192 protein-coding genes, 3 pseudogenes and 1 riboswitch are annotated in these 208,718 nt (G+C 60.5%); of the genes and pseudogenes, 89 read left to right on the plus strand and 106 right to left on the minus strand.

Going from position 1 to position 208,718, the window contains the following annotated elements:
* Nucleotides 1-86 precede the first annotated feature (86 nt).
* Entirely contained in the window at nt 87-1,187 is a 1,101-nt protein-coding gene (gene gbcB / locus JFT63_RS12865; protein WP_057006609.1) for a glycine-betaine demethylase subunit GbcB, read from the minus strand.
* 282 nt (nt 1,188-1,469) lie between these two features.
* Here gbcB and gbcA point away from each other — a divergent pair, with 282 nt between their 5' ends.
* The gene (gene gbcA, locus JFT63_RS12870; RefSeq protein ID WP_198844105.1) at nt 1,470-2,765 is read left to right on the plus strand and encodes a glycine-betaine demethylase subunit GbcA; all 1,296 of its coding nucleotides are present in this window, start codon (nt 1,470-1,472) and stop codon (nt 2,763-2,765) included.
* A gap of 780 nt (nt 2,766-3,545) precedes the next feature.
* Here gbcA and etfB read toward each other — a convergent pair.
* The 6 genes from etfB to JFT63_RS12900 form a co-directional block, all read right to left on the minus strand.
* Nucleotides 3,546-4,316, minus strand: a complete 771-nt coding sequence (etfB, locus tag JFT63_RS12875) for an electron transfer flavoprotein subunit beta (protein ID WP_057702200.1) — start codon at nt 4,314-4,316, stop codon at nt 3,546-3,548.
* Nucleotides 4,317-4,326: 10 nt separating this feature from the next.
* Entirely contained in the window at nt 4,327-5,547 is a 1,221-nt protein-coding gene (etfA, locus tag JFT63_RS12880) for an electron transfer flavoprotein subunit alpha (RefSeq protein ID WP_198844106.1), read from the minus strand.
* Nucleotides 5,547-7,487: a dimethylglycine demethylation protein DgcB gene (gene dgcB / locus JFT63_RS12885; protein WP_198708786.1), complete on the minus strand. Its 1,941-nt coding sequence runs from the start codon at nt 7,485-7,487 to the stop codon at nt 5,547-5,549. The genes etfA and dgcB overlap by 1 nt, the downstream gene beginning before the upstream one ends.
* A gap of 174 nt (nt 7,488-7,661) precedes the next feature.
* On the minus strand, nt 7,662-9,722 hold the full coding sequence (gene dgcA, locus JFT63_RS12890; protein WP_057702197.1) for a dimethylglycine demethylation protein DgcA: 2,061 nt from the start codon (nt 9,720-9,722) through the stop codon (nt 7,662-7,664).
* Nucleotides 9,723-9,737: 15 nt separating this feature from the next.
* On the minus strand, nt 9,738-10,268 hold the full coding sequence (locus JFT63_RS12895) for a DUF5943 domain-containing protein (protein WP_005792152.1): 531 nt from the start codon (nt 10,266-10,268) through the stop codon (nt 9,738-9,740).
* Nucleotides 10,269-10,320: 52 nt separating this feature from the next.
* On the minus strand, nt 10,321-11,298 hold the full coding sequence (locus JFT63_RS12900; protein ID WP_005792153.1) for a dipeptidase: 978 nt from the start codon (nt 11,296-11,298) through the stop codon (nt 10,321-10,323).
* Between the two features lie 218 nt (nt 11,299-11,516).
* On the opposite strand from JFT63_RS12900, the gene JFT63_RS12905 reads away from it, so the two are divergent.
* A complete protein-coding gene (locus tag JFT63_RS12905; RefSeq protein WP_014720247.1) occupies nt 11,517-11,918 on the plus strand; it encodes a lysozyme inhibitor LprI family protein in 402 nt (133 codons plus the stop codon).
* A 40-nt stretch (nt 11,919-11,958) separates the two neighbouring features.
* The gene (locus JFT63_RS12910) at nt 11,959-12,375 is read left to right on the plus strand and encodes a DUF3010 family protein (RefSeq protein WP_186560300.1); all 417 of its coding nucleotides are present in this window, start codon (nt 11,959-11,961) and stop codon (nt 12,373-12,375) included.
* Nucleotides 12,376-12,382: 7 nt separating this feature from the next.
* Here the strand turns inward: JFT63_RS12910 and JFT63_RS12915 are convergent, their stop codons facing one another.
* The 3 genes and pseudogenes from JFT63_RS12915 to JFT63_RS12925 form a co-directional block, all read right to left on the minus strand.
* Complete coding sequence (locus JFT63_RS12915; RefSeq protein WP_057702195.1) at nt 12,383-12,811, minus strand: hypothetical protein; 429 nt, start codon at nt 12,809-12,811, stop codon at nt 12,383-12,385.
* Between the two features lie 178 nt (nt 12,812-12,989).
* Nucleotides 12,990-13,199: pseudogene (locus tag JFT63_RS12920) on the minus strand (hypothetical protein); the annotation flags it as partial.
* Between the two features lie 116 nt (nt 13,200-13,315).
* Entirely contained in the window at nt 13,316-14,260 is a 945-nt protein-coding gene (locus JFT63_RS12925; protein WP_198844107.1) for a GlxA family transcriptional regulator, read from the minus strand.
* A gap of 193 nt (nt 14,261-14,453) precedes the next feature.
* On the opposite strand from JFT63_RS12925, the gene JFT63_RS12930 reads away from it, so the two are divergent.
* From JFT63_RS12930 to JFT63_RS12950, 5 genes are all read left to right on the plus strand, one after another.
* Nucleotides 14,454-15,398: a choline ABC transporter substrate-binding protein gene (locus JFT63_RS12930; protein WP_186560296.1), complete on the plus strand. Its 945-nt coding sequence runs from the start codon at nt 14,454-14,456 to the stop codon at nt 15,396-15,398.
* A 73-nt stretch (nt 15,399-15,471) separates the two neighbouring features.
* Nucleotides 15,472-16,359, plus strand: coding sequence for a 3-keto-5-aminohexanoate cleavage protein (locus JFT63_RS12935; protein ID WP_186560295.1), 888 nt, complete (start codon nt 15,472-15,474; stop codon nt 16,357-16,359).
* A 143-nt stretch (nt 16,360-16,502) separates the two neighbouring features.
* Entirely contained in the window at nt 16,503-17,468 is a 966-nt protein-coding gene (locus tag JFT63_RS12940; protein ID WP_057702191.1) for an L-carnitine dehydrogenase, read from the plus strand.
* 101 nt (nt 17,469-17,569) lie between these two features.
* Nucleotides 17,570-18,061 (plus strand): thioesterase family protein, encoded by a 492-nt coding sequence (locus tag JFT63_RS12945; RefSeq protein WP_198844108.1) that lies wholly within the window; start codon nt 17,570-17,572, stop codon nt 18,059-18,061.
* A gap of 225 nt (nt 18,062-18,286) precedes the next feature.
* A complete protein-coding gene (locus JFT63_RS12950; protein ID WP_198844109.1) occupies nt 18,287-18,550 on the plus strand; it encodes a hypothetical protein in 264 nt (87 codons plus the stop codon).
* 88 nt (nt 18,551-18,638) lie between these two features.
* Here the strand turns inward: JFT63_RS12950 and JFT63_RS12955 are convergent, their stop codons facing one another.
* Nucleotides 18,639-19,742: a GlxA family transcriptional regulator gene (locus JFT63_RS12955; RefSeq protein ID WP_005792167.1), complete on the minus strand. Its 1,104-nt coding sequence runs from the start codon at nt 19,740-19,742 to the stop codon at nt 18,639-18,641.
* Nucleotides 19,743-20,241: 499 nt separating this feature from the next.
* A complete protein-coding gene (locus JFT63_RS12960; protein WP_198844110.1) occupies nt 20,242-21,618 on the minus strand; it encodes an L-serine ammonia-lyase in 1,377 nt (458 codons plus the stop codon).
* A 416-nt stretch (nt 21,619-22,034) separates the two neighbouring features.
* Between JFT63_RS12960 and JFT63_RS12965 the strand changes: the two genes are divergently transcribed.
* The 3 genes from JFT63_RS12965 (at nt 22,035) to choV (ending at nt 25,072) form a co-directional block, all read left to right on the plus strand.
* Nucleotides 22,035-22,982, plus strand: a complete 948-nt coding sequence (locus JFT63_RS12965; RefSeq protein WP_057702188.1) for a choline ABC transporter substrate-binding protein — start codon at nt 22,035-22,037, stop codon at nt 22,980-22,982.
* A 69-nt stretch (nt 22,983-23,051) separates the two neighbouring features.
* Nucleotides 23,052-23,897, plus strand: a complete 846-nt coding sequence (choW, locus tag JFT63_RS12970; RefSeq protein ID WP_003194913.1) for a choline ABC transporter permease subunit — start codon at nt 23,052-23,054, stop codon at nt 23,895-23,897.
* Nucleotides 23,894-25,072, plus strand: a complete 1,179-nt coding sequence (gene choV / locus JFT63_RS12975; RefSeq protein ID WP_057702187.1) for a choline ABC transporter ATP-binding protein — start codon at nt 23,894-23,896, stop codon at nt 25,070-25,072. Before choW ends, choV begins: the two co-directional genes overlap by 4 nt.
* 167 nt (nt 25,073-25,239) lie before the next feature.
* On the opposite strand, the gene JFT63_RS12980 is transcribed toward choV, so the two are convergent.
* Nucleotides 25,240-27,174 (minus strand): BCCT family transporter, encoded by a 1,935-nt coding sequence (locus JFT63_RS12980; protein ID WP_244885950.1) that lies wholly within the window; start codon nt 27,172-27,174, stop codon nt 25,240-25,242.
* Between the two features lie 390 nt (nt 27,175-27,564).
* Here JFT63_RS12980 and betI point away from each other — a divergent pair, with 390 nt between their 5' ends.
* From betI to yccS, 10 genes are all read left to right on the plus strand, one after another.
* Nucleotides 27,565-28,158 carry a transcriptional regulator BetI gene (gene betI, locus JFT63_RS12985; RefSeq protein ID WP_057702185.1) on the plus strand — a complete coding sequence of 198 codons (594 nt, stop codon included), beginning with the start codon at nt 27,565-27,567 and terminating at the stop codon, nt 28,156-28,158.
* Between the two features lie 110 nt (nt 28,159-28,268).
* Nucleotides 28,269-29,741: a betaine-aldehyde dehydrogenase gene (betB, locus tag JFT63_RS12990; protein ID WP_057702184.1), complete on the plus strand. Its 1,473-nt coding sequence runs from the start codon at nt 28,269-28,271 to the stop codon at nt 29,739-29,741.
* A 156-nt stretch (nt 29,742-29,897) separates the two neighbouring features.
* Entirely contained in the window at nt 29,898-31,601 is a 1,704-nt protein-coding gene (gene betA / locus JFT63_RS12995; RefSeq protein WP_186560291.1) for a choline dehydrogenase, read from the plus strand.
* A 206-nt stretch (nt 31,602-31,807) separates the two neighbouring features.
* Nucleotides 31,808-33,250 (plus strand): TldD/PmbA family protein, encoded by a 1,443-nt coding sequence (locus JFT63_RS13000; protein WP_057702182.1) that lies wholly within the window; start codon nt 31,808-31,810, stop codon nt 33,248-33,250.
* Nucleotides 33,250-34,566 carry a TldD/PmbA family protein gene (locus JFT63_RS13005; protein ID WP_198844111.1) on the plus strand — a complete coding sequence of 439 codons (1,317 nt, stop codon included), beginning with the start codon at nt 33,250-33,252 and terminating at the stop codon, nt 34,564-34,566. Before JFT63_RS13000 ends, JFT63_RS13005 begins: the two co-directional genes overlap by 1 nt.
* A gap of 72 nt (nt 34,567-34,638) precedes the next feature.
* Nucleotides 34,639-35,529, plus strand: a complete 891-nt coding sequence (locus tag JFT63_RS13010) for an alpha/beta fold hydrolase (RefSeq protein ID WP_186560286.1) — start codon at nt 34,639-34,641, stop codon at nt 35,527-35,529.
* Nucleotides 35,530-35,564: 35 nt separating this feature from the next.
* The gene (gene mdtD, locus JFT63_RS13015; RefSeq protein WP_057702179.1) at nt 35,565-36,992 is read left to right on the plus strand and encodes a multidrug transporter subunit MdtD; all 1,428 of its coding nucleotides are present in this window, start codon (nt 35,565-35,567) and stop codon (nt 36,990-36,992) included.
* A gap of 131 nt (nt 36,993-37,123) precedes the next feature.
* A complete protein-coding gene (gene dbpA / locus JFT63_RS13020) occupies nt 37,124-38,461 on the plus strand; it encodes an ATP-dependent RNA helicase DbpA (RefSeq protein WP_232626477.1) in 1,338 nt (445 codons plus the stop codon).
* Nucleotides 38,462-38,622: 161 nt separating this feature from the next.
* Nucleotides 38,623-39,801, plus strand: a complete 1,179-nt coding sequence (locus JFT63_RS13025) for an NAD(P)/FAD-dependent oxidoreductase (protein WP_198844112.1) — start codon at nt 38,623-38,625, stop codon at nt 39,799-39,801.
* A gap of 138 nt (nt 39,802-39,939) precedes the next feature.
* Nucleotides 39,940-42,123, plus strand: coding sequence for a YccS family putative transporter (yccS, locus tag JFT63_RS13030; protein ID WP_057702177.1), 2,184 nt, complete (start codon nt 39,940-39,942; stop codon nt 42,121-42,123).
* A 109-nt stretch (nt 42,124-42,232) separates the two neighbouring features.
* On the opposite strand, the gene JFT63_RS13035 is transcribed toward yccS, so the two are convergent.
* A complete protein-coding gene (locus JFT63_RS13035) occupies nt 42,233-42,970 on the minus strand; it encodes a substrate-binding periplasmic protein (RefSeq protein WP_186560282.1) in 738 nt (245 codons plus the stop codon).
* A gap of 197 nt (nt 42,971-43,167) precedes the next feature.
* Here JFT63_RS13035 and JFT63_RS13040 point away from each other — a divergent pair, with 197 nt between their 5' ends.
* A complete protein-coding gene (locus tag JFT63_RS13040; protein ID WP_198844113.1) occupies nt 43,168-43,620 on the plus strand; it encodes a GNAT family N-acetyltransferase in 453 nt (150 codons plus the stop codon).
* A gap of 100 nt (nt 43,621-43,720) precedes the next feature.
* On the opposite strand, the gene JFT63_RS13045 is transcribed toward JFT63_RS13040, so the two are convergent.
* Genes JFT63_RS13045 through JFT63_RS13055 form a run of 3 tightly spaced genes read right to left on the minus strand, consistent with a single transcriptional unit; the run spans nt 43,721 to nt 46,683 of the window.
* The gene (locus JFT63_RS13045; protein WP_186560278.1) at nt 43,721-44,017 is read right to left on the minus strand and encodes a winged helix-turn-helix domain-containing protein; all 297 of its coding nucleotides are present in this window, start codon (nt 44,015-44,017) and stop codon (nt 43,721-43,723) included.
* Between the two features lie 17 nt (nt 44,018-44,034).
* Entirely contained in the window at nt 44,035-44,535 is a 501-nt protein-coding gene (locus tag JFT63_RS13050; protein ID WP_032879017.1) for a M48 metallopeptidase family protein, read from the minus strand.
* Nucleotides 44,536-44,577: 42 nt separating this feature from the next.
* On the minus strand, nt 44,578-46,683 hold the full coding sequence (locus tag JFT63_RS13055; RefSeq protein WP_198844114.1) for a putative bifunctional diguanylate cyclase/phosphodiesterase: 2,106 nt from the start codon (nt 46,681-46,683) through the stop codon (nt 44,578-44,580).
* Between the two features lie 311 nt (nt 46,684-46,994).
* On the opposite strand from JFT63_RS13055, the gene JFT63_RS13060 reads away from it, so the two are divergent.
* The 3 genes from JFT63_RS13060 to JFT63_RS13070 all read left to right on the plus strand — a co-directional run bounded on the left by JFT63_RS13060 (nt 46,995) and on the right by JFT63_RS13070 (nt 48,994).
* Nucleotides 46,995-47,660: a polysaccharide lyase family 7 protein gene (locus JFT63_RS13060; RefSeq protein WP_057702172.1), complete on the plus strand. Its 666-nt coding sequence runs from the start codon at nt 46,995-46,997 to the stop codon at nt 47,658-47,660.
* A gap of 383 nt (nt 47,661-48,043) precedes the next feature.
* A complete protein-coding gene (locus JFT63_RS13065) occupies nt 48,044-48,337 on the plus strand; it encodes a hypothetical protein (RefSeq protein ID WP_057702171.1) in 294 nt (97 codons plus the stop codon).
* 345 nt (nt 48,338-48,682) lie between these two features.
* Nucleotides 48,683-48,994: a hypothetical protein gene (locus tag JFT63_RS13070; RefSeq protein WP_057702170.1), complete on the plus strand. Its 312-nt coding sequence runs from the start codon at nt 48,683-48,685 to the stop codon at nt 48,992-48,994.
* Nucleotides 48,995-49,149: 155 nt separating this feature from the next.
* Here JFT63_RS13070 and fba read toward each other — a convergent pair whose 3' ends face one another.
* The 6 genes from fba to tkt form a co-directional block, all read right to left on the minus strand.
* Nucleotides 49,150-50,214 carry a class II fructose-bisphosphate aldolase gene (gene fba, locus JFT63_RS13075; protein ID WP_003177554.1) on the minus strand — a complete coding sequence of 355 codons (1,065 nt, stop codon included), beginning with the start codon at nt 50,212-50,214 and terminating at the stop codon, nt 49,150-49,152.
* Nucleotides 50,215-50,489: 275 nt separating this feature from the next.
* Entirely contained in the window at nt 50,490-50,822 is a 333-nt protein-coding gene (locus JFT63_RS13080) for an MliC family protein (protein ID WP_057702169.1), read from the minus strand.
* Nucleotides 50,823-50,882: 60 nt separating this feature from the next.
* Nucleotides 50,883-51,110: a hypothetical protein gene (locus tag JFT63_RS13085; protein ID WP_198844115.1), complete on the minus strand. Its 228-nt coding sequence runs from the start codon at nt 51,108-51,110 to the stop codon at nt 50,883-50,885.
* Nucleotides 51,111-51,141: 31 nt separating this feature from the next.
* Nucleotides 51,142-52,305, minus strand: coding sequence for a phosphoglycerate kinase (locus tag JFT63_RS13090; protein WP_057702167.1), 1,164 nt, complete (start codon nt 52,303-52,305; stop codon nt 51,142-51,144).
* A gap of 17 nt (nt 52,306-52,322) precedes the next feature.
* Complete coding sequence (gene epd / locus JFT63_RS13095; protein WP_057702166.1) at nt 52,323-53,378, minus strand: erythrose-4-phosphate dehydrogenase; 1,056 nt, start codon at nt 53,376-53,378, stop codon at nt 52,323-52,325.
* Between the two features lie 138 nt (nt 53,379-53,516).
* Nucleotides 53,517-55,514, minus strand: a complete 1,998-nt coding sequence (tkt, locus tag JFT63_RS13100; RefSeq protein WP_057702165.1) for a transketolase — start codon at nt 55,512-55,514, stop codon at nt 53,517-53,519.
* A gap of 260 nt (nt 55,515-55,774) precedes the next feature.
* Here tkt and JFT63_RS13105 point away from each other — a divergent pair, with 260 nt between their 5' ends.
* The 4 genes from JFT63_RS13105 (at nt 55,775) to JFT63_RS13120 (ending at nt 60,193) form a co-directional block, all read left to right on the plus strand.
* Nucleotides 55,775-56,770 (plus strand): ArsR/SmtB family transcription factor, encoded by a 996-nt coding sequence (locus JFT63_RS13105; RefSeq protein WP_186560269.1) that lies wholly within the window; start codon nt 55,775-55,777, stop codon nt 56,768-56,770.
* Between the two features lie 19 nt (nt 56,771-56,789).
* Nucleotides 56,790-57,980 carry a methionine adenosyltransferase gene (metK, locus tag JFT63_RS13110; RefSeq protein ID WP_198844116.1) on the plus strand — a complete coding sequence of 397 codons (1,191 nt, stop codon included), beginning with the start codon at nt 56,790-56,792 and terminating at the stop codon, nt 57,978-57,980.
* 110 nt (nt 57,981-58,090) lie between these two features.
* Nucleotides 58,091-59,755 carry an NAD-dependent DNA ligase LigB gene (gene ligB / locus JFT63_RS13115; protein WP_198844117.1) on the plus strand — a complete coding sequence of 555 codons (1,665 nt, stop codon included), beginning with the start codon at nt 58,091-58,093 and terminating at the stop codon, nt 59,753-59,755.
* 42 nt (nt 59,756-59,797) lie between these two features.
* Nucleotides 59,798-60,193 carry a DUF1090 domain-containing protein gene (locus JFT63_RS13120; RefSeq protein WP_198844118.1) on the plus strand — a complete coding sequence of 132 codons (396 nt, stop codon included), beginning with the start codon at nt 59,798-59,800 and terminating at the stop codon, nt 60,191-60,193.
* 6 nt (nt 60,194-60,199) lie between these two features.
* Here the strand turns inward: JFT63_RS13120 and JFT63_RS13125 are convergent, their stop codons facing one another.
* The gene (locus tag JFT63_RS13125; protein WP_057702160.1) at nt 60,200-60,649 is read right to left on the minus strand and encodes a c-type cytochrome; all 450 of its coding nucleotides are present in this window, start codon (nt 60,647-60,649) and stop codon (nt 60,200-60,202) included.
* A 128-nt stretch (nt 60,650-60,777) separates the two neighbouring features.
* Between JFT63_RS13125 and mltA the strand changes: the two genes are divergently transcribed.
* Nucleotides 60,778-61,971 carry a murein transglycosylase A gene (gene mltA / locus JFT63_RS13130; protein WP_198844119.1) on the plus strand — a complete coding sequence of 398 codons (1,194 nt, stop codon included), beginning with the start codon at nt 60,778-60,780 and terminating at the stop codon, nt 61,969-61,971.
* A 162-nt stretch (nt 61,972-62,133) separates the two neighbouring features.
* Here mltA and JFT63_RS13135 read toward each other — a convergent pair whose 3' ends face one another.
* Complete coding sequence (locus JFT63_RS13135; RefSeq protein ID WP_198706642.1) at nt 62,134-62,520, minus strand: MAPEG family protein; 387 nt, start codon at nt 62,518-62,520, stop codon at nt 62,134-62,136.
* A gap of 31 nt (nt 62,521-62,551) precedes the next feature.
* Nucleotides 62,552-63,385, minus strand: coding sequence for an EamA family transporter (locus tag JFT63_RS13140; protein ID WP_198706643.1), 834 nt, complete (start codon nt 63,383-63,385; stop codon nt 62,552-62,554).
* A gap of 101 nt (nt 63,386-63,486) precedes the next feature.
* Between JFT63_RS13140 and JFT63_RS13145 the strand changes: the two genes are divergently transcribed.
* The gene (locus JFT63_RS13145) at nt 63,487-64,746 is read left to right on the plus strand and encodes a cation:proton antiporter (protein WP_057702156.1); all 1,260 of its coding nucleotides are present in this window, start codon (nt 63,487-63,489) and stop codon (nt 64,744-64,746) included.
* Here JFT63_RS13145 and JFT63_RS13150 read toward each other — a convergent pair.
* The 3 genes from JFT63_RS13150 to JFT63_RS13160 form a co-directional block, all read right to left on the minus strand.
* Nucleotides 64,740-65,627 carry a formate/nitrite transporter family protein gene (locus tag JFT63_RS13150; RefSeq protein WP_057702155.1) on the minus strand — a complete coding sequence of 296 codons (888 nt, stop codon included), beginning with the start codon at nt 65,625-65,627 and terminating at the stop codon, nt 64,740-64,742. The two genes, JFT63_RS13145 and JFT63_RS13150, sit on opposite strands and share 7 nt — an antisense overlap.
* 71 nt (nt 65,628-65,698) lie before the next feature.
* A complete protein-coding gene (locus JFT63_RS13155) occupies nt 65,699-67,618 on the minus strand; it encodes a patatin-like phospholipase family protein (protein WP_198844120.1) in 1,920 nt (639 codons plus the stop codon).
* Nucleotides 67,619-67,718: 100 nt separating this feature from the next.
* Nucleotides 67,719-68,123: an acyl-CoA thioesterase gene (locus JFT63_RS13160; protein ID WP_057702153.1), complete on the minus strand. Its 405-nt coding sequence runs from the start codon at nt 68,121-68,123 to the stop codon at nt 67,719-67,721.
* 199 nt (nt 68,124-68,322) lie between these two features.
* Nucleotides 68,323-68,429: riboswitch (S-adenosyl-L-homocysteine riboswitch) on the plus strand.
* A 21-nt stretch (nt 68,430-68,450) separates the two neighbouring features.
* Between JFT63_RS13160 and ahcY the strand changes: the two genes are divergently transcribed.
* The 5 genes from ahcY to JFT63_RS13185 all read left to right on the plus strand — a co-directional run bounded on the left by ahcY (nt 68,451) and on the right by JFT63_RS13185 (nt 75,019).
* Entirely contained in the window at nt 68,451-69,860 is a 1,410-nt protein-coding gene (ahcY, locus tag JFT63_RS13165; RefSeq protein WP_198844121.1) for an adenosylhomocysteinase, read from the plus strand.
* Nucleotides 69,861-70,037: 177 nt separating this feature from the next.
* Nucleotides 70,038-70,883: a methylenetetrahydrofolate reductase [NAD(P)H] gene (gene metF / locus JFT63_RS13170; RefSeq protein ID WP_057702299.1), complete on the plus strand. Its 846-nt coding sequence runs from the start codon at nt 70,038-70,040 to the stop codon at nt 70,881-70,883.
* 80 nt (nt 70,884-70,963) lie between these two features.
* Complete coding sequence (locus JFT63_RS13175; protein WP_198844122.1) at nt 70,964-72,046, plus strand: hypothetical protein; 1,083 nt, start codon at nt 70,964-70,966, stop codon at nt 72,044-72,046.
* 63 nt (nt 72,047-72,109) lie between these two features.
* A complete protein-coding gene (locus JFT63_RS13180; RefSeq protein WP_198844123.1) occupies nt 72,110-72,913 on the plus strand; it encodes a substrate-binding periplasmic protein in 804 nt (267 codons plus the stop codon).
* Between the two features lie 222 nt (nt 72,914-73,135).
* Nucleotides 73,136-75,019 carry a DEAD/DEAH box helicase gene (locus JFT63_RS13185; protein WP_198844124.1) on the plus strand — a complete coding sequence of 628 codons (1,884 nt, stop codon included), beginning with the start codon at nt 73,136-73,138 and terminating at the stop codon, nt 75,017-75,019.
* A gap of 163 nt (nt 75,020-75,182) precedes the next feature.
* On the opposite strand, the gene JFT63_RS13190 is transcribed toward JFT63_RS13185, so the two are convergent.
* Nucleotides 75,183-75,782 (minus strand): YceI family protein, encoded by a 600-nt coding sequence (locus JFT63_RS13190; RefSeq protein WP_014720298.1) that lies wholly within the window; start codon nt 75,780-75,782, stop codon nt 75,183-75,185.
* 32 nt (nt 75,783-75,814) lie between these two features.
* The gene (locus JFT63_RS13195) at nt 75,815-76,366 is read right to left on the minus strand and encodes a cytochrome b (protein WP_056782984.1); all 552 of its coding nucleotides are present in this window, start codon (nt 76,364-76,366) and stop codon (nt 75,815-75,817) included.
* 272 nt (nt 76,367-76,638) lie between these two features.
* On the opposite strand from JFT63_RS13195, the gene JFT63_RS13200 reads away from it, so the two are divergent.
* Nucleotides 76,639-78,045 carry an adenosylmethionine--8-amino-7-oxononanoate transaminase gene (locus tag JFT63_RS13200; RefSeq protein ID WP_057702148.1) on the plus strand — a complete coding sequence of 469 codons (1,407 nt, stop codon included), beginning with the start codon at nt 76,639-76,641 and terminating at the stop codon, nt 78,043-78,045.
* 134 nt (nt 78,046-78,179) lie between these two features.
* Nucleotides 78,180-78,899 (plus strand): 16S rRNA (uracil(1498)-N(3))-methyltransferase, encoded by a 720-nt coding sequence (locus tag JFT63_RS13205; RefSeq protein ID WP_198844125.1) that lies wholly within the window; start codon nt 78,180-78,182, stop codon nt 78,897-78,899.
* Nucleotides 78,900-79,542: 643 nt separating this feature from the next.
* Here JFT63_RS13205 and JFT63_RS13210 read toward each other — a convergent pair.
* From JFT63_RS13210 to JFT63_RS13225, 4 genes are all read right to left on the minus strand, one after another.
* Nucleotides 79,543-80,445, minus strand: coding sequence for a transporter substrate-binding domain-containing protein (locus JFT63_RS13210; RefSeq protein ID WP_057702146.1), 903 nt, complete (start codon nt 80,443-80,445; stop codon nt 79,543-79,545).
* Between the two features lie 25 nt (nt 80,446-80,470).
* Nucleotides 80,471-80,821: a RidA family protein gene (locus JFT63_RS13215; RefSeq protein ID WP_057702145.1), complete on the minus strand. Its 351-nt coding sequence runs from the start codon at nt 80,819-80,821 to the stop codon at nt 80,471-80,473.
* A gap of 10 nt (nt 80,822-80,831) precedes the next feature.
* A complete protein-coding gene (locus tag JFT63_RS13220) occupies nt 80,832-82,073 on the minus strand; it encodes a D-amino acid dehydrogenase (RefSeq protein WP_198844126.1) in 1,242 nt (413 codons plus the stop codon).
* Nucleotides 82,074-82,193: 120 nt separating this feature from the next.
* Complete coding sequence (locus JFT63_RS13225) at nt 82,194-83,435, minus strand: D-amino acid dehydrogenase (RefSeq protein ID WP_198706652.1); 1,242 nt, start codon at nt 83,433-83,435, stop codon at nt 82,194-82,196.
* A 104-nt stretch (nt 83,436-83,539) separates the two neighbouring features.
* On the opposite strand from JFT63_RS13225, the gene JFT63_RS13230 reads away from it, so the two are divergent.
* A complete protein-coding gene (locus JFT63_RS13230; protein ID WP_198706653.1) occupies nt 83,540-84,463 on the plus strand; it encodes a LysR family transcriptional regulator in 924 nt (307 codons plus the stop codon).
* Here the strand turns inward: JFT63_RS13230 and trhA are convergent.
* Nucleotides 84,444-85,061 carry a PAQR family membrane homeostasis protein TrhA gene (trhA, locus tag JFT63_RS13235; protein WP_020301905.1) on the minus strand — a complete coding sequence of 206 codons (618 nt, stop codon included), beginning with the start codon at nt 85,059-85,061 and terminating at the stop codon, nt 84,444-84,446. The genes JFT63_RS13230 and trhA overlap by 20 nt on opposite strands.
* Before the next feature lie 144 nt (nt 85,062-85,205).
* Between trhA and JFT63_RS13240 the strand changes: the two genes are divergently transcribed.
* Entirely contained in the window at nt 85,206-86,120 is a 915-nt protein-coding gene (locus JFT63_RS13240) for a LysR family transcriptional regulator (RefSeq protein ID WP_198844127.1), read from the plus strand.
* Nucleotides 86,121-86,231: 111 nt separating this feature from the next.
* On the opposite strand, the gene madM is transcribed toward JFT63_RS13240, so the two are convergent.
* The 10 genes from madM to JFT63_RS13290 all read right to left on the minus strand — a co-directional run bounded on the left by madM (nt 86,232) and on the right by JFT63_RS13290 (nt 93,859).
* Nucleotides 86,232-86,996: a malonate transporter subunit MadM gene (gene madM / locus JFT63_RS13245; RefSeq protein WP_057702298.1), complete on the minus strand. Its 765-nt coding sequence runs from the start codon at nt 86,994-86,996 to the stop codon at nt 86,232-86,234.
* Nucleotides 86,997-87,001: 5 nt separating this feature from the next.
* Nucleotides 87,002-87,394 carry a malonate transporter subunit MadL gene (gene madL, locus JFT63_RS13250; RefSeq protein ID WP_057976496.1) on the minus strand — a complete coding sequence of 131 codons (393 nt, stop codon included), beginning with the start codon at nt 87,392-87,394 and terminating at the stop codon, nt 87,002-87,004.
* Nucleotides 87,395-87,461: 67 nt separating this feature from the next.
* On the minus strand, nt 87,462-88,361 hold the full coding sequence (gene mdcH, locus JFT63_RS13255; protein WP_186563342.1) for a malonate decarboxylase subunit epsilon: 900 nt from the start codon (nt 88,359-88,361) through the stop codon (nt 87,462-87,464).
* The gene (locus JFT63_RS13260; RefSeq protein ID WP_198844128.1) at nt 88,358-88,954 is read right to left on the minus strand and encodes a malonate decarboxylase holo-ACP synthase; all 597 of its coding nucleotides are present in this window, start codon (nt 88,952-88,954) and stop codon (nt 88,358-88,360) included. The genes mdcH and JFT63_RS13260 overlap by 4 nt, the downstream gene beginning before the upstream one ends.
* Complete coding sequence (gene mdcE / locus JFT63_RS13265; RefSeq protein WP_198844129.1) at nt 88,948-89,718, minus strand: biotin-independent malonate decarboxylase subunit gamma; 771 nt, start codon at nt 89,716-89,718, stop codon at nt 88,948-88,950. Before mdcE ends, JFT63_RS13260 begins: the two co-directional genes overlap by 7 nt.
* Nucleotides 89,715-90,557, minus strand: coding sequence for a biotin-independent malonate decarboxylase subunit beta (locus tag JFT63_RS13270; protein WP_198844130.1), 843 nt, complete (start codon nt 90,555-90,557; stop codon nt 89,715-89,717). Before JFT63_RS13270 ends, mdcE begins: the two co-directional genes overlap by 4 nt.
* On the minus strand, nt 90,550-90,849 hold the full coding sequence (locus JFT63_RS13275; RefSeq protein WP_057014150.1) for a malonate decarboxylase subunit delta: 300 nt from the start codon (nt 90,847-90,849) through the stop codon (nt 90,550-90,552). Before JFT63_RS13275 ends, JFT63_RS13270 begins: the two co-directional genes overlap by 8 nt.
* Complete coding sequence (locus JFT63_RS13280) at nt 90,849-91,682, minus strand: triphosphoribosyl-dephospho-CoA synthase (RefSeq protein WP_198844131.1); 834 nt, start codon at nt 91,680-91,682, stop codon at nt 90,849-90,851. The genes JFT63_RS13275 and JFT63_RS13280 overlap by 1 nt, the downstream gene beginning before the upstream one ends.
* A complete protein-coding gene (mdcA, locus tag JFT63_RS13285; protein ID WP_186563352.1) occupies nt 91,683-93,353 on the minus strand; it encodes a malonate decarboxylase subunit alpha in 1,671 nt (556 codons plus the stop codon).
* Between the two features lie 266 nt (nt 93,354-93,619).
* Nucleotides 93,620-93,859, minus strand: a complete 240-nt coding sequence (locus JFT63_RS13290) for a DUF6124 family protein (protein WP_057702132.1) — start codon at nt 93,857-93,859, stop codon at nt 93,620-93,622.
* Between the two features lie 510 nt (nt 93,860-94,369).
* Here JFT63_RS13290 and JFT63_RS13295 point away from each other — a divergent pair.
* Nucleotides 94,370-94,648: a type II toxin-antitoxin system RelE/ParE family toxin gene (locus tag JFT63_RS13295; protein ID WP_043046259.1), complete on the plus strand. Its 279-nt coding sequence runs from the start codon at nt 94,370-94,372 to the stop codon at nt 94,646-94,648.
* Between the two features lie 14 nt (nt 94,649-94,662).
* Nucleotides 94,663-94,950 (plus strand): HigA family addiction module antitoxin, encoded by a 288-nt coding sequence (locus JFT63_RS13300; protein WP_080888978.1) that lies wholly within the window; start codon nt 94,663-94,665, stop codon nt 94,948-94,950.
* Nucleotides 94,951-95,085: 135 nt separating this feature from the next.
* Here the strand turns inward: JFT63_RS13300 and JFT63_RS13305 are convergent, their stop codons facing one another.
* From JFT63_RS13305 to pilG, 6 genes are all read right to left on the minus strand, one after another.
* A complete protein-coding gene (locus JFT63_RS13305; RefSeq protein WP_005792246.1) occupies nt 95,086-95,541 on the minus strand; it encodes a chemotaxis protein CheW in 456 nt (151 codons plus the stop codon).
* Complete coding sequence (locus JFT63_RS13310; protein ID WP_198844132.1) at nt 95,534-101,353, minus strand: Hpt domain-containing protein; 5,820 nt, start codon at nt 101,351-101,353, stop codon at nt 95,534-95,536. The genes JFT63_RS13305 and JFT63_RS13310 overlap by 8 nt, the downstream gene beginning before the upstream one ends.
* A 175-nt stretch (nt 101,354-101,528) precedes the next feature.
* Nucleotides 101,529-103,580, minus strand: a complete 2,052-nt coding sequence (locus JFT63_RS13315; protein WP_057702129.1) for a methyl-accepting chemotaxis protein — start codon at nt 103,578-103,580, stop codon at nt 101,529-101,531.
* Nucleotides 103,577-104,101, minus strand: a complete 525-nt coding sequence (locus tag JFT63_RS13320) for a chemotaxis protein CheW (protein ID WP_032878938.1) — start codon at nt 104,099-104,101, stop codon at nt 103,577-103,579. The genes JFT63_RS13315 and JFT63_RS13320 overlap by 4 nt, the downstream gene beginning before the upstream one ends.
* A 12-nt stretch (nt 104,102-104,113) precedes the next feature.
* Nucleotides 104,114-104,479, minus strand: a complete 366-nt coding sequence (pilH, locus tag JFT63_RS13325) for a twitching motility response regulator PilH (RefSeq protein ID WP_003234583.1) — start codon at nt 104,477-104,479, stop codon at nt 104,114-104,116.
* A gap of 46 nt (nt 104,480-104,525) precedes the next feature.
* On the minus strand, nt 104,526-104,933 hold the full coding sequence (gene pilG / locus JFT63_RS13330) for a twitching motility response regulator PilG (protein ID WP_057702127.1): 408 nt from the start codon (nt 104,931-104,933) through the stop codon (nt 104,526-104,528).
* A 239-nt stretch (nt 104,934-105,172) separates the two neighbouring features.
* Between pilG and gshB the strand changes: the two genes are divergently transcribed.
* The 7 genes from gshB (at nt 105,173) to JFT63_RS13365 (ending at nt 111,203) form a co-directional block, all read left to right on the plus strand.
* Entirely contained in the window at nt 105,173-106,126 is a 954-nt protein-coding gene (gene gshB / locus JFT63_RS13335; protein ID WP_005792255.1) for a glutathione synthase, read from the plus strand.
* A 77-nt stretch (nt 106,127-106,203) separates the two neighbouring features.
* On the plus strand, nt 106,204-107,109 hold the full coding sequence (locus tag JFT63_RS13340) for an energy transducer TonB (protein ID WP_057702126.1): 906 nt from the start codon (nt 106,204-106,206) through the stop codon (nt 107,107-107,109).
* Nucleotides 107,110-107,260: 151 nt separating this feature from the next.
* A complete protein-coding gene (locus JFT63_RS13345) occupies nt 107,261-107,830 on the plus strand; it encodes a YqgE/AlgH family protein (RefSeq protein ID WP_057702125.1) in 570 nt (189 codons plus the stop codon).
* Nucleotides 107,830-108,267, plus strand: a complete 438-nt coding sequence (gene ruvX, locus JFT63_RS13350) for a Holliday junction resolvase RuvX (protein ID WP_005792259.1) — start codon at nt 107,830-107,832, stop codon at nt 108,265-108,267. The genes JFT63_RS13345 and ruvX overlap by 1 nt, the downstream gene beginning before the upstream one ends.
* 132 nt (nt 108,268-108,399) lie before the next feature.
* A complete protein-coding gene (gene pyrR, locus JFT63_RS13355; protein ID WP_057702124.1) occupies nt 108,400-108,906 on the plus strand; it encodes a bifunctional pyr operon transcriptional regulator/uracil phosphoribosyltransferase PyrR in 507 nt (168 codons plus the stop codon).
* 24 nt (nt 108,907-108,930) lie between these two features.
* Nucleotides 108,931-109,935, plus strand: a complete 1,005-nt coding sequence (locus JFT63_RS13360; protein ID WP_057702123.1) for an aspartate carbamoyltransferase catalytic subunit — start codon at nt 108,931-108,933, stop codon at nt 109,933-109,935.
* A complete protein-coding gene (locus JFT63_RS13365) occupies nt 109,932-111,203 on the plus strand; it encodes a dihydroorotase (protein WP_198844133.1) in 1,272 nt (423 codons plus the stop codon). Before JFT63_RS13360 ends, JFT63_RS13365 begins: the two co-directional genes overlap by 4 nt.
* A 119-nt stretch (nt 111,204-111,322) precedes the next feature.
* On the opposite strand, the gene JFT63_RS13370 is transcribed toward JFT63_RS13365, so the two are convergent.
* Entirely contained in the window at nt 111,323-111,751 is a 429-nt protein-coding gene (locus JFT63_RS13370; RefSeq protein WP_057702121.1) for an NINE protein, read from the minus strand.
* Between the two features lie 249 nt (nt 111,752-112,000).
* On the opposite strand from JFT63_RS13370, the gene JFT63_RS13375 reads away from it, so the two are divergent.
* On the plus strand, nt 112,001-112,639 hold the full coding sequence (locus JFT63_RS13375; RefSeq protein ID WP_057702120.1) for a C40 family peptidase: 639 nt from the start codon (nt 112,001-112,003) through the stop codon (nt 112,637-112,639).
* A gap of 148 nt (nt 112,640-112,787) precedes the next feature.
* On the opposite strand, the gene JFT63_RS13380 is transcribed toward JFT63_RS13375, so the two are convergent.
* A complete protein-coding gene (locus JFT63_RS13380; RefSeq protein WP_198844134.1) occupies nt 112,788-113,822 on the minus strand; it encodes a type IV pilus twitching motility protein PilT in 1,035 nt (344 codons plus the stop codon).
* A gap of 57 nt (nt 113,823-113,879) precedes the next feature.
* Here JFT63_RS13380 and JFT63_RS13385 point away from each other — a divergent pair, with 57 nt between their 5' ends.
* From JFT63_RS13385 to JFT63_RS13425, 9 genes are all read left to right on the plus strand, one after another.
* Complete coding sequence (locus JFT63_RS13385; protein WP_186561572.1) at nt 113,880-114,566, plus strand: YggS family pyridoxal phosphate-dependent enzyme; 687 nt, start codon at nt 113,880-113,882, stop codon at nt 114,564-114,566.
* Between the two features lie 33 nt (nt 114,567-114,599).
* Nucleotides 114,600-115,418 (plus strand): pyrroline-5-carboxylate reductase, encoded by an 819-nt coding sequence (gene proC / locus JFT63_RS13390; RefSeq protein WP_057702117.1) that lies wholly within the window; start codon nt 114,600-114,602, stop codon nt 115,416-115,418.
* Nucleotides 115,419-115,443: 25 nt separating this feature from the next.
* Entirely contained in the window at nt 115,444-116,031 is a 588-nt protein-coding gene (locus JFT63_RS13395) for a YggT family protein (protein WP_003195087.1), read from the plus strand.
* A 221-nt stretch (nt 116,032-116,252) separates the two neighbouring features.
* Nucleotides 116,253-117,404, plus strand: a complete 1,152-nt coding sequence (metX, locus tag JFT63_RS13400) for a homoserine O-succinyltransferase MetX (RefSeq protein WP_057702115.1) — start codon at nt 116,253-116,255, stop codon at nt 117,402-117,404.
* The gene (metW, locus tag JFT63_RS13405) at nt 117,401-118,021 is read left to right on the plus strand and encodes a methionine biosynthesis protein MetW (protein ID WP_005792273.1); all 621 of its coding nucleotides are present in this window, start codon (nt 117,401-117,403) and stop codon (nt 118,019-118,021) included. The genes metX and metW overlap by 4 nt, the downstream gene beginning before the upstream one ends.
* Nucleotides 118,022-118,042: 21 nt before the next feature.
* The gene (locus JFT63_RS13410; RefSeq protein ID WP_005792275.1) at nt 118,043-118,477 is read left to right on the plus strand and encodes a DUF4426 domain-containing protein; all 435 of its coding nucleotides are present in this window, start codon (nt 118,043-118,045) and stop codon (nt 118,475-118,477) included.
* On the plus strand, nt 118,474-119,070 hold the full coding sequence (gene rdgB / locus JFT63_RS13415; RefSeq protein ID WP_005792276.1) for an RdgB/HAM1 family non-canonical purine NTP pyrophosphatase: 597 nt from the start codon (nt 118,474-118,476) through the stop codon (nt 119,068-119,070). The genes JFT63_RS13410 and rdgB overlap by 4 nt, the downstream gene beginning before the upstream one ends.
* Nucleotides 119,067-120,269, plus strand: a complete 1,203-nt coding sequence (hemW, locus tag JFT63_RS13420) for a radical SAM family heme chaperone HemW (RefSeq protein ID WP_057702114.1) — start codon at nt 119,067-119,069, stop codon at nt 120,267-120,269. The genes rdgB and hemW overlap by 4 nt, the downstream gene beginning before the upstream one ends.
* A 19-nt stretch (nt 120,270-120,288) precedes the next feature.
* A complete protein-coding gene (locus JFT63_RS13425) occupies nt 120,289-120,612 on the plus strand; it encodes a DUF3392 domain-containing protein (protein ID WP_005792278.1) in 324 nt (107 codons plus the stop codon).
* Nucleotides 120,613-120,750: 138 nt separating this feature from the next.
* Here the strand turns inward: JFT63_RS13425 and trmB are convergent, their stop codons facing one another.
* The 4 genes from trmB to JFT63_RS13445 all read right to left on the minus strand — a co-directional run bounded on the left by trmB (nt 120,751) and on the right by JFT63_RS13445 (nt 122,989).
* Complete coding sequence (gene trmB, locus JFT63_RS13430; RefSeq protein ID WP_186561578.1) at nt 120,751-121,476, minus strand: tRNA (guanosine(46)-N7)-methyltransferase TrmB; 726 nt, start codon at nt 121,474-121,476, stop codon at nt 120,751-120,753.
* Between the two features lie 9 nt (nt 121,477-121,485).
* Nucleotides 121,486-122,280 (minus strand): thiazole synthase, encoded by a 795-nt coding sequence (locus JFT63_RS13435; protein ID WP_198844135.1) that lies wholly within the window; start codon nt 122,278-122,280, stop codon nt 121,486-121,488.
* A gap of 54 nt (nt 122,281-122,334) precedes the next feature.
* The gene (gene thiS / locus JFT63_RS13440; RefSeq protein WP_032878918.1) at nt 122,335-122,535 is read right to left on the minus strand and encodes a sulfur carrier protein ThiS; all 201 of its coding nucleotides are present in this window, start codon (nt 122,533-122,535) and stop codon (nt 122,335-122,337) included.
* Between the two features lie 79 nt (nt 122,536-122,614).
* On the minus strand, nt 122,615-122,989 hold the full coding sequence (locus JFT63_RS13445; RefSeq protein ID WP_057702111.1) for a DUF423 domain-containing protein: 375 nt from the start codon (nt 122,987-122,989) through the stop codon (nt 122,615-122,617).
* 74 nt (nt 122,990-123,063) lie between these two features.
* On the opposite strand from JFT63_RS13445, the gene mtgA reads away from it, so the two are divergent.
* Nucleotides 123,064-123,786 (plus strand): monofunctional biosynthetic peptidoglycan transglycosylase, encoded by a 723-nt coding sequence (gene mtgA / locus JFT63_RS13450; RefSeq protein ID WP_198844136.1) that lies wholly within the window; start codon nt 123,064-123,066, stop codon nt 123,784-123,786.
* Nucleotides 123,787-123,974: 188 nt separating this feature from the next.
* Here the strand turns inward: mtgA and rpoH are convergent, their stop codons facing one another.
* The 4 genes from rpoH to ftsY form a co-directional block, all read right to left on the minus strand.
* Nucleotides 123,975-124,829 (minus strand): RNA polymerase sigma factor RpoH, encoded by an 855-nt coding sequence (rpoH, locus tag JFT63_RS13455; RefSeq protein ID WP_003176698.1) that lies wholly within the window; start codon nt 124,827-124,829, stop codon nt 123,975-123,977.
* 130 nt (nt 124,830-124,959) lie between these two features.
* Nucleotides 124,960-125,982 carry a permease-like cell division protein FtsX gene (gene ftsX, locus JFT63_RS13460; protein WP_057702109.1) on the minus strand — a complete coding sequence of 341 codons (1,023 nt, stop codon included), beginning with the start codon at nt 125,980-125,982 and terminating at the stop codon, nt 124,960-124,962.
* Nucleotides 125,979-126,650 (minus strand): cell division ATP-binding protein FtsE, encoded by a 672-nt coding sequence (gene ftsE, locus JFT63_RS13465; protein ID WP_003213784.1) that lies wholly within the window; start codon nt 126,648-126,650, stop codon nt 125,979-125,981. The genes ftsX and ftsE overlap by 4 nt, the downstream gene beginning before the upstream one ends.
* The gene (gene ftsY / locus JFT63_RS13470) at nt 126,647-128,065 is read right to left on the minus strand and encodes a signal recognition particle-docking protein FtsY (protein WP_186561584.1); all 1,419 of its coding nucleotides are present in this window, start codon (nt 128,063-128,065) and stop codon (nt 126,647-126,649) included. Before ftsY ends, ftsE begins: the two co-directional genes overlap by 4 nt.
* Nucleotides 128,066-128,297: 232 nt before the next feature.
* Here ftsY and JFT63_RS13475 point away from each other — a divergent pair, with 232 nt between their 5' ends.
* The 4 genes from JFT63_RS13475 (at nt 128,298) to JFT63_RS13490 (ending at nt 132,846) form a co-directional block, all read left to right on the plus strand.
* On the plus strand, nt 128,298-129,653 hold the full coding sequence (locus tag JFT63_RS13475; RefSeq protein ID WP_198844137.1) for a M16 family metallopeptidase: 1,356 nt from the start codon (nt 128,298-128,300) through the stop codon (nt 129,651-129,653).
* Nucleotides 129,646-131,130: a M16 family metallopeptidase gene (locus JFT63_RS13480; protein WP_198844138.1), complete on the plus strand. Its 1,485-nt coding sequence runs from the start codon at nt 129,646-129,648 to the stop codon at nt 131,128-131,130. Before JFT63_RS13475 ends, JFT63_RS13480 begins: the two co-directional genes overlap by 8 nt.
* Entirely contained in the window at nt 131,130-131,735 is a 606-nt protein-coding gene (gene rsmD, locus JFT63_RS13485) for a 16S rRNA (guanine(966)-N(2))-methyltransferase RsmD (protein WP_057702105.1), read from the plus strand. Before JFT63_RS13480 ends, rsmD begins: the two co-directional genes overlap by 1 nt.
* 112 nt (nt 131,736-131,847) lie before the next feature.
* Nucleotides 131,848-132,846, plus strand: a complete 999-nt coding sequence (locus tag JFT63_RS13490; RefSeq protein ID WP_198706605.1) for a hydrolase — start codon at nt 131,848-131,850, stop codon at nt 132,844-132,846.
* 116 nt (nt 132,847-132,962) lie between these two features.
* Here JFT63_RS13490 and JFT63_RS13495 read toward each other — a convergent pair whose 3' ends face one another.
* Both JFT63_RS13495 and JFT63_RS13500 read right to left on the minus strand, forming a co-directional pair.
* The gene (locus JFT63_RS13495; RefSeq protein ID WP_198844139.1) at nt 132,963-133,817 is read right to left on the minus strand and encodes a sulfurtransferase; all 855 of its coding nucleotides are present in this window, start codon (nt 133,815-133,817) and stop codon (nt 132,963-132,965) included.
* A 33-nt stretch (nt 133,818-133,850) separates the two neighbouring features.
* Nucleotides 133,851-134,522 carry a TetR/AcrR family transcriptional regulator gene (locus tag JFT63_RS13500; RefSeq protein ID WP_005792294.1) on the minus strand — a complete coding sequence of 224 codons (672 nt, stop codon included), beginning with the start codon at nt 134,520-134,522 and terminating at the stop codon, nt 133,851-133,853.
* A 146-nt stretch (nt 134,523-134,668) separates the two neighbouring features.
* On the opposite strand from JFT63_RS13500, the gene JFT63_RS13505 reads away from it, so the two are divergent.
* The 5 genes from JFT63_RS13505 to JFT63_RS13525 all read left to right on the plus strand — a co-directional run bounded on the left by JFT63_RS13505 (nt 134,669) and on the right by JFT63_RS13525 (nt 139,300).
* Nucleotides 134,669-136,096: a coniferyl aldehyde dehydrogenase gene (locus JFT63_RS13505; protein ID WP_198844140.1), complete on the plus strand. Its 1,428-nt coding sequence runs from the start codon at nt 134,669-134,671 to the stop codon at nt 136,094-136,096.
* A gap of 29 nt (nt 136,097-136,125) precedes the next feature.
* Complete coding sequence (locus JFT63_RS13510) at nt 136,126-136,671, plus strand: twin-arginine translocation pathway signal protein (protein WP_186561594.1); 546 nt, start codon at nt 136,126-136,128, stop codon at nt 136,669-136,671.
* 36 nt (nt 136,672-136,707) lie between these two features.
* On the plus strand, nt 136,708-138,303 hold the full coding sequence (locus tag JFT63_RS13515) for a GMC family oxidoreductase (RefSeq protein ID WP_198844141.1): 1,596 nt from the start codon (nt 136,708-136,710) through the stop codon (nt 138,301-138,303).
* A gap of 103 nt (nt 138,304-138,406) precedes the next feature.
* Nucleotides 138,407-138,886, plus strand: coding sequence for a pantetheine-phosphate adenylyltransferase (gene coaD / locus JFT63_RS13520; protein WP_003195136.1), 480 nt, complete (start codon nt 138,407-138,409; stop codon nt 138,884-138,886).
* A gap of 162 nt (nt 138,887-139,048) precedes the next feature.
* On the plus strand, nt 139,049-139,300 hold the full coding sequence (locus JFT63_RS13525) for a YfhL family 4Fe-4S dicluster ferredoxin (RefSeq protein WP_003195146.1): 252 nt from the start codon (nt 139,049-139,051) through the stop codon (nt 139,298-139,300).
* A 123-nt stretch (nt 139,301-139,423) separates the two neighbouring features.
* Here JFT63_RS13525 and mutM read toward each other — a convergent pair whose 3' ends face one another.
* Together mutM and JFT63_RS13535 are read right to left on the minus strand one after the other, a co-directional pair.
* The gene (mutM, locus tag JFT63_RS13530) at nt 139,424-140,236 is read right to left on the minus strand and encodes a bifunctional DNA-formamidopyrimidine glycosylase/DNA-(apurinic or apyrimidinic site) lyase (protein ID WP_057702099.1); all 813 of its coding nucleotides are present in this window, start codon (nt 140,234-140,236) and stop codon (nt 139,424-139,426) included.
* A gap of 21 nt (nt 140,237-140,257) precedes the next feature.
* Nucleotides 140,258-141,070 carry an HDOD domain-containing protein gene (locus JFT63_RS13535; RefSeq protein WP_186561648.1) on the minus strand — a complete coding sequence of 271 codons (813 nt, stop codon included), beginning with the start codon at nt 141,068-141,070 and terminating at the stop codon, nt 140,258-140,260.
* A gap of 277 nt (nt 141,071-141,347) precedes the next feature.
* Here JFT63_RS13535 and JFT63_RS13540 point away from each other — a divergent pair, with 277 nt between their 5' ends.
* The 5 genes from JFT63_RS13540 to ilvD all read left to right on the plus strand — a co-directional run bounded on the left by JFT63_RS13540 (nt 141,348) and on the right by ilvD (nt 148,261).
* Nucleotides 141,348-142,544, plus strand: a complete 1,197-nt coding sequence (locus JFT63_RS13540) for a class I SAM-dependent rRNA methyltransferase (protein WP_003195152.1) — start codon at nt 141,348-141,350, stop codon at nt 142,542-142,544.
* 398 nt (nt 142,545-142,942) lie between these two features.
* Nucleotides 142,943-144,019, plus strand: coding sequence for a SagB family peptide dehydrogenase (locus JFT63_RS13545; RefSeq protein ID WP_198844142.1), 1,077 nt, complete (start codon nt 142,943-142,945; stop codon nt 144,017-144,019).
* A 5-nt stretch (nt 144,020-144,024) separates the two neighbouring features.
* Complete coding sequence (locus JFT63_RS13550; RefSeq protein ID WP_198844165.1) at nt 144,025-144,990, plus strand: diiron oxygenase; 966 nt, start codon at nt 144,025-144,027, stop codon at nt 144,988-144,990.
* Complete coding sequence (locus tag JFT63_RS13555) at nt 144,983-146,191, plus strand: MFS transporter (protein ID WP_198844143.1); 1,209 nt, start codon at nt 144,983-144,985, stop codon at nt 146,189-146,191. The genes JFT63_RS13550 and JFT63_RS13555 overlap by 8 nt, the downstream gene beginning before the upstream one ends.
* Nucleotides 146,192-146,419: 228 nt before the next feature.
* Nucleotides 146,420-148,261, plus strand: a complete 1,842-nt coding sequence (gene ilvD, locus JFT63_RS13560; protein WP_003195159.1) for a dihydroxy-acid dehydratase — start codon at nt 146,420-146,422, stop codon at nt 148,259-148,261.
* Between the two features lie 205 nt (nt 148,262-148,466).
* On the opposite strand, the gene JFT63_RS13565 is transcribed toward ilvD, so the two are convergent.
* The 4 genes from JFT63_RS13565 to JFT63_RS13580 form a co-directional block, all read right to left on the minus strand.
* Nucleotides 148,467-150,908, minus strand: coding sequence for a TonB-dependent siderophore receptor (locus tag JFT63_RS13565; protein ID WP_198706611.1), 2,442 nt, complete (start codon nt 150,906-150,908; stop codon nt 148,467-148,469).
* 130 nt (nt 150,909-151,038) lie between these two features.
* Nucleotides 151,039-151,986, minus strand: coding sequence for a FecR family protein (locus JFT63_RS13570; RefSeq protein ID WP_057702094.1), 948 nt, complete (start codon nt 151,984-151,986; stop codon nt 151,039-151,041).
* Complete coding sequence (locus tag JFT63_RS13575) at nt 151,983-152,516, minus strand: RNA polymerase sigma factor (protein WP_198844144.1); 534 nt, start codon at nt 152,514-152,516, stop codon at nt 151,983-151,985. Before JFT63_RS13575 ends, JFT63_RS13570 begins: the two co-directional genes overlap by 4 nt.
* A gap of 214 nt (nt 152,517-152,730) precedes the next feature.
* Complete coding sequence (locus JFT63_RS13580; protein ID WP_198844145.1) at nt 152,731-153,792, minus strand: haloacid dehalogenase-like hydrolase; 1,062 nt, start codon at nt 153,790-153,792, stop codon at nt 152,731-152,733.
* A gap of 242 nt (nt 153,793-154,034) precedes the next feature.
* Between JFT63_RS13580 and JFT63_RS13585 the strand changes: the two genes are divergently transcribed.
* On the plus strand, nt 154,035-155,426 hold the full coding sequence (locus JFT63_RS13585; RefSeq protein ID WP_198844146.1) for an L-cystine transporter: 1,392 nt from the start codon (nt 154,035-154,037) through the stop codon (nt 155,424-155,426).
* A 12-nt stretch (nt 155,427-155,438) separates the two neighbouring features.
* On the opposite strand, the pseudogene JFT63_RS30090 reads toward JFT63_RS13585, so the two are convergent.
* Nucleotides 155,439-155,525 (minus strand): annotated as a pseudogene (locus JFT63_RS30090) (outer membrane lipoprotein carrier protein LolA); the annotation flags it as partial.
* Nucleotides 155,526-155,538: 13 nt separating this feature from the next.
* Entirely contained in the window at nt 155,539-156,051 is a 513-nt protein-coding gene (locus JFT63_RS13590; protein WP_198844147.1) for a dihydrofolate reductase, read from the minus strand.
* A gap of 69 nt (nt 156,052-156,120) precedes the next feature.
* On the opposite strand from JFT63_RS13590, the gene JFT63_RS13595 reads away from it, so the two are divergent.
* Together JFT63_RS13595 and JFT63_RS13600 are read left to right on the plus strand one after the other, a co-directional pair.
* Nucleotides 156,121-157,500, plus strand: a complete 1,380-nt coding sequence (locus JFT63_RS13595) for a DUF2868 domain-containing protein (protein WP_198844148.1) — start codon at nt 156,121-156,123, stop codon at nt 157,498-157,500.
* A complete protein-coding gene (locus JFT63_RS13600) occupies nt 157,493-158,860 on the plus strand; it encodes a DUF3482 domain-containing protein (protein ID WP_057702089.1) in 1,368 nt (455 codons plus the stop codon). Before JFT63_RS13595 ends, JFT63_RS13600 begins: the two co-directional genes overlap by 8 nt.
* A 27-nt stretch (nt 158,861-158,887) precedes the next feature.
* Here JFT63_RS13600 and JFT63_RS13605 read toward each other — a convergent pair whose 3' ends face one another.
* The 6 genes from JFT63_RS13605 to JFT63_RS13630 all read right to left on the minus strand — a co-directional run bounded on the left by JFT63_RS13605 (nt 158,888) and on the right by JFT63_RS13630 (nt 167,380).
* On the minus strand, nt 158,888-160,024 hold the full coding sequence (locus JFT63_RS13605) for a TIGR03364 family FAD-dependent oxidoreductase (RefSeq protein ID WP_198844149.1): 1,137 nt from the start codon (nt 160,022-160,024) through the stop codon (nt 158,888-158,890).
* Nucleotides 160,025-160,151: 127 nt separating this feature from the next.
* Nucleotides 160,152-161,174: a putative 2-aminoethylphosphonate ABC transporter substrate-binding protein gene (locus tag JFT63_RS13610; RefSeq protein WP_198844150.1), complete on the minus strand. Its 1,023-nt coding sequence runs from the start codon at nt 161,172-161,174 to the stop codon at nt 160,152-160,154.
* A gap of 21 nt (nt 161,175-161,195) precedes the next feature.
* A complete protein-coding gene (locus JFT63_RS13615) occupies nt 161,196-162,908 on the minus strand; it encodes a putative 2-aminoethylphosphonate ABC transporter permease subunit (protein WP_198844151.1) in 1,713 nt (570 codons plus the stop codon).
* A gap of 1 nt (nt 162,909) precedes the next feature.
* The gene (locus tag JFT63_RS13620; RefSeq protein WP_198844152.1) at nt 162,910-163,974 is read right to left on the minus strand and encodes a putative 2-aminoethylphosphonate ABC transporter ATP-binding protein; all 1,065 of its coding nucleotides are present in this window, start codon (nt 163,972-163,974) and stop codon (nt 162,910-162,912) included.
* Between the two features lie 237 nt (nt 163,975-164,211).
* Nucleotides 164,212-165,075: a LysR family transcriptional regulator gene (locus tag JFT63_RS13625; protein ID WP_186561621.1), complete on the minus strand. Its 864-nt coding sequence runs from the start codon at nt 165,073-165,075 to the stop codon at nt 164,212-164,214.
* A 16-nt stretch (nt 165,076-165,091) separates the two neighbouring features.
* A complete protein-coding gene (locus JFT63_RS13630; protein WP_198844153.1) occupies nt 165,092-167,380 on the minus strand; it encodes a heavy metal translocating P-type ATPase in 2,289 nt (762 codons plus the stop codon).
* An 85-nt stretch (nt 167,381-167,465) separates the two neighbouring features.
* Here JFT63_RS13630 and cadR point away from each other — a divergent pair, with 85 nt between their 5' ends.
* Nucleotides 167,466-167,906 carry a Cd(II)/Pb(II)-responsive transcriptional regulator gene (cadR, locus tag JFT63_RS13635; RefSeq protein WP_020301838.1) on the plus strand — a complete coding sequence of 147 codons (441 nt, stop codon included), beginning with the start codon at nt 167,466-167,468 and terminating at the stop codon, nt 167,904-167,906.
* Between the two features lie 132 nt (nt 167,907-168,038).
* Here cadR and JFT63_RS13640 read toward each other — a convergent pair whose 3' ends face one another.
* Together JFT63_RS13640 and lgt are read right to left on the minus strand one after the other, a co-directional pair.
* Nucleotides 168,039-168,872, minus strand: a complete 834-nt coding sequence (locus JFT63_RS13640; protein ID WP_005792328.1) for a thymidylate synthase — start codon at nt 168,870-168,872, stop codon at nt 168,039-168,041.
* 51 nt (nt 168,873-168,923) lie between these two features.
* On the minus strand, nt 168,924-169,736 hold the full coding sequence (gene lgt, locus JFT63_RS13645) for a prolipoprotein diacylglyceryl transferase (RefSeq protein ID WP_003195189.1): 813 nt from the start codon (nt 169,734-169,736) through the stop codon (nt 168,924-168,926).
* A gap of 216 nt (nt 169,737-169,952) precedes the next feature.
* On the opposite strand from lgt, the gene JFT63_RS13650 reads away from it, so the two are divergent.
* Entirely contained in the window at nt 169,953-170,699 is a 747-nt protein-coding gene (locus JFT63_RS13650) for an NRDE family protein (protein ID WP_198844154.1), read from the plus strand.
* 98 nt (nt 170,700-170,797) lie between these two features.
* Here JFT63_RS13650 and ptsP read toward each other — a convergent pair whose 3' ends face one another.
* Both ptsP and JFT63_RS13660 read right to left on the minus strand, forming a co-directional pair.
* Nucleotides 170,798-173,077, minus strand: a complete 2,280-nt coding sequence (gene ptsP, locus JFT63_RS13655; RefSeq protein WP_057702081.1) for a phosphoenolpyruvate--protein phosphotransferase — start codon at nt 173,075-173,077, stop codon at nt 170,798-170,800.
* 22 nt (nt 173,078-173,099) lie between these two features.
* Nucleotides 173,100-173,579 carry an RNA pyrophosphohydrolase gene (locus JFT63_RS13660; RefSeq protein ID WP_003176750.1) on the minus strand — a complete coding sequence of 160 codons (480 nt, stop codon included), beginning with the start codon at nt 173,577-173,579 and terminating at the stop codon, nt 173,100-173,102.
* A gap of 143 nt (nt 173,580-173,722) precedes the next feature.
* Here JFT63_RS13660 and JFT63_RS13665 point away from each other — a divergent pair, with 143 nt between their 5' ends.
* Nucleotides 173,723-174,379 (plus strand): HAD family hydrolase, encoded by a 657-nt coding sequence (locus JFT63_RS13665; protein ID WP_057702080.1) that lies wholly within the window; start codon nt 173,723-173,725, stop codon nt 174,377-174,379.
* Nucleotides 174,380-174,469: 90 nt separating this feature from the next.
* Here the strand turns inward: JFT63_RS13665 and JFT63_RS13670 are convergent, their stop codons facing one another.
* A complete protein-coding gene (locus tag JFT63_RS13670) occupies nt 174,470-174,883 on the minus strand; it encodes a DUF2269 family protein (RefSeq protein ID WP_005792333.1) in 414 nt (137 codons plus the stop codon).
* 40 nt (nt 174,884-174,923) lie between these two features.
* Nucleotides 174,924-176,438 (minus strand): threonine ammonia-lyase, biosynthetic, encoded by a 1,515-nt coding sequence (ilvA, locus tag JFT63_RS13675; protein ID WP_057702079.1) that lies wholly within the window; start codon nt 176,436-176,438, stop codon nt 174,924-174,926.
* Nucleotides 176,439-176,576: 138 nt separating this feature from the next.
* Between ilvA and rpiA the strand changes: the two genes are divergently transcribed.
* Nucleotides 176,577-177,248: a ribose-5-phosphate isomerase RpiA gene (rpiA, locus tag JFT63_RS13680; protein WP_032878877.1), complete on the plus strand. Its 672-nt coding sequence runs from the start codon at nt 176,577-176,579 to the stop codon at nt 177,246-177,248.
* A 61-nt stretch (nt 177,249-177,309) separates the two neighbouring features.
* Here the strand turns inward: rpiA and JFT63_RS13685 are convergent, their stop codons facing one another.
* The 4 genes from JFT63_RS13685 to JFT63_RS13700 form a co-directional block, all read right to left on the minus strand.
* Nucleotides 177,310-178,218 carry an SdiA-regulated domain-containing protein gene (locus tag JFT63_RS13685; RefSeq protein ID WP_057702078.1) on the minus strand — a complete coding sequence of 303 codons (909 nt, stop codon included), beginning with the start codon at nt 178,216-178,218 and terminating at the stop codon, nt 177,310-177,312.
* Nucleotides 178,219-178,340: 122 nt separating this feature from the next.
* Nucleotides 178,341-179,264, minus strand: a complete 924-nt coding sequence (locus JFT63_RS13690; protein WP_186561629.1) for an SdiA-regulated domain-containing protein — start codon at nt 179,262-179,264, stop codon at nt 178,341-178,343.
* Between the two features lie 246 nt (nt 179,265-179,510).
* Complete coding sequence (locus JFT63_RS13695; RefSeq protein WP_057702076.1) at nt 179,511-180,176, minus strand: fumarylacetoacetate hydrolase family protein; 666 nt, start codon at nt 180,174-180,176, stop codon at nt 179,511-179,513.
* Nucleotides 180,177-180,198: 22 nt separating this feature from the next.
* The gene (locus JFT63_RS13700) at nt 180,199-181,593 is read right to left on the minus strand and encodes an FAD-binding oxidoreductase (RefSeq protein WP_198844155.1); all 1,395 of its coding nucleotides are present in this window, start codon (nt 181,591-181,593) and stop codon (nt 180,199-180,201) included.
* 205 nt (nt 181,594-181,798) lie between these two features.
* On the opposite strand from JFT63_RS13700, the gene serA reads away from it, so the two are divergent.
* The gene (gene serA, locus JFT63_RS13705; RefSeq protein ID WP_005792342.1) at nt 181,799-183,028 is read left to right on the plus strand and encodes a phosphoglycerate dehydrogenase; all 1,230 of its coding nucleotides are present in this window, start codon (nt 181,799-181,801) and stop codon (nt 183,026-183,028) included.
* A gap of 134 nt (nt 183,029-183,162) precedes the next feature.
* Here serA and JFT63_RS13710 read toward each other — a convergent pair whose 3' ends face one another.
* Nucleotides 183,163-183,603, minus strand: a complete 441-nt coding sequence (locus tag JFT63_RS13710; protein WP_005792343.1) for a DUF4399 domain-containing protein — start codon at nt 183,601-183,603, stop codon at nt 183,163-183,165.
* A 134-nt stretch (nt 183,604-183,737) separates the two neighbouring features.
* Between JFT63_RS13710 and JFT63_RS13715 the strand changes: the two genes are divergently transcribed.
* Nucleotides 183,738-184,232 (plus strand): transporter substrate-binding domain-containing protein, encoded by a 495-nt coding sequence (locus JFT63_RS13715; protein ID WP_032878868.1) that lies wholly within the window; start codon nt 183,738-183,740, stop codon nt 184,230-184,232.
* A gap of 55 nt (nt 184,233-184,287) precedes the next feature.
* Here JFT63_RS13715 and JFT63_RS13720 read toward each other — a convergent pair whose 3' ends face one another.
* Nucleotides 184,288-184,920, minus strand: coding sequence for a 2OG-Fe(II) oxygenase (locus JFT63_RS13720; RefSeq protein WP_005792345.1), 633 nt, complete (start codon nt 184,918-184,920; stop codon nt 184,288-184,290).
* Nucleotides 184,921-185,052: 132 nt separating this feature from the next.
* Here JFT63_RS13720 and JFT63_RS13725 point away from each other — a divergent pair, with 132 nt between their 5' ends.
* On the plus strand, nt 185,053-185,805 hold the full coding sequence (locus tag JFT63_RS13725) for a DUF2059 domain-containing protein (RefSeq protein WP_057702072.1): 753 nt from the start codon (nt 185,053-185,055) through the stop codon (nt 185,803-185,805).
* Nucleotides 185,806-185,848: 43 nt separating this feature from the next.
* On the opposite strand, the gene JFT63_RS13730 is transcribed toward JFT63_RS13725, so the two are convergent.
* Nucleotides 185,849-186,790, minus strand: coding sequence for an alpha/beta hydrolase (locus tag JFT63_RS13730; RefSeq protein WP_198844166.1), 942 nt, complete (start codon nt 186,788-186,790; stop codon nt 185,849-185,851).
* A 99-nt stretch (nt 186,791-186,889) separates the two neighbouring features.
* Between JFT63_RS13730 and JFT63_RS13735 the strand changes: the two genes are divergently transcribed.
* Nucleotides 186,890-187,465: a DUF6436 domain-containing protein gene (locus JFT63_RS13735; protein WP_198844156.1), complete on the plus strand. Its 576-nt coding sequence runs from the start codon at nt 186,890-186,892 to the stop codon at nt 187,463-187,465.
* A 25-nt stretch (nt 187,466-187,490) separates the two neighbouring features.
* A complete protein-coding gene (locus JFT63_RS13740; RefSeq protein WP_198844157.1) occupies nt 187,491-189,845 on the plus strand; it encodes a penicillin acylase family protein in 2,355 nt (784 codons plus the stop codon).
* A 10-nt stretch (nt 189,846-189,855) separates the two neighbouring features.
* Here JFT63_RS13740 and JFT63_RS13745 read toward each other — a convergent pair whose 3' ends face one another.
* On the minus strand, nt 189,856-190,821 hold the full coding sequence (locus JFT63_RS13745; RefSeq protein ID WP_198844158.1) for a GlxA family transcriptional regulator: 966 nt from the start codon (nt 190,819-190,821) through the stop codon (nt 189,856-189,858).
* Nucleotides 190,822-191,068: 247 nt separating this feature from the next.
* Here JFT63_RS13745 and JFT63_RS13750 point away from each other — a divergent pair, with 247 nt between their 5' ends.
* The gene (locus JFT63_RS13750) at nt 191,069-191,710 is read left to right on the plus strand and encodes an HD domain-containing protein (protein WP_198844159.1); all 642 of its coding nucleotides are present in this window, start codon (nt 191,069-191,071) and stop codon (nt 191,708-191,710) included.
* 138 nt (nt 191,711-191,848) lie between these two features.
* Here the strand turns inward: JFT63_RS13750 and JFT63_RS13755 are convergent, their stop codons facing one another.
* The 7 genes from JFT63_RS13755 to JFT63_RS13785 all read right to left on the minus strand — a co-directional run bounded on the left by JFT63_RS13755 (nt 191,849) and on the right by JFT63_RS13785 (nt 200,184).
* Nucleotides 191,849-192,733: an ABC transporter permease subunit gene (locus tag JFT63_RS13755; protein ID WP_003195236.1), complete on the minus strand. Its 885-nt coding sequence runs from the start codon at nt 192,731-192,733 to the stop codon at nt 191,849-191,851.
* Nucleotides 192,730-193,650, minus strand: a complete 921-nt coding sequence (locus JFT63_RS13760; protein ID WP_189663724.1) for an ABC transporter permease subunit — start codon at nt 193,648-193,650, stop codon at nt 192,730-192,732. Before JFT63_RS13760 ends, JFT63_RS13755 begins: the two co-directional genes overlap by 4 nt.
* Entirely contained in the window at nt 193,647-194,789 is a 1,143-nt protein-coding gene (locus JFT63_RS13765) for an ABC transporter ATP-binding protein (protein WP_003195240.1), read from the minus strand. The genes JFT63_RS13760 and JFT63_RS13765 overlap by 4 nt, the downstream gene beginning before the upstream one ends.
* 64 nt (nt 194,790-194,853) lie before the next feature.
* A complete protein-coding gene (locus JFT63_RS13770) occupies nt 194,854-195,948 on the minus strand; it encodes a polyamine ABC transporter substrate-binding protein (RefSeq protein WP_057702067.1) in 1,095 nt (364 codons plus the stop codon).
* A 210-nt stretch (nt 195,949-196,158) separates the two neighbouring features.
* Nucleotides 196,159-197,253 carry a polyamine ABC transporter substrate-binding protein gene (locus tag JFT63_RS13775; RefSeq protein WP_186561656.1) on the minus strand — a complete coding sequence of 365 codons (1,095 nt, stop codon included), beginning with the start codon at nt 197,251-197,253 and terminating at the stop codon, nt 196,159-196,161.
* A gap of 149 nt (nt 197,254-197,402) precedes the next feature.
* On the minus strand, nt 197,403-198,767 hold the full coding sequence (locus JFT63_RS13780; protein ID WP_057702066.1) for an aspartate aminotransferase family protein: 1,365 nt from the start codon (nt 198,765-198,767) through the stop codon (nt 197,403-197,405).
* Nucleotides 198,768-198,825: 58 nt separating this feature from the next.
* Complete coding sequence (locus tag JFT63_RS13785; RefSeq protein ID WP_003195249.1) at nt 198,826-200,184, minus strand: glutamine synthetase family protein; 1,359 nt, start codon at nt 200,182-200,184, stop codon at nt 198,826-198,828.
* A gap of 597 nt (nt 200,185-200,781) precedes the next feature.
* Here JFT63_RS13785 and JFT63_RS13790 point away from each other — a divergent pair.
* Nucleotides 200,782-202,158: a glutamine synthetase family protein gene (locus JFT63_RS13790; protein ID WP_003213894.1), complete on the plus strand. Its 1,377-nt coding sequence runs from the start codon at nt 200,782-200,784 to the stop codon at nt 202,156-202,158.
* A 222-nt stretch (nt 202,159-202,380) separates the two neighbouring features.
* Nucleotides 202,381-203,010, plus strand: coding sequence for a TetR/AcrR family transcriptional regulator (locus JFT63_RS13795; RefSeq protein ID WP_198844160.1), 630 nt, complete (start codon nt 202,381-202,383; stop codon nt 203,008-203,010).
* A 616-nt stretch (nt 203,011-203,626) separates the two neighbouring features.
* Here the strand turns inward: JFT63_RS13795 and JFT63_RS13800 are convergent.
* From JFT63_RS13800 to JFT63_RS13830, 7 genes and pseudogenes are all read right to left on the minus strand, one after another.
* On the minus strand, nt 203,627-203,842 hold the full coding sequence (locus JFT63_RS13800; RefSeq protein WP_003176783.1) for a TOBE domain-containing protein: 216 nt from the start codon (nt 203,840-203,842) through the stop codon (nt 203,627-203,629).
* 19 nt (nt 203,843-203,861) lie between these two features.
* A complete protein-coding gene (gene ssuB / locus JFT63_RS13805; RefSeq protein WP_198844161.1) occupies nt 203,862-204,668 on the minus strand; it encodes an aliphatic sulfonates ABC transporter ATP-binding protein in 807 nt (268 codons plus the stop codon).
* Nucleotides 204,665-205,450 (minus strand): aliphatic sulfonate ABC transporter permease SsuC, encoded by a 786-nt coding sequence (ssuC, locus tag JFT63_RS13810; protein WP_057702063.1) that lies wholly within the window; start codon nt 205,448-205,450, stop codon nt 204,665-204,667. The genes ssuB and ssuC overlap by 4 nt, the downstream gene beginning before the upstream one ends.
* Before the next feature lie 9 nt (nt 205,451-205,459).
* Nucleotides 205,460-206,608 carry an FMNH2-dependent alkanesulfonate monooxygenase gene (gene ssuD / locus JFT63_RS13815; protein WP_198844162.1) on the minus strand — a complete coding sequence of 383 codons (1,149 nt, stop codon included), beginning with the start codon at nt 206,606-206,608 and terminating at the stop codon, nt 205,460-205,462.
* A gap of 25 nt (nt 206,609-206,633) precedes the next feature.
* Nucleotides 206,634-207,602 (minus strand): sulfonate ABC transporter substrate-binding protein, encoded by a 969-nt coding sequence (locus JFT63_RS13820; protein WP_198844163.1) that lies wholly within the window; start codon nt 207,600-207,602, stop codon nt 206,634-206,636.
* A 96-nt stretch (nt 207,603-207,698) separates the two neighbouring features.
* Nucleotides 207,699-208,292, minus strand: a complete 594-nt coding sequence (gene ssuE / locus JFT63_RS13825) for an NADPH-dependent FMN reductase (RefSeq protein WP_057702060.1) — start codon at nt 208,290-208,292, stop codon at nt 207,699-207,701.
* A gap of 317 nt (nt 208,293-208,609) precedes the next feature.
* Nucleotides 208,610-208,718: pseudogene (locus tag JFT63_RS13830) on the minus strand (peroxidase); the annotation flags it as partial.

Below are 208,718 nucleotides of genomic sequence, written 5' to 3' on the forward strand. Positions count from 1 at the left end.
CCTTAAAGTCCGCGCCGAGGGCTCATGACCCTCGACGCGCAGCCGACTGGCATTCCCACGCCCCCCGCGTGGGAATGCTCAGGGTGTTAGAACTCGATACGCACATCGCCCTTCGGCACGCTGCAGCACGACAGGATGTAGCCTTCGGCTTCATCTTCCTCGGTGATCCCGCCGTTGTGCTCCATCTCTACCTCGCCGCCCAGCTTCATCACCTTGCACGTCCCGCAGATCCCCATACCGCAGGCTTTGGGAATCAACAGGCCAAGCTTGGCAGCCGCTGCGTGAACGGTTTCGCCTGGCGCCACCCGAATGCTTTTGCCCGACGCAATGAACTCCACCTGATGCAGATCCGCCAGGTCGACTTCCGGCGCATCCGCCGCTTGCTCGGCCTGCTCCACGGCATCGGCGCGCGCTTCCGGCGGTGTGGCCCCAAAGGACTCTTCGTGATAGCGCGCCATATCGAAACCAGCGGCTTCCAGCAGGCGCTTGACTGCGCTCATGTAAGGCGTGGGGCCGCAACAGAACACCTCGCGCTCCAGGAAGTCCGGCACCATCAGTTCCAGCATCTTGTGATTCAGGTAACCGCGGTAACCGGCCCAGGGCTCACCCAGGCCATGCTTTTCGCAAATCAGGTGCAGGCTGAAGTTGTCGATCCGCGACGCCATGTGTTCCAGCTCGCGGTGATAGATGATGTCTTTGGGCGAACGTGCGCTGTGCACGAACGTCATGTCGACATTGGCGTTGGTGTCGTAAAACCAGCGGGCCATGGACATCACCGGGGTGATGCCCACCCCACCGCTCAGGTACAGCACTTTCGGGCTGGGGAAGTCGATCGCGTTGAACAGCCCGACCGGCCCGTGCACCGCCAGCTCCTGGCCTTCATGCAGGGTGTCATGCAGCCAGTTGGACACACGCCCGCCCGGCACGCGCTTGATGGTGACCGAGAAGCTGTAAGGCACCGACGGTGAACTGGAGATCGTGTAGGAGCGCATGATCGGCTGGCCTTCGATTTCCAGCTCCAGAGTGACGAATTGCCCCGGTTTGAAAAAGAACAGGATCGGCTGGTCCGCCATAAAGCAGAAGGTGCGCACGTCCCAGGTTTCCTGGATGACTTTGACGCAACGGACGATGTGCCGACCATTGGCCCAGGTCTGGGTGGTTACCGGATTCAGGAAATTATTGGACATGTTGTTCTCCACCGCCGACGTCGGCCTTATGGTGGCGATTCTGCGTAACGCGAGAACCGCCCATTTACCTATCTGCGACATTCACATACTTACGGCGACCAGCCCCCAAAGACAGGGGCTTGCGCGTCGGGATCAGATTGGGCCATGTCGCCCATGGATAAGGTCCGACGTGACGCCGGGCCCACACTCGCTCCCAACAAAGACGCGTTCTTTACGCCTTGCACAGCACCAACCGTAGCCACTATTCGCCGGCCACACAGAATGGCCATGAGGACACACACGATGGACGTCACCGCAACCTTAAGCTTGGGCGATCCGCTGGAACCCGCACGCAAGGCCACCGCGCAAATGCTGCACGAGCGCGAGCGCACCTTTTCGCTGCCACAGCCGTTCTACTCTGATGAGCGGTTGTTTGATATCGACATGCAGGAGATCTTCCAGAAAGAGTGGTTGATCGCCGGCATGACCTGCGAAATCCCCACCAAGGGCAACTACCTGACCCTGCAAGTGGGCAAGAACCCCATCATCGTCATCCGTGGCGCCGACGGCGTAGTGCATGCATTCCACAACGTGTGCCGCCACCGTGGTTCGCGCTTGTGCACCAGTGACAAGGGCAAGGTCGCCAAGCTGGTTTGCCACTACCACCAGTGGACCTATGAGCTGGACGGCCGCCTGCTGTTCGCCGGCACCGAGATGGGTGCCGACTTCGACATGAAGCAGTACGGCTTGAAACCGGTGAATATGAAGACCGCCGGCGGTTACATTTTCATCAGCCTGGCCGAAAACCCGCCGGCCATCGATGACTTCCTGTCGACGCTCAGCCATTACATGGAACCCTACGACATGGAAAACACCAAGGTGGCGATCCAGACCACCTTGTTCGAAAAAGCCAACTGGAAGCTGGTGCTGGAAAACAACCGCGAGTGCTACCACTGCAACGCGTCGCACCCGGAACTGCTCAAAACCCTGCTGGAGTGGGACGACGTCACCGACCCGCGTGCCGACCAGGCGTTCAAGGACCATGTAGCCGCCTCCGCCGCCGCCTGGGATGCCGAAAAAATCCCTTACGCCCACGCCAGCTTCGGCCTGCGCAACCGTATTGTGCGTATGCCGCTGCTCAAGGGCACCGTGTCGATGACCCTGGATGGCAAACAAGGCTGCGCCAAACTCATGGGCCGCATCAAGAACCCGGATCTGGGCTCGATGCGCATTCTGCACCTGCCTCATTCGTGGAACCACTGCATGGGCGATCACATCATCGTGTTCACCGTGTGGCCGATCAGCGCCCAGGAAACTATGGTCACCACCAAGTGGATCGTGCACAAGGATGCCGTGGAAGGCGTGGACTACGACGTGGAGCGGATGCGCCAGGTGTGGGATGCCACCAACGACCAGGATCGCCGCCTGGCCGAGGAGAACCAACGCGGCATCAACTCCACCGCCTACCAGCCGGGCCCGTACTCCAAGACCTATGAGTTTGGCGTGGTGAACTTTGTGGATTGGTACAGCGAGCGCATGTTGAACAACCTGGGGGCCGCTCCGGCGCCGTACCTCAAAGGTGTGGCCGCGCACGAGTAACTGACACCCCATGGATCAAACTGTAGGAGCGAGCTTGCTCGCGAAAAACTCACAGGCAACGCGTTTATTCAGGAAGCACGCGTTATCGTTGACGTTTTTCGCGAGCAAGCTCGCTCCTACACATGAAGCGGTCGCTGCTTACTATTTGATCAGTTCTCGCGCAGACCTCTAGCGCCGTGCCCTCCAGCCTTTGCCCAACAACTTATCCACAAAGCCACCCACAGCAATTGTGGGCAAGTCGGCGTGCGGCTTAAATTAAATCAAGAAAATCCGTGACTTATTTGTAAGCGGGGCATTCGTCATCGCATGATCATTTATTGATCAATCTCTTGAAAGCCATGATTTATATGGCCTACAGCACTGAGCGAACACCTTATCCACAGATACACCAACAGACTTTGGGGGCAACTTTAACCAGCCTGTGGAAAAGCACGTAAAAGCTAAATAAATCAGGCTTTCGAAGGTTTCAGTGCAGAGGAAAGCCGAAATTGATCAAATTTCGATCAAGCTCCTGAAAGCCTTTATTTACAAGGCTCATAGAAGATAGCGAACATCTTATCCACAGATGCGCCAACAGACTTTGGGGGCAACTCAGCACTGCCTACCGGAAAAACCGCTGGAAAAACCGCAGGTTAGGCTGGCTATTTTTCGTACAGAGGGCCGTGAGGCTTGATATACAGGGGGTGTGGACAACCGCGAACAGGTTATCCACAGGCGCATCAACAGCGATTGTGGGTAAACCGCAGGACTGCTGTGGGAGCAAGTGCCTCCCACAGTGAATCAGCGTACGACACCCTCTTCAATCAGCAGCTTGAGAATCGCCTCTGCGCCCGCCTCCGGGCTGACGCCCTTGAGCACTTGCCCGCCGCCGCCGCTAGCCTTGGCCGTTGCAGCCTTCATTCGGTCGGCGCCGCTCTTGGCCTTGATCACCTTGAGGCGTTTTGGACGCGGCTTGGCCGGTTGCAGCAGTGCGCCTGTGAATAACTCATCCTGTTCAATCTCGACCTCATGGGCCGCCAGCTCACCCCGTTGCGCCGGGCCGTAGGCGCTCTGGCGTGGTTTGGGCGCGGCGTTATCCACAGTGGCAAGAAACGGCAGGCGCACCTTCAAGCGCCGCCGCTGGCCGCGAGGCAACGCCTGCAGCACCAGGGCTACGCCGGCGTCGATGGACTCCACCTGCGCCAGCCCCACAATCAGCGGCCAGCCCAGTTGTTCGGCCAACAGGAACGGCAGCATCCCCGAGCCTTCGCCGGTTTCTGCCTGGCTTCCGGTCAGTACTACTTGGGCGCCCGCGTCGCGCAGATACTCGCTGAGCACCGGCAACGCATCGGCGCCAGCCGGCTGTTCGAGTACCTGCAGTTGTGGCAGGCCCATGCCCAGGTAGCTGCGCAAGGTCGGCTCGTTGATATCGCCCGCGTGCAGCACCTGCAACTTATCCCCAGCCAGTTGGAGCCCCAGCTCGACAGCACGGGCGTCTTGCTCGGCACGACGCGGACGCCCGGAAGTAGGATGGGCGCCGATGGATACCAGGCTGATTACATTGGTTGTCATGGTCATGTCCCTAAGCTGCATCGCGCTTGGTGCCGTTGCGGTAGGTGTGCACCGCATCGATCAAGGCTTGCAGAATCGCGGCGCTTTCGCCGATCACCGACAGGTCGGCACGCTTGATCATGTCGCAGGTCGGGTCGAGGTTGATCGCCACCACCTTGTCGCAGGCCCCGATGCCTTGCAGGTGCTGGATCGCCCCGGAAATACCCACGGCTACGTAAACCCTTGCCGTGACCCAGGTGCCACTGGCACCGACCTGGCGATCACGCGCCATGAAACCATCGTCCACCGCTACCCTCGACGCGCCTTCGGTGGCGCCCAGGGCTGCGGCGGTCTGGTGGAACAGCGCCCAGTCCTTGACGCCGTTGCCGCCGGAGAAAATGAATTCCGCTTCGGCCATGGGAATTGCCGCCGGGTCCACCGCCACCGCACCAAGGTCCTCGATACGCGGCAAACTGCGCGCCAGGCTTATGGATAACTCCACGGGCAACACTTCATGACGGGTCTCGCTGACCGGCTCGGCGCATTCAACGGCCGCCAGGATCAGGCGTGGCAGCGGCCGAGCCAAGTCTTGCTGGCCCGCCCCCGCACGCCCGATACACTCATCGCCCTTGATTTGCCAAACGCGCGTCGCCGGGCGTTCCTTGAGGCTGGCGGCAAAGCGCCGGCCCAATTCGCCGCCACCGCTGCGACTGTCCGGCAATAGCCAGTGGCGTGGATTGAACTGGTTATCCACAGCGCGCAGGCCCTGCACGCGTTGCTCCGGTGAATAACCGTCGAACGCCTGGCCGTCCAGCACCAGCAGACGGTCGACACCGGCCGTGGCAAAGGCGTTTTCCTTGTGCTCACCAAACACCACGGCCAGCACCGCGCCGTCGCTGCCGGCCAGTTGCCTGGCCAGGCCGAGCAGGTCTCGGTCGTGGCTGCTCAAGCGGCCACCGACCATGTCCGGCACCACACTGATGTAGAACGCCGGCATTGGTACCTGATGCAGCGGCAACTGCACGTCCACCGCCGCCGTGCGCTTGGCCGCACCGCCCTGCTGGGCGCCGCTGCGGTCGATACGCTTGATGCCGTTGGGGCCGATAAAACCGACACCGTGCACGTTTTTACGAATGATACCGTTGGGCCCCATCCAGCTGTGCTGCACTGGCTGCATGGCCGCGTGCAAGGGGTGAAGACGGTTACGGGCGATCCATTCGGCCCGAGGGTCGCGGCGAATAATGTCGCTCATCAATGCACCTCCGCGGGTTCACGTTTTGGCACTTTTGCCGGCGTGGGGTCTTCAAGCAAAGCGTCGGCCACAAGCTCGGCAATATCCTTGATCAAGGGCCGCGGCTCGACCACACCTTCAAGCATCGCCGTGCATTGCGGGCAGCCCACGGCCACCAGTTCGGCACCGGTTTCACGGATGTCTTCCATGCGCATGTCGGGGATACGTTGCTTGCCGGGAATGTCAGTGATCGGCGCACCGCCGCCACCGCCGCAGCAGCGCGAACGGAAGCCCGAACGCTGCATTTCCTTGACCTCGATACCCAACGCCCGCAGCACTTGGCGCGGTGCCTCGTATTCGCCGTTGTAGCGGCCCAGGTAACACGGGTCGTGGTAGGTCACGCTGCTGCCTTTGTGCTGGCCCAGGTTCAGCGCGCCCTCGCCGATCAGCTCGGCCATGAAGGTACTGTGGTGCTGCACCCGGTAGTTGCCGTTGAAGGCACCGTACTCGTTCTTCAGCACATGAAAGCTGTGCGGGTCGCAGGTGACGATGCGCTTGAAGCTGTATTTGCCCAGGGTCTGGATATTGCGCGCGGCCAACAGCTGGAAGGTCGCCTCGTCACCCAGACGTCGCGCGACGTCACCGCTGTCGCGCTCTTCCAGGCCGAGTACGGCAAAGTCCACTCCGGCCGCCTTGAGCACTTTGACGAACGCGCGCAGGGTGCGTTGGTTGCGCATGTCGAAAGCGCCGTCGCCGACCCAGAACAGCACATCGGCGCTGCCCTTGTCGCTAAGCAACGGCAGATTCAGGTCCGCCGCCCAGTTGAGGCGACCGCCAGGGGCGAACCCGCCGGGGTTGTCGGTGGCAATCAGGTTTTCCAGGACTTCGGCGCCCTTGTTCGGCGTGGCGCCTTTTTCCAGGGTGAGATGGCGGCGCATGTCGACGATAGCGTCCACGTGCTCGATCATCATCGGGCACTCTTCCACGCAGGCGCGGCAGGTGGTGCACGACCACAGGGTTTCTGCGTCCACCAGGCCGTTGACGATCGGCTGGTGCGGGTTACCGCCGTGCTCGCCAACAGGCTTGCCTGGGTACGGGCTGCCGGCGAACTTGGCATCAGTGCCGCCGGCCAGGCCGACCACCATGTCCTGGATGAGTTTTTTCGGGTTCAGCGGCTGGCCGGCAGCGAATGCCGGGCACGCTGCTTCGCACTTGCCGCATTGCACGCAGGCGTCGAAGCCGAGCAGTTGGTTCCAGGTGAAATCCTTGGGTTTTTCCACGCCAAGCGGCGCGGATTTATCGCTCAGGTCCAGCGGTTTCAGGCCGGTGGAACGGCCGCCGCCGAAGCGCTCGGCACGGCGGTGCCAGGCCAGGTGCAGGGCACCTGCGAACGCGTGCTTCATCGGCCCGCCCCAGGTCATGCCGAAGAACATTTCGGACACGCCCCACAGCACACCCACGCTCAGCAGCGCAGCCAGCAGCCAGCCGCCAAAGTCAGCGGGCAAAATCCCGGCCACCGGCAAGGTCACCAGGAAAAAGCTCACCGAGAACGCCATCAGGCTTTTCGGCAGACGCATCCATGGGCCCTTGGACAGGCGCGCAGGCGGGTTGCGGCGGCGCAGGTACATAAAAATTGCACCCACAAACATCAACACCGAAGCCAGCAGCAAGGCATAGCCAAGGATGCGATTCTGCAGGCCGAAACCGTGCACCAGTATCGCCAGCAGCGCCGACAGCACAAAGCCCAGCGCCGTGGCCACGTGGGTATTGGCGATGTATTTATCGCGGGCGACCACGTGGTGCAAATCGACCATGTAGCGCTTGGGCATGGCCAACAGGCCGCCCAGCAGATCGACTTTGGATGCACGCCCACGGCGCCACATGTTTGCCCGGCGCAAAGCGCCGAGCACGGCGAGCCCCAAAGCGGCAAACAAGAGAATAGGCAGCAAGGTGTTCAACATGATGAAGCTCCCACAGACCACACAGGTCTTGCATGGGGGCCGGATCAATATGGGAGCTGGCTTGCCTGCGATGGCATCGACTCGGTCTCACTCAAGACCGAGTCGCCTGCATCGCGGGCAAGCCCGGCTCCCACACTGGTCAGCTCCCACCTTCAGACCGGGTCCACTTTCGGCTTAGAAATCCTTGCACAAGCGCAGGGCGTCGTAGATTGCGGCGTGGGTGTTGCGCTGGGCCACACAGTCACCAATGCGGAACAGCAAGTACCCGTCACCCGCTTCGCTCAGGCATGGCTGCGGCTTGATCGCAAACAGCGCTTCAACGTCGATCTGGCCCTTGTTGCGTGAGCCTTCCTTGAGCCCGTAGTAAAGGGCTTCGTCCGGGCGCACGCCGTTCTCCACCACCACCTGGTCGACCACCCGTTCTTCTTTGGCGCCGGTGTATTCGTTCTCCAGTACCGCCACCAGCTTGTCGCCCTCGCGATAGACCTTTTCCAGCATCATGTCGCCGGTCATGATCACTTCCTTGGGGTACATGCTGCGGTAGTACGTGGGGAACGACGTACCGCCAATCGCCACACCGGGCTTGATGTCGTCGGTGACGATTTCCACCTGGCAGCCTTTGTCGGCCAGGAAGTCCGCCACCGACATACCGGTGAACTCGCAAATGGTGTCGTACACCAGTACGTTCTTGCCCGGCGCGACTTTGCCGTCGAGCACATCCCAACTGCTCACCACCAAACCTTCGGCGGCGCCCCAGTGTTCGTTCTGTTCGATAAACGGATGCCCGCCCACCGCCAGCACCACCACGTCCGGACGCAGGTCGAGGATGGTCTCGGCATCCGCCGCCACGCCCAGGCGCAGGTCGACTTTCAAGCGCGCCAGCTCCAACTGGTACCAACGGGTGATACCGGCGATCTGGTCGCGTTGCGGCGCTTTCGAAGCCGTGGTGATCTGCCCGCCGATAAACTCTTTTTTCTCCAACAGGGTCACGTCATGGCCGCGCTCGGCGGCGACACGTGCAGCCTCCATACCGGCGGGGCCTGCGCCCACCACGACCACTTTGCGCTTGGCCCCGGTGGTCTTCTCGATAATGTGCGGCACGCCCATGTATTCACGGGAGGTCGCGGCGTTCTGGATGCACAGCACGTCCAGGCCCTGGTACTGGCGGTCGATGCAGTAGTTGGCGCCCACGCACTGCTTGATCTGGTCGATCTGACCCATCTTGATCTTGGCGATCAGGTGCGGGTCGGCGATGTGCGCACGGGTCATGCCGACCATGTCCACATAGCCGCCTTCGAGGATGCGCGTGGCCTGGTTCGGGTCCTTGATGTTCTGCGCGTGCAGCACAGGGACCTTGACCACTTCCTTGATCCCGGCCGCCAAATGCAGAAACGGCTCCGGTGGATAACTCATGTTCGGGATCACGTTGGCCAGGGTGTTGTGCGTGTCGCACCCCGATCCCACCACGCCGATGAAATCGAGCATACCGGTGTCGTCGTAATACTTGGCGATCTGCTTCATGTCCTCGTGGGACAAGCCGTCCGGGTGGAACTCGTCGCCGCACAGGCGCATGCCCACACAGAAGTCATCGCCCACTTCGGCACGCACGGCCTTGAGCACTTCCAGGCCGAACTTCATGCGGCCTTCAAAGCTGCCGCCCCATTCGTCGGTACGCTTGTTGACCCGCGGGCTCCAGAACTGGTCGATCATGTGCTGGTGCACGGCAGACAGCTCTACCCCGTCCAGGCCACCGGCCTTGGCACGGCGCGCCGCCTGGGCATAGTTGCCAATCACACGCCAGATTTCTTCCGGCTCGATGGTCTTGCAGGTGGCGCGGTGCACCGGCTCACGCACGCCGGACGGCGACATCAGGGTCGGCCAGTTGAAACCATCCCAACGCGAGCGACGGCCCATGTGGGTAATCTGGATCATGATCTTGGCACCATGCTTGTGCATGGCGTCGGCCAGGTTCTGAAAGTGCGGGATGATGCGATCGGTGGACAGGTTCACCGAACTCCACCATTCCTGGGGGCTGTCGATAGCCACCACTGAGGAGCCGCCGCAGATCGCCAGGCCGATACCGCCCTTGGCTTTCTCTTCGTAATACTTCACATAGCGGTCGGTGGTCATGCCGCCGTCGGTGGCATACACCTCGGCGTGGGCAGTACTGAGCACGCGGTTGCGGATGGTCAGTTTGCCGATCTGGATCGGCGCAAACATTGCTTCGAAAGCCATGGCACGGTCCTCGGCTTACAACGGTTTGACGGTGAACAGGCCGTCGTCATGGCCCTCTTCGGAGCCTCCGTAGACTTGTTCGGCGACAGTGCGGATCTTGCTGCCACGGGCCTCAAGAATCTGGTCCATGGCACCGGCAAACCAGCCGGTGAACATGTAGTCGACCTTGCGCCCGACCTTGCCGTACACGTAGACGAACGCCGAGTGCTCAAGCTTGACGCTGGCGGTGCCTTTATCCAGGTCGATGTCCTGGATCTTGAACAGGCCCCAGCCACGTTGCGACAGGCGCTTCATGTAGTGCTCGAACACCGCGACGCCTTCAAGGCCATGGCATTCGGCTTCTTTTTCACACCAGTGCCAGGCGGATTTGTAGCCGGCCTTGTAGAGGATCTCGGCGTAGGCATCAGCGCCCAGTACTTCTTCGATACCCATGTGGTTGTTGACGAAGAAGTGGCGCGGCACGTACAGCATGGGCAGGGCGTCGGAGGTCCAGACACCGGTTTCGCTGTCGACTTCGATTGGCAATTGCGGGGCGATCTTGGCCATGGAAACTTAACTCCAGAAAAATTCGTGGTGGTGTTGCCGATAGGTGTCTGGCTTATTCGCCCCAGACGTCCTTCAAGACGTTGACCCAGTTCTCGCCCATGATCTTGCGTACCACGCGCTCGGGGTGGCCACGCTTGAGCAGGGTTTCGGTGAGGTTGGGAAACTCGCCCACGGTGCGGATGCCCAGCGGGTTGATGATCTTGCCGAAGCTGGTCAGGCGGCGGGCGTAGCCCTTGTCATGGGTGAGCATTTCGAAGAAATCCTGGCCATGCCCCTGGGTGAAGTCGGTGCCGATGCCGATGGCGTCTTCGCCGACGATATTCATGGTGTATTCGATGGCTTCGGCGTAGTCGTCGATGGTCGAATCAATGCCCTTGGCCAGGAACGGCGCGAACATGGTCACGCCGACAAAACCGCCATGGTCGGCGATGAACTTCAGCTCTTCATCGGACTTGTTGCGCGGGTGCTCTTTAAGCCCGGATGGCAGGCAGTGGGAATAGCACACCGGCTTTTTCGATTCGAGGATGACCTCTTCGCTGGTCTTGGAGCCGACGTGGGACAGGTCGCACATGATGCCGACACGGTTCATCTCGGCGACGATTTCGCGCCCGAAACCCGACAACCCGCCGTCGCGCTCATAGCAGCCGGTGCCCACCAGGTTCTGGGTGTTGTAGCACATCTGCACCACACCGACGCCGAGCTGCTTGAAGATCTCGACATAGCCAAGCTGGTCCTCAAACGCATGGGCGTTCTGGAAGCCGAAGATGATGCCGGTCTTGCCCTGCTCCTTGGCGCGGCGGATGTCAGCGGTGGTTTTCACCGGGATCACCAGGTCGCTGTTCTCACGGATCAGGGTCTGGCTGGCAACGATGTTATTGATCGTGGCCTGGAAGCCTTCCCACACCGACACTGTGCAGTTGGCGGCGGTGAGGCCGCCTTTGCGCATGTCTTCGAACAGGTCGCGGTTCCACTTGGCAATAATCAGACCGTCGATAACGATGCTGTCGGCGTGCAACTCGGCTGGGCTCATCAGGCGTCCCCTTATTGGCGATTCATGCGCCGAATCGTCTGCCGGCGCTTTGGGGCCAGCATATGCCCAGGGACAACCCGAGCCGGGTGCAAAAACGACAGGGGAATTGCCGAAAGCGTCAATCCACGACAAAGGCTATACAGACATGCCTGACGGGTGGCTGTTCTTTGTCTTACGCTTGAGCCAGAATTGCGCATCACGTGAAATGAGACGGCGCAATGAAATCGATTTTCCTGGCTTTGGCACTCATCGCAACCACCGCCCACGCGGCCGAAGACACCGACAGCACGCCGTGCGACGGCATCGAAAACGACCAGCAAACCCTGGAATGCGCCACCTACAACAAGACCACCGCCGAGCAATTGCTCAAGGATAACTATCAGGGGTTGCTGGAGCGCATGGGTTCGACCTACGGCAGCGACAAGACCAAACTGGCGGACATTACCGCCCGTCTGAAGGATGCGCAGCAAAAGTGGGAAAAACTACGCGACGCCGATTGTGCAGTGGACACCTTCCCGGCAGTGACCGGCACCAAGGCCTATGCGATTGCGCACAACGACTGCCTGGCGCGGATGAGTGATGAGCGGTCGGAGTTTTTGGAGTCGATTGGGCAGGAATAAGCGACAATCGCGCCACCTTCTCTTTTGATCAAGGCTACTCATGACCATCTGCGGCATCGAAATCAAAGGCAGCGAAGCCATCATCGCCCTCGCCTCCCTACAAAACCAGACGCTGACCCACGTCGCCCTGGCCACCAAGAAAATCGCCCTTGAAGACGACGATGATGCAGCCAACGTCAAAGCCTTCGCGGCCAAGGTGAAGGCTTTTGTTCAGGACAACGCCATCGAGCGCATTGCGATCAAGAAGCGCAGCAAGAAAGGCGAGTTCGCCGGTGGCCCGACGACGTTCAAGATTGAAGGGGTGTTGCAGTTGCTGGACGGGGTTGAAGTGACACTGTTATCGCCGCAGACCATCAATGCGCAAAACAAGAAGCACAGCTTTGATCTGCCGACGACGTTAAACAAGTATCAGCATGAAGCTTATAAAACAGCCTGCTCAACCCTGATGAAAAAGTAACTACCCATCAACTTTTGACGCAGTGTTCCATGCCGTGACCACCGCCCTCGTATTCAGGGGCGTAGTAGTACTTAACGAAAGACACTTTGCCCTCCGGGGTTGACGTCATTTGTGCGACCCCCACGCCGAAGTCTTTCAAGACAGGGTCGGTGTGAGCAAAATAAACGCCCAGCGCGTCCGAAGTCCCGGCGGCCATTCCGTCATAACGGGACTTGTCTTCCAGGGTCAAGGTGAAGGTGTAGGCGGCGTACTTGCCAGTACTTTGCTTGGCGTCGAGCGCCATATCAACAACACCCTTATAGCTGCCTATATGTTTATCCTGGCCGGTACATTCATAGCGCCCGCTGTAGTCGGTTCCAGTGAACGGTGCAGGCGCCTGGACTGCCCACACCGGGGTGGTCGCGAACGCGATGACAGTAACTAGTTTTCTAAGCATGCCAACCTCTTCTTATGGTTAAGTAGTGACTTCCTGGCCTGCGTGCTTCACTTCAAAAGCATTTGATCAAGAGCCACTTCCAAGACCCATAGGACGTTAGCAGTCCTTTGCTATAAGTCTCCGTTAGCGATGAAAAAGAGAAACTTCCTACACCTTCCATGATCCCCTATAAACCGGTTTTTTCGGCGGCGTTATGCAATAGTTCCAACGCTTGCGCAAGAGTCGCGCCCACTGGTAATTGCGGCTTGGTGAAATCCCAGGACAATGTACGCAGGAAGCTCAGCTTTTCAATCCCGATGTTCTTGGCCAGTTTGCGAATGCCCTTTTCAAAAGGCACCAATGCACCGGCAATGGCATTGGCATTGGCATTGGCTATCAGCTCGGCGGGGCGGGGCGGGGCGGGACGACGGAACACAAAACCGCTGTGCGCGAACATGGTTTTATACTCAATTATTGAACGAACTATAAATTATAGTTCCCAGCATAATTGACTCTAATTACCCGTCAAACCACCTCCCGCCGGCGATCCTCCCGCGGGCATTTGGCAAACCTTGCGCGATAGCTCCTGGTGAAATACGACGGTGACTCAAACCCGCACGCAATACTCACTTCCAGCACGCTCATATCGCTTTGGCGCAATAGTTTGCGGGCTTTTTCCAGGCGCAGGCCGAGGTAGAAGTTGCTTGGCGTGTCGTTCAGGTGCAGGCGAAACAACCGCTCCAGTTGACGCCGTGTGACCTTGATCGCGTCGGCCAGGGCCAGGGTGCTCAGGGGCGGTTCGGTGTGCTGCTCCATTTCGCCAATTACGTACACCAGTTTTTTGTTGTTGATGCCGTAGCGCGTGGCGATTTGCATGCGCTGGTGGTCTTTGCGTGGGCGGATGCGGCCAAGCACAAATTGCTCCGACACCTGGATCGCCAGTTCCGAGCCGTGGGCCTGGGCGATCAGATCGAGCATCAGGTCGATGGACGCGGTGCCGCCGGCGCAGGTGATGCGGCGGCGGTCGATTTCGAACAGTTCCTGAGTCACGCTCAACTGCGGATAGGCTTCCTTGAAAGCGTCGATGGCTTCCCAATGCAGGGTCAGGCGATGGCCGTCAAGCAGGCCCGCTTCGGCCAGCACACAGGCGCCGGTGTCGATGGCGCCAAGGGTCACCCCATCGTGATCGAGGCGCCGCAGCCAATGCTCCAAAGCGGGTGTGGCGAACTGCAAAGGTTCGAAACCAGCCACCACTAATAAGGTGGCGCCTTTTTTCAGCGGCTCCAGCGCGGCGTCGGCGTTGACCGACATACCGTTGCTCGCCAGCACCGCGCCGCCGTCGGCGCTCAATACATGCCAGCGGTACAACTCGCCACGAAAGCGGTTGGCGACCCGCAGCGGCTCAAGCGCCGAGATGAAACCGATGGCCGAAAAACCCGGCATCAGCAAGAAGTAAAAATCCTGGGACATGATGGCGCTCTCGTGGGACGGGCAGCGTGGCACTGTGATACTCCCGTTCAGTCGAGGATTCAAGGGCACAGGTCGCTGCAGTGCAAGAGGCGGTCGCCGCCGTGCGTTTTGTGGCTCGCCAAGCTGCGTAACGTGACGTCACGGTGCACAAAGACACCGGCCCCCACAATAACGACCTGCCGAGGGACCCACCATGAACCGACTGATCCGCCGTTGCGTACTCGCACTCAGCGCCAGCGCCGTTTTGAGCACTAACGCCATGGCAGCGGATGCCGCTTCATGTCAGAACGTGCGCATGGGCGTGGTCAACTGGACCGACGTGATCGCCACCAGCGCCATGACCCAAGTGCTGCTCGACGGCCTCGGCTACAAGACCAAACAAACCAGCGCCTCCCAGCAAATCATCTTTGCCGGGATCCGCGACCAGCGTCTGGATCTGTTCCTGGGCTACTGGAACCCGCTGATGACCCAGACCATCACGCCGTTTGTCGAGGCCGGGCAGGTCAAGGTCCTGGATAAACCCAGCCTGGAAGACGCCCGCGCCACCCTGGCGGTGCCAACCTACCTGGCGGACAAGGGCCTGAAAACCTTCGCTGACATCGCCAGGTTCGAAAAAGAACTGGGCGGCAAGATCTACGGCATCGAGCCAGGCTCGGGCGCCAACACCCAGATCAAGGCGATGATCGCCAAGAACCAGTTCGGCCTGGGCAAGTTCCAGCTGGTGGAGTCCAGCGAAGCCGGGATGTTGGCCGCCGTGGACCGCGCCGTGCGCCGCAAGGAAGCCGTGGTGTTCTTCGGTTGGGCGCCGCACCCGATGAACGTGAATGTAGCGATGACCTATCTCACCGGCAGCGAAGACGCCCTGGGCCCGAACGAAGGCCGGGCCAGCGTGTGGACGGTGACTTCGCCCACCTACGCCGAACAGTGCCCCAACGTGCACAAGTTGCTGACCAACCTGACGTTCACCGCTGCCGACGAGAGCCGCATGATGCAGCCGCTGCTCGATCACAAGGACGCCCTGGAGTCCGCCAGGCAGTGGCTCAAGGATCACCCGCAAGACCAGCAGCGCTGGCTGGATGGCGTGACCACCTTCGATGGCAAACCCGCGGCCGCCAACCTGAAACTCACCAGCAAATAACCTTCTTTGAATCACCGTTTCGCGGCCACATGCGACCGCGAACGGCACTATCACGCCTGTAAGGAACCGCCTCATGAACCACGACGTCATCATCACCTGCGCACTCACCGGTGCTGGCGACACGACCGCCAGAAGCCCACACGTACCGGTCACGCCCAAACAGATTGCCGCCGCCGCAGTAGAAGCCGCCAAGGCCGGCGCCACTGTGGTGCACTGCCATGTGCGCGACCCGCACACCGGCAAGTTCAGCCGCGACGTGGCCCTGTACCGTGAGGTGATGGAGCGCATTCGTGAGGCCGACATCGACATCATCGTCAACCTCACCGCCGGCATGGGCGGCGACTTGGAGATCGGCGGCGGCGAGAACCCGATGGACTTCGGCCCCAACACCGACCTGGTCGGCCCCCTGACCCGCCTGGCCCATGTTGAAGAACTGCTGCCGGAAATCTGCACCCTGGACTGCGGCACGCTGAACTTCGGCGATGGCGACACCATTTACGTGTCCACCCCGGCGCAACTGCGGGCCGGTGCCAAACGCATCCAGGAACTGGGCGTAAAGGCCGAGCTGGAAATCTTCGACACCGGCCACCTGTGGTTCGCCAAGCAGATGATCAAGGAAGGGCTGCTCGATAACCCGCTGTTCCAACTGTGCCTGGGCATTCCCTGGGGCGCGCCGGCTGATACCACCACCATGAAAGCCATGGTCGACAACCTGCCCGCCGACGCGGTGTGGGCCGGCTTCGGGATTGGGCGCATGCAAATGCCGATGGCCGCGCAAGCGGTGCTGCTGGGCGGCAATGTACGGGTGGGCCTGGAAGACAACCTGTGGCTGGACAAAGGCGTACTCGCCACCAACGGCCAGTTGGTGGAACGCGCCAGTGAAATCCTCAGCCGGCTGGGTGCGCGGGTCATGACCCCGGCCGAGGGGCGAATCAAGATGGGCCTGGCCAAACGCGGCTAGTGCAAACACAACCCAACCCTGTGGGAGCTGGGCTTGCCCGCGATAAGGCCAGTACATTCGCCACATCTTTGTAGCCTGGAATGCAGCCATCGCGGGCAAGCCCGGCTCCCACAAAGGATCACCGAACACTTTAGGAATATGCCATGCGATTTATCACCGAAATCAAAACTTTCGCAGCCCTGGGCAGCGGTGTTATTGGCAGCGGCTGGGTATCCCGCGCCCTCGCCCACGGCCTGGATGTGGTCGCCTGGGACCCCGCGCCCGGCGCCGAAACGGCCTTGCGCAAACGTGTCGCCAATGCCTGGGGCGCCCTTGAACAACAAGGCCTGGCGCCCGGTGCATCCCAGGATCGCCTGCGCTTTGTCGGCACCATCGAGGAATGCGTGAAGGACGCCGATTTCATCCAGGAAAGCGCTCCGGAACGCCTGGAGCTCAAGCTGCAATTGCATAGCCAGATCAGCACGGCGGCCAAGCCGAATGCGTTGATCGGTTCGAGCACGTCCGGGCTGTTGCCGAGCGAGTTCTATGAAGGTTCGACCCACCCGGAACGCTGCGTGGTCGGCCACCCGTTCAACCCGGTTTACCTGTTGCCCCTGGTGGAGGTAGTGGGCGGCAAGCGCACTGCGCCCGAAGCGATCCAGGCTGCAATCAAGGTGTATGAATCCCTCGGTATGCGCCCGCTGCATGTGCGCAAGGAAGTGCCTGGCTTTATTGCCGACCGCCTGCTCGAAGCGTTGTGGCGCGAGGCGCTGCACCTGGTCAATGACGGCGTGGCGACCACCGGTGAAATCGATGACGCCATTCGGTTTGGGGCGGGTTTGCGCTGGTCGTTCATGGGCACCTTCCTCACCTACACCCTGGCAGGCGGTGATGCCGGTATGCGGCACTTCATGGCGCAATTCGGCCCGGCGTTGCAGTTGCCATGGACCTACCTGCCAGCACCGGAACTGACCGACAAGCTGATTGACGACGTTGTCGATGGCACTAGCGATCAGTTGGGCCAACACAGCATTTCGGCGCTGGAGCGCTATCGTGATGATTGCCTGCTGGCGGTGCTGGAAGCCGTAAAAACAACCAAGGCCAAGCACGGCATGAGCTTCGCCGAATAACCCTGTGGGAGCTGGCTTGCCTGCGATGGCGGTGTTGGCCTCACCATTGCTATCGCAGGCCGGCCAGCACATTTGACCGCACACTGAATTGGATTCATGCCATGCCCGCACTGACTACCCACACCACGAAAATCCTGCCCGATTGGGTCGACTACAATGGCCATCTGCGTGACGCGTTCTACTTGCTGATATTCAGCTACGCCACCGACGCGCTGATGGACACCCTGGGTCTGGACAGCGACAACCGTGAAGCCAGCGGCCATTCGCTGTTCACCCTGGAGCTGCACCTGAACTACCTGCACGAAGTGAAACTGGGCGCCGAGGTTGAAGTGCGCACCCAACTGATCGCCCATGACGCCAAGCGCCTGCACCTTTATCACAGCCTGCACCGGCTGGGAGACGACAAGGAACTGGCCGGCAATGAACAGATGCTGTTGCACGTCGACCTGGCCGGGCCGCAGGCCACGCCGTTCACCGAGGCCACGCTGCAACGGCTTGCCGCGATCAGCGCTGCCCAGGCCGAGCTGCCAAGGCCTGCCCTGCTTGGCCGTGTCATCGGTTTACCGGCAAAAAAAGCCCCGAGCCAGCCGTGACTGGATCGGGGCAGAGGGGCCTTGTGTGAGCTGTGCATCTGGAGGGTGACCAAACCGTCAAGCTGCGTGCCTGGGTTCAGTGTGCCTATTAACGGTATTGCCAAGTGACCCGAAAACGACCTGTTCATAGCCATCCAAGCCATCGCTCGATTCTGCTCTTGCCCACCCAGCGGGGGCCTACCAGAATCCAGGTCAATCCCTGTTCCCTACACCAGGATAAACGTCATGATGCACGCGGATTTGATTGATCAGGATGACCTGCTGAGCCAGCTGCGCTCGCTGGGATTTGAAGTGGCCAGCGGCGCCAGCGCCGAGCAGGCGTGTGAATGTGCGGTGCGCGGTTTGAGCGAAGCGCGGGCCAAGGCGCTCAAGGGAATGGTGGAGCAAATGTACACCGGCAAGGCGACCATTTTGCCCGCGGTGCGCCAGGCGATCGACAAGCAGTTGTTGCCGGCGCTGATGCAATTCAAACAGAACTCCGGCGCCTGAAAATACCGCTATCGCAGGCAAGCCAGCTCCCACAGGAGAACGCATTCCAAGGTGGGAGCTGGCTTGCCTGCGATGCAGACGACTCGGTTTAGAGCCTTACACTGGCAAACGTCGACTCGTTCCTGGCCTGGCTCAACGCCGACATCGGCCCCGACAACGGTGACAACACCAACGCCTGCGGAATCGGCATCATCGCCACTTGCTGGGTGGTGTTGGAGCCGACACGTTCATCCCGTGGCGGAATGCCGAAATATTCGCGGTAGCACTTGGAGAAGTGCGGCGTAGACACGAACCCGCACACCGACGCCACTTCGATGATCGACATCGGCGTTTGCTTGAGCAACTGCCGCGCACGAATCAGGCGCAGCTTGAGGTAATAGCGCGACGGCGAGCAGTGCAGGTATTTCTGGAACAGCCGCTCCAGCTGGCGGCGCGACACAGCGACATATACCGCCAGTTCATCCAGGTCGATGGGCTCTTCGAGGTTGGCTTCCATCAGCGCGACGATTTCCTGCAGCTTCGGCTGGTTGGTGCCGAGCATGTGCTTGAGCGGCACGCGCTGGTGATCCTGTTCGTTGCGGATGCGCTCGTAGACGAACATCTCGGAGATGGCCGCCGACAATTCACGGCCGTGGTCGCGGCTGATCAAGTGCAGCATCATGTCCAGCGGCGCGGTGCCGCCGGAGCTGGTGAAGCGGTTGCGGTCGAGGGTGAACAGACGCGTGCTCATCGCAACGCGCGGGAAGGCTTCCTGCATCGACGCCAGGCATTCCCAATGCACGCTGCAATCAAAACCGTCGAGCAGACCCGCGCAAGCCAGGGCCCAACTGCCGGTACACACGGCACCCAGGCGACGGGATTGGCGCGCCTGGCTTTGCAGCCACGACACATGCTCACGGGTGACAGTGCGCTGGATACCGACGCCGCCGCAGACGATGACCGTGTCCAGCGCTGGCGCTTTATGCATGGAGGCGTCGGGAGTGATTTGCAGGCCGTCACTGGCCCATACCTGGTTGCCGTCGACGCTCAGGGTTGTCCAGCGGTACAGCTCGCGGCCGGACAGCTGGTTGGCCATGCGCAGCGGTTCCACGGCCGATGCCAGTGAAATCAGCGTGAAATTGTCCAGCAGCAAAAAGCCGATGGATTGAGGCGCACGGTTCTGGGGTTGGGCCCCGGAGTTGAACGACGTCATCGCGGTATCTCCTCACACAAAGCGGGTGATGGCCTCAGGCGAGGCTCTTGTTATTGCGCTCATCCCCTGCGAGGGGAGAGAGGCTTTGAATTGACAGAGCAAATGCCATGCCGAAAATTGAATGGCTATTCAATAACTCCTGAAAACGACCTGTTGATGCGTCTATATAAGCCCGCGCGTGGAGTGCGGGATATGACGTACGAAGGGGGCTGTTCAAGCGGTGTGAGCAAATCGGTAGCACTTGTGGGAAGGCGCTTTGCGGGCGTAGGACATGTCTGTCACCCAAAGCACAATGGACGGGTGACGAGGGGGAAATCGTTTGGTAGCTACTTATCTGTTTGCGACGCGCTAAAAGGTGGCGTTTTTTTGACCTGGTGTTCACTTTATGAGCAATTGTGTCTGCAGTATGGCTATCGGGGGCAAGCCCCCTCCCACATTTTGAAGGTGTTCACAAATACAGTGTGGAAGGGGGCTTGCCCCCGATGCAGGCGACTGGGTCTCAGCACTCGACCGCACTCACCGCCAATCCACCCCGCGACGTTTCCTTGTACTTGTCATGCATGTCCGCGCCGGTGTCGCGCATGGTGCGGATCACCCGGTCCAGGGAGATAAAGTGCTGGCCGTCGCCACGCAGGGCCATTTGCGCCGCGTTGATGGCCTTCACCGCCGCAATCGCATTGCGCTCGATGCACGGCACCTGCACCAGGCCGCCGACCGGGTCGCAGGTCAGGCCGAGGTTGTGTTCCAGGCCAATTTCGGCGGCGTTGCACACTTGCTCCGGCGTAGCTCCGAGAATTTCCGCCAACCCGGCGGCGGCCATGGCGCAGGCCGACCCCACTTCACCCTGGCAACCGACTTCGGCGCCGGAAATCGAGGCGTTTTTCTTGCACAGAATGCCCACCGCCGCCGCGCCGAGCATATAGTCGACCACGTTGGCTTCGGTGACCTCCTCACTGAACTTCATGAAGTAGTGCAGCACCGCAGGGATAATCCCCGCCGCGCCATTGGTCGGCGCCGTCACCATGCGCCCACCGGCGGCGTTTTCTTCGTTGACCGCCAGAGCGAACAGGTTGACCCATTCCATGGCACTCAGGGTCGAGCCGATCACATTGGGTTTGCCCAACTCTTGCAAACTGCGATGCAACTTGGCGGCGCGACGACGAACGTTGAGGCCGCCGGGCAGGATGCCTTCGTGCTTGAGGCCCTGCTCCACGCAATCTTGCATGGCGCGCCAGAGTTTCATCAGGCCGCTGCGGATTTCTTCTTCGCTGCGCCAGGTTTTTTCATTCGCCAGCATCAGTTCGGCAACGCGCAGGTTGTGGGTCTTGCACAGCTGCAACAGCTCCACCGCGCTGGAAAAATCGTAAGGCAATTCGGTACGTTCCATATCGGCCACACCGCTTTGGGCCTGGGCTTCATCCACCACAAAGCCGCCGCCGACCGAATAGTAGGTATCGCGATGCAGTTCGCCGTCATCGCCCCATACCACCAGGGTCATGGCATTGGGGTGGAACGGCAGGTTCTCATCGAGCAGGCGCATGTCGCGCGCCCACACAAAGGGCACCGGCAAGCGGCTGTCGAGCAACAGGGTGTCGGTTTCACGCAAGGTCTGGATGCGTATGCCGATTTGCGAGGGGTCGATTGCGTCCGGCCATTCGCCCATCAGGCCCATGATGGTTGCCGTATCACTGCCATGGCCGATGCCGGTGGCTGACAACGAGCCGTACAGCTGCACTTCGACACGCCGAACCTGCTCCAACAGTTCACGCTCACGCAACGCCTGCACAAACAACGCCGCGGCGCGCATGGGGCCCACGGTGTGAGAACTCGAAGGCCCGATGCCGATCTTGAACAGGTCGAAAACGCTGATAGCCATTGCGGTAGAACTCCTCGATAAGCACGGCCAGGCTTGAACGAGGTGCTACGCTCAGATCGCCCAGATGGCGGCATCATCAAGCTTTTGTTGCTCGCCACGGCGTCTCACACCGACGCATCCATGCTCACCAGCGTCGCTCGCGTGCGAACGCCTGTTTTGGCCGTTTTTTGCGGTGCAGAAGGGTAAAAACAGCAGTTTTACCTTGGGAAAAACCTGTAAGCGACGTCATCGGTACTGGATGCGACCCTCCCTGTACTGGATACGACGCCCCCTGTAGGCGTCAGATTTTCACTGGTACATGATCAGTCTCGACTCGTTTGCAAGGCACCGCGCCAGAGCTGTTCTCGCACGCTCCAACCGCAACACTTATAAAGCGCGGCGAATGCCGCCAGAAGAAGACACAGGAGTCTACCCCGATGAAAGGTTCACCCTCGTTGTTGTTGGCCGCCATGCTGAGTCTGCCCGTCATGGCAAACGCCGCAGAACCGGAACAGTGCAAGACCGTCAACTTCTCCGATGTCGGCTGGACCGACATCACCGTCACCACCGCGACCACCAGCGAAATTCTCAAGGGCCTGGGCTACAAGCCGCGCACCACGATGATTTCGGTACCTGTGACTTACAAGTCCCTGGCCGATGGCAAGAACATGGACATTTTCCTCGGCAACTGGATGCCGACCATGGAAAACGACATCAAGCAGTACCGTGATGCCGGCACCGTGGAAACCGTGCGCGCCAACCTGGAGAACGCCAAGTACACCCTGGCAGTCCCACAGGCGCTGTACGACAAGGGCCTGAAAGACTTCGCCGACATCGCCAAATTCAAGGATGAACTGGGCGGCAAGATCTACGGCATCGAGCCGGGCAACGACGGCAACCGCACCATCCAGACCCTGATCGACAAAGACGCCTTCGGCCTCAAGACGGCCGGATTCAAGGTGGTCGAGTCCAGCGAAGCCGGGATGCTCTCCCAGGTTGAACGCGCCTCCAAGCGCAACCAGGCGATCGTGTTCCTCGGCTGGGAACCGCACCCGATGAACACCCGCTTCAAGATGAAGTACCTGACCGGCGGCGACGATTCGTTCGGCCCCAACTACGGCCAGGCCACCATCTACACCAACACCCGCAAGGGCTACACCCAGGAATGCAGCAACGTCGGCCAGTTGCTGAAAAATCTGGTGTTCACGCTGGACATGGAAAGCACCCTGATGGGTAACGTCCTGGACGACAAAATGAAGGCCGACGCCGCCGCCAAGGCCTGGCTGCAGAAGAACCCGCAAGTGCTCGACACCTGGCTCGCCGGTGTCACCACCGTCGATGGCAAACCAGGGCTCGATGCCGTTAAAGCTTACCTCGCCAAATAGCACCCGCTGACCCCGGGCCGGTGCGCTGGCCCGGGATGTTTTCCCCTTCGCATGTGGACATTCACTACCATGCTGACTGAACAGAAAATCCCTCTAGGCCAGTACATCGCTGCCTTCGTCGACTGGTTGACCCAACACGGTGCCAACTACTTCGACGCAATCGCATCGACACTGGAAACGATGATCCACGGCGTGACGTTTGCGCTGACCTGGTTCAATCCGCTGGCATTGATCGGTCTGATTGCGCTGCTGGCTCACTTTATTCAACGTAAATGGGGCCTGACGGTATTTGTCATTGCCTCCTTCCTGCTGATCCTGAACCTGGGGTACTGGCAGGAAACCATGGAAACCCTCGCGCAGGTGCTGTTCGCCACCCTGGTCTGCGTGGTCATCGGTGTGCCGCTGGGCATTGTTGCCGCGCACAAACCGATGTTCTACACCATGATGCGGCCGGTACTCGATCTGATGCAGACCGTGCCGACCTTCGTCTACCTCATCCCTACCCTGACCCTCTTCGGGCTGGGTGTGGTGCCTGGGTTGATTTCCACGGTGGTGTTCGCGATTGCCGCGCCGATCCGTCTGACCTACCTGGGTATCCGCGATGTGCCGCAAGAGCTGATGGACGCCGGCAAGGCCTTTGGCTGCTCGCGTCGCCAGTTGCTCTCACGCATTGAACTGCCCCACGCCATGCCGAGCATTGCCGCCGGCATTACCCAATGCATCATGCTGTCGTTGTCGATGGTGGTGATCGCCGCCCTGGTGGGTGCCGACGGCCTCGGCAAACCTGTGGTCAACGCACTCAACACTGCCGATATTGCCCTGGGCTTTGAAGCGGGCCTGGCGATCGTCTTGCTGGCCATCATGCTCGACCGTATCTGCAAACAACCCGACGCTAAAGTAGGGGGTGATGCATGAGCATTATCCGATTCGACAATGTCGACGTGATCTTTTCCAAAGACCCACGCGAAGCGCTCAAGCTGCTGGATCAGGGCATGAGCCGTAACGAAATTCTGAAGAAGACCGGGCAGATTGTCGGCGTTGAAAAGGCCAGCCTGGATATCGAGAAAGGCGAGATCTGTGTGCTGATGGGCCTTTCCGGCTCCGGCAAGTCCAGCTTGCTGCGCTGCATCAACGGCCTCAATACCGTCAGCCGTGGCCAACTGTTTGTGGAGCATGAAGGTCGCCAGATCGACATCGCCTCCTGCACCCCCGCCGAGCTGAAAATGATGCGCACCAAACGCATCGCCATGGTGTTTCAGAAGTTCGCCCTGATGCCTTGGCTGACGGTGCGCGAGAACATCAGCTTCGGTCTGGAAATGCAGGGCCGTCCGGAGAAGGAACGGCGCACGCTGGTGGACGAAAAGCTTGAACTGGTGGGCCTGACCCAATGGCGCAACAAGAAGCCCGACGAGCTGTCCGGCGGTATGCAGCAACGCGTCGGCCTGGCCCGCGCCCTGGCGATGGACGCCGATATCCTGCTGATGGACGAACCCTTCTCGGCCCTCGACCCACTGATTCGCCAAGGCTTGCAGGATGAACTGCTGGAGCTGCAACGCAAGTTGAGCAAGACCATCGTGTTCGTCAGCCACGACCTGGATGAAGCGCTGAAACTGGGCAGCCGTATCGCGATCATGAAAGACGGCAAGATCATCCAGTACAGCGTGCCGGAAGAGATCGTACTGAACCCGGCGGACGACTATGTGCGCACCTTCGTCGCGCATACCAACCCGCTGAACGTGCTGTGCGGACGCAGCCTGATGCGCACGCTGGACAACTGCAAGCGCGTGAACGGTTCGGTGTGTCTTGATCCGGGTGGCGACTCATGGCTGGACCTGGCCGAAGGCAACACCATCCAGGGTGCGCGCCAGAATGGCGTGGCGATGAACCTGCAGAATTGGGCACCGGGGCAAGCCGTGGAAGGTTTGGGCCGGGTGCCGACGCTGGTGGACTCCAACATCGGTATGCGCGATGCGTTGCAGATTCGCTACCAGACAGGCAATAAGCTGGTGTTGCACGACAACAACAAGGTGGTGGGGATCCTGGGGGACAGTGAGCTCTACCATGCCCTGCTGGGCAAGAACCTGGGTTAAGGCAACCCTGCAAAACCTACTGAAAAACTGGGTCAGTGTGGGAGCTGACTTGCCTGCGATAGCTATGTTGGATTCACCCTTGCTATCGCAGGCAAGCCAGCTCCCACATTCGACCGCATTCAATGCTTGCAACAGCGGCGCCAGTGAAGGCGCCGCCAGCTCAACTATCAGCTATAGACCCGGCCAAGGAGCTGCCGATGGCTTTCAAACTGATCGAGCACATCCCGGGTGATCTGTTCCTGGGTGAAGCCCATCAGGTCATACTCCTGAGGCCCATTGTGCAGGTACACCTCGGCACGGTAATAGCGGGTGCGCTCTTCTTCAGGCAAGTCAGCCGGTGCCGACGAGTAAGCATCCAGGCTCACCTCATAGACAAACGGGTTGCCCTCTTCCATCTCGATACGCACACCAATGCAGCGCTTGGATTTGCCCAGCAGCGTCTGCACTTGCAGCCCTTGCTCACGCAGCGCAACCGCAGCTTCTTCCAGCGCCGGCGTTACGTGCTTGTCCATAAAGCGTTGCACGGTGGCCTGGCTCGGTTGCAGGTCCAGCGCCGTCAAGCGCTCGCTGAACCCACGACGCCCGCGTTCAGCCAGTTGCGCCTGCTCTTGTTCGATGGCCACATCCTGGCGCATGGCCTTGTGCAAACCGAACATAAAGAAAATCAGCACCACCGAGAACGGCAGCCCTGCCAGCACCACCATGGTTTGCATGGCTTCGAAGTTGCCGGCGAACAGCAGGCCTATGGTCACCAGGGTGATCACCGCCGACCAGAAGATCCGCAACCAGTGCGGCGCATCTTCGTCCACGTTGCCGCCCTTGCAGGACAGGTTGGCCATCATCACCGCGCCGGAATCCGCCGGAGTCAGGAACAGCACAAAGCCCACGAAGATCGACACGCCGATGACGATTTTCGACGCCGGGTAATGCTCAAGCAGCTGGTAGATGGCCATGGACGGTTGCTCCAGCGCCGTCTTGCCCAACTCCACCGCCCCGTGGTTCAACACCAGGTCCAGGGCCGAGTTACCGAAGATCGACAGCCATGCCAGGGTAAAGCCCAGCGGGATCAGCAACACGCCTGCCACCAGTTCACGCACGGTACGGCCACGGGAAATACGCGCGATGAACATGCCCACAAATGGCGCCCAGGAAATCCACCAGGCCCAGTAGAACAGGGTCCACAGGCCCATCCAGCGTTCGGTCTTGTCGGCGTCGCCTTCGTACACATACAGGTCGAAGGTTTTCAGAATGATCCCGTTGAGGTAATCGCCGGTGTTCTGCACCAGGCCGTTGAGCAGGTGCAGGGTCGGGCCGAACAGCAGCACAAAGATCAGCAAGCCGCTGAACAACACGATGTTGAGGTTGGACAAGCGGCGAATGCCGTTCTCCACACCCGACACGGCGGCGATGGTCGCCACGGTGCTCATCACGATGATCACGATCAGCAGGTTGGTGTTGCTGTGTTCCATGCCGAACAGGTTTTCCAGCCCCGACGACACCTGCATCGAGCCAATCCCCAGGTTGGTCACCAGCCCCAGCAAGGTGACGAACATGCCGAAACCGTCTACCGCATGGCCTGCGGCGCCTTTGACCCAACGTTCGCCGACCAGCGGGTACAGCGCCGAGCGCAAGGCCAGCGGCTGGTTATGGCGGTACGCGAAGTACGCCACGGCCAAACCGACCAGCGCATAGATCGCCCAGCCGTGCAGACCCCAGTGCAGGAAGGTCAGTTGCAGCGCCTGGCGTGCCGCACCATTGCTGGCGGCGGCGCCTTCGGGCGGGTTGAAGTAGTGGTCCAACGGCTCGGACGCACCGAAATACAACAGCGAAATGCCGATGCCCGACGAGAACAACATGCCCGCCCAGGCGCCGTAACTGAAGTCTGGGGTGTCGTCTTTACTACCCAGTTTCAATTTGCCGTAGGACGAAAACGCCAGGCCGACCACAAACACCAGGTAGGCGGCGATGACCACCATGTAGTACCAGCCGAAGCTTTTGGACAGCCACGCCTGGGCTACGCCGAGCAGGCGCCCGGCCTCCTGCGGGGCGATGATCAGAATGGCGGTCAACAACAGAATCAGCGCGGTAGAGGTGTAGAACACCCAACCGTTGACCCGGACCTTTTCCGGCGGGGTCTTTATAAGAGAGGCAGAACTCATGGCGCAGATGCTCCAGGCAGTGCGAGAGAGAAACACAAGGCAACGGTTATCCCGGGACATCGATTTTTCGGCAGTCGACGGACGGGTGTTATAAAGACACCCCGAAAATTCTTGAGCCCGCCGAAGCGGTGATCAGGCTCTGAAGTGGCCTGTTTCAAGGGTTTTTGCAGGTGTCAGAGGTTGCAGCTCGCAGGTAGGAAATATCTGTAGGCAGCGACCATTTGTCGCAGATCTTATTCTTTGTTGATTGAACGTTCAATCAAAACAAAATAGACTGGCCCTCAAGCCGACGGACGTGGATCGCCCATCGGCAGGCCTAAGGAGAGGTGCTACATGCCCAAGGTCGGTATGCAACCCATACGCCGCCAGCAGTTGATCGAAGCCACCTTGACGGCCATCGATCAGGTCGGAATGGGAGATGCCAGCATTGCGCTGATTGCGCGGCTGGCCGGCGTCTCGAACGGCATCATCAGTCACTACTTTCAGGACAAGAACGGCCTGATCGCAGCGACCATGCGCTACCTGATGAATGCCTTGATCGAGAACGTCCAGGAACGCAGGCGTGCCTTGAAGGATGACAGCCCACGGGCGCACCTTCAGGTGATCATCGAAGGCAACTTCGACGCCAGCCAGGTCAATGGCCCGGCAATGAAAACCTGGCTGGCCTTCTGGGCCACCAGCATGCATCACCCGTCATTGCACAGGTTGCAGCGGATCAACGATCACCGCCTGTATTCCAACCTGTGTTGCCAGTTCCGCCGTGCGATGCCGTTACCCGAGGCTCGCAGCGCAGCCCGCGGCCTGGCGGCTTTAATCGACGGTTTGTGGTTGCGCGGCGCCCTGTCGGGAGATGCTTTCGACACGGAGCAGGCGCAACGGATCGCTTACGACTACATGGATTTCCAATTGGCCAGGCAGGTGAGTTAGAGCCCTTATAAATGCTCAACCCCTGAACGTCCGCCGCTCAGTGTTGCCACAACTCCATGGCCCACTATTCGGCGGGTAACGCCAACCACTTATGCACTTGCGAGGACTTTATGGCCCGTTTCGACCTGCAAAAACTCTACATTGACGGCGGCTACAGCGACGCTGGCAGCGATGCCACCTTCGAAGCCATCAACCCGGCTAACGGTGAAGTTCTCGCCCAAGTGCAACGCGCCACGAAAGAAGACGTTGAGCGTGCCGTGGTCAGCGCTGAAAAAGGCCAGAAAATCTGGGCCGCCATGACCGCCATGGAGCGTTCGCGCATCCTGCGTCGTGCCGTGGACATCCTGCGCGAGCGCAACGATGAACTGGCCGCCCTGGAAACCCTGGACACCGGTAAAGCCTTCTCCGAAACCAAATACGTCGACATCGTCACCGGCGCCGACGTGCTGGAATACTACGCAGGCCTGGTGCCCGCCATCGAAGGCGAGCAGATCCCGCTGCGCGACACTTCCTTCGTCTACACCCGCCGCGAGCCGCTGGGCGTAGTCGCCGGTATCGGCGCGTGGAACTACCCGATCCAGATCGCCCTGTGGAAATCCGCACCGGCCCTGGCCGCCGGCAACGCGATGATCTTCAAGCCAAGCGAAGTCACCTCGCTGACCACCCTGAAACTGGCCGAGATCTACACCGAAGCCGGTGTTCCGGCTGGTGTGTTCAACGTACTGACCGGCAGCGGCCGTGAAGTCGGCACCTGGCTGACCGAGCACCCGCGCATCGAGAAAGTTTCCTTCACCGGCGGCACCGACACCGGCAAGAAAGTCATGGCCAGCGCGTCGAGCTCCTCGCTCAAGGACGTGACCATGGAGCTGGGCGGCAAGTCCCCGCTGATCATTTTCGACGACGCCGACCTCGACCGCGCCGCCGACACCGCGATGATGGCCAACTTCTACAGCTCCGGCCAGGTCTGCACCAACGGCACCCGCGTGTTCGTGCCCAAGCACCTGCAAGCCGCGTTCGAAGCCAAGATCGTTGAGCGTGTTGCCCGCATCCGCATCGGCAACCCAGAAGACGAAAACACCAACTTCGGCCCGCTGGTCAGCTTCGCCCACATGGAAAGCGTGCTGGGCTACATCGCCAAAGGTAAAGAACAAGGCGCCCGCCTGTTGTGCGGCGGCGATCGCCTGACTGACGGCGACTTCGCCAAAGGCGCGTTCGTGGCCCCGACCGTGTTCACCGACTGCACCGATGACATGGTGATCGTGCGTGAAGAAATCTTCGGCCCGGTGATGAGCATCCTCACCTACGAAACCGAAGAAGAAGTGATCCGCCGCGCCAACGACACCGACTTCGGCCTAGCCGCTGGCCTGGTCACCAAGGACCTGAACCGCGCCCACCGCGTGATTCACCAATTGGAAGCCGGTATTTGCTGGATCAACGCCTGGGGCGAGTCCGACGCGAAGATGCCGGTTGGCGGCTACAAGCAGTCGGGCGTGGGCCGTGAGAACGGGATCAGCTCGCTGAACAACTTCACCCGCATTAAATCGGTACAGGTTGAGTTGGGCGATTACGCCTCGGTGTTCTAACACCTGCGAGTCTTGTATTGCCCGTGAGGCCATCGCGGGCAAGCCCGGCTCCCATATTTGCTCTGTGTGAACCCGATCAAATGTGGGAGCTGGCTTGCCTGCGATCGAGTGCGAAGCACTCGCCAGACCTGACCAAACTTCAAAGAGGGTACATTCATGTCCCAAGAATACGATTACATCATTGTGGGTGCCGGCTCTGCCGGTAACACCCTGGCGACCCGTCTGACCGAAGACGAAGGCGTCACCGTTTTGCTGCTGGAAGCCGGTGGCCCGGACTACCGCCTCGACTTCCGCACCCAGATGCCAGCCGCCCTGGCTTTTCCGCTGCAAGGCCGCCGCTACAACTGGGCCTACGAAACCGATCCAGAGCCACACATGGACGGCCGCCGGATGGAATGCGGTCGCGGCAAGGGCCTGGGTGGTTCTTCCCTGATCAACGGCATGTGCTACATCCGCGGCAACGCCATGGACTACGACAACTGGTCGAAGCTGCCGGGCCTGGAAGACTGGACCTACCTGGACTGCCTGCCGTATTTCCGCAAGGCCGAAACCCGTGACATCGGCCCCAACGATTGGCACGGTGGCGACGGCCCGGTCAGCGTGACCACGCCGAAAGCGGGCAACAACCCGTTGTTCCACGCCATGGTTGAAGCCGGCGTACAAGCCGGTTACCCGCGTACCGAAGACTTGAACGGCTACCAGCAGGAAGGCTTCGGCCCGATGGACCGTACCGTTACGCCGAACGGCCGTCGCGCCAGCACCGCACGCGGCTACCTGGACACGGCTAAAAAGCGCTCGACTCTGACCATCGTCACCCATGCCCTCACCGACAAAGTCTTGTTCGAAGGCAAGCGTGCGGTCGGCGTGCGTTACCTGATTGGTGCCGCCGAAGAGCGCGTTGAAGCCCGTGCGCGTAAAGAAGTGTTGGTGTGCAGCGGCGCAATCGCTTCGCCGCAATTGCTGCAACGCTCCGGCGTCGGCCCGGCCAAACTGCTGGAAAGCCTCGACATCCCCGTGGTCCACGACCTGCCGGGCGTGGGTGAAAACCTGCAGGACCACCTTGAGCTGTACCTGCAATACGCGTGCACCCAGCCCGTGTCGCTCTACCCTTCGCTGCTCTGGTACAACCAGCCGGCGATTGGTGCCGAATGGCTGTTCAACGGCACCGGCATCGGCGCCAGCAACCAGTTCGAAGCGGGCGGGTTTATCCGTACCCGTGAAGAATTCGAGTGGCCGAACATCCAGTACCACTTCCTGCCGGTCGCCATTAACTACAACGGCAGCAACGGCGTGAAAGAGCACGGTTTCCAGGCGCACATGGGCTCCATGCGCTCGCCGAGCCGCGGCCGTGTGCAATTGAAGTCGAAGAACCCACGGGACTACCCGAGCATCCTCTTCAACTACATGGCCACCGAACAGGACTGGCAGGAATTTCGCGATGGCATCCGCCTGACTCGCGAAATCATGCAGCAGCCGGCACTGGATCAATACCGTGGCCGCGAAATCAGCCCGGGCATTGAAGTGCAAACCGATGAACAGTTGGACAAGTTCATCCGCGAGCACGCCGAGACCGCGTTCCACCCGTCGTGCTCGTGCAAGATGGGCACCGACGAGATGGCCGTAGTCGACGGCGAAGGCCGCGTGCATGGTATGCAGGGCTTGCGTGTAGTGGATGCGTCGATCATGCCGATCATCACCACCGGTAACCTGAACGCACCAACGATCATGATCGCCGAGAAAATCGCCGACAAAATCCGTGGCCGCAAGCCATTGCCGCGCAGCACTGCCGACTACTACGTCGCAGGCGATGCGCCGGTGCGTGGCAAGCCGATGCGTGAAGTGGGGCCTACTGCGCAGTAACTGATACACCGCGGCGCCTGATATCGCAGGCAAGCCAGCTCCCACATTTGACTGTGTTCACAAATCAAAATGTGGGAGCTGGCTTGCCCGCGATGAGGCCCGACCCGACACCGCAAGCCCCCCGCCTACACTTTCCTTGATCAGCTCCCCGCCCCGGCCTACTCTGTTGGCCTGCCGCGCGCCGAGCCGCCCACAAGGAAGGCCCCATGTTCGAACACCATGCCACCCTCAAACAGCACTTCAGTGCCCTGCGCACCCGTGCCGAATTCTTCTCGCTGCGCTACGTGCGCGAATCCGGCCAGTACCTGTCGGTACGCAAGAACATCGCCGAGCCGCCCCACCTGAGCCACGACGAAGGCGCCATGCTTACCGTGCGTCTCAATGGCGTGGAAGCCTATGCCGCAACCAACGACATTTCCCTTGCCGGCCTGCAAGCTGCCCTTGAGCGCGCCGAACAGCAAGCCCGACTGATCCAACACCACGCTTTGCTGGATTTGCTCCAACAGCCAGTTTCCAGCGACGTCGCCGACTACCTGTCCCCGGACTTCGACCAGCCCTTCCCCTCTCTGAGCGACTGCTACCAATTGCTCGGCGATGAATCTGGCGCCGTGCCCAAAGATGAGCGCCTGGTGACCTGGGAAGTCAGCCTTGGCACCACGCGGGTTGAGCAGATCTACCTCAACAGCGCCGGTGCGCAATTGCGCCAGGCCCAGCGTTTCGTCTTCCCGGGCCTGAGCGTGACCGCCTTCGATGGCAACGACAGCCAGACCCGCACCCTGGGCGGTACCAACTTCGGCCAGCAAGGCAGTGCCGGCGTGATCCAGCGCTTTGGCCTGGTGGGCGCCGCCAGCAAAGTGGCCGACGAAGCCCTGCAATTGCTGCTCGCGCCGAATACGCCTCATGGCCAACGTGACCTGCTGCTGATGCCCGACCAGATGATCCTGCAGATCCACGAGTCGATCGGCCACCCGCTGGAACTGGACCGCATCCTCGGTGATGAGCGCAACTACGCAGGCACAAGCTTTGTGAAAGCCAGCGATTTCGGCCACCTGCAATACGGCTCACCGCTGCTCAACGTGACCTTCGACCCCGACATTCCCGAGCAGTTGGCCAGCTACGGCCATGACGATGACGGCACTCCCGCCAGCAAGCAGTTCCTGATCCGCGACGGCCTGCTGCTCAAGCCGCTGGGCGGTGCGTTGTCGCAATTTCGCGCCAACCTGCCAGGCGTCGCCAACAGCCGCGCCTGCGGCTGGAACCGCCCGCCCATTGATCGCATGGCCAATCTGAACATCGAGCCTGGCGATAAAAGCATGGCGCAACTGGTGGGTGGTATTGAAAACGGCATCCTGATGTCGACCAATCGTTCGTGGTCCATTGATGATGCGCGCAACAAGTTCCAGTTCGGTTGCGAGTGGGGCCAACTGATTGAAAACGGCGAACTCAAGGGCGTGGTGAAGAACCCCAACTATCGGGCAATTTCCGCGCAGTTCTGGCGCAACCTCAGCGCGGTCGGCGATGCGAGCACCTTCAAGGTGTTGGGCACGCCTAACTGCGGCAAGGGCGAGCCCAACCAGGTGATCCGCGTCGGCCATGCGTCGCCGGCCTGTGTATTCAGTAACATTGACGTCTTTGGGGGCGATGCCTGATGAACCACTTCAAGGCACTGGTAGGTTGGCTCAAGCAAGCCGTCACCGACAAGGAGCAGTTCCACCTCGGTTACGCGGATGAATCGTCCGAGTTCGTACGTTTCAACCACGCACAGGTGCGCCAGGCCGGCCAGGTGCAACAGGCCAGCCTTAACCTCAAGCTGATCAACGATGGCCGCCATGCCGACCTGGGCATCACCCTGTCCGGCGAGGCGCAACTGGATCGCCAGCGGCTGGCCGATGCCCTGCAACAGCTGCGTGAAACCTTGCCGCTGCTGCCACGTGATCCGTACCTGCTGCTGAACCACAACGCCTGGCAAAGCAACAATGAACAGCAACGGCCACTGCCGGAGCTGGCCCAGGTGCTGGAAGACATCAGCCAGGCTGCCGAAGGCGTGGACCTGGTCGGCTTCTACGCCGCCGGCCCCATCAGCCGTGGTTTCGCCAGTTCCTCGGGCGCGTTCGGCTGGCATTGCGCCAACAGCTTCAACTTCGATTTCAGTCTGTTCCACGCCAACGGCGAAGCGGTCAAGGCCAGCTACGCCGGGCACACCTGGGACAGCGCCGAGTTCGCCACACGCTTTCAACAGGCCCGCGAGCAACTGGCGTTTCTGGGGCGGCCACTGCATCCGCTGGCGCCCGGCCAATACCGTGCCTACCTTGCACCGGCAGCGCTGGAAGAGATCGTCAGCATCATTACCTGGGGTGGTTTTTCGGCCCAGGCCATCGCCAGCAAAGGCAGTTCGTTGCAGCGCCTGTATGCCGGTGAACAATCACTGAGCCCGCTGGTGACAATCAATGAACAGATCAGCGGCTCCCTGAGCCAGGGGTTTTCCACCGAAGGCTACCCGCGCGGGGATGTGACCCTGATCCAGGCAGGCAAGGCCGACGGCCAGTTGATCAACTCTCGCAGCGCCGCCGAATACGGTTTGAGCACCAACGGCGCCAGCAGCGATGAGTCGCCCAGCGCCTTGCAGATGGCGGCAGGCAGCCTGGCCCAGGCTGATATCCTTAAACAGTTGGGCACGGGGCTGTATATCAGCAACCTCTGGTACCTGAACTACTCCGACCTGCCGGCAGCGCGCCTGACCGGCATGACGCGCTTTGCCACGTTCTGGGTGGAAAACGGTGAAATCAAGGCGCCAGTCAGCACCATGCGCTTTGACGACAGCGTTTATCAGTTACTCGGTTCGCAACTTGAGGCACTGACCGCTGATCGTGAATTGCTGCTGTCGCCCAGCACCTACAGCCAGCGCAATACCGCCTCCAATCTGTTGCCGGGAGCCTTGATCAAGCGCTTGACCCTGACCTTATAAACCTAGCCACCCACTCACGTGCCTGCGCGTGACGCATGACCTTGCCTGGAACGGGCAAGCTGGAGTCTTGAGATGAACCATGGAAGTTTTGTCATAGAGAAGCTGTACAAACACTACAACGTCCACGTAGAGCAACTGGGTAACCACCCGCACAGAAAAACCGTACTGATGGTCAACGGCGCGCTGTCCACCACGCGCTCCTTTGCCCGCACCAGCAAATGCCTGGCCGAGCATTTCAATGTGTTGCTGTTCGACTTGCCGTTCTCCGGCTACTCGCGTGAGCACAACACCGACCTCGACCTGGTCACCAAGGACGACGAGGTGCAAATCCTGCGTGCCCTGGTGGATCGCTTTGAGGTCAACCATCTGGTCTCGGCCTCCTGGGGCGGCATCTCCACGCTGCTGACCCTGGCGCACAACCCGCCCTCCATCGAAAGCTCGGTGGTGATGGCCCTGGCGCCCAACCTCAACCAGGCCATGCTCGACTACGTGGAGCGCGTGCGCGTGTTGATCGAGGCCGATGACAAATCCGCGGTCGGCCACCTGCTCAACGAGACGGTCGGCAAATACCTGTCGCCGCGCCTCAAGCGCAACAATCATCGGCACCTGTCGACCATGGCCACTACCGAGTACCGTCAGGCGCGTTTTCATATCCACCAGGTGCTGGCCTTGGGTGATGGCAACTACTTGCCGGCGCTGCGGCAGATCGAGACGCCGGTGCACTTTCTCAACGGTACGCTGGACGAATACACCCCAGCCGCCGACGCCCAGTTGTTCAAACAGTATGTAGGCCGCAGCAGCTTTGCCGTGGCCGAACATACCGGCCACCTGCTGGACCTGGAGTCTCGGGAGGCGGCGTTGGCGGTTCACCGTGCGCTGTTGGATTTCCTGGTCGGAGAGCACGCATCGCTGTCGGACTTAGACGAACCGCCAGTGGGAAAAGAAGCGTTGGATGGCGCATAATCGCCGACACTTAGCCTGCTAATAAAAGGGTTTCCATGCCGAATCGTGCCCCTCTCGATGCCAAGACCGCCCGCTGGCTACCCTGGGTGGTCGCCATTGCCTTCTTCATGCAATCGCTGGATGGGACGATCCTCAACACGGCACTGCCGGCCATGGCCCGAGACCTGGCGGAGAACCCTTTGCGCATGCAGGGGGTGGTGATCGCCTACATGCTCACTGTCGCTCTGCTGATCCCTGCGTCGGGGTGGATCGCGGACCGCTTTGGCACCAAGAAAATTTTCTTTGGCGCGATCATGCTGTTCAGCCTCGGCTCGCTGCTGTGCGCGTTATCCAGCAGCCTGACCATGCTGGTGGGCGCACGGGTGATCCAGGGCTTGGGCGGTGCGCTGATGCTGCCGGTCGGGCGGCTGGTGGTGCTGCGCGCTTACCCGCGTTCCGAGCTCGTACGCATCATGGGCTTTATCACCATTCCCGGCCTGCTCGGCCCCTTGCTTGGCCCGACCATGGGCGGCTGGATGGTGCAATACCTGACCTGGCACTGGATCTTCCTGATCAACCTGCCAGTGGGCATGATCGGCTGCTACGCGGTATGGAAATTCATCCCCGACCTGCGCGGCAGTGAGCGCACGCGCTTCGACGGCCTGGGCTTTCTGCTGTTCGGCGCGGCGATGGTGCTGATCACCATCGCGATGGAAGGCCTGGGCGAACTGCACCTGCCGCATCTGCGCGTGATATTGCTGCTGTTCGGCGGGTTCGCCTGCCTGGCGGCGTACTGGCTGCGCGCCGGGCATATTGATAACCCGTTGTTCTCGCCGGTGCTGTTCAAGACCCGCACCTTTGCCGTCGGCATCCTGGGCAACCTGTTTGCACGGCTGGGCAGCGGCGCACTGCCCTTCCTGGTGCCGCTGCTGTTGCAAGTGGCGCTGGGCTATTCGCCGTCGGAAGCCGGGATGAGCATGTTGCCGCTGGCGGCGGCGGCGATGTTCGCCAAGTCCATCGCGCGCCCTCTTATCGAGCGCCTTGGCTACCGCATCGTGCTGACCGGCAATACCCTGGCCCTGGGCATCATGCTGGCGAGCATGGGCCTGGTCAGCGAGCACACGCCGTACCCGCTGTTGCTGGCCATGCTGGCGGTACTGGGCGCGATCAACTCGCTGCAATTCACGGCGATGAACACCGTAACCCTGATTGACCTCGACGACGCCCAGGCCAGCAGCGGCAACAGTTTGCTGTCGGTGGTGGCGCAGCTGTCCCTGAGCCTCGGCGTGGCCTGTGCCGGCGCGTTGCTCGGCGGGTTTACTGCCGAGGCCGGCAATGACGGTGTGGACAGCGTGCTCGGCGCGTTCCAGTTGACCTTCCTCACCGTGGGCATCATGGCGATGCTGGCGGCGGCGATCTTCCTGCAACTGTCGCCAAAAGACGGCAAACGCGTGGTCAGCCGCGAGCACGATATCGAACACTGACGGGCGGCTCGTCGAGAACTTGCGGGGAAAATCCCACGAGACTGGTACACTGCGCGACATTTTGTTTTTGCAGAGCCAGTCCCGTGACTACCATCGCCACCGCTTTTAATACTTTGCCCCTGTCCGCCGCCATGCTGGCTAACCTCGACTCACTGGGTTACGTCGAGATGACGCAGATCCAGGCGCAAAGCTTGCCGGTGATCCTCAAGGGGCTGGACCTGATTGCCCAGGCCAAGACCGGCAGCGGCAAGACCGCCGCCTTCGGCATCGGCCTGTTGAACCCGATCAACCCGCGCTACTTCGGTTGCCAGGCGTTGGTGATGTGCCCGACCCGTGAGCTGGCCGACCAGGTTGCCAAGGAAATCCGCCGCCTGGCCCGTGCCGAAGACAACATCAAGGTATTGACCCTGTGCGGCGGTGTGTCCCTCGGCCCACAGATCGCCTCCCTGGAGCACGGCGCCCACGTTATCGTCGGCACTCCGGGCCGCATCCAGCAGCACCTGCGCAAGGGCTCGCTGGTACTGGATGGCTTGAACACCCTGATCCTCGACGAAGCCGACCGTATGCTCGACATGGGCTTCTACGACGCCATCGAAGACATCATCAGCAAGACCCCACCGCGTCGCCAGACCCTGCTGTTTTCGGCCACTTACCCGGTGAGCATCAAGCAGCTGGCGTCCAAGTTCATGCGTGCGCCGCAGCAAGTGAAAGCCGAGGCGTTCCACTCCGACGACCAGATCGAACAGCGTTTCTACGAGATCTCGCCAGAAGAGCGCATGGACGCCGTGACCAAGGTGCTGGCGCACTTCCGCCCGGCCTCCTGCGTGGCGTTCTGCTTCACCAAGCAGCAAGTGCAGGAAACCGTCGACCATCTGACGGCCAAGGGCATTTCCGCCGTCGGCCTGCATGGCGACCTGGAACAGCGCGACCGTGACCAGGTGCTGGCAATGTTCGCCAACCGCAGCACCTCGGTGCTGGTGGCTACCGACGTGGCCGCCCGTGGCCTGGATATCGACTCGCTGGACATGGTGATCAACGTCGAACTGGCCCGCGACTCGGAAATCCACATTCACCGCGTGGGCCGTACCGGTCGTGCCGGTGAGACCGGCATCGCCATCAGCCTGGTAGCGCCGTCCGAAGCGCACCGCGCCCAGGCCATCGAGCAACTGCAGAAGTCGCCGCTGAACTGGGACCAACTGGACAACCTCAAGCCGCAAAGCGGTGGCCCGCTGCTGCCGCAGATGAGCACCCTGTGCATCGCCGCCGGGCGCAAAGACAAAGTCCGCCCGGGCGACATTCTGGGTGCACTGACCGGCGACGCCGGCATTCCGGGCGCCCAGGTCGGCAAGATCGCTATCTTTGATTTCCAGGCCTTCGTGGCCGTGGAACGCGGCATCGCCAAGCAAGCGTTGCAGCGTTTGAATGACGGCAAGATTAAAGGCCGCTCGTTGCGCGTGCGGATCCTGTAAATATCGCCCACACCAATGGAGATTCAATGTGGGAGGGGGCTTGCTCCCGATAGCAGTGGACCAGTCAACTTATCAGGTGACTGATACACCGCCATCGGGGGCAAGCCCCCTCCCACAGTTTTGATTGCATTTCAGATGAATATTTTTATGAGGACATTGCTTTGCGCTCGACCGAAGTTGTGATCATTGGCGCCGGCGCCGCAGGCTTGATGTGCGCCCTGACCGCCGCCGGGCGTGGGCGCAAGGTGATGCTGATCGACCACGCCAACAAGGCCGGCAAGAAGATCCTGATGTCCGGTGGTGGCCGCTGCAACTTCACTAATATGTACACCGAGCCTGCCAACTTCCTCTCGCACAACGCGCACTTCTGCAAGTCGGCCCTGGCGCGCTACACCCAGTGGGATTTCATCGCGCTGGTGGCCAAGCACGGCGTGCCCTACCACGAGAAGAAACTCGGCCAGCTGTTCTGCGATAACAAGTCCAGCGACATCCTCGGCCTGTTGCTCGATGAGTGCATCCAGACGGGCGTGAGCCTGCACCTGGACACCTCCATCGAGTCAATCGCCAGGCTTGAAAGCGGCTATCAACTGCAAACCACCCTGGGTGAACTGCGCTGTGAATCCCTGGTAATTGCCACTGGCGGCCTGTCGATCCCGACCCTGGGCGCCACCGGCTTCGGTTACCAGGTGGCCAGGCAATTCGGTCATGAACTGCTGCCAACCCGCGCCGGACTGGTGCCGTTCACCATCACCGACCAGCTCAAGGAACTGTGCGGCGAGTTATCCGGAACCTCGGTGGATTGCCTGGTGAGCTGCAACGGCCAGAGCTTTCGCGAGAACATCCTGTTTACCCATCGCGGCCTGAGCGGGCCGGCGATTTTGCAGATCTCGTCCTACTGGGAATCCGGCGACACGGTGGAAATCAATCTGTTGCCCGACCATGACGCCCATGACTGGCTGCAACAGCAACAGGCCGAGCACCCCAACAGCGAGTTGAAAACCCTGCTGGGTGAGATTTTCACCAAGAAGATGGCCAACCTGCTGGCCCAGAGCTGGTTCGAATCCAAGCCGATGAAGCAGTACACCCATGCTGAAATTGCCGATATCGCGCAAAAACTCGGCAGCTGGCAATTGGTGCCGGCAGGCACCGAGGGCTATCGCACTGCCGAGGTGACATTGGGCGGGGTGGATACGCGGGAGGTGTCGTCCAAGACCATGGAATCGCTGAAAAGCCCCGGCCTGTACTTTATCGGCGAAGTGCTGGATGTGACCGGCCACCTGGGCGGGTTCAATTTCCAGTGGGCGTGGGCTTCGGGCTACGCGGCCGCGCAATACGCCTGACTTTGGCCTTGAAATGCAATCCCCACAATGGTTTTGCAGTGTTACTGAAAATTTTGCTGTCCGATGTGATCGCTACGCTTGCCGTGGCGTCCTTGATAGCTCAATTTAGCGACAACGTCCCGGAAGACTCCAGACTTCATGTCATCGACCTCGTTCAAGCAGTCCATGCGGCGCCTGTGGGCGCTGGATAAATTCAGCTACAGCGTACGGGTGTTTATCGCCCTCACCGGCAGCATGGCGCTGTGCTGGTACCAGGATGAAATGACGCTGCTGATCCCGCTGTTCCTGGGGATTATCGCCAGCGCGCTGGCCGAGACCGATGACAGTTGGCAAGGCCGCCTCAACGCCCTGGCAGTGACGCTGGTGTGTTTCAGCATCGCCGCGCTGTCGGTGGAATTGCTGTTCCCCTACCCCTGGGTCTTCGCCATCGCCCTGGCCCTGGCCAGTTTTTCCCTGACCATGCTTGGTGCGCTGGGCGAACGCTATGGCGCGATTGCCTCGGCCACCTTGATTCTGTCGGTCTACACCATGATCGGCGTGGACCAGCGCGGCGGTGCCGTCACCGACTTCTGGCACGAGCCGCTGCTGCTGGTGGCCGGCGCCGCCTGGTACGGCGTGCTCTCGGTGCTGTGGCAGGCGCTGTTTTCCAACCAGCCGGTGCAGCAGAGCCTGGCGCGGTTGTTCCGTGAGTTGGGGCGTTATCTCAAGCTCAAGTCATCCCTGTTCGAGCCTATTCGCCAGCTGGACGTGGAAGCGCGGCGCCTGGAACTGGCCCAGCAAAATGGCCGGGTGGTCGCCGCGCTGAATGCGGCCAAGGAAATCATCCTGCACCGTGTCGGCAACGGTCGACCCGGTTCGAAGGTCAGCCGCTACCTGAAGCTGTACTTCCTGGCCCAGGACATCCACGAGCGCGCCAGTTCGTCTCACTACCCGTACAACGCCCTGACCGATGCCTTTTTTCACAGCGATGTGCTGTTTCGCTGCCAGCGCCTGCTGCGCCAGCAAGGCAAAGCCTGCCAGACCCTGGCCGAATCGATCCAACTGCGCCAACCGTTCATCTATGACGACAGCTTCGCCGAGGCCCTGGGCGACCTGAACGCCTCCCTGGAGCACCTGCGTATCCAGAGCAACCCAGCCTGGCGTGGCCTGCTGCGCTCGTTGCGCGCCCTGGCCGCCAACCTGTCGACCCTTGACCGCCTGCTGGGCGACGCCAGCAACCCCGACGCCCTGGCCGACGCCACCGACAGCAACCTGTTGGACCGTGCGCCGCGCAACCTCAAGGAAATGTGGACGCGTCTGCGCACTCAACTCACCCCGACTTCACTGCTGTTTCGCCACGCCTTGCGCCTGTCATTGGCATTGACCATCGGCTACGGCACCCTGCACGCCATCCACGCCTCCCAGGGTTACTGGATCATCCTCACTACCCTGTTCGTTTGCCAGCCGAGCTACGGCGCCACCCGGCGCAAACTCGGCCAACGGATCGTCGGCACCGCCATCGGCCTGACAGTGGCCTGGGCGCTGTTCGATTTATTCCCCAACCCGGTCGTGCAATCGTTGTTCGCCATCGCTGCGGGCCTGGTGTTCTTTATCAACCGCACCACGCGTTACACCCTGGCGACGGCGGCGATCACCCTGATGGTGCTGTTCTGCTTCAACCAGGTGGGTGATGGCTACGGTTTGTTCCTGCCGCGCCTGTTCGATACCTTGCTCGGCAGCCTGATCGCGGGCCTGGCGGTGTTCCTGTTCCTGCCCGACTGGCAAGGCCGGCGCCTGAACAAAGTGCTGGCCAATACCCTGACCTGCAACAGCATCTACCTGCGCCAGATCATGCAGCAATACGCCGCCGGCAAGAGCGACGACCTGGCTTACCGCCTGGCCCGCCGCAACGCGCACAACGCCGATGCAGCGCTATCCACTACGCTGGCGAATATGCTGATGGAGCCAGGGCACTTTCGTAAGGAGGCCGACGTAGGCTTCCGCTTCCTGGTGCTGTCGCACACCTTGCTCAGCTATTTGTCGGGTTTGGGTGCGCACCGCGAAACCCAGCTACCGGCTGACGTGCGTGAGCATTTGATCGAAGGCGCAGGCAACAGCCTGGCGGCAAGCATTGATGAAATCGCCAGCGGGCTGGCCAATAAACAGCCGATTGCGATCCAGAGTGATGCCGAGGAAGGGTTGGCGGCAGAGCTGGAGCAAATGCCGGATGAGATCGATGAGGCGCAGCGGCTGGTGCAGACGCAGTTGGCGTTGATCTGCCGGCAGTTGGGGCCGCTGCGTACGTTGGCCGCGCACTTGATCAAAGACACCAGCGCGGCTTAGGCCGCTATCGGGGGCTAGTCGAATCGTCGCACCGCCCCTCCCACATTCGATTGGTGTATGCCGGCCCCTTGTGGGAGGGGGCTTGCCCCCGATGAGGCCCGCACAGACGCTACATCCCATGTGCCTTCATCAACCGCGCATAACTACCATCTGCCTTCATCCGCGCAATCTCCCGATCAAAGCCGGCAACGATCTGCGCGTGCTCGGGGTTCTTCAGGCTGACCAGGATATGCAAGCTGTTCTGGCTCAAGGGCTCGCCCACAAACGCCACGGCATTGCGCACTCGCGGCGATTCCCGCGCCAGGTAGTAACGCGCTACGTATTCATCCTCCAGCGTCAACCGCACGCGCCGGGCCGCCAACATACGCACGGCCATGGCAAAGTTGTGCACCGGCACCTTCTGCAATAGCGTGTCTTGATCAAACGCTGCCGAGTAGGCGTAGCCGCGCACCACGGCGATCGTCTCGTCGTGCAGTTCTGCCAGGTTGCGATAAGCAATGGGGTCGTCGCTACGCTTGAGAAAGCGCACACGGTTAAGCAAATACTCGCCGGAAAACTGCCCCAACCGCGTACGTGCCTCGTCGTACCAGGCGTTGATCAGCACGTCGTAGCGCCCCTCTCCCACGCCCTTCAAGGCGCGGGCCCAGGGCACCTGTTCAAAATCGCTGGCATACCCTGCGCGGGCCAGGGCCGTACTGACGATATCCGTGGCCAGGCCGCCATTGATCAGGGTGGCATCGGTAAACGGCGGCCAGCCATCTGCCACCAGGCGCAGGCGTTGTGCCAACACCGGTTGGGCCAGCAGCAACACGGCGATCAAAGCAACGGCACGAGTCAATCGCGGCATGCTCAAAGTCCTTGGCGGGCAGGCAATGGCCTGATAACAGTAGCTCATCAATGAGCGTGCATTGCAGATTACACAAAGAAGCCCGCGGCGCCCGCGCTGAATGATGGCAAATTGACGCCATTCACAAAATTACCATTTTAGACACCAGCGCCCACCGCGCTTACTATCCTTGGCACGTCTTTATACGAGCACACATCATGACGGTTGATTGGGTCTGCAAACATCACGACGACTTGGGCAAGGAACAGCTGTACGCCATCCTGCGCCTGCGCAGCGAGGTCTTCGTTGTCGAGCAACAATGCGTTTACCAGGACATCGACGGCCAGGACCTGGCGGGCGATACCCACCACTTGATGGCCTGGCAAGATAATGAACTGGTGGCCTACCTGCGGTTACTGGACCCTGAATCCCAGGGCAACGACGTAGTGATCGGCCGCGTCATCGTCGCGCCGGTGGCGCGGGGCACCGGGCTGGGGCATCAAATGATGGAAGAGGCGCTCAAGCGCATTGAGAGTATCTGGCCAGAAATGCCGATTTTTCTTTCAGCTCAGGCGCATTTGCAGGGGTATTACGGGCGGTATGGGTTTGTGGTGTCGGGTGAGGAATACCTGGAGGACGATATTCCCCATATCGGTATGCGCCGGGCTTGAGGGCCTCATCAGGGGCAAGCCCCCTCCCACATTTGATGTGAATACATTCCAAGGTGGGAGGGGGCTTGGCCCGATGGCGTCAGTGCGACCCGCTCCTGCCTCAGGGATAACCCAACACTTGCTTGATGGTCGCAAGATTGGCCGCAATCCACTCCCGATCAATCGCGCCCCAATCGCGAATCCGATAGTGCCCCGCATGATTGCGCGCGCCCGTTTCCTGCTCAAACTCACACACAATATCCAGGTCGGCCAACGCGGCAATCGTGTCCTGGGCCGTGCGCCGAGGCATGCCGGTGGCCTCGGTCAGCGCCGGGACGCTGCTGGCCAACTGGCTGTCGATCAAGTACGCCACGTACAGACGGCGATAGAAGCTGCTTTTGGTCTTGCTCACATCCATGGTCTGTCGCCTTGTGGTTAGGGCTTGCCCTGCAAATCGCGCCAGGTGAGGTACACCCGCAGGTCGAATTCCACCTGATGGTAGTCCGGCATCATGTATTGGCAGAGTTTGTAGAACGCCTTGTTGTGGTCCGATTCCTTAAAGTGCGCCAGCTCGTGTACCACGATCATGCGCAGAAACTGTGGGGCCGCCTCCTTGAACAGCGAAGCGATGCGAATCTCTTTCTTGGACTTGAGATTGCCGCCCTGTACCCGGGAAATCGTGGTGTGCAAACCCAGGGCGCGGTGGGTCAGGTCCAACCGGTTATCGAACAGCACCTTGTCGATGGATGGCGCGTTACGCAGGTGCTCCTGCTTCAGGGCCAGTGCGTAGGCGTACAGCGCCTTGTCGCTCTGTACGGCGTGGCGTTCGGGATAACGCTGCTCCAGGTAGGCGCCCAACTGGTCCTTGGCGATCAGTTGGCGCACTTGCTCCTGGAGCGCAGCGGGATAGGCCTGGAGGTATTTCAACGCGGTCATGGGGTGTGCAACGCAAGTGGGACGGGCGCCAGTGTAGCGAATTCAACGCACGCGAGGGTACGACCAGCCGGCAACGTCCTCGGCCATCAACGGCAGCGCCGCCCACGGCCCCTGGATATACGTGCAGCCATTGGCCTTGAGCCACTCTGTTTGCTCAAGGGTCTCGACACCTTCGGCGATCACCAGCACATCAAAATGCCCACACAATTGGATGATGCTGCGTGCCATCGCTGCATCCCGCGACGAGCCTGGCAGGCGCGCCACCAGTTGCGGGTCAAGCTTGAGGGTGTCGAACGCAAGATCGCGCAAATGGGCCAGGGAGCAGTTGCCAGCACCAAAGTCATCCAGGGCAATACGCACGCCAATACGGCGCAGTAGCTGCAACTGTTTGGTCGACTCCTCAAGGTTACCCATCAGGCAATCTTCCCCGATCTCCACCTCCAGCTGCCGCCCACGCAACCCATGTCGCTCCAGTACCTGCTGCAGTTGGTTGGCCAGGTTGGGCATGTTGAACTGGCTGCTGCTCAGGCTCACACTCAACACCAGTTCAGGGTCGAAGGTGGCTTGCCAGGCCTGGCGCTGGGCAGCGACTTGCTGGTAGATCCAGGTGCTCAACTGGCTGATCAAGCGCGCCTCTTCCAACAGCGGCAAAAACAACCCTGGCGGCACATCGCCGACACTCGGATGCTGCCAGCGCAACAGCGCTTCGACACCGCGCAAACGCCCATCCTCCAGGCACACCTGAGGCTGGTAAACCAGGGTGAAATCCTTGTTCGCAATGGCGGTGCGCACGCTGTCTTCGAGCATCAACCGTGAGCGGGCGCGGCCGTTCATTTCCTGGTCGTAATAACGATACTGCTGACGGCCGGCGCGCTTGGCTTCGTACATGGCGATATCTGCAGCTCGCAATAGACCGCTCAAATCCGAGCCGCAATCGGGGAACGTCGCAATACCTATACTGACCCCGAGCATCACATCCAGACCGTCCACCTGCTGGCACACCGACACCCGTTCGATCAGCTTTTCCGCGATCTTCGCTGCCTGTTCCGGGAATTCCAGTTCCAGCAACGCAGTGAACTCATCCCCGCCGATGCGTCCGAGAATGTCGTAAGAACGCAGACACGCCTGCATTTGCTCCGAGACCCAACGCAGCACACGATCACCGGCGTCGTGGCCCAACGTATCGTTGACTCGCTTGAAGCCGTCCAGGTCCAGATACAGCAATACCAGCGCTTGCTCGCTACGTTCGCTGCGCAACAAGGTGTTTTCCACTGCTTGATGAAAGCCCCGCCGGTTCAGCAGCCCGGTCAACGGGTCGGTCACGGCCTGGAACTCCAGCTGCTGGTGAAGATGACGCACTTCAGACATGTCCAGCACTGTCACCACCATCGCCTTCTGCTCGGCAGGCAAAGGCGCACAGGACAATGCCACCGGCACCTGCTGGCCGCGCCCCGTGCGCAAAATGGCATCGTGCTCGCGCCACGTCTGGCCCTTGCGATACGCCTCGTACATCGGGAAGCCCAGCCAGGTGGGCACATGGGGCTTTTGCAAAAAGCTGAGGAAACTCTCACCCTGCAACTCCGCCATCGTGGCATTGAGCAGCCGCGAAATGGCCGGGTTGGCGTACTCGATCACGCTGGTTTCACCGACCACCAGAATGCCCTCGGCGGCGTTATCCAGCACCGAGGCATTAAAGGCGCGGGCCAGTTCCAGGTCATGACTCAGGCGCTGCAAAGCGCGGCGATTACGCTGGTGATCCAGTAATGCCTGCACCTTGGGCTTGAGGATATGCGGGTCAAACGGCTTGAACAGGTAGTCGATCGCGCCGCTGGCATAGCCTTCAAGCACCGCGTCGGGGGAATGGGCAGTGGCCGTCAGAAAGATGATCGGCGTCATGCGCGTGCGTTGGCTGCCACGCATCAGCCGAGCCACCTCAAAGCCATCCATACCGGGCATGCGCACGTCCAGCAACACCAGATCGACGTCGTGGGCCAGCAACAATTCCAAGGCTTGCAAGCCCGAAGAGGCGGTAATCACCCGCCAGTCTTCACGCTGCAACAGTGCAGCCATGCTGACGAGGTTTTCCGGGTAGTCATCGACCACCAAAAGGACCGAACTGGCATCGCCTGGGTGTGGAGCGCAATCCATGCTACGTCTCTTCCTTGGGGAGCTGCACCGGTCAGTTCTGTGACCAAACCCGGATAAATACTGAGGGCTCACTCTAGCCTCGGTTCAAAAAAAGCAGAAGTGACGTGGATGCCCTCATTGAAACAAAAGCCAGGAAGCCGACTAACGGTAAGGCCCTGCAGCCCACGGTTCATGGGCAACATGGCTTTTTGGCATTCCTCTGACGCCAATAAATTGCCAGCGATTGTTTAACAATTGCACCAGCACCGCCTATAAAGAACCTGTAAGGCCCTAGGGCCCACGCGTTCACCCTTCTGTAAAAGGCCAACACCATGATCGACCTTTCCACCTGGAACCTGAGCATTCCGGTCGGCTCCCCGCCCACGACCATCGAGACGCCAAGGCTGCTGAGCGGCTTCAACGATCAATACTTCCAGGCCGAAGGCAGTGACGTGCAGTTCTGGACCCCCGTGACCGGCACCCGCACCGAAAACGCCATCTACCCACGCAGCGAACTGCGTGAAACCTACGCCGACGGCCGCCTGCGCAACTGGACCTACCCCGAGGCCGACAACTTCCTGCGCGCCACCCTGGCGGTCAATCAGGTGCCCTCATCCGGCAAGATCGTGATCGGCCAGATCCACGCCTATGACAGCCAGAAACCACTGATCAAACTGGAATACCAGTTCAAGGAAAAAACCCAGACCGGCAACATCGTCGCCAAGGTGCGTATGCGCCCGGATGAGGCCGAAAGCCAGGTCATCATCGTCGCCTCCAACGTGCCGCTGGAGAAAAGCTTCACCTACGTGATCAACCTCAACAAAGCCGGGCTGCTCAGCGTGTACGCCGCCGACAGCGAGTGGAATGAACGCATCGGCGCGGCCTGGGGCGACAAACCTTTGTACTTCAAGGCGGGGGTGTATGTGCAGGACAACAGTGGCGACAGTAAGGAGGGCGCGCGGGTGACGTTTGCGAAGTTGGATATTGATCATGAGTGAATCGTCCGGGGAGACACAGGATTTTTCCCAGATAAATCCAGCGCCTTAAACACACTGCGGCTCCCACATTGACCGTGCATCGGCTCAAGGTCCGGTGTGGGTCCTACAGCACCGTTGCGGCCAGCCACATCGCCGCTTATAGTTCGCCCCGTCGCTGACATTGATCGGCGATAGGGTTTCGCAGCCCTACAGAGTTAAAACCGCACCCGTCAAAACAACCCCGGTACCCTTGCCGAAGGTCGTCTTTGTTATGGCGGCTGTGCGTGGGAGACCTTCGGGTCTGCCGGGTCTTAACTCCTCGGTCTGCGAACCCGCGTACAGCTGCCACCTAATTTGTTTCGCAGCAAACGGTGGTCATTCTTCTCTCGAGTTAAGGATTCACCATGACCCAACAACTACCACCTCGTCGCTTCACCCCTTGCACCGAAACCGCCACCGACTACCCCGTGCTGTTGATCGACAGCGAAGCCCCACTGCTCGACCTCCACGCCTGCCTGCGCGAACGTCTCAACGCCGCTCTGGAACACCTAAACCTGATGGCCTGCTCCAGCCTGCCGGACTTTGCCGAGCGGGACTTGAACAACGTGGCCAACACCGCACGCATTCTGGTGCAGGACGTGAGTGACGTGTTTCGCGTGATTGAACATCGTGGATTCGATACACCAGCTGTTGGCTGATCACCCCTGTAATAGAAAACCGCATTCCTCAGGTATGGGAAAACCAGCCTGATCTCTGCGGTTTTCGAAAAAGATAAGCAAACCGGTAATGCCCACCCAGCCACACCCTAAAAGACGCGAGTTTTAAACCTCGAATATCCCTCTGGCCTACTGTTGTAGCATTCAAGCCACCACAGCAAAAAGCAGAATATCGGTTAGGTTGCTTATAAGATCAATCGCCAATCGTCATAAAAACCTGTCATCTTTGACAGGTCACAACCCTCAGTAAAACTTTTAATATTTTTCACGCAACATCGGAAAGGCAAGCACACACTCACTTTTTACCGTATGAAAAGGAATATCATCATGGGCCAACTCGTTGGGAACTACTATGGCGCTTACGGCGGCGCCAACATTTACCTATACGTTACCTACAGTGACGACATCGGCGGTGCGGTGTCAGCTACCGCCAGCGTGAGCGGGCAAACCGGTACACTCGCAGGGCATCAAACCATCGGAGCACAAACCACGACTGTTATGTTGTCAGGCCATATCGGAAGCAACTCTGAAAGCTGGACATTTAACACTTCAGACTTTAGAACATTAAGTGGCGGCCGTAACTTCGCAGGCCCAGATGGAGTTTGGACCTATCAGGGCTTCGGGCTTGGCCGAACATAACAACCGAATAAAGACTATCGTTATTACACGCTAAAAATGTGCGCCCACATGGTTCTTTCCAGGTACTGCAGCGCAACAATCTAATGGCATATAGTTTTTAACGACAGTAATAAAAAGAGCCCACATACTGCGGGCTCTTTTATTATGCATAAGGCTTAATTCACCTTGGCGTTCAACTCACCTTTCAAATACCGCTGGTACATCGCTTCCAACGAGATCGGCTTGATCTTCGAAGCATTACCCGCAGTACCGAAGGCTTCATAACGTGCGATACACACATCGCGCATGGCCGTCACGGTAGCGCCGAAGAATTTACGCGGATCGAACTCGCTCGGGTTGGTGGCCATCAGGCGACGCATCGCACCGGTGGATGCCAGGCGCAGGTCGGTGTCGATGTTGACCTTGCGTACGCCGTACTTGATGCCTTCGACGATTTCTTCAACCGGTACGCCGTAGGTTTCTTTGATGTCACCGCCGTACTGGTTGATGATCGCCAGCCACTCTTGCGGTACCGAGGAGGAGCCGTGCATCACCAGGTGGGTGTTAGGGATGCGCTTGTGAATTTCCTTGATGCGGTCGATCGCCAGCACGTCGCCGGTAGGTGGCTTGGTGAACTTGTAGGCGCCGTGGCTGGTGCCGATGGCGATGGCCAGAGCATCGACCTGGGTCTTCTTGACGAAGTCTGCAGCTTCTTCCGGGTCGGTCAGCATCTGGCTGTGATCCAGCACGCCTTCGGCGCCGATGCCGTCTTCTTCGCCGGCCATGCCGGTTTCAAGCGAACCCAGGCAGCCCAGCTCGCCTTCAACCGAAACGCCGCAGGCGTGAGCCATGGCCACGGTTTGTTGGGTCACGCGTACGTTGTACTCGTAGTCGGTTGGGGTCTTGCCGTCTTCGCCGAGGGAGCCGTCCATCATCACCGAACTGAAGCCCAGTTGGATGGAGCGCTGGCACACATCAGGGCTGGTGCCGTGGTCCTGGTGCATGCACACCGGGATGTGCGGGAATTCTTCGATGGCCGCAAGGATCAGGTGACGCAGGAACGGGGCGCCAGCGTATTTGCGCGCACCGGCCGAAGCCTGGACGATCACAGGGGAGTCGGTCTTGTCAGCGGCTTCCATGATGGCGCGCATCTGCTCAAGGTTGTTGACGTTAAAGGCTGGGACGCCGTAGCCGAACTCGGCTGCGTGGTCCAGCATTTGACGCATGCTGATAAGTGCCATTGTGTTGTCTCTCCCGGTCGAGGGTCGTTAATCGTGCAAGCCTGCCGTAGCGGCGGCTGCTATTCAAGTTATTGCAGATCAAGGGGTTGAGCCTGAGCTGCTGAATCGTTATTGCTGGTGTGGCTTAGCGCTAGTGCCACTGTGAAGCAGGTCAATGTGGGAGCTGGCTTGCCTGCGATGGCGGAGAACCAGTCGATATTGGCTTTGCTGACCCACCGCAATCGCAGGCAAGCCAGCTCCCACATTTTGATCTCATTGGACTTCAGATCGTATTCTCAGTTGGCTTTGCAGCCGCGCCCAATCAAATCATCGGTGGCCACCCAGTACACCAGGCCTTCCTCACCCTTGGTGTGAAACGCCAGTTGGCCGTCGCTGTACAGCACACCCGAGGCCGCCACGTCTTGCTTGAGGCGGTGTACCTGGTCAGAACCGCCGAGACGTACATCCACCTCTGAACGTGCCTGATTGGCAAAGCGCCAGTTGACCTCAGCCTTGCTGTCGCAGGTCCAGGTGGTCCATTTGTCAGCCGGTTCGGCCTTGTCGAACATGTTCATGCTGCTGCAACCGGCCAACAGGGCCAAGGCTGCCAGGGCGAAAACGCCTTTCATTGCCAATCCTCGCAGGGCGACCTGGGGTCGCCGTTGCTGTGGGTTAGTGGATCAGACCCGTCAAGGGCAACCCTGTTCCTGACCGTTGGGCGCGGAGTCGTATTTCTCCAGCCGTTCGTTGCCGATGCGCTTGTTGATCACCGGCATGGTCTCGGCTTGCCAGTCAGCCTGGTAACAGCTTTTGTTCAACGGCGCCTTGGCGTTGTCCGCCTCCGGCGCCGCGCCAGGTGTGCTGCCGCAGCCGGCCAACAGGCCCGCTGCGATCACCAATGCCAACGACTTGATCATGGGAACGCTCCTTTTCCTGATCACGCGAGCCTTAACCCTTGGCCCGGGTTTCCAGCACTTCCACGGCCGGCAGAACCTTGCCCTCGACGAATTCGAGGAAGGCGCCGCCACCGGTAGAAATGTAGGAGATCTGCTCAGCAACGCCATATTTATCGATAGCCGCCAAGGTGTCACCGCCGCCGGCGATGGAGAAGGCCGAGCTTTCAGCGATGGCTTTGGCCAGCACTTTGGTGCCGTTGCCGAACTGATCGAACTCGAACACGCCTACCGGGCCATTCCACAGAATAGTCTGGGATGCCTTGAGCAGTTCGGCGAAGTTGGCCGCGGTTTGCGGGCCGATGTCCAGAATCATGTCGTCAGCGGCCACGTCAGCGATGAGCTTGACGGTGGCTTCGGCGGTTTCAGCGAACTCTTTGGCAACCACCACGTCCACCGGCAATGGCACGCTGACTTTGGCGGCGATGGCACGGGCGGTATCCAGCAGGTCCGGCTCGTACAGGGACTTGCCGACCGGATGGCCGGCTGCGGCCAGGAAGGTGTTGGCGATGCCGCCACCGACGATCAACTGGTTGCAGATCTGGCTGAGGCTGTTGAGTACGTCCAGCTTGGTGGAGACTTTGGAACCGGCAACGATGGCAGCCATTGGCTGGGCCGGAGCGCCCAGGGCCTTGCCCAACGCATCCAGCTCAGCGGCCAGCAGTGGGCCGGCAGCGGCCACCTTGGCGAACTTGGCCACGCCATGGGTCGAACCTTCAGCGCGGTGAGCGGTGCCGAAAGCGTCCATCACGAACACATCGCACAAGGCGGCGTATTGCTGGGCCAGTTCGTCGCTGTTCTTTTTCTCGCCCTTGTTGAAGCGCACGTTTTCGAACAGCACGATGTCGCCAGCCTTTACATCGACACCGCCCAGGTAGTCTGCGACCAACGGCACGTCACGGCCCAGGGCCTTGCTCAGGTACTCGGCTACCGGCTTGAGGCTGTTCTCGGCGGAAAACTCACCTTCGGTCGGGCGGCCCAGGTGGGAGCAGACCATCACGGCCGCGCCTTTTTCCAGGGCCAGCTTGATGGTCGGCAGCGAGGCCAGGATTCGCGCATCGCTGGTAACCACACCGTCCTTGACTGGGACGTTGAGGTCTTCGCGAATCAGTACGCGCTTACCTTGCAGATCGAGGTCGGTCATCTTCAACACGGTCATGGGTCGCAGTTCCTGAATTACTGTTGAGGTTGTTTAGCGGCGATGTGCAGATAGTGCTCTGCCACGTCGAGCATTCGGTTGGCAAAGCCCCATTCGTTGTCGAACCAGGCCAGGATATTCACCAGCCTCGGGCCGGAAACGCGAGTCTGGCTGGCATCGACAATCGCCGAATGCGGGTCATGGTTGAAATCGCAACTGGCGTGGGGCAACTCGGTGTAGGCCAGCAAGCCTTTGAGCGGGCCGCTGGTGGCGGCGTCGCGCAGGATCCGGTTGACCTCCATCGCATCGGTGTCACTGACGGTTTGCATGGTGATATCCAGGCAAGACACATTCACCGTCGGCACACGTACGGCTTTGGCCTGGATTCGCCCGGCAAGTTCCGGCAACAGTCGCTCGATACCACGGGCCAGGCCGGTGGACACCGGGATCACCGACTGGAACGCCGAACGCGTTCGGCGCAAGTCTTCATGATGATAGGCGTCGATCACCGGCTGGTCGTTCATTGCCGAGTGAATCGTGGTAATCGACACGTAATCCAGGCCGATCGCCTGATCCAGCAGGCGCAACAGCGGCACGCTGCAGTTGGTGGTACACGAAGCGTTGGACACCAGCAGCTCATCGCCGGTCAGGCAATCCTGATTGATGCCGTAGACGATGGTGGCGTCGACATCCGCCTCGCTGGCCATCGGTTGGGAGAACAGCACACGCGGCGCACCGGCGTCGAGAAAACGCTGGCCATCGGCACGAGTGTGATAGGCACCGGAGCATTCCAACACCAGGTCGACGCCCAGCGCCGCCCAGTCGATGCCTTCGGGAGTGGCACTGCGCAGTACTTTTACGCAGTCGCCGTTGATATGCAGACAATCGCCGTCGACCCGCACTTCGCCAGGGAAGCGGCCATGAGTGGAGTCAAAGCGTGTCAGGTATTCGATGCTGGCCATGTCGGCCAGATCGTTGATCGCAACAATTTCAAACCCGGCTGCCGCCCCTCGCTCGAACAGAGCACGCAAGACGCAACGACCAATGCGGCCGTAGCCGTTGAGTGCAACTTTGTAGGGACGCGGTTGGGGCATGGGGTTCTCGATCAAGGTTAGTTCGGTGTTGAATGTTCTGACGCCATCGCGGGCAAGCCCACTCCCACATTAGACCGCGATCCAAATGTGGGAGCGGGCTTGCCCGCGATAGCGCCAGTGCAGACAACGCAGACTGACTTAGTCTTCCAGCAGCTCTTCAGCCTGACCCAGGATGTTTTCCAGGGTGAAACCGAATTCTTCGAACAACGCTGGCGCCGGTGCAGACTCACCGTAGGTGGTCATGCCGATCACGCGGCCTTCCAGGCCCACGTACTTGTACCAGTAGTCGGCGTGGGCCGCTTCGATGGCAATACGCGCGCTGACCTGCAACGGCAATACCGATTGCTTGTAGCCGGCGTCCTGGGCTTCGAACACGCTGGTGCACGGCATGGATACAACGCGAACGTTGCGGCCCTGGGCAGTCAGCTTGTCGTAGGCTTGAACGGTCAGGCCCACTTCGGAACCGGTGGAGATCAGGATCAGCTCCGGCTCGCCGACGCAGTCCTTGAGCACATAACCGCCACGGCTGATGTCGGCAATCTGCGCGTCGGTACGCACCTGGTGTTGCAGGTTCTGACGCGAGAAGATCAGCGCCGATGGGCCGTCCTTGCGCTCGATGGCGTGCTTCCAGGCCACAGCGGATTCCACGGCGTCGGCCGGGCGCCAGCAATCCAGGTTCGGCGTGGTGCGCAGGCTGGTCAGTTGCTCGACCGGCTGGTGCGTCGGGCCATCTTCACCCAGGCCGATGGAGTCGTGGGTGTAGACATGGATCACACGCTTCTTCATCAGCGCCGCCATACGTACGGCGTTACGGGCGTATTCCATGAACATCAGGAAGGTCGCGCCGTAAGGCACCAGGCCGCCGTGCAGGGACACGCCGTTCATGATGGCGCTCATGCCGAACTCACGTACGCCGTAGTACATGTAGTTGCCGCTGGCGTCTTCAGCCGAGACACCTTTGCAGCCTTTCCACAGGGTCAGGTTGGAACCGGCCAGGTCAGCCGAACCGCCGAGGATCTCAGGCAGCAGTGGGCCAAAGGCGTTCAGGGTGTTCTGGCTGGCTTTACGGCTGGCGATGGTCTCGCCCTTGGCCGCGACTTCGGCAATGTAGGCCGAGGCTTTCGCCGAGAAGTCGGCAGGCAGGTCACCGGCCAGGCGGCGTACCAGTTCGTTGGCAAGCTCCGGGAATTCGGCGGAATAGGCCGCAAAACGCTGGTCCCACTCGGCTTCCGTGGCCAGGCCTTTTTCCTTGGCATCCCATTCGGCGTAGATGTCGGCCGGGATTTCGAACGGGCCGTGGTTCCACTTCAGCGCTTCACGGGTCAAGGCGATTTCCGCGTCACCCAGTGGGGCGCCGTGGCAGTCTTCTTTACCTTGCTTGTTCGGCGAGCCGAAACCGATGGTGGTCTTGCAGCAGATCAGGGTTGGCTGCGCGCTCTTGCGAGCGGTGTCGATGGCGATCTTGATTTCTTCCGGATCGTGACCGTCGACGTTGCGGATGACCTGCCAGTTGTAGGCTTCGAAACGCTTGGGCGTGTCATCGGTGAACCAGCCTTCGACTTCGCCGTCGATGGAGATGCCGTTGTCATCGTAGAAGGCAATCAGCTTGCCCAGGCCCAGGGTGCCGGCCAGGGAGGCGACTTCGTGGGAGATGCCTTCCATCATGCAGCCATCACCCAGGAACACATAGGTGTGGTGATCGACGATGTCGTGGCCAGGGCGGTTGAATTGCGCGCCCAGAACTTTTTCCGCCAGCGCGAAGCCGACAGCGTTGGCCAGGCCCTGGCCCAGAGGACCGGTGGTGGTCTCAACGCCCGGGGTATAGCCGAACTCCGGGTGGCCCGGGGTGCGGCTGTGCAGCTGACGGAAGCTTTTGAGGTCGTCGATGGTGACGTCGTAGCCGGTCAGGTGCAGCAGCGAATAGATCAGCATCGAGCCGTGGCCGTTGGACAGCACGAAGCGGTCACGGTCGGCGAACGACGGGTTGCTCGGGTTGTGTTTCAGGTAGTCACGCCAAAGTACCTCGGCGATATCCGCCATGCCCATCGGGGCACCGGGATGGCCGCTGTTGGCTTTTTGCACGGCATCCATGCTGAGGGCACGAATGGCGTTGGCACGCTCACGACGGCTGGGCATCGCTGATCTCCTGGAGTTTACTTATAAAGAAACGGAAAAAAGGACCGGCATTTTCCCTCAGCCACCGCCTGCGGGCAATCACAGATAGTCACTTGGAGGTGTTTTTCCTGTGGTTTGGGCAGCAATAGGTTGCAGAAACCCTCAACCGGTTCGTCTAAAGGTTATAGCGGCGACTTATAACCACCACTTATCGATCAATATCAAAACTTTTTGATATTGACCTTGCAGGGATTTACACCCATCACTAGACTGCTGGCCTTATGAACCTACCCGTGCCCTCCCTGCGTCCTGACGACGGCGATGAACTGGCAGCCCTTTGCAAGGCTGCAGGTGACCCGTTGCGCCTGAACGTATTGCGCGCACTGGCCAACGATTCGTTCGGGGTGCTGGAACTGGCGCAGATCTTCGCCATCGGCCAGTCCGGCATGAGCCACCATTTGAAAGTGCTGGCCCAGGCCGACCTGGTCGCCACCCGCCGCGAAGGCAATGCGATTTTTTACCGCCGCGCCCTGCCCCATACCGAACAACTGGGCGGCAAACTGCACGCCGCCTTGCTTGAGGAAGTGGACAACCTGGGCCTGCCGAGCGACGTACAGTCACGCATCGGCCAGGTCCATGGGCAACGGGCCGCCGCCAGCCAGGACTTTTTCTCCCGGGTTGCCGACAAGTTTCGCGCCCAGCAGGACCTGATCGCCGGCTTGCCGCAGTACCGCGAAAGCGTACTGGCGCTGCTGGACAAGCTGAGCTTCAGTAGTGAGGCAACAGCCGTGGAAGTCGGGCCTGGCGATGGCGGTTTCCTGCCGGACCTGGCGCGGCGTTTCGGGCAGGTGACGGCGCTGGACAACAGCCCGGCAATGCTTGAACTGGCGCGCCAACTCTGTGAGCGCGAAGCCCTGGGCAATGTGCACCTGCAGTTGGCCGACGCCTTGAATGACACCAGCCTGCGGGCCGATTGCGTGGTGCTGAACATGGTCTTGCACCATTTCGCCGCCCCGGCAGACGCCCTCAAGCAAATGGCCGGGTTGCTGCACCCCGGCGGTAGCCTGCTGGTTACGGATTTATGCAGCCACAACCAGAATTGGGCCAAGGAGGCCTGCGGTGATCTCTGGCTGGGTTTTGAACAGGACGATCTGGCCCGTTGGGCCACCGCTGCGGGACTCGTTCCCGGGGAAAGCCTCTATGTAGGTTTACGTAATGGTTTCCAGATTCAGGTCCGCCATTTTCAGCGACCGGCTGGCGACACTCACCATCGGTAAATATCAGGAAAACATCGAGATGAGCGAATACTCCCTTTTCACCTCCGAGTCCGTGTCTGAAGGGCATCCGGACAAAATCGCCGACCAGATTTCTGACGCGGTGCTGGACGCTATCATCGCTGAAGACAAGTTCGCCCGTGTGGCGTGCGAAACTCTGGTGAAAACGGGCGTGGCGATCATCGCCGGCGAAGTCACCACCACGGCCTGGGTCGACCTGGAACAGATCGTTCGTGACGTGATCACCGACATTGGCTACAACAGCTCCGACGTCGGCTTCGACGGTGCGACCTGTGGCGTGATGAACATCATCGGCAAGCAATCGCCTGACATTAACCAGGGCGTTGACCGTGCCAAGCCTGAAGATCAGGGCGCCGGCGACCAGGGCCTGATGTTCGGCTATGCCAGCAACGAAACCGACGTGCTGATGCCGGCACCGATCACCTTCTCGCACCAGCTGGTGCAACGCCAGGCCGAGGCGCGCAAATCCGGCGTACTGCCTTGGCTGCGCCCGGACGCCAAGTCCCAGGTGACCTGCCGTTACGAAGGCGGCAAAGTCGTGGGTATCGACGCTGTCGTACTGTCGACCCAGCACAATCCGGACGTGTCCTACGCCGACCTGCGCGAAGGCGTCATGGAGCTGATCGTCAAGCACGTGCTGCCTGCCGAGTTGCTGACCAAGGACACCCAGTTCCATATCAACCCGACCGGCCAGTTCATCATCGGCGGCCCGGTGGGCGACTGTGGCCTGACCGGCCGCAAGATCATCGTCGACAGCTACGGCGGCATGGCCCGTCACGGCGGTGGCGCGTTCTCGGGTAAAGATCCGTCCAAGGTTGACCGTTCGGCCGCTTATGCCGGTCGTTACGTGGCCAAGAACATCGTCGCCGCCGGCCTGGCCGAGCGCTGCGAAATTCAGGTTTCCTACGCCATTGGCGTGGCGCAGCCTACGTCGATCTCGCTGAACACCTTCGGCACCGGCAAGATCAGCGACGAGAAAATCGTCAAGCTGGTGCGCGAAATCTTCGACCTGCGTCCGTACGCAATCACCACCATGCTCGACCTGCTGCACCCGATGTATCAGGAAACCTCAGCCTACGGCCACTTCGGCCGCACCCCTGCGCAGAAGACTGTTGGCGATGACACCTTCAGCACCTTCACCTGGGAAAAAACCGACCGCGCCAACGAGCTGCGTATCGCTGCAGGCCTGTAAACGTCCGCGCGGCATACAGAAACACCCGGTAAAAAGCCCCGAGCAATCGGGGCTTTTTTATGGGCGCCTGAATGACTTAGGCTGTGATTCCTTTTCGAGCAAGGATGCTCATGATGCATAAGTTCATGGCTTTTTTTCTCAGTGTTTTATCCAGCTGGACATGGGCAGAAACGTGCCCCGATGACGCTCACCCGCAACTCGACAACTTGGCCAGGCAGATCAGCCAGTGGGACGACAGTTACCACCGCCAGGGCCAATCCCCCATTAGCGACGAACTTTACGACCAGGCCCGCCAGCGCCTGGCGCACTGGCGCGAATGCACCCACCAACCCACGCCGCAGGCTGATAACCCGCTGGCCAGTTCACGCGGCACATTACGCCACCCGGTTGCTCACACCGGTGTGAAAAAAATGCCGGACGAACCGGCAGTCAGGGAGTGGCTCGCCACCCGCCAGGACGTATGGATTCAACCCAAGGTCGATGGGGTGGCGGTGACGCTCGTCTATCGCGAGGGCCGCTTGCAGCAGCTCATCAGCCGAGGCGATGGCCTGCTGGGCCACGATTGGTCGGCCTCGGCCGCCAGGATCCCCGGCATCGTCCAACACCTGCCGGTTGCGGTGGATGTGGTGCTGCAAGGTGAACTTTACTGGCGCCTTGATCACCATGTGCAATCGATAAAAGGTGGGCTCAATGCGCGCAGCAAAGTGGCCGGGCTGATGAACCGGCGACAATTGAGCGACGCTGAAGCGGCAGGCATCGGTTTGTTCGTCTGGGCCTGGCCTGACGGCCCGGCGGACTTCACCCAACGCCTGGCCATCCTGACGCAATGGGGCTTCAGCGATACACAGCGCTATAGCCACCCCATCGAGCACATCAGCGAAGCCGCTCATTGGCGCACGCATTGGTACAACGCACCGTTGCCTTTCGCCAGCGATGGCGTGGTGCTGCACCAGGCTGCGCGGGCACCCGCCGAGCGCTGGCAAGCCAGTGCACCCTACTGGACGGCCGCCTGGAAGTACCCAGCCATCAAAGCCCTGGCACTGGTGCGCAAGGTGCAATTCAGGGTGGGTCGCACCGGGCGCATCACCCCCATCCTCGAACTGGAACCGGTGTGGCTGGATGATCGGCAGATCAGCCGGGTCAGCGTCGGTTCCCTGAAACGCTGGCAAGCCCTGGATATCCGCCCCGGCGACCATGTGTCGATCAGCCTGGCGGGCCAGGTTATCCCCCGACTGGACGAGGTGATCCTGCGCAACGAAACCCGTATGGACGTGCAGCTACCCAACCCTCGCGATTTTCACGCCTTAAGTTGCTGGCAACTGGACCCCGGCTGCGAAGATCAATTGCTCGCCCGCCTCACCTGGCTTAGCGGCAAACAGGGCCTGGCCTTGCCACATATGGGCCGTGAAACCTGGAACATATTGATTCAGGCCGGTCTAATCGCAGGCTTTCTCGATTGGTTAACCCTGGATGCGGCGCAGCTTGCTACCATTGAGGGCTTCGGTGATCGCACTCGTGAACGAGTGCTCGACAGTTTTAACAGCGCTCGGCAACGCCCTTTTTCACAATGGCTCAAGGCCTTGGGCGTACCGCCAGCGGCGCGCAACAACCTGGAAGGCGACTGGCAGACGCTGGCCGCCAAAGACACCCAAGCCTGGCTGGCCTCAGACGGCATCGGCCCGGGTCGTGCCGCGCAACTGAGCGCGTTTTTTCGCGACCCGCAGGTGCAAGCCTTGGCTGAAACATTACGCGAGGCCGGAATAGATGGGTTTTGAGCCCCGCCCGGCCCCCCTGATTGCGAACCTGGAGCTTTATAGATGAAATTTCTCGCCCCCTTTGCCTTGCTGACCCTCGCAAGTTTCACCGCCACGCCATTGCTGGCTGCCGAAGAAGCGCAACCGCTCACCGGCTGCGCCGCCAAACGCCAGGCCATCAGCACCCAAATCGAACAAGCCAAGGCCCATGGCAACAGCGCCCAACAGGCCGGCCTGGAAAAAGCCCTGGCTGAAGTCACCACCCACTGCACCGACGCCGGCTTGAAAAAAGAGCGTGAAAACAAGGTGCTTGACGCCAAGCACGAAGTCTCCCGCCGTCAGGCCGACCTCGACAAAGCCATGAAAAAAGGCGATCCGGACAAGATCAACAAGCGTAAGGACAAACTGGCCGAGTCACGCAAAGAACTGCAGGAAGCGGTGGAAGAACTCGACCAGTAAAAACGATCAGTGATCGCGGAACTGTTTATGGCAGGCGCTGCAGGCGTCTTCGACTTTTTGCACCGCCGGATGAAGGTTACTGGCCTTGTAAGGTTGCACTTGGCTGGCGATCACCAATTCACCGGTGGCCGCCTCCAGGTCGCGGGCCATCTGCTGGAACTGTGCCTGCTTTTGCCACACATCATCCTTGGCGCTGGTGTGATCTTCTTCGCGCACGCTTGGGAAATGCTTCCACGGCTCATGGGACAACGCGTCCAGCTTGACCGCGCCGTCGGCAAACCTGGCGCCGTCAAACGGGATGCGCCCGCGCAACATACCGCCCAGGTCTTCGCCGGTCTTGAGCATTTGCTTGAAGATCGCCTTGCGTTGGCCCAGGGGGGAATTGGGGTCAACACCGCCACAGGCAGACAAGGCCAGGCAGGCCAACAGTACAACGGTCAGTTTTTTTAGAATCATGATGGCTTCAGGTCACGGGAAACGGCGGCCAGTATCCTCGCCCCGCCCGCAAAGACCAATAGCCCTATTAATAATAAGGGTTGCCCGAATGCAGTGAAGCATGGGTAATCGCTTCAGGAATTGCTTACATGAATATCACCGCGAAACCCTGGAGCCGCCGCCTCGCGTGGGCTCTGCCAATGATCGCGCTGCTGGCCGGCTGCGATGCAGGTAAAGATGCCGGCAAGGACGTCGCCAAGGAAGAAGCCAAACCCCATGCGGTCGCCACCTATGTGAGCGCACCCTGGGAAGCCTTGCCGGTGGTCTCCGACAGCGATTTGCTGGCCGGTTTTGAATCCTGGCGCAGCGCCTGCCAGCGCCTCAAGGCCGACCCGGTATGGGGCACGACCTGCGCGGCAGCGGCCAGCGTACCGGGCGATGCCGTGGCGGTTCGCGGCTTTCTCAAGGAACACCTGGATGTATTCGGCCTGCGTTCGGCCAACAACACACCCAATGGTTTGATCACCGGTTACTACGAGCCGGTCTACCCCGGCAGCCTGACCAAAACCGCCAGCGCCCATGTGCCGGTCTACGGCGTGCCGGATGACCTGATTATCGTCAACCTTGAAAGCATCTACCCGGAGCTTAAAGGCAAGCGTCTGCGTGGCCGCCTGGAAGGTCGGGTACTCAAGCCTTATGACGACGCCAGCACCGTCAACAGCCAGGGCTCCACCGCCAAGCCGATCGCCTGGCTGACCGACCCGATGGACCTGCAATTCCTGCAGATCCAGGGTTCAGGCCGTATTCAACTGGCGGGTGGGCGCCAACTGCGCGTAGGTTACGGCGACCAGAACGGCTACCCGTACCGTCCAATCGGCCGTTGGCTGGTAGAGCAAGGTGAACTGAAAAAAGAAGACGTGACCATGGGCGCCATCAGCGCCTGGGCCAAGGCACATCCGCAGCGCATTCCCGAACTGCTGGCGAGCAACCCCAGCTACGTATTCTTCAGCGCTCGCCCCGACAGTAACGAAGGCCCGCGCGGCTCCCTGAACGTGCCCTTGACCGCAGGCTATAGCGTGGCAGTGGACCGCAAGGTCATCCCGCTGGGTAGCTTGCTGTGGCTGTCGACCACCAAACCCGATGGCTCACCGATCACCAGACCTGTCGCGGCCCAGGACACGGGTGGCGCAATCACTGGCGAAGTACGGGCAGACTTGTTCTGGGGCACGGGTGATGCGGCGGGCGAGCTGGCAGGGAATATGAAGCAACAGGGGCAGATCTGGATGTTGTGGCCCAAAGGCGCGGCGCTACCGCAAGTACCGGATGCTCCCGCCGGAACCTGAAAACCCAATGTCTGCAGGAGCGAGCTTGCTCGCGAAAAACGTCAACGATAACGCGTGCTTCCTGAATAAACGCGGCACCTATGGGTTTCTCGCAAGCAAGCTCGCTCCTGCAAAAACCTGGTATTAGGGCTTGCCCCCTCCCACAAGGGGTCAAGCCAAGCATTAGATCGAGACAAAGAAGAAACTCGCAATCAACGCCATCCCCACCGCCCACACCAGCGAACGCAAAATCGCCCAATCGGCCAGGTAGCAAATGATGTACAGCAGGCGGCTGGTGATAAACAGCACCGCCAGCACATTGATCGTCACCAACTCCGCGTTGCCGGCCATGTGCGCGATGATCACCGCCGCGGCAAACGCGGGGGTCACTTCAAAGCTGTTGAGTTGCGCATTGTTGGCGCGTTTGGCGACACCCTCGACGGTATCGAGAAAGGCACGCGGGTCGTGGTTGTGCCGCGGTCCGAACTTGCCTGTGCTGAACTTGGCGACACCCGTGCAGATATACGGCAGAAAGATTGCGATCAACACACACCAGAAAGCGACTGTCATCACTCATTCCTTTTTTGGATTTATCGGACGGTTAGAGTTTCATCACGAACATGCCGATCAGCACCAACCCACAAGCTATGAGCCGTGGCCGGCCAAAAGGTTCTTGCAAGTAACGCATACCGAACAGCACCACCAGGATCACGCTGACTTCCCGCAGCGCAGCCGCCTCGGCGATCGAGCCCAGCTGCATGGCCCAAAGCACCAAAGCGTAGCTCAATAACACGCACAATCCCACGCTCAGCCCCAACCGCCATTGGGTGCGCCAGAACAGGCTGAAGGCCGCACGTTTGCGCACCAGCGCCAGCAACGGAAACGGCCAGGCGCTGATCAATGTCAGCCACACCAGGTAATCCAGCGGGTGCGACCAGCGCCGCAGTGCCTGCCCATCCAGGAAGGTATAGCAGCCGATGCACAGGCCGATCAGCAACACCACCGGCAGCATCGACCACGGCAAGCGCTCGCCACCACCGCCTTGCCACAACAGGCACAACATGCCGAACGGGATCAGCAAAATCCCGAGGATTTGCTGGGTGCTCAGCGCTTCACCGGCAAATACCAGCGTCAGCACCAACACCACCAATGGCGACAAGCCGCGCATCAGCGGATACACCAGGCCCAAGTCGCCCACTCGATACGCCTGGATCAACAAGTAGCGGTAGAGCAATTCAAACAAGGCCGAGGCGATGAGCCACGGCCAGATGTCCAGCGGCGGCAAGGAGACGAACCCCACCGCCAATACCACGAACAGCAACGCCACACTGTCCATGCAGGCAATGACCAAAAGGCGCTCGCCACTGAACTTGATCAAGGTGTTCCACGTCGCATGCAACAGCGCCGCCACCAGCACCAGGGCTGTCGCTACCACCAGAACCTCCTCAATTGATTCGTGATGTAACTGCACCTGTTTATACTAAACACTGCCTCGGCGCACCCTGTGTGCCTACATTTCCCGCCCAAGGACCCCGGATGCTTGAACTTGTCGCCGCCTTCATTTGCCTCACTACCCTGCTCACCTATGTGAACTTCCGTTTTATCGGCCTGCCGCCGACCATCGGGGTGATGGTCACTGCGCTGCTGTTTTCCCTGATCCTGCAGGGCCTGAGCTTTATCGGCTATCCCGGCCTGGAGGAGCGCGTCCAGCAATTGATCGGCCAGATCGACTTCGGCGACTTGCTGATGAACTGGATGCTGTCATTCCTGCTGTTCGCCGGCGCCTTGCACGTCAACTTGAACGACCTGCGCAGCTACCGCTGGCCCATCGGCCTGCTGGCCACCTTTGGCGTGTTGATCGCCACCGTGGTGATCGGCAGCCTGGCCTATTACATCTTCGCCTTGTTCGGCTGGCACGTAAGCTTCCTTTACTGCCTGCTGTTCGGCGCGCTGATCTCGCCTACGGACCCGATTGCGGTGCTCGGCGTGCTGCGTACCGCCAATGCGTCAAAACCGCTGAAGACCACCATCGTCGGCGAGTCGCTGTTCAATGACGGCACCGCCGTGGTGGTGTTTACCGTGCTGTTGGGTATCGCGCAGTTGGGCGAGACGCCCACCGTGGGCGCCACTGCCATGCTGTTTGCCCACGAGGCCATAGGCGGCGTGGCATTCGGTGGGCTGATCGGCTACCTCGTGTACCTGATGATCAAGAGCATCGAACAGCACCAGATCGAAGTGATGCTGACCCTCGCGCTGGTCATCGGCGGATCGGCCATGGCTTCGGAACTGCACGTATCCGCGCCGATTGCCATGGTGGTCGCGGGGCTGATCATCGGCAACCTGGGACGCAAGCTGGCGATGAACGACATGACGCGTCGCTACCTGGATGGCTTCTGGGAACTGCTCGATGACATGCTCAACGCCTTGCTGTTTGCGCTGATCGGTATGGAGTTGCTGCTGTTGCCATTCAACTGGCTGCACGTATTGGCGGCCAGTTTGCTCGCGGTGGCGATCCTGCTCTCACGCCTGTTGACGGTGGCCCCGGCGATCCTGCTGCTGCGGCGCTGGCGCACGGTACCGCGCGGCACTATCCGTATATTGACCTGGGGTGGTTTGCGCGGCGGTGTCTCGGTGGCCCTGGCACTGGCATTGCCGTTGGGCCCCGAGCGCGACTTGTTGCTGAGCATCACCTACATCGTGGTGCTGTCATCGATCCTGTTGCAGGGGTTGAGCATCGGCAAGCTGGTCAAGCACGTAACCCGGGGCGAGCCCCAGGCTATGCCCGAGCATCACTGATCTTTTTCAACCGGCTGCGGATGCCGCGGATCCGCAGCCGACTTGCCCGGCAGGCTGCTCTCACTGCGAATCTGCGCATGGCTGATCAGGGCAAAGATAAAACTGCCACCGATGATATTGCCCGCCAGGGTCGGCCCGGCAAACACCAGCCAGAAATCCTTCCACGGCAGCTCGCCGGCAAACACCAGGTACGACACTTCCGCCGAACCCACGACGATATGCGTGAAGTCACCCAGCGCCATCAGGTAAGTGATCAGGATAATGATCCACATCTTTGCGCTTTCCATCGATGGAATCATCCACACCATGGTGGCGATCATCCAGCCGGAAACGATGCCCTTGGCAAACATCTGACCCGAGTCGTTTTCCATGATCTTGCGTCCGATTTCGAGGAAAGCCAGGTCGGTCTTGGTATCGAAAATCGGCAAATGCAACATCACGTAAGCCACCAGCAAGGTGCCGCACAGGTTGCCCACCAGCACGACTGTCCATAGCCGTAACAGCCGCGCAGCATTGCCCAGAGTGGGTTTGCTCATCACCGGCAGCACCGCAGTCAGGGTGTTTTCGGTGAACAGTTGCTGGCGTGCGAGGATCACCGCCAGAAACCCCGCGCAATAGCCAAAACTGGCGATCACCTTGAAGCCCTCGGCGTCCGGCAGGCGGGAATTGAGCAAACCCATGGCCATTAACGACAGGCCCATGGTGAGTCCAGCCGCCAGTGCCGACCACCACAAGGCGGCGACGCTGCGCTCCAGCTCCTGATCGCCCTGGGTACGGATGATTTCGTGAAGAACCGCCGCGCGGGGCGGCTGGTTCTTGTCGACGTCCTGCTGCTCTTCCTGCGACAGGTTGGGGGTTTTGCCGTCTGCTTGAGTGGCCATGATGTACCAGAGTCCGTGGGGTGCCTGAAGCTACGACATGCCGCGACGATGGCTGTTCAATGGCCCGGCAATTAAACCGGAATGCGCCACGCCTTGGCCTGTTCCACGGTGGTGGAGCTTAAGGGTTTGCTCCAGGGTCTATTGCGCGCTTGATAGTATTTGATGATGCCATCGAGCACGCTATTGAAGTCTTGTGGCGTCTTCGCCTCTTTTAAGTCACGCACCGCACGTTGCAACAGCTCGACGTTGGATGCCGGCTGGCCTGGGCGGTACAGCGATGGATAAATGACCTCCCGCGTAAAATTCTCAGCCTTTACGCCAATATCACGTCTTTGCATTTCGGCCACAGCACTGTTCAGCACCCTGGACATGCCGGACGCATTGCCCTTTGCCTGCCTGGCGCCCAGCTGTAAAAGTTGCTGAAAATTAGGTTGGCCCGGCGCATTCAGACGCTTGCCCAGCCACTCGATGTGCTCTGGCTTGCTGGCGAGGGCATCCAGATTGCGTAATGCTGCGGCTATTTTTGGCGTCTTCACCAGGGATATGCCGGTGTGGTTGGCTTCGGCAATCGCACTGTTCAACGCCTCCAGCGCCTGTTTCGCCTCCTGACGAAAGCGCAAAGCGTCTGCGCTGGCGGGTGCCTTCTGCAGTTGATCCTGCGCGCTTGCCAGCATCTGATCATCCATCGCCATGACGGCATCGTCCAGGGAAGCGAACTCATGGCGCTCACGCAGCAGTTCGCGCTTTTCCAGGTGGGCCGACACCGACTGGCAGGCTTGGGCCTGCAAATGCAGCTTTTGCTGCAGGGTCATGGTGAAGTTGACGGTGCCGTTGAGCAGGCCGCGAAAGTCGCCTTTGCTTGAGTTCAGCGGCAATGTCACCGTTTGATCCAGGAACGCCTTGAGCCGATCATTCTGGTAGGTTTCAGCCGCGGTATGCGGCGTGCCAGTGAAGGTGTCCGCCAAAGAACTGAAAAAATTACCACTGCGGGCCGGTGGCGAGGCCTGATCGGATTCGAACGTGACGATCAGCGCTTCGTCCTTGCCCAGCGGGCTCTCCGGGAACGAACGCTCGATGACGCCGGGCGCCGGGGTATTGAGGAGCAACCCTCCGTCTTGAAACATCGTTACCTCTGCCGCCGCCTGGAACCCATGGCCCTGTTCGGACGGGCTCTTGAACAGGCCCGGCAACGCCCCCGAAATAAGCGCAGCACGGGCGATGTCCATATCTGGCGTCAGGCTGGCATTGAACACCACCAACTGTGGACGACCATCGAACATCCCCGTGCCGGTGATGTTCAGTTGCTTGATCGTCGGAATATGGCGGCTCAACACCTCCAAATCACGAAAGGTCGGCCCGGTTGCGGCTTTGAGCCGGTCGGCAATGTGCGTGACCTCAGGCGACCGGTTGGCCAAAGGCAAGCTTTCGATCCGGGCAAGAATCGATCGACGCGACTCGTTGCCAATCAAGTCCTCCAGAGGCTGCCCTTCGGTTTGCAGGCGCGGCAACAGGGTCAGCAGCAGTTGAGAAATATTGCCGGCCGGGCCAGGCAGCTTGCCGGCAAGCTTGCCTAACTCGGAGCCGACATCTTGCAGCCAGGCCAGGGCGGGATTCTTGCTGTTGAGCAGGTGCGGCAAATCGAGGTTGTTGGACAGCTGCGTAAAGGCCGTCGCACCCATGCCACTGGCAAGCAACGCTGCAGAAATCGCCCCGGCAGACGAGCCGGAAACCACCTTGACGTCTTTGAGTTTGTCGGCGCCTTCAAGCGCCTGCACCACCCCGGCAAAGGCAATGCCCTTGGCGCCACCGCCACTGAGCACCAAGTGAGCGGGCGGCGGCGGTGACAGCACCACCTCGACGCGGCCATCGCTATGGCGATACATACTCAGGTTGCGCTCGCCTACGCCCTTGACCAGGGTCGTTTTCACGTCCTGGCTCAACGACTGAGGCGAAAAAGGATAATTCTCTATGACGGAACTGGCGACTTTCATACATGAGGCTCTCTCTACAGGATGTAGGCCTGAGTGATGAGAGAGCCTCGGAAGGATCCATACGGACGGATTTGGTAACGCAAATCACGCCACGCTGGTGTTACTCGGAAAGGCTGTCGTCCTGGAACTGATCCTTGACGTACTTGATTTCGGTACGGCCATGGGGCGCCGGCAAACCGTCTTCGCCCAGGTTGACGAAGACCATTTTTTCCACGGTCAGGATGCTCTTGCGCGTGATCTTGTTGCGCACTTCACAGGTCAGGGTGATGGAGGTGCGGCCGAACTCGGTGGCGGTGATGCCCAGTTCGATAATGTCGCCCTGGCGCGAGGCGCTGACAAAATTGATTTCGGAGATGTACTTGGTCACCACACGCTGGTTGCCCAGTTGGACAATGGCGTAGATGGCCGCTTCTTCGTCGATCCAGCGCAGCAGGCTGCCGCCGAACAGAGTGCCGTTGGGGTTGAGGTCTTCGGGTTTTACCCATTTGCGGGTGTGGAAGTTCATGATCACTCCAAAGCGTCTTGCCAAATGATGGGCAACATCATGGCAGAGCCCAGGCCCAAGCTCTATGAGCCATTGCCTATCAACCCCATGCGCGATCTTCATTGCCACCGACAGAAAGGCTTGGGAAGTGCCACATACACGGCTATAATCGCCTCCGTTTCAAAACGGTCATCTTCGATTGATACCGTTCTCCCGCCACCTGTCCGAGGGGCGCTGCAGCAGGTTAAACCTGTCAGGCTCGGATGGGGCGTTGTCCGGCCTGGTTATCCCGGCCTGATACTAAACGCACAACGGCGCCCATTCGCACACTACGAATGGAGGCTCTCTATGAGCGCTGTAATGACGCCTGCAGATTTCAACGACTACAAAGTCGCCGACATGTCCCTCGCTGCCTGGGGCCGTCGCGAAACCTTTATCGCCGAATCCGAAATGCCGGCTCTGATGGGCCTGCGTCGCAAGTACGCCGCTGAACAACCGCTCAAGGGCGCGAAGATTCTGGGCTGCATTCACATGACCATCCAGACCGCCGTACTGATCGAAACCCTGGTTGCCCTGGGTGCCGAAGTGCGTTGGTCGTCGTGCAACATCTTCTCGACTCAAGACCAGGCCGCGGCCGCTATCGCAGCCGCCGGTATCCCGGTATTTGCCTGGAAAGGCGAGACCGAAGAAGAGTACGAGTGGTGCCTGGAGCAAACCATCCTCAAGGATGGCGCACCATGGGATGCCAACATGATCCTCGACGATGGCGGCGACCTGACCGAGCTGCTGCACAAGAAGTACCCGCAGATCCTCGACCGCGTCCATGGCGTGACCGAAGAAACCACCACGGGCGTACACCGTCTGCTGGACATGCTGGCCAAGGGCGAGTTGAAGATCCCGGCCATCAACGTCAACGACTCGGTGACCAAGAGCAAGAACGACAACAAGTACGGCTGCCGTCACAGCCTGAACGATGCGATCAAGCGTGGCACAGACCACCTGCTGTCGGGCAAACAAGCCCTGGTGATCGGCTACGGTGACGTGGGCAAGGGTTCGTCCCAGTCCCTGCGTCAGGAAGGCATGATCGTCAAGGTCTCCGAAGTTGACCCGATCTGCGCCATGCAAGCCTGCATGGACGGTTTCGAAGTGGTTTCGCCGTTCATCGACGGTATCAACGACGGCACCGAAGCAAGCATCGACAAGGCCCTGCTGGGCAAGATCGACCTGATCGTCACCACCACCGGTAACGTGAATGTGTGCGATGCGAACATGCTCAAGGCCCTGAAGAAGCGCGCGGTTGTCTGCAACATCGGCCACTTCGACAACGAGATCGACACCGCTTTCATGCGCAAGAACTGGGCATGGGAAGAAGTGAAGCCGCAGGTACACAAGGTTCACCGTACCGGCGCCGGCGATTTCGACCCGCAGAACGATGACTACCTGATCCTGCTGGCCGAAGGCCGCCTGGTTAACCTGGGCAACGCCACCGGTCACCCAAGCCGCATCATGGACGGCTCGTTCGCCAACCAGGTACTGGCGCAGATCTTCCTGTTCGAACAGAAGTACGCCGACCTGTCGCCAGCCCAGAAAGCCGAGCGCCTGACCGTTGAAGTACTGCCCAAGAAACTCGACGAAGAAGTGGCCCTGGAAATGGTCCGCGGCTTCGGCGGCGTCGTGACTCAACTGACCAAGACCCAGGCCGACTACATCGGCGTGACGGTTGAAGGTCCGTTCAAGCCGCACGCTTATCGCTACTGATACACCTGCTGCCACTCTCCTGGCGGGAGTGGGCTTGTAATGTGGGAAGGGGCTTGCCCCCGATAGCGGAGTGTCAGATTAGTAAATCTATCGACTGACCCACCGCCATCGGGGGCAAGCCCCTCCTACATCGACGGTGTACACATTGCGCAATTATGAGCTTCCAAGGGTATGACCATGTCCCAAGACCGTCGCTACAGCTTCGAGTTCTTCCCGACCAAGACCGATGCTGGGCATGAAAAGCTGATGGCCACTGCCAAGGTGCTGGCCAGCTACAACCCCGACTTCTTCTCCTGCACCTACGGCGCCGGCGGTTCGACCCGCGACCGCACCATCAACACCGTGTTGCAGCTGGAAAGCGAAGTCAAAGTTCCCGCCGCTCCGCACTTGTCGTGCGTGGGCGACAGCAAGGCCGACCTGCGTGGCCTGCTGACCCAATACAAAGCCGCCGGCATCAAGCGTATCGTCGCCTTGCGTGGCGACCTGCCGTCCGGCATGGGCATGGCCAGCGGTGAGCTGCGCTACGCCAACGACCTGGTGAGTTTCATCCGCGAAGAAAGCGGCGATCACTTCCATGTCGAAGTGGCCGCCTACCCGGAGATGCATCCCCAGGCGCGCAATTTCGAAGACGATTTGCATAACTTCGTGCGCAAGGCCAATGCCGGCGCCAACAGTGCAATCACCCAATACTTCTTCAACGCCGACAGCTACTTCTACTTCGTCGAGCGTGTACAAGCGATGGGTGTGAATATTCCGATCGTGCCGGGCATCATGCCTATCACCAACTACAGCAAGCTGGCGCGTTTCTCCGACGCCTGCGGTGCCGAAATCCCACGCTGGGTGCGCAAGCAACTGGAGGCCTATGGCGACGACGTCAAAAGCATCCAGGCGTTCGGCGAGCAGGTCATCACCGAGATGTGTGAGCAATTGTTGCAGGGGGGTGCGCCAGGGCTGCATTTCTATACCCTGAACCAGGCTGAACCCAGCCTCGCCATTTGGAACAACCTCAAGCTGCCACGCTAAGGCTTGCCCGGTTGCGCCAAGGCCCTCGTTCAGACGAGGGCCTTTGTCGTTTTACGTGACCCAAAAGAACTCCGCAGTCCATGAACATAGCATCCCCGACTTCCCGCCCGCAGCTGGTCTACTTGGTCTTCGGTGCCCAGACCTACCATCAGGAAGCGATATTCAGCATCGCCAGCGCACTGGCGTTCCTGCAGGACACCCCGGACGCACCGCTGGACATCCAGGTGTTCAGCGACGACCCCGAGCCCTATCGACTGCTACCAGTACGTGTACGTCCACTGGACGAGGCCACCCGCAAACGCTGGAGCGAGCCCTACGGCTATCACTTCCGCACCAAACACGTGCTCCTGCGCCAAGTGCTGGAAGAATCCCAGGTGGCGTTACTGATCGACACCGACACCTTCTTCCACCATTCGCCCATGGCGCTGTTCGAGCGCGTACAGCCCGGCACCCTGTTGTGCAACACCGCCTGCGCCAAGTACGGCGACAACCGCGAAAGCATCCTCTACACCGCCCTGCATCAGCGCCTACTGGCCAAGGGCGTAGCCGACGATGACATGATGGCCCTGAATTCCGGGGTCATTGGCCTCACCCAACAGGATGCATACATCCTCGACCGTTCCATCGAATTGATGGATGAACTGTTTCCCCACGCCCAAGGCGCCTACACCCTGGAAGAGTTCTGCTTGTCCATCGCCGCCTACCGCACCGTCAATGTGCGTGAGTGCCCGGACCTGATCTATCACTACTGGAGCCGCAAACAGCTGTTCCGAGCCAAGGTCAAGGCGTGGATCGCCAAGCACGCCAGCGCCCCCACCAGTACACAAGCCCTGGCCGACACCCGCCGGGTCTCCTCGTACCTGCCACGCCCACCGCGCTTGCAGCGCCTGATGTACAAGCTGATCACCCTGCTGCTGCCCAAGCACCAGCAACAGTTCATGCGGGAAATCCTGTACGGCTGCCACGAACACGAAAACGAGTTTGATCAAGCCTGCGCCCCGGTCTGGTGGGACAAGGCCCGAAAAAACCAGGAAGAACGCCAAAAGCGCCCGATCGATGCCCACCAGCTGGAACACTGGTTCGCCAACCCCGTGGTGCGTCTGATTCTGGGTGAGCGCCGCGCCGCGATCCAGAAACACTTGCTGGGTACTCCGGTGAAATAAGAGCGTCCGCCAATCCGCGTGCCAGAGCTTCTCTTTCTTCCGGGAGCATCGTAACCTCAAGGTATGCCCGCCATTTTCAAGCTACTGACCGCTGTGCTTTTTTCTTGCCTGAGCCTGGCCGCTCATGGCGAGAAACTGCGCATTGTCACCGAGCCCTGGGCCCCCTATGTCTACGACGATAACGGCAACATGGCCGGCCTGGATTACGAAACCACCGTGATCGTGTTCCAGCGCCTGGGCGTGGAGGTGCAATGGCAGTTCCTGCCCTGGAAGCGCTGCCTGGCGATGCTCGATCAGGGCCACGCCGACGGGGCGCTGGATATCTTCCACAGCCATGAGCGCGACGCCCAGTTGCTCTACCCCAGCGAACCCTTGTCGCAAGTTGAATTCGTCCTGTTCTACGCCAATGAACGCCCTCACCCCGCCGAAACCCTCGATGAGCTGCGCGGCCTGACTGTCGGCATTTCACCCGGCTATCTCTATGGCCAAGCATTCAGTGGCTCTGACGCATTCGAGCGCGAACCCGCTCCCAGCCATGAAGCCAACTTCGGCAAACTGATGCTCGGGCGCATCGACATGGTCGTGACTGACCGGCGGGTGGGGCAACACATCATCAAGACCCTGGGCCTTGAGGGCAAAGTCAGCCAGGCGGCGATGGTGGTCAGCCGCCAGCAACAATTTCTCGCGGTGCGCCGTGGAGCCGGCATGGACCTGCTGGTTCAGCGCTTTGCCGCCGAGCTCAAGCGCTTCAAACAAGAGCCGGCCTATGCCGCCTTGAGCGCAAAATATGGTGGGATGCAGGCGCAAACCGCCCCGATATCAGCCTCCGCAGACGCCGTTGAGCAGCAGGAAAGCAGCGCGCCGTGATTGCTCTGTTATACTCCGGCCTTTCCGCCAGGCTTACGCCCGGCCGCTCGGGTCTTGAAAAAGGCACCCAACCCAGCTACTGCGCAGCTTTGCAGCCCGCGCGAGCCGATGGAGTGCCCGCCAGACACAGCAGGACCGGACGGGATTGCGCTCCCCTAAGCGCCATTCACGCCCGGCAAGATTATCCCTTTGGGCCAAGCCCTAACTAAAACAGGATTACTCATGTCCTTTGCTTCCCTCGGTCTCTCCGAGGCTTTAGTCCGCGCCATCGAGGCAGCGGGCTATACCGAGCCTACTCCGGTGCAACAGCGGGCCATTCCCGCCGTGTTGCAAGGTCGCGACCTGATGGTCGCGGCTCAGACAGGTACTGGTAAAACCGGTGGTTTCGCCCTCCCGATTCTGGAGCGGTTGTTTCCCAACGGTCACCCGGACAAATCCCAGCGTCACGGCCCGCGCCAACCGCGTGTACTGGTCCTGACCCCAACCCGCGAACTCGCCGCCCAAGTGCACGACAGCTTCAAGCTGTATGCCCGCGACCTGAAGTTCGTCAGCGCCTGCATCTTCGGCGGCGTCGGCATGAACCCACAGGTTCAGGCCATGTCCCGTGGCGTTGACGTACTGGTCGCCTGCCCGGGTCGTTTGCTCGACCTGTGCGGCCAGGGCAGCGTCGATTTGTCCCACGTGGAAATCCTCGTGCTGGACGAAGCCGACCGTATGCTCGACATGGGCTTTGTCCATGACGTGAAAAAGGTCCTCGCGCGCCTGCCGGCCAAACGTCAGAACCTGCTGTTTTCGGCAACGTTCTCCCAGGACATCACCGCCCTGGCCGGCAAGCTGCTGCACAACCCGGAGCGCATCGAAGTCACGCCACCGAACACCACGGTCGAGCGTATCGAGCAACGCGTATTCCGCCTGGCCGCCAGCCACAAGCGCTCGCTGCTGGCGCACCTGATCACCCACGGCGCGTGGGAACAGGTGCTGGTGTTCACCCGTACCAAGCACGGCGCCAACCGCCTGGCCGAGTACCTGGACAAGCACGGCCTCACCGCCGTCGCCATCCACGGCAACAAGAGCCAGAACGCGCGCACCAAAGCCCTGGCCGACTTCAAGGCCGGCACTGTGCGCATCCTGGTCGCCACCGATATCGCCGCCCGCGGCCTGGATATCGACCAATTGCCACACGTGGTCAACTTCGAGCTGCCGAACGTCGATGAAGACTACGTGCACCGTATCGGCCGTACTGGCCGTGCCGGTCGTTCGGGCGAGGCCATTTCCCTGGTCGCCCCGGACGAAGAAAAACTGCTGAAAAGCATCGAGCGCATGACCAAGCAGAAAATCGCCGACGGCGACCTGATGGGCTTCGATGCCAGCGCCGTGGAGGCCGAAAAGCCTGAAGCGCGCGAGCGTCCGGATGTGCGTAACCCGCGCAACCCACGCGGTCCGAAGGGCGATGGCCCGAACGGCGGCGGTGGTGGCGGTGGTCGTCGCGACAAAGGCAAGGACAAGGGCAAGGAAAAGTCCGCCACCAGCAGCCGTGGCGAACGCCCGGCCCGCGAGCAAAAGCCACGTGAAGGCACCCCGGCCCGCGAACAGCGCCAGCCGAGCCAGCCGCCACGCGCCGCTGCCGACCGCGCCCCGGACGAGTTCCTCGACGATGATGTGGATAACTTCGGTAACCGCGTCGACTACGTGCCCCAGGCCAAACCGGCCCAGGGCCGTGGCCGTCGTCCAGGTGCCCCGGCACAGGGCGCCGGTGCGGGTGCTCCTCGTGGTGGACAGCCACAGGGTGGCCGTCAAAACGGCCCGCGCAACAGCAGCGGCAGCACCACCGGTACTCCGCCTGCCAAGCGCAACGGCCCGCGCAACGGTGCACCGCGTGACGGCCAGGCCCGTCGCGAGGACTCGCGCAGCAACAACCGCCGCCCGGCCCGTGACGACCAGCCACGTTTGTCCGAGCCCGCAGTGCAAAACCCGCGTGGTGGCCCCGCGCCGAAGATCATCCACAAGGAGTCGAAAGCGGATCGCTTCCCGACACCTGAGCAGTTGGACCAACTGCCAGGCCGCCCTCGTGGTGAGAAACCAGCGCTGCTGACTCGCAACCGCTAGTTTTAAACCAAAAAAGCCCCGCATCGAAAGATGCGGGGCTTTTTTATTTAAAGCTGTAGGAGCGAGCTTGCTCGCGAAGGTCGTCAACGATAACGCTGGCAGCCTGAAAAAACGCGGTGTCTCTACGTTTTTCGCGAGCAAGCTCGCTCCTACATACGAAGCATTACTTCGCCTTAACACCTTCAAAGGTGATGTAGAGCTGAACATTGTCAGACTGTGGACCTACGTCCATACCGTCTTTGTTGAACTCCTTGCGGCTGATGTTGGTGGTGCCTTCAAAACCGGCACGGTAGCCGCCCCATGGATCCTTGCCTTCGCCCAGGAACGTGGCTTTAACCAGGATCGGCTTGGTCACACCGTGGAAGGTCAGGTCGCCGGTCACGTCAGCGGTCAGCTTGCCATCAGCATTTTTGCCAGTTGGCTTGACGCTGGTGGAGACAAACTTGGCATCCGGGAATTTGCCCGACTCCAGGAAATCCTTGCTGTTGACGTGCTTGTCACGCTCGGCGTGGTTGGAGAACACGCTGGCAGTACGCACGTTAACTTCGATCTTGGCGTCTTCCGGCTTGGCCGCATCAAAGCTGAACTTGCCGTCCAGGTCCTTGAAGGTACCGGTAATGTAGCTGTAGCCCAGGTGGCTGATTTTGAAATCGACGAAGGCGTGCTGGCCTTCCTTGTCGATCACGTAGTCAGCGGCCATCGCCGAACCTGCGGACAGCAGTGCAGAACCGATTGCCAGCGCAGCGAGTGTTTTTTTCAACATGCTTTCTATTCCTTGTGAGTCGAGGTTGAACATCAGGCTTTGCGCCCCAGCATTCGTGTCAGGGTCGCATCACGATCGATAAAGTGGTGTTTCAACGCAGCCACGCCATGCAAACCGGCGAAGACCACCAACACCCAGGCCAGGTATAAATGCACCCAACCGGCGGTGTCTGCCTGGTCCGGTAGACCGGAAACCAAGGCAGGAATTTCAAACAGACCAAAGACCGGGATACCGACACCGTCTGCGGTGGAAATCAGGTAACCGGCAATCATCACGGCAAACAGCCCGAGATACAGGAAAGCATGTCCAAATGCAGCACCGATCCGCGTCATACGGCTATAGCTGGCCAGCGGTGGCGGCGGCGGGCTGACCAGGCGCCAGACAATACGTACCAGCATGATGGCGAACAGCGTAATGCCAATGCTCTTGTGCAGGTCGGGTGCATCTTTACGCCAGGCGCTGTAATAGTCGAGGCCGACCATCCACAAGCCCAAGGCGAATAAACCGAACACCACCAGAGCTACGCCCCAGTGCAAAACCATGCTGACCCAACCATAGCGGGCCGGCGAATTGCGTAGCTGCATGTACTTAATCCCGTAAGAACTGTGCCCAAGACTAGCGCTTTACCTATCGAATTAAAGCGGAAAATTTTGCTTTGAAATATCGAGAAATACGATAAAGAGGCTATGCATCATAAATTAACAAGGGATTAAGACTATTCCCAAGAAACGTGACAGACCGTCCTGCATTTACCGCGAATTTGCCCACAATGGCTTGTGACCCAAGTCACCATTGCATAGGCTTGCGCGATTGTTTCGCCTGCGCCGATCGCAGGACCGCTTCGAGGAGATCACCGATGGGCTTGAATAACCAGTGGATGCAACGCGATCTCGCGGTGCTGTGGCATCCCTGCACCCAGATGAAAGACCACCAGCAACTGCCGCTGATCCCGATCAAGCGCGGTGAAGGCGTATGGCTGGAAGACTTCGAAGGCAAGCGCTACCTCGACGCCGTCAGTTCCTGGTGGGTCAACGTGTTCGGCCACGCCAACCCGCGCATCAACCAGCGCATCAAGGACCAGGTCGATCAGCTTGAACACGTAATCCTCGCTGGTTTCAGCCATCAACCGGTGATCGAGTTGTCCGAACGCCTGGTGCAGATGACGCCTGAAGGTCTGACGCGCTGCTTCTACGCCGATAACGGCTCATCCTGTATCGAAGTCGCGTTGAAGATGAGCTTTCACTACTGGCTCAACCGCGGCCTGCCGAACAAGAAGCGCTTCGTCACCCTGACCAACAGCTACCATGGCGAAACCATCGCCGCGATGTCGGTGGGCGATGTGCCGCTGTTTACCGAGACCTACAAGGCGCTGCTGCTCGACACCATCAAGGTGCCAAGCCCCGATTGCTACCTGCGCCCCGAAGGCATGAGCTGGGAAGAACATTCGCGCAACATGTTCCTGGCCATGGAACAGACCCTGGCCGACCACCACGACAGCGTTGCCGCCGTGATTGTCGAGCCACTGATCCAGGGCGCCGGTGGCATGAGGATGTACCACCCGGTGTACCTCAAGCTGCTGCGCGAAGCCTGCGACCGCTACGGCGTGCACCTGATCCACGACGAAATCGCCGTGGGCTTCGGCCGCACCGGCAGCATGTTCGCCTGTGAACAAGCCGGCATTCGCCCGGACTTCCTGTGCCTGTCCAAGGCCCTCACCGGCGGCTACTTGCCGCTGGCCGCCGTAGTCACCACCGACGATGTCTACGACGCGTTCTACGATGACTACCCTACCCTGCGCGCCTTCCTGCACTCCCACAGTTACACTGGCAATCCGTTGGCGTGCGCGGCGGCGTTGGCAACCCTGGATATTTTCGAAGAAGACAACGTCATCGAAAACAACAAGGCCCTGGCCCAGCGCATGGCCACCGCCACCGCGCACCTGGTGGACCATCCTCACGTGTCGGAAGTGCGCCAGACCGGCATGGTGCTGGCCATCGAGATGGTGCAGGACAAAGCCACCAAGGCCGCCTATCCGTGGCAGGAACGCCGTGGCCTGAAGGTCTTCGAGCACGCGCTGGAGCGCGGTGCGCTGCTGCGGCCATTGGGCAGCGTGGTGTATTTCCTGCCGCCTTATGTGATTACCCCCGAGCAGATCGACTTTCTGGCCGAAGTCGCCAGCGAGGGGATCGATATCGCCACCAACAGCAAGGTCAGTGTGGCGGTGCCGAAAGATTTCCATCCAGGCTTCCGTGATCCGGGTTGATTGCCTAAATCCTTGTACGAGCGAGCTTGCTCGCGAAGGCATTCCAGGCGCGCCGCTGCGTCGGATGTACGTTTTTCGCGAGCAAGAACCAGGCGTCCCCCTCGCTCCTACATAAACCTCTTCAGAGAACAGAAATGAGACTGTCCCGCTTTTTCACCGACACCCCGCTGAGTCTCGGTGACCACGAACTGCCCGAAGCCCAGGCGCATTACATCAGCCGTGTGTTGCGCATGGGTGAAGGCGATGCCGTGCAACTGTTCGACGGCTCTGGCCAGGAGTTTAGTGGCACGCTGCTGGACGTCGGTAAAAAGCGCGTCACCGTGCAACTGACGCAAAGCTTTGCCGGCCAGGCCGAATCGCCGCTGCACATCCACCTGGGCCAAGGTCTGTCCCGGGGTGAACGCATGGATTGGGCGATCCAGAAAGCCACTGAGCTGGGCGTCAATGCAATCACGCCGATCTTCAGCGAGCGCTGCGAAGTACGCCTCAAGGACGAACGCGCCGACAAACGCCTGCTGCACTGGCGCCAGGTAGCTATCAGTGCATGTGAGCAATGTGGGCGTTCGACGGTGCCGGTGATTCACCCACCGCTATTGCTGGCAGACTGGTTCAAGCAAACCGAGGCAGATTTGAAGCTGGTGTTGCACCCGGTGGCAGAGCCGATGATCAGCCACGCCAAGCCATCCAGCCTGGCGTTCTTGATCGGCCCCGAAGGGGGGCTCACCGATAATGAAGTCGAGACCGCCCAAGACGCCGGCTACCACGCCGCTCGCCTCGGCCCGCGGGTGTTGCGTACCGAGACCGCCCCCGTCGTCGCACTATCCGTCGCCCAACAACTCTGGGGCGACTTCTAAACCTAATCAAATGTGGGAGCTGGCTTGCCTGCGATAGCCATAGGTATCTACACAAACCACGATGCGAAGCGAGCCGCTCTTGATCTGCTTTTGATCTTGATCTTAGGCGCCCCGTCAAACCACGCTGGCCGGAATTCGCCAGGGATTTGGGCGGCTAAACCGGCAGGGATGCCGGTTTAGCCGCCCCGCGCCATGGATGGCGCGTGGCGGCGCCCCCCCAAATCCATGGCGGATTACGGGCACACCGAGCCTAAGCGAGGTACCGAGTGGTGGGGCAAGAGCCCTTTGGTTACTTTGGGCTGGGCCGGCATTCCGGCTCTTTTCCAAAGTGACCCGCTGTCAGAGCGGAACCCTAAGTGGCCGTTACCGCAGGAATGGATATGTACACGGTCCAACTGTGTTGACTGTCAGGCCGTCTTCGCAGGCAAGCCAGCTCCCACATTGGATCGCGGGGCATCAGTTATATCTGTGTCGGCTGCCAGGCCGTCACGGGAGCAAGCTCCCTCGCCACAGATTTAGCGTCGCGCCGAAGTTGTGTAGATACCCATGCTGCGATAGCGGTGGTTCAGGCAGTTAATCTACAACTGACAGACCGCTATCGCAGGCAAGCCAGCTCCCACAGTTTTATCGGGTTGCTCCAAACTTACTCCACCGGGTCACTCACCGGCTGGGCGATGATCGCTTTCAACTCGCGGGTCATCGGGAATTCCAGGTTCAAGCCCTTCGGCGGGATCGGCTGTTCAAACCAGCGCTGGTAAATCCCGTTGATCTCACCTGAGCGGTACAGATCGCCCAAAGTCTCGTTGACCACTGCAAGAAACTGCGGATCATCCTTGCGCACCATGCAACTGTAGATCTCTCGCGATTGCTCCTCGCCCACCACCACCCAATGATGCGGGTCCCTGGCCTTGGCCCGCTCGCCGTAGAGCAACGCGTCGTCCATATAGAACGCTACGGCCCGGCCAGTCTCAAGCATCTTGAACGCTTCGCCATGGTCCTTGGCACTGATCACGAACATATTGGCTTTGTGTTCAGCGTTATAACTTTTGAGGAAGCGCTCATTGGTGGTGCCGGCAGTGGTCACCACATTCTTGCCCGCAAGGTCGGTAAAGCCTTTGATCCCGCTGTCCTTGGCCGTCAGCAACTGGCCTTTTACGTAGATAAACCCGTAGGAGAACGCCACTTGCTTCTGCCGCTCAGCCGTCACGCCGGTGGAGCCGCACTCCAGATCGACAGTGCCGTTCTGCACCAGTGGGATCCGGGTTTGGGACGTCACCAGGTTGTACTTCACCTTGAGGTCGCCCACTGAGGTTTTCTGCTGGATACGCTCGACAATTTTGTTTGCCAGGTCCACCGAGTAGCCCATCGGTTTACCACTGCTATCCCCCACGTAGGAAAACGGCACCGACGCATCGCGGTAACCCAGGGTGATGGACTTGGCGCTGGCGATCTTGCTCAAGGTGCCCTCCAGCGGCGCTTCGGTTGCATGCGCCTGCGCGCCCCACAAAAGGCCCAGGGTGCAGCCCGTCAACAGGATCTTTTTCATTGTTATTCTCCGTTGGTCTTTGAGGTTATTTACGTACTGCAATCACGCTGATTTCCACCAGCACACTCGGTCGCGCCAGCTCTGCTTGCAAGGTAGTGCGCGTGGGCGCCATGCCTGGCGAGAGCCACTCGGACCAGACATCATTCATCGGTGCAAAACCGGCACCGATGTCCTTCAGGTAAATCGTGGCGTTGAGTAAGTGATCCTTATCACTGCCCGCCTCAGCCAACAGTGCGTCAATCCTGGCCAGTACTTCCCGGGTTTGGGTGGCCACATCCAGGCCCTCGCCCGGCACCTGGCCCGACAGAAACACCAGTTCCTTGAAGGTTACGGCGCCACTGAGTCGCTCATTGCTGTTGATTCGGGTAATGGTCATGGCTGCATCCTCAAGCGGAGCGGGGCGTCAGGCCCTGCATATCAATGGAAGGGGTGCGCTGGTCGATCAGCTCGGCCAGCAGTTGGCCGCTGCCGCAGGCCAAGGTAAAGCCAAGGGCACCGTGCCCCAGGTTCAGCCACAGGTTGCGATAGCCACTGGCACCAATCAGCGGCACGCCCGTTGGCGTGGCCGGGCGCATGCCAGCCCATTCGAACGCGTTCTGGTAGTCGCCAGCCAGAGGAAACGTCTCTACGGCGTGGCGTTTAATCAGTGCCAGTCGCGAAGGCTCAAGGCCAGTATCGAACCCCACGATATCCACCATCGCCGCAACTCGAAGTTGCTCACCCAGGCGCGCGTAGACGATCTTGCGGTCGTAGTCGGTGATGCTTACGCTCGGCGCCTTGTGATGCGCGCCAATCGGTATGCTCAAGCTGTAGCCCTTGAGTGGATACACAGGCACCGACAACCCCGGCAGTGCCAACTCAGCACTGCGATAACCCGCAGCGAGTACCAACTGCTCGACCGGCATCACCTCGTCACCCAACTCAACGGCTTGTACCGCACCGCCAGCGTGGCGCAACCCGGTGACCTTGCGCCCCAGCAAAAACCTGCAACGCCCCGACGCCTGAAGGCGGGCCGCTAATTGCTGGCAAAAGGCGTGGCAATCGCCCACCTCTTCGTTCGGCGTATAGATGCCACCGGCAAAGCCACCGTTCGCCAATGCAGGCTCCAGGCGGGCGCATTCAACGGGCGACAGCACCTGTTGCTGCAGGAAACTTGTCACCTTGCGACGAGCCTGTTCGAAGGTGCTGGCGCTGCGGAACATGACCAGCTTGCCGTTGCGCCGCCAGTCGAAGCCGTCCAGTCGATCAGCCTCGCGCCACTGCTGCAACGTGCTCTGGCTCAGGGTTGCCAGGCGCAGAAGATGGGCACCGTTACGCCTGTTGACCGAACTCCGGCACGCGCCGATAAAGGCCGCCATCCAGCGCCACTGCTGTGGGTCGAGCCGGGGACGCAGCTTCAAGGGCGAGTCACCGCGCAACAGCCAGCCTATCGCCTGCAGCGGCACGCCGGCATCAGCCAGCGGAGCGACATACCGATAGGACAACTGCCCGCCATTGGCGAAGCTGGTCTCACTGCCCAGACGGTCGCGCGCATCGATTACCGTCACTTCATGGCCGGCTCGAACCAGTGCGTAAGCACTCGCCAATCCGATGACACCGCCGCCAATGATGCAAACCTGCCTGGCCATCCCAGCCCCCAGCCGTTGATTAAGAGGTCTCAGCGTAGGGGCATCGGGCAGGCAGCCGAAAATGAATAAAGAGGAGCAGCACATAACCAAAGGTTATAGGCTAGCGTTCAGGCAGGCAGGTCATGCCACTTTGGGAAGAAACGCCCGTGTGTCGATAGACGTTGATTGTGCGTCAATCATCTCGGCCAATACATGTCCACTGCCACACGCGAGGGTGAACCCCAGGGCACCATGGCCAAGGTTGAGCCAAAGATTGCGATAGGCCGTGGCGCCAATCAGCGGTAGACCCGAGGGGGTAGCCGGGCGCATACCCGCCCATTCAACAGCGGCGTCATAGTTCCCGGCCATAGGAAAAGTCTGGCGGGCCAGGCGTTTTATGACTGCCAGGCGCTTGGGCTCCGGAGCACTGTTGAACCCGACGATGTCGACCATTGCCGCGATGCGCAATTGCTCACCGATACGGGCATAGACGGTACGGCGGTCATAGTCGGTAACATTGATGTTCAACGCCGTATGCTGGTCGTCAATCGGCACGGTAAGGCTATAGCCTTTGAGCGGGTACAACGGCAAATTCAGGGCCGGCAAGCACAGGCTGTGGCTGTTATATCCGGCGGCCAGTACCAGGTTATCCACCGGCAGCACTTCATCCTGGAACTCCAGAGCCACCACCGAACCAAAGGCCTCGTGAATCTTCAATACCTTGCGTCCCAGCAAGAACCGGCATCGCCCGGAGGCTTGCAGATGATCGGTCAGGCGCTGGCAAAACCCGTGGCAATCAGCGGCTTCTTCGGTAGGGTTGTAAATGCCACCGATGAACGTGCCCGGGCTCAATGAGGGCTCCAACCGCCGACAGTCCTCGGCCGACAACACTTGCTGCTGTAAAGGGTCGCTCAACTTACGGCGGGCCTGGGCAAAACTCTCGGAGGAGCGAAAGGTCAGCAGCTTGCCGTTACGCTGCCAGTTGAATCCTTCGAGCTTGTCCTCATGGCGCCAGCTCTCCAGCGTCTGCTGGCTCAGCGCCGCCAAGCGCAGGAGATGTTGAGAATTGGTGTGATTGACCGATGAACGACAAGCGCCCAGGAAAGATGCCAGCCAGCGCCACTGCAGCGGGTCCATGCGCGGCCTGAGTTTAACCGGCAGCTCGCCCCGCAGTAGCCAACCGAGCGCCTTGAGTGGCATGCCGGCATCCGCCAGTGGCGTGACATACCGATAGGAAAGCTGGCCGCCGTTGGCGAAGCTGGTGGCGCTACCCAGGGTTTTCTGCCCCTCGACCAGCGTCACATCCATCCCCGCACGTACCAGAGCGTATGCGCTTGTCAGACCAATGACGCCCCCACCGATGATACAAACCTGCTTTGCCAAAGTGTCACCTCACACGTCACGAAACTAAATCGAGACTAAGGGGGAGTGACAACGCTTGCACAATGAATAAAAGTAGGCCGTTTATAAACCAAGGTTATGGCTTTATGCGTCTACGTCATATCGAAATCTTCCAGGCGATCCGACAGACCGGCTCCGTCAGTGGAGCCGCGCAGTTGCTGCACGTGTCGCAACCGGCGGTGACCAAAGTGCTGCAGCACGCCGAAATGCAGCTGGGTTTTCCCTTGTTCTTGCGGGTTCGCGGCAAATTGCAACCCACGCCGGAAGCTCTGGCGCTGGAAGGCGAGGTCGAGAAAGTCACCGAGAGCTTGCAAGGCGTAAGGCGCCTGGCCAGAAGCTTGCGCCGCGAACCTGGGCAAAGCATACGCATTGGTGCGATCCCGGCACTGGCACTATCACTGCTGCCACCGGCGATTCTGGAGTGGACCCGCGACTATCCGAACATGACCTGCGAGCTATCCAGCGACCATAGCAGCGAACTGGTGCAAAAGCTGTTGGTGCGCGAAATCGACCTGGCTCTGACCCTCAACTTCTCCGGCCATCCAGGGTTGACCTCCCAAGTGCTGGCGAACGGCGCATTGGTCGCGCTGGCCTCCAAGGGGGTCTGGCACGACACCGAGTTGAACCAGCCGTTGCCCTTGGCAAACCTGGCAGGAGCGCCGTTGATTGGCCTTTCCAGCGCCGATCCGTTGGCGGCAAAACTTGCCGGTTACCTGGAAAATGTCGAGCCCGCACCTCGGGTAACGATCTCCGTCCAGACTTACTCCCTGGCCCGCGCGATGGTGGAATCCGGTGCCGGCCTCGCCGTGATTGATCCTTTTACGGCCCTAGGCGCCTCAACGGCCACCACCTGTATCCGCCCATTCACCCCGCCGCTGCCCATCACCTTGTACGCCCTGACCCGCGCCGGTGCGCCACCGCCGCATATGTTCGCTCACCTGCTGCAAATTTTCGGCACCCGGGCGCGTGAGTTGCTGGACCTTCCGCAGCTCAAAGCACGTAATGCATGATCGCCACAAAATGCAGGAGGCTGCCGCCAATCACAAACAAATGCCAGATGCCATGGGAATGACGCAGGCGATCTTCCAGGGCAAAAAAGATGATGCCCACGGTGTACAACACCCCACCCGCGGCCAACCAGATAAACCCTGCGGTGCCCAGCGCCGCGATCAGCGGCTTGACCGCCACCAGCACGATCCAGCCCATTACCGCGTAGATCACGATGGACAGAATCCGCGCCTCCGAGCGCGGCTTGATCTCTTGCAGGATGCCAATCACCGCCAGCCCCCACACGATCCCGAACAGCGTCCAGCCCCACGGCCCGCGCAGGCTTACCAGGCAGAACGGTGTGTAGCTGCCGGCGATCAACAGGTAGATCGAGAAGTGATCGACCTTCTGCATGATCTCTTTTCGCCGCCCCCGCACGCTGTGGTACACCGTCGACGCGCTGTACAGCACCATCAGGGTAAAGCCATAAATCGCCACGCTGACGATCTTCCAGGGGCTGCCGTCCAGGCTCGCCACCACCAACATCCACACGGCGCCAATACACGCCGCGACTGCACCGAGCAAATGGCTCCAGGCGTTGAACCGTTCCCCGTGATACATCTATCGTTGACCTCCCCTCACCGTTGACGACTGTCGGCAAGCCTCCAGCCTTGCGCATCAGAGTGCAAGTGGCGTGTGACGTTCCAGCGACGAGGGCCGCGTTTGCAGGCACAATCGAGCGCAATCGAACAAGAGCCCACGGCCATGCTGATCGACGAAGAGTTCACCCTCAAGAAGCTGGAAATCTTCCTGGCGTTCATGCGCACCGGCAACCTGGCCCGCGCCGCCGCCGAGCTGCAAACCAGCAACGTCAGCGTGCACCGCGCCATCCATTCCCTGGAAAATGCCCTGCGCTGCCCGCTGTTCAAACACGAGGGGCGCAACCTCACCCCGCTGGAAAGCGCCTATGTGCTCGAAGAACGTGCGCAAAAACTGATAGCCGATGTGGTCGAGGGGGTGCGCCTGACCCGCGAAGCCGCCGGCTTCTGCGCCGAACGTTTCAAGCTCGGCTCGCTGTACTCGCTGACGGTCAAGACCGTGCCGCAACTGATCATGGGCCTGAAGATCCGCCGCAGCGAGCTGAATATCGACCTGATCCTGGGCTCCAATTTCGACCTGTTCTACAAGCTCAAGAACATGGAGGTGGATGCGATCCTCATCTCCCTCGACGACCACACCCATGATCCGGACTGCGAGCAGATCCCGCTGTTCAGCGATGACATCTTCCTTGCCACGCCGGCCGACTCCCCCCTGGACCGCGATCAGGAAATCGACCTGGCCGATGTACGGGATGCCACCTTTATCACCCTCACCCAGGGCTTCGCCACCCATCAGGACGGCAACCGGGTGTTCAAGCAGGCGGGGTTCGAACCGAAGGTGGCGATGCAGGTAAACGACATCTTCACCTTGCTGAGCATGGTCAGCTCGGGGGTGGGTTATGCACTGCTGCCGGGACGAATTGCAGCGGTGTATGAGAACCGCGTGAAGCTGATACCGCTGCAACCCAGGTACAGGTTGCAGCAGCAGATCGGCGTGGTGTTTTTGAAAGCCAAGGAGCGCGACCCGAACCTGCTGGCGTTGTTGGCGGAGTGTCGGATGTATGCCAATCGCCAGGCTTGAGAATGCCATCGGGGGCAAGCCCCCTCCCACACTTGGAATGTGTTCACCGATCAAAATGTGGGAGGGGGCTTGCCCCCGATAGCGCCCGTCCAGACACTGGAAATCCCCAGGTCAGCCCACCAACCCCCTCATCACCAGAAACAACAACGACGGCCCCAACAAGCACCCCAGCGCCGTATAAAACGCCGCGGTCAAACACCCATAAGGCACCAGCTTCGGATCGGTCGCGGCCAACCCGCCCGCCACGCCGCTGGAGGTACCCATCAAGCCACCGAAGATCACCGCGCTACGGGGATTGTTCAGCCCGATCAGCGGGGCCACGAACGGTGTCATGACCATCACCAGTATGGCCTTGATCAATCCTGCGGCGATGGACAGCGCCATCACCTCGGAGCTGGCCCCAATCGCCGCGCCGGTCACCGGGCCGACGATATAGGTCACGGCCCCGGCGCCGATGGTGGTGAGGCTCACCGCATCGGTATACCCGAACGCCATCGCCACCCCGACCCCGGCAACGAACGACGAGCCCACGCCGACAAACAGCGCCAGCACACCCACGAAGCCGGCGCGTTTGAGCTCATCGACACTCACGCCAAACGCCGTGGCGACAATGGCAAAGTCGCGCAACATCGCCCCGCCCAGCAGGCCGATGCCCGACAACAGTGGAATATCCACCACGCCCTTGGAACCACCGGTAAACGCACCACCCACATACGACAGCGCCAACCCCAGCAGAATGGCAATGGCCGAACCATGCAGGCGGCCCTTGGTGAAGGTATCGGAGATCCAATAAGACACCCACATGGTCAGGCCGATCACGGCGAAACCACTGATCAAGCCGTAGCCGGTGATCACTTTCATCATCGATTCGTACATGGCGATTACCCCGCTTCTTTAGTGGGAGCAACCGCAACCGGCTCGCGGTTACCGATACGCACCAGCACGGGCACCAGGGCAAAGCCAAGCACCACGGCGAGGGTCCCGGCCAGAATCGCCATAGGCCCACCGCTGATGGCGCCATACACGTTTTGCTGGGCGGCCATCGCCACCACAATTGGGATATAGATCGCAGCCCAGAAGCTCACGCCCTGCTCTGACTTGCCGGTAAACAGGCCGCGTTTGCTCAGGTAGCTGCCCAGGCCGATCAACAGCAGCATGGCGATACCCACCCCGCCGACGTTGGCCGGGATACCCAGCAGCTTGCCCAGCAACTCACCCACAAACAGCCCTGCCAACGTGCAGAACGCCAAAAAAGCCACACCGTAGATAATCATGGTTGTTGTCCTCAAAGTGCTCGTTCGAAATTGTTGTTTTTGTGCTTCGAAAGCCTTGGGTACTGCGTTATCGGTGGCGGCGTTCCTCCTCTTGCAGCAGGGCCTGCAAGGTGTCCAGGCGGGCGCCTTCGCAGGCGATCACCGTGCCTTGTTCGAATACGCGGCGTGACAGACCGGTAAGCACCGCGCCCGGAGGCAGTTCGATCTGCAGCCGCACACCGCGCTCGTAGGCGCTTTGCACAGTGCCACGCCAATCGACGACGCGGCACATGTTGAAGGCCAGGTCATCGCGCAGTTGCTCGGGGCTGTAAACAGGTCGCGCGCGCGTGCTGCTCAGGTAGGTGATACGCGGCGCCTTGAGGGGGCCGAACGCTTGGGCCAGCACCTGGGCCGGCGCCTCCAGCAGCGCACAGTGGGACGGCACGCTCACGGCCAGACGCCTGGCGATGCCATTGCCCTTGATGCGCTCGGCGACACGCTGCATCGCCTCATTGCTGCCGGCGATCACGGTCTGATTGTCGGCGTTGATATTGGCCAGATACACCGGCGCTTCAGCGCTGTGGATAGTGGCCAGCAGGGCTTCGACCGTGGATAAATCGGGGCCAATCAGGGCAGTCATGCCGTAGCCCTGTGGATAAGCCTGTTGCATCAGCTCACCACGCAGGCTGACCAGTTTTACCGCGTCAGCGAAGTCCAGGGCACCGGCGATGACCGCCGCCGGGTAGGCACCGATGGACAGGCCCGCCACGTAATCCGGCGCACGCTCCAACAACCGTGCATGGGCCACACCGGCGATCAACAGGCACAGCTGAACAGCGCGAGTCGACGCCAGGGCCTGCGCCGAATCAAGCTGGCGCACATCCTCGCCCAGCGCATCGCTGGCCTGCTCCAGCACCTCTGTGGGCAATGCCTGGAGCATCCCCGGCCGTTGCGCGCCCTGGCCCGGAAACACCAACAGGCTGCTCATGCCACGGCCTGCCAGGGGTCGAGTACAAGGTGCGCGCCGCCAGCGGTTTTCAGCAGTACGCGGCGTGAGCCTGAGGCCCATTCGCGCAGGGCAACAGCACCAAACGGAGTTTGCAGTTGCAGGTCCACAGGGCATGGCGCGGTGTCCAGTATCGCCAACAACGCGCAGGCCGCGTTACGGTCCAGCGGCTCGGGGGTGCGCAGAATCAAATCCAGGTCACTCAAGGCATGCAACGCTTCGATGCCGCTGGCCAATTCAAATCCGGCGCTGCCGCTGACGCCCCAGTCTGCGTGCGCCAACAGCGGCCGCAGTTGATCCAGCGCCCGCAGCGCCGGTAAATCCCGTGCTGAACTCACCCCCCGCAAGGCTTCGGGTGCCACGCGCCGTTGCACGGCAAGCACGGGCATCTGCGCCGCAAACCGTTGCTCACGCAAACGCCCGCGCACCCCGACCGCCACCTGGCCAGGCTCGGCCATGGCGCGTCGCACCACCACCGGATGCCCCGCGCTGATGGCGTCCAGCACCCAGGCAGGCGCTTGCGTAGGCAGGTGCGCCGGGGTCATGCCCCAAAGCAAATCGTGGGCGTTCACCATTGCTCCCGCAGCAGCTGGCGCACCTGGCTGGAGGCAGCCCGGTTGGTCGCGCCGAGGCGTGAGCTCAAGTCGGTACTGCCGATATCCTTGACTGCCTGCACCAGGCAATCGCTGACCCGTGCCACGTCATCTGGCGTGGGCTGTTCAATATCGGTGACTGACAACGTCTCCCACAGCAACCCCAGGCTGGCATAGCTGTCAATGTCATAGGCCATCGGCGGCACGCTGGCGGCCAAGGCTTCCAATTCTTCGACGCTGCGCAACGTCACCCGTGCGGCCGAGGCTTTGCCCATGGCATGCACCATCACGCCAGGATCACGCAAGGCAATCAAGCGATTGGCCTGGTAACCGTGAGCCAGAAACGCACCGGACATGGCCTTGCCCACCAGCAGCGCAATCACCGGGTGGCCGGCCAGACGTGCGCGTGCATAGCTGTCGGCCGCAGCGGCCAGGGCTTGATGGATGCCGAGGGCTTCTTCGCGACGGCCATAGGCTTGGCTGGGCACGTCGACGATGGCGATGAGGGGGCGTTTGTCGCCCCGGGCAATGGCGTCGTCCACAGCCTTGGCCAGGCCCCAGCCTTCCAGCAGGCCGACTTCGCCGTTGCGTGCGCGAGGGAAGCGGTTGTGTGGGTCGGTGACCACGGCGATAAAGCGTACCGCCTGTTCACCCACTACGCCGTCTGCCACTTTCAGCGAATCGGGCAAGCCTTGCACGGGCGTTGCGTTGGCGCTCAATGCGTTGAACCACTGCAACCCTCTCATGAGCGTTCTCCCTGATACAGCGCGCGTACCGTCGCCGGTTCTATCTGCGCCGTGGCGTCGAGTTTGGCCAGGCGCGCCAGGTAAAAATCAGCATGGCGACTGCGTTGTTGTTCGGGCGTGCCGTGTTGCAACAGCGCGCTGACGGTTTGCTGGATCTGCGCCACATCGTCGGCCACATAACGGTCGGCCAACCCACTGCTGAAACGTTGTTCACCGCCGGTGAGGCTCCAGATAAACGGGCGGTCGCGGGAGTCATATTCTTCCAACCCGGCTTCCTGCTCGATCACCTGCGGGCCGTTCAGCCCCAGGCGCGCTTCGCGAGTGACCACCAGATAGCTGCACAGCCCGGCCGCGATGGACATGCCCCCAAAGCAACCGACACTGCCCGCCACCACACCGACCACCGGCTGGTACTGACGCAGGTCGACAATCGCCGCGTGAATATCGGCAATCGCGGCCAGGCCGAGGTTGGCTTCCTGCAAGCGCACGCCACCGGTTTCCAGCAGCAGCACGGCGCGGGTCGGGATGCCGTTGCGGTTATCCTCGGCGGCCAGTTCCAGGGCTCCGGCGATCTTCGCACCGCCGACTTCACCGAGGCTGCCGCCCTGGAAGTTTCCTTCGATGGCGGCAATCACCACCGGTAGACCGGCGATACTGCCTTTGGCGATGACCACGCCGTCATCCGCCTGGGGCACTACGCCCTGACGGCTGAGCCACGGCGACATGACGCGCTGGAACGGGTCGATCAGTTCGCGAAAGGTGCCAGCATCCAGCAGCGCCTTGGCGCGCTGGCGTGCACCGAGTTCGACAAAGCTGTGTTTGGTGAGTAAATCAGTCATGGCCGATCTCCTCGAAGCCTTGCTCCAGGCGCAAACGCACCACGCCGGGGGTGGCACCGAAATCGTGGATATCGATCTTCAAGGCAGGCGGGGTCTGCTCCTGGAAGATGCGTTCAAACAGATGCTGCCACCGTTGCTGCGCGCCATTCACCGAGGTCTGCACCTGGATGGTCAGCGTTCCGGCGGTGCCCGGCTCCAGCAGCACTTCAAGGTCGCCGGAGCCAACACAACCCACCAGCGCACGGCCTTTTGGCGGCTGCCCGGCGGGGAATTCAAAGGATAAGGTTTCCATCACAACGCTCCGTCGAGGCGGTCGATAAACAGGCAAGCGGCCAGCAAGTCGGCGGCGCCACCGGGGGAGGCATTCAGCGCCAGCAGTTGCTGGTCCAGGGCGTGCAGTTGGCGGCGACCGGCGAGGGTTGCACTGCCGCCGGCATCAAGCACGGCCTGGGCGCCCTGTTGCATGGTGGCCAAGCCTTCGTAGCCTGCGCGGTAGAGCACGCAGGTGTCGGCCAACTCGGTCATGATCGCGAGCAAGGCATCCAGGCGGGCGTTTTGCTCACCGGCGTTTTGCTCGCGGCTTTTGTGCAGTTGCGGCAGGCCGCGTTGCGTCACCGAAGGGAAACCCAACTGCGCCTCTTCGCGAGCCCCCCGCGCTCCGTAGCGTTGCGCAACCTGTGCGCCATGGCTCAGCGGTTGCGGGGCGAAGCGGTCATCGAGCAGAGCCAGTTTGGCCGCGGTCTGGGCTATGGCGCGGGGTTGCAAGGCCGCTGCGGCAGTGAGCAAACCGAGCGCCCAGATCGCGCCACGATGGGTATTTACGCCGTGGGTGGTAACGAGCATCGCTTGCTCGCCTTCGCGGCCAATACGGCCGAGGGCTTCACGCAAGGGCACACCGACTTCACCGAATTCAAGGGCAGCCTCGGCCATTTCCTTGAACATCGGCCACAACGACAGCGCCGAGGCGTGCATCAGGCCCAGGTGCAAATCGCTGTGGGCGCCGTTGCCGCGCCGGTCTACCAGGGCGGGTTTGGGCGACAAATCCGCTTCATCGATCAGCGCCTCGACGGCCATATCCGCCAGACGATCGGCCAGGCTCAGTTCATGCTGTTTGAGCGCGCGCATTTACCAGCTCCTGAATTTGGCGGGCGGGTTGTACAGGCCACCAGACCACTCCACCAGGTCGGCCACACTCTTGGCCGCCAACAGTTCGCGAGTGGCATCGGTGCGACGGATACCCAAATCTTCGGGCAAGGCAATCAAGCCTTCGCGACGCATACGAGCGGTGTCCTTGGGGTTGTGGCGCATACCGATGGCGGTGACCCCGGCAACGGCAGCGATCATTGCCTGACGCTCTTCCAGGGAGCGCGCCTTGTACAGGTAAGCGATGCCTTCCTCGGTGAGCAAGTGGGTGACGTCGTCGCCGTAGATCATGATCGGCGCCAGGGGCATGCCGCTTTTGCGGGCCACTTCCACTGCGTCAAGGGTGTCGACAAAGGTCGGTTTGCCGCCTTCCTGGAAGGTCTCGACCATCTGCACCACGAGTTTTTTGCCGCGCTCAAGCAAGGCTTCGGGGGCATCGTCGTGGCGCATATCCAGCCAGGCCGGTGTGCCGTGCCGACGACCACGCGGGTCGTGGCCCATGTTCGGCGCGCCACCGAAACCGGCGAGGCGGCCACGGGTCACGGTGCTGGAATGCCCGTCGCCATCGACTTGCAGGGTGGCGCCGATAAACAGGTCCACCGCGTACTGGCCGGCCAGTTGGCAGAACATACGGTTGGAGCGCATCGAGCCGTCGCGGCCGGTGAAGAACACATCCGGGCGCGCAGCGATGTAGTTTTCCATGCCCAGTTCGGTGCCGAAGCAATGCACGCTTTCTACCCAACCGCTTTCAATCGCCGGGATCAATGTGGGGTGCGGGTTGAGGGTCCAGTTGCGGCAGATCTTGCCTTTGAGGCCCAGGGATTCGCCGTAGGTGGGCAGGATCAATTCGATGGCGGCGGTATTGAAGCCGATGCCATGGTTGAGCGACTGCACATTGTGTTTTTCGTAGATGCCACGGATCGCCATCATCGCCATCAGCACATGCACCGGCTTGATATGGCGCGGGTCGCGGGTGAACAGCGGTTCGATGTAGAACGGTTTGTCGGCTACCACCACAAAATCGACCCAGCTCGCGGGGATGTCCACGCGAGGCAAATCGGTGACGTCGTCCACCAACTGATTGACCTGCACGATGACGATGCCATCGCTGAACGCCGCGGGTTCGATCAGCGCCGGGGTGTCTTCGGTGCTGGCGCCGGTGTAGATATTGCCGGCGCGGTCGGCCATGAACCCGGCAGAGAGCACCACGTTGGGGATCAGGTCCACCACCAGCCGGGCATAAAGTTCGATGTAGGTGTGGATCGCGCCGATTTCCAGCAGGCCGTCTTCCAGCAATTGGCTGATGCGCAGGGATTGGGTGCCGGCGAATGAGAAATCCAGCTTGCGGGCGATGCCCTTTTCAAACAGGTCCAGGTGCTCGGCTCGGCCAACACTGGGCATGATCATGTGCAAATCGTGGAGCTTGGCCGGGTCGGCCTTGGCCAGGGAGCGCGAGAGGAAGTCGGCCTGCTTCTGGTTGTTGCCCTCCAGCACCACGCGGTCGCCGGGGAGGATCAAGGCTTCAAGGGCCTCGACGATCTTGTCACTGGGCAACACCGCCCCGTCTGCATACTGTTTGACCAGCCCGAGCCGCCGCTGCTTCTCGTCGCGCCGCCGCGTCCAGCGCGAGTCGGGGGTGATGGTTGTTGTCATGGTTGCTCCACGGGGGGTTGCTGTCGTGGGGCTTACCTTAGGAGTGAAGCGCAAGGGCATCAATCAAGCTGGAGGACGAACCGTTACGCCTGGAGTAACGAAGATCAAACTGTGGGAGCTGGCTTGCCTGCGATAGCGGTGGGTCAGCTGCAGAGATGTTGACTGACAGGCCGCCATCGCAGGCAAGCCAGCTCCCACATTGATCGGTGGTGTTGGTTAGATAGCAGTCCCAAAGAGGGAATGAACAGTCCCTTTTTGGGACCGTTTCAAGTTGCTGGCGATGGGCTGACTTGCTCCAGCGCTCTATCGACCAGCAACTGCCCCAACTCTGCCATTTGCTGAATCCCGAGCATGATGGCGCGCTGGGAAGTGTCCAGGTCGAAGGCCAGGTTGCAGGTGAGTGCGTTGAGGGAGGACAGGGTTTCGCTGGCGTTGACCAGTAGGGTTTCGGTGGTTTGGTGGGGGTTGACGGTGAAAAGGGGTGGATTGGGGGTAGGTTTGATCATGATTTACAGCTCCGATATGTGATGGAAGCTGCCCTCTTCCGCTTGCACGCGAATCAAGGTGGCAGCTGTGCGCAGGTGTGCAAGACCGGGCATATCGGACCCCGGCAGACTCCGAAGAGTCTCCCACGCACAGCCGCCATAACGAGTACAGCAGGCATAAAAAACGCCCGTTGAATGGCTATGGGCGTTGGTGCGCCGACATGTAACCGGACTTGCACGTCCGTGTCACCGTTTTTTGCGATGACGGGACGAAGACTAGGCGTGCGGACCTCTCACCACAAGTTCATGTACGGCCCAAAATCTTGCAGGAAAAATCCGAAGGCCCCACCCGCCCCCATCATTCCGATAGGCAGCAAAGAATGTTCCGACAGGCTTTTCAGGTTGTTGCTCGGAACTCGCCTCTCTAGCCTTTTCCATCCGAATCGTGCCACGGGCAGACATCATGAATCCGACCGTTAAACCCGATGCAAGGCCATTGCAGAGTGTGATGCATCACATCACAATCGTGCCATGATCGTTAGCTGGAAACATAAGGGACTCAGGGCCTTCTATGAGACCGGTTCAACCAAGGGCATCAACGCAAATCATGCAAAGCGCTTGCGCCGCGTTCTGCTCATTCTGGACAAAGCCGAGCACCCAGATGCACTGGACCTGCCCGGCTGGCGCTTCCATCGTTTGAAGGGCGACCTGCTCGACTACTGGTCCGTCAGCATAAGTGGTAACTGGCGCATCATTTTTCGGATGTTCGACGATCAGGTCGAACTGGTCGACTATCTTGACTACCACTGAGTAGAGGCATTGATATGGGTATGCACAACCCACCTCACCCAGGTGAAATTTTACTTGAGGACGTTATCCCAGCCTTGGGCATCACCATTACCGAGATGGCGCGACGTCTTGGCTTCGCCCGCGAGACTTTTTCAAGGATCCTGCATGGCCACGCCCCGGTCAGCCCGGACCTTGCCGTTCGGTTGGAACGGGCTGGCGTGAGTAAAGCCCAGTTATGGTTGTCGATGCAAAGTGCCTACGACTTATGGCAGGCCGAGCATCGGGAGCAACCGGTAATTGAGCGGTTTGCGCGGATTGATTGAGATCTTGGGTCAAGCACAATTCAGTGTGGGAGCTGGCTTGCCTGCGATAGCGGTCTGTCAAATACAGATGTATTGCTGACCCACCGCTATCGCAGGCAAGCCAGCTCCCACATTGGAATTTCACAAGGCTTATGTTCAGGCCAGGCCGGACTCAACCAACAACGCTTCAAGCCCCATCAAATCCGGCACCTTCGCCACCTGCTCCCCTACCTGCACTGCCGCCAGTTCCAGTGGGCATAGCGGCACATCCACGTAGCTCAATTCGCTATCAAGCTTGTACGAACGCGGGATGCCCTGGATCACCAGCGCGATGAATTTCAATGTCGGCCGCCCACCCAAGGCATTTAACACCACGATCCGCGAGCGCTCGCCGGTCACGCTGGCTTCGCCGCACACGGCTTCAAAGCTGATCAAGGGGATCTGCCGATCGCGCCAGGTCACCTGGCGCAGATACCACGGCGGCGCATCGCTGGCCGGTTCGCCGCGCTGGAAGTCGATCAGTTCGGCGATGGCCACGTTGGGCAGCACCAGGTGGCGGTCGGCCAGGGGCAGCAGCAGGCCGGTGAGTTGGCTGGCGCGGTGGTCAAGCATGGGACTTGCTCCAGTAGGCGATGCTTTCCAGCAGCACCGACTCTTGGTACGGCTTGCCGAGGTAGTCGTTGACGCCAATGGCCATGGCGCGGTCGCGGTGTTTCTGGCCGGTGCGCGAGGTGATCATGATGATCGGCAGGCGCATCAGCCGTGGGTCATTGCGTATCTGGATGGCCACTTCGAAGCCGTCCATGCGCGGCATTTCGATGTCGAGCAGCATCAGGTCCGGGGTGTGCTCCTCAAGCACCGCGAGGGCGTCGATGCCGTCCTTGGCAGTGAGCACGTTCATACCGTTGCGCTCCAGCAGGCGGCTGGTGACTTTGCGCACGGTGACCGAGTCGTCCACCACCAGCACCAGCAGCGGGCGTTTTTTCAACGGGTCGTTGAGCACCAGCGGCGCCTCCACTGCCTGGGCCGGCAAGGCCGGTTGGCGGGCGCGGATATGCGCCAGCAGGTCGATGATCAACACCACGCGGCCATCCCCGAGGATGGTTGCACCGGGCACGCCCTGTACCCCGGCAAACTGTGGCCCCAGGCCCTTGACCACAATCTCGCGGGTACCGGCCATGGCGTCCACATGCACCGCTACGCGCCGTTCATTGCAGTGCACCAGCAACACCGGCACCGGTTGGTATTGGCCGAGCAGTTTCGGGCGGCTGACGGTGTGCAGCAAATCGCCCAGATAAAACAACTCGTAGCGCTGGCCGGCGTATTCATAATGCGGCGGGTCTTGCTGGTAATGCCCGGCCAGTTCATGGGGCAGTACGCGCACCAGGCCTTCAAGGGTGTTGAGGGGGATCGCGTATTGGTCGTCTGCGCATTGCACCATCAGCGCGCGATTGACCGACACCGTAAACGGCAGGCGAATACGAAAGTGCACGCCCACGCCCGGGGTCGAGTCGATCACCATCGAACCACCCAGCTGGCGCACTTCTTCGTGCACCACGTCCATGCCCACGCCGCGCCCGGAGATCTGGGTGATTTTTTCTGCCGTGGAAAAGCCCGGCTGCATGATGAACTGCAGTACGTCGCGGTCGCTGATGATTTGATCCGGGCCAAGCAGGCCGCGCTTGATCGCCTTGCGCCGCACCGCTTCAAGGGGCACGCCGGCGCCGTCATCGCGCATATCGAAGACGATATCGCCGCCTTCGTGAGTCAGGTCCAGGGTAATGCGCCCCTTCTCCGGCTTGTCCGCCTGCAACCGCACCTCGCGCGATTCCAGGCCGTGGTCGACGGCATTGCGCAGCATGTGTTCCAGTGGCGCCGCCATGCGTTCGAGCACGTTGCGGTCCATCTCGCCTTCAGCATTGCCGACGATGAACTCCACGTCCTTGCCCAGTTCCTGCGCCACCTGGCGCACGATGCGCTTGAGGCGTGGCAGCATCCGTTCGAAAGGCACCATGCGCGTGCGCATCAGGCCCTCCTGCAATTCGGTGTTGATGCGCGCCTGTTGCTGGAGCAAATCGTGGGCATCCTGATGGCGCTGCTCCAGGGTGTCCTTGAGGTCGAGCAGGTCGGAGGCCGATTCGGACAACGCGCGGGACAGCTGCTGCAACTGCGAATGGCGATCCATTTCCAGTGGGTCGAACTCTTCGTAGCCCAGGCGTTCGGCCTCGGCTTGCTGACGACTGAGCAGGCGGCCCTGGGTTTCGCTGTCGAGGCGGCGCAGTTGGTCGCGCATCCGCTCGATGGTGGTTTGCACTTCATTGAGTGCAAGGCGCGCATCGTTGACTTGCTGCTCGATACGGCCGCGAAAAATCGAGGTTTCACCGGCGAGGTTAACCAGATCATCGAGCAGTTCGGCGGAGATTTTTACCATGTCGGCGGCGGGATCTACCGCCGCTTCAGCCTTGCCCGCAGGCAACGCAACGGGTACCACCGGCTCGACACTGGGGTGCACCAGGCTTTTGATGCGCTCGATTAGTTTGTCCACCGCCCCCACCGGCAGCCCCTCCGCTACCGCTTCGACCATCTGTGCCAGGCGGTCATGGCAGCCTTGCAGCAGTGCGAACAGCTCCGGGGTCGGCGCCAGCAACCCGGCGGACAAGCCTTCGTAGAGAAACTCCAGCTCATGGGCCAAATCGCCAATCGGCCCGATTTCCACCATGCGCGCCCCGCCCTTGAGGGTGTGCAGGTCACGCAGCAGGGTTTCGACTTCCTGACGGTTGCCCGGCTCGGCCTGCCAGCGCAGCAACGCGCTGCCTGAGCTGTCGAGAATGTCGGCGGCCTCTTCGAGGAAGATATCCAGCAATTCAGGGTCGGCACCCGAGGCCGGCACCGCTGCAACGGGAGTCGCCGGCGTGCTGTTCTGGCGCAGCTCGCGCAGCTTGGCGATCAGCTCGGCAGCGTCGCTCAAGGGCTGTTGCTGTTGCAGTTCTTCCAGTTGCAGGGCCAACCGTTCGTGGCTGGCCATCAGCACCTGAGACAGCTCGGGGGTGTAACTGTAGCGGCGGTCCACCAGGCCCTCGTACAGGCATTCCAGCTCATGGGCCAAGTCGCCCACCGGGTCGACTTCGGCCATGCGCGCACCGCCCTTGAGGGTGTGCAGGTCCCGCTGCAGCGAGGACAACGGCGCGGCGTTTTCGGGCTCCAGCAACCAGCGTTTGAGCGACTGCCCGGCGCTGTCGAGGATATCCACGGCCTCTTCGAGGAAGATGTCGACAATCTCATCGTCCATAGCCGTTTGCTGATCCAGCTGCGCGGTGGCCGCGCCCAGTTCCGAGATACTCAGGGCGCGGCTGCCGTCGCTTTTGATCAGGCCGGTGGCGGATGGGTCCAGTGCGTCATCCAGCAACCCGTGCAGGGCTTGCACCCGCTCCGTCGCCGGGCTGATTTCCTGGCCGGCAGCCAGTTGGTCGAGCATGTTGATCAGGGCTTCGTGGGCCTGTTCGGCCTCATGGAAAAACCGCTCGCTGACCGCCAGGCTGCTTTCTTCCACAGCGCCATACAGGTCGAGCAAGGCTTCGCACAACGCGTCGATGGGGTGCAGGTCGGCGAGGTGTGCGCCCTCCCCCAGGGTGGTCAGTTCATCCAGCAGGGCGGTCAGTTCCTGGCGTTCGCCGGGATGTTGCTGCCAGCGGCGCAACAGGTTCTCGGCGTCGAGCAGGATGTCCATGCCCTGGGCCAGGAAGTTGGTGATCAGTTGCCGATCGCGCTTGATCGGCAGGCCGGTGCCAGGAGCGTCGAGCAGCGTTGCAAGCTGCTGGTCCAGCAGGCGTTGGGTGCGGCTGATCAGGTCGGCCGCGCCCTGGATGGGTGCCAGGGGATCGCTGTCCAGGTCGCGCAGGCCACGCTGGAACAACCCTTCGGCCTCCAGCAGCAACTGCACCTCGTCCAGGTCCAGGGGCAAGCGGTGGGCCTTGTATTCGCGAGTCAGGTGGTCGAGGGGGCGCGCCAGTTCGGCGATAGGCAACACCCCGGCCATGTAGGCACTGCCCTTGAGCGTATGCAGAGCACGTTGCAGTTCATCACTGACCTGCAACGGCACCTGTTCGGCAGCGTGTTGCAGAAAGTGGTTGAGGCTGTCCAGATGGCTCTGGGCTTCGTTGCGGAAGATCTCCATCAGCATCGGGTCATGGGGCTCGCCAGCGGTTGTTGCCGCGCCACTGGCCAAGGCGTGGGCGCGGGCGGCCAGGGCGTCGACTTCGTCGCGCTGGCGTTGGTCGTCGATGGCAAAATCGGCGATCAATTCCGGCAGCACGGCCACGGCGTCATCCAGCACCTGCTGCACCTCGGCGCCAAGGGCGACGCTGCGCTCCAACACGCGGTTGAGCAGGTTTTCCACGGCCCAGGCCAGTTCCGCCAGCACCAGCGCACGGACCATGCGGCCGCTGCCCTTCAAGGTGTGGAAGGCGCGGCGCATTTCGCCCTGGGCGGTTTTGTCCGTGCTGTTGAGCAGGTTGCGGTGCAGCACCTCGAGGACTTCGTCGGTTTCTTCGAGGAAGACTTCGCGCAGCTCATCGTCGATCGGCTCTTCACCGGCAGGCGGCGGCAGCAGGCTGCCGGGGCGTTGCAGGGCCGGTGGATTGAGGCCCGAAGCGGGGCTTGCCAGCGCGTCAAATTGGGACTGGCTGGGTGCCTGTTCGGTCGACAGTGCGCCATCGGGCGCGGCCAACGCCTGGCGCCAGGGTTTTTCGGTCGGCAGATAACCCAGCGCCGCCAGGCTGTGGGTGGCCTGCTCCAGCACTCGTTCGCCGGCGGCATTAGGGTCCTGGAGCATACGCTCCAGGTAATACTCCAGGCTGCTGATCACATCGGCGAACTGTTCCAGCTGCACCTGCGAAGGCGCGATGTCGCTGGTCATCAACTGCTCGTCAACATAATCGGTGCACCCGCGCATCAGGCTCGCGGCACGGGGCAAAGGGATCATCGCCAGTGCGCCACGCACCTGGCTCAGCAATTGCGGCAAGGATTCCAGGCGCTGGCGGTCCCAATGGGCTTCGATGCAGTCGATCACCAGCTCCTTGGCCTGTTTGAGGCACTGGCAGGATTCGGCAATCACTAACTGATGGATCTGGGTCAGGTCGGTGGTGGGCAGCCGGCTTTCCTCGCGGCTTTGCGGCTCCACCGTGCCGATCATGCCGGCCAGCGTGGCTTCGACGTAAAGCAAAGCGCCCGCCACGTCCATCAGCACCGCGTCGTTGGGTTCGCGTTGCCCCTGGGCCAGGCTCAGCACGACGGCCAACTGGTCGATGATCACTTTGCGCGGCTGGCCGAAGCCCAGTACGGCGAGGGTGTCGGCGATCTGCCGCAGGGGCGCCAGCAGCGCGTCGAGTTCGGTGATGTGCTGGCGGTCGCTGCGTACAAACAGATCGAGGCGCTCTTTGACCCGCACCAGTTCCTCACACAAGGCGCCGAGCACCGACCCCATGGCATTGCGGTCCGGGCCGGCCATGCGTGCACGCTCGGCGTCGACCACGGCGCTGTCGGGCAAGGCTTCATCCAGGCCGTAGCGCTCTTTGAGGCTTTGCATGCGCGGCGTTGGCCGGGTGACTTTGGCCACGTAAAACAGCAGGCTTTTGAGCAACTCATCCGGCGCAGGCTGATTGATGCCGCCAATGCCCTGGGTCAGCAGGCGCTTGAGTTGCTTACCGCTGGCCTTGAGCAGGCTGCGCAGCGCCGGGCTGTTGGCGACCACACCGGTCAGCATGCCCTCGACCAGCGCCGAGGCCACCTGCCACAGCGGCAACAGCGGCGCGCCCTGGCACAACGCCTCAAGGCGTGCGAACACCCGCACCATGTCTTCCAGGTTGCTCGGGCCGTGGTCTTCACGCAGCATCCCGGCAAGGGCTTGTTGCAGCAGGGGGTGCCATTGGCGCAACTGCTCATGCAATTGCGGCGTCGCCCGTTGGGCCAGTGTTTCATCAGGCAGCGGCGCGATCGACAGCAGTTGCGGGCTGAACAGGCTGGTTTCCGACAGCAGGCTTTCCCCCCGCGCAGTGCGCAGGTCGTTGAGCAGCGGCAGCACCACCAGCGGCAGGTCACGGCGGGCGCTGTGTACGCGGTCCAGGTACAGCGGCAGTTGGCCGAGGGCTTGTTGCAGCAGGCGGATGCTTTCTTCGCGCTGGCTGACGCCACCGGTCTGGAGCGCCAGGGCCAGTGCCTCGATTTCTTCGGCCAACAGCGCTGCACCGTAGAACTCGACCATTTGCAGGGCGCCATGCACCTGGTGAATCGCGGCCAGGCAAGCGGCGAGGCTGTCACCGTTGCCGGTTTCAACATAGGTGTCCAGCGCCGAACGAGCCTGTTTCAGGGTTTCGGCAATGTCGCCCTTGACCCATTCGAGGGCCACGTAGTCGTGCCGATCAACCATAACTGCTCCGCTTAGAATTCGTGGGTTGCTGGTATCTCACAAACAATGGAGATCCAATGTGGGAGCTGGCTTGCCTGCGATAGCGGCGGGTCAGCAATACATCTGTATTTGACAGACCGCTATCGCAGGCAAGCCAGCTCCCACAGTTGGACTGTGGTGTTCTTCAGGTCGTATTTCAATCGTCCACCTGTTTGGGTGGCGGCAGGGTGAAACCCGACACCGACCTGCGCAACTGACTGGCCATCTTCGCCAGGTTACCAATGCTCTCGGCGGTCGCGGTGGACCCAGACGATGTCTGCGTGGTGATCTGCTGGATCACATTCATGGTCAGGGAAATCTGCCCCGCCGAAGACGTCTGTTGCTGCGCCGCGTTGGAAATGCTCTGGATCAGCGCCGCCAGGGTTTTCGACACGCCTTCGATCTCTTCCAGCGCGACTCCGGCGTCCTGGGCCAGGCGGGCGCCGCGTACCACCTCGGTGGTGGTCTGCTCCATGGAAATGACCGCTTCGTTGGTGTCAGCCTGGATCGCCCGCACCAGGGTTTCGATCTGCCGGGTGGCCGCCGATGAGCGTTCGGCCAGGCGTTGCACCTCATCGGCCACCACCGCAAAACCGCGCCCGGCGTCGCCGGCCATGCTGGCCTGGATCGCAGCGTTGAGAGCAAGGATGTTGGTCTGGTCGGCAATGTCGTCGATCAGGCTGACGATGTCGCCAATTTCCTGGGACGATTCGCCCAGGCGCTTGATGCGCTTGGCGGTGTCCTGGATCTGTTCGCGAATGTTGTCCATGCCGTGGATGGTGTTGTGCACCACCTCGTTGCCTTTGTTGGCGATCTCCACCGAGCGTTCCGCCACCGCTGAGGACTCGGCCGCATTGGCCGATACCTGGTCGATGGACTGCGCCATCTGGTTGATCGCGGTCGAGGCTTCGGCAATCTGCTGCGCTTGATGCTCCGACGCCTGGGCCAGGTGCATGGCGGTGGCCTGGGTGTCTTGCACCGCACCGGCGACTTGCCCGGCCGTCAGGTTGATGGTGGCGACCAGGTCGCGCAACTGGTCGACGGAATAGTTGATCGAATCGGCGATGGTGCCGGTGAAGTCTTCGGTGACCGAGGCGGTGACGGTAAGGTCGCCGTCGGCGAGGTCTTCGATTTCATCCAGCAGGCGCATGATCGCGTTCTGATTGCGCTCGTTCTTCTCGGCGGTTTCATGCAGTTGGCGGTTGGTCTCGCGCACCATCACCAGGCCGATCAGGATGATCGAGGCCAGCGCCAACAGGCCCAGCACATAGCCACCGATGGTGTCGAAACTGCGCCCGCCGGCAAGGTTTTCAAAACCGGTGGCCAGGTGCGAGGCTTCATCAAGCAGGGTTTGCGACAGGTTGAAGATATGGCTCGCCGAGGCGCGCACCTGGAACAACTGCGGCGAGGTTTCGAGGATTTCATCCACCGAGCCTGAGACAAACTCGAACAGCTCGGCAATCTCCGCCAACCGCACGCGGGCGTCAGGGTCTTCGACCTGAGTGATGCGCAACCCGGGGTTGCCGTTGAGCATACCGTTGAGCACCACGCCGAAACGGTTGGCGTCGCGACCGAAGGCATCAGCGGCCTGCACGGCGGTTTCATCGCCCGCGAGCACGGTGTTGACCGCCCCCAGGATCCGTTCGGCCAGCAGCGACTGGCGCTGGGCCAACGCCACCTGGCTGGCCGGAGCGCCGCGTTGCAGCAGGATATCGACGACCTTTTCCGACTCCATTTGCAGTTGCGGCACGGTTTCGGCCAGGGTCGCCGCCACCTGATGCAGCGACAATACGGTCTGCTCGCTGGCGAGGATCGCATCGGTGTTCTTCAGCAGCGCTTCCCAGTCGGTCTGCACCGCACGCATTTCAGCGCGCACCGCGCTGGGTGCGGCGGGCAGGCCGGTCTGCGGATCGCCCTTTTTCAGGTAGCCCCAGCGCTGGGCAAAATCGTTGCGCGCCTCGCCCAGCAGCTTGAACGCGGCGGCCTTGCCGGCGGCGGCCTCGGTGGCGTTCTTGGCAATGCGCTGGGACAGCACGCGCAGCTCCCCGGCGTGGCCGATGTACTGCTTGTCGTAGGTGGACTGGGTGTTGAGGTACGCAAAGTTGGCGAACAGCAACATGATGAACACGATCAAGGCGATAAACAGCACGATGATCTGCGAACGGCTGCGCGAAGCGGCCTGGGGTTTGGGCGTAGTAGGGGTGCTCATGCGGCGACATCCATGAAGCCAGGGGCCTGGGCCAGGGCGAAGGGGCTGAAGACTTGCCACTGCGGGTCGCCGTCGAACTGGCCCTGGATAAATGGCGCGCCGGAGGCGGTACTGGCCATCCAGGCGTCCAATGGGAAGTGCTGCATACCGACCACTTCGTCTACCAGCAGCCCGACAAACACGTCGTTGAACTCCACGACCAACACTCGCCGTTGCTTGCGCGCCTTGGACAGCTCAAGGCCTAGGAAACCGCCCAGGTCCAGCACCGGCAGCAAGCGCCCGCGCAGGTTAGCCACGCCCTTGACCCAGGGCTTGACCCCCGGCATCAAGGTGCAGCGCGGCTCATGCAACACCTCGGCGACTTCGCCCATGGGCGCCACGTACCAGTGCGGCCCCAGACGAAAGCCGATACCGCTCCAGCGTTGCAGGCGGGTTTCCTGGGACGGCAGGTCGGCGGCCAGCAGGCGGCAACGGCGGTCGATGTCCAGCAGCAGCTCGAAGGCAGTTTGCGACTCGGTCATGATCGCGAGCCTTTAGCCGGCCAGTACCTTGTTCAGGGTGGCAATCAGCGTGTCTTCGTCCACCGGCTTGGTCAGGTAATCCTTGGCGCCCTGGCGTGCGCCCCAGATCTTGTCGGTTTCCTGATCCTTGGTGGTGATGATGATGATCGGAATGCCGTTGGTTTCCGGCTCCTTGGACAACTGGCGCGTGGCCTGGAAGCCGTTAAGGCCCGGCATCACGATATCCATCAGCACAGCGTCGGGCTTTTCCTGACGGGCCAGCGCTACGCCGTCCGCGCCGTTTTCGGCTTTCAGGACTTGATGGCCATGCTTTTCCAACATGCCGGTCAGTTTGTACATTTCGGTCGGCGAGTCGTCGACGATCAGAACACGTGCCATGGTTTTCCCCACTACATTGGTCGGCGCCGGCCCTTGTGGGGTGGCGTCAGTGTGCTTGTTCTACTGCGGCGAAGGCAGGCACATAGGCCTTGATCGCACCCAGCAGTTCTTCCTTGCTGAACGGCTTGGTCAAAAATTGATCGACACCCACGATGCGCCCCTTGGCCTTGTCGAACAGGCCGTCCCTGGAGGACAGCATAATCACCGGGATCGACTTGAACGCCGGGTTGTTCTTCACCAGGGCGCAGGTCTGGTAGCCATCCAGGCGCGGCATCATGATGTCGACAAAGATAATGTGCGGGTGATGATCCACAATCCGCGCCAGGGCATCGAAACCGTCGATGGCGGTGATGACCTCGCACCCCATGTTCTTCAACAGCGTCTCGGCGGTGCGGCGGATCGTTTTCGAATCGTCGATCACCATCACTCTCAAGGCGTTGGAATGCTGTTCCATATCTGCTCTACCATCGCCACAGCGAATCGGTTTTCGGTGTGTCCTGCCTGATGTTGCACAGGATGAGCGCCGCAAGCCTTGGAATTCAAGGGCTGCTACGCCGTGGCAGTCTTTTTAGCACAGTCTCCGGGCGCAATCTATCGAGGCACCCACCCGGTGGTTTTTCCTTGACCCACAACAACCACAGCGCCACTCTGACGCCACTTTTATGCGCCCCAATTTGCTAGAGGAAATCCCCCATGAGCGTTCGCGTCGGCATTGTCATGGACCCTATCGCCAGCATTTCCTATAAAAAGGACAGTTCGCTGGCCATGCTCCTGGCCGCCCAGGCCCGCGGCTGGACGTTGTTCTATATGGAACAGCGCGATCTGTACCAGGGCGACGGCGAGGCGCGTGCGCGGATGCGCCCGTTGCAGGTGTTTGCCAACCCCGAGAAATGGTTCGAGCTTTCGGATGAAATCGACAGCCCCTTGAGCGACCTCGATGTGATCCTGATGCGCAAGGATCCGCCGTTCGACATGGAGTTTGTGTACTCCACCTACCTGCTGGAGCAGGCCGAACGCGCCGGCGTGTTGATCGTCAACAAGCCGCAGAGCCTGCGCGACTGTAATGAAAAGCTGTTCGCCACCCTGTTCCCGCAGTGCACGCCGCCGACGGTGGTCAGCCGCCGCGCCGATGTACTGCGTGAATTCGCCGCCAAACACGGCGATGTGATCCTCAAACCGCTGGACGGCATGGGTGGTACCTCGATCTTCCGCCACCGCGCCGGCGACCCGAACCTGTCGGTGATCCTCGAAACCCTGACTGCGCTGGGCACCCAGCAGATCATGGGCCAGGCTTACCTGCCGGCGATCAAGGACGGTGACAAGCGCATCCTGATGATTGACGGCGAGCCGGTGGATTACTGCCTGGCACGCATCCCGGCGGCGGGCGAGACCCGTGGCAACCTGGCGGCCGGTGGTCGTGGTGAAGCACGGCCTTTGTCGGACAAGGACCGCTGGATCGCCGCTCAAGTTGGCCCAACCCTGCGGGAAAAAGGCCTGCTGTTTGTCGGACTCGACGTAATTGGTGAGAACCTCACAGAAATCAACGTCACCAGCCCAACCTGTATTCGCGAGATCGACAATGCATTTGGCACGAACATCGGCGAAATGCTGATGGCCGCCATTGAGCGCAAGCTACAAGCCAAGTGACATAGAACAGCCGGACACACACCAACATTGCGTTATCATGCGCCACCTGTGAAACGCGCGATGTTGGTTTTCTTGTCATGACGCTCCCGTCCGAACTGCCCCCAGAATTCACCCATAAAGGCGTGCGCCCGGCTGATCGGCTCGGATTTACCCTGTTTCTCGCCGCATTGATTCACCTTGCCTTGTTGCTGGGCGTGGGCTTTACCATGGTTGAGCCCAAGCAAATCACCAAAACCCTGGAAATCACCCTGGCCACGTTCAAAAGTGAAAAGAAGCCCGAAAAGGCTGATTTTCTTGCCCAGGACAACCAGCAGGGCAGCGGCACCCTCGACAAGAAAGCCGTGCCCAAGACCACCGAAGTGGCGCCGTTCCAGGACAACAAGGTCAATAAGGTCACCCCGCCACCGGTGCCCAAACCCGAGGTCAAGCAGGCTGCGCCCAAGGCCGCCGTGACCACCGTCGCGCCCAAGCCGCAAAAAGCCCCGACCCAGCGCGAAAAAACCAGGACTGAGCCCAAGCCCGAGCCGGTGAAGCCCGCGCCAACCTTCGACAGTTCGACGCTGTCCGACGAAATTTCCAGCCTGGAAGCCGAACTGGCCCATGAACAACAGCTGTACGCCAAGCGCCCGCGCATCTACCGCCTGAACGCTGCCTCGACCATGCGCGACAAAGGCGCCTGGTATAAGGACGAGTGGCGCAAAAAGGTCGAGCGCATCGGCAACCTCAACTACCCGGACGAAGCCCGGCGCCAGCAGATTTATGGCAACTTGCGCTTGCTGGTGTCGATCAACCGTGACGGTTCGCTCTATGAAGTGCAGGTGCTGGAGTCCTCCGGCCAGCCGCTGCTGGACCAGGCCGCCCAGCGCATCGTCCGCCTGGCCGCGCCCTTTGCGCCATTCAGCGGCGACTTGAACGACGTGGACCGCCTGGAAATCATCCGCACCTGGCGGTTCGCCAAGGGCGACCGGTTGTCCAGTAACTGACCCGCCCCGCCTACTGTAGGAGCGAGCTTGCTCGCGAAAAACCCCAGGACGACACGTTCATTCAGGCAGCACGCATAATCGTTGACGACCTTCGCGAGCAAGCTCGCTCCTACACTTGTCAGTTCGCCCCTCCAACGCCACACTAGCGGACATGAAAAACGTCAGCCCGACCTACCTCAAGCACCAATTCCTGATCGCCATGCCCCACATGGCCGACCCGAACTTTGCGCAAACCTTGACCTACATCGTCGAGCACACGGCCAATGGCGCCATGGGGTTGATAGTCAACCGTCCGCAGGAGCTGAGCCTGGCTGATATCCTTGAGCAATTGCGCCCGGAAATCGACCCACCGGCCAGTTGCCAGGAGGTGCCGATTTACATCGGCGGGCCGGTACAGACCGATCGCGGTTTTGTGTTGCACCCCACCGGGCCGCAGTACCAGGCCACCGTAGACCTTGAGGGCGTATCACTGTCCACGTCTCAGGACGTGCTGTTCGCGATCGCCGATGGCGTCGGCCCTGAGCAAAGCGTGATTACCCTGGGCTACGCGGGTTGGGAAGCCGGACAACTGGAGGCCGAACTGGCGAGCAATGCCTGGCTGACCTGCCCGTTCGACGCCGACATCCTGTTCAATACCGCCAGCGAACTGCGCCTGGATGCCGCCGCCGCCAAGCTGCGGGTCAACCTTAGCTTGTTGACCAGCCAGGCGGGGCACGCCTGATGGCCTTGCGTCTGATCCTGGGTTTTGACTACGGCACCAAACAGATCGGCGTAGCGGTCGGCCAGGTTATTACCGGCCAGGCCCGCGAGCTGTGCACCTTGAAGGCCCAGAACGGCATACCGGACTGGAACCAGGTCGAAGCCCTCATTAAGGAGTGGAAGCCCGACGCCGTGGTGGTCGGCCTGCCCCTGAACATGGACGGCACCCCCAGCGACATGTGCCTGCGCGCCGAAAAGTTCGCCCGCCGCCTCAATGGCCGCTACAACCTGCCCTTCTATACCCACGATGAGCGCCTGACCACCTTTGAAGCCAAGGGTGAACGCCGTGACCGGGGCGGGCAGAAGGGCAGTTACCGCGACAATCCGGTGGACGCCATCGCCGCCGCCTTGCTGTTGCAGGGCTGGCTGGATGAAAACACTGCTTTATTTGAATCCTGACCCGCCGCAGTCCTGTGGGAGCGGGCTTGCCCGCGAAGAACGTTAACGATACCGCGTGAAGGCTGGATGAACGCGGTGCCCCTGAGTTTTTCGCGAGCAAGCTCGCTCCTACACACTTAATAAGGAGCCCCTATGAGCCTGCCCAATCCCGCCGAACTGATCAACCAGATGGCATTACGCCTAAAGGCGCACCTGGAACACCGCGCCATCAGCGAACCGCGTTTTATCGGCATCCGTACCGGCGGCGTCTGGGTAGCCCAGGCCTTGCTGGAAGAACTGGGCAGCGATTCGCCTCTGGGTACGCTGGACGTGTCCTTCTACCGCGACGATTTCAGCCAGAACGGCCTGCATCCGCAGGTGCAACCGTCGGCTCTGCCGTTCGAGGTTGAAGGCCAGCACCTGGTCCTGATCGATGACGTACTGATGAGCGGCCGTACCATCCGCGCCGCCATGAACGAACTGTTCGATTACGGCCGCCCGGCCAGTATCACACTGGTCTGCCTGCTGGACCTGGATGCTGGCGAATTGCCGATCAGCCCGGATGTCGTGGGCGCAACACTGTCCTTGCAAGCCCGGCAGCGGGTAAAATTGTCCGGTCCCACGCCGCTCGAACTCGAACTGCAAGACCTTGCCCCTTAAACCGCCTTGTACAGAGTCCCCGCGATGACGCCTCTAGATGCCAAGCGCCCGCTGCAGCTCAATGCTCAGGGTCAGTTGCAACATTTCTTGTCCCTCGACGGTTTGCCCCGCGAACTGCTCACCGAAATCCTCGACACCGCCGACTCGTTTCTCGAAGTCGGTGGCCGCGCGGTGAAGAAGGTCCCGCTGTTGCGCGGCAAGACCATCTGCAATGTGTTCTTCGAGAACTCCACCCGCACCCGCACCACCTTTGAGCTGGCGGCCCAACGGCTGTCAGCCGACGTGATCACGCTGAACGTGTCCACCTCGTCGGCGAGCAAGGGCGAAACCCTGCTCGACACCCTGCGCAACCTCGAAGCGATGGCCGCCGACATGTTCGTGGTGCGCCACGGCGACTCCGGCGCCGCGCACTTCATTGCCGAGCATGTGTGCCCGCAGGTAGCGGTCATCAACGGCGGCGACGGCCGCCACGCCCACCCGACCCAGGGCATGCTCGACATGCTCACCATCCGTCGGCACAAGGGCAGCTTTGAAAACCTCTCGGTCGCTATCGTCGGCGACATCCTGCACTCCCGTGTAGCACGCTCGAACATGCTGGCCCTCAAAGCCCTGGGCTGCCCGGATATTCGCGTGATCGCACCGAAAACCCTGCTGCCCATCGGCATCGAACAGTATGGCGTGAAGGTCTACACCGACATGACCGAGGGCCTTAAGGATGTGGACGTGGTGATCATGCTGCGCCTGCAACGCGAGCGCATGGCCGGTGGCCTGCTGCCGAGCGAGGGCGAGTTCTATCGCCTGTTCGGCCTGACCACCGCACGTTTGGCCGGGGCCAAGCCGGATGCCATCGTGATGCACCCGGGGCCGATCAACCGCGGGGTGGAGATTGAGTCGGCAGTGGCCGATGGCTCGCAGTCGGTGATTCTGAACCAAGTGACCTACGGCATCGCGGTACGCATGGCGGTGCTGTCCATGGCCATGAGCGGGCAAACCGCGCAACGTCAATTCGAGCAGGAGCAGGCCCAGTGAAGCTCAGTATTCTCGGCGCCCGAGTCATCGATCCAGCCAGCGGCCTGGACCACGTTACCGATCTGCATCTGGACGCCGGCAAGATCATCGCTATTGGCGCCGCACCCGCCGGCTTCAATGCCATCGAGAACATCGACGCCAAGGGCCTGGTGGCGGCGCCCGGGCTGGTGGACCTGAACGTCGCCCTACGCGAGCCGGGCTACAGCCGCAAAGGCAATATCAACAGCGAAACCCAGGCCGCTGCGGCCGGCGGCGTGACCAGCCTGTGCTGCCCGCCGAACACCAAACCGGTGCTGGACACGTCGGCGGTGACCGAGCTGATCCTCGACCGTGCGCGTGAAGCCGGTAATTGCAAAGTGTTTCCCGTCGGCGCCTTGAGCAAGGGTCTGGATGGCGAACAACTGGCCGAACTGATCGCCCTGCGCGACGCCGGTTGCGTCGCCTTCAGCAACGGCCTGGAAAGTTTTCGCAGCACCCGCACGCTGTGCCGCGCCCTGGAATACGCAGCCACCTTCGACCTGACGGTGATCTTCCACTCCCAGGACCGCGACCTGGCTGAAGGCGGCCTGGCCCATGAAGGGGCAGTCGCCAGCTTCCTCGGCCTGCCGGGCATCCCGGAAACCGCCGAAACCGTGGCCCTGGCCCGTGACCTGTTACTGGTGGAGCAAAGCGGCGTACGCGCGCACTTCAGCCAGCTGACCAGCGCCCGCGGCGTCGCCCTGATCGCCCAGGCCCAGGCCCGTGGCTTGCCGGTGACGGCGGACGTGGCGTTGTACCAACTGATCCTGACGGATGAGGCACTGATCGACTTCTCCAGCCTGTACCACGTGCAGCCACCGTTGCGCACCAAGGCCGACCGTGACGGCTTGCGTGCGGCGGTTAAGTCGGGCGTGGTCTCGGCGATTTCCAGCCATCACCAACCCCACGAGCGCGACGCCAAGCTGGCGCCGTTTGGCGCCACCGAGCCGGGTATCAGCAGTGTGGAGTTGTTGCTGCCATTGGCCATGACCCTGGTGGAAGACGGCTTGCTCGACCTGCCGACGCTGCTGGCGCGCCTGAGCGCCGGCCCGGCCGACGCCCTGCGCCTGCCGGCGGGCAAGCTGGCAGTGGGCTCACCGGCGGACCTGGTGCTGTTCGACCTGGCAAGCTCAACGGTTGCCGGGGAGCATTGGCTGTCCAAAGGTGAAAACTGCCCGTTCATCGGCCACAGCCTGCCGGCGACGGTGCGCTACACCTTGATGGATGGGCGGGTGACTTACCAGGCCTGATGCCGGCAAAACTGTAGGAGCGAGCTTGCTCGCGAAAAACGTATAGGCGATGAGGGCTGCCTGTCAGCCCTGCGTCATCGTTGACGTTCTTCGCGAGCAAGCTCGCTCCTACAGGTTATTCAGCGGCCGTTATTACGCTCGGCATTGCCGATCGAGATCTGCGTATTCAACGTCCAGAAGTCATACAGCACCCCAATCAGGAACAAACCGCCGGTCAGCAGGTAGATCAGGCCGGTGATCCATTTGCCCTGGTACATACGGTGCACACCGAACAGGCCCAGGAACGCCAACAGAATCCAGGCCACGTTGTATTCGATGGGCCCGGCGGTAAAGCGCAGGTCGGCTTCACGGTCCATGGCCGGAATCAGGAACACGTCGATCAACCAACCAATGCCCAGCAGGCCGAAGGTAAAAAACCAGATCGTGCCGGTCACGGGTTTGCCGTAATAAAAGCGATGCGCCCCGGTAAAACCGAAAATCCATAGCAGGTAACCGATCACCTTGCTGTGGGTGTCTTGCTGCTGACCAACCTGTTGATAGGTGTTCATGGAGTACCTCTTTTGCTTCGATAGATAAATTTTTTCATTTTCTTTGTGACTTTTTTACGAGCGCCCGACGTACGGCAAATGTTATCTTCCTGCCCTCAAAGCCTTATGCCACCTGACTTGTGTAGGACAATTGCGGCAATTCGTCGCGTTTTTCCTGGATTTGACCCCAAGGTTCAGTCGACAAACGGCCTGAGAACGACACAAAAAGCTGTTATAAAGTTGCGCGCAAACCCATAAGAGCCACGCCTAATGCGACCATTTTTCAAGACATGGCTGACCATCTGCCTATTAATGCCACTGGCCGCCCACGCCACCAATCGTGAGCAACGACTTCCGAACGTCAATGGTTTCACCCCTAAAGTCCACAGCACAACCAGCACGGCCAAATCGGTAAAGCTGACCGTCAACCGCCCGACTCAACTGAGCAAGGCACACGGTAAAGCAACACCGGGCCTGATGGCAGTCAACACCAAGCAAAGCAGCAACGTCCTCAGCCGTGCCGTCAACGTGCTGGGTACTCCTTATCGTTGGGGCGGCAGCAGCCCAAGTAAAGGGTTTGACTGCAGCGGCCTGGTTAAATATGCATTCAACGATGTAAAAGCGGTGGATTTGCCACGCACCTCCAACGCCATGGCGGCCGGCCACGGCTTGAAGGTTGATCGCAAAGACCTGAAGCCTGGTGACTTGTTGTTCTTCAAGCTCAAGAGCCGCCAGGTCAATCACGTTGCCATCTACCTGGGCAACGACCGTTTCATCCACGCACCGCGTCGTGGCAAATCGGTGAGCATCGACACGCTGAAAAAGCCGTTCTGGAACAAGAACTACGTGATTGCCAAGCGCGTGCTGCCTAAAGAGCAGAACAGCAACCTGCGGATCGTGCAGCGCTAAGCCAGGCGCCACTGAAGCTCCCCATTTGAAATGCAATCAAATGTGGGAGCTGGCTTGCCTGCGATGACGGTGTGTCAGTTGGCAGAGAGAGCGCCTGACAGCCCGCTATCGCAGGCAAGCCAGCTCCCACATTGAGTATCTGTGCGTTTTAGATATCGGCAGGCACCCTCGCCTTCTCCCGCGCATCGTCTCGACTGACCACGCCTTGGGCAACCAGCGCCTTCAAACTCATATCCAGCGTCTTCATCCCCAACGCCACTCCCGTCTGGATCGCCGAGACCATCTGCGCCACCTTGTCCTCGCGGATCAGATTGCGAATCGCCGGAGTGCCCAGCATGATTTCATGGGCGGCCACGCGACCGCCGCCGACCTTCTTCACCAGCACCTGAGACACCACCGCCTGCAGCGACTCGGACAACATCGAGCGGACCATGGCCTTTTCCCCGGCCGGGAAGACGTCCACCAGCCTGTCTACGGTCTTGGCAGCCGAGCAAGTGTGCAGGGTGCCAAACACCAGGTGCCCGGTCTCTGCGGCCGTGAGCGCCAGGCGAATGGTTTCCAGGTCGCGCAATTCGCCCACCAGGATCACATCCGGGTCTTCCCGCAGGGCCGAGCGCAGCGCCACAGAGAAGCCGTGGGTATCGCGGTGCACCTGGCGCTGGGTGATCAGGGCCCGTTTCGGCGTGTGGACAAATTCGATGGGGTCTTCCAGGGTGAGGATGTGCTGGCGTCGGTGCTGGTTCAGGTGGTCGATCATTGCCGCCAATGTCGTGGACTTGCCCGAACCGGTAGGCCCGGTGACCAGCACCAGGCCACGGGGGAACTGCGCCATGCGCTGGAATACCTCGCCCAACCCCAGGTCTTCCAGGCTCTGAACCTCGGTCGGGATGGCACGAAACACCGCGCCTATACCGCGATTCTGGCGGAATACGTTGGCCCGAAAGCGTGCGATTCCCGGCAACTCGAAGGCAAAATCCGTTTCAAGAGATGTTTCGAAATCCTTTTGTTGGTGTTTATTCAACAAAGGGCTCACCAGATCGACCAGTTGCGCTGCGCTCAGCACCGGCTCATCCATCGGCCAGACCTCGCCATCGACTCGCAACATCGGCGCCAGGCCGGCCGACAAATGCAGGTCACAGGCGCCACGGCTTACGCTGGCCGTCAGCAATTGCGTGATATCCATAGGGCTTTCCATTTCCAGTAGAATGCCGCGGACTCCATATCCACGGGCGCATCTTGAATGTCGACGATAGCAGACAACATTGGCCTGGTTAGCCAGCGCATCCGCGCCGCAGCCGACGCCGTGCAACGTGACGCAAGCAGCATCCACCTGCTGGCCGTGAGCAAGACCAAACCCGCACAAGCCGTGCGCGAAGCCTATGCCGCCGGGATGCGCGACTTTGGCGAGAATTACCTGCAGGAAGCCCTGGGCAAACAAGCGGATTTAACCGACCTGCCCTTGAGTTGGCACTTCATCGGCCCCATTCAATCGAACAAGACTCGCGCGATCGCCGAGAACTTCGCTTGGGTGCATTCCGTGGACCGCCTGAAAATCGCACAACGCCTGTCCGAACAACGCCCGGCCGACCTGCCGCCGCTCAATATCTGCATCCAGGTCAATGTCAGTGGCGAAGCCAGCAAGTCCGGCTGTACGCCTGCCGACTTGCCGGCCCTGGCTAACGCGATCAGCGCCCTGCCGCGCTTGAAGCTGCGCGGCCTGATGGCGATCCCCGAGCCAACCGAAGACCGTGCCGCACAGGATGCGGCGTTTGCCAGCGTGCGCGACCTGCAAGCCAGCTTGAACCTGGCGCTGGACACACTTTCCATGGGCATGAGCCATGACCTTGAGTCGGCCATCGCCCAAGGCGCCACTTGGGTGCGCATCGGTACCGCTCTGTTTGGCGCCCGCGACTACGGCCAGCCGTGAAATGGCTGACTTCCATCTGAATAAGGACCTGTCATGAGCAACACGCGTATTGCCTTTATCGGCGCCGGTAACATGGCGGCCAGCCTGATCGGCGGCCTGCGGGCCAAGGGCCTGGACGCTGAACAGATCCGCGCCAGCGACCCGGGCGACGAAACCCGCGAGCGCGTCAGCGCCGAACATGGCATCAAGACCTTCGCTGATAACGCCGAAGCCATCCACGGCGTCGATGTGATCGTGCTGGCGGTCAAGCCCCAGGCCATGAAGGCCGTGTGCGAAAGCCTGCGCCCAAGCCTGCAGCCGCATCAGTTGGTGGTGTCCATTGCCGCCGGCATCACCTGCGCCAGCATGAAAACCTGGCTCGGCGACCAGCCGATCGTACGTTGCATGCCCAATACCCCGGCATTGCTGCGCCAGGGCGTGAGCGGTTTGTACGCCACCGCCGAAGTCAGCCCGCAGCAGCGTGACCAGGCTCAGGCGTTGCTGTCTGCGGTGGGCATCGCCGTATGGCTGGAGCAGGAACAGCAACTGGATGCGGTCACCGCTGTTTCCGGCAGTGGCCCGGCCTACTTTTTCCTGTTGATCGAGGCCATGACCGCCGCCGGCGTCAAGCTGGGCCTGCCCCACGACATCGCTGAACAACTGGCTGAGCAAACGGCCCTGGGCGCCGCGAAAATGGCAGTGGGCAGCGATGTCGATGCCGCCGAACTGCGCCGTCGGGTAACGTCGCCGGGCGGCACCACGCAGGCCGCCATCGAATCGTTCCAGGCCGGGGGCTTTGAGGCCCTGGTGGAAAAAGCACTGGGTGCCGCGGCACATCGTTCGGCCGAAATGGCTGAGCAACTGGGCAAATAGTCGTCCCTTACCAAGGTAATCAAACATGCTCGGAATCAATGACGCTGCCATTTTCATCATTCAGACCTTGGGCAGCCTGTACCTGCTGATCGTGCTGATGCGCTTTATCCTGCAACTGGTGCGTGCGAACTTCTACAACCCGCTGTGCCAGTTCGTGGTCAAGGCCACACAACCGCTGCTCAAGCCTTTGCGCCGGGTGATCCCGAGCCTGTTCGGCCTGGACATGTCGTCGCTGGTGCTGGCGTTGCTGCTGCAGATCCTGCTGTTCGTGGTGATCCTGATGCTCAACGGCTACCAGGCATTCACCGTATTGCTGTTGCCGTGGGGCCTGATCGGTATTTTCTCGCTGTTCCTGAAGATCATTTTCTGGTCGATGATCATCAGCGTGATTCTCTCGTGGGTCGCGCCCGGCAGCCGTAGCCCGGGTGCCGAATTGGTGGCTCAGATCACCGAGCCGGTGCTGGCACCCTTCCGTCGCCTGATCCCGAACCTGGGTGGCCTGGATATCTCGCCGATCTTTGCCTTTATCGTGATTCAGCTGCTGCAGAGCTGGGTGATTCCACGCCTGGCGTACTTTGCCTACATGCCCAAAGAGCTGTTCGGCCTGATCTGAATGCCGTAGCGCCTGTGGGAGCTGGCTTGTGTGGGAGCTGGCTTGCCTGCGATAGCATCACCTCGGTGTGTCTGAAAACCGCGGTGCCTGCATCGCGGGCAAGCCCGGCTCCCACATAAACCCTTCCCACATTTTGTATCTGCGTACTGGTACAGACCATTGCTTGCCGCTGGGGGCCCCGCTCTTTAGACTTACGCCTCATTTAGACGAGAGCAGGGTCGATGTCAGCTGCCTTCCCCCCCGATTCTGTTGGACTGGTCGTGCCTCAAGTGGCGCACTTCAGCGAGCCGCTGGCCCTGGCCTGCGGTCGCTCGCTGCCCGCCTACGACCTGATCTACGAAACCTATGGCCAACTGAACGCCACGGCGAGCAACGCCGTGCTGATCTGCCACGCCCTGTCCGGCCATCATCACGCCGCAGGCTTCCACAGCATTGACGAGCGCAAGCCCGGCTGGTGGGACAGCTGCATCGGCCCCGGCAAGCCCATCGACACCAACAAGTTCTTTGTGGTCAGCCTGAACAACCTCGGCGGCTGCAACGGCTCCACCGGCCCCAGCAGCCTCAACCCGGACACCGGCAAGCCGTTCGGCGCCGACTTCCCGGTATTGACCGTAGAAGACTGGGTGCACAGCCAGGCACGCCTGGCCGACCTGCTGGGCATCCAACAGTGGGCCGCCGTGATTGGCGGCAGCCTGGGCGGTATGCAGGCGCTGCAATGGACCATCACCTACCCGGACCGTGTGCGCCACTGCCTGGCTATCGCCTCGGCGCCCAAGCTGTCGGCGCAAAACATTGCCTTTAACGAAGTGGCGCGCCAGGCCATCCTCACTGACCCCGAATTCCACGGCGGTTCGTTCCAGGAAGCGGGCGTGATCCCCAAGCGTGGCCTGATGCTGGCGCGGATGGTCGGGCATATCACCTACCTGTCCGATGACTCAATGGGTGAGAAATTCGGTCGTGGCCTCAAGAGCGAAAAGCTCAACTATGACTTCCATAGCGTCGAATTCCAGGTGGAAAGCTACCTGCGCTATCAGGGTGAAGAATTCTCCGGGCGTTTTGATGCCAACACCTACCTGTTGATGACCAAGGCCCTGGACTACTTCGACCCGGCGGCCAACCATGACGACGACCTGGCAAAAACCTTCGAGCACGCCACGGCCAAGTTCTGCGTGATGTCATTCACCACCGACTGGCGCTTCTCACCGGCCCGCTCCCGTGAGCTGGTGGATGCCCTGATGGCCGCCAAGAAAGACGTCTGCTACCTGGAGATCGATGCACCGCAAGGCCACGACGCCTTCCTGATTCCGATCCCACGCTACCTGCAGGCGTTCAGTAACTACATGAACCGTATTTCGCTTGTGAGAACGCCATGAGAGCCGACCTGGAAATCATCCAAGACTGGATCCCCGCCGGCAGCCGCGTGCTCGACCTGGGCTGCGGCGATGGCGAATTGCTGAGCTGGCTGCGCGACAACAAGCAAGTCACCGGCTACGGCCTGGAGAACGACCCGGACAACATCGCCCAGTGCGTGGCCAAGGGCATCAACGTGATCGAGCAGGACCTGGACAAGGGCCTGGGCAACTTTGCCAGTAACAGCTTCGATATCGTAGTGATGACCCAGGCCCTGCAAGCGGTGCACTACCCGGATCGCATCCTCGACGAAATGCTGCGGGTCGGCCGCCAATGCATCATCACGTTTCCCAATTTCGGCCACTGGCGCTGCCGCTGGTACCTGGCCACCAAGGGCCGTATGCCGGTCTCGGATTTCCTGCCGTACACGTGGTACAACACGCCCAACATCCACTTCTGCACCTTCGAAGACTTCGAGGCGCTGTGTGGCGAGCGTGAAGCCAAGGTCATCAACCGACTTGCCGTCGATCAACAGCACCGCCACGGCTGGGCGAGTAAGCTATGGCCCAATCTGTTGGGCGAAATCGGTATTTACCGGGTCAGCAGCCCTGGCCTGACCGACCACAAAGTTGCCGTCTAATCATCTTCAAGAGGGACGTTCATGAGTCGTTTGGCTATTTTTCTATTGACCGCATGCCTGGGCGCCAGCGCCATGGCCGCCGACACTATCGACGCTAATCGCAAAAAAGACTTCGGCGATATCACCGTTCATTACAACACCTTCACCTCCAGCTTCCTGCCACCGGAGACCGCACAGAATGTTGGCGTGGTGCGCAGCAAGGAGAAGGGCCTGATCAATGTGACCGTGATCAAGGGCGTGGCCCCGGTCGCGGCCCAAGTGACGGGCACCATCAAGGACCTGGGCGGCAAGAGCGAGATCCTGACCTTCAAGCAAATCGAAGAGAAAGGCGGCATCAGCTATCTGGCGCCCTACTCGGTGACCCAGCGTGAATACAAGACGTTTACCATCAACGTTGAAACCGGTGGCAAGGCCCATGGTTTCCAATTCAACCAAGAACTGTTCCCGGCCGAATGATGAACCTTACTCAACTCGTACTGGCCAGCCATAACGCCGGCAAACTCAAAGAACTGCAGGCCATGCTCGGTGAGTCCGTGCAACTGCGTTCGATTGGCGAGTTCAGCCAGGTCGAACCGGAAGAAACCGGCCTGTCGTTCGTTGAAAACGCCATCCTCAAGGCGCGCAACGCGGCACGCATCTCCGGCCTGCCGGCCCTGGCGGATGACTCGGGCCTGGCGGTGGACTTTCTCGGCGGTGCGCCCGGCATTTATTCGGCGCGTTACGCCGACGGCAAGGGCGACGCCGCCAATAACGCCAAGCTGCTGGACGCTCTGAAGGATGTGCCCGACGCCGAGCGCGGCGCACAGTTCGTCTGCGTGCTGGCCCTGGTGCGCCATGCCGACGACCCGCTGCCGATCCTGTGCGAGGGCTTGTGGCACGGGCGCATCCTGCACGCGGCCAGCGGTGAACATGGCTTTGGTTATGACCCGCTGTTCTGGGTGCCGGAGCGCAATGTCTCCAGCGCCGAGCTGAGCCCGGCCGACAAAAACCAGATCAGCCACCGTGCCCGCGCCATGGCGTTGCTGCGCCAGCGTCTGGGCTTGAAATGACCCAGAACACCTCTGCGCAGCCGCTGATCCACGGCGGCGCGCAAACACCTCGGGCGGCCTTGCCTGTGTTGCCGCCTCTGGCGCTGTACATCCACATCCCGTGGTGCGTACGCAAATGCCCTTATTGCGACTTCAACTCCCACACCGCCAGTAAAGTACTGCCGGAAGAAGAGTACGTAGACGCCCTGCTGGCCGATCTCGATCAGGACCTGCACGCAGTCTACGGCCGCGAGTTGAGCTCGATCTTCTTCGGTGGCGGTACGCCGAGCCTGTTCAGCGCCGTTGCGTTGGGCCGCCTGCTTGAGGGTGTGCAAGCACGCATCCCGTTTGCCAGCGATATCGAGATCACTCTGGAAGCCAACCCGGGGACTTTCGAACAAGAGAAGTTCGTGGCGTACCGCAAGCTGGGGATCAACCGCCTGTCCATCGGCATCCAGAGCTTTCAGCAAGAAAAGCTCCAGGCCCTGGGCCGCATCCACAATGGTGACGAAGCCGTACGTGCCGCCGGCATGGCGCGCCAGGCCGGGTTCGATAACTTCAACCTGGACTTGATGCACGGCCTGCCCAACCAGTCCCTCGACGACGCCCTGGGCGACTTGCGCCAGGCCATTGCGCTCAAACCGACGCACCTGTCCTGGTACCAACTGACCCTGGAGCCCAACACCGTCTTCTGGAATCAGCCGCCGACGCTGCCCGAAGACGACACCCTGTGGGATATCCAGGAAGCCGGCCAGGCGCTGCTCGCCGAACACGGTTACGCCCAATATGAAGTGTCGGCTTACGCCCAACCAGGGCGACCGGCACGGCATAACCTGAATTACTGGAGCTTTGGCGACTTTATCGGCATCGGCGCCGGCGCCCACGGCAAGCTCAGCCACCCGGACGGGCGCATCGTGCGCACCTGGAAAACCCGTGCACCGAAGGACTACCTCAACCCGGCCAAGAGCTTCCAGGCCGGCGCGAAAGAACTGACCAACGATGAACTGCCGTTCGAGTTCCTGATGAACGCTTTGCGCCTGACCGAGGGCGTCGACGCCAGGCTCTACGCCGAACGCACCGGCCTTGACCTGGCCAGCCTCGACGAAGGCCGCCGCGAGGCAGAACAAAGTGGCCTAATGCAGGTCGAACCGTCACGCCTGGCGGCAACCGACCGCGGGCAACTCTTTCTCAATGACCTGTTGCAGACGTTTTTGAGCTGACGCTTTTTAAGGAAATCGAATGGATCTGGTACTCGACCTGCTCGCCACCGTATCCCGCTGGAGCCGTAGCAACCTGTCGGAAATCTCCCTGGCCCTGGTGGGTTGTTTGCTTGTGCTGTTCGGCGCCGATATCAAAGGCTGGGTGGAAGCACGCCTGGGCAACATTGCCGGCGCCTTGCGCGTGCCCTTGATGGCCCTGCTGTGCCTGATCGGCAGCGGCGCGGCGTTGATCTATGCGACGCCGTGGATTGTGCGCGGGTTGAGCCAGTTCAATAACTACAGCCTGGCGCCGGTGTTGATCGTGGTGCTGGTGTTGATTGGCGTGGTAGCAGACCGCCGCTGACCCAGCAGGCACTACAAAACACATGTGGGAGCTGGCTTGCCTGCGATACAGACACCTCGGTGTATCAGTGATACCGAGGTGATCCTATCGCAGGCAAGCCAGCTCCCACATTCGATTGCGTTTCAAGCGGATGACTGTTTAAGCCAGCTTCTCAAACTTCAAATCCCACACCCCATGCCCCAACCGCTCACCACGGCGTTCGAACTTGGTGATCGGCCGCTCGGCCGGGCGTGGCACGCATTTGCCGTCTTCGGCCAGGTTGCGGTAGCCGGGGGCGACGTTCATCACTTCCAGCATGTATTCCGCGTAGGGTTCCCAGTCGGTGGCCATGTGCAGGATGCCGCCCACTTTCAGCTTGCTGCGCACCAGTTCGGCGAAGGACGCCTGGACGATGCGGCGCTTGTGGTGACGAGCCTTGTGCCATGGGTCGGGGAAGAACAGCATCAGGCGGTCGAGGCTGTTGTCGGCGATACAGCGGTTGAGCACTTCAATCGCGTCGCAGTCGTAGACTCGCAGGTTGGTCAGGCCTTGGGTCAGCACGCCATTGAGTAATGCACCGACACCTGGACGGTGAACTTCCACACCGATGAAATCCTGCTCCGGCGCGGCAGCGGCCATCTCCAGCAGCGAATGGCCCATGCCGAAACCGATTTCCAGCGAACGCGGGGCCGAACGACCGAACACCTGGTCGTAATCCACCGGCGCGTCGGCCAGCGGCAACACAAACAGCGGTGTACCTTGTTCCAGGCCCTTTTGCTGGCCTTCGGTCATACGGCCGGCGCGCATCACAAAGCTCTTGATGCGGCGGTGCTTGGACTCGTCGCCGTCTTGCACAGTGTTCGGTGTTTCGTTTGATTCAGTCATCAATAGCTCTTACTTGATCAGACCATCCAGCGGCGAAGAGGCGCTGGCATAGAGTTTTTTCGGCATCCGCCCGGCGAGGTAGGCCAGGCGGCCCGCGACGATGGCGTGGTTCATGGCTTGGGCCATCATGACCGGCTGCTGGGCATGGGCGATGGCCGAGTTCATCAACACTGCGTCGCAACCCAGCTCCATGGCGATGGTTGCGTCGGAGGCTGTGCCTACGCCTGCGTCCACCAGCACGGGGATTTTGGCTTCTTCGAGGATGATTTGCAGGTTGTACGGGTTGCAGATGCCCAGGCCTGAACCGATCAGGCCGGCCAGTGGCATCACCGCGATGCAGCCGATTTCTGCCAGCTGGCGGGCAATGATCGGGTCATCGCTGGTGTAGACCATCACATCGAAGCCTTCCTTGACCAGGGTTTCGGCGGCCTTGAGGGTTTCGATCACATTGGGGAACAGGGTTTTCTGGTCGGCCAGCACTTCCAGCTTCACCAGGTTGTGGCCGTCGAGCAGCTCACGGGCCAGGCGGCAGGTGCGCACGGCTTCGATGGCGTCGTAGCAGCCAGCGGTGTTCGGCAGGAAGGTGTAACGCTGCGGCGACAGCACTTCGAGCAGGTTCGGCTCGCCCTCGATCTGGCCGAGGTTGGTGCGGCGTACGGCGAAGGTGACGATCTCGGCACCCGAGGCTTCGATGGCCAGGCGGGTTTCTTCCATGTCGCGGTATTTGCCGGTGCCGACCAGCAGACGGGACTGGTAGCTACGACCGGCCAGGACGAAAGGCTTGTCGCTACGAACGATGCTCATGGGAAATCCTCTGGTTGGATGAGGTTCTGCAGAATGCGTTGCGGCCGTGGCAGGCTAGCCGCCACCGATGGCGTGGACCACTTCGACCTGGTCGTTTTCTTTCAGCGAGGTCTCGGCGTGCTGGCTACGCGGGACGATATCCAGGTTGAGTTCCACTGCGACGCGACGCCCGGTCAAGTCCAGGCGGGTCAACAGGGCCGCGACGGTTTCACCGTCGGGCAGTTCAAAGGGTTCGCCGTTCAACTGAATGCGCATGCCACGGGCCGCCATCGTTTTTAGGGGCCCGCATTCTAGCGCGATTGGAACCTGAAGGTCAGCTCCAAGCGTCAGGCGGTCAAAGCTGCAAACGCCACGCCGCCAGGCCCAGGAAGAACCAGCCGAGCAGGAACGCCAGCCCGCCAAACGGCGTGATGATCCCCAGTTTACTGATGCCGGTCATCGTCAGCACATACAGGCTGCCCGAGAACAGCAGGATACCGACGGTAAACGAAATACCCGCCCAAGTGACCAGCCGGCCGGGAATATGCGCCGCCAGCAAGGCCACGCCGAACAGCGCCAGGGCATGCACCAACTGATAGGTCACACCGGTATGGAAGATCGCCAGGTAGTCGGAACTCAGGCGGTTTTTCAGGCCGTGGGCGGCGAAAGCGCCCAGCGCAACGCCGGTAAAGCCGAAAAAGGCAGCCAGCATCAGAAAGCTACGCAGCATGGGGAACTCCAGTCAGACTCATCGGGCAGGGTCTGTATAATGGCCCGCTCAACGGGTTCGGCCAAGCCATCTCTATGCTGCGTGTCCTCTTCAAACGCTTTCTCAACGTCGTGAAATGGTTTGCCATCGGCAGTGTGTTGCTGGTGCTGCTGTTTCGTGTGGTGCCGCCACCGTTCACTGCGCTGATGGTGGAGCGCAAGGTCGAGTCCTGGGTCGACGGTGAGCCTATCGACCTGCAACGCAGCTGGGTGCCATGGGATGAAATATCCGATGACCTGAAAGTGGCGGTGATGGCCGGTGAAGACCAGCGCTTCCCACAACATTGGGGTTTTGATTTCGGCGCGATCCAGGCGGCGATTCTGCACAACGAACGCGGCGGCTCGATTCGCGGTGCCAGCACCCTGAGCCAGCAAGTGTCGAAAAACCTGTTCCTGTGGGCCGGCCGCAGCTATTTGCGCAAGGGCCTGGAAGCGTGGTTTACCGGGTTGATCGAGGTGCTGTGGCCCAAGCAAAGGATTCTTGAGGTGTACCTCAACAGCGTGGAATGGGATGAGGGCGTGTTCGGCGCAGAGGCGGCGGCGCGACACCACTTTGGCGTGAGCGCCAAGGGGCTTTCGCGGCAGCAGGCCAGTTACCTGGCGGCGGTGTTGCCTAATCCACGGGTGTGGAGTGCCAGCCATCCGACCGCCTATGTGGCACGCAGGGCGGCATGGATTCGCCAGCAGATGAGTCAGTTGGGCGGGGATGCTTACCTGATGGAGCTGAACAACTCTCGAAAGGCACCCTGGTCCGACTGACACAATATGGGACCTGTGTGTGCTGGCTTGCCTGCGATAGCGGTGGGTCAGTAACCCATGCTTCAGCTGACACAGCCTCATCGCAGGCAAGCCAGCTCCCACATTAAACCGAGTTGGGCTTGAGACTTTTCGAACACATACAAAAATGCCCCGATCTTTCGACCGGGGCATTTTTTGTTCGCTGCGTTTTAAGCGGCGATCGACAACTTCAGCTTGTTCATTGCGCTTTTCTCAAGCTGACGAATCCGCTCGGCCGACACGTTGTACTTCTGCGCCAGGTCGTGCAGCGTGGCTTTTTCTTCTGCCAGCCAACGCTGGTAGAGAATGTCACGGCTGCGGTCGTCCAGCACTTCCAGCGCTTCGTGCAGGTTGTGGTTGGAGTTGTCGCTCCAGTCGGCGTCTTCCAGTTGACGCGCCGGGTCGTACCGGTGGTCTTCCAGGTAATTGGCCGGCGATTGGAAAGCGCTGTCGTCATCCGCTTCGGCGGCTGGGTCGAAGGCCATGTCATGGCCGGTCAGGCGGCTTTCCATCTCGCGCACTTCACGCGGCTCTACGCCGAGGCTTTCGGCCACGCGGTGGACTTCCTCGTTGTTCAGCCACGCCAGGCGTTTTTTCTGGCTGCGCAGGTTGAAGAACAGCTTGCGCTGAGCCTTGGTGGTCGCGACTTTCACGATGCGCCAGTTGCGCAGGATGAACTCGTGAATTTCCGCCTTGATCCAGTGCACGGCAAACGACACCAGGCGCACACCCATTTCAGGGTTGAAACGCTTCACTGCCTTCATCAGGCCAACATTGCCTTCCTGAATCAGGTCAGCCTGGGCCAAACCGTAGCCGCTATAGCTACGGGCGATATGTACGACAAAACGCAGGTGGGCGAGCACCATCTGCCGAGCCGCCCCCAAATCCTGCTCATAGTAGAGACTCTCGGCCAGTTCACGCTCCTGCTCGGGCGTCAGCAATGGAATGCTGTTGACCGTGTGCACATAGGCCTCCAGGTTCGCACCCGGGACCAAGGCATAAGCAGGTTGCAAAGAAGTGGTCATACGAAAAAACCTCCGACTCACATAACTCGTGCAGTTCAGCACTGCGAAAATTGACCTGGGAACCGTAGGACAAGTTCCCTAAACCGCTGATACGGTCAATACAAACGAAACCACATTAATCTGGCATTAACTACTTCGGCGCCAGCTCACGTAAATGCCGTGCCACCGCAATCCAGGCACCGATATACCCCAACAAGACCGCGCCAAGCAAGAGACTCAGACCATCGGCTACCGGCACACCGGCCAGGGCAAAGTCACTGCCATACAAACCGGCCAGCCCGACAACCGCGTCGTTCAGCCAATTCAGGCCAAACGCCAGTACGCCCCAGGACAACACCCCGGCACCCAGGCCATACAGCGCGCCCATGTACAGGAAAGGCCGACGCACATAGCTGTCTGTGCCGCCCACCAGTTTAATCACTTCTATCTCGGTGCGACGGTTTTCAATATGAAGACGAATGGTATTACCTATCACCAAAAGTAATGCAGACACTAATAACACCGTCAGGCCGAACACAAAGCGGTCACCCAGCTTGAGGATTGCGGCCAGGCGCTCTACCCAGACTAGATCAAGTTGGGCCTGTTGCACCTTCGGCATCTCTGCGAGTTTTTGTCGCAGGGCCTCCAGCGCTGGCTTGTCGACTTCGTTCGGCGTTACCAGCACCACGCCCGGCAGCGGGTTCTGCGGCAGCTCCTTGAGCGCCTCACCCAGGCCGGATTGCTGCTGGAACTCTTCGAGGGCCTGGTCGCGGCTGATGTACTCGGCCTCGGCTACCCCCGGGATGTTCTTGATGTCGTCACGCAGCGCTTCGCCTTCCTTGCTGCTGGTGTCCAGGTTCAGGTACAGCGAAATCTGCGCCGCCCGCTGCCAGGAACCGCCCAGGCGCTCCACATTATTAAGCAACAGCGACAAGCCCATCGGCAGGCTCAAGGCCACGGCCATGACCAGGCAGGTGAAAAAGCTGCCGATCGGCTGCTTGCCCAGGCGACGCAGGCTGTCCAGCAGGCTGGCGCGATGACTTTCGATCCAGGCGTGCAGCAGGGTGCCGAAGTCCGGGCCGTCGTCTTCGTCGCGTTTTTTCTTCGGCGGTTGCGGATCGGCAGGCTTGGGTGCCACGCGTTCGGATACTTTTGGGCTACGGGTAGCACTCATACACCAGCCTCCCCATCACCGATCAGGCGGCCGCGCTGCAGGGTCAACATGCGATGGCGCATACGGGCGATCAGGGCCAGGTCGTGGCTGGCGATCAATACGCTGGTACCCAGGCGGTTGATGTCTTCGAACACCCCCATGATCTCGGCCGCCAGACGCGGGTCGAGGTTACCGGTGGGTTCGTCCGCCAGCAGCAAGGCCGGGCGGTGCACGATGGCGCGGGCAATACCGACGCGCTGTTGCTGACCGGTGGACAGATCCCCCGGGTAAAGATCGGTCTTGTCCGACAACGCCACGCGCTCCAGCGCCGAATCCACGCGCTTGACGATTTCGGCTTTGGACAGCCCGAGAATCTGCAGCGGCAGCGCGATGTTGTTGAACACCGTGCGATCGAACAGCAACTGGTGGTTCTGGAACACTACGCCGATCTGGCGGCGCAGAAACGGAATTTGCGCATTGCTGATGGTAGCCAGGTCCTGGCCCGCCAGCAGCAACTTGCCGGTGGTCGGGCGTTCCATGGCCAGCAACAGGCGCAACAGCGTGCTTTTGCCAGCGCCCGAGTGGCCGGTGACAAACAAAAACTCGCCGCGACGCACGCGAAAGCTCAGCTCATGAAGGCCCACATGCCCGTTGGCATAGCGTTTACCGACCTGTTCGAATCGAATCATGAACGCTCCCGCTCGGCAAACAGTGCCTGTACAAAGGGTTCGGCTTCAAAAGTGCGCAGGTCGTCGATGCCTTCACCGACACCGATATAGCGAATCGGCAACCCGAACTGTTTGGCCAGGGCGAAAATCACACCGCCCTTGGCCGTGCCGTCGAGCTTAGTCAATGCCAGGCCGGTCAGCTGCACCGTCTGGTTGAATTGCTTGGCCTGGCTGATGGCGTTCTGGCCAGTACCGGCGTCGAGGACCAGCAAGACTTCGTGCGGCGCGTCGGCGTCGAGCTTGCTGATCACACGGCGGACTTTCTTCAGCTCTTCCATCAGGTTGTCTTTGGTGTGCAGGCGACCGGCGGTGTCGGCGATCAGCACGTCGATGTTACGGGCCTTGGCGGCCTGCACGGCATCGAAGATCACCGAAGCCGAGTCGGCGCCGGTGTGCTGGGCGATCACCGGGATCTTGTTGCGCTCGCCCCATACCTGCAACTGCTCGACGGCGGCGGCACGGAAGGTGTCACCGGCAGCGAGCATGACTTTCTTGCCCTCGCCTTGCAGCTTCTTGGCCAGCTTGCCGATCGTGGTGGTTTTGCCCGCGCCGTTGACGCCGACCACCAGGATCACGAACGGCTTGTTCGGAGTGATCACCAGCGGCGCTTCCACGGGTTTGAGCATTGCAGCCAGTTCGGCCTGCAAGGATTTGTACAACGCATCGGCGTCGGTCAGTTGCTTGCGCGCGACCTTTTGGGTCAGGCTCTGGATGATCACCGCGGTGGCTTCGACACCCACATCGGCGGTGAGCAAGCGGGTTTCGATGTCTTCCAGCAGTTCGTCGTCAATGACCTTCTTGCCCAGAAACAGGCTGGCCATGCCTTCGCCGATGCTGGCGCTGGTCTTGCTCAGGCCCTGCTTGAGGCGGGCGAAGAAGCCGGTTTTACTGGTTTCGGCAGGCGCGACAGGTACAGCGGGCACGGCAGGCTCTTGGATGACCGCAGGCGCGGCAACGACAGCAGGAGCTTCAACCGGGGTTTGCACCGCAGGTGGCGTCTGGACAACCACCTCGACCGGTGGCGCCACAGGAATGGGCGGCGTCACGTGTTCAGCCTGTACATCTTCAACCAGTGCCACCGGCTCTTCGGCTACCGGCAGTTCCAGCCAGGGCTTGTGCTCAGGCTCTGGCTCAGGCTCAGGCTCGGGTTCTGCCTCGACCACCGGCTGCAATACCGGCTCCGCGATGGGCAACACCACCGGCGCCGGGGTCTCGGCAACCGGCTCGGCTTCTACTACAGGTTCAGGGATAGGTTCAGCTTGAACCTGCGGCTGTTCGACGACGGTTTCCTGCGGCTTTTTGCGCAGCCATCCGAACAGGCCTTTCTTCTCGCCAGCCGCAGCTGGGGTCTTCTTGTCGTCGTTGGAACCAAACATGGAGACGGCTATCTCAAGGTAGCGACGCGCCAGGGGGCGCTTCGGTAAATAAAATTCGATGCGTAACAGACTGTTTTTTAGCCAGCTCGTTCATGCGCAACATTTTGTAAGGCCTAAATAGAGCCTCAACAAGACAGCCGCAGTGGCCGTCCTTAAGTCGGACCAGTATCCTAGCACCTCCTCGCCCGCCGACGCTAAGACCAAGCGGGCAGCCCAACAGGTTTAAAAACGAATGAATGCTCTAGCCCGCCGCGCCGCAGGCCTGCTGTTCAGCACAGTTTGTCTGCCTCTTTCAGCCTTGGCTGCCGATCCCCAACCCACTCACGAGTTCACCCTGGACAACGGCCTGAAGGTCGTCGTGCGCGAAGATCATCGCGCGCCAGTGGTGGTTTCCCAGGTCTGGTACAAGGTGGGTTCAAGCTACGAAACCCCGGGCCAGACCGGTTTGTCCCACGCCCTTGAACACATGATGTTCAAAGGCAGCGCCAAGGTCGGCCCCGGCGAAGCCTCGCTGATCCTGCGTGACCTGGGCGCCGAAGAAAACGCGTTCACCAGCGATGACTACACCGCGTATTACCAGGTACTGGCCCGCGACCGCCTGGGCGTGGCCTTTGAGCTGGAAGCCGACCGCATGGCCAGCCTGCGCCTGCCGGCCGACGAGTTCAGCCGCGAGATCGAGGTGATCAAGGAAGAACGCCGCCTGCGCACCGACGACAACCCGATGTCCAAGGCCTACGAGCGCTTCAAGGCCATGGCCTTCCCCGCCAGCGGCTACCACACGCCGACCATCGGCTGGATGGCTGACCTTGAGCGCATGAAGGTCGAGGAACTGCGCCACTGGTACCAATCCTGGTATGTGCCGAACAACGCCACCCTGGTGGTGGTCGGCGATGTGACCCCGGACGAGGTGAAAAGCCTGGCCCAGCGTTACTTCGGCCCGATCCCCAAGCGTGATGTGCCACCGGCGAAGATCCCACTGGAGCTGGCCGAACCCGGCGAGCGCCTGCTGACCCTGCGGGTGCAGACCCAACTGCCGAGCGTGTTCCTGGGCTTCAACGTACCCGGCCTGGCCACTGCCGAAGACAAGCGCTCGGTGCAAGCCCTGCGCTTGATCTCGGCCCTGCTGGACGGCGGCTACAGTGCACGTATCTCCGAGCAGCTGGAGCGTGGCGAGGAGCTGGTATCCGCCGCGTCCACCAACTATGACGCTTATACCCGTGGCGATACGCTGTTCATGCTCTCGGCCACACCCAATCAGCAGAAGAAAAAAACCATCGCCCAAGCCGAAGCCGGCCTGTGGCGCCTGCTTGATGAGCTGAAGGCCAAACCACCCACTGCCGAAGAATTGGAGCGCATCCGTGCCCAGGTCATTGCCGGCCTGGTGTACCAGCGCGATTCCATCACCAGCCAGGCCACGGCCATCGGCTCCCTGGAAACCGTCGGCCTGTCCTGGAAACTGATGGACACCGAACTGGCCGACCTGCAAAGCGTGACGCCGGAAGATATCCAGAAAGCCGCGCGCACCTACTTCACCCGCGAACGTCTGAGCGTCGCCCATGTTTTGCCTGAGGAGACCGCTCATGAGTAATCGTAAAAGCATGATCCTGCCCGGCCTGATCGCAGTCACCCTGATGGCAGCCAGCGCCGTGTATTTCCTGCGCCCGAGCGAGTCGGTTGCCAGCCCGGCCCTGGAAAAGGCCCAATCGGCCAGCACCCTGCAATCGCTGACGGAACTGGACGGCAAGGCGCCGACCAACCGCAAGCTCGATGTGCAGACCTGGACCACCGCCGAAGGCGCCAAGGTGCTGTTTGTCGAAGCCCATGAACTGCCGATGTTCGACATGCGCATCCTGTTCGCCGCCGGCAGCAGCCAGGATGGCGACACGCCAGGCCTGGCACTGATGACCAACGCCATGCTCAACGAAGGCGTGCCGGGCAAGGATGTCAGCCAGATCGCCAGTGGCTTTGAGGGCCTGGGCGCCGACTTCGGCAATGGTGCCTACCGCGACATGGCGCTGGTCACCCTGCGCAGCCTGAGCGACAACGATAAGCGTACCGCCGCCCTGGCCCTGTTCGACCAGGTGATTGGCCAGCCGACGTTCCCGGCGGATTCCCTGGCGCGGATCAAAAACCAGATCCTGGCCGGTTTCGAGTACCAGAAACAGAACCCCGGCAAACTGGCGAGCATCGAGCTGTTCAAGCGTCTGTACGGCGACCATCCTTACGCGCATCCGAGCGAAGGCACCCCAGAAAGCGTGCCGAAGATTACCCTGGCACAACTGCAGGCGTTCCATGCCAAAGCTTATGCGGCGGGCAATGCGGTGATTGCGGTCGTCGGCGACCTGACCCGTGCAGAAGCCGAGGCCATGACGGCCAAAGTGTCGGCATCGCTGCCCAAAGGCCCGGCCATGGCCAAGATCGCTCAACCGACCGAGCCAAAAGCCGGCCTGAGCCGTATCGAGTTTCCGTCCAAGCAAACCCACCTGCTGTTTGCGCAATTGGGCATCGACCGCGCCGACCCGGACTACGCAGCACTGTCCCTGGGCAACCAGATCCTTGGCGGCGGAGGCTTCGGCACCCGCTTGATGAGCGAGGTGCGTGAAAAACGCGGCCTGACCTACGGCGTGTACTCCGGCTTCTCGCCGATGCAGGTGCGCGGCCCGTTCATGATCAACCTGCAGACCCGCGCCGAAATGAGCGGCGGCACCCTGCGCCTGGTTGAGGATGTACTGGCTGATTACCTCAAGAACGGCCCAACACAAAAAGAACTGGACGACGCCAAGCGCGAACTGGCCGGCAGCTTCCCGCTGTCCACCGCCAGCAACGCCGATATCGTCGGGCAGCTGGGCGCCATGGGTTTTTACAACCTGCCGCTGAGCTATCTGGAAGATTTCATGAAACAATCCCAGGCCCTGACCGTAGAGCAGGTCAAGGCTGCAATGAACAAACACTTGAGCGCCGACAAGATGGTCATCGTGACCGCCGGCCCGACGATTGCGCAAAAGCCACTACCGCCCCCCACTGATAAACCTGCCGAGCAGCCGCTCGGGGTTCCGGAGCATTAATGGCCAGTTCATCTCGCCCGAAAAAACCTGTCCACAACGTGCATAACGGTGTGGGCCAACTGCGCATCATTGGCGGTGAATGGGGCAGCCGCAAGCTGAGCTTCCCCGACGTCGTGGGCCTGCGCCCGACGCCCGATCGCGTGCGTGAAACCCTGTTCAACTGGCTTGCGCCTTACATCGGCGGAGCCAAGGTGCTGGACCCGTTTGCGGGCAGTGGCGCGCTGTTCCTGGAGGCGCTGTCCCGTGGCGCGGCCCAGGGCCAGGCGCTGGACGCCAGCAATGTGGCGGTGTCCAGCCTCAAGGAGCACCTGGGCACGTTGCGTTGCACCACCGGCCAGGTGCAGACGGCCGACGCGCTGCGCTACCTGGAAACCCAGGCGGCCACTGAATACGACGTAGTGTTCCTCGACCCGCCGTTCAACCAGAACCTGTTGCCGACTGTGTGTGCCTTGCTCGAAGAACGCCAATGGCTGGCGCCCGATGCCTGGATCTACACTGAAAGCGAGACCGCGCCGTCCACGCTCGGCCTGCCGGGCAGCTGGCGCCTGCACCGGGAGCAGAAGTCCGGGCGGGTGTATTACGCGCTGTGGCATCGCTCCCTGTAGGAGCACGCTTGCACGCGAAGGTCGAACAGGCGACACGGGCTGTCTGATAGCGCTGCGTTATCGTTAACGTTTTTCGCGAGCAAGCTCGCTCCTACATGGCAGCGGGAAATTCATGATTCCATCGACAGACCGCTTCAAACCCGCCTTCGGCCTCGGCAACCCCCACTTGCAGACACTGTGGGGGCCGCTGTGGCGTCCGACGACCCACATCGAACGCCAACGCGAGCGCCTGTGGCTGGACGACGGCGATTTTCTCGACCTCGACTGGCACGGGCCCCATGACGTGCAAGCGCCTTTGGTGCTGGTGTTGCATGGGCTGACCGGCTCGTCCAATTCGCCCTATGTGGCCGGCCTGCAAAAAGTCCTCGCGGCCCAAGGCTGGGCCAGTGCAGCGCTGAACTGGCGTGGTTGCTCCGGCGAACCCAACCTGCTGGCTCGCAGTTATCACTCCGGTGCCAGTGAAGATCTGGCGGCGGCGATTACTCATCTGCGCGCCAAGCGACCATTGGCACCTTTGTATGCGGTGGGTTATTCCCTGGGTGGCAATGTATTGCTCAAACACTTGGGGGAAACCGGCGAGGCTTCGGGGCTGCAAGGCGCAGCGGCGGTGTCGGTGCCGTTTCGCCTGGATCAATGCGCGGATCGCATTGGGCTGGGGTTCTCGCGGGTGTATCAGAAGCACTTCATGCGCGAGATGCTGGCGTATATCCGCGTCAAGCAACGCCAATTCCTGCAGGACGGTCGTGAGGATGGGCTCAAAACCCTGGAGGCCCTTGGCTCTCTGGAAAAGATGCGCACGTTCTGGGACTTCGACGGGCGGGTAACCGCGCCGCTGCACGGTTTCTTGAGTGCCGAGGATTACTATCGCCGCGCCTCCAGTCGCTATTACCTGGGCGGTATCCGCACGCCGACGCTGATTATCCAGGCGGCTGATGATCCGTTTGTGTTTGCGCACAGCTTGCCTGACGCCAGTGAGCTGTCGGCCTGCACCGAGTTCGAGTTGCTGGCCAAGGGCGGGCATGTGGGGTTTGTGGAGGGTTCGCTGAAGCGCCCTGGTTACTACCTGGAGCGCCGGATCCCGCAGTGGCTCCAGACCCAATACGGTCAATAGTGTGGGAGCTGGCTTGCCTGCGATAGCGGTGGGCCAGCCAATGTTGAGGTGGCTGACACTCCGCTATCGCAGGCAAGCCAGCTCCCACACTTTCATGAAGTGCTCACACCTATCGTTTAGTCGCCCTTCGCAATTTCCCGCGCCGGATCCGTAATCCACTCACTCCACGACCCCGCATACAACTTGCCCAACGGATACCCCGCCAGGCTCAACGCAAACAGGTTATGGCAGGCCGTCACCCCAGACCCGCAATACGCCACCAACTCCTGCGGCGAGCGCCCTTGCAACTGCGCGGCAAAGCGTTGCTTGAGCTGATCAGCCGGTAAGAAACGACCATCACTGCCCAGGTTTTCACTGAACGCCGCCCACTGCGCGCCAGGGATATGTCCGGCAATCGGGTCGATGGGCTCTACTTCGCCACGAAAACGCGGCTGCGCGCGAGCGTCGATCAAGGTCAGACCGGGCTGGCCCAGGCGTTTTTGCAAGTGCTCGGCATCCAGCACCAGCCGATGATCCGGCGTACCGCTGAAGGTGCCCGGCTCAATCACTGGAGCATCCAGGCTCAAGGGGAAACCAGCGCTGTGCCAGGCCTTGAGGCCACCATCCAGAATAAACACGCCATCACGCTTGCCCAGCCAGGCCAGCAACCACCAGGCACGGGCGGCGTAGGCACCAGGGCCGTCGTCATACAGCACCACATCGGTGTTGGCGCTGATGCCCCAGGTTCGCAGTTGTTGGGCGAAGGTGTCCGCCGCAGGCAAAGGATGGCGGCCGGTTACGCCCTTGGTCACCGGGCCGCTCAGATGGCGCTCCAGATCGGCGTATTGCGCGCCCTCGATATGCCCTTCAGCGTAGCTGCACAGGCCGTAGTCCGGGTCTTCCAGGGCAAAGCGGCAATCCAGGATCACCAGCCCTGCCGACTTCTGGCGCTCGGCCAATTGCTGGGGGCTGATCAGTTGGGCAAGCGGCATGACTGACTCCTGTGAATACAAAGGGGAAAGGTCTTACTTCACTTCTTCCAGTGCCTGATTCAACGGCACGTAAAACTCTTTGAACAAGGCGTCCACCGCCTCTTTGGCCTGCGGCGTGACAAACCCTGCCTCCAATACCAGCACCTGGTACACCCCGCGCTTGATCGCCTCGGCGCTCAGGTGGGTGGACTTTTCGTTGGTGGTGCAAAGAAACCGCACCCAGGAGGTAAGGATGATCCAGGCATTGAGGGTCAGGGCTTCGGTTTGCACCGGGTCCATATTCAGAATGCCGGCATCGACAAACCCCTGGTAAATGGCGCCGCCCTGGATCAGGCAACGCTGGGAAAACCGCCGATAGCCAGTGGCCAGTTCCGGGTCGCTTTCGAGCAAATGTTCAAGGTCGCGGTGCAGAAAACGATAACGCCACATGCCCGCCAGTACGGCCTGCAGATAAAAGCGCTTGTCCTCCACCACCATCGTGCGCCCTTGGGGCGGGCGCAAAAAACTGTCTACCAGGGCTTCGTATTCGCGAAACAGCACGGCGATGATCGCCTGCTTGTTGGGGAAGTGGTAGTACAGGTTGCCCGGGGAAATTTCCATATGGGCGGCGATATGGTTGGTGCTGACACTGCGCTCGCCCTGCTGGTTAAAAAGCTCCAGGCTGGTTTGCACAATGCGCTCGCTGGTCTTTACTCGTGGTGCCATAGGGGATCAGCTTCCAAACACGGGATGGGGCATCTTACGGCCTATCCCGGCCAGGTTAAATCCGGATGTTACTGCAATGTTATTTGACAATTTAGAGCAATGACTCTAAAAATCCACGCAGACCTATAACAATCGGGAACCGCGCCATGTCTGCCAACGTTGCCTACCTGCAAGATACGCAGCCCCTGGATCACCTCCAGGATCTGTTCGAAGCCCAACGTCGTGCCTACGCCGCCAACCCGATGCCACCGGCCGCGCAACGCCAGCAATGGCTCAAGGCCCTGCGCGATGTGCTCAGCGACGAACGCCAGGCATTGATCACTGCGATCAGCCAGGACTTCAGCCATCGCAGCGCAGACGAAACCCTGTTCGCCGAACTGATGCCCAGCCTGCATGGCATTCACTATGCTGGCAAACACCTCAAGGGCTGGATGAAACCCTCCCGTCGCGCTGTAGGCATTGCCTTCCAGCCCGCCTCGGCCAAAGTCATTTACCAACCGTTGGGTGTCGTTGGCGTGATCGTGCCGTGGAACTACCCGCTGTACCTGGCCATCGGCCCACTGGTGGGCGCGTTGGCCGCTGGTAACCGGGTGATGCTCAAGCTCAGCGAATCCACACCGGCCACCGGCGAGCTGCTCAAGGCGCTGCTGGCCAGGATCTTCCCCGAGGACTTGGTGTGCGTAGTGCTGGGCGAAGCCGACGTGGGCGTGGCGTTTTCCGGGTTACGCTTTGATCATCTGCTGTTTACCGGTGCCACCAGCATTGGCAAACACGTGATGCGTGCGGCAGCCGAGAACCTCACGCCGGTCACCCTGGAGTTGGGCGGCAAGTCGCCCGCCATCGTCTCGGCCGATGTACCGCTCAAGGACGCCGCCGAACGTATCGCTTTCGGCAAAACCCTGAATGCCGGGCAAACCTGTGTGGCGCCAGACTATGTGCTGGTACCGGAAGACCGTGTCGAAGGGTTTGTCGAGGCGTATTCCAAGGCCGTGCGTGGGTTTTATCCGACATTGGCTGGCAACCCGGACTACACCGCCATCATCAACGAGCGGCAACTGGCCCGACTCAATGCCTACGCCAAGGACGCCACCGACAAAGGCGCCACCTTAATCCCCCTGTACGAGCAAGGCCAGGCGCGACGTATGGCCCACAGCCTGCTGCTGAATGTCAGCGACGACATGACGGTCATGCAGGACGAAATCTTCGGCCCGCTCTTGCCCATCGTGCCGTATCGCGGCCTTGACCAAGCCTTTGCCTACATCAACCAGCGCCCACGCCCACTGGCCCTGTATTACTTCGGCTACAACAAGAGCGAGCAAGAACGGGTGCTCCATGAGACCCATTCCGGCGGCGTGTGCCTGAACGACACCTTGCTGCACGTGGCCCAGGACGACATGCCGTTCGGCGGTATCGGCCCGTCGGGCATGGGCCATTACCACGGCCATGAAGGTTTCCTGACGTTCAGCAAGGCCAAGGGCGTGCTGGTCAAACAGCGCCTGAACGCGGCGAGGTTGATCTACCCGCCTTATGGCAAATCTATTCAGAAATTGATCCAGAAGTTGTTTATCCGCTGATAACCGTCACCTTCAGGACTATAAAAACAATGAGCCCCAGCCTGAACGATTCACCCGCACTGTCGCGGCGCGGCGTCTTGAAAATCGGCCTGTGCGCCAGCGCTTTTCTGGCTACCGCCGGGCTTGGCGCCAGCCTCAGCGGTTGCTCCAGCAGCACGCCGGCCAGTGGCTTCGCGATGTTGCGCGCCAGCGATTTACCGTTTTTGCGCGCGGTGATCCCGGTGCTGCTTGAAGGCGCGGCCAGCGCCGAGGCAGTGGCTGCGGGCATTGAAGACACCCTGAAAAAACTCGACTACAGCCTGCAGCACTTGTCGCCGGAGATGTTCAAGCTCACCCAGCAGTTATTCGACGTGCTCGGCATGGGCATCACCCGCGGCCCACTGACGGGTATCTGGGGCAGTTGGGAAAATGCCGGCAGCGAGCAGATCCGCAACTTTCTGCACCGCTGGGAAAACAGCTACCTGAACCTGCTGCGCATGGGCCAGGGCTCGTTGCTCAAGCTGGTGATCATGGCCTGGTATTTCCGGCCCGCCTCCTGGGCCCATTGCGGCTATCCCGGGCCGCCGAAGATCTGATTCGCATCCCTCACAATAAAAACAGAGACGACCCTGATGCCCGTACCCGATCTGTTCCGCGATGGCCTGGCCCGTGGCTGGAAAACCCACAATGGCGCCGCCCTCGACAACGACCTGACCCTGGAAGCCGATGTGGCCATCATCGGCAGCGGTGCCGGCGGCGGCACCACCGCCGAAATCCTCAGCGCGGCCGGCTATAAGGTGTTGTTGATCGAAGAGGGCCCACTCAAGACCAGCAGTGACTTCAAGCTGCTCGAAGACGAAGCCTACGCCAGCCTCTATCAAGAAGGCATCGGGCGCATGAGCAAGGACGGCGCTATCACCATCCTGCAAGGTCGGGCGGTGGGCGGCACCACCTTGATCAACTGGACTTCCAGTTTTCGTACACCCGACGCCACCCTCGCCCACTGGGCCGGCGAGTACGCGGTGAAGGGCCACAGCAGCGCCGAGATGGCGCCCTGGTTCGAAAAAATGGAACAGCGCCTGGGCATCGCTCCCTGGGCGCTGCCGCCGAATGCCAACAATGATGTGATCCGCAAAGGCTGCGAAAAGCTCGGCTACAGCTGGCATGTGATCCCGCGCAATGTGCGTGGCTGCTTCAACCTGGGTTATTGCGGCATGGGCTGCCCGGTGAACGCCAAGCAGTCGATGCTGGTGACCACCATCCCGTCCACCCTGGAAAAAGGCGGCGAGCTGCTGTACCTGGCCCGCGCCGAGCAGCTCAAATACAGCGGCGACACCATCAGCAGCCTGGAATGCGTGGCCATGGACGCGCGCTGCGTGGCACCGACCGGGCGCAAGATCACCGTAAAAGCCAGGCATTACGTGCTGTCGGGCGGAGGCATCAATAGCCCGGCCCTGCTGATGCGCTCGGACGCGCCCGACCCGCATTCGCGGCTGGGCAAGCGGACCTTCCTGCATCTGGTCAACTTCTCTGCGGGGTTGTTCGACGAGGTGATCAACCCGTTCTACGGGGCTCCGCAGTCGATTTACTCCGACCACTTCCAATGGCAGGACGGCGCGACCGGCAAAATGTCCTACAAGCTAGAAGCGCCACCCTTGCATCCAGGATTGGCCAGCACCTTGTTCGGCGGCTATGGCGCGCAGAACGCACTAGACATGAGCCAATTGCCTCACACCCACGCCATGCTCGCCCTGCTGCGCGACGGCTTCCACCCCGACAGTCCGGGCGGCCATGTGGAATTACGCGGTGATGGCACCCCCGTGCTCGATTATCAAGTTTCGCCCTACGCCTGGGACGGCCTGCGCCGGGCCTTCCACAGCATGGCCGAGATTCAGTTCGCGGCCGGGGCCAAATCAGTCAAGCCTTTGCATCACGACGCACAGTACGTGAACAGCCTGGCCGAAGCGCGCAGCGTGATTGACGGTTTGAGCCTAGAATTGCACCGCACAACACTGGGCAGTGCCCATGTGATGGGCGGTTGCGCCATGGGCGAGGATCCGAAAAACGCGGTAACCGATAGCCTCGGTCGCCACCACCAACTGCGTAACCTGTCGATTCATGACGGCTCCCTGTTTCCTACCAGCATCGGGGCAAATCCCCAATTGTCGGTGTATGGATTGAGTGCCCAACTGGCGTCAGCCTTGGCCGAACGTCTGAAAACAGCGTGAAAAACCGTTCGATTCACGGCATTTATCTACATAAGTCGACTTGGCCGACCGGGATGGCTGCGATACCATCCGGTTCCCCAACGGACTCCGCCAGGACGACGCGATGAACCGAGTGTTGTACCCAGGTACCTTCGACCCGATTACCAAAGGCCATGGCGATCTGGTCGAACGCGCCTCTCGCCTGTTCGACCATGTGATCATCGCGGTCGCGGCCAGCCCCAAGAAAAACCCGCTGTTTCCCCTGGAACAGCGCGTGGAGCTGGCGCAAGAGGTCACCAAGCACCTGCCGAATGTGGAAGTAGTGGGCTTTTCGACATTGCTGGCGCATTTCGCCAAGGAGCAGAACGCCAATGTATTCCTGCGCGGCCTGCGTGCGGTGTCGGATTTTGAATACGAATTCCAGCTGGCCAACATGAACCGCCAATTGGCGCCGGACGTGGAAAGCCTGTTCCTCACGCCGTCGGAGCGTTATTCGTTCATTTCTTCGACGTTGGTCCGTGAAATTGCCGCTTTGGGCGGAGATATCACCAAGTTCGTGCATCCAGCCGTAGCAGACGCACTGACATTGCGCTTCAAGAAGTAAGACTCATTGTGGCGAGGGAGCTTGCTCCCGCCGGACTGCGCAGCAGTCCCAATCCTTTCATCCCTCACCACAGAGACAGGCTCGCACTGCGGGCGTCAATGCGGCACAATTGCGCGCATTAGTTTTCAGATGCCTTGGCAGAGTGCCCTGGCAGGAGTTTCCATGTCCCTGATCATCACCGACGATTGCATCAATTGCGACGTCTGCGAACCCGAGTGCCCGAACGCCGCCATTTCCCAAGGCGAAGAGATCTACGTGATCGACCCCAACCTGTGCACCCAGTGCGTCGGTCACTACGACGAACCGCAGTGCCAGCAGGTTTGCCCGGTGGATTGCATTCCGCTGGATGAGGCACACCCTGAGACTGAAGAACAGTTGATGGAGAAGTACCGCAAGATTACCGGTAAGGCCTAAGCCTTTTCATTGCCCGTAAAGGCCTGATCGCAGGCAAGCCAGCGCCCACATTTGAATGTATTCACATATCCAAGTGTGGGAGCTGGCTTGCCTGCGATAGCGATCTCAGCCCTCACCCAGCAATCAGCTCTGGCACTTGGGGCAAAACACACTCGCCCGCTGCCCCAGCACCACATTGCGCAATTCGGTCCCGCAGACCTTGCACGCCTCGCCGCCACGGCCATACACGAACAGTTCCTGCTGGAAATATCCCGGCTGCCCGTCGCCGCCGATAAAGTCGCGCAGCGTGGTACCGCCCCGCTCGATGGCTGCGGCCAGCACTCGCTTGATCTCAATCGCCAACTTCAAATAGCGCCCGCGTGAAATGCCACCGGCGGCGCGACGCGGATCAATCCCCGCCGCAAACAGCGCTTCCGTCGCATAGATATTGCCCACGCCCACCACCACCGCGTTGTCCATGATGAACGGCTTCACCGCCATGGATTTGCCGCGCGACAGCTGGAACAAACGCTCACCGTCAAACAGTTCGGTCAACGGCTCCGGGCCCAGACGCAGCAGCAGTTCGTGGTTGTGCGGGTCCTGGCTCCAAAGCATCGCGCCAAAACGCCGTGGGTCGGTGTAGCGCAAGGCCATCCCCGACTCCAGCTCGATATCCACATGTTCATGCTTGGCCGCCGGCATACCGACCTCAACCAGACGCAGGTTGCCCGACATGCCCAAGTGACTGATCAAGGTGCCCACTTCGGCATTGATCAACAGGTACTTGGCACGCCGTTCCACCAGCACGATTCGCTGGCCGGACAGACGCACATCCAGGTCTTCCGGAATAGGCCAGCGCAGGCGCCGTTCACGCACCACCACGCGGCTGACGCGCTGGCCTTCCAGATGCGGGGCAATCCCGCGCCGGGTGGTTTCGACTTCTGGTAACTCGGGCATGTGTACCTCTTGAATAACGGGTCAGTGCGCGCCCAGTTCGCGGATCGACAACTTCAGGCTTTCGAAGTCGTAATCCGACAGGCCCACGTAATCCAGCACCAGGTGGCCGATTGCATCCCACTCATGGTCCACCGCCTGGTTACCCAGTACACGGTAAGACGAACAGATATGCTCAGCCATCTTCAAAATGGCCAGCAGGTTCTTGAGCTGCGGATTGCGCGACGACTCATCGCTGAAAATCGCCAGGGCGTTATGGTGATTGGCGATGGCGTCGGTGACATGCTCCGGCAGGCGCCAGGATTTGGCGGTGTAGTAGCCGACCACGGCATGATTGGTGTGGAACGCGTTGTTCTCCGTATCGACCACGCGGCACTCCGGGCCCGCGTTGGCGTACGCCTGTTCCAGCACGGACATGTAGTTGGGGAAGCGCTTGAGCATCAACGGCACGCCGCAATCGTGGAACAAGCCCAGGGCATAGGCTTCGTCGACGGTTTGCGAGCCGGTGCGCTTGGCCAGGGTGAGGCAGGTCATGGCCACATCCTGGGCGGTGTCCCAGAAACGGTTGAGGGTAACGATGGTGTCGTCGCTCATCTCGCCCTTGATCGACTGCGCGTTGATCAAGTTGATGATCGAACGGCTGCCCAACAGGTTCACCGCGCGCTGGATCGATGCAATTTTGTTGCTCAGGCCGTAATACGGCGAGTTGACGATCTTCAGCAGCGCACCGGACAAGCCCGGGTCCTGGGAGATTAACCGCGCAATCACTTCCAGATCCGGGTCGGGCATGTACTGCTCCATCTGCAAATCCACCATGATTTGCGGCTGGGGCGGCACGCTGATGCCTTGCAGGGCCTGTTGGATCTGCTCGGCGGAAAGCTCTTGGGACATAAATACACACTCTGGACTAGGCGCGAATTCTACCCCTTATGCAGACGTGGCCGACACCCAAAAACCCAAGTGAAACCCGATCGAATGTGGGAGCTGGCTTGCCTGCGATAGCATCACCACCGTACGTCTGATACACCGCACCGCCCGCATCGCAGGCAAGCCAGCTCCCACATGAAAGAGTGCGCAAAGGGTATACTCCCGCTCTTTTTTCCGGAGCGACGTCATGTCCCTGCCAAGCCTGCGTCTCAAAGCCAACGCCGATCGTCGTTTGCGCAACGGCCACCTGTGGGTCTACAGCAACGAAATCGACGTGGCCGCCACCCCACTCCACGGCTTCCAGGCAGGCGACCAGGCTATCCTGGAAGCGGCCGGCGGCAAGACCCTGGGCATCGTGGCCATGAGCCCGAACAACCTGATCTGCGCCCGCCTGCTGTCGCGCGACATCAAGTTGCCGCTGGACAAGTCGCTGCTGGTACACCGCCTCAACGTGGCTCTGTCGCTGCGTGATCGCCTGTTCGACAAGCCGTTCTACCGCCTGGTCTACGGTGATTCCGACCTGCTGCCGGGTCTGGTAGTCGACCGTTTCGGCGACATCCTGGTGGTGCAGATCGCTTCGGCGACCATGGAAGCGCATAAAGAAGACGTGATCGCTGCGCTCACCCAGGTGCTCAAGCCCAGCGGCATCCTGTTCAAGAACGACTCCGCCGCGCGTGACGCCGAAGGCCTCAACCGCTACGTCGAAACCGTTTTCGGCCTGGTGCCGGAGTGGGTGGCGCTGGAAGAGAACGGCGTCAAGTTCGAAGCCCCGGTGATCCAGGGCCAGAAAACCGGCTGGTTCTACGACCACCGCATGAACCGCGCCCGCCTGGCCCCGTATGCCAAGGGCAAGCGTGTACTGGACCTGTACAGCTACATCGGAGGCTGGGGCGTGCAAGCTGCCGCCTTCGGCGCCAGTGAAGTGTTCTGCGTCGACGCTTCGGCCTTCGCCCTCGACGGCGTCGAGCGCAACGCCGCGCTGAACGGCTTTGCCGAGAAGATGACCTGCATCGAAGGCGACGTCTTTGAAGCGCTTAAAGAACTGAAAGCAAGCGAAGAACGCTTCGACGTGATCGTCGCCGACCCACCGGCCTTCATCAAACGCAAAAAAGACATGAAAAACGGGGAAGGCGCCTACCGCCGTCTCAACGAGCAAGCCATGCGCCTGCTCAGCAAAGACGGCATCCTGGTCAGCGCGTCGTGCTCGATGCACCTGCCGGAAGACGATCTGCAGAACATCCTGCTGACCAGCGCCCGCCACCTGGACCGCAATATCCAGATGCTCGAACGCGGCGGCCAGGGCCCGGATCATCCTGTGCACCCGGCGATTGCCGAGACGCGGTATATCAAGAGCATTACGTGCCGGTTGTTGCCTAATAGCTGATTAACATCTGAATGGGGGATCCAAAATGGATCTCCCATGATTTCATTAAATTTAAGCCATTCCGCCCGACCGTATCTTACCGACTGCCTATTAAGCATAGAATAACTACTCCACGCCACTTCGCAGTACCAATCCGACAAAAAAACTCGAATATTCCTACGCATTTTTTTCTTGAAATTTCATCATTAAATCCTATCATTCAATTGTCACCGATGACGGCGACACTTTAATTGAATATAAAGTTAAAAATAAGGAGATCCAAAATGAAAAATATCAAACTGGAAACTTCCCACATCGCCAACTTGGCTTTCTTGGTAGCACTGAAAGCCCGCTAAGCAACTAAAACGCTGGGGAGTGCCGGCTACCCAGCGTTTTCCGCTCCGCACGGAGGCAGTGCAATGCAGATAAACCCTTATATATTTATACTCCCCAAAACACCTACAGCGATAGTTTGGAACTATAAAAATCACAAACAATACGAGCTCAATCTAGAATACTCGGTACGACTCACCAAACTGATAAACGATCCAAAAATCTTCGATAATTCAAACCCAATAGACACTCAGCTATTAGAAGCCGACATTTTGACAGACACACCGTCTACGCCAATTAATTGGGGCTGGGATGAGTTATCAAAAATTTTCCATATTGGCACCAAAAACATACCTTGCGACCAAATGCCCGAAAACGCAGACGAATGGGCGAGCATCTACTTAGACCATTGTGCAAAAACATTATCAACACCTCCCCCTCCAGACCGAATACACAAACACAAAGCTGACACTCCATTAATTCGCTTACCAGCACCTATTAACCTGTCAGAGAATTCACTTCAAAGTGCATTGCTCACCCGAAAAACCTGCCGTACATTCACAGGCGAATCCGTTGCCCTGCAAACCATAAGTACAATTCTTTACTTATGCTTAGGACACTTAAACGAAAGAGCAAACAATATTGATGAAAGTATTGCGAAAGGACTCGAAGCCCGAAGGAGCAGCCCTTCCGGTGGGGGATTAAACGCGTGTGAAGGTTTCCTTTACGCTAAAAATATAGATGGGTTGAAGCCGGGCATTTACGCTTATAACGCATCCGAGCACACTCTAAGCACTGTCAATACGCAACTGAAAACGGCATTGGGGCAAGTGCTTTCAGGACAGCACTTCATTAACGAACTCCCTGCAGGTCTCTTCATCACTTGTCGATTTGACAAACTCTGGTGGAAATACGAGCACTCACGAGCTTATCGAATGGCTTATGTCGAAGCGGGTCATATTTCACAAACCTACCAACTGGTCGCGACAGCGATGGGACTGAGCACTTGGTTAACGGGCGCACTTACAGACAATCAAGTTGAATCCTTATTAGGATTTGAAGAAAACAATCCTGAACAAGTTTTATTTTTTGTTGGGTGCGGTAAAAGCGACGGACAAGTGATATGCAGGGAACTAAAATCGCTGCTAAACAACCGAGGGTAGGAATCATGGTTGAGCCGCTCATCGACTCTGATCTGTGGAAAGCCAGCTTCACTCTTGGAGACTGGAACACCCGCGCATCAGTAAGAACCAGTAATTACCAATACAAGTTACCTCCAGATTTAGAAAAACAGCTGGAGTCAAGAGATTGGTTTCCTCCCGCCCTACTTCCCTATCTTAAACATCCGGAAGTCAAATTAGCCGACAAAGCCATCACTAAGCGTCTCTGCGCCAATCACTTAGTAAACTTCCTAAACTACACAACACTACTTGAACACCAGATCGTTAATCGCTCCGTAGAAATAATAATTCATGACGAGCTTGAATTTACGATACCTTCTCGTATGAAAACAGCGGCACTGCAGCTTTACACTGACGAAGGTTATCACGCGCTATTCTCCTATCAGCTTGCCGAACAAGTCAGTAAATTTTATGATATGGCAACTCAATCAAATATCCACAGACGAATAACAAAACTCAATCAGCTAATCGATACCACCCCGAATAAGCAGAAGTCGATCACGTGGCTTCTAATTGGTTTCGTATCGGAAACCATCATTGCAAAAGATCTACGTGATGTTTATCAAAAAAACTTGGTCTGCTGCGTTCAGGAGATGCTCAAAGATCACCTCGCTGACGAGGCCCGACACAGTCGATATTTTAGCGAAGTCTTTCATTATTTGTGGATTCAGATGAGTGACGAGCAACGAACTTTATCTGCCAAACAGCTCTTAGATATTATCCTTATTTTCTTCGAGACGGATAAAAAATGGCTCGAATTGAGTTTACGAAGCGTGCAATTAAGTGAGACCACTGTCGATCAAGTCGTGACCATGATGGCTGACCCGCACGCCCATATTCTTCGCGCTCGCGAAGGTGCCAACACCACATTTCAAGCATTGAAAAAAGCAGGTTTTTTTAAACGAACTGATATTCGCCAGCTGTTCTCAAATGTGGGGCTTATAGATGAGTAAGACACGTACCGCTAACGGTAACAAAAAAAGACAAAGGTCGGCGATCGTGCTATTAATGACCATGGTGTTACTTGGTGTTTTCCCTCTAGATGTCTTACTCCCTTCTTTCCCCGCACTGGCTGAACACTTTCAAAATAAACCTTCGGATATTGCGTTCTCTATTAGCCTTTTTGCTATCGGTATCTCCCTATCACAACTTTTAATCGGACCACTCTCAGATATCGTAGGGCGCAAGGAGTTGTTGATTGGCGGGATGGTTGTATCCATTGCAGGTGCCACCGGTTGCGTATTCTCGACCGAATATATGTGGTTTCTGATATTTAGAATGGTCCAAGCCATCGGTTGCGGCTGCTTCGTGCTGTCACAGGCGTTGGTTCAGGATATGTTTGAAGGTAAAGAAAGGGACCAGTTGAGAATTCTGATGATCACGGCGAGTGGTATTTTTATTTCAATATCTCCGCTACTTGGTAGTGTACTGCAACAGCTTTGTGGCTGGCCTGGCAGCTTTTTTCTTTTTATCGTATTGGCCCTTGGCGTTTTGTCAAAAGCGTATTTTTTACTAGACAATCATCATGTAAACTCTCATCCAAAAGAAGATATTTTCTGCGCTTATCAACGGGTACTCAGCAACCGCAGTTTCGTCGGTTACTGGCTAATTGCAGCAATTGCTTTCGCCTGCCACTTTTCATTCATCGTCATATCACCGCTCATCTTCATGGATCAGTTGCAGCTATCCACTTATGAATTCTCACTAACCTTGCTACTTTACGGCGCGGCGTATATTGCTGGCGGCATCGTAGCTCGCATACTCGCTAATAGGCTGGCGCCCAAGGTTCAAATCGTGCTCGGCTTGGCCCTGATTTTTTGTTCTGGGCTATTGATGCTCTTTTTTTCCAGCACTTTTGAGCTTTCAACGATGACAGTATTAATCCCAATGATCGTCTGCACCACCGGAACTACCATTTGTCGGCCCATCGCCACCTCTAAAGCTATGGACGTGTTTCCGGAAAATGCAGGCACCGCGGCGTCGGCTGGGAACACTTTAATTTTTATACTGGGTGGATTGATTAGCGCATTGATCAACATGAGTACAGATAACCCGCAGATGACCCTGGCATTAGCTTTTTTGCTGCTGAGTACAGCGGCCCTCGTGTTGAATTCGTTGATTTCACGTCGCCTGGAATTGCTGAACGTCGGTTGAACCCGCCAATACACATACCCCCATTCCCTCCAGCCGCCAGCGGTGTAGAATCGGCCCTATTCATCGCCAGTCATCCCCCGGCGGGTTTATGAGCTCGAGGCCCAAGCAAGCGGCGATCCCGCGATGCGAGTGGCAACTTCCGGACACACGGCCATTTTCTGAGTGTTCCAGTCGTCAATTAGAAGCTCACTCCCCTTTAGTACTTGATTAGCCGCCCGGAGTGCTCCAATGCCTGATTACCGCTCGAAAACATCCACCCACGGCCGCAACATGGCCGGCGCGCGCGCGCTGTGGCGTGCCACGGGGATGAAAGATGACGACTTCAAAAAGCCGATCATCGCGATTGCCAACTCGTTCACCCAGTTCGTGCCGGGCCATGTCCACCTCAAGGACCTCGGCCAACTGGTCGCCCGCGAGATCGAACGCGCCGGTGGCGTGGCAAAAGAATTCAACACCATCGCCGTGGACGATGGCATCGCCATGGGCCATGACGGCATGCTGTACTCCCTGCCGAGCCGCGAGATCATCGCCGACTCCGTGGAGTACATGGTCAACGCCCACTGCGCCGACGCCATCGTGTGCATCTCCAACTGCGACAAGATCACCCCTGGCATGTTGATGGCTGCCTTGCGCCTGAACATCCCAGTGATCTTCGTTTCCGGCGGGCCGATGGAAGCCGGCAAGACCAAACTCGCGTCCCACGGACTCGACCTGGTCGACGCCATGGTGATCGCCGCCGATTCCAGCGCTTCTGACGAGAAGGTCGCGGAATACGAGCGCAGCGCGTGCCCGACTTGTGGTTCGTGCTCCGGCATGTTCACCGCCAACTCGATGAACTGCCTGGTGGAAGCCCTGGGTCTCGCCCTGCCGGGCAACGGTTCCACACTGGCCACTCACAGCGACCGCGAGCAGTTGTTCCTGCAGGCCGGCCGCACCATCGTCGAGCTGTGCAAGCGTTACTACGGCGAGAACGATGAGTCGGTGTTGCCGCGCAATATCGCCAACTTCAAGGCGTTCGAAAACGCCATGACCCTGGACATCGCCATGGGCGGTTCCACCAACACCATCCTGCACCTGCTGGCCGCCGCCCAGGAAGCCGAGATCGATTTCGACCTGCGCGACATCGACCGCCTGTCCCGCCACGTGCCGCAACTGTGCAAGGTCGCGCCGAATATTCAGAAGTACCACATGGAAGACGTGCACCGCGCCGGCGGGATCTTCTCGATCCTCGGTTCCCTTGCCCGTGGCGGCCTGCTGCACACTGACCTGCCGACCGTGCACAGCAAGTCCATCGCCGAAGGCATCGCCAAGTGGGACATCACCCAGACCGACGACGAAGCCGTGCACACCTTCTTCAAGGCCGGCCCGGCCGGTATTCCGACGCAGACGGCGTTCAGCCAGTCGACCCGCTGGGACACCCTGGACGACGACCGTGAAAACGGCTGCATCCGCAGTGTCGAGCACGCCTACTCGCAAGAAGGTGGCCTGGCCGTGCTGTACGGCAACATCGCCCTGGACGGCTGTGTGGTGAAAACGGCAGGTGTGGATGAATCCATCCACGTTTTCGAAGGCCGCGCCAAGATCTACGAGAGCCAGGACAGCTCGGTACGCGGCATCCTCGCGGACGAAGTCAAGGAAGGCGACATCGTAATCATCCGCTACGAAGGCCCCAAAGGCGGCCCGGGTATGCAGGAGATGCTTTACCCCACCTCCTACCTGAAATCCAAAGGCCTGGGCAAAGCCTGCGCCCTACTGACCGACGGTCGTTTCTCCGGCGGTACTTCGGGCCTGTCCATCGGTCACGCTTCCCCGGAAGCCGCTGCCGGTGGCGCGATTGGCCTGGTGCAGGATGGCGACAAGGTGCTGATCGACATTCCGAACCGCTCGATCAACCTGTTGATCAGCGATGAAGAACTGGCAGCACGCCGGGTTGAGCAGGACAAGAAAGGCTGGAAGCCAGTGGAGAAGCGTCCGCGTAAAGTCACCACCGCATTGAAGGCCTACGCGTTGTTGGCCACCAGTGCCGACAAGGGTGCCGTACGCAACAAAGCCATGCTCGACGGCCTGTAAGCCCCGCGCGTAAAAATGCCCCGCCAGGTGCGGGGCATTTTTATGCCTGGAAATCCCATATGGGACGGGGCTTACCCCTAATGCCAGTGTAGGAGCGAGCTTGCTCGCGAAAAACGTCAACGATAACGCGTGCTTACTAAATAAACGCGGTGCCTTTGAGTTTTTCGCGAGCAAGCTCGCTCCTACAGCAATGATGCGTCAGGCTTTAGAACTGTGGGGTATAGGTCATGGTGAACATCACATTGCGTGGGTCGCCGTAGTAGTTGCTGCCCCAGTTCGCGTTGTAGGCCGGGATGTAATACTTCTTGTCGAACATGTTGTTCAGGTTTGCCGCCACGGTGAATTCCTGGTTGATCTTGTAGGCCACCCGCGAATCCCACAATGCATTACCCGGCACGCTGAAAGTACGGTCATAGGCTTCGGTGCTGCTTTGCGCGGTCACACCGGCACCCACGCTCCAATGCTGCCAATCGCCCGGCAACTGGTAATCGCCCCAGACCTTGAGCAAGTGCTTGGGGGTCCAGGTGCTGAAAATCTTGCCTTCGTAGGTATTGTCCTTGAGGAATTTAGTGGTGTTGTAGGTGTAGCTGGAGGCCAGCTGCAGGCCTGGCAGCACCTCACCACTGAGTGTGGCTTCAAAGCCTTGGCTGCGGACCTTGCCGGAAGCGACCGAGCAGTACCAACCATTGCAGTTCATTGGCCCTTGCAGGTCCTGCACGCTACGGTTTTCCTGGTCGTAACGGAAGATCGCAAACGAGGTATTGAGGCGCCCGTCAGCCAGCTCTCCCTTGACGCCCAACTCGTAGTTTTTGCCCTCGATAGGCTTGAGCAGGGAGCCGGAGGTGGTCAGGTTGGTTTGCGGCTCAAAGGCATCGGCATAGCTGGCGTAGGCCGACCACTGCTCGTTGAGCGCATAGACCAGGCCGGCGTAGGGCGTAACCTTGCCATTGGACTGGGTGGTATTGTCTTGCGGTGCACTATAGGCGCCTTTGAATCCACTCTGGCCAATGTAGGAATAGTCATACCAACTGGTACGCGCACCGACGATCAACGTCAGCGGGTCCAGGACTTTCACACGCCAGGTGCCATAGATGCCTTTCTGGCGGATGTCATACCAGCTTTTCGAGGCGGCACCCTCCTGAAACAATTGGTATTTGTCGCGCTGTGGGCGGTTGTGGTCGATGTTGAAGATATCCGCACCGGGATTTGAAGCCCGAGCCCACTGGTCGTCGGTGGTGAGCTTGGAATAGTTGGCGCCCAGCACCACTTCCTGCTGGAAGCCCAGCCCCTCAAACTTGCCGTTTACATACACATCCGCGCCGCGGCTCTTGGTATTGAAGTCGGTGATCCAATCCACATAGGGCACAGTGCCACCGCCGACGGGTACCGTGTCCCACGTCGCCTGGTAGGTTGCGTCGTTGTGTTCATCCATGGCTACCAGTGCGGCTTTCACTTTCCAGTCATCGTTGAAGCGATGCTCGATGTCGGCAAACACCTGAGTCTGATTGTTGACGTTGCGGTTCCAACTGGCGCCGACAAATGTAGAGCGCGGCAGACCGATATCACTGCCGTCGGCATAACGGGGCAACGACATGAAGTTGGGGCGCGAATGGCCCTTCTGGTTACTGATGCCCAGGCCGACGGTGGTGTCGGGAGTGAAATCGTAGTCGACGGCGCCATAAACCGTCTGATTCCAGCCACCCGCATAGTCGACGAAGGAGTCGGTGGTGTCGTAATCCGCTACGAAGCGGCCGCGCAAGGTGCCTTCGGCGTTCAGCGGGCCACCGACGTCGACCTGAGTGCCGTAGTGGTCCCATGATCCAGCCTTGGCGGTAATGGTCGCAGTCGGCGCTTGCTGCCCGCGCTTGCGCACCAGGTTCATGGTGCCGCCGGGGCTGTTGGCACCTTGCAGCAAGGCGGCCGGGCCACGCAGCGTCTCGACGCGGTCGTAAATGGCCATGTTTTCGGTGAGATAGCTGCCCAAGGTGTAAGTGTTACGTGGAATCCCCACACCGTCGTATTGCAGGGTACCGACCTCGAAACCACGGGAGAAGATGAACATACCGGAGCCGGGAGACTTGGTCGCTGTCAGGCCGGGCGTGCGTTTGACCACTTCAGAGAGCTTGGTGGTGTTCTGATCATCCATCTGCTTGCGGGTCATGACGCTGACCGACTGCGGGATGTCCTTGAGTTTTTGCTCGCCCTTGCCCAGGGTCACGGCCCCCGTGGTGTACGAGCCCGTGCCTTCGGTGGTGACGCCCAGGCGTTCGGCCGTGATGGTGGTGGCGCCCACTTCCAGGGCAGTGCCTGGTACCACACGTTTTTCCAGGGTGACGGTATCGGCATTGATAAACGCCGCGCTCAACCCCGTGCCGCCGAGCAGTTGCCCCAAGGCTTCACGCTGTCCCAGGTTGCCCTTCACACCCGGCGATGTCACCCCTTGGGTCAGCTCTCCATTCACTAGCACCTGAACCCGCGTCACCGCCGAGAACGCCGCCAGCGCAGCGTCCAGGCCCTGCCCGGGAATATCGAAGCGGTAAGTCTGGGCCTGGTTGGCCTCAGCGGCCTGCAGGTACGACGGCGCGATGCAACTGGCCAAGGAAATGGCCAGGGCCAGCAAGGGCCGTGTGGCGAATCGGTATGCCATGAATGGTGCTCCCCGGTACAAAAAGTCTGTGATCGGCGCCGCACTACTTGAGAGTGCTTACTATTTACGCCTCAGTGATCAAGGACGATGGCTTGCGGGGAAACCCTGAAAATATTTTGAAAAATTGCCGTCAGGACGCGTTGCCTTCACGTAACACCAGCAAATACGGGGTGTAGTGCTCGGCACGCAGGTTGAGGGTGTATTCCAACGCCTTGAGCACGGCATCGGGTTTGTCGATTTCGAACACGCCGGACACCACCCGATTGCGCAACGCATCACCGAGCACTAGCGTCTTGCCCGGCCAGTAGCGGTTCAGCTCAGAGACCACCACCGACAAAGGTTGCTGACGGAACACCAGTTGCCGCTGACGCCAGGCAAAGCCGCTGGCCGGGTCGAAACCGTGGGCGTGCGCAAGGTTCCGGTCCTGATACTCCACAGCCCGCCCCGGTTCCAGATAGACCGGCGTGCCGCTCCCTGCACTGACCTCAACCTTGCCCTGCGCCACCTGCACGCGCGTCTGATCATCACGCCGCGCCACACTGAACTGGGTGCCGACCACTCTCACCCAGCCGTCGCCCGACTGCACCACAAAGGGCCGTGCAGGATCCTTGGTCACATCGAAGAAACCTTCACCACGCAGCAAACGAATCTGCCGCTCACCCGCAGTCATGCGGATTTGCACCGCACTGTCGGTGTTGAGCTGAAGGTGGGAACCATCGGCCAGTTCGATGGTGCGCGACTCGCCAGTGCCGGTGGCGTAGTCGGCACGCAAGCGGTCAAGCCAGGGAGTGTTCTGCACGGTCAGGCCCACGGCCAGCAACACGGCAGCCGCATACGCCCAGCGCCGAAGCGGTTTACGCCAATTGGCCTGCTCGCCACGGCGAATGACTCGCGCCGGCTCACGCAGGCCGTCGAGCATCGCCTGCACTTCCTGCCAGGCATCATCCTGGGCCTGGCCCTGCCCGAGCCAGGCAGCAAAGGCGTCCATTTCAGCCGCGGTCAAGTCCTCGGCGTGCAGGCGGAAATACCAGCCGGACGCTTCTTCGAACAACACATCAGCAGTAGGCGGGGCAGTCATGACCGACGTCCTTGTGCATCGCAGGCTAGGCGCGTCTTGATGTACCCACGGCACTCAATCAAGGCGCGACGCAATTGGTATTCCACACTGCGCGGGCTGATCGACAGGCGTTCGCCAATCTCGCGGTAGGAAAGCTCGTCGACATGATAGAGCAGGAAGATCTGCCGAGTCGCCTCGGGCAGGCCCAGGATCGCATCCTGCATCAGTTGCTCCTGCTGATAGGCGGCCAGTTGTTCGTCGGCACCGGGGTTGCTGCAGGGCAGTTCTTCGCTCGGTGCGCCGGCATCCAGGCGCTCGCGGCGGATAGCCTGGCGCTGGTGGTCGCGCACCAGGTTGCTGGCAATGGTGAAGAGGAACGCGGGTAGGTTATCGATCTTCTCGCCGGACTCCAGGCGCGCCAGGCGCAGGAAGGATTCCTGGGTCAGGTCGGCAGCCACTTGGGCACTGCCGGTGCGGCGAGTGACGAAGGCTTCAAGGGCCTTCTTCTGCTCCGCGAACAGGCGCGCGATCTGCGAATTCCAGGAGAGCACGGCACTACCTTGAGAAGAACGTGGGGTTCAGGAGGTGTGCACGCTAGCAGAGGATGAGATTGATTCGCAATTGATATCTATTTTTGCCTTTGAGTCTGTGGTGTTCTTAAGACTGCCTTCGCGGGCAAGCCCGCTCCCACAGTTGACCGCGCCCCAACATGAGAATGCGGTCGACGGTGGGAGCTGGCTTGCCTGCGATGCAGGTGACTCGGTCTTACTGGATATCTTCCGGCTTGACGATCACCCAGTTCTTGTCCGCCGTCACCGGCAACCCTTCCTTGGCTTGAGCCGCCGCGTGCTTGGCGATCATGCCGTTGAGCTGGGTCATGTATTTGTCTTTGCGGTTGATCCACAAGTGGATGCCACCCTTGGAAACGTCCACATCGTGGAACAGCATGTAACCGTCGCTGGTGGGTGTATCACCGCCGACGATCACCGGTTTTTTCCACTCGTCGATATAGGTGAGGATCGCCGCGTGCTTGCCGACCATCCAGGTCGCCGGGGTCCACAGGTAAGGGGTCAGTTCCAGGCCGAGGTTGCTCTTCTCGTCATACTTGCCGGCAGTGATCTGTTTGCGTGCGGTGGTCAGCTCGCCGGTCTTGCGGTCCTTGAGCATCGTGGTCACGCCGATGACGTTCTCGGGTTTGACGTTGTAGCCGTACTTCGGATCAGCCGCGACCATGCGCACCAGCTCCTCGGACGCGGCGGTCATCACATAGACCTCGATGCCGTTTTCCATCAGCTTGTTGTACAGCTCGGCCTGGCCGGTGAAGACTTTCGGCGGCTGTACCTCGGATTTTTTCACCACGTCGCCTTCGAAATAGCTGACCGGCACGGGCTTGCCGGAGGCCATCAGCTCGTCGACCTGCACTTTGAGTTCCTTGAGGGTGAAGCCGGAAAAAATCTGCGCAACCCAGGGGTAGCAGACCATGTCGTCGACTTCGCACAGACGATAATAGTAGCTGAACAGACTTTCCTTATGATCGGCGGTGTCTTTGAAGGGGATAAGCTTGAGCGAAGGGTCCATGGTTTCGCGGGTGATCAGGCCCTTGTTTTCCATGAACGGCAGCAGCGACTCTTCAAGGTCGTAACGGTAGCTGGTGTTGTCCATGTCGAACACCGCGTAGTTACCCTTGTTGGCGTTGGCGGCGATCATTTCGTTGAGCTGTTTGGCGGCAGGTGCCGGCCAGTGTTTCAACTCGGTGGCGGCAAACGCCTGGCTGGCAAGCCCGAGGCAAAAGGCGGCGGATACCAATAGTTTCGGCGCGAGCTTCATAGGCGTTGTCTCCCTCAAGTGAAAGACATCGACGCTAACAAATCCGTATGACAGTTATCGCCCGAGCACGACCCAGGACGTCGTGATCACGCCAAGGGCATACGCCTGAGCGTCAAACCCTTATTCCAAAAACGACAGTTACCATTCCATATCGGTATTAAATCAATATATTTCAAGCTGTTAGGCTTCCCGGTTCGCAATCGCAGGCTCACGCGATTGGCTGCCTTCTCAACGGAGCTTCAATGAATCTGCCCCTGATTCTCAATTTATTGGTGTTCGTGGCCCTGTTGCTGGGCCTGGCACAAACTGGCCGTACTAACTGGAGCCTCGCCAAGAAGGTCCTGTTCGCCCTGGTGCTGGGCGTGCTGTTCGGTACGGCATTGCATACGGTTTATGGCGACGGTAACCCGGTGCTAAAAGCCTCCATCGGCTGGTTTGACCTGGTCGGCAATGGCTATGTGCAGTTGCTGCAAATGATCGTGATCCCGCTGGTGTTCGCTTCGATCCTCAGTGCCGTGGCGCGCCTGCACAACGCCTCGTCCCTGGGCAAGATCAGCTTTTTGACCATCGGCACGCTGCTGTTCACCACGGCCATCGCGGCGCTGATCGGCATCGGCTTGACCAACCTGTTCGGCCTCACCGCCGAGGGCCTGGTGGCCGGCACTCAGGAAATGGCGCGCCTGCAAGTGATCCAGAGTGATTACGCGGGCAAGGTCGCCGACCTGAATATCCCGCAGTTGCTGCTGTCGTTCGTGCCGGCCAACCCGTTCGCCGACCTGGCCCGGGCCAAACCGACGTCGATCATCAGCGTGGTGATTTTCGCCGCATTCCTTGGGGTTGCCGCGCTGCAACTGCTCAAGGACGACGTGGAAAAAGGCCAGAAAGTCCTTAACGCCATCGACACCCTGCAAGCCTGGGTCATGCGCCTGGTGCGCCTGGTGATGAAGCTGACCCCCTACGGTGTGCTGGCGCTGATGACCAAAGTGGTCGCCGGTTCCAACCTGCAAGACATCATCAAGCTGGGCAGTTTCGTGGTGGTGTCGTACCTGGCCCTGGGCCTGATGTTTGTGGTGCACGGTTTGCTGCTGTCGTTGGCCGGGATCAACCCGCTGCGCTTCTTCCGCAAGGTGTGGCCGGTGCTGACCTTCGCCTTCACCAGCCGCTCCAGCGCTGCAAGCATCCCGCTGAGCATTGAAGCGCAGACCCGTCGCCTGGGCATCCCGCAATCCATCGCCGGTTTCGCCGCCTCGTTTGGTGCGACCATCGGCCAGAACGGCTGTGCCGGTCTTTACCCTGCGATGTTGGCGGTGATGGTCGCCCCGACTGTGGGCATCAACCCGCTGGACCCGCTGTGGATCGCGACCCTGGTGGCGATTGTGACCTTGAGTTCGGCGGGCGTTGCCGGCGTCGGCGGCGGTGCGACCTTTGCCGCGCTGATCGTGCTGCCGGCCATGGGCTTGCCGGTGTCACTGGTGGCGCTGTTGATTTCCGTGGAACCGCTGATCGACATGGGCCGCACGGCGTTGAACGTGAATGGTTCGATGACGGCGGGGGCGATTACCAGCCAGATCATGGGGCAGACGGATAAGGCCTTGCTGGATGCCGATGAGCATGCCGAGTTAGCGCAGGCATAAAGGCTTATAACCTGTAGGAGCGAGCTTGCTCGCGAAGAACCTGAGGGCGCCGCGTTCATTCAGAATGCCCGCGTCATCGTTGACGATCTTCGCGAGCAAGCTCGCTCCTACACTAGTTGCGCTCCCACACTTCGAAGTTGTAGGCCGGTTTATCACCTTCGGCCGGATTCTCGACATTCGACACCAGCTTCCACTGGTTCATATCAAACGCTGGAAACCACGCATCCCCTTCCGGGCTGAGCGCCACCCGCGTCAGGTACAGGCGATCCGCCTGCTCCAGCCCCTGCGCATACAACTGCGCGCCGCCGATCAGCATCAGCTCGTCCACGCCTTGGGCCTTGGCCCACGCCTCAGCCCGCTCTACCGCCGCTTCAAGTGAGGGAAAAACTTCCGCACCTTCAAGCCTCAGATCGGTCTGACGGCTGACCACCAGGTTCAAGCGCCCCGGCAGCGGTCGACCCAGGGAGTCCCAGGTCTTGCGCCCCATGATGATCGGCTTGCCCAGCGTGGTGGCCTTGAAATACTTGAAATCCCCCGGCAAATGCCAGGGCATGCTGTTGTCGACGCCGATCACGCGGTTTTCACCGAGGGCTGCGATCAGGCTTAAAGGAAGAGTTTTTTTCATGGCGACGAGAATACCAGAGCCGCGAGTCAGCGGTTATGCTCCAACCTCATCAACACAACAGGACAGCGCGTGACTGCACTGAACCCGCTGCAAAAACTCTGGCTGACAGAAGCCGTGCGCCTGCGTGAAGAACACGCAGGCCCCCTGGAAGACCTGGAAGCCAACCGCCTGGCCCGTACGGCCGGGGGCGACCTGTCGACACGCATTACGCAGCGCGCCCTGCACCTGGCGGGGCGCGACGGCCTGACCGGCGCCCTCACACGCTGGCTGCAAGGCGCACGCCTGGCGCTGGTGTTGTTGGCAGTGGTGGCTGTGATCAGCGGCGCCGGGCTGGCGTTTGCTGCGCTGGGTAATGGCTTGACGCCGGTGAACGTGTTCTGGGCCCTGGGTAGCCTGCTGGGGTTGAACCTGATCCTGCTGATCAGTTGGGCTCTGGGCCTGTTGTTTGCCGGCGAACACAGCGCCAGCCTTGGGCGACTGTGGTTGTGGCTCAGCGAGAAACTGGCGCGTGACGCCAAGGCCGCACAGTTGGCACCCGCGCTACTGCTGTTGTTGCAACGGCAAAAACTCAATCGCTGGGCGGTGGGTGTGCTGGTCAACAGCCTGTGGCTGCTGGCCTTGCTCAGCGCCATGGTGATTCTGCTGACCCTGCTCGCCACCCGTCGCTACGGCTTTGTGTGGGAAACCACCATTCTCGGCGCCGATACGTTTGTCGCCGTGACCCAGGCCCTCGGCACACTCCCGGCTCTGCTCGGTTTCAATGTGCCCACCGTGGAGATGATCCGCGCCAGCGGCGACTCCGCGCTGAATATCGAAAGCGCCCGCCAGGCCTGGGCGGCCTGGCTGGTGGGCGTGTTGCTGGTCTACGGCCTGCTGCCGCGGTTGATCCTTGCCTTGCTGTGCCTGTGGCGATGGAAACGCGGGCGCGCAGCGTTGCGCCTGGATCTCAACCTGCCTGGCTACGCCCAACTGCGCGAACGCCTGATGCCCAGCAGCGAACGGCTTGGGGTCAACGATGCCGCGCCCGAACAGCTGTACCACGTCAGCGGCGGCGTCAGCGAGATGGAAAGCGACGGCGCCTTGCTGGTGGCCATCGAACTCGACGATCACCAGCCCTGGCCACCAAAACTGCCCGGCAACGTTAAAAACGCCGGCATCCTCGACAGCCGCGAATCACGCAACAAACTGCTGGAACAACTCAGCCGGTTCCCGCCGGCGCGCCTGGCTATCGTTTGCGACCCACGCCGCTCGCCGGATCGCGGCAGTCTGGCGCTGATCGCCGAACTGGCGCGCAGCGCAACCGCCACTCGTGTATGGCTGCTGCAAGCACCGCCGGGCCAGGCGCTGGACGCCGAGCGCCTGGGTGACTGGCACACTGCGCTGCAACAACTTGAGCTGCCGTTTGCCGACTGCGCGCCGTTGAACTGGCTGGAGACCGGGCATGACTAAACCGCTGAAACTCGCCGTGGTCGGCCACACCAACGTCGGCAAGACCTCACTGCTGCGCACCCTCACCCGTGACGTGGGCTTCGGCGAAGTCTCCCATCGCCCCAGCACCACGCGGCACGTCGAAGGCGCACGCTTGTCGGTGGATGGCGAAGCCTTGCTGGAGCTGTACGACACGCCCGGCCTGGAAGACGCCATCGCCCTGCTCGACTATCTGGAGCGCTTGGACCGCCCCGGCGAACGCCTGGACGGGCCCGCGCGCCTGGCGCGTTTTCTGGAAGGCAGCGAAGCCCGTCAACGGTTCGAACAGGAAGCCAAGGTGTTGCGCCAATTGCTGGCTTCGGACGCCGGCCTGTATGTGATCGACGCCCGCGAGCCGGTGCTGGCCAAGTACCGCGATGAGTTGCAAGTGCTGGCCAGTTGCGGCAAACCCTTGTTACCGGTGCTCAACTTCGTCACCAGCAGCGACCAGCGCGAGCCGGACTGGCGCGAAGCCCTGGCCCGCCTCGGCCTGCACGCGCTGGTGCGTTTTGACAGCGTGGCGCCGCCGGAAGACGGTGAACGACGTCTGTACGAAAGCCTCGCCCTGCTGCTGGAAAACTCCCGCCCGCAGCTGGAACGCCTGATCCTTGATCAAGAGGCCCAACGCCTGGCCCGCCAGCAAAGCGCCGCCCGCTTGATCGCCGAATTGTTGATCGACTGCGCGGCCTGCCGTCGCAGTGTCGTTACCGAAGATGAACAGCAAGCCATCGGCGATCTGCGCAAAGCGGTGCGCCAACGCGAACAAAAGTGCGTCGAAGCCCTGCTCAAACTGTTCGGCTTTCGCCCACAGGATGCCGCCGCCAGTGACCTACCGTTGCTCGACGGTCGCTGGGGCGATGACTTGTTCAACCCCGAGACCCTCAAGCAGCTTGGCGTGCGGGTCGGCGGCGGGATCGCCGCGGGCGCTGCGGCCGGTGCTGGCGTGGATCTGCTGGTCGGCGGCCTGACCCTTGGCGCTGCTGCCCTGGCCGGAGCTATCGCCGGTGGCGCCCTGCAAACCGCACGCAGCTACGGCAGTCGCCTGCTCGGCAAGATCAAGGGCCAGCGCGAGCTGACCGTCGACGACAGCGTATTGCGCCTGCTCGCCCTGCGCCAACGCCAACTGCTCAAGGCCCTGAACCTGCGCGGCCATGCGGCGATGCACAGCATCAAGGTCGACACGCCCCAGGACAAAACCTGGCGCGAAGGCAAACTGCCCGACGCCTTGCACAAGGCCCGCGCCTATCCACAATGGTCATCCTTGAACCCCCACGCGAAACTGAGCCAGGCCGAGCGCCAGGAGCAGGTTGAAGCCCTGGCCCAGCGCCTGGACCAGACCTGAGCTACAAAATACCTGCGTGTTCCAGGTTTATGAGGCCTCACCCCACAACATGCGGATATTGCGCTCGGCCAGCGCCGGGCCCACGCTCATGCCCACGCCGGTGTGCATCAACGCAGCACTGACGCCGGGTGCCGCCTGCACAAACGAAAACGGCCCCGGCCCGCGTGCACCGTAGACGCCTTGCCAGCGTTCGACCACCTGGATGCTGCACCCCAGGGTCTGTTCGGCCAGCTCGATCATCCAGTCATCGATCTGCTCGGCATTGAAGGGCGACGGGTCGCTGTCGTAATGGTGGGAGTCGCCGATGATCAGTTCGCCATGGGGCGTGGGGCTGATCAGCAGGTGAATGCCATGCTCCTGCAGATGCGGCGTTTCGCGCAGGATCTGCGCCTGGACCGCAGCGGCTTCCGGCAGGTCGGCGAAAGCGCCGTAATGCACACAACTCAAGCCGGTGAGCAGGGCGTGTTGCAGGTTCAGATTAAGCACCGGCCGCGCACGCAGCATTTGCAAGCGGCAGGTGTGCGGGTTGAGCGGGGCGATGGATTCGGCCAGCAGGGTTTGATAGTCGTGGCCTGAACAGATAACGATCTGCTCCCCGCGAAAGCTGCCGGCCGTGCTGTGCAGCTGGCCCGGCTCTACGTCGCGTACCAGCGTGGAGAAATGGAACTCCACGTTCAGGTGCTGGCTCAGGTAATGGATCAGCGCCGGGATCGCCTCACGGGAGTACAGCTGCTGGTCATCCTTGCCATGCAACGCGGCGCGGTGATGGCGGAACTGGCCCGCGTACAGGTCGTTCATGACAGCGCCCTGCAGCAACTCCACGTTATAGCCGTGCTCCCGGGCACGCCCGGCGCAGAAGGCTTCGAGCAGATGCTCTTCGGCTTCGGTACGGGCGAACAGGTAGGAGCCATTGCGCTTGAGCGCCAGGCCCGCCGCTTGCGCCCAATGGCCCCATATTTCGCGGCTTTCCCGCGCCAGCTCCAGCATTGGCCCTGGTGGTTGACCGGTGACCAGCGCCTGGCCGAAGTTGCGCACCGAGGCGCCCAATGGCGTGGCGGTGCGCTCGAACACCTTGACCTTGAGGCCGCGCCTGGCGGCGGCATAGGCGTGGGAGAGACCAAGGATGCCGGCGCCGACGATCAGTAAATCGCTGTGTTGTGTCATGACATGATGTTCCTGTCCTTGAGGCCGCAATCGCAGGCAAGCCAGCTCCCACACTTGAACGGGTTCACACATCAAAATGTGGGAGCTGGCTTGCCTGCGATTGCGGCCATCAGCCCTAACGAAAGTCCTACTGACCGGCTACCTTCTCCGACTTACCGTCATAACGCTTACGCCATTCGGCCAGGATGCTGTCGCGATTCTTCGACGCCCAGGCAAAGTCGTTCTTGATCAACCGTTGCTCATAGTCCGCCGGTAACTCGGTCTGCGGCTTGGCAATCCCCGGCTGGGCGAGCACGGCAAAGTTTTCCTTGTACAGGTCCATCGCCGCGGTGCTGGCAGAGAAGTCGGCGAGTTTTTTCGCCGCGTCGGCATGGGCAGTGCCTTTGATCACAGCGGTGGCTTCAATCTCCCAGCCCAGGCCTTCTTTGGGCAGGATGATCTCCAGCGGGGCGCCCTGACGCTTGAGCTGAACCGCCGGGTATTCGAAGGAAATGCCAATCGGAAACTCACCGGACGCCGCCAGCTTGCACGGCTTGGAGCCGGAGTGAACGTACTGGCCGATGTTCTGGTGCAGGTCGTCCATGTACTGCCAGCCCTGCTTCTCGCCGAAGGTCTGCAACCAGGCACTCACATCCAGAAAGCCCGTGCCGGAGGACGCCGGGTTGGGCATCACGATCTTGCCCTTGTATTCAGGCTTGGTCAGGTCCTGCCAGCTCACCGGTTTGGTCAAGCCCTGCTTCTGGGCTTCGACGGTGTTGAAACAGAGGGTCGCGGCCCACACGTCCATGCCCACCCAAGCCGGCGGGTTGGCGGGGTCGCGATAGTTCTTGCCGATCTTGTCCAGATCTTTGGGCGCGTAGTTGTCCAACATGCCTTGCTGGTCGAGGATCGCCAGGCTGGAGGCGGCCAGGCCCCACACCACGTCAGCCTGGGGGCGGTCTTTTTCGGCCAGCAGCTTGGCGGTGATAATGCCGGTGGAGTCGCGTACCCACTTGATCTCGATGTCGGGGTTGGCCTGTTCGAAGGCTTTTTTGTAGGTCTTCAACTGCTCGGCTTCAAGGGCCGTGTACACGGTCAATTCGGTCTTGGCGAAGGCATTCAGGCTGAATGCCGTGAGTACCGCAGCGACCAGCGCCAGGGGCTTGAACATGGAGCACCTCCTTCAGGATGTTTATTGGCCGGGCGCGATCTGGCGCCAGGCTTGGGAGCGACGCAGCGCGCCACGTGAGGCCCACGCCAGCAGCAGCGAGACGCCGACTGAGGTGAACAGGATCAGGGTCGACATGGCCGCCGCGCCGCCCACGTTGCCGGCGTCGTCCATGTTCAGCACGGCGACGGCGGCGAGGATGGTGTCGGGGCTGTAAAGAAAGATCGCAGCGGACACGGTGGTCATCGCCGACACAAACAGGTAGCGCAGGATATCCAGCAGCGCCGGCAGGCAGATCGGCACCGTGACGCGCCAATAGTGGCGGTACAACGGCGCCTTGAGTGACAACGCCGCCGCTTCGAACTCGGCGTCCAGTTGGCGCAGGGCGGTGGTCGCGGTCATCTGCGCGGTGGTCAGGTAGTGCGCAATGGTGCACACCACCAGCAACGCCATGCTGCCGTAGAACACGTGCAGCGGGTTGCCGTTGAGGTTGAAAAAGAACACGTACCCCAGGCCCAGCACCAGGCCCGGCACCGCCATCGGTACGAAGCTGAGCATACGCAGCGCCAGGTTCAGGTTTTTCTGGCCCTTGGTTTTTTCCATCAGGTAGGCGCCGGTGAAGATCAGCACACTGCCAATCAACGCCGTGCACAGCGCCATGGTCAGGCTGTTGCGATAGGCCAGCCAGCCGCCGCCGGCGGTGTCTTCGAACTGGTAATGGTTGAGCGACAGCGACAGGTTGTACGGCCAGAACTTTACCAGTGAGGAATACACCGCCATGCCGAACACCAACAGCAATACCGCGCAGATCAGCAGCACGATGGCCAGGTAGCAACCGTCACGCAGCCGCGATGGCGCGGGCTGGAACACCTGCGCGCGACCGCTCATCGAGTCGCCATGCCGACGACGCAACCAGGCATCCACGCCAAAGCTGAACAGTGCCGGCAGCAGCAACACCATGCCGATCAACGCGCCGCGCCCGAACTGTTGCTGGCCGACCACCGCCTTGTAGGCTTCCAGCGCCAGCACCTGGTAATCACCACCGACCACCACCGGTACACCAAAGTCAGTGATGGTCAGGGTGAACACCAGGCAGAACGCGGCGAACACTGCCTGGCGCGTGGCCGGCCAGGTGATACTGCGAAATGCCCGGGCCGGGCTGGCGCCCATGCTCGAAGCGGCGTCGAACAAGCGCGCATCCGCCAGGGACAGCGCCGAGAGCAAGATCATCAAGGCATGGGGAAAGGTGTAAATCACCTCACCGAGCACAATGCCCCAGAAACCGTAGATATTGTCCGAGAACAAGCCGCGCAACATGCCCTGGTTGCCGAACAGATAGACCAGAGCAATGCCCGGCAGCATCGACGGGGCCATCAACGGCAGCAACGACAACCCACGCCAGACCGCCTTGCAGGGGATCAGCGTACGTTGCAGCGCGTAGGCAAACAGATAGGCCAGCGGTACGACGATGGCCGCCACGCTGAGGGAAACTTTCAGGCTATTGCCCAGCAACCAGTGGAAGTTGGCGCTGCTCAGCAGTTCCCGCGCGGCCACCAGGCCACCGCCCTGCCCGGCTTCGCTGCTGAAACCGCGCCAGAAGATCGCCAGCAGCGGCAACAGCACCGCCACCACCAACAGGCAGAGCCAGAGCCATTTGCCGCCGACCACAAAGAGACGGTCGCCCCACTCGGCGCGGGACACCTGACGCGGTACCGGCAATGTCATGACCGCGGCCATCTCAGGCAAACACCTGCAGGCTGCGCGGCGGCAAGGCCACCCAGATGTCCTGGGCGCCGAGGCGCGGCATGGCTTCAGGCGCCAGCTCGGCCAGCAACGGATGGCCCGGCAACTGTTCCAGCTCAAAGCTCATGCGGCAGCGATTGCCCAGGAAGGTAATTTCGCGGACCCTGGCCGGGAACAGGTTTTCTTCATGCACCGTCGGGTTGACGCTGATCGCTTCGGGGCGACAGAACAGGCGACCGGATGCGGCCACACCGGCATCGTCGGCCAGGCGCATATTTATCCCGCCGACCTGAGCATGGCTGGCACTGCTGCGGCTGAACGGCAACCAGTTGCCCTGGCCGACAAACTCGGCCACGAACGGCGTCGCCGGGCGGTCGTAGATTTCCTGAGGCGTGGCGTACTGCTCGACCTTGCCGTTATTCATCACGGCAATGCGGTCGGCCATCAGCATGGCTTCGTCCTGGTTGTGGGTCACCATCAAGGTGGTAATGCCCAGGCGCCGCTGCAATTGGCGCAGCTCAGTGCACAAATGCTCGCGCACGCGGGCATCGAGGGCCGACATCGGCTCATCCAGCAGCAATAACGAAGGGGCCGGCGCCAATGCACGGGCCAGAGCGACGCGCTGCTGCTGGCCGCCGGAGAGTTGGCCGGGGTATTTCTTTTCGCTGCCGACCAGGCCGACCAGCTCCAGCATCTGCGCGACACGCTTGCGCACTTCATCGCGGCCGCTGCCCGTAAGGCCATAGCCGATGTTCGCTTCAACGCTGAGGTTGGGAAATAACGCGTAGGACTGGAACAGGATGCCGTAGTCCCGCGCCTGGGGTGGCAGCAGGGACACGTCGCGCTCGCCCAGGTAAAGCTCACCGCTGTCCTGGCGCTCCAGGCCGGCGATGCAGCGCAGCAAGGTGGTCTTGCCGCAGCCGGACGGGCCCAGCAGGCACACCAGCTCGCCGGCGGCGACGTCCAGGGACACGTTGTCCAGCGCGGTGAAGGCGCCAAAGCGTTTCTGGATCCCGCGCACCTTCATGGGCGCGCCGGGTTGGGTCAGGGCTGTGTTCATGCAAGGCACCTCATCGAACGGATGAAGGCCATGCTAGGGGGGCAATGCGTAGCGGGTGTGGCAGAAAGGCAAAAGCAGGTGATAGTGGTATTGGTGGATTTGTGTAGGACTCAAGGAGATGGGTGACTCATGGTCCGCTATCGCAGGCAAGCCAGCTCCCACACTTGAATAGGTTCACACATCAAAATGTGGGAGCTGGCTTGCCTGCGATGGCCATTTAAAAGCCGCCATCCATGTTCAGAGGGGTGACATTTCCTGAGCCAGACCAAGGAATGCCGCCGGCAGCCGCGCACTTTTACGCTCTTTGAGGCAATACAGATACTCCGGAATCTGCGGCGCATTCTCGATGGTCAGCACGCGCAACTGCGGGTCATGGGGCACTTCCTGGCGAGCGATGATGCTGATGCCGATATTGCGCAGCACCGCCTCGCGAATCGACTCACGGCTGCCAATCTCCAGCAACGGCCCATACCCCACGCCGCCGCTCTTCAACATTTCTTCGGTCAGCCTGCGGGTGGTTGAGCCCGCTTCACGCATCAGCAGCGTATGCCCGGCCAGCGCACTCAACGACACATGCTCAAGCCTGGCCAACGGGTGATTACGATGCACCGCCAGTACCAGTGGGTCGGTGCCCAGTACACGGCGGATCAGGCGCGGGTCGTCCAACAATTGCGAAGAGGCCGCGACATCGACGCGGTAATCATCCAGCGCCTCAAGCACCTGCTGGGAGTTGCCGATTTCTACCGACACTTCCACGTGCGGCAGGCGTTCACGAAAGGCTTTGACCAGGTCGAGAATGTAATACGGCGCGGTCGCGGCAATCCGCAGCGCGCCCTGGACCTGGCCATTGTTGCGCAGGAAAAACTCGATATCCGCTTCCTGCTGCAACAGCGCCTTGACCATCGGCAGCAGCCGCGCGCCTTCGTCGCTGACCGTCAGGCGACGACCGCCGCGGTAAAACAGTTCAACGCCGTACTGGCTCTCCAGGTTGCGGATCTGGGTGGTCACCGTGGGCTGGCTCAGGCCGAGTTTTTTCGCCGCCTGGGTGATGCTGCCCAGGCGGGCGACCATGAAAAACGCCTTTAACTCAGCACTCAGCACACCACCCTCTCATCCTCTATTTGCGCAACAGGCGCAGGCCATTGAACACCACCAGCAAGCTCACGCCCATGTCGGCGAAGACCGCCATCCACATGGTCGCCATGCCCATAAACGTGACGGCCAGGAAGATCGCCTTGATCACCAGCGCCAGGGCGATGTTCTGCTTGAGGATACTCGACGTTTGCCGCGACAGCCGAATGAAAGCCGGAATTTTGCGCAAATCATCATCCATCAACGCCACGTCGGCGGTTTCGATGGCGGTATCGGTGCCCGCCGCGGCCATGGCGAAGCCGATCTCGGCACGAGCCAGGGCCGGGGCGTCGTTGATGCCATCACCGACCATGCCCACCCTATGGCCCTGGCCGTAGAGGGTTTCGATGGCTTGCAGCTTGTCGGTGGGCAACAGGTCGCCCTGGGCTTGGTCGATACCGACCTGGGCTGCAATGGCCTGGGCGGTGTGGGTGTTGTCACCCGTGAGCATCAGGGTCTTGATGCCCAGGTCGTGCAGTTGCTGAATGGCTTCGCGGCTGCTCTCCTTGACTGTGTCGGCCACGGCAAACAGCGCCAGGGGGCCGGACTTGTCCAGCAGCAGCACGACGGACTTACCTTGTTTTTCCAGGGCGAAGAGTTTTTCTTCCAACGCCTCTGAGCACAAGCCCAGGTCTTCCACCAGGCGGTGGTTGCCCAGGTGATAGGTCTGGCCGTTGATGTCGCCGCGCACACCGCGCCCGGCCAGGGCCTCGAAGTTATCCACAGCGTGAGTCGATAGGTTTTTATCCACAGCCGCATTGGCAATCGCCAGGGAGACCGGGTGATCGGAGCGCGATGCCAAGCTGGCAGCCAAGGCCGGCGCGCTGTCTTCGAGATTCGGGAACAGCGGCAGGTAATCGGTTTGCACCGGTTTGCCGTGGGTGATGGTGCCGGTCTTGTCGAGGGCCAGGTAGTCGAGCTTGTAGCCGCCCTCCAGGTAAACGCCGCCCTTGATCAGGATGCCTTTGCGCGCCGCTGCTGCCAGGCCGCTGACGATGGTCACCGGGGTGGAGATCACCAGGGCACAAGGGCAGGCCACCACCAGCAGCACGAGGGCGCGGTAGATCCAGTCAAACCACACGCCCGCCATGAACAGCGGCGGAATCACCGCCACACCGAGGGCAAACAGGAAGACAGCCGGGGTGTAGACCCTGGAGAAACTGTCGACAAAGCGCTGGGTCGGAGCACGCGCACCCTGGGCCTGTTCCACCGCGTGAATGATCCGCGCCAGGGTCGAGTTGTTGGCCGCTGCAGTGACCTTGTATTCCAGGGAACCGGCCTGATTGATGGTGCCGGCGAAGACTTTATCGCCTACAGCCTTTTCAATCGGCAGGCTTTCCCCGGTGATCGGCGCCTGGTCGATAGTGGACTGACCGGCGGTAACTTCACCATCCAGACCAATACGCTCGCCGGGTTTTACCCGCACGATTGCGCCCAGTTCTATACTTTTGACTTCCTGTTCCAGCCATGAACCGTCGGCCTGGCGCACGGTCGCCTGCTCCGGGGTCATCTGCATCAAGCCGCTGATGGCATTGCGCGCCCGGTCCAGGGACTTGGCCTCGATCAACTCGGCCACGGTAAACAGGAACATCACCATCGCCGCTTCCGGCCACTGACCAATCAGGATGGCGCCGGTCACGGCGATGCTCATCAGCGCGTTGATGTTCAAGTTGAGGTTTTTCAGGGCGATCCCGCCCTTTTTGTAGGTGGTCAAACCGCCGCTGAGGATCGACACCAGCGCCACCAGCGCGATCACCCAGGTCGGTGCCACGCCCGTGAAGTGCAGCACTTCGGCCCCCAGAGCGCCCACGCCCGACAGTGCCAGTGGCCACCAGTGCTTCTTGGCGGGCGGCGCGGCGGCGGGGCTGCCTTCCTCGATCGGGTCGGCCTGCATACCGATGGACTTGATCGCCGCGATGATCGGCGCCGTGTTCGGCAGGTCATGGGTGACGCCGAGGATGCGGTTGATCAGGTTGAATTCCAGTTGCTGCACGCCAGCGAGCTTGCCCAGCTTGTTCTGGATCAGCGTCTGCTCGGTGGGGCAGTCCATGGCTTCGATGCGGAAGGTGCTCAAGCGCGAGCCGGCGGTGGGCGCTTCACTCAAGGTCACTATGGCGGGCCCGGCAGCGCCGGAGCAGCAGGAGCCGGAATGGCCGTGGTTATCCACAGGCGTGAGTTTGGCTGGCCCATGGTCATGTTTGTGATCATGGCCGTGGTCATGAGCGTGCTCGTGATCGTGGTCGTGCTTGTGCGGGGTGTGAATGGAATGGCTCATCAGGTCGCGTCCGTAAAGGTGCCTGTTGCCAAGTAAAGACCCTGTAGCCACTATAGGGTCAAGCACCCATTTGGAGATTGCTGCGATGAAGATCGGCGAACTGGCCAAACTCACCGATTGCCCGGTGGAAACCATCCGTTATTACGAAAAGGAAAACCTGCTGCCGCCCCCTGCACGCACCGATGGCAACTACCGCGTGTACACCCAGGCGCACACCGAGCGGCTGACCTTTATCCGCAACTGCCGCAGCCTGGACATGACCCTCGAAGAAATCCGAAGCCTGTTGGGGCTACGCGACAGCCCTCAGGACCAGTGCGAAAGCGTGAATGCGTTGATCGACGAACATATCCACCATGTGAAAGCGCGGATCGACGGGTTGCTGGCGTTACAGGAGCAACTGCTGGACTTGCGTCAACGCTGCGGCGGCGGGAACCAGTGCGGCATCCTGCAGCAGTTGGAAGTCAGCGGAGCGATTGCGGCCAGCGAGGCCGAGCCTTCGCATGTGGGCAGAAGCCACGGCCACTAAACTCAAGCGAACACGCAACCCATGTGGGAGCTGGCTTGCCTGCGATAGCGGTGGGCCCGCGACATTGATGTCGCCTGACACTCCGCTATCGCAGGCAAGCCAGCTCCCACAGTTTTTTACCGCGATGGGCCGTTAGATAGCCACGTCCGCCTTGATGCTTGGGTCGGCGTCGTAACCCACGATTTCAAAGTCTTCGAACTTATAGTCATAGATCGACGCAGGCTTACGCTTGATCACCAGCTCCGGCAGTTTTTTCGGCGTACGCGCCAACTGGGTCTGGATCTGTTCCATGTGGTTACTGTAAGCGTGGGTGTCGCCTGTGGTGACGATGATCTCGTGAGGGATCAGGTCGCATTGCTGGGCCAGCATATGGGTCAGCAACGCCAGCGCGGCGGTGTTATACGGCAGGCCCAGGAACACGTCAGAGCTGCGGATATACAGCTGCATCGACAGATGGCCGTCGTGCACGAACGCCTGATACAGCAAGTGGCACGGCGGCAGCGCCTGCTTGCCGTTGCGCGCGTTCTCCTGCGGGCTTTGGGTCTCGTCCGGCAGGTATTCGACGTTCCAGCCATGGAACAGGATGCGGCGGCTGTTGGGGTTGGTCTTGAGTGTGTGCACCATGTAGTCGATCTGGTTGATCGTGCCGCCGTCCTTGGTCGGCCAGGCGGTCCACTGCTCGCCGTAGACCGGGCCCAGGTCGCCGTCTTCGGTGGCCCACTCATCCCAAATCTTCACGCCATTTTCGTTGAGCCACTTGATGTTGGTGTTGCCGCTCAACATCCAGATCAATTCGTTGGCGATGCTTTTGAAGTGCAGCTTCTTGGTGGTCAGCAGCGGGAAGCCGTCGGCCAGGTTATGCCGATACTGACGCGCAAACACAGCCTTGGTGCCGGTGCCGGTGCGGTCGCCCTTGGTCAGGCCATTGGTCACGACGTCGTGCAGCAGTTCGAGATATTGCTTCATGTTTTTACCCGTATCGTTGAAGCCAAGACCTCCTGGTCTTGGCATTCGAATTTAAAGCGCGGCGTTCTTCAGCGGCTGCGGGCGGTTGTAAGCCCACCACAACATGCCCAGGCCCGCCAGGATCATCGGCAGGCTAAGCACCTGACCCATGGTCAGCCAGCCCCACGCCAGGTAGCCCAACTGCGCATCCGGCACCCGTACGAATTCGACGATAAAGCGGAAAATCCCGTAGAACAGCGCGAACATGCCTGACACGGCCATGGTTGGGCGTGGCTTGCGCGAGAAGATATAGAGAATAAGGAACAGCGCCACACCTTCCAACGCGAACTGGTAAAGCTGCGACGGGTGGCGCGGCAGTTGTGCCGGGTCGCTGAACGGCGGGAACACCATGGCCCACGGTACGTCGGTCGGCTTGCCCCACAGCTCGGCGTTGATAAAGTTACCAATGCGCCCGGCGCCCAGGCCGATCGGCACGAAGGGTGCGACGAAGTCCATCAGCTGGAAGAACGACTTGCCATTGCGCCGGCCAAACCACCAGGCGGCGATCATCACGCCGATAAACCCGCCGTGGAACGCCATGCCGCCCTTCCACACTTCGAAGATCAGGGTCGGGTTGGCGAGATACGCAGACAGGTCGTAGAACAGCACATACCCCAGGCGCCCGCCGACGATCACGCCCATCGACATCCAGAACACCATGTCGGAGAGCTTCTCCTTGGTCCAGGTCGGGTCGAAACGGTTCAGGCGCCGGGAAGCCAGCAGCCAGGCACCGCCGATGCCGATCAGGTACATCAACCCGTACCAGTGGATTTTCAGCGGACCGATGGCCAGGGCCACCGGGTCGATCTGCGGGTAAGGCAGCATTGCGACTCCTCGTTAAAACATTTAGTCATGACGCACCGGACCATGCCGATGTGCGATTAAGCCTGCGTTACAGCGGCGAGATCAAATCAAGAAGTTCACATACACGCCAAATAACCCGGCATGTTAACGGATGGAAGGTGCGCGGCCCAACTTCGTTACGATGGAACGCCTGCACGTCTGTGGGTAGAGTGGCAAAAACACAAAAGGGGTCACCCGATGTGCCTGATTGTTTTCGCCTGGCGACCGGGCCATGCCCAACCGCTGATCGTTGCGGCCAACCGCGATGAATTCTACGCCCGCCCCAGCCTGCCGCTGGCCCAGTGGCCGGATGCGCCGCAGGTCTATGCCGGCCGCGATCAGGAAGCCGGGGGTACCTGGCTGGGAGTCAACACGGATGGACGCTTTGCCGCACTGACCAATATCCGCGACCCGCACCAGCCACCGGCACGTAAATCCCGCGGCGAGCTGGTTGCACGATTTCTCGGTGGATCACTGCCCGTTGATGATTATTTAGCCGATGTTAACGGACGTTCGATTGAATATGCCGGTTTTAACCTGCTGGTAGGCACGCGGGATGAGCTGTGGCATTACAACGCCAACGACACCGAGCCGACGCTGCTGGCACCGGGTGTGTACGGGCTGTCCAATGCCGGGCTGGATACGCCGTGGCCCAAGTTGATCAAAGCCAGGGCGGCGTTGAGCGCGGCGCTGGAGAACCCGCAGCCTGAGGCATTGCTGCAGATCCTGAGCGACCCGCAGACAGCGCCATTCGCCGACCTGCCGGACACAGGCGTGGGATTGGCGACGGAGAGCCTGTTGTCGAGTGTGTTTATTGCCAGCCCCAGTTACGGAACGCGGGCGAGTACGGCGCTGATTGTGAATGCCGACGGGACGCGGCGGATAGTGGAGCGTAGCTTTGGCCCGCACGGTGGGCGGCTGGGCGAGGTCGAACTGGAAATCTGACGGCGCTTGGACTGACGTCATCGCAGGCAAGCCAGCTCCCACATTTGGAATGCAGTTCCCTGTGGGAGCTGGCTTGCCTGCGATGAAGGCGCCTCGGTTTAGAGGGTTTTGGCCGAGGCCGGGTTGATCATGCGGGTCAGCCCCAGGTTCTTCAGCGCCAACTGCAACGAGCTGTGGATAACTTGCGGGTTGTCGATGGTCATCAACTGCGCGAGCAGATCCTTGGCCATGCCCAGGTCAACCTGGCGCAGCATCCACTTCACCTTCGGCAAGTTGGTGGCGTTCATCGACAGGCTGTCAAAGCCCATCGCCATCAACAGCACCGCAGCCGCCGGGTCGCCGGCCATCTCACCGCAGATACTCACCGGCTTGCCTTCGGCATGGGCGTCGCGCACCACGTGTTGCAGCGCTTGCAGAACCGCCGGGTGCAGGTAGTCGTAGAGGTCGGCGACCCGTGGGTTGTTACGGTCCACGGCCAGCAGGTACTGGGTCAGGTCGTTGGACCCCACCGACAGGAAGTCCACCTGCCGCGCCAGCTCCTTGGCCTGATACACCGCCGCCGGAATTTCGATCATCACGCCAATCGGCGGCATCGGCACGTCGGCGCCTTCGTCGCGCACTTCGCCCCAGGCGCGGTGGATCAGGTGCAGGGCTTCTTCCAGCTCATGGGTGCCGGAGATCATCGGCAGCAGGATACGCAGGTTGTTCAACCCCTCGCTGGCCTTGAGCATGGCGCGGGTCTGGACGAGGAAGATTTCGGGATGGTCGAGGGTAACGCGGATGCCACGCCAGCCAAGGAAGGGGTTGTCTTCCTTGATGGGGAAATACGACAGTGACTTGTCGCCGCCAATGTCCAGGCTGCGCATCGTCACCGGTAGCGGGTGGAAGGCCTGCAATTGCTCGCGATAAATCGCCAGCTGCTCCTTCTCGCTCGGAAAACGCTGGTTGATCATGAACGGCACTTCGGTGCGGTACAGCCCCACCCCTTCGGCGCCACGTTGTTGCGCACGGGCTACATCCGCCAGCAAACCAGTGTTGACCAGCAGCGGCACACGGTGGCCGTCGAGGGTGACGCACGGCAGCTCGCGTAGCGAATCGAGGCCCTGGGCCAGTTGCTTCTCTTCTTCCACTACTTCGGCGTATTGCTTGCGCAGCACGTCGCTGGGGTTGGTAAAGACCTCGCCGCGATGCCCATCGACGATCATGTCGATGCCATCGACCTTGGAGTACGGCAGGTCCACCAGGCCCATCACCGTCGGGATGCCCATGGCCCGAGCCAGGATCGCGACGTGGGAGTTACCCGAGCCCAATACCGAGACCAGGCCGACCAGCTTGCCCTCAGGCACTTCGCCGAGCTGGGTGGCGGTCAGTTCTTCACTGACCAAAATGGTGTTGTCAGGGAAGACCATGTTGGTGCTGCGGTCTTCCTGCAGGTATGCCAGCAGGCGGCGGCCGAGGTCGCGCACGTCCGAAGCCCGCTCACGCAGGTAGGCGTCGTCCATCATTTCGAAGCGGTTGACGTGATCGGTGACCACCTGGCGCAACGCGCCCTGGGCCCACTGGCCGGTCTTGATCACGGTCTTGACTTCGTTACCCAGGGACGCGTCGTCGAGCATCATCTGGTACACGTCGAACAGCGCACGCTCTTCGGGGCGCAGCTGGGTAGCCAGCTTGTTCGACAGGTTGCGCATGTCGGCGCGCACGCCTTCCAGGGCGGTCTTGAACAGCTTTATTTCGGCTTCGATGTCGTGGACGGTCTTGTCCGGCACCACATCAAGGTCGGCCGGCGGCAGCATGACCACCGCCGTACCCACCGCAGCACCCGGCGAACCGGGGACGCCGACGAACTTGGCTTCCTGGATACCCTTGCCCTGGCGCCCAAGGCCGCGGATCGAGCCGGTGGCTTCGGCGTGGGCGATAACCCCAGCCAGCTGCGCGCTCATGGTCACGAGGAAGGCTTCTTCACCTTCATCGAACTGGCGGCGTTCTTTTTGCTGAATGACCAACACGCCGACAACGCGGCGGTGGTGGATGATCGGCGCACCGAGGAACGAGGCGTAGCGCTCTTCACCGGTTTCGGCAAAGTAGCGGTAACGCGGGTGGTCGGCCGCATTTTCGAGGTTGAGGGGTTCTTCACGCGTCCCCACCAGGCCCACCAGACCTTCATTGGGCGCCATGCTGACCTTGCCGATGGAGCGCTTGTTCAAGCCCTCCGTGGCCATCAGCACAAAACGGTTGGTCTCGGGGTCCAGCAGGTAAACCGAGCAGACCTGGCTGCCCATGGCTTCCTTGACGCGCAACACAATAATCCCCAACGCCGCCTTGAGATCCTTGGCGGAGTTAACTTCCTGGACGATCTTGCGCAGCGTATTGAGCATGGCTCGGGGTCGAACTCCGTCGTCAGTCGCGCGCTAAAAGGCGCGGGGCAAGCTCTTTGAGAGCGCGGCGGTAAACCTCGCGCTTGAATGTCACCACCTGGCCCAACGGGTACCAATAGCTGACCCAGCGCCAGCCATCGAACTCCGGTTTACCGGTCAAATCCATCCGCACCCGCTGCTCGTTGGAGATCAGGCGCAAAAGAAACCATTTCTGCTTCTGGCCGATGCACAGCGGTTGGCTGTGGGTACGCACCAGGCGTTGCGGCAAACGATAGCGCAACCAGCCACGGGTACAGGCCAGAATTTGCACATCTTCGCGCTCAAGGCCGACTTCTTCGTTCAACTCACGGTACAAGGCGTCTTCAGGGGTTTCGTCGGGGTTGATTCCACCTTGAGGAAACTGCCAGGCATCTTGGTTGATTCGGCGAGCCCATAGCACCTGTCCGGCATCATTCGTAAGAATAATGCCGACATTAGGACGGAAACCATCGGGGTCGATCACGGCAACAACCTCGCAAACGCATGTCGCCGCATTGTTCCACAAAGATTGTTCCAGCGGCAACGAGGCTTCTTACCTTATGTGCACTCTTGTGAAAAGACCGTATTCTGGACGCCTTTTTACAGACTTTTCAGCGAGTAACTGCAATGCGCCTGGCTTTATTCGACTTGGACAACACCCTTCTGGGCGGTGACAGCGATCACGCCTGGGGCGATTACCTGTGTGAACGCGGGATTCTCGACCCGGTGGCCTACAAGGCCCGCAATGACGAGTTCTACCAGGACTACCTGGCCGGCAAGCTCGACAATGCCGCCTACCTTAACTTCAGCCTGGAAATCCTCGGCCGCACCGAGATGGCTCAGCTGGACGAGTGGCACCGCGACTTCATGCGCGACTGCATCGACCCGCTGATGCTGCCCCTGGCGGCGCAACTATTGGCCAAGCACCGCGCCGCCGGCGACAAGCTGGTGATCATCACCGCGACCAACCGTTTCGTCACCGCGCCGATTGCCGAGTTGCTGGGCGTCGAAACCCTGATCGCCACCGAATGCGAAATGCTCGATGGCCGCTATACCGGACGCAGCACCGATATACCCTGTTTTCGTGAAGGCAAGGTGACGCGCTTGAATCGTTGGCTGGAAGAAACCGGGTATAGCCTGCAAGACAGCTACTTCTATAGCGACTCGATGAATGACTTGCCGTTGCTGGAGCAGGTGACGCATCCGGTGGCGGTGGATCCGGATCCGAATTTGCGCGCGGAGGCTGAAAAGCGTGGCTGGCCGGTGATTACACTGCGCAGCTGATGACGCTATCGCAGGCAAGCCAGCTCCCACATTTGGAATGCATTCCCCTGTGGGAGCTTGCCTGCGATGAACGCGACGCGGTCTAACGCTTTAAACCGGCTTGGCGCCCATCAGCCCTGCAATTGCCACAAACCCCACCAGGCTGACCACCGCCAGCACCAGGGTGAAATTCAGGCTACCGCCCTCGCCCTTGCGCAGCCGATTAAGCCGCGCCACCAGCCAGAACCAAGCCAGCGCCGCCACGGTGTAGAGGATGCTGGAGCCCAGAATCCAGGTTTGCCCCAGCGGCCAGCCGATCAGGTGCACCAGCCACCAGCCGGTGAACGGCATGCTGACCAGGCAAATGCCCATCAGCAGCCACACGAACGCCCATGGGCGCTGCACGGTGACCGCCGGGCCGGCACTGCGTTTACGCCAGGCCAGAACGGCCAGGCCGAGACCGCTGAGCAGCAGCAATACGGTGGCGGTGATGTGGATAACCTTGAGGGTGGTCAGCGTTTCCATGGTCTTGATTCCTTAAAGGCCGCTCAGTCAGCGTAGTCGCTCAACCGAGGAACAACTGGTAGGCCGGGTTTTCACTTTCATCCCAATACGGGTAACCGATTTCAGCCAGGGCTGCCGGCACCAGGTGGCGCTCGTCCGCCGGCACTTGCAGCCCCGCAACCACACGGCCGTCCGCCGCACCGTGGTTGCGATAGTGGAACATCGAGATGTTCCAGCGCCCGCCCAGTTTGTGGAGGAAGTTGAACAAGGCGCCCGGACGCTCCGGAAATTCGAAGCGAAACACCAGCTCGTCGCTGACTTTGGCCGCATGGCCGCCCACCATATGGCGAATATGCAACTTGGCCAGTTCGTTTTCGGTCAGGTCCAGCACCGGGAAACCCTGGCTGGTCAGGCTGGCGATCAGGGCGCTGCGCGGATCGTTTTCCGGGTGGGTCTGCACGCCGACGAAGATGTGCGCTTCGCTGCCGGAGTGGTAGCGGTAGTTGAATTCGGTGATCTGGCGCTTGCCCACGGCCTCGCAAAACGCCTTGAAGCTGCCCGGTTGCTCGGGGATGGTCACCGCGATAATGGCTTCGCGACCTTCACCCAGCTCGGCACGCTCGGCCACATGGCGCAGGCGATCGAAGTTGACGTTGGCGCCGGAGTCGATGGCGACAAAGGTCTGGCCGCTGACGCCACGGGTCTCCACGTACTTCTTGATCCCGGCCACGCCCAACGCGCCTGCCGGCTCAGTGATGGAGCGCGTGTCGTCGTAGATGTCCTTGATCGCCGCGCAGATTTCATCGGTGCTGACGGTGATCACTTCGTCCACATAGTCCTTGCAGATGTCGAAGGTGTGCTGGCCGATCTGCGCCACCGCCACGCCGTCGGCAAAGATCCCTACGGTCGGCAGCACCACGCGCTCGCCTGCGGCCATGGCGGCTTGCAGGCAGTTGGAGTCGTCCGGCTCGACGCCGATGATCTTGATCTCCGGGCGCAGGTATTTCACATACGCCGCAATGCCGGCGATCAGCCCGCCGCCGCCCACCGGTACGAAAATCGCGTCCAAAGGCCCAGGATGCTGGCGCAGGATTTCCATCGCCACGGTGCCCTGCCCGGCAATGGTGTGCGGATCATCGTAGGGGTGAATGTAGACGTAGCCTTTTTCGTCGACCAGCTTGAGCGAATAGGCCAGGGCTTCCGGGAAGGAATCACCGTGCAGCACCACTTTACCGCCACGGGAGCGCACACCTTCGACCTTGATCTCCGGGGTGGTCTTGGGCATCACGATGGTGGCCTTGACCCCCAGCACCTTGGCCGCCAGGGCCAGGCCCTGGGCATGGTTGCCTGCCGACGCCGTGACCACGCCACGGGCGCGTTCCTCGCTGCTCAACTGGGTCAGCTTGTTGTAGGCGCCGCGAATCTTGAACGAGAACACCGGCTGCAAGTCTTCGCGCTTGAGCCAGACCTTGTTGCCCAGCCGCTCGGAAAGCTGGCGGGCGGTCTGCAAGGGAGTTTCCACGGCGATGTCATACACGCGCGAGGTAAGGATCTTTTTGACGTAGTGTTCAAGCATCGGCAGGCATCTACTTCACGAATTGGGCAGGGCCAAGGAGTCTAACCCAGCGTTTGGCCGGGCGACCACACGAATCCCGAGGTTTTGTTGGGTTATACTCGCCGCCCTCGTTAATTCCCCGCCCGTTCCGGAGCCCGCATGACCCAGGATCAACTCAAACAGGCAGTGGCCCAGGCCGCTGTCGATTTAATCCTTCCTAAACTCGACGACAAGAGCATCGTCGGTGTCGGCACCGGCTCCACCGCCAACTGCTTTATCGATGCGCTGGCTCAGCACAAGGGCGCGTTCGACGGCGCCGTGGCAAGCTCCGAAGCCACCGCCGCACGCCTTAAAGGCCATGGCATTCCGGTGTACGAGCTCAACACCGTGAGCGACCTGGAGTTCTACGTTGACGGCGCCGATGAAAGCGACGAACACCTGAACCTGATCAAGGGCGGCGGCGCGGCCCTGACCCGCGAGAAGATCGTCGCGGCAGTGGCCAAGACCTTTATCTGCATCGCCGACGCGAGCAAGCTGGTGCCGGTGCTCGGCGCGTTCCCGCTGCCGGTGGAAGTCATCCCGATGGCCCGCAGCCACGTCGCCCGCGAGCTGGTAAAACTGGGCGGCGACCCGGTGTACCGCGAAGGTGTATTGACCGACAACGGCAACATCATCATTGATGTGTTCAACATGCAGATCACCAACCCGGTGGAGCTGGAGACGCAGATCAATGCCATCGTCGGCGTGGTCACCAACGGCCTGTTCGCCGCCCGCCCGGCGGATGTGTTGCTGCTGGGTACCCCGGAAGGCGTGAAAACCCTCAAGGCTTAAGAACACCGAGTTCTACCGTGGGAGGGCGTTTGAACATTCCCGCGCGTGCAGAATGTTCTGATCAGGGTTTCTTGAACACGTAAAACAGGTTCGGCTCGCTGACCATATACAGCGTGCCCTCGTCATCCATGGCGATCCCTTCGGCCTGAGGCACGCGCTTGCTCAAGCCATGGCGCCCTTTAAGCAACGACAAGCTGCTTAAGGGGCGACCGTCGATATCCAGCTCCAGGACCAGAAACGATTCATCCGACAGTGCCAGCAGATGGCCGCTGCGCTCGTCGTATTGCAGGCTCGACAGGTCGCGCACAAACAGCCCGGCATCGCGCTTGGGGTTGTTGATCACGTGCACCGAGTAGGTTTTTTCCGCCTTGAAATGTGGGAAGCCGTGGACTTCATAGATCAGCATCGGGTCGCGCTCCTTGGCGACGAACAGGCGCTTGCCCACCGAGTCGTAGGCCAACCCTTCAAAGCCCTTGTTGCCGCCGACGTGTACGCCCAGGGTCATCTGCTCCGCGTCGGCGGCGTCGAGGAACTTCGTGTCATCGTCCACATGCACCTTGATCAGCCGCTGCTGGCGCTCATCGCTGATGACGTAAATATTGTCGCTGATAAATTCCACAGCCTCCGCATCACCAAAACCCACCAGTGGAATGCGCCGCAGGATCTTGCCGTCCAGGGACAGCTCCACCAGCTCGGCGTTTTTATTGGTGACGGTAAACAGGCTTTTGCGCACCGGGTCGTAGGTGAGGGCTGAGACATCATCGTCGAGCCCTTCGATCACCTGGCCTTCCAGGGTCACGCGGTAATCCGCAAGGCCAATGGCACGTTCATCGACAGGCTGGCGCCACACCTGCCAGTTGAACCAGGCACGCTCGAACAGACGAAACTGCTGTGCAACGACCCCGGCAGCAATCAGGGCAAGCAACAGCAGGATGAAAACAGCAGGTTTGGGGCGGGCAAGTCGACGCATCGGGAGCGGGCTCAGTGAAAAAACTGGCGAATAGATATCAAGGTCGCCTGAATTTAAACTTAAACGCGCCGAACTGTGTGGCGAATGCCGTTTATTGAGAAAAGTCTGACGTAATTCGTCAGTTACTTCTGCTTTTCAAAGCGATAGAACAGGTTTGGCTCACTGACCATGTACAGGTTGCCGCTCTCATCCATGGTCACGCCTTCGGCGCGGGGGATCGTGTCTTTCAGGCCGTTGAAGCCGCCAAGCAAGGTCATGAAGCTGACTTGCTCACCTGTTTCGGCCAGCTCCAGCAACAGGTGAGAATCGGCCGACAGCACCAGCAAATGACCGGTACGTGGGTCGATGGACAGGGCCGAAAGGTTGCGCACATCCAGTTCGGTGCTGGCCAGTTTTTGCTTGTCGCCGGTCAGCGTGTTGCCATCGCTTTTCCATGTGAACAATGCCGGCGGGCGCTCTTCGCCCAATACAAGCTGCTGGTTGCGCTTGTCCCACGCGACCGCTTCAAAGGCTTTGTTCTGGTCTTTGGACGGGCCCAGGTCATGGCTGGGGAAATCCGCCTTGTTCAGCGCCGTGGTGCCGGCGTCCACCTTTACTACGGTCACGGTGTGATCACGTTCATCGACCACGGCCATCAAGCCGTTTTCCATCACCGTCACGCCTTCCGGATTGTTCCAGCCGTTGAGCGGCATCTTGCGCAGCACATCGCCTTGCAGGCTCAGCTCTACCAGAAACGGGTTTTTGCCCATGACGGAAAACAGGGTTTTGGTCTGAGGGTTGTAGGTCAGGTCCGAAGCCTCGTCCTTCTCCATACCGGGCAGCAGCTTGGCGTCGATGACCACCTGATAGTCCGGGAGCCACACACTCTCGCGGCGTTCGGCCGGGCTCTCGAAGCGCTCAAGCACCCACAGCACACCGCGATCGTCCCAGTGCATGGCCCAGGCGACGCCATACAGAATGGCACCGGCCAAAAATAGCCAGGAATACCAACGCATGGACAAGCGCGAGCGAAGCGAGGTTTTCGAAGTAGGCAAAGGCACGGCCATTGAGCGCTTTCCGGAAAGTCAGCTGTAGGGGATAGCACAGGATTCAAGGACCCGCGCGCAAGAGCAGGGAATTATCCGGATAGTGTGTGAAAAAAATGCAAAAGCAAGGATTCAGGATGTAACGAAGATCCCATGTGGGAGCGGGCTTGCTCGCGAATGCGGTGGTCCAGTCGTTGATGTATTGACTGACACCACGCATTCGCGAGCAAGCCCGCTCCCACCGTTTGATCGCAGTTTGGCAGTGACTTAGCGCACGACGCTTTCGAAACGGTTCACACCTGCCAGCTCCAACACCACTTCATCCCCCACATTCAACGGGCCAACACCCGCCGGGGTGCCGGTGAGGATCACATCACCGGCCTGCAGGGAGAAGCAACCCGCCATGTACTGAATCATCGGCACAATCGGGTTGAGCATCTGCGCGCTGTTGCCGTCCTGGCGCACTTCGCCGTTGATGGTCAGGCGTATGCCGATGTCGGTCACGTCGGCAAAGGTGCTGCTGACCACGAAGGGGGCAAGCACCGCCGCGCCGTCGAAGCACTTGGCGATTTCCCATGGCAGGCCCTTGGATTTCAACTCGGCCTGTTTGTCGCGCAGGGTCAGGTCCAACGCCGGGGCGAAGCCGGAGATGGCGTCGAGCACTTCTTCGCGGTTTGGCTTGTTCGACAATGGCTTGCCGATCAACACGGCGATTTCCGCCTCGTAATGCACCGAACCACGCTCGGTGGGAATCGCGAAACCACCTTCCAGCGGCACTACGCAGCTACCGGGCTTGATGAACAGCAAAGGCTCGGTGGGCACCGGATTATCCAGTTCCTTGGCGTGTTCGGCGTAGTTACGCCCGATACACACCAGCTTGCCCACTGGAAAGTGGATGTTGGTGCCGTCGACATACTTGTGCTGGTAGCTCATGGAACGACTCCTTCAGGTGCGGTTAAACCGCGAAGATTTTGCCGGGGTTCATGATCCCGTTCGGGTCGAACACGGCTTTCACGGCCTTCATGTACTCGATTTCAACCGGCGAGCGGCTGTAGGTCAGGTAATCGCGCTTGGTCATGCCCACGCCATGTTCGGCGGAGATCGAGCCGTTGTACTTGGCGACGGTCTCGAACACCCACTTGTTCACGGTGGCGCACTTGGCAAAGAACTCGTCTTTGCTCAGGTTTTCCGGCTTCAGGATGTTCAGGTGCAGGTTACCGTCACCGATATGGCCGAACCAGACGATTTCGAAGTCCGGGTAGTGTTCGCCGACGATCGCGTCAATTTCGCTCAGGAAGGCCGGCACTTTCGAAACGGTCACCGAGATATCGTTCTTGTACGGCGTCCAGTGGGAAATAGTCTCGGAGATGTACTCGCGCAGCTTCCACAGGTTGTGCAGTTGGGTTTCGCTCTGGCTCATCACGCCGTCCAGCACCCAGCCCTGCTCGACGCAATGCTCGAACGTTTCCAACGCATGGTTGGCGACTTCTTCGGTGGTGGCTTCAAATTCCAGCAGCGCGTAGAACGGGCACTCGGTTTCGAACGGCGCCGGCACGTCGCCACGGCCAAGGACTTTGGCCAGGGCCTTGTCGGAGAAGAACTCGAAGGCGGTCAGGTCCAGCTTGCTCTGAAACGCGTGCAGCACCGGCATGATCGAGTCGAAGTCGGTGGTGCCGAGCACCATGGCGGTGAGGTTTTTCGGGGCACGATCCAGGCGCATGGTGGCTTCGACCACGAAGCCCAGGGTGCCCTCGGCGCCGATAAACAGCTGGCGCATGTCGTAGCCGGTGGCGTTCTTGATCAGGTCGCGGTTCAGTTCCAGCACATCGCCCTTGCCGGTGACGACTTTCATGCCGGCCACCCAATTGCGCGTCATACCGTAGCGAATCACCTTGATCCCGCCGGCATTGGTGCCGATATTGCCGCCAATCTGGCTGGAACCGGACGAGGCAAAATCCACCGGGTAGTACAAACCGTTTTCTTGCGCGACGTTCTGCAATTGCTTGGTGACCACACCCGGCTGGCACACGGCGGTGCGGTCGGTGAGGTTCACGTCGAGGATCTGGTTCATATAGTCGAACGACACCACCACTTCGCCATTGGCCGCTACCGCCGCAGCCGACAGGCCGGTGCGCCCGCCGGATGGCACCAGCGCCACCCTGTGTTCATTGGCCCAACGGACGATGGCCTGCACCTGTTCGGTGGTTTTGGGGAACACAATGGCGGTGGGCGCGGGGGCGAAGTGCTTGGTCCAATCCTTGCCGTAAGCCTCCAGGGAGTCGGCATCGGTCAGCACTTTGCCGGGCTCAACCAGGGTCTTTAGCTCATCAATCAGGGCAGGATGGGTCATCGACAGAACTCTCGAACAATTCATGGTCATCCTGAGAACGCTTCACGTCGCAGGAATAGGTGTTTAGCGGGGTGCGTATGCTAGCATACCGCCCCCGCAGGACAGACCCCAAGGGCGTTTCTGCGGTGACGGCTTTCCTGCCGTCCGGGTCAGCTTGCGCTGCTCGACTCCCTGCCAATTTTCTCCGGGATACAGGTTTACGCAGATGAGCAAGACTTCTCTCGATAAGAGCAAGATCAAGTTCCTTCTTCTGGAAGGCGTCCACCCATCGGCTGTCGACGTTCTGAAAGCCGCCGGGTACACCAGCATTGAGTACATCACCAGTTCTCTGCCGGAAGCCCAGCTCAAGGAAAAGATCGCCGACGCGCACTTTATCGGCATTCGCTCCCGCACTCAGCTGACCGAAGAGATCTTCGACCACGCCAAGAAACTCGTGGCGGTCGGCTGTTTCTGCATCGGCACCAACCAGGTCGACCTCAATGCCGCACGCGAGCGCGGTATCGCGGTGTTCAACGCCCCATACTCCAACACCCGTTCCGTCGCGGAGCTGGTGCTGGCCGAGGCCATCCTGCTGTTGCGCGGTATCCCTGAGAAGAACGCTTCCTGCCACCGTGGCGGCTGGATCAAGAGCGCGGCCAACTCCTTCGAAATCCGCGGCAAGAAGCTGGGTATCGTCGGTTACGGCTCGATCGGCACGCAACTGTCGGTACTGGCCGAAGGCCTGGGCATGCAGGTGTTCTTCTATGACACTCTGACCAAGCTGCCACTGGGCAACGCGACCCAGGTCGCCAGCCTGACCGAACTGCTGGGCATGTCCGATATCGTCACCCTGCACGTTCCGGAAACCGCCGAGACCCAATGGATGATCGGCGAGAAGGAAATCCGCGCGATCAAGAAAGGCGGGATCCTGATCAACGCCGCTCGCGGCACTGTGGTCAAACTCGACGCCCTGGCCGACGCGATCAAGGACAAGCACCTGATCGGCGCCGCCATCGACGTGTTCCCGGTGGAGCCACGCTCCAACGACGACATCTTCGAAAGCCCGCTGCGTGGCCTGGACAACGTGATCCTGACCCCGCACATCGGCGGCTCCACCGCTGAAGCCCAAGCCAACATCGGCCTGGAAGTCTCGGAAAAACTGGTCAAGTACAGCGACAACGGTACCTCGGTATCGTCGGTCAACTTCCCGGAAGTGGCCCTGCCGGCTCACCCGGGCAAGCACCGCCTGCTGCACATCCACCAGAACATTCCGGGCGTGATGATGGAGATCAACAAGGTCTTCGCGGAAAACGGCATCAACATCTCCGGTCAGTTCCTGCAGACCAACGAGAAGGTCGGCTACGTGGTGATCGACGTCGACGCCGAGTACTCGGACCTGGCGCAAGAGAAGCTGCAGCACATCAACGGCACTATCCGTAGCCGCGTGCTTTTCTAGTAGGAGCGAGCTCGCTCGCGAAGAACGTCAACGATGACGCGTTTAACCTGATTAAACGCGGCGCCCTTGAGATTTTCGCGAGCAAGCTCGCTCCTACAAAAAAAACGGGAGCCCCTTGCGGGGCTCCCGTTTTTTTATTTGACGTTAACCGTGATGACTTTCGAGGCTACCGTAGGCTCGAACTGGCGATGCACGTTGTCGCCAGCCACCAGTTGCAAGGTGTGCTTGCCTGGCGTGAGGGTCAGCTCGGTCTCGGTTTGCGCCTTGCCGAAGTGAATCGAGGTAGGCGTGGCCGGGATCGCTTCGTTTGCGTTGAGCGCTCCCACTTCCTGATCTACCAGCAGGTGATGATGGCCGGCGCCCGGTACCTGTTTGTCGATCGGCTCCAGGTCCAGGCCCTTGATGCCAAATTTGACGGTGAAGGTTTTGTCGACAGTAGCGCCGTCTTTGGGCGAGACAATGAACACTTCAGCACCAGCAGGAGCCGGTGTGCGTGGCAGGTCGGCGGCGCTGGCCAACATCGAAGCACCCAGCAGCAGGCTGGCCAGGGTTGCACGGGACAAAAGGGCTTTCATTCGCTTCTCCAGTTTTTCTGTGAAATCTGTAGGGTTATGACAACTTCGCGATAAATTGCGGTCCAAGGCACCCGACACCATAGCAAAACGATGCTGAACAGCGCCTCGTCCATTCGAATTCTCTAGGAGTGACCATGCGCTTTTCGCCTGGCCTGTTACTGTTGCTTGCCCTTCTGAGCCCATTGGCCCATGCCGAGCTGATCGATGACGTCAATGATCGCGGCGAACTGCGTATAGCCCTGGAAGCCAACACACCGCCGTTCAATTTCAAGGAAGGCGACAAGCTCACCGGCTTTGAAGTGGAGCTGGGCGAGCAACTGGCCAAAGAAATGGACGTACGCCCTTCTTTTATCACCACCGACGACAGTGACCTGTTGCCAGGTGTGGAAACTGGCAAGTACGACGTGGCAATAAACCATATCGCTATGACTGCCGAACTCAAGGATCGGTTCGATTACAGCACGGCTTATCGCGAGAAGCCGGACCTTGTGATCCCATTCCAGAAAGGTAACCCAGCGTTCAAGAGCAGCCTGGACATGGCCCTGGAGCGGGTGAAGGCGGATGGCAGATTGAAGGCGATGGCGCAGAAGTGGTTCGACAGCGACACACCGGCAGCCAAGGCACAGTAGATCAAGCCCCCTCCCACATTTTGTTCAAGGCAAGACTTTAGAATCCTTTGCCTGCCTAAAACGGCTCGTTGCCCCGTCGGCGAAACCAGCCGGTCAAGGACAGCCGCTCTCGCGTGGCAGGCAGTACCTCATGGGGCACTTCACCCGACAAAAACACCACCAGGCAGCCGCCGGTGGGCACCACGTCATATTCGACGCCGCCCTTGAGGTACATACGCAACTGGCCGCCATGCTCGGGCAGCCAGGCGTCGTTCAAGTAGATCACTGCCGAGACCATGCGCCGGTCGTCGTCACGAAAGCGGTCCACATGCTTGAGGTAAAACGCACCGGGGGGGTACATCGCGAAGTGGCTTTCGAAATCTTCCAGCCCCAGGAACAGGCTGCGGTTCATTGCCAGACGCAGGCTGTCCATGACGGCCATATAGGTGTCGCAAACCGCCGCGTCGCCCTCTTCCAGCCACTGAATATGATCACCGCGGATACCCTCGCGAATCTCCTGGGCCGGCCCGCGCCCGACTGCCGCCGGCGCCAGCTCGCCCTCGGCCGCACGTTTATGGCACTCAGCCGCCAGTTCCAGGGTCAGAGCCTGGGGCAGGAAGCCATTCTGCTGGGACCAGCCTTTTTCGGCCAGGTCGTCAACGATACGTTGCAGCAGCGGGTCATCGAGGGATATTTGCATGGCGCGCATAGTATCCATACGCCTGAGAATCCGACAGCGCCGTCGAGCGCCCGAATGCACTTTAAATCAGGTGTCTGATAGGACTTCTCGACAAATCCTACGCCCGACACGGACAATAGTGGCCGACTGACAGGAGTCCATATGCGTCGTTTGTTTTTTACCGTGTTGATGTTCTGCGTTTTGCCCGCCTGGGCAGACGGCCATGACCAGTTGTACAAGGTTGCCGGCTGGGCCGAACAACGTGCGCATTTCAATGACGCCCTCAGTGCCGCCCAGCAACGCTACCGCAATAGCCTGCCACCGGTGGTGTACCAGGCGCTGGTGGACAACAGCAATAAGCGCTTTGCCGCCCAGGCCATGGATCAGCGCGCCGAGGCGCAACTGCGCAAACACCTGGCAGACCCGAAACCGGCCCTGGCGTTTTTTCAGTCACCTCTGGGTCGCAAGATCGTCGCGGCAGAATTGCTGGCCACACGCCGCGACCAGTTGGCGAAAAACGCCCAGGGCCTGCCGAAACTCCAGGCCGACGCCACCCGCAGCCTGATCATCGGCCACCTGGCCCAGGCCCTGCCCGCCCGCGAGGCCGGTGCAGAAGTCAGCCTGGCGATCGCGGGTGTGGCGGCCGACAGCTTGAGCCAGATGATCCCCGGGTTGCTTGGCGGCGGTCAGGCCCAGGGTATGTTGAATGGGCAGCGCGAACGGCTGATGCAACAGATCGACAAGGATCTGAACAACACGCTGTTGTACGTCTATCGGGACTTGTCCGACCCAGAGCTGGAAGAATTCGCGACGTTTGCCGAATCGCCGGAGGGTAAGGCGTATTACCAGGCGGCCCTGGCAGCCATTCGCGCAGGACTGGCAGTCGGCCAAAGCACCTCCAGCCTGGCCCAGTAATTAATGTGGGAGGGGGCAAGCCCCCTCCCACATTTAAAATGCGTTAGTTCAGGTGATCGGTGAGGTACTTGAAGTACTCATTGCGAATCTCTGGAATCTCATTGGCCAGGTGATGCCGCCCGCGCTTGAGCATCAGCACCTCGGGCTGATCGAACTTACCGCGCAGCACCTGCAAGTTGTGTTGCCAATCCACCGTCATATCCTCCTCACCCTGCACGATCACCGGCCGCCGAGGGCTTGAGGGGGCGGCTTCGATGCGTTTGATCCAGCGCGCCAGCGCCCCTACCCAGGCGGTGGGCAATTGGCGTGGCTGTAACGGGTCGGCTTCAAGGAACGGCTTGAACGCCGGGTCGTTGGAGTTATCGCTGAAGCGCCGGGCGATGCCTTTGACGAACGGGCGCAGCAGGTAATAGCTGACTTGCGACCATCCCCAGGCACGCGGCCGCACCAGCGGTGAGAGCAGGAAGGTCTTGCCCTGGGCCGGGCTGTCGGCGCCGTGGTTGAGCAGGTGATCCACCACAATGGCGCCGCCGGTGCTTTGCCCGAACAGGTGCCAGGGTTGCGGCAATTGCAGCGCCTTGGCCTCGCCGAACAACGCCTGCACCACGCTTTGGTACACCGCGAACTCATCGATACTGGCGCGCGGGCCGCTGGACAAGCCGTGGCCCGGCAAGTCGCAGGCGATTACCACGAAGCCCTGGTCCAGGGCCCAATCCACTACATGGCGGTACAACCCCATGTGATCGTAGAAACCGTGGAACATAAACATCGTTGCCACGGGCGCAGGCGGCCACCACACCTGAGCTACCACCTCGAACCCGCCCACCTCCAGGCGCCCCAACCGGCTCACGGCCGGCACCTTGCGGGCGGCCAGGTCAAGCCCATAGAAACGTTGATAGACCCTCGCCTCGGTGCTGAGCGGTTGCGCATCCACCAGGGGCCGCAAGCTTTCGCGCAGATGATCAGGGTCAAAGGTGACGGGCATAAAGGCTTCCAGACTGGCGGTGAAGATGAATATCGAGCTGCGATATTCATCTGTCAGGACAAGCATGGCAAGCTACGCGACCTGCGAGGATACCTTTGAATGCGAGCGCCTTACCGTAACGCCCTGTTCGCCAGCCTGATCCTGGTTATCTGTGCCGGTATGCTGTGGGCCGCGTATGACTGGTTTCAGGGCCGTTACCTGCGCACCTTCAGCGAGCACACGGCGGTATTCTCCGGCGATGCGCTGCAACTGCCCGCCGCTCTCAGCGGCCCGGGCCCGATTCGCCTGGTGCACTTCTGGGACCCGGCCTGCCCGTGCAATGTCGGCAACCAGGAACATCTGGGCGAGCTGATCGAGCAGTATGCGCCCCAAGGGGTCGAGTTCTATGCCCTGCAAAAAGCCGGCAGCCACGGCGCCTTGCCCGACAACCTGCGCCACATGAAAGTCCTCCAGGCGCTGCCCGGTGCCGAGCGGGTACCCGCGAGCCCGGCTGTGGGCATTTGGGATCGCACGGGCAAGCTGGCGTACTTCGGCCCCTACAGCGAAGGGCTGACGTGCAATGCCAGCAACAGTTTTATCGAACCCATCCTCAAGGCCCTCGGGGCCGGACGCGAAGTGAATGCCACTCACACCCTCGCGGTAGGCTGCTATTGTTCGTGGTCTCGGGATCAGTAGCCGTCCACTTTGGTAAGGAATGTTCATGAAGCGCGTCTTGCAGGTTTTCGCGGTGCTGATTGTGCTGGTCGCCCTCGGCGCCGGTTGGTATGTCTACAGCAAGCAGCCCACGCGCCAGGGCACAGCGACCCTGGCCCACCTGCAAAGCTCGGTCACGGTGCGCTACGACGACCGTGGCGTGCCGCATATCCGCGCCGAGAACGAGGCTGACCTGTACCGCGCCCTGGGCTATGTGCATGCCCAGGACCGGCTGTTCCAGATGGAGGTCATGCGGCGCCTGGCCCGTGGCGAACTGGCCGAAGTGCTGGGGCCCAAACTGCTTGAGACCGACAAGCTGTTTCGCAGCCTGCGCATTCGTGAGCGCGCCTTGAGCTACGCGGAGCACATGGACCCCGACTCAGCGTCGTCCAAAGCCCTGCAAGCCTATCTGGACGGGATCAACCAATATCAGGACAGCCACGCCAGCCCCATGGAGTTCGACGTGCTGGGCATCCCCAAGCGCCGCTTCACCGTCGAGGACAGCATCAGCGTCGCCGGGTACATGGCTTACAGCTTTGCCGCCGCCTTTCGTACCGAGCCGGTGCTGACTTACGTACGCGACCGGCTGGGCAGCGATTACCTGAAAGTGTTCGACCTCGACTGGCAGCCCAAGGGCGCAATCAACCTGGCAGCCAGTGACTGGCAGACACTCGGCGCCATTGCCGCCCTGAGCGAGCAGGCCCTGGCCGACAACGGCCTGCCACAGTTCGAAGGCAGCAACGCCTGGGCCGTCAGCGGCAGCCGTACCAAAAGCGGTAAGCCGTTGCTGGCGGGTGACCCGCATATCCGCTTCTCGGTGCCATCGGTGTGGTACGAAGCGCAGCTGTCGGCGCCGGGTTTTGAGCTGTACGGCTATCACAACGCGCTGGTGCCGGTGGCGTTCCTGGGGCACAACCTGGACTTCGGCTGGAGCCTGACCATGTTCCAGAACGACGACCTCGACCTGGTTGCCGAGAAGGTGAACCCGGACAACTCCAACCAGGTCTGGTATCACGGCCAATGGGTCGACATGACCAGCAGCGAGCAACAGATCCAGGTCAAGGGCCAGGCGCCGGTGACCCTCACTCTGCGCCGCTCGCCCCACGGCCCGATCATCAATGACGTGCTCGGCGAGAACGCCGGCAGCACGCCGATTGCCATGTGGTGGGCGTTCCTGGATACCGAAAACCCGATTCTCGAAGGCTTCTACCAGCTCAACCGCGCCGATACCCTGGCCAAGGCGCGTGCCGCGGCCGCCAAGGTGTCGGCACCGGGTCTGAACATCCTATGGGCCAATGCCAAGGGGGATATCGGTTGGTGGGCGGCAGCGCAATTGCCAATCCGCCCGGCCGGCGTCAACCCGGCGTTCATCCTCGATGGCAGCACCGCCCAGGCCGACAAGTTGGGCTTCTACCCGTTCAGCGCCAACCCTCAGGAAGAAAACCCGGCACGTGGCTATGTGGTCTCGGCCAACACCCAACCGGCATCGCCCACCGGCATGGAGATCCCGGGCTATTACAACCTGGCCGACCGTGGCCAGCAGCTCAATACACAGTTAAGCGACAACAGCGTGAAGTGGGATGTAAGCAACAGCCAGGCCCTGCAACTGGGCACCACCACCGCCTACGGCCCACGCCTGCTCGCACCGCTGCTGCCGGTGCTGCGCGAAGTGGTAAGGGACCCGGCTCAACTCAAGCTGGTGGAACAGCTGGCCAGCTGGAAAGGCGACTACCCGCTGGACTCCACCAGCGCCACGCTGTTCAACCAGTTGCTGTTCAACCTTGCCGATGCGACCTTCCACCCCAAACTGGGCGATGCGCTGTTCAAGACCCTGATCACCACCCGTGTGATCGATGCCGCATTGCCACGTCTGACAGCCACGGCGGACTCACCCTGGTGGGATGGCAAGCGCGCGGATATCGTCAAGCTCGCCTGGGACAACAGCCTGGCGCACCTCAAAACCACCTTCGGCGACGACCCGACGCAGTGGCAGTGGGGCAAGGCGCACACCTTGATCCATGGTCATCCGCTGGGCCTGCAGAAACCGCTGGATAAGGTGTTCAACGTTGGCCCGTTCGCCGCGCCGGGCAGCCATGAAGTGCCGAACAACCAGACCGCCGCCATCGGCCCGGCGCCATGGCCGGTGACCTATGGGCCTTCGACACGGCGCCTGATCGACTTCGCCGACCCTGCCCATGCGCTGACCATCAACCCAGTGGGTCAAAGCGGCGTACCCTTTGATGCTCACTATGGTGATCAGGCGCAAAGCTATATCGAAGGCGGGTATGAGCAGGCGCATTTCAGTGATGAAGAGGTGACGGCCAATACCCGTGGCACCTTGAAACTGCTGCCTGCCAGATAGCCGTTTATCGCTACGCGGGGGCGGCGAAGTTAAGCCTGAATTGTTGCGGCGTGACACCCAGTCGCCGATTGAACACGCTGCGCATGTGCTGGGCATCGCGAAACCCGCACTGATAGGCCACCGTTTTGAGCGGCGCATGGCTGCTTTCGAGCATCACCCGCGCCGCATCCACCCGCGCTCTCTCGACAAACTCCGCTGGCGTGATTCGCGCTTCACGGGCGAACACCCGGGAGAAGTTGCGCGCACTCATATGGGCCGCCCTGGCCAAATCGGCAATGGTCAAATCCCCGGTCAGGTTGGCCAGCACATATAGCTGCACCAACGCCACCGCCGAGGTGGCTTCGGCATGGGGCGTAAGGAACGGGCTGAACTGCGATTGCCCGCCCGAGCGTTGGGTGAAGACCACCAGGCGCTTGGCCACGCTCAGCGCCACTTCCGGGCCGTGATCCTGGGCCAGCAGGTACAGCGACAGGTCGATACCTGCCGTGACCCCGGCCGAGGTGTAGAGCTTGCCGTCCTGCACATAGAGACGGTCGGCCTCGACCTGGGCCGAAGGGCACAGGCGCGCCAGGCTGGCGGCATCATTCCAGTGGGTAGTGACGGTTTTACCGTCCAGCAGGCCGGCGCGGGCCAACATGAAGGCGCCATTGCAGATCGAGCCGAAGCGTTGTGCCTTCGCGGCGGCAGCGCGCAGCCAGCCGTCAAACTCGGAACCAAAGTCTTCAAAGGGCAACTGTGGGCCACCGGCGACCAGCAACAAGTCGTAGGGCTGCTGGGCTTCGCTGTAGTGCGTGTGGGCCTGCAATGACAGGCCATTGGAGGCAGCCAGAGTACCGCGGCCGAAACCGATCACTTCCAGGCGGTAGTGATCGTCGGGCGCCAGGAAGCGATTGGCCTCGCAGAACACATCCATCGGCCCGGTCACATCCAGTGACTGGACCCCGGGAAAGATCAGGATCGCGACAGTTCTGCCCATGGTCACAAACACCTTTTTTAACTGGATAAACGCGACCCCCTTGTGGGAGCTGGCTTGCCTGCGATGCAGGCGACTCGGTACCTCAGGTACACCGAGGTGATGCTATCGCAGACAAGCCAGCTCCCACAGGGGATCGCCTACATGCTTGGCACGATGTGGCGGCACATTGGCCGGGATCACCTCCCTGTCGCGATAGCCCGTCCAGGGTCATGGGACCAGACTGAATACTTTCCAGAGGAGATCCACCATGAGCACCAGCATCGCCGGCATCAAAATCCCAGACAGCGCATTGGCCAAGGCCACCACCGAATATATCCGCGACATCGAATCCGACCTGCTCTACCACCACTCACGCCGGGTATTCCTGTTCGGCGCCTTGAGCGGAGAGCGCAAACAACTGGCCTACAACCCGGAGCTGCTGTACGTCGGCGCGATGTTCCACGACCTGGGCCTGGTGGAAGGCCATCGCAGTGACGATCAGCGTTTCGAAGTGGACGGTGCCAACGCCGCCGCCGCGTTCCTCAAGCCTTATGGGCTGAGCGATGACGATATCGAACAAGTGTGGCTGTCCATCGCCCTGCACACCACGCCGGGTGTGCCGCAACACCTGCGCCCCACCGTAGCACTGGTAACCGCCGGGGTGGAGATGGACGTGTTGGGCATGGACTACGCCGCATTTTCCACGGTGCAGCGCGAAGCGGTGGTGCATGCGCATCCACGCGGTGAAGGGTTCAAGGAGTGCATCATCTGCGCCTTCGCCGACGGCTTGCGCCATCGCCCGCAGACCACGTTTGGCAATGTGAAGACTGATGTGCTGGTGGATCAGGAGCCGGGGTTCAAGCCGATGAATTTTGTGCAGGTGATCCGCACGTCGCCGTGGGCTGACTGAAACCCGATTTTATAAGCACCGCAAAACTACTGTGGGAGCTGGCTTGCCTGCGATGGCGGTGGGTCAGCACCTAATAAGTGACTGATACACCGCCATCGCAGGCAAGCCAGCTCCCACATTTTCACCCTGCTCCGGCAGTTAGACCGGGGCGGGAGCCCGGCGCTTGTCCGGCTGTTGCCAGCCATCCGCTGCGGCTTCTTCGATGGCTTGCTGGATGGCCTTCTTGCGGTGCTCTTCGGCACGGCGGCTGAAGAACCACACCAGGAAGGTCACCAACGACACCGCCAACAGGATCAGGCTCGCCACCGCGTTGATCTCGGGCTTAACCCCAAGGCGCACCGCCGAGAACACTTCCATCGGCAAGGTGGTCGAACCCGGGCCCGACACGAAGCTGGCCAGTACCAGGTCATCCAGGGACAGCGCGAACGACATCATGCCGCCCGCCGCCAGGGACGGCGCGATCATCGGGATGGTGATCAGGAAGAACACCTTCCAGGGTCGCGCGCCCAGATCCATCGCCGCTTCTTCAATCGACAAGTCCAGCTCACGCAAGCGCGCCGACACCACCACCGCCACATACGCCGCACAGAACGTCGTGTGGGCGATCCAGATGGTGACGATGCCACGCTCCTGGGGCCAGCCGATCATCTGCGCCATGGCCACGAAGAGCAGCAACAGCGACAGACCGGTGATCACCTCAGGCATCACCAACGGCGCCGTCACCAGGCCGCCAAACAGCGTACGGCCCTTGAACTGGCTGATGCGCGTGAGCACAAAGGCCGCCAATGTGCCCAGCGCCACCGCCGCCACCGCCGTGTAGCAGGCGATTTCCAGAGAGCGAGCCACCGAGCCCATCAACTGGGTGTTGTCCAGCAGGCCCACGTACCACTTGATTGACCAACCGCCCCACACCGTCACCAGCTTGGATTCGTTGAACGAGTAGATCACCAGGATCAACATCGGCAGGTAGATGAACAACAAGCCTGCGACCAGCATGAAGCTGGAGAAACGAAAGCGCTTCATATCTTGCCCTCCAGCTCTTTGGCCTGGCTGCGGTTGAACAGAATGATCGGCACGATCAGGATCGCCAGCATCACCACCGCCAGGGCAGACGCCACCGGCCAGTCACGGTTGTTGAAGAATTCCTGCCACAACACTTTACCGATCATCAGGGTTTCCGGGCCGCCGAGCAGTTCAGGAATCACGAACTCGCCCACCACCGGGATAAACACCAACATGCAGCCGGCGATGATGCCGTTCTTGGACAGCGGCACAGTGATTTTCCAGAAGCTGTTGAAGGTACTCGAACCGAGGTCCGAAGCAGCTTCGAGCAGGCTCTGGTCGTGTTTGACCAGGTTGGCGTACAGCGGCAGGATCATGAACGGCAGATACGAGTAGACCACGCCGATATACACCGCGACGTTGGTGTTGAGGATCTGCAAGGGTTCGCTGATCAGCCCCATGGACATCAGGAAGCCATTGAGCAAACCGTTGTTGCTGAGAATGCCCATCCACGCATACACCCGGATCAGGATCGCGGTCCAGGTGGGCATCATGATCAGCAGCACCAGCACGGTCTGCATCTCTTTGCGCGCGGTAGCGATGGCGTAGGCCATCGGGTAGCCGATCAGCAGGCACAGCAGCGTGCTGAAAAACGCCATTTTCAGCGAGCCCAGGTAAGCGGCGATGTACAACTCGTCGCCCGCCAGCAAGCTGTAGTTGGCCAGGTTCAGCACCACCTCCAGCTTTTGCTCAACGTAGGTATAGATCTCGGTATAGGGCGGGATCGCCACATCGGCTTCGGCAAAGCTGATTTTCAGCACGATGAAAAACGGCAGTGCGAAAAACAGGAACAGCCAGAGGAAGGGAATCCCGATGACCACCTGCTTGCCATTGGGCACGATGCGATCCAAGCGCCGCTTGAATTTCTTCATGTTCATGAGCGAAGTACCACGCCGCTGTCGTCTTCCCACCACACGTACACCTGATCACCCCAGGTTGGGCGCTGGCCACGGCGTTCGGCGTTGGCAACAAAGGACTGCACCAGCTTGCCGCTCGGCAGCTCCACGTAGAACACCGAGTGGCCGCCCAGGTAAGCAATGTCGTGCACCTTGCCGCTGGACCAGTTGTGCTCGCAGGTTGGCATTTCGGTGGTGACCAGCAGTTTTTCCGGGCGAATCGCGTAGGTCACCGACTTGTCTTCCACCGAGGTGGCGATGCCGTAGCCTACGTAAATGTCGCGATCCAGGTCCGGGCACTTGAGCACCGCGTGGCCTTCGGCGTCGTCCACCACCTGGGTGTCGAAGATGTTGACGTTGCCGATGAACTCACACACCAGGCGGCTGGTAGGGGTTTCGTAGATGTCGATCGGGCTGCCGATCTGAGCGATCCAGCCCAGGTGCATGATCGCGATGCGTTCGGCCATGGTCATGGCCTCTTCCTGGTCGTGGGTCACCATCACGCAGGTCACGCCGACGCGCTCGATGATTTCCACAAGTTCCAGTTGCATCTGCGAACGCAGCTTCTTGTCCAGGGCGCCCATCGGCTCATCGAGCAGCAGCAGTTTCGGGCGTTTGGCCAGGGAACGGGCCAGGGCCACACGCTGGCGTTGACCGCCGGACAGTTGGTGCGGCTTGCGCTTGGCGTACTGGCTCATCTGCACCAGCTTGAGCATCTCGGCCACGCGGGCGTCGACTTCGGCCTTGGGGATCTTGTCCTGCTGCAGGCCGAACGCAATGTTCTGCGCTACGGTCATGTGCGGGAACAGCGCGTAGGATTGGAACATCATGTTGATCGGCCGCTCGTAGGGCGGCATGTCGGTGATGTCCACGCCGTCCAGGTAGATGCGGCCTTCGGTTGGGCGCTCGAAACCTGCAAGCATGCGCAGCAAGGTGGACTTGCCCGAACCCGAGCCGCCGAGCAAGGCGAAGATCTCGCCTTTCTTGATTTCCAGGGACACATCGTCCACCGCAATCGTCTCGTCGAACTTCTTCGTGACCCGGTCGATTTTGACCAGCACCTTTTTCGGTGTCTGGTCGCCCTCGAGGGCTTTCTTATAGGCGCCGGAGGCAACTGCCATTTACGAAACTCCCAAAAAAGAGTGCAGCTCGCCCAATACGGGCCAGCCTTGGATAGTTTGAGCCTTACTTGCCCGTCTTGACCTTGGTCCAGCTACGGGTCATTAAACGCTGCACTTTCGGGGGTAGCTCGAAGTTGACGAATGTCCGCTCGAGAACCGCCTGCGGTGGGTAAACCGCTGCGTCGGTGCGTATCGATTGTTCCATCAGTTTGTCCGCCCCGGGGTTAGGGTTGGCGTAACCGACGTAATCACTGACCTGGGCGATCACCTCAGGTTGCAGCAAATAGTTGATGAAGGCGTGAGCCTCTTTAACGTTGCTCGCATCCTTGGGGATCGCCAGTACGTCAAACCAGAGGTTGCCGCCTTCCTTGGGAATTGCGTAGGCGATGTTCACGCCCTTGCCCGCCTCGGCCGCGCGGGCCTTGGCCTGGAACACATCACCGGAGAAACCGGCGGCCACGCAAATGTTGCCGTTGGCCAGGTCCGAAATGTATTTGGAGGAATGGAAGTAGGTCACGTAGGGCCGCACTTTGAGCAGCTTCTCTTCAGCCTTCTTGTAGTCGGCCGGGTTGGTGCTGTTAGGGTCCAGCCCCATGTAGTTGAGCACGGCCGGCAGCATTTCATCAGCTGAATCCATGAACGACACACCGCAGGTGGCGAGCTTCTTCATGTTTTCCGGTTCGAACAACACCGCCCAGGAATCGATATGGTCGACGCCCAGCACTTCCTTGACCTTATCGACGTTGTAGCCAATGCCGTTGGTGCCCCACAGGTACGGCACCGCGTACTGGTTGCCCGGGTCGTTCTTTTCCAGGCGCTTGAGCAGGGCCGGGTCAAGGTTGGCGTAGTTTGTCAGCAGTGACTTGTCGAGCTTCTGGAACGCCCCGGCCTTAATCTGCTTACCGAGGAAATGGTTGGACGGCACGACCACGTCATAGCCGGTACGCCCGGCGAGCAACTTGCCTTCCAGGGTTTCGTTGGAATCAAACACGTCATACACGGGCTTGATGCCGCTGGCCTTTTCAAAGTTGGCCAGGGTGTCGGGGCCGATGTAGTCCGACCAGTTATAAACATGCACTGTCGATGCGGCCTGCACGCTGACAGCCAGCGTGATACCTGCACCCACCAGCAAGGCTTTGCGAAATAAAGAAATTGGCAAGTGGAGGTCCTCTTAAATAGTTGGGCCCAAAGTTGTTGCCCGGCAACAAAACCGGCGCGCAACTTACCCTCGATAAACCGATCCGGCAAAACTTTCTTTGATCTAATTTGTGGGAGGGGGCTTGCCCCCGATGGCGATGTACCATCCGAGAGAATCGCCGACTGACACTCCGTCATCGGGGGCAAGCCCCCCTCCCACAGGTTTTAAGGCTTACTTGCCCGATTTGATCTTGGTCCAGCTACGGGTCATTTCACGCTGAGTTGCCGCCGGCATGTCGGCAATGGCGTAGAGCTTGGATTGCACTTCGGCCGACGGATAAATACCCGGATCGCTGGTGATGTCTTTATCAACCAGGGCGGTGGCTTTCTCATTACCGTTCGGGAAACGCACACTGTTGGTGATCGCGGCCATGACGTCTGGCTTGAGCAGGTAGTTCATGAATGCGTAGGCAGCCTCGACGTTTTCGGCATCCTTGGGAATGGCGACCATGTCGAAGAAGCTGCCAGCACCTTCCTTGGGAATGTCATAGGCGATCTTGACCTTGCCACCGGCTTCAGCCGCACGGGTTTTGGCCTGTTCGATGTCACCCGAGTAGCCCACAGCCACGCAGATGTTGCCGTTGGCCAGGTCGGAGATGTACTTGGAGGAGTGGAAGTAGCCGATCGAAGGACGGATTTTCATGAACAGGTCTTCGGCCTGTTTCAGATCAGCCTTCTTCGTCGTGTCGGTCGGCAGGCCCAGGTAATGCAGCGCTACCGGCAGCATTTCGGTTGGCGAATCGAGGAAGCTCACGCCGCAGCTTTTCAGCTTGGCGATGTTTTCCGGCTTCATCAGTACGTCCCATGAGTCGATCTTGTCCACGCCCAGGGCGGCCTTGACCTTCTCCGGGTTGTAGCCAATGCCCATTGAGCCCCACATGTACGGGAAGGCGTGCTTGTTGTCCGGGTCGCTGACCGATACGGCCTTGAGCAGGGATTTGTTCAGGTTGTCGTAGTTGGACAGCTTGGACTTGTCCAGCTCCTGGTAGACACCGGCCTTGATCTGCTTGGCAAGGAAGCTGTTGGACGGCACGACGATGTCGTAGCCGGACTTGCCTGCCAGCAACTTGGCTTCCAGGGTCTCGTTGCTGTCGAACACGTCGTACACCACTTTGATGCCCGACTCTTTTTCAAAGTTGGCGATGGTGTCCGGTGCTATGTAGTCGGACCAGTTGTAGACGTGCAGCACTTTATCGGCGGCCTGGGCCGCGCTCGCCATTGCGCCCATCAGGGACAAGGCCAGGAGGGTCTTGCCAGCGTTTTTCAAACCTAATGCCTTCATTGGGTGATGCTCCGATTTTTCTTTTTTGGGCCGCACATTGTGTATGTTTCGGGCCCAGCCAAAGGGCAACAAAACAGGACGACAGTCTGGCAAGTTCAGGGGCCCGCTTTCAACCGGCCCCCGCATTTATCTACTCAGCCCTGCAATGCCGCCAACGTCAGGTCCAGGCAATGACGGGCCTTGGTCACCAGCTCGTCGATTTCTGCCTGGCTGATCACCAGCGGCGGCGAAATGATCATGGTGTCGCCCACGGCGCGCATGATCAGGCCATTCTCGAAGCAGAAGGTTCGGCAGATCATGCCGGCGCCCTTGCCTTCATGACGTTTGCGCGTGGCCTTGTCCTGCACCAGCTCGATCGCACCGAGCATACCCACGCCGCGCACTTCGCCCACCAGCGGGTGATCAGCCAGTTCCCTCAGACGTTTCTGCAAATACGGTGCCGTTTCGTCGTGTACACGGCTGACTATTTTTTCATCGCGCAGGATGCGGATGTTTTCCAGGGCCACGGCTGCGGCTACCGGGTGACCGGAGTAAGTAAAGCCGTGGTTGAAATCGCCCCCTTCGTTGAGCACCGCCACCACTTCGTCGCGCACGATCAGGCCGCCCATGGGCACGTAGCCCGAGGTCAGGCCCTTGGCGATGGTCATCATGTGTGGCTTGAGGTCGTAGAAATCGCTACCGAACCACTCACCGGTACGGCCGAAACCGCAGATCACTTCGTCGGCGACAAACAGAATGTCGTACTTGGCGAGGATTTCCTTGATGCGCGGCCAGTACGTGGCAGGCGGCACAATTACGCCACCGGCGCCCTGGATCGGCTCGGCAATAAAGGCGCCGACGTTGTCCACGCCCAGCTCCAGGATTTTCTCTTCCAACTGGTTGGCGGCCCACACACCGAATTCCTCGGGGCTCATGTCGCCGCCTTCGCCAAACCAGTACGGCTGGGCGATGTGGGTAATGCCCGGGATCGGCAAGTCGCCCTGCTCGTGCATATAGGTCATGCCGCCCAGGCTGGCGCCGGCCACGGTAGAGCCGTGGTAGCCATTCTTGCGGGCAATGATGGTTTTCTTGTTTGGCTGGCCCTTGATCGCCCAGTAGTGGCGGACCATGCGCAACATGGTGTCGTTGCCTTCGGAGCCGGAGCCGGTGAAGAACACATGGTTCATGCCGGCGGGTGCGACTTCGGAAATGACTTTAGCCAGTTCAAGCACCGGCGGGTGAGCGGTCTGGAAGAACAGGTTGTAGTAAGGCAGCTCTTTCATCTGTTTGGCGGCGGCGTCAGCCAGTTCGTCGCGACCATAGCCGATCGCCACGCACCACAGGCCGGCCATGCCGTCGAGGATCTTGTTGCCTTCGCTGTCCCACAGGTAAACGCCGTGGGCTTTGGTGATGATCCTTGGGCCTTTCTCTTTCAATTGCTTGAAGTCGCTGAACGGCGCCAGGTGGTGATCATTGCTCAAGGCTTGCCATTCACGGGTTTGCGGGTTGTTGCCGGACATACCAATCTCCTAGACTTTTCAGGTGAAGGCGCGTCTTTCCTACGACGCGCCCGGCGCATCAGACGGCGAAGAGCAGGAATTCCCGCTCCCACGAACTGATCACGCGCTTGAAGTTTTCATGCTCGGCCCGCTTGACCGCGACGTAGCCTGTGATGAACTTTTGCCCCAGGTATTTCTCGATGGTCTTGCTGTTTTCCATACGCTCAAGGGCGTCTTCGATGGTCAACGGCAGGCGCAGATTGCGGCGCTCGTACCCACGGCCGACCACGGGCGCGCTCGGGTTATGGCCTTCGACCATGCCGATGTAGCCACACAACAAACTGGCGGCAATCGCCAGGTAGGGGTTGGCGTCGGCACCCGGCAGGCGGTTTTCCACGCGACGGTTCTGCGGGCCGGCATCCGGTACGCGCAGGCCGACGGTGCGGTTTTCTTCGCCCCATTCCACGTTCACCGGCGCCGAGGTGTCGGGCAGGAAGCGGCGGAACGAGTTCACGTTGGGGGCGAACAACGGCAGCAATTCAGGGATGAATTTCTGCAGGCCGCCAATGTGGTTGAGGAACAGCTGGCTCATGGTCCCGTCTTCATTGGAGAAGACGTTCTTGCCGGTGGCGATGTCGATGATGCTCTGGTGCAGGTGCATCGCGCTGCCGGGCTCGCCGGTCATCGGCTTGGCCATGAAGGTGGCGGCCACATCGTGCTTGAGCGCGGCTTCACGCATGGTGCGCTTGAACACCAGGATCTGGTCGGCCAGAGACAGCGCATCGCCGTGACGGAAGTTGATTTCCATCTGCGCGGTGCCGTCTTCGTGGATCAGGGTGTCGAGGTCCAGCTCCTGCAGTTCGCACCAGTCGTAGACGTCTTCGAACAGCGGGTCGAATTCGTTGGCTGCTTCTATAGAGAAGGACTGGCGACCGGTTTCCGGGCGGCCGGAGCGGCCAATCGGCGGTTGCAGCGGGAAGTCCGGGTCTTCGCAGCGCTTGGTCAGGTAGAACTCCATCTCCGGCGCCACGATGGGCTGCCAGCCGCGGTCGGAGTAGAGTTTGAGGACTTTCTTGAGCACGTTGCGCGGCGACAGCTCGATCGGGTTGCCTTGCTTGTCGTAGGTGTCGTGGATCACCTGAGCGGTTGGCTCGATAGCCCAGGGCACCAGGAATACCGCGTTCTGGTCGGGGCGGCAGATCATGTCGATGTCGGCCGGGTCGAGCAATTCGTAATAGATGTCGTCTTCGACATAGTCGCCGGTCACGGTCTGCAACAGAACGCTTTCGGGCAGGCGCATGCCTTTTTCGGCGATGAACTTGTTGGTCGGCGAGATCTTGCCCCGGGTAATACCGGTGAGGTCGCCAATCATGCATTCGACTTCTGTGATCTTGTGGTCTTTCAACCAATCGGTGAGCTGGTCGAGGTTGTTACTCATAAATGCCTCTGGGCTGGGTTTCCTGGCATCCATTAAAGGCCAGGCGTTGGTTGACGCAGCATCCGCGTCGTTTGTTCATTCAGGGTAGGAGCTTACCTGCCATTTGCCCAAGGGTTGCATTCCTCACGCCAAAGTTGTGCAGAATCATGATCGGCACGGCGAAAAAAGGTGGGTGGGTGGCGCAGGCGTTGGCAAAGAGGAGGTCGGACTGGCCGTCAAGAATATTGGCCGGTGCGTGAGCATTCACGCGGGACGAGCGAACTGCGCACAACGTTTGGCGCAAGCACGCAGAGACGCCGATTGGCGGCAGGTGAAACATGAAGCACCCCGGTATTATTGCTGTTATGGGTTTGAATCGAGCTTAGCCTTGTTCATTTTTTTACACAACACCCCCGTAAAAAATACAACACGGCCCGCTCAAGCCTGCAGGTCCCAAGCCCCCCAAACCCAAAAAACCGCCCCAAAACACCGCAAAAAAGGCTTCATGGTGCTTTTTTAGGGCAAAAAATGCCTCGCTTGACTTCGGCAAGCCGTTCGGGTTGACTGAAACCAGAAAAGATCAATGATTGATATTTTTAACAACAAAGGTGTTGCATCATGTCGGTACCCCCGCGTGCCGTTCAGCTTAACGAAGCGAACGCGTTCCTTAAGGATCATCCTGAGGTTCTGTACGTAGACCTTCTAATTGCGGATATGAATGGTGTGGTGCGCGGCAAGCGCATCGAACGCACCAGCCTCCACAAGGTTTACGAGAAGGGCATTAACCTGCCTGCCTCTTTATTTGCCCTGGATATCAATGGCTCGACGGTGGAAAGCACCGGCCTGGGTCTGGACATCGGTGATGCTGACCGAATCTGTTATCCAATCCCCGACACCCTGTGCAATGAACCCTGGCAAAAGCGCCCTACTGCGCAACTGCTGATGACCATGCACGAACTTGAAGGTGAACCTTTCTTCGCCGACCCGCGCGAAGTGCTCCGCCAGGTTGTAAGCAAGTTTGATGACCTCGGCCTGACCATCTGCGCCGCCTTCGAGCTTGAGTTCTACCTGATCGACCAGGAGAACGTGAACGGCCGCCCACAACCGCCCCGCTCGCCGATCTCCGGCAAACGCCCGCACTCGACACAGGTCTACCTGATCGACGACCTCGACGAATACGTCGACTGCCTCCAGGACATTCTGGAAGGTGCCAAGGAGCAAGGCATTCCGGCCGATGCCATCGTCAAGGAAAGTGCCCCGGCGCAGTTCGAAGTGAACCTGCACCACGTGGCCGACCCGATCAAGGCCTGCGATTACGCGGTACTGCTCAAGCGTCTGATCAAGAACATCGCCTACGACCATGAGATGGACACCACCTTCATGGCCAAGCCTTACCCAGGCCAGGCAGGCAACGGGCTGCACGTACACATCTCCATTCTGGACAAGGACGGCAAAAATATTTTTGCCAGCGAGGATCCCGAGCAGAACGCCGCATTGCGTCACGCGATCGGCGGTGTGCTGGAGACCCTGCCCGCCCAAATGGCGTTCCTGTGCCCCAACGTCAACTCCTACCGTCGTTTCGGCGCACAGTTCTATGTGCCGAACTCGCCGTGCTGGGGCCTGGACAACCGCACCGTGGCGATTCGCGTACCGACCGGCTCGTCCGATGCCGTGCGTATCGAACACCGCGTGGCCGGCGCCGATGCCAACCCTTACCTGCTGATGGCTTCGGTCCTGGCCGGCGTGCACCACGGTCTGACCAACAAGATCGAACCGGGCGCTCCGGTGGAAGGCAACAGCTACGAGCAGAACGAACAAAGCCTGCCGAACAACCTGCGCGATGCCTTGCGCGAGTTGGACGACAGCGAGGTGATGGCCAAGTACATCGATCCTAAATACATCGATATCTTTGTTGCCTGTAAGGAAAGTGAGCTGGAGGAGTTTGAACACTCCATTTCCGACCTTGAGTACAACTGGTACCTGCATACCGTGTAAGTGGTTGCGGCATTGAAGAAGCGCCATAGGCTTAGGGTCGGTGGCGCTTTTTTATGGGCTTATTCCGGGAGACCGAATTGGCCTCATCGGGAGCAAGCCCCCTCCCACATTTTGAATGTATTCACAGATCTAAATGTGGGAGGGGGCTTGCTCCCGATGGCGGTCTGGAAGACAACACACCTCCCTGCTCATACAATGCCCGCTGCCTTGTAGGAGACTTCCATGCCCACCCGTCCCGCCACTGCTCGCAAACCCCGCGCCCGCAGCCAGCCCCGGATCGACGCGATCCTGGACGCCGCCCGCACCTTGCTGGCCGCCGAAGGCGTGGCCGGTTTGTCGATCTACAGCGTGGCCGAACGTGCGCAAATTCCGGCGTCGTCGGTGTATCACTTTTTCGCCGGAGTACCGGCGTTGCTGGAGGCGCTGACGGCGGATGTCCATACCGCCTTCCGCGCAGCAATCCAGGCGCCGATCGAGCATGATTCACTCAGGCATTGGCGCGACCTGTCGTGCATCGTCGAGCAGCGTATGCTCACCGTTTACAGCAACGACGCCGCCGCACGTCAGTTGATCCTGGCACAGCACGGGCTGACTGAAGTGACACAGGCCGACCGCCAGCACGATCTGGAATTGGGCGATTTGATGCTGGAAGTGTTCAACCGCCATTTCGAAGTGCCGAAGCTACCCAGCGATGTGGACGTGTTCGCCCTGGCGCTGGAGTTGAGCGACCGCGTGTATGCGCGCTCGGTGCATCAGCATGGGCTGATTACGCCACGCATGGCGGAGGAAGGGATGCGGGTGTTTGATGCCTATGTGGGGCTTTATTTGCCGGCCTACCTGCCCAAGCGCTGAAGACAGTGTTGTCTGGGCCGGGCTCATCGCAGCATGGGTATCTACACAACTTTTTGTAGCCACTGCCGACGCTAACCACGATGCGAAGCGAGCCGCTCTTGCTCTTGCTCTTGCTCTTGCTCTTGCTCTTGCTCTGCTTTTGATCTTGATCTTAGGCGCCCCGTCAAACCACGCTGGCCGGAATTCGCCAGGGATTTGGGGGGTAAACCGGCAGGGATGCCGGTTTAGCCGCCCCGCGCCATGGATGGCGCGTGGCGGCGGCCCCCCAAATCCATGGCGGATTACGGGCACACCGAGCCTAGGCGAGGTGCCGAGTGGTGGGGCAAGAGCGTTTTGCTTACTTTTGCGCTTTTCAAAAGTGAGCCGCCGTAAGGGCGGAACCCATAGCAGCCGTTACCCAAATAACGGATATGTACTCGGTCTAATCCAGCATCCCGGTTGGCTCTTAGGCCGCCATCGGGGGCAAGCCCCCTCCCACAGGTCCGGCGTCGCACCAAAGAGTTGTGTAGATACCTATGCTCATCGCAGGCAAGCCAGCTCCCACATTTGAATGCATTCACACATCACGATGTGGGAGCTGGTTTACCTGCGATAGCGGTCTCAAGGCCGACGCCAATCACAACTTGGCAATCGACACCTCAGTGGATTTCACAAAGGCAATCACTTCACTACCGATCACCAACTCCAGCTCTTTGACCGAGCGCGTGGTGATCACCGAAGTGACAATGCCGGACGCGGTCTGCACATCAATCTCTGACAGTACATCGCCCACCACGATTTCCTTGATGGTGCCTTTGAACTGGTTACGCACGTTAATGGCTTTAATAGTCATGATGTTTTTCCTGTGTGGATTATTGAGCCCAACGCAATTGCGTCGGCAACGGTGAAACGGGTTCGGGCTCCGGCGGTGAGCCAGGCAGCGACAGCACGCGGTTGAGCACCTGGGCTTCCAACGCGGCCAGGCGGTGCGAACCACGGGCCCGTGGGCGTGGCAGATCAACGGCGAGGTCGAGACCAATTTGGCCGTCTTCGATCAGAATCACACGGTCGGCAATCGCCACGGCTTCGCTGACGTCGTGAGTCACCAGCAACACGGTGAAACCGTGCTTGCGCCAGAGGTTTTCGATCAGTTGCTGCATCTCGATACGGGTCAAAGCGTCCAGTGCGCCCAGCGGCTCGTCGAGCAGCAACAGGCGTGGCTGGTGGATCAAGGCCCGCGCCAGGGCCACGCGCTGTTTCTGGCCACCGGACAAGGCTGCCGGCCACTCATTGGCGCGCTCGGCCAGGCCCACTGCTTCCAGCGCCTCCAGCGCTCTGGGGCGCCAGTTGCCCGTGAGGCCAAGACCGACGTTGTCGATGATCTTTTTCCACGGCAATAAACGCGCTTCCTGGAACATCAACCGCGTGTCTTCAATCGCCTCGTGCAGCGGCGCAGCGCCGGCCAGCAGCTCACCGCCACTGGCCTTGTCCAGCCCCGCGAGCAGGCGCAACAAAGTACTTTTGCCGCAGCCGCTGCGACCGACCACGGCCACGAATTGACCGGCCGGAACATGCAGGTCGATGTCCTTGAGCACTTCGCGAGTGCCGAAAGATTTGCGCAACTTGCGCACCGCCAGGGGAATGCCCTTGAGCAGGCGCGGGGGCTGTTGAGCCGTCATGCCGCACCTCCCTTGACTTGATACGCCGGGTGCCAGCGCAGCCATACCCGTTCCAGGCCACGCGCTGCCAGGTCGGCGAGTTTGCCGAGGATCGCGTACATCACGATGGCCAGCACCACCACGTCGGTTTGCAGGAATTCACGGGCATTCATCGCCAGGTAGCCGATACCGGAACTGGCCGATATGGTTTCCGCCACGATCAGTGTCAGCCACATGAAGCCCAGGGCAAAACGCACACCCACCAGGATCGACGGCAGCGCGCCAGGCAGGATGACTTGCCAGAACAGGCTGAACCCCGACAGGCCATAGCTGCGCGACATTTCCACCAGCGCCGGGTCGACGTTGCGGATGCCGTGATAGGTGTTCAGGTAGATCGGGAACAAGGTGCCGAGGGCCACCAGGAAAATCTTCGCGGTCTCGTCAATGCCGAACCACAGGATCACCAACGGAATCAGCGCCAGGTGCGGCACGTTGCGGATCATCTGTACCGAGCTGTCCAGCAGGCGCTCGCCCCACTTGGACAAACCGGTGATAAAACCCAGGGCCAGGCCGATGCTGCCCCCAATCACAAAGCCCAGGCCTGCACGCCAGCCGCTGATGGCCAGGTGCGTCCAGATTTCACCGCTGACCACCAGGTTTACACCCGCTTCGATCACCGCACTGGGCGCCGGCAAAATGCGCGTCGACAACCACCCCGCTGACACCGACAACTGCCACACCGCCAGCAACAAGATCGGCAGCACCCAGGGCGCCACGCGATGGCTGAGTTTTTCAAAGTCCATAACGGCGCCTCAACTCTGCGACGCAGCTTTGGGAAGGATGTCGTTGGCGACCATCTCGCCAAACGGGCTGACGTACCCGGCGCTTTTGGGCAGTTCAGGACGTTCGATATCCAGGTGCGGAAACAACAGTTCGGCGACTCGATACGACTCTTCCAGGTGGGGATAACCGGAGAAGATGAAGGTGTCGATGCCCAGGTCCGCGTACTCCTTGACCCGCGCCGCCACCGTCGGGCCATCGCCGACCAGCGCGGTGCCTGCACCGCCTCGTACCAGGCCGACGCCGGCCCAGAGGTTGGGGCTGACTTCCAGGTTGTCACGGCTGCCGCCATGCAGGGCGGCCATACGTTGCTGGCCGACCGAATCGAAACGCGCCAGGGACGCCTGGGCGCGAGCGATGGTGTCGTCGTCCAGGTGGGAGATCAATTTATCGGCGGCCTTCCAGGCTTCTTCGTTGGTCTCGCGCACGATCACGTGCAGGCGAATGCCGAAGCGCAGGGTACGTCCGAGTTTCGCGGCCTTGGCACGCACTTGCGCAATTTTCTCCGCCACCGCGGCCGGTGGCTCGCCCCAGGTCAGGACCATTTCCACCTGCTCGGCTGCCAGGTCCTGGGCCGCCTCGGAAGAACCACCGAAGTACAGCGGCGGACGTGGTTGCTGGATCGGCGGGTAGAGCAACTTGGCGCCCTTGACGCTGATGTGCTCGCCGTCGTAATCCACGGTTTCGCCTTCGAGCACGCGGCGCCAGATGCGCGTGAACTCCACCGAGGCCTGATAGCGTTCTTCGTGGCTGAGGAACAAGCCATCGCCAGCCAACTCTTCCGGGTCACCGCCAGTCACCAGGTTGAACAACGCACGGCCACCGGACAGGCGGTCCAGGGTTGCGGCCTGACGTGCGGCCACCGTCGGCGAAATGATCCCGGGGCGCAGCGCGACCAGAAACTTCAAGCGCTGAGTCACTGGAATCAGCGAGGCGGCCACCAGCCAGGAGTCTTCGCAAGAACGTCCGGTAGGGATCAACACCCCACCGAAACCCAGACGGTCGGCGGCCTGGGCCACTTGTTGCAGGTAACCGTGATTGACGGCGCGAGCGCCTTCAGCGGTGCCCAGGTAATGGCCGTCGCCGTGGGTAGGCAGGAACCAGAAAATATTAAGGCTCATGGAGTTGTCTCCTGAAGAAATCGAGTTAAGGCGCTTTGGCAACCGCGGCGGGTGGCGTCCAGATCACGTCCTTGATGCTCAAGGGTTTGGGGATCAATTTGAGCTGGTAGAAGCTGTCGGCGATTTTCTGTTGGGCGGCGACCACTTCCGGGGTCAGGAACAGCGCACCGTAGCCTTGGCGTTTTACCGAGGTCAGGGTGATGTCGGCAGGCAGGCCCAGCAGTGGCGCCACTTGTTCGGTGACTTCCTGCGGGTTGGCCTTGGACCACTCGCCCACCGCGCGCACTTCTTCTACCAGCGCTCTGATCACTTCAGGGTGCTGTTGGGCGTAGGGTTTGGTGGCCAGGTAGAACTGGTGGTTGTCGGCAATGCCGGTGCCGTCGCGCAGGGTGCGCGCTTGCAATTGTTTCTCGGCGGCGGCCTGGTACGGGTCCCAGATCACCCAGGCATCCACGCTGCCGCGCTCGAAGGCGGCACGGGCATCGGCAGGTGGCAGGAATACGGTTTTCACGTCGGTGTAGTTGAGGCCGGCATCTTCCAGCGCACGCACCAGCAGGTAATGCACGTTGGAGCCTTTGTTGAGCACAACCTTTTTGCCTTTGAGCTCGGCGACCGATTTGATCGGTGAGTCCTTGGGCACCAGGATCGCTTCACTGGTGGGCGCTGGCGGTTCGTAGGCGACGTAAAGCAGATCCGCGCCAGCCGCCTGGGCAAACACCGGCGGGGTTTCACCGGTGACGCCAAAGTCGATGGAGCCGACATTCAGGCCCTCAAGCAATTGCGGGCCCCCCGGGAACTCGGTCCACTGCACCTGCACGCCCTGGGCGGCCAGGCGTTTTTCCAGCGTGCCTTTGGCTTTGAGCAGCACCAGGGTGCCGTATTTTTGATAACCGATCCGCAGCGTCTCGGCGGCTTGGGCTTGAACAATGGCGCCGAAGGACACAGCCGCAGCAAACAGTGCGACCAGACCACGACGCAAGATGACAGTGCGCATGGCGCTCTCTCCATAGTTGCGATTAGGGTTTTGGCTGCACCTGCTTGGCCGTTGGCGGCTGAGTAAGGTGAGTGTTTCTCGATTTGCGGGTAAGGCTCAGATGCTCCAGCGAGCACTCAACAAACGTTCATTCAATACATCCGGGTCCAGCGGTTTCGGGCGTCGGGCCATGGCGCTGTAGAGCTGCTCCAGGGCTTCGTGCAGGCGTTTCTCAAGCACCGGCACCAACTGCGCCTGGGCACTGCCTTCGCCATAAGCGATCTGGCTGTCTTCGGCGAAAATGCCGTGGAGCAGTTCCTGGGCTTTGAGGGCCGACAGTACCGGCTTCAAGGCGTAGTCCACCGCCAGCATGTGGGCGATGCTGCCGCCGGTAGCCATCGGCAATACCACCTTATGGGCCAGGGCGCGTTCGGGCAGCAGGTCCAGTACGGTTTTCAGCGCGCCGGAGAACGATGCTTTGTATACCGGCGTGGCGATCACCAGGCCATCGGCATTGGCCACCTGTTGCAGCAGGTCGATGACCTTGGGGCTGTCGAACCGTGCGTGCAGCAAGTCTTCAGCCGGGAAGTCACGTATCTGGTAACTCACCACTTCCACGCCCTGCTGTTGCAGCCACTGACGGGTTTTATCCAGCAACACCCCGGAGCGCGAACGCTGGCTGGGGCTGCCTCCAAGTGTTACGACCAGCATGTAGGTAATTCCTTGAGCAAGTGTCGGCGGTTCGCTGTGCGGCGATGGCGCCAAGATGGAACAGACCTTAGCAGTAGATTTATATATCTATAAATCTTATTTATTCATTTGTTTATTCCATAAACACATAAGCACTTCACCACCCCCCAGGCGAAAAAAAGGCCGTGAAAACGGCCTGAAAACCCCTGCTGTGTGAGACGGTTTGCAACTTGATGCCTTTGCTGTTCATGAGGCCGCCATCGCGGGCAAGCCCGGCTCCCACTGGGGAATGCGGTCAACTGTGGGAGCCGGGCTTGCCCGCGATGGCGATATCCGGCTTAACGATTGGGTTGTGGCGTAAGGCGCAGGTACGGCTTCACCGCGCGATAGCCCTTGGGAAAGCGTTTCTTGATCTCTTCCTCGTCCTTGAGCGACGGCACGATTACC

It is taken from the genome of Pseudomonas sp. MF7453, assembly GCF_016405455.1.
GTDB classification, from domain to species: Bacteria; Pseudomonadota; Gammaproteobacteria; order Pseudomonadales; family Pseudomonadaceae; genus Aquipseudomonas; species Aquipseudomonas paralactis.

Excerpts from the sequence above, each read along its gene's own strand:
- gbcB (WP_057006609.1), bottom strand. The coding sequence starts at position 1,187 with ATGTCCAATAATTTCCTGAATCCGGTAACCACCCAGACCTGGGCCAAT.
- gbcA (WP_198844105.1), top strand. The coding sequence starts at position 1,470 with ATGGACGTCACCGCAACCTTAAGCTTGGGCGATCCGCTGGAACCCGCA.
- etfB (WP_057702200.1), bottom strand. The coding sequence starts at position 4,316 with ATGACAACCAATGTAATCAGCCTGGTATCCATCGGCGCCCATCCTACT.
- etfA (WP_198844106.1), bottom strand. The coding sequence starts at position 5,547 with ATGAGCGACATTATTCGCCGCGACCCTCGGGCCGAATGGATCGCCCGT.
- dgcB (WP_198708786.1), bottom strand. The coding sequence starts at position 7,487 with ATGTTGAACACCTTGCTGCCTATTCTCTTGTTTGCCGCTTTGGGGCTC.
- dgcA (WP_057702197.1), bottom strand. The coding sequence starts at position 9,722 with ATGGCTTTCGAAGCAATGTTTGCGCCGATCCAGATCGGCAAACTGACC.
- JFT63_RS12895 (WP_005792152.1), bottom strand. The coding sequence starts at position 10,268 with ATGGCCAAGATCGCCCCGCAATTGCCAATCGAAGTCGACAGCGAAACC.
- JFT63_RS12900 (WP_005792153.1), bottom strand. The coding sequence starts at position 11,298 with ATGAGCCCAGCCGAGTTGCACGCCGACAGCATCGTTATCGACGGTCTG.
- JFT63_RS12905 (WP_014720247.1), top strand. The coding sequence starts at position 11,517 with ATGAAATCGATTTTCCTGGCTTTGGCACTCATCGCAACCACCGCCCAC.
- JFT63_RS12910 (WP_186560300.1), top strand. The coding sequence starts at position 11,959 with ATGACCATCTGCGGCATCGAAATCAAAGGCAGCGAAGCCATCATCGCC.
- JFT63_RS12915 (WP_057702195.1), bottom strand. The coding sequence starts at position 12,811 with ATGCTTAGAAAACTAGTTACTGTCATCGCGTTCGCGACCACCCCGGTG.
- JFT63_RS12925 (WP_198844107.1), bottom strand. The coding sequence starts at position 14,260 with ATGTCCCAGGATTTTTACTTCTTGCTGATGCCGGGTTTTTCGGCCATC.
- JFT63_RS12930 (WP_186560296.1), top strand. The coding sequence starts at position 14,454 with ATGAACCGACTGATCCGCCGTTGCGTACTCGCACTCAGCGCCAGCGCC.
- JFT63_RS12935 (WP_186560295.1), top strand. The coding sequence starts at position 15,472 with ATGAACCACGACGTCATCATCACCTGCGCACTCACCGGTGCTGGCGAC.
- JFT63_RS12940 (WP_057702191.1), top strand. The coding sequence starts at position 16,503 with ATGCGATTTATCACCGAAATCAAAACTTTCGCAGCCCTGGGCAGCGGT.
- JFT63_RS12945 (WP_198844108.1), top strand. The coding sequence starts at position 17,570 with ATGCCCGCACTGACTACCCACACCACGAAAATCCTGCCCGATTGGGTC.
- JFT63_RS12950 (WP_198844109.1), top strand. The coding sequence starts at position 18,287 with ATGATGCACGCGGATTTGATTGATCAGGATGACCTGCTGAGCCAGCTG.
- JFT63_RS12955 (WP_005792167.1), bottom strand. The coding sequence starts at position 19,742 with ATGACGTCGTTCAACTCCGGGGCCCAACCCCAGAACCGTGCGCCTCAA.
- JFT63_RS12960 (WP_198844110.1), bottom strand. The coding sequence starts at position 21,618 with ATGGCTATCAGCGTTTTCGACCTGTTCAAGATCGGCATCGGGCCTTCG.
- JFT63_RS12965 (WP_057702188.1), top strand. The coding sequence starts at position 22,035 with ATGAAAGGTTCACCCTCGTTGTTGTTGGCCGCCATGCTGAGTCTGCCC.
- choW (WP_003194913.1), top strand. The coding sequence starts at position 23,052 with ATGCTGACTGAACAGAAAATCCCTCTAGGCCAGTACATCGCTGCCTTC.
- choV (WP_057702187.1), top strand. The coding sequence starts at position 23,894 with ATGAGCATTATCCGATTCGACAATGTCGACGTGATCTTTTCCAAAGAC.
- betI (WP_057702185.1), top strand. The coding sequence starts at position 27,565 with ATGCCCAAGGTCGGTATGCAACCCATACGCCGCCAGCAGTTGATCGAA.
- betB (WP_057702184.1), top strand. The coding sequence starts at position 28,269 with ATGGCCCGTTTCGACCTGCAAAAACTCTACATTGACGGCGGCTACAGC.
- betA (WP_186560291.1), top strand. The coding sequence starts at position 29,898 with ATGTCCCAAGAATACGATTACATCATTGTGGGTGCCGGCTCTGCCGGT.
- JFT63_RS13000 (WP_057702182.1), top strand. The coding sequence starts at position 31,808 with ATGTTCGAACACCATGCCACCCTCAAACAGCACTTCAGTGCCCTGCGC.
- JFT63_RS13005 (WP_198844111.1), top strand. The coding sequence starts at position 33,250 with ATGAACCACTTCAAGGCACTGGTAGGTTGGCTCAAGCAAGCCGTCACC.
- JFT63_RS13010 (WP_186560286.1), top strand. The coding sequence starts at position 34,639 with ATGAACCATGGAAGTTTTGTCATAGAGAAGCTGTACAAACACTACAAC.
- mdtD (WP_057702179.1), top strand. The coding sequence starts at position 35,565 with ATGCCGAATCGTGCCCCTCTCGATGCCAAGACCGCCCGCTGGCTACCC.
- dbpA (WP_232626477.1), top strand. The coding sequence starts at position 37,124 with ATGCTGGCTAACCTCGACTCACTGGGTTACGTCGAGATGACGCAGATC.
- yccS (WP_057702177.1), top strand. The coding sequence starts at position 39,940 with ATGTCATCGACCTCGTTCAAGCAGTCCATGCGGCGCCTGTGGGCGCTG.
- JFT63_RS13035 (WP_186560282.1), bottom strand. The coding sequence starts at position 42,970 with ATGCCGCGATTGACTCGTGCCGTTGCTTTGATCGCCGTGTTGCTGCTG.
- JFT63_RS13040 (WP_198844113.1), top strand. The coding sequence starts at position 43,168 with ATGACGGTTGATTGGGTCTGCAAACATCACGACGACTTGGGCAAGGAA.
- JFT63_RS13045 (WP_186560278.1), bottom strand. The coding sequence starts at position 44,017 with ATGGATGTGAGCAAGACCAAAAGCAGCTTCTATCGCCGTCTGTACGTG.
- JFT63_RS13050 (WP_032879017.1), bottom strand. The coding sequence starts at position 44,535 with ATGACCGCGTTGAAATACCTCCAGGCCTATCCCGCTGCGCTCCAGGAG.
- JFT63_RS13055 (WP_198844114.1), bottom strand. The coding sequence starts at position 46,683 with ATGGATTGCGCTCCACACCCAGGCGATGCCAGTTCGGTCCTTTTGGTG.
- JFT63_RS13060 (WP_057702172.1), top strand. The coding sequence starts at position 46,995 with ATGATCGACCTTTCCACCTGGAACCTGAGCATTCCGGTCGGCTCCCCG.
- JFT63_RS13065 (WP_057702171.1), top strand. The coding sequence starts at position 48,044 with ATGACCCAACAACTACCACCTCGTCGCTTCACCCCTTGCACCGAAACC.
- JFT63_RS13070 (WP_057702170.1), top strand. The coding sequence starts at position 48,683 with ATGGGCCAACTCGTTGGGAACTACTATGGCGCTTACGGCGGCGCCAAC.
- fba (WP_003177554.1), bottom strand. The coding sequence starts at position 50,214 with ATGGCACTTATCAGCATGCGTCAAATGCTGGACCACGCAGCCGAGTTC.
- JFT63_RS13080 (WP_057702169.1), bottom strand. The coding sequence starts at position 50,822 with ATGAAAGGCGTTTTCGCCCTGGCAGCCTTGGCCCTGTTGGCCGGTTGC.
- JFT63_RS13085 (WP_198844115.1), bottom strand. The coding sequence starts at position 51,110 with ATGATCAAGTCGTTGGCATTGGTGATCGCAGCGGGCCTGTTGGCCGGC.
- JFT63_RS13090 (WP_057702167.1), bottom strand. The coding sequence starts at position 52,305 with ATGACCGTGTTGAAGATGACCGACCTCGATCTGCAAGGTAAGCGCGTA.
- epd (WP_057702166.1), bottom strand. The coding sequence starts at position 53,378 with ATGCCCCAACCGCGTCCCTACAAAGTTGCACTCAACGGCTACGGCCGC.
- tkt (WP_057702165.1), bottom strand. The coding sequence starts at position 55,514 with ATGCCCAGCCGTCGTGAGCGTGCCAACGCCATTCGTGCCCTCAGCATG.
- JFT63_RS13105 (WP_186560269.1), top strand. The coding sequence starts at position 55,775 with ATGAACCTACCCGTGCCCTCCCTGCGTCCTGACGACGGCGATGAACTG.
- metK (WP_198844116.1), top strand. The coding sequence starts at position 56,790 with ATGAGCGAATACTCCCTTTTCACCTCCGAGTCCGTGTCTGAAGGGCAT.
- ligB (WP_198844117.1), top strand. The coding sequence starts at position 58,091 with ATGATGCATAAGTTCATGGCTTTTTTTCTCAGTGTTTTATCCAGCTGG.
- JFT63_RS13120 (WP_198844118.1), top strand. The coding sequence starts at position 59,798 with ATGAAATTTCTCGCCCCCTTTGCCTTGCTGACCCTCGCAAGTTTCACC.
- JFT63_RS13125 (WP_057702160.1), bottom strand. The coding sequence starts at position 60,649 with ATGATTCTAAAAAAACTGACCGTTGTACTGTTGGCCTGCCTGGCCTTG.
- mltA (WP_198844119.1), top strand. The coding sequence starts at position 60,778 with ATGAATATCACCGCGAAACCCTGGAGCCGCCGCCTCGCGTGGGCTCTG.
- JFT63_RS13135 (WP_198706642.1), bottom strand. The coding sequence starts at position 62,520 with ATGACAGTCGCTTTCTGGTGTGTGTTGATCGCAATCTTTCTGCCGTAT.
- JFT63_RS13145 (WP_057702156.1), top strand. The coding sequence starts at position 63,487 with ATGCTTGAACTTGTCGCCGCCTTCATTTGCCTCACTACCCTGCTCACC.
- JFT63_RS13150 (WP_057702155.1), bottom strand. The coding sequence starts at position 65,627 with ATGGCCACTCAAGCAGACGGCAAAACCCCCAACCTGTCGCAGGAAGAG.
- JFT63_RS13155 (WP_198844120.1), bottom strand. The coding sequence starts at position 67,618 with ATGAAAGTCGCCAGTTCCGTCATAGAGAATTATCCTTTTTCGCCTCAG.
- JFT63_RS13160 (WP_057702153.1), bottom strand. The coding sequence starts at position 68,123 with ATGAACTTCCACACCCGCAAATGGGTAAAACCCGAAGACCTCAACCCC.
- ahcY (WP_198844121.1), top strand. The coding sequence starts at position 68,451 with ATGAGCGCTGTAATGACGCCTGCAGATTTCAACGACTACAAAGTCGCC.
- metF (WP_057702299.1), top strand. The coding sequence starts at position 70,038 with ATGTCCCAAGACCGTCGCTACAGCTTCGAGTTCTTCCCGACCAAGACC.
- JFT63_RS13175 (WP_198844122.1), top strand. The coding sequence starts at position 70,964 with ATGAACATAGCATCCCCGACTTCCCGCCCGCAGCTGGTCTACTTGGTC.
- JFT63_RS13180 (WP_198844123.1), top strand. The coding sequence starts at position 72,110 with ATGCCCGCCATTTTCAAGCTACTGACCGCTGTGCTTTTTTCTTGCCTG.
- JFT63_RS13185 (WP_198844124.1), top strand. The coding sequence starts at position 73,136 with ATGTCCTTTGCTTCCCTCGGTCTCTCCGAGGCTTTAGTCCGCGCCATC.
- JFT63_RS13190 (WP_014720298.1), bottom strand. The coding sequence starts at position 75,782 with ATGTTGAAAAAAACACTCGCTGCGCTGGCAATCGGTTCTGCACTGCTG.
- JFT63_RS13195 (WP_056782984.1), bottom strand. The coding sequence starts at position 76,366 with ATGCAGCTACGCAATTCGCCGGCCCGCTATGGTTGGGTCAGCATGGTT.
- JFT63_RS13200 (WP_057702148.1), top strand. The coding sequence starts at position 76,639 with ATGGGCTTGAATAACCAGTGGATGCAACGCGATCTCGCGGTGCTGTGG.
- JFT63_RS13205 (WP_198844125.1), top strand. The coding sequence starts at position 78,180 with ATGAGACTGTCCCGCTTTTTCACCGACACCCCGCTGAGTCTCGGTGAC.
- JFT63_RS13210 (WP_057702146.1), bottom strand. The coding sequence starts at position 80,445 with ATGAAAAAGATCCTGTTGACGGGCTGCACCCTGGGCCTTTTGTGGGGC.
- JFT63_RS13215 (WP_057702145.1), bottom strand. The coding sequence starts at position 80,821 with ATGACCATTACCCGAATCAACAGCAATGAGCGACTCAGTGGCGCCGTA.
- JFT63_RS13220 (WP_198844126.1), bottom strand. The coding sequence starts at position 82,073 with ATGGCCAGGCAGGTTTGCATCATTGGCGGCGGTGTCATCGGATTGGCG.
- JFT63_RS13230 (WP_198706653.1), top strand. The coding sequence starts at position 83,540 with ATGCGTCTACGTCATATCGAAATCTTCCAGGCGATCCGACAGACCGGC.
- trhA (WP_020301905.1), bottom strand. The coding sequence starts at position 85,061 with ATGTATCACGGGGAACGGTTCAACGCCTGGAGCCATTTGCTCGGTGCA.
- JFT63_RS13240 (WP_198844127.1), top strand. The coding sequence starts at position 85,206 with ATGCTGATCGACGAAGAGTTCACCCTCAAGAAGCTGGAAATCTTCCTG.
- madM (WP_057702298.1), bottom strand. The coding sequence starts at position 86,996 with ATGTACGAATCGATGATGAAAGTGATCACCGGCTACGGCTTGATCAGT.
- madL (WP_057976496.1), bottom strand. The coding sequence starts at position 87,394 with ATGATTATCTACGGTGTGGCTTTTTTGGCGTTCTGCACGTTGGCAGGG.
- mdcH (WP_186563342.1), bottom strand. The coding sequence starts at position 88,361 with ATGAGCAGCCTGTTGGTGTTTCCGGGCCAGGGCGCGCAACGGCCGGGG.
- JFT63_RS13260 (WP_198844128.1), bottom strand. The coding sequence starts at position 88,954 with ATGGTGAACGCCCACGATTTGCTTTGGGGCATGACCCCGGCGCACCTG.
- mdcE (WP_198844129.1), bottom strand. The coding sequence starts at position 89,718 with ATGAGAGGGTTGCAGTGGTTCAACGCATTGAGCGCCAACGCAACGCCC.
- JFT63_RS13270 (WP_198844130.1), bottom strand. The coding sequence starts at position 90,557 with ATGACTGATTTACTCACCAAACACAGCTTTGTCGAACTCGGTGCACGC.
- JFT63_RS13275 (WP_057014150.1), bottom strand. The coding sequence starts at position 90,849 with ATGGAAACCTTATCCTTTGAATTCCCCGCCGGGCAGCCGCCAAAAGGC.
- JFT63_RS13280 (WP_198844131.1), bottom strand. The coding sequence starts at position 91,682 with ATGCGCGCGCTCAAACAGCATGAACTGAGCCTGGCCGATCGTCTGGCG.
- mdcA (WP_186563352.1), bottom strand. The coding sequence starts at position 93,353 with ATGACAACAACCATCACCCCCGACTCGCGCTGGACGCGGCGGCGCGAC.
- JFT63_RS13290 (WP_057702132.1), bottom strand. The coding sequence starts at position 93,859 with ATGATCAAACCTACCCCCAATCCACCCCTTTTCACCGTCAACCCCCAC.
- JFT63_RS13295 (WP_043046259.1), top strand. The coding sequence starts at position 94,370 with ATGATCGTTAGCTGGAAACATAAGGGACTCAGGGCCTTCTATGAGACC.
- JFT63_RS13300 (WP_080888978.1), top strand. The coding sequence starts at position 94,663 with ATGGGTATGCACAACCCACCTCACCCAGGTGAAATTTTACTTGAGGAC.
- JFT63_RS13305 (WP_005792246.1), bottom strand. The coding sequence starts at position 95,541 with ATGCTTGACCACCGCGCCAGCCAACTCACCGGCCTGCTGCTGCCCCTG.
- JFT63_RS13310 (WP_198844132.1), bottom strand. The coding sequence starts at position 101,353 with ATGGTTGATCGGCACGACTACGTGGCCCTCGAATGGGTCAAGGGCGAC.
- JFT63_RS13315 (WP_057702129.1), bottom strand. The coding sequence starts at position 103,580 with ATGAGCACCCCTACTACGCCCAAACCCCAGGCCGCTTCGCGCAGCCGT.
- JFT63_RS13320 (WP_032878938.1), bottom strand. The coding sequence starts at position 104,101 with ATGACCGAGTCGCAAACTGCCTTCGAGCTGCTGCTGGACATCGACCGC.
- pilH (WP_003234583.1), bottom strand. The coding sequence starts at position 104,479 with ATGGCACGTGTTCTGATCGTCGACGACTCGCCGACCGAAATGTACAAA.
- pilG (WP_057702127.1), bottom strand. The coding sequence starts at position 104,933 with ATGGAACAGCATTCCAACGCCTTGAGAGTGATGGTGATCGACGATTCG.
- gshB (WP_005792255.1), top strand. The coding sequence starts at position 105,173 with ATGAGCGTTCGCGTCGGCATTGTCATGGACCCTATCGCCAGCATTTCC.
- JFT63_RS13340 (WP_057702126.1), top strand. The coding sequence starts at position 106,204 with ATGACGCTCCCGTCCGAACTGCCCCCAGAATTCACCCATAAAGGCGTG.
- JFT63_RS13345 (WP_057702125.1), top strand. The coding sequence starts at position 107,261 with ATGAAAAACGTCAGCCCGACCTACCTCAAGCACCAATTCCTGATCGCC.
- ruvX (WP_005792259.1), top strand. The coding sequence starts at position 107,830 with ATGGCCTTGCGTCTGATCCTGGGTTTTGACTACGGCACCAAACAGATC.
- pyrR (WP_057702124.1), top strand. The coding sequence starts at position 108,400 with ATGAGCCTGCCCAATCCCGCCGAACTGATCAACCAGATGGCATTACGC.
- JFT63_RS13360 (WP_057702123.1), top strand. The coding sequence starts at position 108,931 with ATGACGCCTCTAGATGCCAAGCGCCCGCTGCAGCTCAATGCTCAGGGT.
- JFT63_RS13370 (WP_057702121.1), bottom strand. The coding sequence starts at position 111,751 with ATGAACACCTATCAACAGGTTGGTCAGCAGCAAGACACCCACAGCAAG.
- JFT63_RS13375 (WP_057702120.1), top strand. The coding sequence starts at position 112,001 with ATGCGACCATTTTTCAAGACATGGCTGACCATCTGCCTATTAATGCCA.
- JFT63_RS13380 (WP_198844134.1), bottom strand. The coding sequence starts at position 113,822 with ATGGATATCACGCAATTGCTGACGGCCAGCGTAAGCCGTGGCGCCTGT.
- JFT63_RS13385 (WP_186561572.1), top strand. The coding sequence starts at position 113,880 with ATGTCGACGATAGCAGACAACATTGGCCTGGTTAGCCAGCGCATCCGC.
- proC (WP_057702117.1), top strand. The coding sequence starts at position 114,600 with ATGAGCAACACGCGTATTGCCTTTATCGGCGCCGGTAACATGGCGGCC.
- JFT63_RS13395 (WP_003195087.1), top strand. The coding sequence starts at position 115,444 with ATGCTCGGAATCAATGACGCTGCCATTTTCATCATTCAGACCTTGGGC.
- metX (WP_057702115.1), top strand. The coding sequence starts at position 116,253 with ATGTCAGCTGCCTTCCCCCCCGATTCTGTTGGACTGGTCGTGCCTCAA.
- metW (WP_005792273.1), top strand. The coding sequence starts at position 117,401 with ATGAGAGCCGACCTGGAAATCATCCAAGACTGGATCCCCGCCGGCAGC.
- JFT63_RS13410 (WP_005792275.1), top strand. The coding sequence starts at position 118,043 with ATGAGTCGTTTGGCTATTTTTCTATTGACCGCATGCCTGGGCGCCAGC.
- rdgB (WP_005792276.1), top strand. The coding sequence starts at position 118,474 with ATGATGAACCTTACTCAACTCGTACTGGCCAGCCATAACGCCGGCAAA.
- hemW (WP_057702114.1), top strand. The coding sequence starts at position 119,067 with ATGACCCAGAACACCTCTGCGCAGCCGCTGATCCACGGCGGCGCGCAA.
- JFT63_RS13425 (WP_005792278.1), top strand. The coding sequence starts at position 120,289 with ATGGATCTGGTACTCGACCTGCTCGCCACCGTATCCCGCTGGAGCCGT.
- trmB (WP_186561578.1), bottom strand. The coding sequence starts at position 121,476 with ATGACTGAATCAAACGAAACACCGAACACTGTGCAAGACGGCGACGAG.
- JFT63_RS13435 (WP_198844135.1), bottom strand. The coding sequence starts at position 122,280 with ATGAGCATCGTTCGTAGCGACAAGCCTTTCGTCCTGGCCGGTCGTAGC.
- thiS (WP_032878918.1), bottom strand. The coding sequence starts at position 122,535 with ATGCGCATTCAGTTGAACGGCGAACCCTTTGAACTGCCCGACGGTGAA.
- JFT63_RS13445 (WP_057702111.1), bottom strand. The coding sequence starts at position 122,989 with ATGCTGCGTAGCTTTCTGATGCTGGCTGCCTTTTTCGGCTTTACCGGC.
- mtgA (WP_198844136.1), top strand. The coding sequence starts at position 123,064 with ATGCTGCGTGTCCTCTTCAAACGCTTTCTCAACGTCGTGAAATGGTTT.
- rpoH (WP_003176698.1), bottom strand. The coding sequence starts at position 124,829 with ATGACCACTTCTTTGCAACCTGCTTATGCCTTGGTCCCGGGTGCGAAC.
- ftsX (WP_057702109.1), bottom strand. The coding sequence starts at position 125,982 with ATGAGTGCTACCCGTAGCCCAAAAGTATCCGAACGCGTGGCACCCAAG.
- ftsE (WP_003213784.1), bottom strand. The coding sequence starts at position 126,650 with ATGATTCGATTCGAACAGGTCGGTAAACGCTATGCCAACGGGCATGTG.
- ftsY (WP_186561584.1), bottom strand. The coding sequence starts at position 128,065 with ATGTTTGGTTCCAACGACGACAAGAAGACCCCAGCTGCGGCTGGCGAG.
- JFT63_RS13475 (WP_198844137.1), top strand. The coding sequence starts at position 128,298 with ATGAATGCTCTAGCCCGCCGCGCCGCAGGCCTGCTGTTCAGCACAGTT.
- JFT63_RS13480 (WP_198844138.1), top strand. The coding sequence starts at position 129,646 with ATGAGTAATCGTAAAAGCATGATCCTGCCCGGCCTGATCGCAGTCACC.
- rsmD (WP_057702105.1), top strand. The coding sequence starts at position 131,130 with ATGGCCAGTTCATCTCGCCCGAAAAAACCTGTCCACAACGTGCATAAC.
- JFT63_RS13490 (WP_198706605.1), top strand. The coding sequence starts at position 131,848 with ATGATTCCATCGACAGACCGCTTCAAACCCGCCTTCGGCCTCGGCAAC.
- JFT63_RS13495 (WP_198844139.1), bottom strand. The coding sequence starts at position 133,817 with ATGCCGCTTGCCCAACTGATCAGCCCCCAGCAATTGGCCGAGCGCCAG.
- JFT63_RS13500 (WP_005792294.1), bottom strand. The coding sequence starts at position 134,522 with ATGGCACCACGAGTAAAGACCAGCGAGCGCATTGTGCAAACCAGCCTG.
- JFT63_RS13505 (WP_198844140.1), top strand. The coding sequence starts at position 134,669 with ATGTCTGCCAACGTTGCCTACCTGCAAGATACGCAGCCCCTGGATCAC.
- JFT63_RS13510 (WP_186561594.1), top strand. The coding sequence starts at position 136,126 with ATGAGCCCCAGCCTGAACGATTCACCCGCACTGTCGCGGCGCGGCGTC.
- JFT63_RS13515 (WP_198844141.1), top strand. The coding sequence starts at position 136,708 with ATGCCCGTACCCGATCTGTTCCGCGATGGCCTGGCCCGTGGCTGGAAA.
- coaD (WP_003195136.1), top strand. The coding sequence starts at position 138,407 with ATGAACCGAGTGTTGTACCCAGGTACCTTCGACCCGATTACCAAAGGC.
- JFT63_RS13525 (WP_003195146.1), top strand. The coding sequence starts at position 139,049 with ATGTCCCTGATCATCACCGACGATTGCATCAATTGCGACGTCTGCGAA.
- mutM (WP_057702099.1), bottom strand. The coding sequence starts at position 140,236 with ATGCCCGAGTTACCAGAAGTCGAAACCACCCGGCGCGGGATTGCCCCG.
- JFT63_RS13540 (WP_003195152.1), top strand. The coding sequence starts at position 141,348 with ATGTCCCTGCCAAGCCTGCGTCTCAAAGCCAACGCCGATCGTCGTTTG.
- JFT63_RS13545 (WP_198844142.1), top strand. The coding sequence starts at position 142,943 with ATGCAGATAAACCCTTATATATTTATACTCCCCAAAACACCTACAGCG.
- JFT63_RS13550 (WP_198844165.1), top strand. The coding sequence starts at position 144,025 with ATGGTTGAGCCGCTCATCGACTCTGATCTGTGGAAAGCCAGCTTCACT.
- JFT63_RS13555 (WP_198844143.1), top strand. The coding sequence starts at position 144,983 with ATGAGTAAGACACGTACCGCTAACGGTAACAAAAAAAGACAAAGGTCG.
- ilvD (WP_003195159.1), top strand. The coding sequence starts at position 146,420 with ATGCCTGATTACCGCTCGAAAACATCCACCCACGGCCGCAACATGGCC.
- JFT63_RS13565 (WP_198706611.1), bottom strand. The coding sequence starts at position 150,908 with ATGGCATACCGATTCGCCACACGGCCCTTGCTGGCCCTGGCCATTTCC.
- JFT63_RS13570 (WP_057702094.1), bottom strand. The coding sequence starts at position 151,986 with ATGACTGCCCCGCCTACTGCTGATGTGTTGTTCGAAGAAGCGTCCGGC.
- JFT63_RS13580 (WP_198844145.1), bottom strand. The coding sequence starts at position 153,792 with ATGAAGCTCGCGCCGAAACTATTGGTATCCGCCGCCTTTTGCCTCGGG.
- JFT63_RS13585 (WP_198844146.1), top strand. The coding sequence starts at position 154,035 with ATGAATCTGCCCCTGATTCTCAATTTATTGGTGTTCGTGGCCCTGTTG.
- JFT63_RS13590 (WP_198844147.1), bottom strand. The coding sequence starts at position 156,051 with ATGAAAAAAACTCTTCCTTTAAGCCTGATCGCAGCCCTCGGTGAAAAC.
- JFT63_RS13600 (WP_057702089.1), top strand. The coding sequence starts at position 157,493 with ATGACTAAACCGCTGAAACTCGCCGTGGTCGGCCACACCAACGTCGGC.
- JFT63_RS13605 (WP_198844149.1), bottom strand. The coding sequence starts at position 160,024 with ATGACACAACACAGCGATTTACTGATCGTCGGCGCCGGCATCCTTGGT.
- JFT63_RS13610 (WP_198844150.1), bottom strand. The coding sequence starts at position 161,174 with ATGTTCAAGCCCCTGGCGCTGGTCGCTGCGGTACTCACGGCATTCAGC.
- JFT63_RS13615 (WP_198844151.1), bottom strand. The coding sequence starts at position 162,908 with ATGGCCGCGGTCATGACATTGCCGGTACCGCGTCAGGTGTCCCGCGCC.
- JFT63_RS13620 (WP_198844152.1), bottom strand. The coding sequence starts at position 163,974 with ATGAACACAGCCCTGACCCAACCCGGCGCGCCCATGAAGGTGCGCGGG.
- JFT63_RS13630 (WP_198844153.1), bottom strand. The coding sequence starts at position 167,380 with ATGAGCCATTCCATTCACACCCCGCACAAGCACGACCACGATCACGAG.
- cadR (WP_020301838.1), top strand. The coding sequence starts at position 167,466 with ATGAAGATCGGCGAACTGGCCAAACTCACCGATTGCCCGGTGGAAACC.
- JFT63_RS13640 (WP_005792328.1), bottom strand. The coding sequence starts at position 168,872 with ATGAAGCAATATCTCGAACTGCTGCACGACGTCGTGACCAATGGCCTG.
- lgt (WP_003195189.1), bottom strand. The coding sequence starts at position 169,736 with ATGCTGCCTTACCCGCAGATCGACCCGGTGGCCCTGGCCATCGGTCCG.
- JFT63_RS13650 (WP_198844154.1), top strand. The coding sequence starts at position 169,953 with ATGTGCCTGATTGTTTTCGCCTGGCGACCGGGCCATGCCCAACCGCTG.
- ptsP (WP_057702081.1), bottom strand. The coding sequence starts at position 173,077 with ATGCTCAATACGCTGCGCAAGATCGTCCAGGAAGTTAACTCCGCCAAG.
- JFT63_RS13665 (WP_057702080.1), top strand. The coding sequence starts at position 173,723 with ATGCGCCTGGCTTTATTCGACTTGGACAACACCCTTCTGGGCGGTGAC.
- JFT63_RS13670 (WP_005792333.1), bottom strand. The coding sequence starts at position 174,883 with ATGGAAACGCTGACCACCCTCAAGGTTATCCACATCACCGCCACCGTA.
- ilvA (WP_057702079.1), bottom strand. The coding sequence starts at position 176,438 with ATGCTTGAACACTACGTCAAAAAGATCCTTACCTCGCGCGTGTATGAC.
- rpiA (WP_032878877.1), top strand. The coding sequence starts at position 176,577 with ATGACCCAGGATCAACTCAAACAGGCAGTGGCCCAGGCCGCTGTCGAT.
- JFT63_RS13685 (WP_057702078.1), bottom strand. The coding sequence starts at position 178,218 with ATGCGTCGACTTGCCCGCCCCAAACCTGCTGTTTTCATCCTGCTGTTG.
- JFT63_RS13690 (WP_186561629.1), bottom strand. The coding sequence starts at position 179,264 with ATGGCCGTGCCTTTGCCTACTTCGAAAACCTCGCTTCGCTCGCGCTTG.
- JFT63_RS13695 (WP_057702076.1), bottom strand. The coding sequence starts at position 180,176 with ATGAGCTACCAGCACAAGTATGTCGACGGCACCAACATCCACTTTCCA.
- JFT63_RS13700 (WP_198844155.1), bottom strand. The coding sequence starts at position 181,593 with ATGACCCATCCTGCCCTGATTGATGAGCTAAAGACCCTGGTTGAGCCC.
- serA (WP_005792342.1), top strand. The coding sequence starts at position 181,799 with ATGAGCAAGACTTCTCTCGATAAGAGCAAGATCAAGTTCCTTCTTCTG.
- JFT63_RS13710 (WP_005792343.1), bottom strand. The coding sequence starts at position 183,603 with ATGAAAGCCCTTTTGTCCCGTGCAACCCTGGCCAGCCTGCTGCTGGGT.
- JFT63_RS13715 (WP_032878868.1), top strand. The coding sequence starts at position 183,738 with ATGCGCTTTTCGCCTGGCCTGTTACTGTTGCTTGCCCTTCTGAGCCCA.
- JFT63_RS13720 (WP_005792345.1), bottom strand. The coding sequence starts at position 184,920 with ATGCGCGCCATGCAAATATCCCTCGATGACCCGCTGCTGCAACGTATC.
- JFT63_RS13725 (WP_057702072.1), top strand. The coding sequence starts at position 185,053 with ATGCGTCGTTTGTTTTTTACCGTGTTGATGTTCTGCGTTTTGCCCGCC.
- JFT63_RS13730 (WP_198844166.1), bottom strand. The coding sequence starts at position 186,790 with ATGCCCGTCACCTTTGACCCTGATCATCTGCGCGAAAGCTTGCGGCCC.
- JFT63_RS13735 (WP_198844156.1), top strand. The coding sequence starts at position 186,890 with ATGCGAGCGCCTTACCGTAACGCCCTGTTCGCCAGCCTGATCCTGGTT.
- JFT63_RS13740 (WP_198844157.1), top strand. The coding sequence starts at position 187,491 with ATGAAGCGCGTCTTGCAGGTTTTCGCGGTGCTGATTGTGCTGGTCGCC.
- JFT63_RS13745 (WP_198844158.1), bottom strand. The coding sequence starts at position 190,821 with ATGGGCAGAACTGTCGCGATCCTGATCTTTCCCGGGGTCCAGTCACTG.
- JFT63_RS13750 (WP_198844159.1), top strand. The coding sequence starts at position 191,069 with ATGAGCACCAGCATCGCCGGCATCAAAATCCCAGACAGCGCATTGGCC.
- JFT63_RS13755 (WP_003195236.1), bottom strand. The coding sequence starts at position 192,733 with ATGAAGCGCTTTCGTTTCTCCAGCTTCATGCTGGTCGCAGGCTTGTTG.
- JFT63_RS13760 (WP_189663724.1), bottom strand. The coding sequence starts at position 193,650 with ATGAACATGAAGAAATTCAAGCGGCGCTTGGATCGCATCGTGCCCAAT.
- JFT63_RS13765 (WP_003195240.1), bottom strand. The coding sequence starts at position 194,789 with ATGGCAGTTGCCTCCGGCGCCTATAAGAAAGCCCTCGAGGGCGACCAG.
- JFT63_RS13780 (WP_057702066.1), bottom strand. The coding sequence starts at position 198,767 with ATGTCCGGCAACAACCCGCAAACCCGTGAATGGCAAGCCTTGAGCAAT.
- JFT63_RS13785 (WP_003195249.1), bottom strand. The coding sequence starts at position 200,184 with ATGAGTAACAACCTCGACCAGCTCACCGATTGGTTGAAAGACCACAAG.
- JFT63_RS13790 (WP_003213894.1), top strand. The coding sequence starts at position 200,782 with ATGTCGGTACCCCCGCGTGCCGTTCAGCTTAACGAAGCGAACGCGTTC.
- JFT63_RS13795 (WP_198844160.1), top strand. The coding sequence starts at position 202,381 with ATGCCCACCCGTCCCGCCACTGCTCGCAAACCCCGCGCCCGCAGCCAG.
- JFT63_RS13800 (WP_003176783.1), bottom strand. The coding sequence starts at position 203,842 with ATGACTATTAAAGCCATTAACGTGCGTAACCAGTTCAAAGGCACCATC.
- ssuB (WP_198844161.1), bottom strand. The coding sequence starts at position 204,668 with ATGACGGCTCAACAGCCCCCGCGCCTGCTCAAGGGCATTCCCCTGGCG.
- ssuC (WP_057702063.1), bottom strand. The coding sequence starts at position 205,450 with ATGGACTTTGAAAAACTCAGCCATCGCGTGGCGCCCTGGGTGCTGCCG.
- ssuD (WP_198844162.1), bottom strand. The coding sequence starts at position 206,608 with ATGAGCCTTAATATTTTCTGGTTCCTGCCTACCCACGGCGACGGCCAT.
- JFT63_RS13820 (WP_198844163.1), bottom strand. The coding sequence starts at position 207,602 with ATGCGCACTGTCATCTTGCGTCGTGGTCTGGTCGCACTGTTTGCTGCG.
- ssuE (WP_057702060.1), bottom strand. The coding sequence starts at position 208,292 with ATGCTGGTCGTAACACTTGGAGGCAGCCCCAGCCAGCGTTCGCGCTCC.